Consider the following 230,686-nt stretch of genomic DNA (forward strand, 5'->3'; position numbering starts at 1 on the left):
CTTGGCAGTGCACAGCCGCTCACCCGGCCCTCTCCCCGTAAACAGGGCGGGAGGAAGAAGCGCGTGCCGCCCCCATATTTCTGCCCAAAGCACCGTGCTAAGCGATGGATATTGTCCCCCCCCCCGGAACCCCGCTTTCAATGTTTCGCCCCCTGCTGATCGCCGCTCTGCTCGTGTTTGCCGTGCCGGCGCTGGCGCAGACCAGTGTCGGGCCTGCGCCCGACAATGCACAGCGTCTCATTCCAGTGCCTGTGCCTGACACAGCCCCGCCCGGCTTCCGCATTGAGTGGGAGGTCAAGAACCGCTTCCGCCTGTTCAAAAACGAGGCCGATTTCCAGCGTCATGTCGCCGCCTCCCGCGGTGACGGCGTGCTCGCTGCCGAGCGGCGGCTGGCGCTGGCCAGCGACGGCCGCGGATGGGCGCGCGAGATGGTGGACAATCTGTGCGTCGACCAGTCCGGCCGCATCCCCGAATTCTGCCAGCGCGGCGGCGAACGTGAAAACTACATGGCCCCGGCGGACTATCCGGTCGGCGTTCTCGCGGCTGGCACTGTGCCGCCGGGCGCTTCCTGCGCGTGGAGCTTTGACGAGGGACAGAGCGCGCCGCGGCATGTGACCGTGCCCTGCGAAGAGGAAGTACGCCTGCGGGTGCGTGCCGGCAAGCCGACCGTTGCGGCGCTCGATGTTGGATTGCCGGACGGCACGGCGCAGCGCGTCACCGCCGACATTGTGGTGAAGGACGTGCTGATCGCCGGCATGGGCGACTCCATTGCGGCCGGCGAAGGCAATCCCGACCGCGCGGTGGCGCTTGACGACGGCGGCTTCTGCTATCGCCGTTTCCTGGCAGGCTCCACCAGCGAATATTTCCGCCCTGGACGCGCCAATTTCCGCGGCAGCAAGGCCTGCGATCAGGGCTTCTCCGCCGGTAACACGTCGGCCGACTGGGCGAAGCTGAATGCGCGCTGGTGGAGCGCAACGTGTCATCGTTCGCTCTACGGCTACCAGCTGCGCGCAGCCCTGGCGCTCGCCATCGAGCAGCCGCATGTGGCCGTGACCTTCCTGCCGCTTGCCTGCTCCGGCTCGACGATCGATCTCGGCTTCTTCAATTCGCTTCGCGCGCGCGAATGCCCGCCCACTGGACATTGCACCACCAACAATCCCTCGCAGATGTCACGTCTGAGAGAGGCGATGGATCTTGCGCGCAAGCACGACAAGGAGCGCAAGCTCGATCTCGTGCTCCTCACCATCGGCGCCAATGACATCTGGTTCGCGGGCCTTGTCGCCGACGTGATCATCGAGGCGCCGACCGAACGTACTTTGTTTGCCAAGGGCGGCATGATCATCGACGTGCCGGAGGCCGAGAAGATCCTCAACAACGACCTGCCCGGCGATTTCGCCAGGCTGCGCGCGGCACTGAAGCCCTTCGTTAGCGGCGATCTGTCGCGCGTCATCTTCGTCACCTATGGCAATCCGGCCCTGACGAATGGCGGACAAGTCTGTTCCGGCGGTCCAGGCGGCTTCGACGTGCATCCGGCCTTCAATGCCGACCCGGCGCGGCTGAAACGCGTCGCCGAATTCGTGGAGCGGAAATTCCTGCCGCGCATGCGATCGCTGGCCTTGTGCGAAGGCAAGAACTGCAAGGACACCGCGACCGAGCGCATGACTTTCGTGGATTCGCATCAGGATGCTTTTGCCTACCACGGTTTCTGCGCGCGCGCGGAAACCGACCCACCTTTCGATCGTTCCTGCTTCACCGAGAAAGGCGACGGTTTTGAAAACAATCCCGCGGTCGCCGCCACCGACCCGATGAGGTGCGAGTTCCGCGCACGCGATTTCCGGCCTTATGCGCCGCGCGCGCGCTGGGTCCGCACTGCAAATGACAGCTATTTCACCGCCATGACCTTCCCGGAAGGCATTTCGCCGGTACTGCAGCCGAGCGATCTGCATGACGCGACCTGGGGCGCGACCTCGGCGGTCTACGGCGGCGCCATTCATCCCACGGCTGAAGGTCATGCTGCGATGGCCGATGCGGCATTGCCAGCCGTGCGCGGTCTGCTCGAACTGCCGGCCCCGCCTGAAATTCGCATCGAGCCGCTGGCGCCGCTCAAGATTCCTGCGGCAGAGTAAGCCCGTTCACCGCGGCAACGACCGTCCAAATAACAAGCGCAACAATCCACGCCGCGGTCTGAGCAAGCCGATCCCCCTCCGCAGATGAAGACGCGCCCGGGCCGCCAGCCAGCGCGAGAACGCCCGCCGCATCAAGACCTCGACATCACCGTGCCGGGACAGCAGATCCCAATTCCCTCCCTCCGGCAAAATTCGCCTCCATCGCCAGGTCCATCGCCCGGCAATCTTGCGTCGAGCGTAAAATGAGGCAATTTTATTATTCTGATTGCTTTGATAAGAATTACTTTGATATGCGCAGTCTCAATCTCGACCAGCTCCGCACGCTGATGGAAGTCGTCGCGTTCGGCAGTTTCTCCGCAGCGGCGCGCAGCCTGCATCTCAGCCAGCCTGCCATCAGCCTGCAGATCCGCGAATTGGAAAGCCGCTTTGGGGTCGCGCTATTGCACCGGGTCGGCAAGCGCGCAACGGCCACGGCCGCCGGCCGCGATTTGATCGACCATGCGAGTCATCTGCTCGAAGCGGAATATCGTGCACAAGCTGCGATGCGGCGACACAAGGAAGGGCGGCTTGGCCGCGTGCATATCGGCACCGGTGCGACCACACTCATTTATCTGCTGCCGCCGATCCTGCGCCGCTTGCGCACGGCCTATCCGGACATCGACATTGCGGTGACCACCGGCACGACTCCTGACATCACCGACAGGATGTTGAACGGGAGAATCGATCTCGGTCTGGTGACATTGCCGGTCGACGAGCGCGCCTTCAGTGTTCAACCGCTACGCAAGGATGCGTTGGTTGCCATTTTTCCCGTGAAGACAAAGAACGTGCCGGACAAAATCACGCCCGCGACCATCGCCAATGCCCCGCTGATCCTGGAGGATGCGCACGCCAATCACAGCCGGCTGGTCCGTGAATGGCTGCATGCGAAAGGCCTGGACGCGCGTCCGGCGATGGAATTGGACAGCATCGAGGCGATCAAGACCGTCGTGAGGGCCGGACTGGGAATATCGATCGTGCCCAGCCAGGCGGTGATGCAGGCGAAACGGGAATTCATCGTCCGCCGGCTTAGTCCGCCGCTGCAGTCTGCGCTCGCGCTCATCAATCGTCGCGACCGGCCTTTGGACGACGCCGCAACGATCGTCATGAAGGAGTTGCGGGTCCTCGTATCGCGGAGATGACGTCGGGACAGATTGTCAGGTGACGCCCAGCTTCTTTTGCAGGCTGGTCGACGATGTCGTGTACTGGAAGGTCAGTTTCTTGTCTGGGAACACGTAGCGATGTGCCTTCTGCGCCATCAGCGCCCCTTCATGAAAACCGCACAGAATCAGCTTCAGTTTGCCCGGATAAGTGTTGATGTCGCCGATGGCAAAAATGCCCGGCACGCTGGTCTCAAAATTCTCGGTGTTGACCTCAATCAACTCGTTGTCACTCAGCTTCAGTCCCCAGTCGGCGACCGGCCCGAGCTTCATTGTCAGCCCGAAGAAGGGCAGGATGGCATCACAGGCGATGCTCGATGTCGTGCCGTCATTGTACTTGATGATCGCCGCGGTGACCTGGCCGTTCGCGCCTTCGAGCGCCGTCGCCTGCCCGATCGCGAGCTTGATTTTCCCCTCCGCGACCAGCGCTTTCATCTTGTTGACACTGTCCGGCGCGGCGCGGAACTCGTCGCGCCGATGCAGCAGCGTCAATTCGCCGGCGATCGGCGCGAGATTGAGCGTCCAGTCGAGCGCGCTGTCCCCGCCGCCGGCAATGAGAAGCCGCTTGCCGCGGAAGATATCCATCTTGCGCACGGCGTAGTGCACCGACTTCTCTTCATAGGCTTCGATGCCGGGGATCGGCGGACGCTTGGGCTGGAACGAGCCGCCGCCGGCCGCGACCACCACCACCTTGACCTCAAAAACCTTGCCTTGGTCGGTGGTGACACGAAACAGCGGATCGCCATTCTTCTCGATGGTCTGCACCATCTCGCCAAAATGGAATGTCGGACCGAACGGCTTGATCTGTTCAAGCAAGGCCTTGGTCAGACCGTCACCGGTGACCATCGGGATCGCCGGAATGTCGTAAATCGGCTTTTCCGGATAGAGCTCGGCGCATTGTCCGCCCGGCCTGTCGAGGATGTCGACCAGATGCGCCTTGATGTCGAGCAGGCCGAGCTCGAACACAGCGAACAAGCCGCAGGGACCCGCGCCAATGATTAGAACGTCGGTCTTAATCGGCTCGCTCATGGTTGATCCTATCCTGCTTCAGGCCTGACGCTCGGGCGTATGCACAACAAGGCCGTCGAGCTCGTCGCTGACCTTGATCTGGCAGGACAGCCGCGAATTCGGCCGCACGTCAAAGCCGAAATCCAGCATGTCCTCTTCCATCGGCGAGGGCCCGCCCACCTTCTCGCGCCAGGCTTCGTCGATGTAGACGTGGCAGGTTGCGCAGGCGCAGGCGCCGCCGCATTCGGCCTCGATGCCCGGAATGGAATTCTTGATCGCGTTTTCCATCACCGTCGAACCATTTTCGGCCTCGACGGAACGGCTCTGACCTTGAAAGTCGATATAAGTGATTTTTGCCATGAATTAGAGTGCGGCTGACGGGAAAAGCCGGCCGAACGGACGGCTTCGCACCCTATATAGGCTCCAAAGCAACGGCGCCAGACGTTCGATTTACCGAGACAATCGGTTCGCTTGCAGAAGATCGGCGATCACACGCCGCGCGTCTCCGATAGCAAGCGCGAGGCGGCTGATGGAGCCGGAGAGATGAGCAGGATCGACGGCCTGTGCCGCTGTTTCAACGTCGAAGGCCGTCCGGGCGACCGACCAAGCGCCAATGCCGCGCGCCGAGCCTTTCAGCGTGTGTGCATAACCCGCGATGGCCGCCGGGCACGCGTCCTGCATCTTCACCAGCAGCATCTCGGCCTGGCGATCGAAAAGGCGCAGCACTTCGCGCTCGAGTTCGCGCTCGCCCAAGGTCATGCGCGACAGATGCTCGAGATCAATCGGCCGATCAACCGGCGACAGCGGCGGCGCAACAACGGGATCGACCAGCCCCATTTCGATCATGGACAACCTCCCGGAGGCTCTCCGTCCTCCTTAGGAGCGCAGTTTGGCATCGGATCGACCAAAGCACGGTAAATACAAGGCCGCCTGTCCGGCTCCCCGTGCCGCTGGCTCCTGGCAAGGTTAAGAAAGTCTTGCCGGCCGGGCCGCTCCCCAAAAGCGGCACAGGGCTGCTAGGATAGATGAAGCAACCCACCCGCGGGGGACTGAAGCTTGCGCGACCTCTCCAATCTCATGATCTACACGGCGACCGACGGCCAAAGCTGGATCGCGGCGACCTCCTCTTCTCCGTTTTTCTGTCTGGAGGCCGGCTCCGAGCGCGAAGTGCTTGAGCTCGCCGCGCGCGCCCTGCGCTTCCACCAGGCGGCGGCGACGCGGGCGAGCCAGAACCAGGGGCGCGAACGGCAATTTCCGGGCTACACGATCCAGAACAGGGTCTCGGCGCGGGAACTGGCCATCGCGTATTGGTGATGGCGTCCTATTACGTCGAGATCCAGGGAATCTACGAGGAATTCCTGGAGTTTTCCGGTTATGTCCTGGTTGACGAGGACGCTGAATTCCAGCTTTTCGTCAAGAACGGTCAGGAATATATCCTGCCGAAAAGCGGGCTTCGCTTCCTGCCGGTGGAAGCCAACGACGGCGACATGCGGCGTTCCCGACGCCGGGCCGTCCCAATTCCGCGTCCTGAGCGGGTCTAAGCTACCAAGCACCGAACTACCTAAATACCGTTCCGCGACTGACTTTCTCCACGGCGGTTAACGATGATTAAAACGAGCTTAACGCGCGCAGTTTTCATCGATATTGCCAGCGGATAGGATGTACGGCCCGTTGATGGATTTTGGCGGGCGATCTGATTGACGAAATTCACGGGGGCACCTGACAGCGCGCTGAATGCGGCCGATCTTGTTTGCGCGTGCGGTCTGCGGTCCTGGACATTTTGTAAAGTGAGGCGGCGAAGGACATGGCGAACACACCCAGGAAGGCCAAGGACCCGACCGAAGCGGCAATGGCAGCGATCCAGGACGCCTTGAAAGTCCGCGACGCCGTCGAAGCCAAATCGAAACCGGCGGCTGTGGCACCGCGTGCGGGGACTCCCGCCACCGTCCCGCCAGCCCCGCCAGTGGCTGCCTCGCCTGCCATGCGTGCCACGGCCTCGTCGAAGCCCGCCGAGGACGAATTGTTCGATGCGCCCCGCGCCCCAACGAGCGAGCCGGGACGTCCGGCCAATGACGACTGGAAGCCGGTCGGTGAATTGCTGCAATCCATGCAGCCGCGCGCCGCGCGCAACACCTATATGATTGCCGGCATCGGCTCGGCCGTGTGGTGCGCCGCCGCGGCCCTGTTTCTGTCCCAGTACATGCCCGACCTGCGGGCCAATTTCGGACCCGCGATCTTCTCGCTGGCCGCCATCTTCATCCTGCCGGTGTCGCTGTTTTTCGTGCTCGCCAACATGGTCAACCGCTCGCGCGAAATGCGCCATATCGCGCAATCGATGGCGGAAGTCGCCATGCGCCTCGCCGAGCCGGAAACGGTCGCACGCGAATCCATCGTCACCGTCGGCCAGGCCATTCGCCGCGAAGTCGCGGCTATGGGCGACGGCGTCGAACGCGTGCTCGCGCGCGCGGCTGAACTGGAATCCATGGTGCAGAACGAAGTATCTGCGCTGGAACGCGCCTATAGCGACAACGAGGCGCGCATCCGCGGGCTGCTCGATGATCTTGCCCGCCAGCGCGACAATCTGGTCGGGCAGGCCGAGCAGGTGCGGGACGCCATTGCCGGCGTGCACCTGAACCTCAACCAGGACATTACCGGCATCGCGGAAAATGTCGCTCAGCAGGTGGCCCACGCCGCGCAGCAGATCACCGGCAATTTGTCCGACAAGGGTGAGCACATCACCCTTGCGCTCGGACGCGCCGGCGACACCATGATGGACGCACTGGGCGAGCGCGGCGGCGACCTGCTGCAGCGGCTCGAGCGCACCAGCCTCGAAACCACCGCCTCGATCGCCGAGGTCACCAACCGCCTCAACTCGTTGCTCGAAACCGCCTCGGTGCGGACAACCTCATCAATCGCCGAGATCGCGGAACGCCTCAATGCGACCATCGAGGCCGCTTCAGCGCAGTCGACCACGGCCATCGCCGACGCCGCCGGCCGCCTGAATGAATCGATGGACAATGCATCAGCGCAGCTCACGGCGAACCTGAACTTCAAGGCCGATCACATCGCCGAGGAGTTCGACGTGCTGTCGTCGAACCTCGCAGAGATGATGCAGTTGCGCCTGGCCAATGTAACCAACGACTTCTCGCAGCGTTCCAAGACGATCGTCGACATCATGTCGGAGCGCGCCGAAGAGATCACGCTGAATTTCATGGAGAAGTCGGAGCGCATCGGAAATGTGCTGATTGAAAAGTCCGAGCAGCTCACCACGGGGCTCTCCGAACACAGTGAGCGCCTGACCACCAACCTGACAGAGCATTCGGAACAGGTCACCAGCACGCTGTCCGAGCGCACGGAGCAGATCACTGTGAACATGATCGAGCGCTCGCAGCAGATCACGGAGGGGCTGATCGACCTCTCGAGCCGCGCGGCGGAAACCATTGCCACCCGCGGCGAGGAGGTCAATTCGACCATCAAGTCGACCGGCGACTCGCTGGTGCTTGATCTCAGCCTGCGCGGTGAGGATTTCGCCAATAAGATCGAGCAAACATCCAAGACCATCCACGAGACGATCGAAAGCCGACTGCAATCCTTCGAGGAAATCTTTGCGCATAACGGCGCCCAGCTCGCGGAAAAGGTTGGCAACGAATCCGCGACCCTTGGCAATCTGATCACCCGTCATCTCGGCGAATTCGATCGTACCGTCAAAACCTATGGTGGCGAACTGGTCGAGCGCATCGGTGAGCGAACCGACAAGATCACGACTGCGATGGAGGCACATATCGACAATTTCGATGGCCGCCTCTCCGCCAAGACCGAAGAATTTGCGGGCACGCTGCAGCAGCGCCTCGACCGTTTCGGCGAGGCGCTCGACGGGCGCACGCAGTCGCTGAATGAGGCCCTGGCCGGCCGCATCACCGACGTGGCGAAGACGGTCGCCGAAAGCGGCAAGGAAATCGTGTCCTCGATCAGCACACGTTCGGCGGAAATCACCACCGAACTGGAAGGCCGCCTCACTCGCTTCGAGGAGTTGTTGCTCGGCCGCACCACCGACGTGGCGCAGGAAATCGAGAATCGCGGCAAGGCGGCGGCAGACGCGATCAGCGCCTCGACCGACCACCTGCGCAATTCGACCCAGGATCTCGAGCGGATGCTGACCAGCGCCACGGCTAGCGCCACCGAGACGCTCAATGCCACCAGCACGACGATCGCTAACACATTGAACGAAACGGCGGTCAGTACCAATGCCAAGCTCATTGAAGCGGCCAGGGTGACCAATGCCACGCTCGAGGAAGCATCTGCGAATGCGGGCAGCAAGGTGACCGAGGCGGCAACCAATGCCGCGGCATCACTGAGCAGCACCGGCACCGACATCAGCAATGTGCTGTCCAGCGCTTCGGCGGGCATCAGCAATGCGTTGAAGCAGAATGCTACTGATGTCGAACGTACCCTGCTCTCGGCCGCGGCCGAACTGACGCGCGTGTTCAACATCAATTCCTCGCCGCTCCTCGAATCGCTGTCGGGCAAGGCGCAGGCCTTCTCCTCTGAGATTGACCGCGCCGCCGGCGAAGCCGTCAAGGCGATCGAAAGCAAGGGCTTCGATTTCACCCGCGCCATGCTGGACAATTCCGGCGAATTGGCCCGCCTTATCAACGAGGCCGGCGAGAACGCCACCGGCCGGGTCAACGACACCTTCAACAATCTGCAGAACGCGGCACAGGCTGCGATCAATCACTCGCAGCAAGCCGCGTCAGCCGCCGTGGCTGACATGATGGATGTCCACAACAAGCTGCGGAACGAATCGACCGGACTTTTCGAGCGTCTGCGCGAAGCCAACCTGCTCCTGCAGGAGGTGCTGACCGGGGCGCATGAGAACATGAGTTCGCTGGAGGGATCGCTCACCACGCGGCTCAACGAGTTCTCGACCGTGGTCAACGACATCACGGCGCGCACTGGTGCTGCGACCGACAGCGTGCATGTGCATCTTGACGCCTTCCGCAGCGAGACCGCACGCGTCCTGGAAAACCTGTCTGAGCTTGCCACGCAGTTCGATTCACATGGCCGGGTTCTGGTCGATGCCGTCGATCTCATCGACAAGAGCAACCGCCGCACCGAGGAAACCATGGGCGAGCGCAAGGCTGTGCTTGACACCCTGGTTACGACGCTGGACATGAAGACCGAGGATCTCGACCAGCGCCTTACCCGCTTCGCCTCGCTGCTCGACGAATCCATGGAAGGCGCGGCCTCCCGGGCGCGCGAAATCGGCCGCATGATCGCGGAAACAAGTTCGCAGGGCAGCCAGACCATCTCCGAACAATTCGAGATGGTGCGGCAGAACACCGACGAAGAGCGCGCCCGCACGATCGAGAGCATGCGTGCCATCTACGAGCAGGCGACAGGTGACGCGCATGCCATGCTGCGCGACAGCACGGAGCGTTTCGCCGAATTGCTGCAGAACATGCGCGACATGACGAATGAAATGCAGCGCGAAATGGATCAGACTCGCAACGAGCTGCGCCGCGGCATCCTCGAATTGCCGCAGGAAACCGCTGAGAACGCCGCGCAGATGCGCCGCGTGATCGTGGACCAGATTGAGGCGCTGGCGGAGCTCAACCGCATCGTGGCGCGCCATGGCCGCAACGTCGAAATCGCCGCAGAGGCCCGCCGCGGCAGTGAGCCTGTCCTTGCAGTGGTGGGCGGACGCAACGAGGCGCCGGTCCGTCCGACCCGCGCGGCCGATCTGCCGCCGGCCCCGCCTTCCATTCCGCTGGCGGATGCTCCTCTTGCTCCCGCACCGGCGGCGCGCCGCACCGACGTGCCGCCACACGCACCGGCCGCGCCCGCTCAGAACGCTCCGGGCGGCGGCTGGTTGTCTGACCTGCTGCACCGCGCGGGGGACGACGAACAACCGCAGGCTCGCGAGCGCGTGCCGGCTCCCCCGGCCCCGCGTGGCCGCGCGCCGGAACGCGCGCCCGAGCGTCCACACATGCATGCCCGAGCAGATGAGCGCATGCAGCGTGTCTCGATCGAGTCGCTCGATGCGCTCTCCGTCGATATCGCGCGGATGATCGACCACAACGCCGCGGTGCAGATGTGGGACCGCTACAATCGCGGCGATCGCACGGCTTTCGGGCGGCACCTCTATACACCGCACGGCCAGCGCGCCTTCGATGACATCCGCGCCCGCTATCGCGGCAACCGCGATTTCCGCGGAACAGTGGACCGCTACATCGCCGAGTTTGAGCGCCTGCTCGACGAAGTCTCGCGCGACGAACGCGGCGGCCAGCAGATGGTCCGGACCTACCTGACCTCGGAAACCGGCAAGGTCTACACCATGCTGGCGCACGCGTCGGGCCGCTTCGACTAACCGGAAGACATCTTGAAAAAAGGCGCGCTGAAAAGCGCGCCTTTTTTATTTTGTGCGCCAGAGGCTCGGACTGACGCCCATCACCCGGCGGAAGCGTCGGTTGAACGTGGACAGATCGTCGAAGCCGGCCTCAAGCGCTATGGACGATATCGGCTCTTTCGTCCGACGAAGCCGGATTGCGGCGCGATGCAGGCGGGTGCGCAGCACATATTGATGCGGCGTCATCCCGACAATCTGCCGGAACACGCGCAGGAAATGATAAGCGCTCATGCCGGCCTGCCGCGCCATCTCGCCGAGCAAGAGGCGTGTTTCGACCTTCTCCTCGATGCAACGCAGGGCCTCAGTGATACGCCGCGCATCGCGCGATGTCGGCGACACGCGCGACGGCTTTCTGTCGGCCAGCGTCAGGGCGACCGCGCCGCAAAGGCGCAACGCGATTTCTTCCCAAGCTGCCGCATCCTTCTGGTCGCGCGCAGCCTCGGCTTCCGACAGAAGCGGAGCGAGTTCCGGCACGGGCGGCAGATGCGGAGTGTGGAAATCGATCTTGCGAATGCCCGGCAAGGCAGAGGCAACCGCCTCCAGCAGGCGCGGCGTGAAGTGAAACGACAGACAGCGGTCGCCGGTGGCGTGTTCATGCCCGCACTCGAAACAGGCGCCGGCATTGCCCAGCAGCAGCGCGCCGGGCGCAAGCACCGCCCCGCCCTGCCGCGTGCGGTACGCGAAGCTGCCGGACGTCACGATGGCGATGCAGGCCGCTTCGTGCCGTTCTTCGAATGGCCGGTCGCGCGGTCCCGCCGCGCAGATAACGTCATCCACCCGACAGTCGGGGCCCGATGCGAGGCACTGCGAGGTCACGCTCATGCCTGAAGAATAGCAATTTTTCCCAAGCAAAACGCGCCGCCGCGGTCCAAAGTTCGCACGCTGTCAGATCGGCAAAGAGGCCACCGCATGACCATTTCAGCACCTTCCATTCACTGCCTGCATGCCCGCGGGCCGGCGTCGGATCGCGTTGAAAAGATGGGTCTTTACGGTTGGCTGATTGGAGACTGGGAAATGGATGGCAGCATCCATCTCGACAACGGCACCCTCCACAAGGGTTGCGGCGAGATCCATTTCGGCTGGGTGCTGGAGGGACGCGCAATCCAGGACGTGTGGATCTTTCCCGGCGCGTTCCATGGCACGACCCTGCGTGTCTACGATCCTGGCATCGACGCCTGGCACATCCTGTGGAGCGATCCGCTCAAGCAGTATTATACGCGGCAGATCGGCCGCGCGCGCGGCAAGGATATCGTGCAGGAGGGCAAGCTGGAGGACGGCACGCTAATCCGTTGGAGCTTCACCGACATCACGCCCGATTCATTCCACTGGTTCGGCGAACGCTCGCGGGACGGCGGCCCAAGCTGGGAATTGCAGGCGGAGTTCTTCGCGCGGCGGGTCAAACCTTAGGCAGGCGTTAGGCTTTCACTGCCGGCGGCGCCCGGACGCTGCCGTCCCATTGGCCGGCCGTCCGCCGCCAAAAATCAGGCGGGTCGGATTCGCATCGATATTCTTTACCGTGCGTTCGATCACGCCGAAGGTCCGACGACCGTCGGACACCAGCCCATCGATCTTCCTGTCGAGATTTTCGGCGACATTCCTGATCGCGCGCGCGGCCTGGGGAATCTCACCCTTGCCTTCCGCCCCGCCAATCATGGCGTCGATCCCGGCCATGATGCTGTCGACCTTCTCGGAGTTGCGTGAGAGCGCCGCGGTGAAATTCTCGATATTGCGCAGCGAGGAATCGATCTTGTCTGAATTGCGCGCCAGCACGTCGGTGAAGGACTCGATGTTCTTCATCGAATTGCGGAAAGACTTCTCATTGTCGGCAATGAAGGTATCGATGCGGCGGATGGCTTCGCGCGCCGCCTGCATCAGATCCTGGCTGGCGCTCGACGTCGCCGTCAGCAGCGGCACATTCCCGTCGCGCAGCGTGACGGGCGCCGCGGCAGCGGCGCCGCCCTTGAGCGCCAAAACCGCAATACCGGTCAGACCCTGATAGTCGAGCGTAACCTCGGTGTCAGAGCGCACGGGCGTATTCTTGTCGATCGAGATGGTGGCCAGCGCCTGACGCGGGCTGTTCGGATCGAGCGACAGGGCCGTCACTTCGCCGACGCGAATGCCGTTGAACGACACCGTCGCGCCGGTGCGCAGCCCGCCGATCGGACCCTGGAAAGCGACGCGATATTCGGCGCGCTCGCCGGTGCCGCCGACATGATGGAACCAGTAGACGAAACCGAAGGCGCCCACGATCACCGCAAGGGTGAAGGCGCCGACGATAATGTAGTTGGCCCTGGTTTCCATCCACCGCCCCTCACAAAGTGCCGCCGACCCGGGTGCGTTTGCCCCGGAAATAAGCCTTCAGCCACGGATGCTCCGACGCAAGCATGACCGACATCGGTCCCACAGCGATGATCTTGCCGTCAGCGAGAACGGCGATGCGATCGCAGACGGTGTGCAGGGAGTCGAGGTCATGCGTTACCATGAAAACGGTGAGTCCCAAAGTGCGTTGTAACGTCCTGATCAGGTTGTCGAATTCACCTGCGCTGATGGGATCAAGACCGGAGGTCGGCTCATCCAGGAAGACGATCTCCGGATCGAGCGCCAGTGCGCGCGCCAGCGCCACGCGCTTGATCATGCCGCCGGAGAGCTCGGACGGCATCTTGTTGCCGACATCAGGCGGCAGGCCGACCATCGCGAGCTTGGCATCGGCAACCTCGTCGCGCAGGCGCGGCGACAGATCGAGATATTCGCGCATCGGAAATTGCACGTTCTGGCGCACGTTGAGCGAGGAGAACAGCGCCCCCTGCTGAAACAGAATGCCCCAGTGGCGCTCGATCAACTGTTTCTGCAGATCCTGCGTGCTCGACAATTCGCGGCCGAACACTTCGATCGAGCCCGCGCGCGGCTGAATGAGGCCGATGATGGTCCGCAGCAGCACCGATTTTCCGGCGCCCGACGCACCGACGAAGCCGAGAATTTCCCCTTTCTTCACCTCGAAGCTGACGCCATCAAGAATGGTGCTGCGCCGGAAGCCGACCACAAGATCGCGCACGCGCAGCGCCACATCGTCCGGCGTGCCGCGTCTGACCAGGGATATTGCCTCTGCCAGCGACATGATGGCCCGCTATTTGTCGATGGCGGCGAAGAACACCGCGAAGAAGCCGTCGAGCACGATCACGAGGAAGATCGATTTCACCACCGCCGCGGTCGTGTGCAGGCCGAGCGATTCCGCGCTGCCCTTGGTCTCGAGACCCTCAACGCAGGCGATGATGCCGATGATCAGCGCCATGAACGGCGCCTTGATCATGCCGACCATGAAATGATCAAGGCTGATCGCCTCGCGCAGACGCTGAATGAAGACGTCGGGCGAAATTCCGCCATAGAGCGATGACACGAGGCCCGCGCCATAGAGCGCCGCAATTTCACCGAGAAATGTGAGCATCGGCACCGCCAGCACCAGCGCGACGATGCGCGGCAGGATGAGGATGTGCACCGGATCGAAGCCCATGGTGCGCAAGGCGTCGATCTCCTCGCGCATCTTCATCGAGCCGAGCTCGGCCGTGTAGGCGCTGCCGGAGCGGCCGGCCACCATCACGCAGACGATCAAGACGCCGATTTCGCGCAGCACCAGAATGCCGACCATGTCGACGACGAAAATGTCGGCGCCGAATCTGCGGAAATGGAAAATGCCCTGCTGCGCCAGGATCGCACCAATCAGGAACGTGATCAGCAGGATGATTGGCACCGCGCGCCAGCCGACGAGATCGATCTGATGCACCATCGAGGTCCAGCGGAATTTGTGCGGCCGGATGACGACGCGCAGGAAAGCGAGCGTGACCGCGCCAAACATTTGCGCGACCAGCAGCATCGAGCGGCCGATCTCGGCCATGTTGCGGCCGATGGTGGCGAGCCAGTTCAGCGGGTTGACGCTGAACATGCGCATTCGCGGCACAGGCGGGCGATCCGACGCGCGGTGGACGGTTTCGACCAGCGTGCGGAATTTGTCGGGAAGATTGCTGACCTGCGCCTTGCCGCCGCCCTCGCCCGCAGCGCGCACCAGCCGCTCGAGCAGCCAGGCACCATAGGTGTCGAGTTTTTCCACCTCTTTCATGTCGATATCGACATGGCCGATCGGCGCGGCGGGACGCGCAGTCGTGCGCACGAGCGCTTCGAGCTCGGCGGCATTGTCGGCGGTCCAGGCACCGCCGGCCACAAGCTCAAGCCGCTCGCCGCTGACCTTGCCGGTGAGCAACGACACGTTCACATTCCTCTCCGTCCCATTTGCCCCGGACGGGCTCAGGCATCATGCCTTGAGGAAAACCGCATTGAGTTCGCATACTTAACAGAGCCCCTTTGCGCCATCGAGCGTTCATTTACCAGCCGTTTACCAAGCCCCAATCATGGTTAACCCCACAAAAATTCCGATCCTTTCTGTGACCGTCGAACGCTGGCCGATTGCCGGCAGCTTCACCATCAGCCGCGGTGCCAAGACCGAAGCGCTGGTGGTGATTGCGGAACTTTCCGATGGAACCGTCAGGGGTCGCGGGGAATGCGTGCCCTACGCCCGCTATGGGGAGAGCCCGGACAGCGTGGTGGCAGCGCTGGAGGCGGCAAGGCCGCAGATTGCCGCCGGGCTGACGCGCAAGGCGCTGCAGACGGAAATGCTACCGGGGGCGGCCCGCAATGCCCTGGACTGCGCCTTCTGGGATCTTGAGGCCAAAAGAGCCAACCGGCCGGTCTGGCAACTGGCCGGCCTTCCGGCCCCCCGCCCTTTGACGACGGCTTTCACCATCTCGCTGGCAACGCCGGACAGCATGGCCCAGGCGGCGGCCGCGGCCGCCAGCCGCCCGCTCCTGAAAATCAAGCTGGGCGGCAACGGTGATCCGGCCCGAATCGCCGCCGTCCGCAATGCCGCACCGAAGGCGGAACTGATTGCCGACGCGAATGAGGGATGGAACCCGGACAATCTTTCGGAAAATCTCGCCGCTTGCGAACGGGCGGGCGTGACACTGGTCGAACAGCCCTTGCCGGCCAAGAACGATTCCGCGCTTTCAACCTTTGCGCGGCCCATTGCGGTCTGCGCCGATGAGAGCGTGCACGACCGAACCTCGCTTGCGGCGCTCGTTGGCAAATACGACGCCGTCAACATCAAGCTCGACAAGGCCGGCGGTCTCACCGAGGCGCTGATGATGGCAGAGGAAGCCGAGAAACTCGGCTTCCAGATCATGGCCGGCTGCATGGTGGGGACTTCGCTGGCAATGGCGCCCGCGCTATTGCTCGCGCAACGCGCAAGATACGTCGATCTCGACGGACCATTGCTGCTTGCACGCGATCGCGACAACGGATTGCGCTTCGACGGCAGCCTGGTACATCCGCCCTCGCCAGCGTTGTGGGGCTGAGTTCCATCGCGCGTTAAGCGCTGTTGCAAAAAAGCGCACCGGCGCAAAAACGTACGCCCCCGTAAAAAACAGACTTGGCATCCTTCCGGCTTTCGCTTTAGCCTTTGCATAGGGACGGCCCGCAATGGCAAGGGGGGTCGGAGGGATGAAGTTACTAGGGGGGATTATCGGCGCTGTGTTTTTGGCGCTGATGGCAGGCGGCGCATCGGCGGCGGTGCGTATCTCGAATGACCCGGGCGGCCAGATCGGCCCCTATCTCGACAATTTCGCCATGGTCCGCAATTCCGGACAAAAGGTCATTATCGACGGCCCCTGTCTTTCGGCCTGCACGATGGTGCTCGGCATCGTTCCTCGCGACCGCATCTGCGTGACATCACGCGCCAAGCTTGGCTTTCACGCCGCGTGGAATCCGGTTGCGAATGGCAGGGTGGTGATGAGCCACGCCGGTACCAAGGCGCTGTGGGATATCTATCCGAGCCATATCCGTTCGTGGCTCAGTAAGCGCGGCGGCCTCAAGACGAAGATGATCTATCTCAGCGGTTCTGAATTGTCGGCAATGTATCCGCCCTGCCGGTGAACAGCGCAATCAGAGGGCTGTCTTCCGTTTTGCAAATGTTGCGGCGACAATCACGCCGCCCAGCGCGGCGATCATCGCCATCCCTGCGTAACCCGTGCTGCCGAATCTTTCGTAGAGAAATCCGGCGAGGCCCATGCTGACGCCGAGCAGAACGCCGCTCAGGATCGAGAAATAACCCTGCGCAGTCGCCGCGAAACGTTCCGGCGCACGATAGGCGATGTAACCGATCAGGCCGAGATGCGTGGCGCCGAAGGTCGCGGCGTGCAGGCCTTGCAGCAACGGCAATGTCCAGCCGGGCGGATCGAGTGCCATCACTGTCCAGCGGATGAGGCCGCCGGAGGCGCCGATCAGCAGCAGCATCTGCGGTGCAAGCCACGGCGGCAGACGTCCCGACAGCGCGAACAGGACGATTTCAGCGATGACGCCGAGCGCCCACAGCAGGCCGATGGTGACGCCGTCGAAGCCCGCCGCTTTCCAGTCGATGGTGGAAAAGCCGTAATACAGGGCGTGGCTCGCCTGGATCAGGCCTGCGGCGGCAATCACGGCGATGAACGCCGGATCGCGCCAGAGCGGGGCCGATGGCGCCTCGATGGCCGGCGGCGCTGCCGGCAACGGGACAAGGCGCAACGACACCAGGGCCGCCAACACAGCGGAGGCCGCGATGGCCCAGATCAGATGCACGGGCTGAATGAGGTCGAGCAGGAAACCGGCGCCGAGATTGGCGGCAATGAAGGCGACCGAGCCCCAGAGCCGGATGCCGCCATACGACCCGCCGTGGATCTTCAGTCCCTTGAGAGCAAAGGCATCCGACAAGGCCACGATCGGCGTATGTGCGATCGAGGCGATGCTGACCGCGGCCAGGATGGCCAGCGCGCCATTGGTGAAGCCGACGGCGATATACCCGGCGGCCGCGGCGATGGCAGCCCCAACCAGCGTTTCTCGCAGCCCGCCGTGCCGGTCGGCGATCCGGGTCAGGAGCGGCACCGCCACCACCCGGACAAAGGCCGGCGCCGCCAACACGATTCCGATCTGGGCGGCGTCCAACCCCTTGGCTTCGAGCCAGAGCGGAAAAAAAGGCAACTGAATGCCGATCAGCACAAAATAAGCCGCATAGAAGGCCGACAGGCGGGCGGCGAAACCGCTGGTGGATAACTTGGTGGGAACGGGCATGCGGGCGGTCGGGCGCTTGGAAGCTTCTGTCTGCATGCGTAGCTTCGGACGCAGCCAATGTCAGACGAAAAACGGGCGCTGACCCGGCATTCCGCGCCGCCCAGCGAGGCGGACTACGAGGCAATCCTTGCCGCGGTCATGGAGACGGGCCGCGGGCGTTGGTTTTTGCACGAATTCGCCCAGCGCAACCGCCATGCCGAGACCCGCGGGGTGCTTACGGCCATCCAGAAAATCGAAGGAATCCTGCGGGCGCAGGGCGGCGATATCGCGGAGGCCCCGCCTCACCCGGCTGCCAGTCAGATCGCCACCGCCATCGCGCGGGCGCAGGAAATGGTGGCGACCTCATCGGGAAGCGACGACGCGCACGCCTTCGACAATGTTGTGCAATCGTTGGAAACCGCGCAGGTCCGCATGCGCGGGGTCTATAGCAGGCTGCGCGACGCCGCGGTCGCCTTGCGGGAAGAAGGCGGCCACAGCCGCATCTGCAACGACCTCGACCGCCAAGTGCGCGATCTCGACGCGGGCTGCGCGCAGATCGAGGATGCGTCGGGCGATATCCGCATTCTGACCGCGGTGCTGAAGGAGATCGAGAGTCTTGCCGGCGAAGCGCCGGTGCCGGCCAGCGTGGCGCCTGCGCCTGAAGCAAATCCTGTCCCGGAAGCGCTGGTGGTCACGCCGGTCGCGGTGCCGCCGCAGCCACAGAATGACCCGGTCGAGACCGGCATCATGGTCTCCGACACGATCACTCTCGACGAACTGGAAGCCTGCATCGCGGAATTTGAGGAGAGCGAGCCGGAGATTGCGACTGCGCGCGAACCCGTTGAAACAGCAGCCATTGAACCGCTTGCCATTGAACCGCTTGCCATTGAAACGCCGGCCAGTGTCATCGCGGCGACCAATCTTCCGGCCCACAAGACGATCGAGCCGGACGCGCTGATTCAATCCGATCCGGCCGAATTTCTATTGGAGCCGTTGCCGGAAACGCAGGCACCGCAATCGCTTGCGCCCGAACTTGGTGAATCCGCGCTCGCGGCCGTACCCGAATTGACAATTGCAGAAAGAAAACCGTTGCAACTGGATTCCTTCGATCCGCTGGCACCGCTGCGGGCGCTGAGCGACGAGGAAAGGATCGCGCTGTTCAGTTGATGACTTCCGTCATGCCCGCGCTTGTCGCGGGCATTCACGTCCTTAAGACTGAGCAAGCATCGCAGACGTGGATGGCGGGCAAGCCCGGCCATGACGGTGACATCAGGCCGCAATCAACCGGCAAAACAGGTCCGGATCGACATTGCCGCCGGAGAGCACTGCAACCACGACCTTGCCTTTGACGTCGAGTTTGCCGGCGAGCAGGGCCGCGAGTCCGATAGCGCCGCCCGGCTCCACCACGAGCTTCAGCTCGCGCCAGGCGAAGGCTACCGCGCGGCCGACCTCCTCGTCGGTCGCGGTTACCCCCTGCCCGATCAGTTTCGACGTGATCGGGAATGTCAGTTCGCCCGGCCGCTCGGTCATCAATGAATCGCAGATGGTGCCGCTCATGCGTGCATTCTTTTCGCGCTGTCCGCTCCTGAACGAGCGCAGCGTATCGTCGAAGCCGTCCGGCTCGGCGGTGTAAAAGATCGTTTCCGGAATCTGCGTTTTCATCGCCAGCGAGATGCCGGCCGCGAGCCCGCCGCCCGAGGCACCGATGACGGCGAGATCGGGCTTGAGGCCAAGTTTGGTGAGGTCCTCGATGATTTCGAGTCCCGCCGTGCCCTGCCCCGCGATCACAAACGGATCGTCGAAGGGCGGCACCAGAGTCGCGCCGCGCTCCTGCATGATTCTTTTCGCGATGCCGGCGCGGTCTTCACTGTCGCGGTCATACAGCACGACTTCGGCGCCGAGCGCCGCGGTGCGCTCGCGCTTGGGCCGCGGCGCATCGGCCGGCATCACAATCACCGCCGGCATGCCGAGCAGCTTTGCCGCGGCCGCCACGCCCTGTGCATGATTGCCCGACGAGTAGGCCACGACACCCGCCGCGCGCTGCTCCGCTGGGATGGACGAGCATTTGTTGTAGGCGCCGCGGAATTTGAAAGCACCCATGCGCTGCAGGGTTTCCGCTTTCAGAAACACATGCGCATCGAGAAGGTCATCAAGCGCCGGAGAATTGATCAGCGGCGTGCGGATAGCGACACCATGCAGCCGCTTGGCGGCGGCTTCGATGTCGGAGAACTGGGGCGGATTTCGCGTTTCGATGTTCATACCGAACGGTAGCGCCGCTTCGGACTGGACTGCAAGCGATCCCCGTCTGGGCCTCCCCTTCAGGGAGGTAACGGCGGATATGCCGCTCAACTCCCAAAGCTACCCCGCCTGCGCATCCCAGAGCGCCTCGATGCGGCGGCGGAAGGCTTTCGGCGATTCCGCAAACAGCCGCGCCGCCACCTTCGACGCCGGCTTCACATATTCAGCCTCCTGATACGCGATCAGCGGGGCGAGCTTGGAGCGCCAGGGCGCCAGCGGCTGATGCGGCATTGTCAGGTGCGTCAGCACCACCAGATCCTGATAGCGGCCGAGCCGGTTGCGCAGCCGTTGCGCCTCGTCGACCCAGATGCGGCCGAGCCGCGGCCAGGCCGGCTCGATCAATTCCATCTGATAGCGATGCTCCACCACGCGACGGCGCAATTCGTGCAATTCGTCGGGCGTCGCAGCCGACCAGTCCTTCGGCAAGGCCTGCCGCGCCCGGCGATAGGTCTCCGCCAGGCGCCCGGCCAGATCGGAAAAGGTCAACGGATGCAGCGCCCAGTGCGAGACATAATAGGAGGCCGCGGTGATGTAGTCGGAGAATTGCTGGCGCGTCTCCTCATCCCAGATTTTCGCTTCCTTGTCCGCGCGCAGCTCTTCCAGCCGCCGATAGATCGCGACGAGATTCTGCGGCGACAGGGTCGGCGGCAGATCGTAGGTGCCGGCGATGGTATCGTGAAACGCGTCGATCGCCGATTGCGCGTCGCGCGCCACCGTCAGGCGCCGCGCCAGCAGACGCGCATCGTCGCGCAGCGACTGGTGCTGATCGGCGAGAAACGGCGACAGCATTTTCAGGAATGCGCGCCATTGCTTCATCGCGCGGCGGATGTCGTGCACCACGACCTTGTCGTCGAGAGTCCTGTCTTCGAGAATCTCGTGCGCCTGTTTCAGAAGATGCGCGGCAATCGCCTGCAACGTCTCGCCGACCGGCTTGCCCGGCTTCAAGGCAGGCTGCTCGTTCATCGGGCTGGGGGTATCTTGTTCCATCGGCTGAGGCCAATGCTGCACATCAAACCGGAACCTGTCCAGCTGGACTCAGCCACGCCGAAACTTTAGGCAGCGCGCGCCGGCACGAGACGGGACATGTTGATGCGCTGCGGCGGCTCCGCCGCCCAGTGAATGATTTCAAAGCGGCCATCGTGATGCTCGGCGATGGCGGTGCAATTCTCGACCCAGTCGCCGCAATTCACATAGCGGATGCCGAAATCGTCGTGGATCGCGGCATGGTGGATGTGTCCGCAGACAATTCCGTCGACCTCATGCTTGCGCGCGCCGGCGACCAGAGCCTTTTCATATTCTCCGATAAATGACACCGCATTCTTGACCTTGAGCTTCGCCCATTGCGACAGCGACCAATAGCCAAGGCCGCAGGCACGGCGGATGTTGTTGAAGACGCGGTTGAGGACAATGGCGAAATCGTAGGCCTTGTCGCCGAGCAGAGCGAGCCAGCGCGCCTGTGTCACCACGAGATCAAAGTGGTCGCCATGCACCACGAGATAGCGTCGGGCGTCAGCAGCGACATGCACGGCCTGTTCGACCACCTCGATGCCGCCGAAGTGGCTGCCGTAATAATCACGGAGAAATTCATCGTGGTTCCCCGGAATATAGACGATGCGCGTGCCCTTGCGCGCCTTGCGCAGAATCTTCTGCACCACGTCATTGTGCGATTGCGGCCAGAACCAGCTCGATTTCAGCGCCCAGCCGTCGACGATGTCGCCGACGAGGTAAATTGTGTCGGCGTCGTGATGGCGCAGGAAATCGAGCATTTTGCCAGCCTGGCAGCCGCGCGCGCCGAGATGCAGATCGGACAAGAACAGGGTTCGGAAATGCCGAGGGCTGGTATGGGTCATCAGCAACCGCGAACACCATTGTCGTGCGTCATGCGCCGCTCATGCCAGATATCCATTGCGGTTTGATGACAAGGGCTTGGGCGGCTTTCCTGATCAATGTCATCACCTCGTCATCGCGTCCCGTTACGCGTTGACGGATGACAGCCGCACTCCTCGCCGCCGTTGCATTCGCAATCATTGCATCGGCTCTGCACCTCGCCAGCATCGCCACAGCCGTCTGGCGCTGTCGACAGGCCACACATCACATTCCGGCGCCGGCGCATGCGGAAGCCGTCAGCATGGTGATTCCGGTCTGCGGGCTGGACAATTACGCCGAGGACACGCTGCGCTCAGCCTTCCGGCTGGATTATCCGCGCTACGAATTGCTGTTCTGTGCGGCGCGGACGGATGACGCCGCCCTACCCGTCGTGCGACGGCTGATGGCGGAACATCCCTGGATCGACGCCCGCATTCTGATCGGCAACGAACGCATCAGCGAGAACCCGAAGCTCAACAACGTATTCAAGGGCTGGCGCGAAGCACGCTTTGACTGGATCATGATGCCGGACAGCAATGTGCTGATGCCACGCGACTATCTGCAGCGGTCGCTGTCGCATTTCACACCCGATACCGGACTTGTCTGCTCGCCGCCGCTCGGCTGCCTGCCGGACGGCTTCTGGGCTGAACTCGAATGCGCGTTCCTCAACACTTACCAGGCGCGCTGGCAATATTTTGCGGATGCGGCCGGTTTCGGGTTCGCGCAGGGCAAGACCATGCTCTGGCGGCGCGATCTGATCGAAAAAGCAGGCGGCGTTCGCGCGCTCGGCCTTGAGGCGGCGGAAGACGCGGCCTCGACCAAGATCGTGCGCCGGCTCGGCCTGCGCGTGCGCCTCGTCGAGCCGCCGGTGCGACAGCCGCTGGGCCTTCGTTCGATGAAGGATGTCTGGAAGCGGCAGCGGCGCTGGGCGCGGCTGCGGCGCGCGAGTTTCCCGCTTTATTTTGTGCCGGAGATTCTGTCCGGTTCGCTGGCGCCGCTTGCGGCGGTCCTTTTCGTCGCCCGACAGTTCGAGGTAGCGCTGCTCGGCGCCGCGCTGCTGTTTGCCATGGCGTGGTATGGCGCCGAGATGATGCTGCTGGTCAAGACCGGATGGCATGTCTCCCGCCACTCGCTGACCTGCGCCATCTTGCGCGACCTGATGCTGCCGGTCCTCTATGTGAATGCCTGGGGCGGCAGCCGCTTCGAATGGCGCGGCCACAACATGCGCGCGGTTGAAGGGACGAGGTGGTTATAGGCTTCAATCCTCTCCGCTGTCATGCCCCCGAAAAAGCGGGGCATCCAGTACACACCGAGAGCGCGGTGATTGCTGGATCGCCCAATCAAAAATCGGCTTGGCCGACTTTTGCTCGGGTAAACCAGAGACCGGGCGCGGGCATGACAAATGATCGGTCAGACAAACAACAACCCGACCGACAACGCCACCAGAGCCGCCATCGTGTAATTGAACACGCGCCGCGAGCGTTCCGATTTCAGCAGCCGGCCGATGGCGACGCCGAACAAGCAATAGACGACGACCGAGCCTGTCGTGGCGACGGCGAAGATCGCGACAATCAGCGCGAGCTCGATATTCAGCCGCGCGCCGCCGGTGGTGAATGCGGTGACCACAGTGGCGGCGACCACCAAGCCCTTCACATTCACCCACTGGAACAGCGCCGCTTCGAGAAAGGTGAGCGGCCGCGAATTGCCCTCCACAGCGGCGGGATCGCCCGCCGTCGCGATGCGCCAGGCGAGATAGAGCAGATAGATCACGCCGACAATGCGCAAGGCCGCATGCAAGGCCGGATAGAGCGCGAAGATCTGGCCGAGGCCCAGCCCGAAGGCGACCAGCAGCACCGCAAATCCCACGCTGACGCCCGCCATATGCGGGAGCGAACGAGCGAAACCGAAGGCCTGGCCGGAGGCCGTGACCATCACGTTGTTCGGGCCGGGAGTGAAGGATCCCGCAATGGCGAACAAAGCCAGCGGCAGTAGATTGTCCAGCATCTGAAAAGGAAGCCCATGTGGCGCGCGGCCGAGGTAAATAATCTTGGCCGTGGCTGTTGCCGGACATAATATGCGCGGCTCGGCGCAGTGCCTAGCGCCCTGCTCCGTCATGCCCGCCATGACGCATTCAAGAAGGATTTGGGATGGATCTCGGTATCAAGGGCCGCAAGGCGATCGTCTGCGCGTCAAGCCGCGGGCTCGGCTATGGCTGCGCCATGGCGCTGGCGCGCGAGGGCGTCGAGGTGGTGCTGAACGGGCGCGACGAAAAGCGGCTGGCGCAAGCCGCCGACGAAATCGCCAAGGCCACGGGCGCTAGGATCATTCCGGTCGCAGCGGATGTGGCTAGCCCTGAGGGCCAGAAAGCCCTGTTCGCCGCCTGCCCGGAGCCGGACATTCTGGTCAACAACAACGCCGGCCCGCCTTTCCGCGATTTCCGCAAATTGACGCGCGAGCAGATGCTGGAAGGGGTGACCGCCAACATGGTGGTGGCGATCGAACTCATTCAGAAAGCGATCGATCCGATGATGGCGAAGAAATTCGGCCGCATTGTCAACATCACCTCCGGCACGGTCAAGATGCCGCTGGCAGGCCTCGATCTCTCCTCCGGCGCACGCGCGGGGCTGACCGCGTTTCTCGCCGGCGTCGCGCGTTCGGTCGCGGCCTCGAACGTGACCATCAACTTCCTCTTGCCGGGCGCCTTCGATACCGACCGCCTGCGCTCCAATATCGAAAACAATGCGAAAAAACAGAATATCAGTTTCGATCAGGCCAAGGCGAACCGCATCGCATCAGTGCCGGCCAAGCGCTTCGGCACAGCGGATGAATTCGGCGCGGCCTGTGCATTCCTCTGCTCCGCGCAGGCCGGCTATCTCACCGGCCAGAACATCCTGATCGACGGCGGCGTCTTCCCGGCGGCATTCTGACGAACGCCGCTCAATTCGCCGGCACGATCATTTTGCCGATCGGCCAGAGTGCGAGGCCGGCGAGCTTCAGATGCGCCCAGGCGAACGGGATGCCGATGATGGTGATCGCAAGCCCAATCGCGGTAATCACATGCGCGAGCGCAAGCCACCAGCCGGCCAGGACGAACCAGATGATGTTACCGATCACGCCGAGCGGGCCGGTGCCAATATCCTCGCGACCGGTATAGACATCGCGCGAGACCACCGTCTGGCCGAAAGGCAGAAAGGTGTAGATGCCGATATTGAAGGCCGCGCGCGCCCAAGGCAGGCCAACAATGGTGATGGCCATGATCGCTCCGGCAATGAACCATCCGACCGCCATCCATAGGCCGCCGAATACGATCCACAGGATGTTGAGCAGCAGTGAGAAGAATGACATCGCCAGACACTCAATTGTAGCAAATTGCAAGGACGGCGGCCGCCTGCCCTGTTTTCACAAGCTAGCAGCAATCCCGCATCCCGTCGCACACAACCGCACGAAGGCGGTGTCAGCATGCTTTCGCGGCAGCTGCAACGGCTTTGACAATTTCCGCAGTGTCGGGGAAATGGCCCTGCACGCGCTTGGCCACGACCTGGCCGCCGACCCGCACCTCGAGGATGCCGCCCCCGCCAAGACAACGGAAGGATTTAAATCTTATGAGATGATCGACTTGCGCATTCACCCGTTGCACACAACAGGTGCCCTCGCGGCTCGCTCTTTCGGCAATCTGAAATGACGGTGCATGCGAGCCAATGCAAGGCCGCACGCCAGCCTTGTCCTCTCGCCTTCTGAACAGCATAGTCGCGCGCGCTAGTTCAGTTTTCTGATGGGGAGGCTATTTGATGAAACTCGTGCGCTACGGCCCGGCCGGCAAGGAAAAGCCCGGCATCATCGGGGAAGACGGCAAGATCCGCGATATTTCGCGCGTGGTTAAAGACATCGACGGTACGATGCTGGCGTCAGGCGGGCTCGCCAAGATCAAGAAGCTCAATCTCAATCGCATGAAGCCCGTGGCCGGCAAGCCGCGGCTCGGCCCTTGCCTCGGCAACGTGCGCAACTTCGTCGCCATCGGTCTGAACTATTCGGATCATGCCGCCGAAGCCGGCATGCCGATCCCGAAGGAGCCGGTGATCTTCAACAAGGCCACGACCTCAATCTGCGGGCCGAATGACGACACCCTCATTCCCCGCGATTCGACCAAGCTCGATTACGAGGTCGAGCTCGGCATCGTGATCGGCAAGCGCGCGCGCTATCTCGACAAGGACAAGGCGATGAGCGCGGTCGCCGGCTATTTCCTGTCGAACGACGTGTCGGAGCGTTCGTTCCAGATCGAGCGCTCGGGCGGGCAATGGTACAAGGGCAAGAGCGCCGAGACCTTCGGGCCGATTGGACCGTGGTTCGTCACCAAGGACGAGATCAGGGACCCGCAGAATCTCGACATGTGGCTCGACGTCAACGGCGAGCGGCGGCAGACCGGGAACACGCGCACCATGATCTTCGGCGTTGCGCATCTTGTCTGGTATTGCTCGCAGTTCTTCGTGATGGAGCCAGGTGACATCATCATCACCGGCACCCCTCCCGGCGTCGGCCTCGGCATCAAGCCGGAGCCGAAGTTCCTAAAGGCGGGCGACGTGGTGACGCTCGGCATTCAGGGTTTGGGCGAGCAAAAACAGAAGATTGTGGCGGGGAAGAAGTAAGCGGCGAACGCAATCCTCACCTTCGTCATGCCCGCGAACTCCGGTCTGGCCGAAGGCCGGCCGGAGTGTAAACTTGTCGCGGGCATCGCGTCTTAAGGCTGCGCAGCATTAAAGACGTGGATGGCCGGAACAAGCCCGGCCACGACCACTAATTTCTCCACCATGCATGGAAATGGTGCACAGGTCCGTGCCCGTGGCCGATCTTCAGCGTATCCGACGCCGTGATCGCCGCTGTGACATAGGCTTTGGCCTGCCGCACCGCTTCGGCGAGATTGAGTCCCTTGGCAAGGCCCGCAGCAATTGCGGATGACAACGTGCAGCCGGTGCCGTGCGTGTTCTGCGTTGCGATGCGCTCGGAGGCGAGCCGCACCACCGCCTGCGGTTCGATCAGGACATCAACGCTTTCCGCCCCCTCGCCATGCCCGCCCTTGATCAGCACCGCGCGCGCACCCAGCTCCAGCAATTTCTCGCCCTGTTCGCGCATTTCGGTTTCGGTCTTTGCCAACGGTCCGTCCAGCAGGGCTGCCGCTTCCGGCAGGTTCGGCGTGATGATCAGCGCCTGCGCGATCAGCTCCTTGCGCAGCGTTTCAATGGCTTCCGGCACCAGCAGCCGGTCGCCGGATGCAGCCACCATCACCGGATCAAGCACGATCCTGTCCTGCCGATATTTCCGCAAGCCGCTCGCGACGGCGGCGATCGTTTGCGGGTTCGACAGCATTCCGATCTTCACCGCGCCAACCGCGAGGTCGGAGAACACGGCATCGATCTGCGCTGTAACAAAATCCGGCGGCACATCGTGAATGCCGGTGACGCCCCTGGTGTTCTGCGCCGTCAACGCCGCAATGACCGAGGCGCCATAGACACCGAGCGCGGAAAAGGTCTTCAGATCAGCCTGGATACCGGCACCGCCGCCGGAATCGGAGCCGGCGATCGTGACTGCGATTGCCGTCATGCCGCGCCCCGGCGAGACAAGGCCGCGTCCACGATGCCGCGCAGTTTTTGCGCCGCCGCTCTGGGGTCCGGCGCCAGCGACAAGGCCGAAATGACAGCGACGCCGTCGGCACCGGCGGCGATCACCTGCGCGGCATTGCTTTCGTCAATGCCGGCAATCGCTCCGGCAGGCATGTTGGGCTTGCGGCTGCGAATGATCACGACGAGCTCGGCGAAGCCGGCCGCACCGACGGGCGGCGGGTTGTCCTTCGACTGCGTCTCGAATACGCCGCCGATGCAGACATAATCGAGCAGGTCCAGCGGAGCCGCTTTCGCCTGTTCCGGCGTCTTGATCGACAGGCCGATAATAGCCTCGCGCCCGAGCAGCGCGCGTGCGTCGGCAACCGGCATGTCGTCCCAGCCCACATGTACGCCGTCGGCGCCGGCGGCAAGCGCGACATCGACGCGGTCATTGACAAGAAAGGGAACGAAGGTGCCGACCAGCGCCGCCTTGATGGCTCTTGCCTCCTCGATCTGACGCAATGTCGATCCGCTCTTGTCGCGGAGTTGCACCAGTGTCGCTCCCCCCTGCACCACAGATCGGGCGATGTCCGCAAGCTGGCGGCCGCCGCTGCGGTCGGGATCGACAAGGGCATACAAACGCAGATCGACACTCATCACGTCACCTTCACGATAGCCTGGCGCCGCCGCAACTCGGCCGTGTCGAGATTGAACAATGCATCCAGAATTTCGACGGAGAAGCTGCCCGGCCCGCGCGAGCGCTCGGCAGCGATCTCGCCGGCGATGTTGTACACGAGCAGCGCGGACGCCGCTGCGACCAGCGGATTCGTCTCGACCGCGAGGCAGGCGGCGAGCACGGCGGATTCCGCGCAGCCCATCGCCGTCACCTGCGTCATCAGCGGATGGCCGTTGTCGATCGCGACGATGTCACGGCCATCGGACACAATGTCGGTCTCCGCCGTCATCGCGACGGTGAAGGAACTGTCCTTTGCGAATTGCCGGATCTGGTCTCGATCGCCCGGCGTGCCGGCCAGCGCCTCGAATTCCCCGGCATTGAGCCGCAGGGCGCGCGGGCGCCGAGTCAGCAGCGAACGGGCGAAATCCGCACGGAAGGCGGAGCGGTCGACCTTCACCGGATCGAGCACCCAGGGGACGGACGCGGCCACCGCGGCATCGGCGGCAAGGTTCATCGATTTCCGCCGCTCGTCGTCGAGCGTGCCGAGATTGATCAGCAGCGCCCTGGAGCCGCGCACGAAATGCTCCACCTCGGTGGGCGACATGGTCATTGACGGCGTGGCGCCGATGGCGAGAAGCACATTGGCGGTGAAATGCTGCGCCACCGCGTTGGTGACGCAATGCACCCGCGGATGCTGCCGGCGCAGGCGCGTCAGCAGGTCGGCGGCAATGTCAGGCAAGTTGTGTGGCGCGTGGTCAGGTGCACGCATTCTCTGCTCCCTCCGCCGGCATGACCCGGATCAGGTTCGATGGGTTGGCTTGCGCCTCTCAGTCCGGCGGTGAATCCGCCGCACACCCCATGAGATTGCGAGCACTCCTTAGAACAGATCGCCTTCGAATTGAAGGGCTTTCTCGGCCCAAGAACCAGTCATTCCGGGACGCCGTGCACGCGCGGACCCGAAATCCAACCACACACCGGAGGTCGTCGCTGGATTCCAGGGTTCGCCTTCACTCGCGGCGTTTACCATCGGGTCGGCTTCGCGCGGACCCGTTGGCGAGCTTCGGCCCGGCGATCGATAATTCAGATCAGTTCGACAGCCTCACATTGGCGGCCTTGATGATCTTCGCCCATTTCTCGGTCTCGCTTCTAACGAAAGCCGCCATCTGCTCCGGCGTCGAGGGGGTGGCCTCCGCGCCGAGCGCGTAGATGCGTTCTTTGATCGCGGGATCCTTCATGGCCCCGACAAAGGCCTCGTTGAGCTTGTTGATGACCGGCGCCGGCGTATCCGCGGGCGCGATCAGGCCGAACCAGCCGATGGATTCGTAACCCTTGATGCCGCCCTCGACGAATGTCGGCACGTCCGGCAGATGGCCGTCGCGCTTCAGGCCGGTCACGCCGAGCGCCTTGATCTTGCCCTGCTTGATCAGGCCCTGCGAGGACGGCACGTCAACGATCGCAAGCGGGATATGTCCGGCCAGCACGTCCTGCGTCGCCGGACCCGATCCTTTGTAGGGCACCAGCGGAATCTTCGTGCCGGCGAGGTGATTGAACAATTCCGAGGACAGATGCATTGCGGTGCCGTTGCCGCCGTGACCGATCGATACCTTTTGCGGGTCGGACTTGGCGAGCACGATGACGTCCGCCACCGTCTTGCCCGGGAACGACGCACCCGCCACCAGCACGAACGGAATGGCCGTGAGCATGGTGATCGGCGCGAGATCCCTCTGCGGATCGTAAGGCATCTTCGGCTTGAGACTGACATTCACCGACAAGGCGCCGGCCGCGCCGATGCCGATGGTGTAGCCGTCGGGCGCCGATTTCGCGACCGCGTCGACGCCGATGTCGCCGCCCGCGCCCGGGCGATTGTCGATGACGACCGGCTGGCCGAGCGTCTTCTCCAGATAAGGCTGCATCGCGCGCGCCAGAATGTCGGTCGAGCCGCCCGGCGGGAACGTGACCACGAGCTTGATGGGGCGGTTCGGATATTCCTGCGATTTTGCGAAACCGGTCGCAGTTAGAAATGCAGCGAGCGCAATCGCCGCCGTACGCATCAGCTTGAGCGTCATCTTTTTCTCCCACCAAATCTATTTTTCTTGTTTTGTTGTTGCAAATGACAATTGTTGTCGCTCACAACTGAATATGCAAGGATCAACCCGAGCCTGACATCGACAAAAAGAATCCACAATGTCGGAGCGAGGAAGCGCAGCTCACCATGAATGACACTACGTTACACGCCCGCGTCATTATTGTCGGGGCCGGCCCGGTCGGATTGACGCTCGCCATGGATCTCGCCTGGCGCGGCATCGAGGTGATCGTGGCGGAAACCCGCTATCCCGGCGAGCCGCCAAGCGTGAAATGCAATCACGTTTCCGCCCGCTCTATGGAGGTGTTTCGCCGGCTCGGGTTGGTGCAAAAGGTGCGCAATGCGGGACTACCGGCGGATTATCCGAATGATGCGTCCTATCGCACCACCTCGACCGGAATCGAATTGGCACGCATCCCAATTCCGGCGCGCGACAAGCGCTATACGGCCAAAGGTGGGCCAGATACCTGGTGGCCGACGCCGGAACCGCCGCACCGAATCAACCAGATTTACCTCGAACCCTTGTTGTTCGAACACGCGGCGGCAATGCCGGGCGTGCGGATCCTGAACCGGATCGAGGTTCAGGATTTCTCGCAGGATGATCGCGGCGTGGTCGCGTTGGCCCGCGACCTCGACAGCGGCGAGACGATCACAATCGCCGCTGATTATCTGGTCGGCTGCGATGGCGGCCGCTCCACCATCCGGCGCAAGATCGGTGCACAGCTCTCCGGCACGCCAGTGATCCAGCGCGTGCAGTCGACCTATATCCGCGCCCCAAAACTGCTATCGATGCTGCCGGGCGAGCGCGCCTGGATGTATCTGTCGCTCAATCCGCGCCGCACAGGCACGGTGATCGCCATCGACGGCAAGGAAACCTGGCTCATCCATAATCATCTTTATGACGGGGAGCCGGATTTTGATTTCATCGACCGCGACTGGGCGCTACGCACCATTCTCGGTGCCGGACCGGATTTCGAATATGAAATTCTGTCGAAGGAAGACTGGGTGGGGCGACGTCTCGTTGCCGACAAATTCCGCGACCGCCGCGCCTTCATCTGCGGCGACGCGGCGCATTTGTGGATTCCGTATGCCGGCTACGGCATGAATGCCGGCATCGCCGACGCGATGGACCTGTCGTGGATGCTGGCGGGGACGCTGAAAGGCTGGGCCGCGCCCGACATTCTGGAGGCGTATGAAGCCGAGCGTCAGCCAATCACCGAACAGGTCTCGCATTTTGCGATGGACATGGCGCTCAAGAACATGAAGCAGCGCAAGTCGACGCCGCCGGAAGTGGAAGCGCCGGGGCCGGAAGGCGACGCGGCGCGCGCGCGCATCGGTCAGGAAGCCTATGATCTCAACGTCAACCAGTATTGCTGCGGCGGATTGAATTTCGGCTATTTCTACAAGAACTCGCCGATCATTGCTTATGACGGCGCCGAGCCGCCCGCCTACAACATGTACGACTTCACGCCCTCCACCGTGCCCGGCTGCCGCGCGCCGCATCTGTGGCTGGATGACGGGCGCTCGCTCTATGACGCGCTGGGACCGGACTATACGTTGCTGCGTTTTGATGAAAGCGTCGATGTCTCGGATTTGATCGGCGCCGCCGAAAAACGCGGCGTGCCTCTGGCGCTCCTTGACGTGAAAGCGGCCGAAGCCGGCGCGCTCTATTCGCACAAGCTCGCGCTTGTGCGTCCCGACCAGCACATCGGCTGGCGCGGCGACGACGTTCCGATCGATCCACTTTCTCTGGTCGATCTGATCCGCGGGGCCGCAGTCGCGGCCATACGCAAGGCAGCGTAAATAGCCCGATATTGCCGCCTCTGCGCCATCCGGATTAAGTTGCCCTGCCGACACAAGGGGCGGAGATCGCAGTGCGTTACATTGTGGCAACGGCGCTGACAGGCACGGCTCTCATCACCCCGGCATTCGCGCATACCGAGGGTGGGCTGGCGGGAGGACTTGCCGGCGGCTTTCTGCATCCGCTGTTCGGCCTCGATCATGTCGCCGCGATGGTGGCGGTCGGATTATGGGGCGCCTTTCTCGGTGCTCCCGCGATTTTCATTCTGCCAATCGTGTTTCCGCTGGTGATGGCGTTTGGCGGCGTGCTCGGCATTCTCGGCATTCCCCTGCCCGGCGTCGAATTCGGCATCGCCATATCGGCGGTCGTGCTCGGCCTGATGGTGGCGCTCGCCGCCAAGGCGCATCTTGTGGTCGCCGCATTGCTGGTCGGCCTCTTTGCCATCTTTCACGGCTATGCACACGGCGCCGAATTGCCGGACGGCGCCGATGCGCTCGCCTATTCGCTCGGCTTTGTCATCGCCACCGGAACGCTGCATCTTGCCGGCATCGCCTTCGGCCTGCTGACGCAATGGCCGCAAGGGCGCCTTGCCGTACGCGCGGCCGGCAGCGTGATCGCCATTGCCGGTCTCGTCTTTCTTGGCCGGCTGATATGAGGCTGCGCCGCGCGGCGTTTGCGACGATCCTTGCCGCGTCGGGCACGCCTGCACATGCGCATACCGTGATCGAAGGCGTCAGCGGCTTTCCGGGCGGACTGCTCCACCCTTTGCTGGTGCCTGCACACGCTCTGTTGCTGTTGACGCTCGGCCTGTTGGCCGGACAACAAGCGTCCGCACGCCGCCGCATCATCCTTCCGCTATTTTCCGCCGCGCTGATCACAGCGATCGCTCTCATCGCGGCGGCGGTCGCGCTCGACACCCGCAACGCCCTGCTCTGGCTGTGCGCGGTCAATGGTGTCCTCGTCGCCTTGGCCTGGCCGCTGCCGCCGCTCCTGCCGGCGGCCTTGATCGTCGCCGGCGCCGTCGCGCTGATGCTGGATTCAGTGCCGGCTTTGCTCTCGGTGCGGGACACGCTGATGGCCCTGAGCGGCACCGCGTTCGGCGCGCTCGCCGTGTTCACCCTGGTTGTTGCGCTCTCGGCACGGGCAAACCAGCCCTGGCAGATGACCGGCCGGCGCATCCTTGGCTCCTGGGCCGCGGCCGGCGCCATCCTTGTGCTGGCCCTGCGGCTCGCGAAATAGGCCCGGCTTGCCAAACAGGGGGCTTTTTGCTGGATTGCGGTCCACAAGTCATTGGAGCGCCGAATGATTCCGTTTTTCGTGCAAATCAAATGCCAGCTTGGCAAATCCTACGAGGTCGCCAATCGTCTGGCGGATTCGGAAATCGCGTCGGAAATCTATTCGACCGCGGGTGAGTTCGATCTTCTGGCGAAATTCTATGTCGACCCCTCGACCGATATCGGCCATTTCGTGAACGAGAAGGTGCAGATCATTCCCGGCATCCAGGACACCCGCACTATCATCACATTCAAGGCGTTTTGAGTTTTATCTGCGGTTTATCCGACGCCGGGCGGGCCTTCCGGCTCTGGCGCGCGCTTGAGACCAAGCTGGCGCTCGCGATAGATCACGAACAGGCCGGCAGCCGCGACGATCGCAGCACCGGCGAAGACCAGCGGAACCGGCACTTCATCGAACATGAAATAGCCGAGGACCAGGGCCCAGACCATCGACGTATAGCCGAAAGGGGCGACCACCGATTGCGGCGCATGCCGGTAGCTTTCGGTGAGAAGGATGTGCGCAAAGCCGCCGAGGATGCCGGTCGCGATCAGCGCCGCAAGTTCGAGATGCGCAGGCCATATCCACCCAAGTTCCGGCCTGATCCATCCAAGCGGCAACGTCACCAATCCGCCCAAGGCGCAGATGAGCGAAAAGTAGAACACGATCGAAGGTGTGGCCTCAGTATCGGTGAGGCGGCGTGTCTGGATCACGGCGCCGGCATTGAACAAAGCCGCCGTGATGGCGAGCAGCGCACCAAAAGCCGCCACCTGGCTCGCCGTGCCGGAGAACCGCGACGCGTCGAATTGCGGCCACAGCATCACGATGACGCCGAGAAAGCCGACAATGACGGCGGACCAGCGATAGATGCGCACACGCTCCTTGAGAAAGATTGCGGCGAACACGACGGTGATGAGCGGCGCGGTGAAGGTGAAAGCGGTCGCATCCACCAGCGGAAGCCGCGCCAGCGAAGCGAAATTGAAAAACATGCCGCCGACGCCGAACAAACCGCGCCCGACATGGCCGAGCGGACGTTTCGTGTGTATCGCGGAATAAAGCTCGCGCCGGATCGCATAAATCAGCAGCACCGGTACGATCGCGAAGGCGGCGCGGAAAAACACGACCTGCCCGACCGGCGCTGTGGCGCCGGTGAAACGCACCAGCGCCGACATCGCCGCGAACAGAAAGGCAGAGATGAGGGTGAGGAAGACGGCTTTGTAGAGATTCATCGGTGGCGGATGCAGACGGCGACGGCCGGCGGCCTCGCAGCGAGCATTAACCTGTCGCCGATGATCGTGGCCGAAGCAAGGGCTCCGGACGCATGGGACGGCTGTGCGCCGGTCACTTCGTCTGCGGCCGCAGCGGTCCTTCTACCGGCGCCAACGATTTCAGATAGACCGCCATCGCCATGCGGTCGTCATCCGAAAGCTGTGAGGTGTTGCGGATTACCGGGGTCATCGACCCGCCGACCGAGTCGCCGTCCGGCAGGTTCCCGCTTTCCAGCAGATAGGCGATGTCCTTCTCGCTCCAGTCCTTCAACCCCGCCTGGGTGATGTTGGGCACCCAGCCTTTGCCTTCCGGATTGGGGCCGCCGGCGAAGCGCTTTCCGGATTCGATCCCGCCCATAGCATTGCGCGGCGAATGGCATTCGGCGCAATGGCCCGGCCCGTTCACCAGATAGGCGCCGCGGTTCCATTGCGCGGTCTTGGAAGAGTCGGGGCGGAAGGTGTCGCTGCCGAGAAACAAAAATTTCCAGCCGCCGAGTGTGCGGCGGATGTTGTAGGGAAACGGCAGGTCGTGATCGCGCACCTCGCCCTGCACCGCCGGCAGCGTCTTGATGAAAGCGAACAGGTCGCGCACATCCGACACTCCCATCAGACGGTACGACGTATAAGGGAACGCGGGATAATAATGCGTGCCGTCGGGCGACGTGCCCTTCAGCATCGCGGTGACAAACTGCGCCTCGCTCCAGTTACCAATGCCATCTTTCGGGTCCGGCGAAATATTCGGCACATGGAAAGTGCCGAAGGGCGAATTCAGAGCGAGCCCGCCGCCAAGCCGAGTGCGGTCCTCCTGACCCGGCGTGGCGTGGCAGGAGGCGCAGCCGCCGGCATAGAACATGGTCTTGCCGTTCTCGAGATTGGGCTGATGCGCGCCGAGCGCCGAGGCCTGCACGGTGGCGGGGATGGTTACGAACCAGAACACCCCCAGCGCAATCGCGCCGGCGACCACCGCCAGAATGACAAGCTTGCGCAGCATTGCTCACTCCCCGATTCCAAACGAGTCTAGCGCGCGACCGGCAAAAGTCATGCGCGCGCCGGGCGCCCAAAAAGCGAGGGCGGCGCGTCATCGACGGCCGCCCCGTGTGGTCGCCGGCGAAAGCCGGATTATTTCTTGATACGGAAGGTTTCGTGGCAGCCGCCGCAATTCTTGCCCATGTCCCCGAAGGCCACCTTGAAGCTATCCAGGTCCTTCACCGAGGCCTGGGCCGCCTTGGCTTCGGTTTCAAACTTGGCAAAGCGGGCCTTGAAGCCGTTCGTGTCTTCCCAGATTTTCGGCGCGGCCGTCGTCTCGCCGCCGGTCTTGGAATTTTCCGGAAACAGCGCCGGCATCTTGGCCGCGGCGTTGGCATAGGTCGCGAATATCGCCTTCGCCTTGGCCAGATCGAAAGGCATTTCGCCCTTGACCATCTGGGCGCCGATCTTCGCCTGGCCACCCACGCCCTTCATCGTCTCTTTGCGCTGTGCAATCGGATCAGACTGGGCGATCACAGCCGTGGCGCTGACAGCAATGGCGACGACAACGCAAGCCGTACGAATAAGCATGAAATTCCCCTCGTTTTTGGCGCAATCAGGTGACCGGCGGAGAGTTCCGCCGCTGGCTGGAACAACCCCGGTTCTACTTTGATATTCCTCAAAGGTAACAGAGCGGCGATGCACACAAATTGCTCACGAAGTCGTGAAGTCAAATTCATAGCCGGAGCAAGCGCTTACCCTCCTCGATCGCGGCCCAGACGCGTGCGGGAGTCGCCGGCATGTCCACATGCGGCACCCGGTAGCTGCGCCAGAGCGCGTCCACGACCGCATTCATGACCGCCGGGCAGGCGCCAATGGCCCCGGCCTCGCCCGCCCCCTTGAAGCCCAGCGGATTGTTCCTGCAGGGCACGTTGCGTGTCTCAAACTCGAAAGGCGGGGCGCCGAGCGCCCGCGGCAACGCATAGTCCATGAGACTGGCGGTGACGAGCTGGCCCGACTCGCGATCGTAGATCGTGTCTTCCATGAGGGCCTGCCCGATGCCCTGCACCGCGCCGCCATGGACCTGGCCCGCGAGCAGCAGCGGGTTCAGCGTCACGCCGAAATCATCCACCACGACATATTTCACGATTTTCGTCTCGCCGGTCGCTTCGTCGATCTCGACCTCGGCGATGTGAGTGCCGTTGGGGAAGGTCGAGCCTTCCGGCTGGTAGGCGTCGGCCGTTGAGAGCTTGTCCTCGGTCGCCTCTGCACGCGCGGCGAGATCCGGGAAGGAGATCACGCGATCGGTGCCCGTGACGCGCACAACGCCGTCGTCGAATTCAAGGTCGCGCGGAGATGCTTCCAGCGCGTCCGCGGCGATTTCCTTCAGATTGTCGGCGAGTTTCTTCGCGGCGAGCGACACCGAGGCGCCGCCCGCCGGGATCGAGCTTGATCCGCCGGTGCCCTCGCCGGTGGCGATGCGATCGGTATCGCCCTGGATCATCCGGAAGCGGTCAGGCGAGATGCCGAGATGATCGGCGACGATCTGCGCATAGGAGGTCGCGTGACCCTGCCCGGTCGATTGCGTGCCGATGGCGAGCGTAACCGTTCCGTCCTTTTCCAGCTTCAAGTTGGCGGTTTCCGGTCCATTGGCACCGCAAGCCTCGATATAGCTTGCAATGCCGATGCCGCGCAGCTTGCCCCTCTTCTTCGCGGCGGCCGCGCGTTTCCTGAAGCCATCCCAGTCCGCCATCTCCTGTGCGCGCGCCAGATGGTCGGCGAATTCGCCGGTGTCGTAGACTTTTCCGGTCGCCGTCTCATACGGCATCTGCTTCGGCTTGATAAAATTCTTGCGTCGCAGCGCATCCGGATTCACTCCTACCTCGCGCGCCGCGTTGTCGACCAGGCGTTCGATGACATAAGACGCTTCGGGACGCCCCGCCCCGCGATAAGCGTCGACCGGCACCGTGTTGGTGTAGGCAGCGCGCACGCGGATGAAGCAGACCGGAATGTCGTAGACGCCCGGCAGCATCGGCGCGCCGACATAGGGGATGTAAGGCGCGTAGGTGGAGAGATAGGCGCCCATGTCGGCAATCAGATCGACATCCAGCGCCAGAAATTTTCCCTTCTCGTCGAGTGCGAGACGCGCCGTCGTGATGTTGTCGCGTCCTTGCGTGTCGGCAAGGAAATGCTCGCTGCGGTCGGCGACCCATTTGACCGGGCGGCCAATCGCCTTTGCAGCGACAGCGGCAAGCGCATACTCGCGATAAGCAAAAAGCTTGGTGCCAAAACCGCCGCCGACATCCGGCGTGATCACCCGCATCTTCTCATCGGGAAGCTTCAGGACTTCGCGACCGATCACATCTCGGATGATGTGGCTGCCCTGGCTGCCGAGAGTGAGGGTAATCCGGCCGCGGCCGGAATCATATTCGGCGGTGACGCCGCGGGTTTCCATGTAGTTCGTCACCACCCGCGGATTGACGACCTTCAGCGAGACAATCTTTGCGGCTTTGGCGAATACATCATCCGTCTTCGCCTTGTTGCCGAATGTTTTCTCAAAGGAGAGATTGGTCGACAGATGCGGCCAGACCAGCGGCGCTCCTTCTTTCAACGCCACTTCCGCATTGGTGACATGGGGGAGCGCCTCCCAGTCGATCTCGATCTTCTCGGCCGCATCGCGCGCCTGATCGAGCGTGTCGGCAACCACAAACGCGACGGCGTCTCCGACATGATGCACTTCGTCGACCGCCAAGACCGGGCATGGCGGCACGGGGATCTCGACGCTAGGCACGCCCACCACGCAGGGCATGTGTCCCAGATGTTTCGTCTCCTCCGCCGTCAGCACCAGCCGGACACCGGGGCATTTGCGCGCCGCCTCGGCATCCACAATCCTGAAGCGCGCGTGTGCATGCGGCGAGCGCACGACCACCGCATGGGTCAAGCCTTCGGGCGCATAGTCGGCGACGTAGTGCCCTGCCCCGCGGATGAGCGGATCGTCTTCCTTGCGGACCAGAGCCTGACCGACGCCGAATTTCATGGCTTAAGTCATGTCCTCAGATCAGGGCTGCGTACCGGACTCGGCGACTTCCGCAGGCCGCTTGCGCACCAGCTTGTCCTCGAGCCAGCGCACCATGATGTAGAAAGCGGGCGTAAAGATAAGGCCGAAGACCGTCACGCCAAACATGCCCGAAACCACGGCCGTGCCAAGCGCACGGCGCAGTTCGGCGCCTGCCCCGAGTGCGATCGCGAGCGGCATCACGCCGAGAATGAAGGCGAGCGAGGTCATCACGATCGGCCGTAACCGCAATTCGGCCGCTTCGGCCGCCGCCTGATAGCGGTCCCGGCCCCGCTGCTCGAGTTGTCTGGCGAATTCGACAATCAGGATGGCGTTCTTCGAGGCCAAGCCTATCAGCACGATAAACCCGACCTGGGTGAGGATGTTGTTGTCCTGCCCGCGCAGCACCACTCCGGTAATGGAGGCGATCAGGCACATTGGCACGATCAGGATCACCGCGAGCGGCAAGGTCAGGCTTTCATATTGCGCGGCCAGCACCAGGAACACGAACACGACAGCCAATGCGAAGGCAAAGATTGCGGTGTTGCCGGCCTTGATCTGCTGGTAGGCGAGCGTCGTCCATTCATAGGCAAAGCCGTCCGGCAATGTTTCCGCCGCCAGCTTTTCCATGATCTGGATACCCTGACCCTGCGAATAGCCGGGGGCCGCCGCGCCGTCGAGCTCGGCCGCCGGATAGATATTGTAACGCGGCACACGATACGGACCACTGATGTCGCGCACCGTCGTGAATGCGCCGATTGGCACGGTTTCGCCGCTCGCATTGCGCACCCTCAGATTGAGGATATCCTTGGCCTCCATGCGGAACGGTGCCGCCGCCTGCGCCTGAACCCGGAAGGTGCGGCCGAACAGGTTGAAGTCGTTGATATAGGCCGACCCGATATTGATCTGCAGGGTGCTGAACACGTCCGGCAGACTGACGCTGAGCATCTGCGCCTTGGTGCGGTCGATGTCGAGATAGAGTTGCGGCGTGGACACCTCGAACAGCGAGAAGACCTGTTGCAGGCCGGGGGTCTGCGCCGCCTTGCCCATCATGGCCGCGACCGCCTGCTGCAGCGCCTGCGGTCCGCGGCCCGCACGGTCCTCGACCATCATGCGAAAGCCGCCGGCATTGCCGATGCCCTGCACCGGCGGCGGCTGCACCACGATCACGAAGGCTTCCTGGATGGCGGCATATTTGCCGAACAGGGCGCCCTGCAAGGCAGCAGCCGTCTGGCCGGGATTGTTGGCGCGCTTCGCAAAAGCGTCGAGAATGACGAAAATCGCACCGGCATTCGGCGCATTGGTGAATGTCGCGCCGGAAAATCCGACAATGTTGATGACGTCGCTGATGCCCGGGGTCTCCAGAGCCATCTCAGCTGCGCGCTTGATCACCTTGTCCGTGCGCTCCAGCGAAGCGCCTGGCGGCAATTGCACAGCCACGATCAGAAAGCCGCGATCCTGTTGCGGGATGAAGCCCTGCGGCGCCTTGCGAAACTCGTTGAGGCCAAATCCGATGATGACCGCGTAAAGGCCGAGCATCACCAGCGCAAGCCGAACCGTCCGGCGCGTCAGCGTGCCATAGCGCGACGACAGCCAGCCGAATCCGATATTGAAAATCCGGAAGAATCCGTGGATCGGTTTCTCCCACCATTTGTCTTCCTCGCGCCCTTTGTGCGGCTTCAGCAGCAAGGCGCACATCGCCGGCGACAAGGTCAGCGACACGATCAGCGAAATCACGGTGGCGCCGGCAATCGTCAACGCGAACTGCCGATAAAATTGTCCGGAAATGCCGGTGATGAAGGCCGCCGGCACGAAGACGGCGCAAAGCACCAGCGCAATCGCGACCAGCGCACCGCCAACCTCATCCATGGAACGGATCGCCGCCTCGCGGGGGCTCAAACCACGCTCGATATTGCGCTCGACATTTTCCACGACGACAATCGCGTCATCGACCACGATGCCGATCGCAAGCACCAGTCCGAACAGCGACAGGTTGTTCAGCGTGAAGCCGAACAGGTTCATGAAAAAGAACGTTCCGATCAGCGACACCGGGATTGCCACAATGGGAATCACGGCCGCGCGCCAAGTCTGCAGGAACAGGATGATGACCAGAACGACGAGGATCACCGCCTCGAAAATCGTCTCGATCACCACCTCCACCGACTGGCGGATGAATTGCGTCGGATCGTAGATGATCCGGTATTCGAGGCCGGGCGGAAAATTTCTGGAGAGGTCGGCGACGGTTTTGCGCACCGCGTCGCCGGTCGCCAGCGCGTTCGACCCCGGCCGCTGGAACACGGCGATCGCGACCGACGGGTCCTTGTTGAGATAGGAGGCGGATGAATAATCCTGGCCGGTCAGTTCGACGCGCGCGACATCCTTCAGCCGCACCACCGCGTCGGGCGTCTGCTTGATGATGATGTTGGCGAACTCGGCCGGGTCGGACAGACGGCCCAGCGTCTGCACCGCGACCTGAAACGCAAGCTGATTGGGGGCCGGAGGCTGGTTAAGGACGCCGGAGGCGACCTGGATGTTCTGCCCGTGCAGCGCGGCGGTGACGCTCTGCGCCGTCAGGTTGAGCGACTGCAGCCGGGTCGGGTCGAGCCAGATCTGCATCGCGAAGTCGCGCGCACCGAACACGGTGATCGAGCCGACCCCGTCAAGACGGGTCAAGACGTCCTTGATCTGCAGGTTGGCGTAATTTGTCAGAAAGATCGTGTCGCGCGACTTGTCCGGCGAAATGAGGTTGACCAGGGCCAGGATGTCCGGCGAGCTTTTGGCAACGGTGACGCCAATCTGCCGCACCGCTTCGGGCAGGCGCGGTGTCGCCGTCGACACACGATTCTGGACCTGCACCTGGGCGATATCGAGATTGATGCCAAGGTCGAAGGTGACTGAAATCGAAAAGCGGCCGTCGGCGGTCGAATTGGACGAGAGATAAAGCATCCCTTCGACGCCGTTGACCTGCTGCTCGATGGGAGCGACCACCGTTTCCGCCACGGTCTCGGCGCTTGCGCCCGGATATTGTCCCGTGATGTTGATGATGGGCGGAGCGATTTCCGGATATTGCGCAACCGGCAGCCGTTGGAACGCCACCCCGCCCACGATGATGAAGACGATCGAAATGACGGCGGCAAAAATCGGTCGGTCGATGAAGAAATGGGAAATGCGCATGCCTGCAAATCCTATTTCTTCGTGTCAGCGGCGGCGGAATGCGCCGGAGTCGTCGTGCCGCCATTCCTTTGTGGTGTCACCTTGATGCCCGGCCGCACCCGCATCAACCCGTTGACGACAACGCGATCGTCGGGTTCCAGACCCTCCGTGACGACGCGATCGCCGTCGGACAACGCCCCAAGCGTCACATATTTTTGCGCCACGGTATCGTCAGGGCGGACGACATAGACAAACTTTCGCGCCTGTTCGCTGCCAATTGCGGAATCGGGAATCGTCAGCGCCTCGTAACGCGCCGAAGCCTGCACCTGGATGCGGCCAAACATGCCGGGCGTAACGAGATTGGTCTTGTTGGCAAACACTGCGCGGCCGCGAATGGTGCCGGTTGCCTTGTCGATCACATTATCGATGAAGTTCATGCGGCCGACGTGGGAAAAATCCTTCTCGTCGATCAGTTTCAGCCGCACCTGCGACGAGCCGCCGCGCGAAGCGACGTCAGTGCTTTCCGCCGCCATGCGCTCGTAGCGCAGATAGGATGCTTCGTCGAATGTGAACTCGAACCAGATCGGGTCGGTGGTCACAATGGTGGACAAAAGCGTCGTCCCGGTTGTGCCGCCGGTCACCAGATTGCCCGGCGACACGCGGCGGTCGCCGATGCGCCCCGAAACCGGCGCCCGCAACTCGGTGAATTCAAGATCAAGTTCGGCCTGACGCACAGCGGCTTCCTGCGCCAGCACGCCGGCTTCGGCGACCCGCTTGACCTGGGTGCGCTGGTCGTAGGCCTGCTGGGTGATGGTCTTGTCGCGCACGAGCTGGGAGGCGCGCTCCAGATCGCTTTCGGCGAAGGCGAGATCGGCGCGTGCGCGCTGCATATTGGCCTTGGCCTGATCGAGCGCGGTCTGGAACGGGCGCTTGTCGATGGTGAAGAGAAGATCGCCCTCCTTCACCAGTTGCCCGTCGGTGAAATGCACCTTGTCGAGATAGCCGGAGACGCGCGCCCTGATCTCGACCGAATTGACCGCGACGAAGCGGCCGACATATTCATCGTAATCGACGATTGAGCGCTTGACCGGCTCCGCGACGGTGACGGCGGGTGGCGGAGGCGCGGCCCGTTGCTGCTGGCTTTCGCCGCAGGCGGACAGCGAGAACGAGGCGAGCACGGCGAAAAGACCGGCGTGCGCGGGTCGGAAGCGGCGAATATCTGCTTTCATGACGGGCCGGAAATGGTCCTGCTTCAGTGAGAATTGCATCTAAGGTGCGCGGATGCGTTTACCACCCGCGGGTATTCCCTGCCCGGACCCCAGATAGCGGCGAACGCCGTCATTGTCCATGTCTGCGTCCAGTCTGTCTGCATACGGCCCGCGTCGGTATCCGCGTCAATGTCCGCCAAAGGTCTGATGGGCCATCGGCGTTCAAGAGGCTTCCCGATGGCTAATGCCGGAACCCGGCCAGCCATTGCCGCCCCAGCAGGGGCAGGATTGCCAGGGCATAGATCGCCGCCGACCCCGCGGCCAGCACGGCGAGCGTCGTCTCATCCCGGAAGGCCGGCATGGCGGCAAACAGGCCGGCGACCGGCCTGACCGCCAGAATGAGGCACACGGCCAGGATGCCGCCAGCGAGCGCCAGCCGGACCAGCGACCGCCGCAACCGCGCATCCCAGCCGATCAGATTTTCGCGCGCCGCGAGCCACATGATGAGCAGGAGATTGACCCAGGCTCCGATCGCAGTGGCGAGCGCAAGGCCGACCTGGGCGAGCGGCCCCATCAGCGCGATCTTGAAGGCGATATTGACGGCGGCCGCGGTGAGCGAAGCCTTGACCGGGGTCGCGGTGTCGCCGCGCGCGAAGAAGGTCGCGGTCAGGCTACGGATCAGCACGAACGGGAAAAGCCCCAGCGCATAGGCGGAGAGCGTCGCGGCGGCTGCCGACGCGTCCGCCCCGGTAAAGGCGCCGCGCTGGAACAACGCCCGCATGATCAGATCGGGCACGATCAGGAATGCCACGAGGCAGGGGATGGACAAGAGCAGCGTGAATTCGATGGCGCGGTTTTGCGCATGCCGTGCCCCCGCCTCGTCGCCGGCCGCAATCCGGCGCGCCATTTCCGGCAACAGCACCGTGCCGACCGCAATGCCGATCACGCCGATCGGCAATTGATTGAGGCGGTCCGCGTAATAGAGCGCGGACACCGCACCGGCCGCGAGGAAACTGGCGATCACGGTATCGGCGAACAAGGCAAGCTGCACGCCGGCCGAGCCGACCGTGGCCGGGCCGAGCGCGCGAAAAAATTTCTTGATGTCTTCGTCGAGACGCGGCCGCCGGAACCAGGCCAGCACATTCGCGCGTCCGGCGTCGCCAATCAGCAACAATACTTCAAGGACACCGGCAATGAGAACGCCCCAGGCGGCGGCGTGCCCGGCCGTCGGAAAGAATGTCGCGCAGGCCAGCGCCACGATCATCGATAGATTGAGCAGGATGGGGGCAGCGGCGGCCGCAGCAAAACGATGAATGGCGTTGAGGATGCCGCCATAGAGCGTCACCATCGTGATCAGGAGCAGATAGGGAAAGGTGATGCGGGTGAGTTCGACCGCGAGCGCATAGCGCGTGGGATCGTCGTTGAAGCCAGGCGCGAGGAGCGAGACCACCTGCGGCATGAAGATCAGCGCAACCGCCAGCAGCACGACCTGCACCGCAAACAGCATGGTAAAGATCTGATCGGCGAACAAACGCGCCTTGTCGGTCCCGCTTTGCTCGCGGATCCGCGCATAGGCGGGCACGAAGGCGGCGTTGAACGCGCCTTCGGCGAAAATGGCGCGGAAGTGATTGGGCAGGCGCAGCGCGACAAAGAAGGCATCGGCCACCGGGCCGGCGCCGAGCACAGCCGCCAGCATCACATCGCGGGCAAAGCCGGTGATGCGCGACAGGAGCGTGAAGCCGCCGACGGTGAAAATGCGTCCGATCACTGTTGAACCCGCTGCAAAGCGATCCGCACGTTACTTTGTCTTGGCTGGTCTTGTCCCGGCCATGTCTTTTTCACACAGCCCCAGAAACGTGGATGCCCGCGACAAGCGCGGGCATGACGGCTCATGGGGCAAATTCGGCCAGCGATTTATTTCCCCAGCGCGCGGTGCACGGCCGCGATCACCCGATCCTGGGTCGTCTCGTCGAGATAGGCATGCATCGGCAGGCTGATGACCTCCTCCGCCAATTTGTCGGTCACCGGCAGGCCGCCCTCCGCCACCGGATAATGGCTATAGGCGGTCTGGCGATGCAGGGGTTTGGGATAATAGCAGGCCGTCGGGACACCTTCCGCCGCCAGTGCCTTGGTAAAGCCATCGCGCTGGCCGGGCTTCAGGCGCAGGGTGTATTGTGCCCAGACCGACAGATAATCCTTCGGCACCATCGGCACGATGGCGATCTCGGCGAGCGCCTTCGAATAGCGGGCCGCGATCCGGTTGCGGGCCTCGATCTCGTCCGGGAAAATCTTCAGCTTCTCAATCAGCACCGCGGCCTGAATGGTGTCGAGGCGCGCGGTCAGGCCGATGCGGACATTGTCGTACTTGTCCACGCCACCGCCATGCACGCGCACGCTCTTGAGAAGTGCCAGCAATTCGTCGTCGTCGGTCAGCACCGCGCCGCCATCGCCGTAGCATCCCAGCGGCTTGGCCGGGAAGAAGCTCGTCGCCGTCGCATGTCCGAGCGTTCCGATCTTGCGGCCTTTGTAAAGTCCGCCGAAGCCCTGCGCGGCGTCATCAAGGATGAAGAGATTTTCGGCTTTGGCGATCTCGGCGATGGCGTCGTGATCCGCCGGCAGCCCGAAGAGGTCGACCGGGATCACCGCCTTTGGCTTCAGCCCCTTCGCCTTCGCCGTTGCAATCGCCTTCTTCAGGCTCGCCGCATCCATGTTGAAGGTATCGGCATGCACGTCGACAAAGACCGGCGTCGCGCCAAGCAAGGCAGCGGATTCCGCCGTCGCGCAGAAGGTGAAGGCCGGGCAGAACACGGCGTCGCCCGGGCCAAAGCCCTTGGCGAGCAAAACCATCACCAGCGCGTCGGTGCCGCTGGCGCAGGAGACCGCATGCCTGGCGCCGCAGAATGCTGCAAGGCGCTTTTCGAATTCCAGAACTTCCGGCCCCATCAGGAACTGACAGTGCGAGAGGACGCGGCCGACGGCGGTATCGATGGAATTGCCAAGCCGGCGGCGCTGGGCGCCGACATCGATGAAGGGAATCGGTTGTGGGTCGATGCGGGCGTGCTGATTCATCGGTCTCACATTGATATTTGAAAGCTATCAGCCGGCGGCGCGGAGCGTCCGCTGCGGCACGACATTCGATTGCTGGCGGCCTTCGAGGCAGCGCATGGCGATGCCAAGACTGGTGACGCCCTGCTCGCCGGTCACCGGCGGGGTTTTGCCTTCACGCACGGCTTTCACGAATCCCATCAATTCCGCGCGCAACGGCTCGTCGTGGCCGACCGAGAGATGGCGCATCGAATAGCTGCCGTCGGGCTGAAAACCGAAGCATTCCGTCACCTGCCGGGTGAGCAGATCGCCGATCAGATATTTCTTGCGGGTCGCAACATGGACGGTGCGCGCCTTGAACGGCGTCAGCCAGTTGGTGTTGATATGCGCGAGCACGCCGGAGGCGGTGCGGAATTGCAGCAGCGCGATATCCTCGCGCTCGGCGACCGCGCTCGAGACCTGCGGCTGCACGTCGACGATGTCGGAATCGGTGAAATACTGAATGAGATCGATGTCGTGCACGGCGAGATCGATCACCACGCCGACATTCGACATGCGCGGCGGGAACGGACCGACGCGGGTGATGGCGACGGAGAGAATTTCCTCTTTGGTGAGCGCATCCTTGATCGCCTTGACGGCGGGATTGAAGCGCTCGACATGGCCGACCATCAGCGTGACGCCGGCCTTGCGTGCGGCGGTGATGATTTCCCGACCCTCGTCGACATTGGAGGCAATCGGCTTTTCCACCAGCACATGCAGGCCGCGGGCGATGCATTTCAGCGCCATCTGGTGGTGCAGATGCGTGGGTGCCGCGATGGTGACGGCGTCGATGTCGAGGCCAAGCAATTCGTCGGCGCTCTCGACCGCCGGCGTGCCGAGCACGCGCGTGACGAGATCGCGCTGCGCCTGGACGGGATCGGCCACCGCCACGAGCTGCACGTCCGGCAGACCCGCGAAGACCCGGGCGTGGTTTGCCCCCATGATGCCGACGCCGATGACGCCGACGCGCAGCGGCCGCCCCGGGCCGCCTTTAGGCTGTGAAGTCATAAGTAAAACTACCCCCGATACCCCGGCCAGGAACCCCGCCGTTCCCTAGCATGGCTAATGGATGGTGGCGACGTGTCCGGAATACGGTCCGGACACGTTTTCATTCAAAGCGTTACAGCGGTAGCCCGCAGGCTGGAACGGCTCCAGCCTATTCCGCGGCCCGCACGGCCCCCGGCAGATCGAGGGTCAGCCCGGCCGCCAGAGCGTCCTCCCGGAACGCCTTCACCGCATCGAGGGTAAGGTCGGCCCCGGTCTTGGTCCCGAGGGCCGGGAGCTTCTTGAGCACATCGGCGGGGGCGGTGATGATATGGCAGCCCATCCGATCGGCCTCGACCACGTTGTAGACCTCGCGCGTCGAGGCCCAGATCACCTCGACATTGGCGGTCTTGCGGGCGCGGGTGACGGTGTCGGTGACCAGCGGCTGATAGTCGATGCCAAGATCGGCGAGCCGGCCGGCGAAAACCGACACGCAAGCCTGCGCCCCGCCCGAGAGTGCCTCCACCCCGCGATGGGCATCGTCGGCGGTGAAGATCGCCGTGAGGTTGATCTTCACCCCGTCCTGCGACAGCGAACGGACCGCATCGAACAAGGGCTCCTTGCGGGTGGTCATGACCGGCAATTTCACGAAGACGTTGGGGCCCCAGGTGGTGATCACCCGCGCCTGCGCCACCATCTCCGGGATGTCGTCGGAGAACACTTCAAAGGAAATATGCCGGTCGGGCACCGCGGCCACCACCTCGCGCGCATAGGCCTCATAGTCCTTCACGCCCGCCTTTTTCAGCAGCGAGGGATTGGTGGTGAAGCCGGCGATCCATTTATTCTTCGCCATCTCGACGATCTGCGCCTTGTCGGCGCCGTCGGTGAAAAGTTTGACCTTCAGGGTGTCGAGCGTGATCGCCATGGTCCTTAGTTCCATCGTCTTATGTTGCCGCAGCCCGCGGATATTCCGGACGGTTCAAGCGGGAGTTTAGGTCTGAATGAAGGCGGAACCAAGCGGTTCTCACCGATGCTAGGACCGGCGATAGTCATCCTCGATGCGGATGATGTCATCCTCGCCAAGATAGCTGCCGGTCTGTACCTCGATCAGTTCGAGGTCAATCTTGCCGGGATTTTCCAGCCGGTGCGGCGTGCCGATCGGGATATAGATCGACTCGTTCTCGTGCAGCGTCTTGACCTGATCGCCGATGGTGACCCTGGCGGTGCCACGCACCACCACCCAATGCTCGGCGCGGTGGTTGTGATATTGCAGCGAGAGCCGCCCACCCTTCTTCACCACAATGCGCTTGACCTGGTAGCGGCCGCCAATGTCGAGCGACTGATAATTGCCCCAGGGCCGGTGCATGCGGATATGGTCGACGGTGACGCTCGGCGCGACTTCCTTCAGCTTTTGCACGAGCTTCTTCATCTCGGCGGTGTGTTCGCTATTGGCGATGAGCACCGCGTCCTCGCTGGCGACGACCACGAGATTCTCCGCCCCGAACAGCGCGACCAGCGGTTTTTCGGAGGAGACGTATGAGTTGCGGCTGTCGACGAAGACCGCCGGGCCCTGCGACGCATTGCCGAGCGCATCTTTCTGCGACAGTTCCCAGACCGCGTGCCAGGAGCCGACATCCGACCAGCCATAGGAGACCGGCACCACGGCGGCACGTTTCGTTTTTTCCATCACCGCATAGTCAATGGAGGTGGCCTTGGCGCCGCTGAAGGCGGCGGTGTTCAGCGTGACGAAGCCAAGATCGGAGCCGGCCTCGCGCACCGCGGTCTCAACGGCGGCGACGGATTCGGCATCGACATTGCGATATTCGTCGAGCAGCATTGAAGCGCGAAAGACGAAATTGCCGGAATTCCAAAGATAGCCTTGCCCGATGTAAGTCTCGGCGGTTGTCAGATCAGGCTTCTCAACGAAGGTCTCGACGGCAAAAACATCCTCGGCAATGGCAGAGCCAGGACGGATATAGCCATATTCGGTCGCCGGACGATCAGGGCGGGCGCCGAAGGTGACAATATATCCCGCCGCCGCGGACTGCGCAGCAGTCCGGCAGGCGGCAACGAAGGCGGAAGCGTCAGAGACGATATGATCGGCGGCAAGCGCCATCATGACCGGGTCGCCGTCCCGCTTGCGCGCGAAAGCGGCGCCCGCGGCGATGGCCGGGCCGGAATCGCGCCGTGTGGGCTCGAGCAGAATGTCAGCCTCGACGCCGATCTCGGCGAGCTGTTCGGCGACGATGAAGCGATATTGGTTGTTGGTGATCACGATCGGCCGGCCGAAGACGGCCGGATCGGAAAGACGCTTCATCGTCTCCTGAAAGGTCGATGTCAGCCCGAGCAGCGGCAGGAACTGCTTGGGACGCCCCTCGCGCGAGGACGGCCACAGCCGCGTGCCGGCGCCGCCGCACATGATGAGGGGGATGATGGGGTCACGCATACTCATCGCCGACATTCAGGAGGCATCGCCCCGACCGACGCCAATATACTTCAATCCCTGCCTCGAAACCTCATCGGCCGGATAAATATTGCGCAAATCGACCAGAAGAGGCTGCCTCAACACCGACTTCAGCCTGCCCAGGTCAAGCGCGCGAAACTGCTCCCACTCCGTCACAATCACCACGACATCCGCATTCTCGGCACAGGAATATTCATTGTCGCAGAAAGTCACATTCTCCAGCAGATCCTTGGCCTGATGCCCGCCGGCGGGATCGTAAGCCCTGATGTCGGCGCCCATGTCCTGAAGGGCTCTGATCAGGGAAATCGACGGCGCCTCGCGCATGTCATCGGTATTGGGCTTGAAGGTCAATCCCAGGATGGCGATCCTTCGCCCGCGGACCGAGCCCTCCAGCGCTGCGCTGACCTTGCGCGCCATGGCGCGCTTGCGGATGTCGTTCACGGCCGCGGCCGCCTCCACAATACGCAGCGGCACTCCGTGGTCATGCCCCGTCTTGATCAACGCCTGCAGGTCCTTGGGAAAGCAAGACCCGCCAAATCCAGGGCCGGCATGTAAAAATTTGGAGCCGATGCGATTGTCCATGCCGATGCCGCGCGCGATCTGCCGGACGTCGGCCCCCGCCTGCTCACAGAGGTCGGCGATCTCGTTGATGAAGGAGATTTTGACGGCAAGAAACGCGTTGGCAGCATATTTGATGAGCTCGGCGTTGCGGCGGCTGGTAAAGAAAATCGGCGAAGCGTTCAGATAAAGCGGCCTATAAAGCTCCGACATCACCTTGCGCGCGCGCTCGTCATCGGTTCCGATGACAATGCGGTCGGGATGCTTGAAATCACGGATGGCCGCGCCCTCCCGCAAGAATTCCGGATTGGAGACAACAGCGAAATCGGCATCAGGGCGCAATTCGCGAAGAATGCGCTCGATCTCGTCTCCCGTCCCGACAGGGACCGTCGACTTGGTGACGACAACCGTAAAGCCGTGCAGAACCGGCGCGATCTGGCGGGCAGCTTCATACACATAGCTCAGGTCCGCATGTCCATCGCCGCGACGAGACGGCGTTCCAACCGCGAGCAGTATCACGTCGGGGTTTTGCTGGAGCTCCGAAAGGTCAGCGGTGAATGAGAGGCGCCCGGCGGACAAGTTGCGCGCGACGAGATCATCCAGTTCTGGCTCGTAAATTGGGATGTCCCCGCGGCGGAGCGCTGCAATCTTTTTCGGATCGGCGTCGATGCACGTCACCTGATGGCCGAAATCGGCAAAGCAGGCGCCGGAGACCAAGCCGACATAACCCGCCCCTATCATTGCAACATGCATCAATCATCCACCCGTCGGGAAATCGAAAGCATTACGCCTGACGTCCGGCATACTCCCGGTACCAGGATGCGAACCGGCGGATCCCATCCTCGATTGAGGTCGCCGGACGGAACCCGACGTCGCGCATCAGGTCATCCACATCCGCGTAGGTTTCCGGCACGTCACCCGGCTGCATCGGCAGAAGTTCAAATATCGCCTTGCGGCCAAGATTTTCCTCGAGCAGCCGCACGACCTTCATCAGCTCAACGGGCGCATTGTTGCCGATATTGTAAATGCGCCAGGGTGCTGCACTGCGTGCAGGGTTGGGATTGTCTCCCGACCACGCGGGATCGGCCGCCGCCGGCTTGTCCACCAGACGCACAATAGCTTCGACCACGTCATCTACGTAAGTGAAGTCGCGCCGCATGTTGCCATGGTTGAACAGCTGGATTGGGCGACTTTCCAGAATCGCCGAAGCAAAAATCCACATCGCCATATCAGGCCGGCCCCACGGACCGTAGACAGTAAAGAAGCGCAGCCCGGTCGTCGGCAACGCAAATAAATGCGCGTAGGAATGCGCCATCAGCTCATTGGCTTTCTTGCTCGCCGCATAAAGGCTGATCGGATGATCGACATTGTCCGATGTGCGGAATGGCAGCCTGGTGTTGGCCCCGTACACCGAGGACGATGAGGCGAAAAGAAGATGCCTGCAACCGTTGTGCCGGCAACCTTCAAGAACATTGATGAAGCCCTGTAAGTTAGCATCAACGTAGGCATGCGGATTGATAAGTGAATAGCGGACGCCGGCCTGTGCAGCGAGATGCACGACCTTGGCAAAGCGATGCGCTTTGAAAAGCGCGGCCACGGCTTCACGATCCGCCAAATCAAGCTTCACGAATTCGAAGGCGCCAAGCTTTGAGAGCTCGGCCAGGCGCGCTTGCTTCAAAGCAGGATCGTAATAGGCATTCATGCTGTCGAGGCCAACGACCCCCCGGCCCTGCTCCAAAAGACGTCGGGCAACGTGGAAGCCGATAAATCCGGCTGCGCCTGTAACGAGAGTGGGTTCGGTCATGTAATCAAAATCTTACAAACGCCAGAGTTCGACGCCGGAAGGCTGCGATGAACGATCCAACATGCCTTTAACGTCCAGCACCACGCCTTGCCCATTATTGAGAAGACGCCCTATCAAGCTCCAGCCAGCCTTGACATACTCCTCATGCGAAACGGCAATGATAACGGCATCGGCGGGGCGCATTTCCTCGAACTTGAACAGCTTGACTCCGTATTCATGCTCGGCTTGCGCCGGCAACGCCATCGGATCATGCACCTGCACATCGAGCCCGAAGGATTGCAGTTCGCGAACGATGTCGATCACCTTGGAATTGCGTGTATCGGGGACATTTTCCTTGAATGTAAGACCCAGGACGGTCACCGTTGCCTTCGCCTTGTTTCGTTTCACCAGGCGCCGCACGCATTCATGTGCCACACGCTGGCCGACATTGTCATTGATCCGGCGGCCGGCGAGGATCACCTGCGGGTGATAACCCGCCTTCTCGGCACGATAGGTCAGGTAATAGGGGTCAACGCCGATGCAGTGACCGCCAACCAGCCCCGGGCGGAAATTCTGAAAATTCCATTTGGTCGCTGCGGCCGCCAACACGTCGCTGGTATCGATGTCAAGCTGCTGAAAAATGGCGGACAGCTCATTCATGAAAGCGATGTTGAGGTCGCGCTGGGTATTCTCGATGACCTTGGCGGCTTCCGCGACCTTGATCGAGGGCGCGCGATGAATCCCCGCCTTGACAACCGAGCCATAGACGTTCGCCACGATCTCGAGAGTCTCTGCATCTTGTCCTGACACGACTTTCGTAATCGTCTCGAACCGATGCACCGTATCACCGGGGTTGATCCGCTCGGGCGAATAGCCGACTTTGAAGTCTGCACCCGCTTTCAGGCCAGATGTTTTCTCAAGGACCGGAAGGCAGTCTTCTTCCACGGCGCCCGGATAGACCGTCGATTCATAGACAACGATATCGCCACGCTTAAGCACCGCAGCGACGGTGCGCGAAGCAGCGAGCATAGCGCCGAGATCAGGACGGTTTGCTTCGTCGATCGGGGTCGGCACCGTCACAATATAAAAGTCGGAGCCGGCAAGTTTCGCGGGGTCGCTTTCATAGGCCAACCCAGGTAGCGAAAGGTCCGCTGCCTCAACCTCCCGGGTTCGGTCATGGCGGCGGCGGAGCTCCCCGATGCGAACACCATCGACATCGAACCCGATCACAGGCACGCCTGCGCGAGCAAACGCAACTGCCACCGGCAAGCCTACATAGCCAAGTCCGATAACCGCTATTTTACGACCATGCGACACGCGAATTATCCCCGTCCGTGAGCCGGATGCCTGTTTAGCTACCGGGCTATCGAGCGGCAACAGCTATGTTTGGCATGCTTAAGAAGGCGAACGTCCGAGCAATTGGTCATAAAGCGCGACGGTCTCCCAGCCAATCTTCTCACTGGAGAATTCGGCCTCCACAAGCCGCCGGCCAGCCTCGCCGAAGCGCTTCCGCAAGGCGGGATCACCAGCGAGCCGACTAATCGCATCTGCCAAGCCCTCCACATCGTCAGGCGCCACCAAGATGGCGTTGACATCCTTGCGGGCGATTTCCCGTGAGCCGGGCACGTCCGTTGCAACAATTGGACGGCCGCACGACGCGGCTTCCAGGAGACTCTTCGGCAGACCTTCCCGGCGCGAGGGCAGGACGGCGATATGCGCCCTATTCCAGACATCTTGAATGTCTGAAACATGCCCTGGCAGCTCTACGCCCGGCAATCTTCTCCACTGCTCGACCTCATCTGCGGGGATGGACGCAGGATTGGCGGGGTCGCGATCACCGGCAATAATGAGCTGAATATTCTGGCCACGGCTCGCCAGCAATTGATGAGCCGCGATCAGGCTGTGAACACCCTTGTCTGCCAAAAGCCGCCCAACGAATGCAACCGTGATCTGACCCGGCGCTTCGGGACGGGGGGTGAATGCGTTTGTATCCACACCGGAGCCGGGAATGAGAAACAAACGGCTCCTGTCTCCACCCAAGGCTTCAATTGCACGACGGTCGTCCGGGTTCTGCACGAGCGTCGCAGCATATTTGTTTCGTATCGCCAGGCGCAGAAGCATTCTGAGAATGGGACGCAGCATGCGCGCCTTGAAATCGGCCGAGGTGAAACCGAAACCAAGCCCTGCAAGCGCATTCACCCTTCTGAAGGGCAGGCCAATGGCCGCCAGCGACCCGATCAAAGAAGGCTGCAAGGCAACATGGTGAACAAGGTCCGGATTGATCCGGCGATAGAGCGCGCGCACCTGACCGATGATGGACAGCAAGGCAACCGGGTTAGCACTGCCGCGCTCCCATCGTAGTGGATGCAATCGAAATCCGTATGATTCGATTTCAGTACCTCGGCCGACAACGCGCGTTGCGACATGCACCTCATATCCTGCCCGCTGGGCCGCGCAAGCCATCGGCAGGCGATGGGACAGGAAATACCAATCCTCCGTCACGAGATAGAGCAGCCTGGGCTTAGATGAAACAGGCACCGGAACGATCTGCTCGACAATTCTCAAATTCGCAACTTACGTCGCACATGACTACGCCCGGCGCCAGCCGCTCAAGCATTCGCACGGCGCCAAGCCTGGAACTGCAGGACCGTCCAGAGGGCGTGCTGCCAATTGCGACGGCCTTTCAAATGTTCGTCAAGCCGGTCGCGCACGGCAGCGGGATCGAACAAACCGGCCCTCGCAAGTTCTTCCTGCGATAGCAGATCCTCAGCCCATTCGCGCAAGGGCCCGCGCAGCCATTCGCCGATCGGAACGCCAAATCCCATCTTCGGACGATTTATCAAATGCTCGGGCAAGTACCGCGCGACCACGCCGCGCAAAGGCTGCTTGCCCTTCCCCGCTCTGATCAACCTGTCCGTCCGCAGACGCCACGCATATTCGACCACGCGATGGTCGAGCAGCGGCACGCGAACCTCAAGGCTCACGGCCATGGATGCGCGATCAACTTTTGTGAGGACATCGTCCGGCAGATAGCCCATCATGTCGAGCAACCGCAATTGGGCCGTCAATTCGAGCCCCGCTACCCGGCTCGCGGCGCCATCGAGCCATCCGGCGCTTTCCTTTCCTTCACGCAGAACGGCCGCTGGATCCGACCATTGCGAGATAAGGCGCCCGTACATTTCGAGCGGATCCTTTGCCGCGATCAGTCCAATCCCCTTGACGACCTTGTCGCCGAAATGGCTGGGCCGGATATTCCTCGGGACCAGAGGCGCGATCATATCCCACACCGCCGGCGAGATAAAATTCGCAGCTTGTCCGATAAATCGACGAGCAGAATGTGGGATCGGCCGCAGCATCTGCCACAGACGATCTACACCTTGATAGCGCACGTATCCGCCAAACGCCTCGTCGCCGCCGTCCCCGGACAGTGCGACCGTGACATGCTGGCGCGCCAAGCGTGAGACCAAATAGGTTGGCAGCTGCGATGAATCGGCAAACGGCTCATCGTAAATCGAAGGCAATTGCGGAACGAGCGCCAGCGCATCGCCCGGTGACAGGATGAGTTCGGTGTGTTCGGTTCCAAGATATTGCGCGACCGCACGAGCGTGGTCGGCCTCATTGAAATTCTGTTCGGAAAAGCCAATCGTGAAAGTCCGGACGGGTGCGTTCGATGACTTGCGCATGATCGCAACAACAGCAGTCGAATCCACCCCGCCCGACAGGAATGCCCCAAGCGGGACATCGGATACCATCTGACGCTTGACCGAATCCGACAGCAGATTGTCGAGCTCCTCGACGACCTCCGCGTCGGACCCCAACACCGGATTGGCCTGGCCGCGCCTCGCAATGTCCGGCAGGTTCCAGTAGATATGCTTCTTTAGATCATTCCTTGAGACCTCAAGTCGTTCAGCCGGGCGGAGCTTTTCCACGTCACAAAAGATCGATCGCGGCGCCGGAACGCAGGCATGGCGGAGATAAGCCCCGACGGATGCGGGGTCGATCGTGAAGGAGAGATCTTTCAGCGTCCGCAGAGCCTTGAGCTCCGATGCGAACGCGAAGCACCCGTTCTGGCGTGTCCAATAGAGCGGCTTGATGCCGAGCCGGTCGCGCGCAAGATGCAAAGTTCGGGTTGTCCGATCGAATATTGCAAAGGCGAAGAGGCCGTTCGCGCGCGAAAGTGCCCCGTCAATGCCGAACCGGCAGACGGCCTCGAGCAGCACCTCGGTGTCTGACGTGCCGCGGAGCGGCGTCGCCAGCTCGGCGGCGATCTCCGCAGCATTGTAGAGCTCCCCGTTGTAGGTGATGACCATACGCCCGTTGGCGCTGACCATCGGCTGGTGGCCCGTGGGGGTGAGATCGATGATAGCAAGGCGCCGGTGGCCAAGCGCCACGCCAAGCTCAGGATCGATCCAGTGCCCGTCGCCATCCGGCCCACGATAGGCAATGGAACCCGTCATGGCATCTATCTGCGTCTGCAGCGCGGTGTCGCTCTCGCCGCCGAAACGCCAAAGGCCGGCTATGCCACACACGTGCGACCTACCTTTGGGCAGAATGGGCTCCGATTCATATCAAGCATCTGCGGCATGGGCATTCAACGTGACTTGCCAAGGCGCCACGACTGCTCGCTGGCCTTGATGACGTCAGTCAAGACCCGGGCGTAAATCTGGTGACCGACTTCATTCAGGTGACCAATGCCAATTTTTGCACCGAAGCCGTACATTCGTTTCCAATCGTCCGAGCTCGGGAGTCTCCTGTCGACTTCCGCATCCAGGTCCACGAAGCCGATACCAGAGCGCTCTACCCGATTTCGGACCAATGCCGACAACCGCGCCCAGCGTTCCGGTTCGGGGGTGCATGCTTCGCTGCGCATTGCGATCCCCCGGATCATGAAGACGACTGGCATCTTGCCCAGCATGCCGCGCACGTCGGAAAGAAATCGTTCCAGTCGACGCGCCGCCCAGGCAGGCTCGCCTTCATTCCACAACCGCTCTTGCGCCGCCAGACCTGCGCGAACCGTTTCGCATGGGTCCTGCGAAGCCTCCTGAGTCGTTGCCGAAGCCGGAACAAGACCGAGTTTCGCCCGAATATACAGGGCGTTCAACACGAGCGAATGGTCGACCGCCCAAAAAAATGCGCGGCCAAGCCAGCCTTGCGCCAGCCGGTGACTGCGGCGATCTCGATAGCGCCGTCCGATCGATAGGTCTCCTGCTTCATTTTCCACGTAGGCCGGCAGGATCGAGTCGTCAGCCATCAGAGGATTGAGAAAGTCGTGGACCGAGAACGACAGGACCGCCACGTCAATATTGAGAAGCTCTCTTTTCTTGTTGACGAATAGCAGCTGCTGCAAGGGCAACGCTCCGCTCAATCCAAAATTCATGACCTCGACCGGAACGCCCTTGGAATTCACCTCACGCTCGGCGCGCAGGGTAAAAAGCGAATCCTCCTCGACCTGCAGCGCCTCGGTCACGGAATCACCCGCAACGGCGACGCGCAGCACGCGGGGCGCGGCCGCCTTGTCGCGAGGCCGGTCGCGCAGTCCCTGCGCGTTGATCCGCACATAGGCCCGGTTTTCGCGCAACCACAGACCTTCGACATTCGGCCTATGTCCATATCCCGTGTCCGGATCGGGACCGTCGAACTGCGCCTGAACCGCCGGCAGAATTCGCGCCCACGGGGAGGCGGACATTGCCCGCAATGCTAGCTCGAACAGGACAGCCGCAAGCAGCACACCCGCCACCAGTCCGCCGAGCCAGCGCAGCGATCTAGAAACGAAAATAGATGAACGGATTGATGTCATAGTTCGGGAACATCACGAGCAGCACACAAAGCCCAGCCAGAACTCCAATCGTAACCGGATGGCCGATATGGCGCATCGCGAACACCGCGCGACGCGTCTGAGCAAAACTCTCTGTCCAGTGGAAGCCCATCAGCAGCGCGATGCCGCCGGCTCCCCACACTAAGGTCAGCGCCGATGTCGTCGGAAAATCGAAACTGAACATGCGGCCAATATATCTGATCGCAAAAGAAATATCCGGCGAACGAAAGAAAACCCAAAGCACCATCACGATGCATATATGCACGCTCCATCGCAGGAGGCGCGGATACGACTTCACGCTCCCCGCGAGTAGCCTCCACAAAGCGATGTAGGCTCCCCACAGGATTCCCCAGACCACGAATGTCCAGTTGGCCCCGTGCCACAGCCCTGCCAGCGCCATCACCGCGACGAGAACGCACCCCTGCCGGATCAACCCTCCTTCGCGCCCACCGAGCGGAATGTAGAGGTAATCGCGAATCCAGGTTGAAAGCGTGATGTGCCATCGCTGCCAGAATTCACGCGGATCGACGGAAAGATATGGCGTCCGGAAGTTCTGCGGCAAACGCAGTCCGAGCAGCATAGCGACGCCGAGAGCGATGTCCGTATAGCCGGAGAAATCGAAATAAATCTGAAATCCGAACAGCCAGGCTCCGGCCCACGCGACCGCGGTGTCGGAGGGCACTTCGAAGAAAAGACCATCCACAACCGGCGCCAGCGAATTGGCAAAGATGACTTTCTTGATCAGTCCGGCAAGGCACAAGGCAAGCCCAAACACCGCGAGGCGCTGACGTGTCTTCGTCCCCTTCCACAGCGGGGCGAGCTGCGGCATCAACTGCCGGGCCCGCACGATGGGACCGGCAATCAGATGCGGAAAGAAACCCACAAAAAGTGTAAACTTGTGCAGCCCGACGATGTGGGCGCGCTTCATCCGCAAATCGGCGAGATAGGCCAGAATGTGAAAAAGATAAAATGATATGCCGAGCGGGATCGCGATCCGCTGGAAGTCGCTGACGACCGGTTGCGGCAACAGCATTTCCCGGTACTTGAAGAATGCCAGAACGGCGACATTGCCGGCCACCGCCATCCAGAAGATCAGGCGTGAGCGCTGCACCTGCGTTGCAGCAAGCCAGTTGGCCACAATGATGATGGCGAAGAGAGCAAAGTCGAAGCTGCCCGCGAATGAATAGAAGATGGCGCTGGCCCCGAGCAGCCCCCAACCCGCCAAGCCGGAAGGCAGCCGCACGAGGAGCATGCTGCCTGCGACCAGCAACAAGAAAAGCGGATTGTCAAAGTTCATGAGACTGCATGCTCGATACGGTCCTGAGCAATGGACTTTTCCGATCGCTGAAGAGGAGGAAGCTTCCGGCTTCGGCTATCAGCTGGCACGCTGTCCGAATACCGCTTTGGTCCACTCGGCGAGAGCTCGATCAGCGCGGCAGATGTCGACCGCTCGCTGCGCGGCGGCGCCCAGCCGATTCCTCAGACCGGGATCGGCCGCCAGCGCAGCCATGGCCTCGCAGAGGGCCCCCGCGGAGCCAGCCGGCACGACGAGGCCGTTCGCCCCATCTTCCACGTAGCCACGCAATCCGACCTGGGCGTCGGTGACCACAACCGGCCTACCCTCGCTCATCGCTTCAATGACCGCGTTGGGCAGCCCTTCAAAAAGCGCCGGATGGATCAGGGCCTCCGCCGCACGGTACCAAGGAAAAGGATTGGGCGCGTAGCCTTCAAACCGCACGCGGCCGGCGAGGTCGGGCTGCGTGGCACGCCGTTCCAGTGTCTGCCGCAGCGGACCATCCCCAAGGACGGCAAGACGCCAATCGGGGAAGCTGCGAGCAAATTGCGCAAAGGCCTCAAGCAGAACATCGTGCGCCTTTTGCGGCTCCAGACGGCCAACGGCAAGAAAGAAAGGTTCCTTCATCGGCGTGGCCGGTTGTGCTGGCTCGGCCCGCAACGGATTGGGCAGAAACACAAGCCGTTCCGCCGGGACGTAGGCCGACATGGTCTGCAGGGCCGCGCGCGAATTTGCGCTGACCAGGGTTGCCCGCCGATAGATGAGGCGGCGAAGGACATCCCAGATCCGGCCAAGCGACTGCCGCGCCGGGTCGTTGCGCTCAGAAATCACGATGCGCATGCCAAGTCCGCTTGCCGCGAGAACCGTGAGAACGTTTGTCGCGCCAACGAAAGCGAGAACGAGCGGTGCGCCGGCCGACTTCAGCGCGGCGCGCAAAGAGACAATCCTTCGCAAATTGGAGCCGATCGCGGCAAACAAAGTCCGCGATGGACGGGATCCCCCGATGACAATCCGGCGGATCCTTGCGTCGAGCTTGAATGCATCCGAAGCCTGGTCACGGAATGTGATGACAGTGACGGCCTTGCCCTTCGCAGCCCAGGCATTGGCAAGGCTGGACGCGACATGCTGCGCGCCGCCCCCGCCAAGGCTCTCGATTACAATCGCAATGTCTTTGGTCATCGCTTGAGGATGGCGTCGTAGATTCCGGCCACGGCGGCGGCATGCCGATCAGGGGTAAATCTTTCGCGCGCCCATCTTTCCGTCGCAACAGTCCTTTCTCGCGCAGCATCGGGCGACGAAAGCAGGTCGAGCGCCGCCTTGGCCATTGCCGCAGAATCGTCGGGCGGCACCAACACACCCTTTTCCCCGTTCTGGGTCGCCTCGACATGCCCGCCAGACGCGGACGCTACAACCGGGACGCCGGCCAGCATCGCCTCAATCAAGGCACGGCCGTGCCCCTCGTTGACAGCAGGCGCGAGCAATAGATCACACCCGCTCAACAACAATTCGGCATCGGGCCGGAAGCCCAATTTTTTCACCACCTTGCCCAAACCAAGCCTTACACAGGCCTCCTGCACGCGCCCGGATTCATCTCCGTCGCGGCCCATCATCACAAATGCCACATCGGGGCGCGCTCGGTGGATCGCGGCTGCCGCTTCAAGGAACACCAACGGGCGCTTCTGATCTTGCAGCGTCCCAACGAACGCAACGATTGGCCCGTCGTGACCGCTTGCCGCAATTGCAGCGACGCGGCCCGCGGCCTTGTCAAAATCCGCGACATCGAATGGATTTTCGATCACCGTTGCGCGACGTTTAAGATCCTCCGGAAGGCTCGCGCAAGTAAATTCCGAGATTGCAATAATCCTGTGTGCGAGGCGCAGCGAAAGATGCGCCATCCGCGATTTGCTCCATCGCGTTCTGCGGTGCGCCACCGCGCCTCGGCGGGCAAAACGCGCGGCCGGCATCCAGGTCGCAATCATTCGCCCATCATTCGCGTGAACGACATCGATGCGGTGCTGGCGAAGCGCCGACGCAAGTGCGGGCAATGCAGCCATTATGCCGGCGAGTCCCCTGACCCCACCTCCCCCCGCCTTCAGGAAAGGAAGATCAACTCTGGATGTCGCAATATTTCTTTCCGCAAGAAAGGTATGCAGCGGTCCCTCGCAGTGAACCAGCGCAACAGGATCATATCCATGTTTTGGAAGCGCCTTGATCAGCAGCGCGGCGGATATATGGCTGCCGCCGATCGTATCTCCGACGAATGGAAAAGCGATGCGAGCCTTCATTTGAAGGAGGTCAGAACCTTGACGGTTTGGTCCGCCATCCGGTCCAGCCCGAAATGGCGAACCATCCGCTCGCGGGCCAATCTGCTTAGCCGGGCCCGTTCGGTCGGTTCGGCAAGGCGTTCCCAGGCTGCCCTCAGAGCATCCGCGTCGCCGGCGGGAACCACAATTCCCGTCTCGCCGACAATATGCGCCGCATCGCCAACATCGGAGACGACACACGGTATGCCGCAGGCCATTGCCTCGCCGACGATGTTGGGAAAGCCCTCCGACGTGGAGCAAAGGTTTGCGATGTCGACCGCGTTCAGGACTTCCGGCACGTCGCTGCGATCGCCGGTCCAGATCAATCGTCCGCCGAGATTCAGGTTACGGGCAAGCGCATGCAATCTTGCCACGTGATCCGCAGGACCGGTGCCGCCAACGCAGATAAATCGCGCATCGGCGTGCTTGTCCGAGAAAAGCCTGGCGGCGTGCAGGAATGTTTCATGCCCCTTCACGGGATCGAGCCGGCCGATCAATCCAATCAGCAGATGATGATCCTGCAATCCGAATTCAGCTCGCAGGCGCGCGCGCGCCGCGCCGTCCGGGCGAAACAGGTCCGTGTCGAAGCCGTTTTCGATCACCAGCAGCTTGTCCTCGGGAAACCCCTTCCTCACGCTGGCCGCGCGTCCCGCCCGCGAATTCGTGACAATCTGATGCGGCAGGCCGCTCAGAATTCGTTCTAAGGCGTAGGCGAACCGGGTCTTGAGGCCATATCCCCTCAGCGGCATGTCCGCTGATCGAACGCTCCAGACAACTCGAGTATCTTTCAATCCAATCGTCGCGATCGATGCCACCACATTTGCAGCAGGCAAGTATGAATAAACCGCACGTGCCGATCGTGTCTGTACCAGTTTGCGCAAAGCTGAGGCTAGTACTAGCGGGTTGCTGCTGCCGGGTGCCAATGCGACCACGTCGACCCCCTTTGCTGCCAATTGTGAGCTAAATGCGCCACCCTCCCGGAATGTCGCGACGATTACAGGCTGCCCGCTGTTATGCAGTTGATGCGCGAGCAGAGTGACCTGCCGCTCGGTTCCTCCGAACTCGAGGCTTGGAACAAGCAGAACAAACATCCGGGATCGCCTTTTATGAAGAATGCCGAGATGATGTTCGCAGCGGCTCGAGGCTCCGGAGCCAAAGCTCCATTCCAATCAAGTGATCCATCGGCGGCACGCGATGGCGCGTTCCCCGGCGGGCAGCGTCAACAGCGGCGCATAAACGCTTGCGATCGCCCAGCGCGGCGAGGCGACTATTTGGTTCAGTCAGCAACGTCAGGTAGCGGCCGAGCGCGCGGTCATTCTTGAGCCAGTCGATCGTGGGAACAGTCAGGCCGACCTTTCGGCGGTCGATAAGTTCATGAGGCAGATAGCGCCGGGCAATGCGTTTGAGTATTGGCTTTGTCTCGTCGCCGGGGGCGCGCAATCGATGGGGAAAACGATTGACGATGCGCGCCAGTGGCAAGTGGGCAAACGGAACCCGAGCCTCGAGTGAGCTGGCCATGGATAGCTTGTCTTGTCGCATCAGCAGCGATTCAAGATAAGCACTCTGGTCAACTGCAAAAAGACGATTTCGAAAATCAGAGAATTCGGCGGCCGCACTTTCCCGGGCGCCACGTTTGACTACAAGGTCCGGGAAAATCTCCTGCGTCGCAAGGTAATCGCCCTGAACGGTCGCATAGGCCGCTGCATCGCGCCCGGCGAAACGGCGGTAGTCACGCCAGCGATCAAGATAACGCCAGAGCGACGACGGCACGAAAGCAGCGATACGGCCACGATTGCGAATTCGTCTCCACTGGCCATAGCGCTTGTAGCCGCCGAAAAACTCGTCTGCGCCCTCACCTGTGAGCACGACCTTGTGATCCTGAGCGATCTGTCGACATAACAGCATCAGGAGAACACAACCCGTATGCGCCATAGGGCCTTCCATCGCACGGACTGCAACCGGTAACGCTTCCGCGTAGTCCTCACCCGTAATCCTAACTTCGCGATGCTCAAGCTCGTATTGATCAATGACCAGCTTCCGCCAAGGCCACTCATCGTTGGGCGCCGGAGACAGATCAATACCGAAGCTGTTGATAGGGCGTCGCGCATATTGGGAACTCAGAGCTGCCACAAGGCTAGAATCGACGCCTCCGGATAACTGGATACAGAATCCAACATCGCTCTGGAGATGATCCTGAACGGACTGGCTGATCGCCTCAGCCGCACGGCTGTCGGCGTCGGCTTCCGTGAGGGTGGCGTCTTGATAATGAAGGTCGTCATGCGCTTTGCAGAAACTACGAGAGATTAACGAACCATGCCGCAATGGCAGTGAAATGAGATGCCCGCCTGGTACTTTCTCTATGCCGCGCAAATTGGATAGCTTCCCCGCCGCGAATCGAAAGGTGAGCAACTCGGCAAGCGCGTCGCGATCAGGTTCCGCTCCGGCAAAACGAGTGAGCGGCCGCATTTCGCTCGCAAATGCGGTCAGTCCGCCCCGCTGCATCATATACAGCGGCTTGATGCCGAACGGATCGCGTGCCGCCAGCACACGCTGCTCCACTCGATCGACAAAGACAAAGGCGTACATGCCTTCCAGCCGGTCCAGGGCGCTTTCGTTCCAGGCGATAAGGGCCTGCAGCAAAACCTCCGTGTCTCCAGTCGTCCGGAAGGTCACGCCGCGCGCTTCAAGTTCGCTGCGAAGCGCACGAAAATTGTAAATTTCCCCGTTGAAGACCACCACAAACCGTCCGCTTGCATCCTGCATCGGCTGGTCCGACGCGGCATGTGGATCGATGATCGCAAGACGGCGAAAGACCAGCGCCATGCCCGGCTCGACGAACCGACCAGCCGAATCAGGGCCGCGATGGCGCAGATCGGAATCGATGCCGTCAAGAAGCGGCGTGTCAAACGGCCGCGCCTGCTCGAACAAAGCTGCAAAGCCGCACATCAGGACACCTGCCGCATGAATTCGTTCATTGTGACGAGCACGAGCAGAAGCACGCTGTGATCGGCGCGACCCTCACGATGTTCAGTGACGTGCCGGCCGATGGCGGCCATATCGAGCAGGCCGGTGCTGGCAAGATAATCCGACTTCGGCAATGCGCCGACGGCGGCCATTAGCTCCGGGCTCGCGCGCAACGTCTCGGCCGGACGCGGCCAGGAGCGTTGCGCCGACGTCGGGCTGACGCGAAAGCCACTGCCGAAAAGGTTCGCGGCTTTCCGCGCCGCGCGTACAACGCTTTGCCGCCGAAAGGGTATGCCGGCGCGGATGTTGGTATTGGCGCTGCGGATATTCATGAGTTCGGGCGCGAGCTTCTTCAAGCCGCCAAGATAGGCGCGCGAATTGACCTTCTCCTGCGCCGGCAGACGGATGGCAATATCCAGAAGGTCGTTGCACAAAGCCGGTGCGCGGCACTCTGCCCAGTGCCGTACCGATTGAATCATTAAGAAGGAATAATGCCGGCCGAAATTGTGCAGATGCAGGTATTCCCAGAGATCGTGATCTTCGGCGCCAAGCGCGCGGCCGCGTTCGGCGATTTGATGAAGCGAATGTCGCACGCCATCCTGAAGGCGCTGCCGCATGGCTGGCGCAACGATCCGCCACGGATCGCTGGTCGACAGCCGATATTTGACGCCGGAGAAGAATGCACCGGCAACATCCTGCGGCAGGCTCTGCAGCTTGTAATGAAGCGCATCGCGGCCAAGCCAGCGCACGGGCTTTTTCGCCAAATAAAGGCCGCCCAGAAACACATCGAGACCGAGGCCGAGGAAGAAGCAATGCGCCGGATACTTAATTTGTGCCTGATAGCCGAGAAAGTGCGCTTCGCTGACGATGTGCTGCCCGCCACCGTAATAGACCGCTTCAGCAACGTGTCCGTCATAGGGCATCGCCGGTCGCGGCACGAATTCGAATCCGGTCCTGGCCGCCCTTGCGACCTCCTGCGCGACTTCGGCCTCGTTGTTGAAGCTCGCACAGGTCGTCACGCAAAAAGGGGGGTCCTCTGATCCTGCCAGCAAAGCACGGGAATCGAGCCCGCCGGAGAGGAACAGCGCGTAGCGGCGCGAGGCCCTCTCCTCCATATGCATGCGCATCGTTCGCTGGAGTGCTGCCGCGATCTCGTCCGAAGCCTGCGCAGTGCCCGGTTTTTGTGCCGTGTAATCGGCCTCCCAGTATTTGCGAATCTGCGTGCCGCCCGGACCATTGGATAGAATCCCCGCCGATGTCAGGAACTGGCAACGGTTATCCGCCGTCGTCTCGCCGAAAAGGCGGCGGAAGTGCATAAATTGGGCGAGCGCGACATCATTGAGCTTCACCCCTCCAAGATTTCGGATCAAATCGACCAGAGACAGGCTGCCTACAAATCGACCATTGCCGCGGTCCGACCAATAGAATGCGAATGCCCCGAATCGATCTGAAATGACGTGCACGGACTTATCGGTCGGGCTATGCACAATGATCAGAAAATTGCCATCAAGCGCGCGCGCAAAACTGTCCAGATCCGGCGAGGACCGAAGCAGGTTGATTACTGCTATGTCGTTGCGTTCTTCATGGGCAATCGGGTGGCCGAGCAATAGGCATTCGCGATCGGCTGTCTTGTATCGCCGTACGGCCGGATGCAGGCCTTTAGCCTTGACGTTCAAGATGCCTATTCTTGAATCGTGCTCAAGGAGGAATTGCGCGGTCACTGCGGCCGGCCGGTGGTCGGAGCTATCAAATTGCGCAAATGGCGCATGAACAATGCAGGCGCATCCGGGCCCGATGTATGAGCGCGGTATGCCTCTTGCCCCCTCAGCGCCTTCTCGGCATGACGCGCGTAATTCGTCACAGCATCCTCAAGCTGCGTCTCGAAATCCGACAAATCCCAGCGATGCGCGAGCATGGTCTCACCGCCGCGGAAAAAATCCGGCCAAGTCTCCATATGTGCCATGTCAGGCTTGAGAAGGAGCCCGCCCGTGAGAAAGACCTCGAAATCCTTGAGAGTGATCTCACCGTAGCCGAACGGCGACACGACAAGCTTGCTGCTTTCAAGTTCGTGGAAATACTCTCGGCGCGAAAGCTTGCGCGTATCAATGCGGCCGGCGAGCTTATCTCGGATCATCTTGCGCTGGATTGCGACTGTCGCGCGCGGGTAATCAGTGCCGAAGCGGCATGATACGCCCTGCTGCCGCGGTGCGGAGGGCAGCTTCGTGGGCTGCGGGAACTGCAACAATCCAGGTAGCGGCAGCCGATGATAAAGCGCCATTCGCGCCGGCCCGTGCAGCGAATAATTCGCAAGGCCCGAATTCCAGGATACACGGATTTTTTCGAGTTCGTACTTATCCCGCACAGGAACCGACCATTCCGGCGTGGCGTCCTCGATTCCAAGTGTTCGATGATAATAGTCCGCATAGAGCCGTTGGCCGTAAAGCGGACGAAGGTAGTGCGAACGATCGGCCAGCACCTGGGCCTTGCCGTAGACATGCACGGCCGGAAGGAGGTCTGCTTGCAGCGATCCTGATGAATCGGTCGTGTCGCAATAAACGACCCGACATTTTTCAGCCAGACGCGCAAATTCGCCGAGCACCGCGTTGCGCTCGCTGACCCAGCGGTCGCGATGAAACTTGCTGTCGACAAGCAGGACGTCGCAATCGGTCACATCTGCTGCAGAATGATTAAAGAACCGCACATCGAACCCCGCCTCGCGCAGTTCCCGCCGCCAGACAACCAGCGGAAACAGGAAGGCGCGCCCGTTGGGCGTCTCGAAACCCGCGGTGAGAACGTGAATGCGAGGCAAGATGGGACCGTACTATCCCGCCGCCGGCGCCAACAGGACCGTGCGCAGCCCGCCAGTCCGCGTGATCATGTCGAGCACGTGTTCCGGCGACAGGTTCTCGAAGATGGCCCGGTCGTCGCCATCCGAGCGGAGTCGCAGCAATGGCTCACATCCCCGGTCCATCACCATCTTCGTTCCGCGATAGGAGGACGAACCGGCCAGGGACACCTTGTAACCATGGGCAAACATCTCGCGAAGCGGACGGCCGATGTCGTGCTCCGCGGAATAGCGCGACAGATGCGTCTCGAAAATGACCATCGGCGCCATCGCGCCGTCCTTGATGGCGGGCAGCAATCCTTCAAGAACTTCCACTTCGTGCCCTTCCACATCCATGCGGATCAGGTCAGGCCGCCGTCCGCGCATGACGGCCGGGACAGTCGTTGTCGCAACGTCAATCGCTGCGCCATTCAGGTGGAGCGATCCCGTGCCGGTGTCGTGAAACGTATTCAGATTGGACATCTCGGAAATATAGAACTTGCGCTTGGCGGTCTCATTTGAGACCGCCATCTCATGAATTTCGATGTCGTTATACCCGTTCAGCGCCAGATTCCGTTTCAGAAGCGCAACATTGCTGGGCGACGGTTCGATCGCAATAAGCGTGCCGCCCGGTTGAACCAGCCGCAGCTCCATCAAAGGATAGTAACCGATATTGGCGCCGATATCCAAAACCGTCATGCCCGGCCGCAGAACACGCTCGAGCATAATCTTGTGTTCGAGTTCCCGCTCGCCGAACAGAAGTAGAGTCCGGGAGATTCCGCGATCATCCAAGTCGAGCAGCATCCTGTAGTCATAGATGCGCCGTTCGACGAAACGCTTTCCCAAAAGGCGCTGAATTCCGCCAAGGCCCGCGCCCAACATTGCGTTGGCAGTAGCTGCGACCCCTCGTGTTCGGGTGGAGACCATAAAACTTGACAACTTCGACACGTTCGCGCCCTCGGCTAGAGTTTTCGATTTTTGGTGGTTTGTATGGGCTGTAGGCGGTATTCCCGCAAGCCAAATTCCGTAACAACTGCACCGTCGATAGTCCTGCATTCGTAGCCAACGCGCGCGATTTCGATGCGAAGCTCGTCGATGCTGCGCCCGAGTGCCGCAATCTGTCGTGGGTGCACGCTCAGGAACACGATCGGGTTGTACTTCGCGAGCGTCATCCGCGCGCCTTCCAGTACCCCGATCTCGGCGCCCTCGACGTCCACCTTGATGACCTCGGGAACCAATCCGCTTCCCGCACAGAATGCATCGATTGTCGTTTGTGTAACCGGCCGGCTGTTGACCTTGCCGCGCAGCAGGCCGGTTGCCACGGTGTTCATCCCGGCGGCGTGATCGAACTCATGAAACACGACCTGCGTTTCCTCCCCCCCGACAAGCGATGGGGCGATCCGGATGCGGCTTGTCATGCCGTTCAACGCAATATGCCGCCGCAGGTAATCCTGGTTTGCCTTCGCCGGTTCGAATGCAACCACAAGGCCTTCCGGCGCGATCACGCTGGCCATCGGCAGCGATACCAAACCGATATGGGCTCCAATATCGAAAACGCAGCGACGCCCCCGGCAGGCCTCGATGCAAGCTTCAAAGCCTTCGTTGTGATGGTGTCCCCAACCGCCGAAATCACTGAACGCAAAATATCCGTCGAGCCGGAATGGCCCGTAGCGCCCGACGCGATGGCGTACCGAAATCCGTCCGCCAGCTGCCCGTGCAAGCTTGCGCCACTGGTTGCCCAGAACGGTCCAGAACGGTCCGAACCGTCGCAGCGGTCCGTGACGCATGTTGCGAAGAGCGTTGAACAAGAGCCCTAACCCAAACTCTTACCGCTTTCGAGTTCGCTCATCAGCATGCTCTCGCGACCCGTCGCGTCACTCATTAGATAGTGCCTCCCGACGTAACCCGGCACACGGCTAATGGGTTCTTGACGACAGCAAAAAAGACGCGAGCCGCAGATCGAACTCGGTGTCGATATCCAGCGAGCGCTCGAAAGGCATAACATAGGGAATGCTGCGGTTGCCGTAGAGGCTCGCATCTCGGATGAGCGTCCGGGTCCGCGTCAGATAAATGGCGCCGTTGTTGCAGTAGACAGGATCCAGGTCCTGCCTGCGAGAAATGGGAACACTTGGCAGATAAGGCCGCAGGACGCCGTCGACGATCCTGCGGGCGTAGAGGGGGTGAAACTTCTCGGAATTCACAACGGAGACAACGGAATCGGACTCCGAGTCGCCGGCCGCCAAGCTGATAGCTTGGCGAATGTCGTCTGACGTGCGCAAGGGCGATGTTGGCTGAAGCAGCAGCACCCAATCCGGCCGCCAGCTTTCGTTCTGGTCGAAAAAGGTCAGGGCGTGGGTGACAACATCGATCGAGCGTGCCGCGTCGGTGGCCAGCGCTTGCGGTCTCATGAACGGCACCTCGGCTCCATTCTGCCGACTGATCTCCGCGATGGCAGGATCATCCGTGCTCACCACGACCCGCTTCATCTGCGCTGTAAGTGCGGCCGCTATGGTATGCGCGATTAGCGGGCGTCCGGCGCACGGAAGAATGTTCTTCTGCGGCAATCCCTTCGATCCACCACGCGCGGGGATCAGCGCGAGGATGTCTTCAACCGCGTCACTCATCGGGAAACATGCTGCGGATGTCTCGCTGGGCGCGAGCCAGATCGTCCATCTGGCCGATATCCAGCCAATAGTCCTGTACCAGATACGGCAGTGCGGTCATCGACCTGCTGGCGAGATCGTTGAACAGCGTCGGCATGTCGTATCGCTGGTTGCGCGGAACGAGTTCGAGCACGCTCGGCGAAAACACATACAGGCCGCCGCTAATCAGATGCCGTTGCACCGGCTTCTCGGCAATCGATGCAATCCGATGGTTGGCGACATTGATGACGCCATAGGGCACCTGCTGCTCATATTCGCGCACGCCCATGGTTGCCGCGGCGCCATGGTCGAGATGGAAATCCAGCATGTCGGGAAGGTGCAGCTTGGTGAGGATATCGCCGTTCATCACGATGAAGGGCGCGTCGGGGATGGCGGGCAGCAGCGACAGCGGTCCGGCCGTGCCCAGCGGGCTGTCCTCGTGAACGTAGCGGATTTCGACACCGAATCTGGATCCATCGCCGAAATGGTCGGTGATCATCGAGGCCATGTAATTCACGGCGATCATGAATTTACGCAGGCCGGAGGCCTTGAGATTGCCCAGGATGACTTCCAGCAGCGGCCTTTCGCCGAGCTTCAGCATCGGCTTGGGGCACGCCTCGGTGAGCGGGCGCAGCCGCACGCCCTGCCCGCCCGCCATGATCACGACCCAGTTGTCGCGCACCGGCGGCTGGATGAACTCCTCCAGCGTGCGCAGCTCTGTCACCTTGCCCGCCGCATCGACGACCGGGATATGCCGCAGCACCTTCTCGCGCATCACACGTAGCGTGCTCTCGCGGTCGGCATCGGCATGGACCACGACGGGATTGGCGTTCATCAGCTCGGTGATCGGGGTTTGCAGGGTCACGCCGCGCAGGAATGCCCGACGCAGGTCGCCGTCGCTCACCGTCCCCACCAGCCGTCCGCTTTCGTCGGTGACCATGGCGATCTTGCCGCCCAGCGCGTCAATCATGCGCAAGGCAGCCTCGACATTGTCGGATTGACGGAGAAAACGGTCGACCTTCATGGTGCCCGCGCCTTGTAATCCCGGCCTGCGACTATGGCCCGGTATTCGTTCTCGGCGAGATCGCGCAAGCCGTGGATGTCGAGCAGCAACCTGTCGTCGCCGCCCAGAAAGGCCTTGAGCTGGCCGAGAAAGCCCGGCTTGAGGCCCTTTTCGGATTCGTCGGGCAGCGGTACATCCTCGATCTCGAAGGAGCCCGCCTGCTGCACCTTGAGCTGCTCCAGCGGGCGCAGGACAAGACGGCGTTTCGGCGTGTTGATCTCGACACCCCAGCGGCCGGCGGAAGTCCAGTCGGCGCCGTAGTGAAACACCGCCCCGCCCGCCGTCTGTCCCGACCCGGCAAACCGCGCGGCGGGATGCCAAGGCAATGCGCCATTCGCCAGACTCGTCATGACGGCAGGCCGGCCGCACAGGAAGAAGGCGAGATCGACGACGTGGCTGGAATTGGCGAGGAACCAGTTTGCCTTCACGCGGGATGAATGCGCGGTCTTCTCGACAACGCTGCTGAGCTCGGTGAATTCGAAGCTGAATGACGACACCCCGCCGTCTTCCTCGATCAGTTCCCGCGCACGCGCGGTCGAGGCCAGGAAGCGCCTGTTATAGGCGACAAAGACATCCGCCGATGACGCTCTTGCAGCATCCGACAGCGAGGCTATCGCGGCGGAATCGACGCCGCCCGGCTTCTCGATCAGGATCCGGCGAACTCCGAAGTTCAGCAACGCGACGGTGACGTCGGGCGTGGATTCGATATCGCAGGCGACGATCGCCGCGCCGCATGGTTCGGGATTTCGCGAAAGCCAGGAGGCCAGCCCACCCTCGGCGACAGTCAATCCTGTATCCTTCCGCATTTCCTCGGCATTGCGGGTGCTGCGGCCGATGACGGCCGGTTGGCAGCCGAGTGCGCGGGCGGCGTATGCATGCGCGCGCGCGATCGGCCCGGCGCCGATCAGCCAGACGTTGCTCAGGTGATCGGACATGACAGCGCGTGCGGGTCCGCATGCTTGCGATAATGCGCCAGCAGCGGCTCCAGAATGGCAAGGTGCAGCCTTGCGGATTCGTTGTAGGGCGTAAGACCGCAGGACCCGCGTGCCGTGAGGTCCTCCACGACGGCATGGGTGAGCTGGCTCTGGAACGGCGTCTCGAACGGCAGGCTTTCCCAGGTCCAGCCGGTGTCCCGCCGGCTCAGCCGAATGATCTTGCGGGATTCGTCGACATGCGCGCGCAGCGACGGCGCCTCGATGGTGATTCCGACCGGCAGCGTCCCGTCCCGAAAGGCCGTGTAGCGGAAGACGTCGCCGCACTTGCTCTTGCCGAGCAGACTGCCGGAAAAATCGACGCCGCCGCTTCTGTGCGGGAGCGGCTCCGGGTCGACGAGCGCGTATGACATGTCAAAATCCAGCGTGCCCGACAGATAGGCCAGCAGGTCGAGCAGATGGATCGCCGTGGTTCCGATTCCGAAACGCGCATGCGTCGTGCAGGACAGCGCCACCGGCCCGCCTTCCTCTACCAGCGTCCGGCGCAAGCCGACGTAACCGGGCCACAGGCGGCGCGGACAATTAACGTAGGCATGTACGCCCGCGCGCCGGATCGCGGCGCCCGCCCAGGCAAAATCCTCGTTCGACTGAAACAGGAATTTCTCCAGGATCAGAAAGCGGACATTTCTTCCGTTCAGCAATTCCTCGATCACCTGCCGACGAGCGGCAGCGACCGTCGCGACAATTGCAACGTCGAGTGCCGGCGGAAGCGATCCTGCGGTGGCGGCTTCGGCGATCTGGAGGTCGAAATCTGTGCCGCCCGACTGAAACATCAGGTTTTTGGCCGCCGCTCTTGCCGCGGAAGACGTGTCCGTCAGGTACAAGATCGCGGGACGCTTCAGCGCCGCGAGCGCCTGCGCGTGCCGCGAGCCGATGATGCCACAGCCGATGACGGCGATGCTGAGCTGGCCGGTCGTCACAGGGAAATGATCGCGTCGGCGAATGCGGGATCGCGCAATTTTGTGGACCGGTGGATCGCCTCGCGCAATGCATCGGAATTGACCTGCGCTCGGTTCTGCGCGTCGAAGGTTCCGGGAACGATCGCGCAGCGACGCTCCAGCATGGCGCGAAGCTCAGGACCATAACGCGTGATACCAAAATCGATCAGCACCATCGACCGATCACTTCTGAGCGCGGAGCCAAAGCAGGTCTGCGGGGCAAAATCGAACAGCACCACGTCATAGTCGCCCATGACATCTTCAAAGCGGCCGTAGCAAGTTTGAACGCCGAAATCGCGGGCAAAGACCGGCAATGGCGCGACGGCGCTTTCCGGATGAGGCTTTTGCGTGACTGTCAGTCCCATTCCCTTCAGCATCGTGTAGAGACGCGCCTGCCAGTCGACCGCCATGATCGGTGGGAAATGCGGCATCGCGCCAAACCGACCGTTTGAGAGAAATGACGGCACATAAAGAAGCGACCGAGGCTCTTTTATGATGCCCACACAGGGGCCGTCGCCGTCGCTAACGCGTTGCCGCATCGGCATGATCCGCGGCAGGGACGGCCCAATCTGTAACTTTCGTCCATTTCTTTCATAAAGCGCTGCGTGAGCGTGAGTGTATGTAACGAAATAATCATTGGCTTGCAGTTCGGTGAACGGCATTAGCGTGTCTTCGCTGTAATTTGCACCATAGGCATGATCGTGCCCCGTGACCTCGCCGCCACTGGCCCTTACCGCGTCGGCGAGGAGGCGCGACCACACCACGCCGCTCGAGCCCTTCCACAGTCGATTAGGAATCCGATCGGGTCTGCGCTCGATGCGCCGCAAATAGAAGCGTGCCCACGCCGTCGTTTCGTCAAGCAGATTTGGTAATGCATCCTGCGGGACCCTGGCGCGGCCAGCGCCGGCTTGCGCGAAAGCCCCCTCCAATGCGCCGACGAGACTGTCTCGCAGAGCCGGAGATATGGGCCGGAGCGGATCGCGTGCCAGTTCGCCCTGCGTGGCGGGATAGAACCATTCATAGAGCGGCGTAAAGACGGGGCGAAGGCCGGCCAGCTCGGCATGTTTGCGCGTCAGCGGGCACGGTGTGACGGTGACAATGTCGGCCGATCGGACCAACTCGATAGGTCGCCGACGGAAGAATTCAGGGCGCGTGAGATCCGCGAACGGTCGCGCCAACCGGCGCCACGTTGCCGGCCGCAAAACTCCCTGCCGCAAAAGACGAAGCGCTCTCGCTTCCGGATAGGGTTCACCATGAAAAGCCGAGCGCCACAGCGCGGCATCGGCCGGCAGGCGCGGTGCCACCCCGTCCGCATCGCAACGTGTGGCGAGCAACCGAGCGCTAAAGAGGCTGACCACCTCAATAAACAATGGCCCGCTTACCGCGTAAGCGTAGCGCGCGTCCTCGTCGCCCCGCCGCAGTGGGTCCGCGAGCGCCGACCTCAGCGCGGCGATGATTGCCGCGGACGCCGCCATCACCTCCTGCTGCCGGACAGGCCAGTAATAGTCATCCACACCAGTCGCCTTAACCCGCAAGCGGCTGGCGTCGAAGGTCAAATCGAAAGGTTTCACAAAGCTATCTTACGCGATTTCGCCAACAGATGACTATTGACCGGGCTGACCGTTCTTCCATTCAACATCAGCAAATTCGATCGCCTCATCAGGTTGCAACGACCTGCGCGCCCGACTTCCCAACACCCTATCGAAAAGATCTGGCGGCAAGCCTTGTGCGGGCCGCTTGATTGCAACGTTGTCTGACGTAAACACTTCCCCTTCTGACACGTGCCGTCTCGCGGTCAGCGCTCGGCGGATCACCTGTCTATTCTCGATCTCACAAGGCATTGGAACCTTGTTTCCGTCGCCTCTCGCCGATTCGGCGATGCGTATTTCCGCAACCATGTCCGCAAACTGGCGGGGTTCAAGCGAAGCCGCGTGATCGGGTCCAGGCAAATTCACATCAAGCGTCAGATGCTTTTCTATGATGCAGGCGCCAAGCGCGGCAGCATAGGGCGCCACTCCGATCCCTGCTGTATGATCTGAATATCCGACAGGGCACCTCAAGGCGTCACGCATCGTGCCTATTGCCAAGAGATTGGTCTGATCAACGGGCGCGGGATATTCCGAACAACAGTGCAAGAACGCCACCTTCCCGGCGGCGCCGCTACCTTCCAATACCGACTTCGCAACGAGAGTTTCGGCCAGCGTACTTGCGCCGGTAGAGACTATCATCGGCAACCCAGTCCCGGCCATCTGACGCAAAAACGGGAAATTGGTAATGTCAGTAGATGAGACCTTGAATGCCGGCACCTTGAGCCGAAGCAGCATTTCCACGCTGCCCGCATCGAAAGGTGTGCACAGAAACATGATCCCGAGGCGACGCGACTCCTCCGCGACAGCCTCGAATTCCCGCTCGGAGAGGCGCAAGCCGTTCAACATTTCGATCTGGTTACCAGCGCCGGTTGTTTGTTGCTGATAGCGCGCTTTGGAAGCTGTCCCTCGAACGACCTCGCCCGGATCAAACGACTGGAATTTGACGGCATCCGCCCTTGCATCGTGCGCGGCCCGCACCAGGGCTATCGCATTGTCGACGCTTCCGTTGTGATTGACGCCAGCCTCTGCAACCACAAAAACAGGAGCATCGTGTCCTATTTGCCTACCGCGAATCCTGATATTATACACAATTAACTTCTCATCTTCTGCAAGATATGAAGCTGAAGCGGCGAATAGTTTCCGACCGAGTCAGGCAAAGCCGCGCTGAAGAACTGAACGAAATGGGAGTTCCTTACGAGCTTTGCACCGGCATTCCCGACGGCTACCGCGTCGTGCAGGACTCTCGACACATAATAATGTGTCGAGAGAAAGTTCCTTCTGGTCTCGATCCCCACCAGTGGCGATTCCGAAAGAGCCTGATGCTCAAAAAACGAGTCCGACAGATACAGGTTATGCTCTGCAGGCGCGATGGGCGACAGGCCAAATTCGGCGCGCGCCATGTTCAGTTCATTCAGGCCCGACGCAAATGCTTCAATAAATAGGCAATGCGCTCCAGGCCGCAACAGATCGACGATATTCTGAAGCGCCTTGATCTGATCATCCGGGTTGAGCAAGTTGATTAGAACGCGCTGGCAAATCAGAACATCGATGGATTCTGGGTCGACCGAGATGGACCCTAGATCCCGCAGATCCCCAGCCGAGACTGAAATGGCGGCGTGAGCCGCGGTTTGCTGCACCGCAAGCTCGCGCAGCGCGTCATTATACTCGATGCCTAAAAATCTGGGGCCGCTGATCGCCTCGGCCAAGGAACGCAGCGTATAGCCATTTCCGCAGCCCACATCGGCAATCACCCGGGTCTGCTTGTTTCCATCCCCGATCTCGTCAAGCGCCGCCCGAACGAAGGCATGAATGGCTTTTGTCTCCTTATCTCGGACAATTCGGTCGGCCATTGTGCTGTCGGAAGATGTTCCGCAGCTTGCGGCCACCTTGTCGTAATGACTGCGGATATCAGCATCGTAGGTTGAGGACATGGATACTTCTTTCATTCGTGTGCACCCGGAGTCAGGTGCGATCATCGACAAATTTTTTACCCAAGAGCGTTTGTTTGCTCCGATCTATGAATATGGACGCGAGATATTCGATAGCAGTCTTCGAAACGGCCTCTTTTGGCTGCCGAGGAGATACTGAAGCCGACAGCGCCTTCTCGATTCCGTCGAGGATCGCATCGCAGCTCGTGCCGACGCCGATCACATTGTCTGGCCGGATGCGCCCCTTCTGCCGGTTGCCGATATCGACGGCGGGCAGGCCCGCGGCGGGCGCCTCGTAATAGGCGCTCGACGAATTTCCGATCATCAGCCGCGCGTGGTTCATGACGCTGAGGAAACGCACGGTGCCGAGGCTCGCGACATACACTGTCTGCGGTGAACCGGCTGCAAAGGCCTGAAGCGCCTTGTCGATCACGTCGGCGCCTGGGTCGGCCCCCGGCGCCGTAATGACATATTGCAATCCGAAGCGCTCGCGGGCGGCGGTCAGCGCCTGCACAAGCGCGTTCACGCCATCGGCGTCGCTGCCCCGCGTCGTCGCATGAAAGGCGACCAGCGCAGTCGGGCGGGCGAAGTCGAGGCCCAGATCGTTGCTGAGCGCCTGTCGGTCCAACAACTGCAGCCGATGGAAATTATCGAGGCCCGGCGCCCCGCAAATGCAAATCCGCCACTCCTCCTCGCCCAGCTGGCGGACGCGCCGGCCATAGACGTCATTCGCCACAAAATGCAGATGCGAGAGCTTGGTCAGCGCGTGGCGCACGCCGTCATCGAGCGCGCCTTCGGTGACCTCACCGCCATGAAAGTGGCCCATCGGGATTGCCGCGATGGTGCAGGCGGTCGCCACCGGCAGGAGTTCCCAGCGATCGCCGAGGACCAGCACCACATCGGGCCTGCGCCGGTCGAGATACTCGGCAAATCCCGTCACGATGGTCGCAGACACCTGCGCCAGGCTTTGCGCATCTGTGCGTTCCAGCATGACCGGAATCCTGGCGCTGATCTCGTGGCCGTCGGCCTCAATCTCCGCGACGGTCGCGCCATGCCGCCCGGATAAATGCGAGCCGGTGACAACAAGGTCGAGGTCGAATCTCGCATCGGCGCCGATATCGTGTGCGATCCAGCGCAGCAGGCCATACTCGGCCCGGGTAGCGGTCACGATGCAGACCCGGATGATCGGCATTGCGGTCAGGCTGCTAGTCCATCGGCGAGCCGCGGGCTGCTCGGCAGGTTGATCAGCCGCGCACAGATCGATTCCGTCACCGGCAGGTCGGCGCGCGGAAAGCCGGTCTGGTAGGACAGCTGATGCATCGGCGTCCATGCCGGGCGGCTTTGCAGGCCCGCGTCGTTGAGTCGCTCCAGGATGCGATCGCGCTGCTCCTCGAGGCCCGGCCGCAGGAGAATGGCGTTGAGCCAGTAATTGCTCTGTGTCCCCGCGCGCTCGACCAGGAATGTCACGTCGCTGTTCCCACGAAAGACCTCGGCATAGGCCTGCGCCAGCCTACGCTTGCGCCCGACGAAATCCGGCAGTCGCTCAAGCTGCGCACATCCAAGCGCGGCGTTGATGTTGGGCAGGCGGAAATTGTAGCCGGGTTGGTCGTGAATGAAGGCCCAGCGATGCGGCAGCTTGGCGGTAGTGGTGACGTGACGCGCCCGCCGTGCAATCTCCTGGTCGTTGGTCAGGATGGCGCCTCCGCCGCCCGTCGTTACGATTTTGTTCCCGTTGAAGCTCAGCACGCTCATCACGCCATCACTGCCGACCGGCCGGCCGCCTGCCCGCGAGCCAAGCGCCTCGGTCGCGTCCTCGACAACCGAAAGACCATATTCGGACGCGATCTTGCAAATCTCGGTCATCCGCGCCGGATGCCCGAAGATGTGCACGGGCACGATTGCCTTGATCCGCCGCCCCGTGTCCCTGTTCGTGGTTCGGCCATCCCTGCATACAGCGACGAGGCCGAGATGCTTCTTGAGGGCTTGCGGATCCAGGCCGAGGCTGTCCTCGTCGCAATCCACGAAATGCGGAATTGCGCCGCAATGCTGCACGGCGTTCGACGTCGCCACGAAGGTCAGCGCCGGAACAAACACCTCGTCGCCTGGCGAGACGCCGGCGACTTCCAGTGCGACCTGCAGCGCGGCGGTCCCATTCGCGCAGGCCACCGCAAAGCCCATGTCGAGCATTGCCGCAAGGTCTCGCTCGAACCGATCAACAAAGGCGCCGCCTGACGAAACCCACCCGTCATCGATGCAGGATTTCACATAATCCCACTCACGGCCACGAAATTCAGGCTCGTGCAAGGCGGCCCGTGGCGCCGGCACAACATGCCGCACCGCCATCAAAATATCCGCTGCGAGATCGGCGCGCACGGGTCAGACGGTGTACTGGTCGCGCCGGTAGAACGCGAGATTGGCGGGGTCAGAGAACCATTCGAACGTGCGCTCCAGCCCGCCGCGCAACCCGTCCAGGCCCTTCACCTCCGGGGTCCAGCCGAAGAACTTAAGCGCCTTGCGGTTGTCGGACAGAAGCTGCCGAACTTCGCTACGCTCAGGCCGCAACCGCTGCTCGTCCGTCCGGATTTCGACGCTTTTTCCCGAGATTCCGATCAAAAGATGCGCAAGTTCGCCGATGCTGACATCGAATCCCGCCCCTAGATTGACGACCTCCCCTATCCCTGCCTCAGCATTAAGCGCCGCGATGATTCCGCACGCCGTTTCGGATACATAAGTCAAGTCACGGCGGGGCTCGAGATCGCCGAGATTGAGGACGCCGGATCCGCGCAGCAGCTGCGTGATGATGGTCGGGATCACTGCCCGGGTGGACTGGCGCGGCCCGAACGTATTGAAGGGACGCACAACCACGACCGGCGTTCCGAAGCTGCGGTAATAGGATAGCGCCAATTGATCGGCGGCGATCTTTGTCGCCGCATAGGGCGACTGCGCCACCAGCGGGTGCTCCTCGCTGATCGGCACGAATTGCGCGGTTCCGTAGACCTCGCTTGTCGAAATGATGATGACCCGCTGCGTGCCAAGGTCGCGCGCCGCCTGCACCACGTTCAGGGTGCCGCGAATATTGGTGTCAACGTAGCTCTCGGGCGCGACATACGAATATGGAATCGCGATTAGCGCGGCGAGATGGGCAACCTTATCGCAGCCCTTCATCGCTTCCCGCACCGACAGCGCATCTCGCACGTCGCCGGCGATGACCTCGATGGCGGCCTGTGTGGCAGGCACTGTGAAATCAAGCCATCCTCTGTGACCGAATGAATTGTACTGGACGAAGGCTCGGACATCGTGGCCGCGTTGGACCAGTTCATCTATGAGGTGAGAACCGATAAATCCGTCCGCACCGGTTACAAGAATCTTGGACATGAAATCATCTTACTCGGATAAGGAAAACTGAATGGTTTTCATCGAGCACAGTGAATGATGCGCGCAGAGAGCGGCGCTCCCGCACCAATACCTCGACGAGATGAGAACCGATCAAGTCAACCGCGCTAGCTGCAAGAACAATCTCATCCATATTACTCATTTGTCGACACTGGCCCGCGTTGGAGGTCAGACGCGCGCTCGACCACGCCAAGGATGCTGTCAAGATCGAAGACAGATCCTTTCGAAGAAAGCATCTCGAACACCCGCGACACGAAAACAAAATCCTCAGGTGTGTCGACGACCCAACGATGATGCGAAAGGTCTCGCGTGTGGACGACCGAGCGCACTGAAAACCGGTCGTCGTGATCGCGAATATAGTTCGCAACAAACTCCCGATCGAGCGGATCGGTCAGATGTGCGTCACACCAAGTCAACGCGCGAGTGGCGATCACCTCCCCGCTCAGCCCTTCGGGGAAGGTCCAGACGATCTTATTTGACACATAGTCAACATCGGGATGGGACCGGAACGTGTCAACTAGAGTTTGTAGGACCACCGGATCGGCGAGCGGACAATCACCGTTTACCTTGAGGATCGCATCAGCTTCGGCGACGCGGGCGGCACCTAATAGTCTCGCAGCAAGGTCATCTTCTCCCGGTTCGCGGTGGATCAGAAGACCGCGATTTTTCGAATATTTAACAAGTTCGTTGTTTCTCGTATCCGCAGTGGTGGCGAGCACCAAATTATTTAAACCCGTTACTCGCTCTAGACGATCTATTAGATGTCCAACAAGCGGCTTTCCGCGAATCGGCAGCATCATCTTCCCCGGCAAACGGGTTGACCCCATCCGGGCTTGTATCAGGCCGGTTATACGCATTGTGCGCGGTTCATCGAAGAACGCTCTCAATCGCCTTTTCCAACCTCGCGCGGCTGTACTTCAGCGCACTACGAAGTTCAGACGCGCCAGTGGGTGCCGAACGGAGAGAAGCAATCAGACTGGCGCGGTCGGTCGCGCGAGGCACTATAGGTTTGGGGCGCCCCCACGCATTCATGTCCGGCCCTGTCGGTGCCGGCTGTACGCTGATGACATGCCGGTTAGCCAGAACGGCATCAACAAGCAGTGACGAGAACATGCCAACAACAGTACCCGCGCTGGCGATCGCTTTGTGGCCTGAATTCACTACAGTCACAAGGTCGTCCGTGACTGGCGGAGGCATTTCGTCGGCGGGGTGCGGCGCGAAAAAGATGCAGCGGACCCGATCCGGATGCTGGCGCGCGACATCCAGAAAAAGTGCCCAAGCGTCGTATTCCGTATAGCCGAGGCTGCTGCCAAAGGTACGTCGTACTGGCTGACTGACAAACATTACGTCCCGCGCGTCCGTTGAGGGCAAGGGTTGCACTGCTTCCCAAGCCGGGTGTCCGACCGCAAGAATCAGGTCCGCGGGGAGCCCTTCCACTTCGGCCTGCGTCATGGCGTATTCATCTATCACCAGAATCTTGTTCGGCAATTCGAGTGGCTGCCCGGCAAACAGCAGGCGGTCACGATAGCGATACCAGGTGTCGATGAAACGGATGACTGGCAATCTCCGCACCCGGGCGTAATCGCACGCCGCTCTTTCCACCGGCGCTCCACTGGCGGATGCGATAACGACATCCGGGTGCCAGCCGTCCAGCGCGTCCGCCAGCATAGTGCCGGTTTCAACGACGCCGCAGGAAAGACAGCGCAGTTGACTGACTTCGTCACGGGAGCGGCGGCCGCGCGTGGCCCCATCGAGCGACAAGCGCCAGTCGGGCGACTCCGTCGATGAAAGCCAATGCTTCCATAGGGGCAATAGATATGCGAATGAACCCTCCTGCCCGACGGCAAAAAGTGCGCGATAACTCATTCTTCGGAGCGTCTTTAAACGAACTTGGCAGCAAGCAGCGCGTCACGATGGGCGAAAACCTTACCGACCGCTTCGACGACACGGTCGATGTCTGCACCAGTCAGCGGCGGGTAGATTGCGTTCGTGAGCATGATTTCACGATCCTGCAGACGCTCCGTTGTCGGGCAAAGCCCTCGCTGATAACTGATGTCGGCATTGCGCGAACTTGCCGTGAAAGGGAACCCACTTTTTCCAAAGCAGATCTTGCGCTGATAAAGCGGCTCCAGATAGAGCGGCTTCACATAACCGGCGCGCCACGGAATTCCTTCCGCCTGCATAGCCTTGCAAAACAAATCGCGCGGGATGCCTGTTTGCGCTTCGTCGTAGCGCATCGCATAGAAGTAAAAGACGTGTGAACAATGCTCGCGCACCGCGGGAGTGGTGATGCCCGGAAACTGCGATAAGCCCTGCGTCAACCGGGCAGCCAATGCGACTCGGGCCTCGTTGAGCGCATCGAGTTTTCCGAATTGGACTCCCGCCACGGCAGCTTCCATCTCGGTCATCCTGTAATTGAGACCCGCGGTGTTCACGATGTCGTCGATGCGCATCTGTTCCACTACGACTTCGCCGTGATTACGAATGAGCGCGACTTTCTGCGCTATCCGGTCGCTATCGGTGAGAACGACGCCACCTTCACCGCACTGCATCGTTTTGTGGCGGTTGAAGCTGAATATGCCGGCGTCACCGATCGTGCCAGTCGGCCGGCCATCGCAATACGCACCTGGCGCTTGCGCATTATCTTCGAGCAGAAACAGGCTGTGACGTTTCGCGATCACTTGGAGCTCAGCAAGTCTCGCCGGATGCCCGAACAGATTGACTGCCATAATCCCGCGTGTGCGCGGCGTGATTTCCGCCTCGACTGCCGCCGGGTCCAGGCAGAAAGTGGAATCCTCAATGTCCGCGAAGATCGGCACCGCGCCAGTGAACAGAATTACGGTCGCGCTCGCAGACATGGTATAGGGCGGCACGATCACCTCGTCGCCGGGGCCAACGCCCATGGCTGCCACCGCGCAGTGTAGCCCGGAGGTCGCGGAATTCACCGCGATCGCATGCTTGGATCCGAACCGCTCGCGGAATGCTACTTCTAGTGCCTGAACACGCGCGCCGCCCCAGAACTGATCGTTTGGCGTTGCGACAAAACCAGACAATTCGCCGCCGTCGAGCACTGCCATCACAGCGGCTTTCTCCTCTACGCCGATGGTGTTGTAAGGCGGGAACTGTGTAGGATTCACAGGAGTGCCACCAAGCAAAGCGAGCGTTGAGGAGTTACTCATCAATTTTCATCCATGCAGGGGTTTCAGCTCATTCAGCTCAGCGCAATCCGTCTGCCGCCCTCACGCGCGGAACGCAGCGCCGCTTCGAGGACGGTAAGTCCGGCGATTGCTTCAAGACCATCACAGCCAGGCAACGGCGCGCCGCAGGCGAAGTGGTAACTGATCGCCTGATAGAATTGGTACAATCCACTAATGGCGGCATCGGCCCCCACACGCGTGCCCGGCCCGAGCTGGGTATAGCCGGGATAGAAGCGGTCCGGCACCGGATCATAACGGCGCATTTCCACGCCGGCATTGGCGATCTCGATCCGCCGATCTTCGAAGAACAGATCGATCTCAAACTGGTCGAAGCGCAATCCGGACATCCCAATTACATGTGCATCAAAGCCTTGCTGCATCCGCATACTGAACGTCACAACCGGGTCTTTTCCTGACACTTCCGGCGTCAAAGCCTGAACGGCTAGCGCAGGTCCGAACCATTGGAGCATAAGGTCGATGAGGTGCGACCCGTAGTTCAACAAGCCCTTTCCATACCGCAAGATAGCGCACCGCGGCGCACCCGGCAGCGATTGGCGCAACGCTTCATGGCGCAGGTCGAACCGCCGTTGAAAATTCACTCGCAGCGCTACGCCGCGACTGTCGGCTGCCGCTACAATTCTCTTGGCCTCGGCCACCGTGGACGCCAGCGGCTTCTCGACAACCAGCAGCTTTGGCCGCCGCTCCAACGCCTGCATCACAACCGGAAGCCGCACCGACGTGGGCGTGGCCAGCACGATGACCTCCGCCTCCCCGTTCTCCAACTCTTCCGCGCTGCTTAGCACGCGCGATGCAGCGTGCGGCCACCTCCTTTGGAACGCCGACCGTGCTGCCTCGTCCGGGTCGGCGACAGCCGCCAGAGTTAAATTGGAGGTTCCCAGCACGCAGCCAATATGGCTGCACGGTCGCCCACCCGAATCATGGCCGCTTGCGATGCGTCCCAGCCCGATAACAGCGACGCGGGTCACGCAGATCGTGCCTTCCTGGCGAAATACTCCTCGCGCAAGATGCTCATCATTAGCGCGTCGTAATAGCGACCGTTGCGATAGATCAACTTGCGGCGGATGCCCTCGCGGACGAATCCAGCTTTTTCATACGACCTAATGGCGCGTTCGTTCGCGGTGTTAACGCCGAGATAGATGGTTTCTAGATTGAGCTTGTCAAAGCCATAGGCGATGGTGAGCTGGGCCGCCTCACCTCCCAACCCCTTGTTCCAAGCCTCGGGTACGCCGATAATGATTCTAAAATCAGCCCGGCGGCAGATCCACTGAATTACGTAAAGCCCGCAACAGCCGACGGGATTGCCTGTTTTCTTGTCGATGACTGCAAACGCAACCGTGTCTTGGGCCTCTGTCGAAATACGGTAAAGTTCGTCGAGATCACCCTCGCTCGCTGGCTTCCATCCGGACTCCATAAAAGCGGTGACGTCAGGATTGTCGAGCCAGCGCTGGTAGAGCTGCATATCTTCGCGCCGAAGACCGCGCAACTTCACCCGATCACCCACCAAAAAAGCCATCTCTGCATCATTCATGGCCAGGAAACCCATCCAAGAATTTGGCAAAAATCAGAAGTTTGTAATCATCGAAGCGCCTAGCTACGATCTGTACTCCGAGCGGCAAGCCGCGATCGCCTTGTAGCAGCGGCAATGACATTGTCGGGGCGTAGCACATGGTCCAGATCAGAGAATGGTCTTCTGGGTCAGGGGCGTCCAAGCCTACGGGCGCTACGTCGGCCGCACTCGGACATAAAAGCACATCAAATCGTTGATCAAGCAGCTGATCGAACTGCCTAGCTAACCTGCTCTGTTCGGCAAGCGCGCCTTCATAGTCCTCAACGCAAATCTGTCGACCCTCTACAATAATGTCCGCAAGAAGCTGACTGAATGCCGCGCCAGCCCGCTCCCACTCCATCTTAAAGTAGTAAGAAAGCGCTTTGTGATAGATCGTGCGATGCACGTCATGGGCGTGGTCGAACTCGACTGGCAGCCGAAATTTCGCCACCTCTACGCCTTGCCCCTCTAGCCATCGCCCGACGCTCTCAATACCGCGTTTAACATCGGGGTGCTCGAGATGCGATTTAGGTCCCTCAATAATCGCAACACGCCAATGCCTATCGCCAATCCCATGCCGCCGCGGATCGGAAAATTCGCGATCGACAATAGGATAATTCGGTCCGGTGACCCGCAAGACGTCGAATAGCAATGCAGCGTCAGCGACCGACCGCGTCATCATCGCGACAGTGTCCAGCGTGTCGGTGGTTTTCAGCATTGCCGTCCGCGGAACGGTTCCGTACGAGGGCTTGAATCCGTAGACTCCACAATAGCTCGCGGGTCGGATCGTGGAGGCAGCAGTCTGGCTCGCCAAGGCCACCGGCACCATGCAGGCGGCTACCGCGGCGGCCGAACCGCTTGAGGACGTGCCAGTGCTGCGCGCGAGATCCCACGGGTTCCGCGTACCTGGTGCTGCATGAACCGCGAATTCGGAAGTCGCGAGCTTGCCGGCTATGATGCCACCGCGGCGGCGCAGAGATGTAACCGCGCGAGCGTCGTTGCCAGGCGTATAGTCGGCAAAAATTGCGCTTCCGTGCTTGGTCGGCATATCGGCAGTATTAAAGATGTCTTTCACGCCAATCGGCAGACCGAATACTGGGCCTGGCAAATTCACCCGTCCATTTAGCTGCCGCAATGTCGCGTCCGCTTGCCGTGCTCTTTGACGCAGCAGTTCGGGATTCCACCAAGTCCAAGCGCGTACGTCGTTTTCACAACGCGCTGAAATGTCGGCGCAGCTCATGCAATATTCTTCGACGGAAATTTGTCCAGTTCGAAGCAGGGTCAAGAATTCCGTCGCGGTCAACACGGCCACGCTATTGCTCTGTTCGATGATCGGCGGCAAACGCCGGCGCGTATGAGAACTCATGGCAATAATTTCGCTGCTCCCTGCCGTTGTGCACGGAGGATTTCGTGGAATTCTTCTTCGGAATAGCCAGTGATTTCGAGATAGTAATCAAGTGCGCCCGGTCGTTCCGCATCTACTGATTTCGCGATCTCGAACGCCTCCTCGCGCGTCATCAAACCTGCCCGAACGTCCTGACTCGCGAAATCCGTTCCACGACCATAACCGCGCTTCACCCATTTCGAATAATCATGAACGCCTGGCATTCGACATTCGACGCTCTTGTAACACTTGTACGAGCCCTCGACTTTGTCTTCCTTCCAGCCGTAGCGCTCCACCAGAAATTCAGTCTGACGCTCATGATCCCAGAACATATAATCTCCGAGATAGATCGCCTTGATGTCAGCCTTGATGAGCTCCTCCCGTGAAGGCGGATAGAACATTCGCATTTCAGCCTTGCCGAGATTTTTGCCTATGACCGCATCGGGCCCTTTGCGAACCGAACCAGCCATATGGATGTCTGCCACATTGACAGCAGAAGACATCTTAAATTCCTGATCGAAGAACGTATCGCGCCCGGAAAACTCCGCTGGGGACTCACCCCAAACAAGAAGCTTGATGCCAAACTTCACCGCCATCGTTAATGGGAACGCCATGATGCCCGAGTGGCAATGCCAACAGGCATCACCGATCAGCGGTAGCGACTTGCGCGCAAGACGATTCACCAATCCCCGTTTCGGAGTATACATGATATGATCCACATCAAGTCGCTCAACTACGTTCCAAAGGTTCTCCCAACCAACCTTACTGAACCAGTTGTGACTGAATGTGACAGCAAGTGGTTTCATTCCATAAATGCGCGTTAGAACATGAAGCTGGAATGCACTGTCTTTCCCGCCACTGATGGGCACCATGCAATCATAGTTGTCTCCCGCGACACGCTTTGCGTCTTCGAGCAAACTGGCCAGCGCTTTCTCCCGCTTGGCCCAATCAATGCGCATCTTCTCTTCGGATGCACGGCAAGCTTTGCAAATTCCCATTTCGTCGAAGCCAATGCCCTCCGTAGTGTCGGGCATACAGCACCGTGCGCAATAGCGAAGCTGTGGAAATGGAACCTTCACATCTACCATCGCTATTCCTCCTTTATACTGTAACCTGGTGCGATCACGTCAGTTCGGCGGTCGATAACCCAAGAACTAGGGCGCCCCGCGTTACCAGCCAAATACTCTTGTAAAGGGCGCAATGACGGCGATGTTCAGCCATGTAATTGCGCAATGGATCTGAATGTCGGCGCTTCCGCGCAACCGACAATGCCGGCAACAAGCGCGTTAGTTGCCCTTTCGATATCCTCGTCAGCAAATGCATCCTTCTCTAAATTCGAATACTTTCCTAGATCGAAGGAAGCGTGCAACGTGGCAGCTCGCAGGCGCGAACCGTCTCGACGTGCCCTCTCACGGTCGAACTTGTCCGATAACGCGAAATCAATCGCCGGCCTAAGATCTTCTTCACGTAACACCTTCTGAATATGAGGCACGCAATCGTAAAAATTGTGCCTGCCGAAGACGATCACTGGCTTACCGAGAATGGCGGCTTCAAGGCCCGCCGTGCCTGTAATCGTGACAACAGCGTCGGCAGCTTTGACTACATCGACGCCGAGTTCATAGATATCCAGCAAGACCGTATTCTTGAGACGAAGAATTTGCTCGTAGAAGTCACGCGGACGACGTCCAGCGCCGTAAATAGTCTCCTTGACCGCAAGCACTGCATCCGCTGGCAAGTCGCGTGCGATAGACATAATCGCCCACAGCTGGCTGAAGTACTCGGGCGACATCCAGTGCAACGACATTTCAGGCTCGGTATGGAGCGGGAAATAAACGATGCGGCGCCCCTTAAGGTCAGCCAGTCGTCTAGCGCGCGGATATCGAAGTTTCTTCAGATCGAGATATTCACGCACCAAGTACCGCATCATCGAAGTATAATAGTAAGTTGGCTTAAATTTCTTGCGGTGCTTGAAACGATACAAGTAGCCCAACGTCGTCGAGAACATACGCTTAAGGAGGCGACCGAAAGGATGTGCCTTTACAATACGATTCCGCTGCCCGACGTCCGCGTAATACTGCCGGACATCTTCGACGGGATCGAAATGCTCGGCCTCCATAGCATGATAAACGGCGGCGACATCCGGATAGTCGATGAGCTCGGAATGCGCCCAGAAATATCCATTTTCAACACGTGAAGAATAAAGGTAGCGGAATGGCACACCGCGCGCTCGTGCCAAGACCGCCTCCTCCTTCAAACCATTGAGATGCAGCGTGATGCCTTTGTCGTTATATTCGCGCTGCCAGAAATCAAAGACGGCGTTGAACGCTTGGACGATCTGCTCGTAGCTTGGCACTACAGCATAATACGAAGTCGGATGGTTAAACCCGCCAAGATAAAAGCCAATTCCGAAGTCGCGACGCGTCATGCGCACCATATTATATGTGCAACCTAGAAACTCCTCGTAAGCGCGCGCTTTTGCCAGAACATTAGCCGGATCCGTCACCGGCTTAAGCGCCGCTTCATGAAGATGATCAGCTTGGATAATGTCGTCTACAGCATCATTTAGGAATTCTTCGTAATATTTCCTGGCGTCGATTGAGCGAACGTAAACATAGATCTTAGAACCAAAGCGCTGCCGTAATTTGCGGCAGATCGCGAGCATGAGCACGCGAGTATCAGCTCCGTCTGTCACAGCGACAGCAGCAAAAGGCGATTCCGGTTTCTGGCTCGTCTGCGGCAATATCATCATTTACCCTTCATATCGCTCATATCGCCGCTGCGACGGTTTGTTCTGACCCACGCAATACGATGCTACCTTGTGAAAGATCATAGACTCTATCGGCTGCGCCGATGATGGCAGGCTGGTGAGAGATCGCGAGGACAGTAATGTCCTTTGCGAGATTGCGCAGTGTACCGCAGATAGCTTTTTCGGCATCAGGATCGAGCGCCGTGGTTGGCTCGTCCAGAACCAGGAAACGCGGGTTGCGTACAAGCGCGCGCGCGATCGAAATGCGTTGACGCTGACCGCCAGAAAGTCGTGCGCCGCGCTCGCCGACCATTGTTCGCATTCCGTCAGGAAGCTCTGTTACAAAAGCAAGCGCATCTGCGCCGCGAAGCGCGGCTTCGATCTCCTGCTCGGCAATTGCAGGGTCCCGCAGGCTGACATTGTTGGCGATCGTATCATGCCAAAGCACGACATCCTGCGGAACATAGCCGATGAGTCTCCGCCATTTGGAAATGTCGATCTGCGACAATGGCGTCCCATCGATCTCAACTTCTCCCGAGTTCGGAATGCTCATTCCGAGAAGAATATCGATCAGAGTGGATTTCCCTGCACCTGACGGGCCTATGAGAGCCGTCATCTGACCCGCTGGAATCACCATCGACACATCGCAAAGAACGGGCACCGCGTCGTAGCTGAAATTGACGTGGCGCAGTGCAATACTGCGCTCAAGTCGCGGTACAACCCTTCCATGAAGCACTTGATCCTGCTCGGATCGCGCTTCCACGAGAATGTCACGCGCGACGCGGTAGCTGCTCTCGAACGAAGCGGCCTTTTGATAAAGGATTTGGACTGTGCCAATCCGCGACACTAACCGCTGGAACACCACGACCATAAACAATAATTCAGCGATCGGATAATTCAGCCAACGAACCGCGCAGTATAGTCCGATCGCGAGGAAAATGGCGAAGATCGGCTCCTGCGCGATTGACATCAATGTCGTTGCGAGAAGGAGGTTGCGCTGCGCCGTCTTCAGCTCCTGCGTGTCGGACTCAAGTAGTGGCGCAAGACGGTCCTCACGCGCCATTGCCTTGAGCGGCTTGATGAGTTGGAGACCTTCGACCACGCGGCTCATCAAATCGGCCATGGCCATGACCTGACGCCGTCCAGCGAGCCGTGTCACATGCACAAGCGCGTGCAGCGACGCAACCATCAACAGCCCGACGAGAAGACCGGCCACCGTCACCTGCCACGAAGTGAACAGCGCGATGGTCACATAAATCAAAACTTGTAGGACCGTGGCCACTAGAGAGATCAAGGATGAATACAGGCTAGCTGCCTGGTTCGCCTCGTTAGTCACGGCGTTGGTCAACCGTCCAGTCGATTGGCGGATAAAATACGACCACCGCGCTTGCATGAAGGCGCGCACAAGGCTGAGGCGCATCTGCGCTGCGACTTCGACAGAAGCATTACCAGCTATCAGCGTGGAGACAAGCCTCAGAACGGCTGTCGCGACCACTGCGACGACGGTGATGGAGAGCAGCACACCGAAATGTGCCGGAATTCCAATAGCCGCCAACGCAGAACTAACTGTTTGCGCGATGCCACCGCTCGAGTGCTCACCACCAATGGCTATCACGATGATCGGCAGCAACGTCAGGATGCCGATGCCCTCGAAAATTCCCGCGATCAAGACCACCGCTAGCGCGAGCAGAAGCCTGAGCGGATCGTCGCGCAAAAACTCAATAAAAACCGCAGCTAGGTTGTCGCGGCGGACCGTCGGCCCTTGGTTGTTTGCAGAGTCAGCTGACATTTCTGTCTCTTGAAACCATAGTCCAATCTAGTGGCATTCCGCGCTTCAGTGCTCGCGTCGCTTTGCGGCCGAGCACATCTGGCAAATACTTCGGCGGAAGGCCATGGCCTGGACGAATGGAGCGTACGTTCTCTGCAGTGAGGGTCTCTCCTGCGTTGACGTCGCGGACGATGTAGAGCGAGCGGCGAAACACGATATTGCCTTTTGCGCCTTCGGTTCGCTCATAAGTCACGCAACCCATCGCGGCCCAAGCGTTGCGGCAGGCATGGCACAGTTCGACGAACTCGGCGGGTTCCAGCGAGAACTTTGCGTCTGGCCCACCATCAGCCCGACAGAGCGTCATGTGCTTTTCGATCACGCATGCGCCAGAGGCAACAGCGGCGACAGCGACCTCGGTTCCCATTGTATGGTCCGACAATCCAATAACAACGCCGAACCGCTTTGCCATGTCACCGATGGTGCGGAGATTCGCCTCTTCGGGCCGTGCCGGATAGGCGCTGACGCAATGCAAAAGAATAGGCGAGGCTCCATGAGGATGGGCGGCAGCGTCAAGTGCCTCGGCAATTTGGTCCGCGTCGATCATGCCAGTCGAAATAATAACCGGCTTTCTCGTGGCGGCAGCTCGCCTAATGAGCGGCAGGTCAACGGCCTCAAACGAAGCTATCTTGTAGGCTGGCGCACCTAGTGATTCTAGCAGTTCGATGGCGGTCTCGTCGAACGGGCTGCTGAACACCGTGAGTCCTACCTCACGGGCTTTGGCGAACAAGTCTTCATGCCATTCCCAAGGCGTATGTGCCTGACGATAGAGGTCATAAAGACGCCAGCCGTCCCATAGGCCGCCTTGGATAACAAATCCAGGGCCGTAATGATCAATCGTGATCGTATCCGCAGTGTAGGTTTGTAGCTTGATCGCGTCAGCTCCGGCTGCTTTCGCCGCCTCAATCAGCGCGAAGGCGCGTTTAATGTCGCCGTTATGATTGCCGGACATTTCAGCGATCATGTACGGGGGATATTCTGGACCGATCCGCCGCCCTGCTATAGCCAATTCGCTCATGCAGAAGCTTTCAAATGCAAATTTTCATGAGCGAACCAGCCGTTCCCGAAAGCGCGAAAGCCCGCTTTTTCGAATAGTCGCCGCGACGGTTCGTTGCCTGGCAAAATTTGCCCTACCAGTCGCGCGTCGGGAAGAAAACGGCGAGCGAGTTTGAGTGCTGCGAGTCCAATACCCTGCCGGTAAGTGGCGGGATCTGTGACGATCGATATCTCGTAGTCGTCATTGTCCGTCCGATCGAGCCGCAGCAGTCCAACAGATACATTGTCCCTGACCACGAGATGCAACAGCGACTGTCGCGATCCCAGAGTTTGCTCCATCCACGCCCGATGAACTTCCGCGGTGGGAACTGCCGGATTGCGGGCAAATCGGCGTGTTTCCGGGGCTTGCTGCCATCGGAAGATAAGATCGGTGTCGTCGAGCGTTGCAGGCCGCAGCGTGACGGCGCGGCCCGCCGAATCGCTTTCTGGATTCGCCAGCAGCACGGCACGTTGCGTGCCAAAGCCGTCGCACAACGCCGATGCCGCAGACGACAACGCATTACGCAGCCCTGCGTCCGCCACCAATGCGCGCACATAAGACGCTGCTTCTTGTGTGGTAGCTGCGACGATCCCGGCAGATCGAGCCGCCACGGTCTCTGCGACCGCACGTTGATTGTCAGCCGTTATCATCAGGACCATAGGCAAACCCAAACATGCTGCTTCCCAAGTGGTGCCGCCTGCGGCGATAACGGCGATATCTGAATCGCGCATTAGCTCCGCCATATTGGTGGCATCGACATGGAGTCGCGCATTGGCTACGCGCGCGGCTTCGCGAATGGACGGAAGATCGCGCGCCGCGGCCCCTACGGCAACGTCAACTGAAACGCCTTCTGTTGTATCTGCGACGGCCGCGACCAGAGTTGCAAGCTGGTTGGATGTATCGGCGGTTCCAAGTGACAGCAGGACACGCTGAACATGTCTATCGCGATTTGTCGCCCGCACGGAGGCGAAGGCAGGACGCAGCAGCGCGTAACTTGGACCGGAAGCGATGCAAGTCCCTTTACCGACACGAGGAGGGTAGGAAGAGATTGGGCGGTCCGGCATTGGATCGATGAGAATGTCGCAGTCATGATCCCGGTCGACGAGATCGTCAATCACGACAATTCTGCGCGCCCAAGAACGGCATGCAGACTCATACACGGCGTCAAGGCCGTAATGATCAATTACGAGCAAATCACAGCCCCCAGGAACGGCTGCCTGCATTTCGTCCGCGCTTGCGGGGTGCTCCAGCGAGATCCAGCGATACGGTGACCGAGTCAGCGCCGGCACAACAGAAGGCGTTTCGACCGTTCCCGCAAAACTGACCATCCACCCGTCACGCGTGAGACCCTGCGCCAGCGCGAGGCAGCGCACAACGTGGCCGCCGCCGATCGCCACCGAAGCATCCGCGCGAATTACGGCGTGCCGCGACCTCATCCGGCTCTCTCCCGCATATGCCGTATGGAAAGTGCCAGATCAAGATCGTCGACATCATCGATGTCCACTGCAGAGCGCCAGTCGATTGGATGAAAAATATGTCCGGCTCCATAGAAGGTGCCGCTCTCGCGCAGAGCCGCAACGTTCGCGATCCAGATCGCCCCACTCGGACAATAGAGGTCGTCGAGTTCCTGACTGCGTTTGGTTAACGCCTCCTTGAACAGTGCTTCCGGCCGACCGGAAGCATCAAGCCGGTGCGCCCACCACGGGTTCATCCAGCCGTACCGGAAGCAGCTCAACAGGAACGGTGCCCGGGTCGCGCGGAAACGATCAAACGCGACAGCGATATCGGTGCTGTCACGCAGCGGGCAGTTCGGCATCAACTGCACGACTGTATCATAATTCTGGCCCCAGTGAATTTCAGCCTGACGTAGCGCCGCAAGCGTGGCCGCGGCCACCGGCGCTGTGTCGTCGGCCGCAGAATCCCGCAAAAACGGAACTTGTCCACCATAAGCGCGAGCGCAAGTCGCGATATCAGCATCGTCCGTCGATACAAGTACGTAGTCGAACAGACCGCTACCGAGCGCCGCATCAATGGTCCAGGCCAGAAGCGGCTTCCCAGCGAAGTCGATAACATTCTTGCGCGGAATCCGCTTCGATCCGCCGCGCGCCGGAATGATCGCGATCGCTCGCATCACCATACAGTCCACCCGCCGTCAACCACGAGATTATGGCCTGTCATTCCCGAACTTGCATCCGAGAGAAGAAAATCGACGGGTCCCGCGATCTCGTCTTCCCGCAGCATGCGGCCTGTGGGCGCAAGGCTCGCATAGCGGCGCTGCAACTCGACATCGGCACGCCCTTCGACACCTCCGAACGAAACGCAATTGACCTGAACACGCGGTGCAAGGCGCACCGCCAACTCGCGAGTCAAATGGATCAGTGCGGCCTTCGCGACACCATATTGGATCGGCGGTTGGGACGCATGATCGACATAAAGCGCCCGATTGGGTGCAACGAGTCCATACTGCGATCCTATATTAACTACCCGCTCAAGCTTCGCGTTGGGCGAGTTAGCGAATGCCAGCGTCAACTCTCCAGGAACGACTACGTCGAGCGTCAGCTCAGCAATGAAATTCTCGCGAACAATTGCACCATCCGGGCCGCTTTGCAAAAATGCAAGGTTGCGCGCATTGTTGATGAGATAATTCGGCATTACACCCGCCGCGCGGCACCGTTCCACGACACGCGCTGCTGAATCGGCTAACGTTAGATCGCAGTCCACGGTAAAAAGCTTTTTCGCCTGCACGTCTGCGGCATGAACTTCACTCAGCACGGCAAGTGCTTCCTTGCGTCGTCCAACGGCAATCACCGTATTTCCGCGGAACAGCCGGTCGGCGACGAGCAGATGGCCAAACTTGCCCGTGGCGCCGGTAATAAGAACCGCCCTCATCCCCGCCCCTGCTCCAATATCCAGATAGCCTGGCGCACTACGCCTAGGTCGCAACGGGAATAGCCGTCACGGATGCCGCCGACGAAATCACTGAGCGCAGCGCGGAAACACGAAAAGGGATCGCGAAATATGAGATCAGTCCAGTTGTTTTCACCGATGACACGCAGGGCGATCGGCGATGTGATCGAACCCAGCGCCGAAAACTGTACCAGAGCTTCACCGATGGAGGCATCAAGTCCACGTGCTCCTTCGTGCGACCACGTTCGACAAATTTCTGGGATTGCGTCGGTTCCAAGAAGCCGCAGTACCGGCTCGATGATGTGAATTGAGTAGCGGTCCCAGCTCTTGGGTGTCATCGCAATCACATGTCGGATCGGCCCGATCGCGTCACGTACCGCGCTGTCGAGTTTCAATTCGGAGGCATAAGCCACAGCAGTTCCAGTAAAGAGGAGACCGGGTCTGCTCTGCCGCGCGCAGATGCCGTCAAAATCCGTCACACTCAGGGCCGGCGCCTTGTCGATGTAGACGGGAATTCCGGAAGCAAGAAACGGAGCTGACAGAGCGGCGTGGTTCTCGGCATCGTCACGCGCGAGAAGAAGCCCGTCGATAGCGCCAATCATCTGTTCGGGTTTACTTACAACCGTTCTGATACGGCTTGCCTTAGCGATGTGACGGGCGCGATCGCTGTCCTGCGCCCAGACATGCGTCACGGTTACCCCGTCCAGTCGATCTTGCGGCCATATTCGCTGGGCAAGATAGTCGGGGATTGACGGGAAACCACATTGCGCCATCGCTTCTTGATCGTAGCCATTGCAAATTGCCGCCCACGAATATGGGTGTCCGTTGCCTTCCGAAATCCCGATAATGCCGAGCCGGATCATTCCCACCGTCGGGGATCCACCAAGCTTGAATCTGGCATCGTAGCTAGATTAGCGATGAAGCGTCCGCCCCCGTTGAATGCCGCGACAATTTCCTTGAACTCCAAGACGCTCGACACGCCCACTACGACGCCTTCAACCCCCGGCCAATCCCTGGCAAACGAGAGAGCGGCTTCGATCGACGACAATCCATGCTCAGTGGCACGCGTTTGAAAATTGGAGACATAGGGACGCAGGCCAGCGAGGCGATCCGGTATCTCTTGCGGCGGCTGCAGGGCGAGACCTTGCAGGAAAATCGATCGCACATGTATTGCAATGCCACGTTCTGACATCGCCTCGATGGCAGCCGCCATGCGTACATCGAGGACAGAAAGAGGGCATTGAATAACGTCGAGATCGAAGCGTCCGACTAGCGCGATCGCTTCGCCCGCTTCGTAGACGGATGCGCCAATGCGCTCGGTCAAACCCTCATCTCTTGCTGCAACGAGCCCGGCATACACCTCCGCCGCGTCTGACCCCATCAAATCGGCGGCATTGTGAATGAGCAGCGCATGAACATAGGGTAGTCGCAACCGCTTAAGTGAACTCCGGCATTGCTCAATGACTGATGCGCACGTCGGCTCACGCAAGGACGGAATCTTAGTGACGACCCGGAAATCTTCGACGCCACACTCGCCTAGGAGATGTTCAGCATCACCGTAAGCTGCAGCTGTGTCCAACCAACTGACACCGCTATCTCGAGCCAATGCCAAGATTGTTGCAGCATCGGCACTGGACAGCTTTCGCCGGCTGTTTACCAAACCATAGTCCAGCCCAAATTGCGCAGTACCAATTACTAGACGTGCCATCATGCGCTCATACCAAGCGCGTCGCGCAGGGCGTTTACCACTCGCGCAGGATCATTATCATCCATGCCAAAAAATAGTGGGAGCGAGAGCTGGCGAGAAAAATAGCTGTTTGCGCCAGGAAGATTTATGCTTCCGTAGCGTCGCATGTAATAAGGCTGCCGATGCACCGGAATGTAATGAACCTGAGTGCCGATGCCCCGCTCACGCAATTCACTCATCACCCGGGCCCGCGACCGGCCCGCCTTCTCGAAGTCGCAGTGCACGGCGTAGAGATGCCAGCTGGGATGACACCAAGCGACACGCCGCACTGGCTGTACTATTGGCGATAGACAACCGATCAAGTTATCATAACGTTCCACGAGTGCCCTGCGCCGCTGGAGAAACACCGGCAACTTAGCAAGCTGGCTGACGCCGAGCGCGCAGTTTAGATCGCTCAACCGAAAATTATAACCAATCTCCGACATTTCATAATGCCACGGGTTGATTTCCCCGTTGGGGCCGAACGCCAACTCATCGATTGTGAAGCTATCCGGAATACGGCTCATGCCGTGATTGCGAAACCGCGCGAGCCTTTCGGCGAGCACAGGGTCGCGCGTGGTAACTGCACCGCCCTCTCCGGTCGTAACAGTCTTAACCGGATGGAACGAGAAACATGCAAGGTGCGACCGACGCGTGTCTCCCACCACGCCCTTCCCGATGCTATAATGATGCTCAGCTCCGAGAGCATGGCAAGCATCCTCGACCAAGAACGCACCAATGCTTTTGCACACTGCCGCGAGACCATCGAGATCTGCGGTCTGACCATTTAGGTGCACGGCAATGACCGCGCGTGGCGGCTTCGGCGATCGCGCCACCGCAGATTCAAGTGCGCTAGGCGTGAGCAGGCCTGTATCCGGATCAACGTCGGCGAATACCACCTCGGCGCCGACATAACGTACGGCATTGGCGCTGGCGAGAAAGGTCATACTGGGCACTATAACGAGATCGCCTTCAGCGATCCCAAGCGCTAGCATTGCGAGATGCAGCGCCGCCGTCCCGTTGATGCACGCAACTGCATGAGTAGAATCAGTTGCCTTCACAAGGGCGGATTCGAACGCCGTAACCGCAGGGCCCGTCGTGAGAAAACCGCTACGCAGCACTGCGACCACCGCGGCAATATCGGCCTCGTCAACGAATTGACGGCCGTACGGCAACACACCCGTCATCGGGGCAGCTTTTCTCCTAAGAGCTTCGTTAACGCCGCCGCGTCGAGCCATTCGGTATTGTTGTCGCTGCCGAAGCGAAAATTTTCTGGCACTTCACGAGCGCCCTGCTTGCGTAACTCCTCGATCGGCCAGGATTTCCACGGCGGACGCATTATATACCGGTCCGCAAGCTCGATCGTCTGACGTGAGTCTTCCTCCGTGATCATCACTTCGTGCAGCTTTTCACCAGGCCGCACTCCGATGATCTCGTGCTCGAGATTTGGTCCTAGAGTACGAGCAAGATCAACAATTCGCATGGAAGGAATGCGAGGCACGAAAATTTCACCGCCGCGCATCATACTGAAGCAGGACACAACAAAATCAACTCCCTGCTCAAGCGTGATCCAAAAGCGGGTCATGCGCGGATCGGTGATCGGAAGTTTCTTCGCGCCTTGGGCGATCAGACGGGTAAAAAGCGGAAGCACGCTCCCGCGGGACCCCAGCACGTTGCCATAGCGAACCACAGAAAAGCGCACGTCGTGGTTACCTACCAGCCGGTTTGCCGCCACAAAAATTTTGTCCGAAGCTAGCTTCGTCGCTCCGTACAAATTGACTGCACTAGCTGCCTTGTCGGTCGAAAGGGCAATCACGTGCTTTACGCCGCAGCGAAGCGCAGCACGCACAACATTCTCAGCACCCAAGACGTTTGTATGCACACATTCAAACGGATTGTATTCCGCGGTCGGAACCTGCTTAAGAGCGGCAGCGTGTACGACATAGTCCACATTGCCGAGCGCCATTTCCAATCGTGACGCGTCCCGAACATCACCGATGAAGAAGCGAAGGCAGTGACTATTATCGTATGACCGCAACGCGTCGGTCATCTCGTATTGCTTGAGTTCATCGCGAGAAAATATGATCAGTCGCTCAGGCGCGCTCTTGTCGAGCACCCGCCTAACAAATGCATTACCGAAGGAACCGGACCCGCCGGTAACCAGAATGCTTTTTCCGTTGAAGATGTCGTACCGGGCGTGGAATATTCTAGGCGCGGTACATACAATACCGGAATTCAAAGACATGAGTTCTTTCGATTAGGCTTGGGATTGACGGATAGCTACCGCACTGCGACTGACTTAAGCCATCGCAGCCTAGAGACACTGATCACATTGGATCGACGTAAACCCCGATCCCAGCATTACTCAACAGGCCGTCGGCTTCTCAGTCCAACTCTCAGCCTCGACCGAGCGTAGAACACCATGTTCATAGAATGAACATGGTGTCAATCGACAGGCACTTTGAACCTCGGCACGAACTCGAATTGCATTCTCGAGAGGTTCGATCAGGGGCCTTAGCCGCCACTTCGCTTCCTCAGAAAGCTTGTCACACTCCGGCGCCAGGAAACCGGAATCCGCTGAGAATACTCTCGACCCTGCCCTAACATCCGCTCCATATGAAATCAGACCTGTTGATTAGAGAAGCGACCTCGGGCCCCGCAGCCCGCTCATCGACAGCGACGTCGCGTGCCGCCATGTCTGAATTAGAATACTTTAACGTCAGGCCGCCACTACGGAGTCGTTCTCAATCATGACCTTTACCTTCCGGCCGAGGAGGTCGAGCAGAATGCGCACCCGGTCACGCTCGCCAAGGCCTTCGTATAATCCAAGCTGATCGGCAAACACACCGTCCACAATGCGAACAGCCTGCCCAATGTCAAACCGCGTCGGTGTCAACTGCACCAGCCCCTCCTTCTCGCGAGATGCGATGCTTTTAATCACGCACTCATCTACCGACGCCGGTCGATCGCCATGACAAACGAGATGCGAAACACCGACTGTACCATTCACTGACCGCCACCGTTGATAATGAATGTCGAGCCCAACGAAAACATACCGCGGAAACAGTGGCGCCGGGGCGCGCTCAATGCGACGGCCGAATTTCCGTTTCTTGAGAATGCGCGGAAAATAGGTGGCATATCCCTGATTGCGAAGATGCATGACGGCACGCGCCTCCGCATTCGGATGCGTGAACGCGACGTACCAGCTCTGACCGTCCGTCAATGCGGGCGCACTCATTTCATTTTCCTAACGCGGTTAAACTAGTTGTAACGGCACGTGATGGGCGCACGCGCAACATCGCCGGCGTAAGAACGCGACTTTCGCCCATGACTGCCACAGCCTTCAGCATTGCAGCCTGTGGGTCGACAAGGTCCGTGATGACCGCACCATCAACGCGAGGCCCACCTTCAAAATCTGGCAGCACCAAAACGCCGCCAACGCGGCCGCTCTTCTTGCAGTCAATCACGGCAGCGATGTCGACGGATTGATCGGCGGCACATAAAATCATGATTTCGGCGAGTTCGCTCGCTCCCACCAGAATGATAGTCCGCATGCGGCGTGCGGATGCTTCATCCAGCACCTGCTGGCAATCGCTACGCGCGGTTCGAAAAAACGAAAAGGAGTGAGCAAAATAGCTGGCAGTTAACTTGGATTTCTCGGCAAATCCTGCGGGTGTAAGATAATACGCATAGCGCCGGGCCGGTGCGCTTTTCATCTTGACCCAGCCCTTTTTCATGCAGCGTTTGACGTACGCATTGACCAGACCGACCGCAATTCCCAGTTCACTTGCGACAGCACGCTGAGTTACCTTCTCGCCGCTATCGATGGCCTGCAGAATTCTCAACACGTGCAGAGAATCCTCAATGTCACGCGGCTCGCGGGCCGCCACCGTGGCCGGGCCCGCGGTGGGGCTATTACTGTCAGCATCCATGTTCATTTTGTGAACAGATAGCACCCTCCAGCAATGCATGCAACGGGTGGCAACGTCGCGGAATCGGGCCCGTTTACGGCTCATCACCCCAAATTGGCGATTTCTTAGTTCTTAACGTTTGCGCTCAGACAGCCCGCTGGCGAGCTGAATTTATTCATGTTTTGCGCAAGCATCTGGATACAGGACATATCAACTTGACGCTGACCGCGCCAAATCAATCGCAGCAAGAATTCGATCCACTTGCCCCCATAAGCGCCGCTCGTACTGGCCGGCGCGTTCGAAGACATCACCGCTTACGTTCATGAGACGTAGATTACACTGCGAAGTGCCTCACTGGACCAGCGCATTGGACTGTTTCACAAACGCATCTTCAACGAGGATGGCCGGCTGTTTGTATGCCAATCGCTCCCGGCCAATATCATTCACGGGGCACATTATTTCGAATATTCCTGGTGCGCTCGGCGGCGACGATTTTGCCGACGGACCTTGTTGGATACCCGCCTGAATAGCATACAGGCCCGTCTCGATCGCTGTCGCGCGCCGGAGCCTCCAAAGCAGCGAGGCAAGCCGTATTACAAGCTCGTGCTCAAGCGTTGAGCGCGGCCGGTACTCCTTGAAGATCGCACGCTCGAACGCGCGATAATCTTCCGTCCGCTCCAACACTCCGATTACGGTCTCGGCCGTGAGCCCGTGACGGATAGCATTTCGACGGGATTTGATTTTGCCCACCTCGGTTCGCGGTCCCGTGCTGCGCTGCGCGTTCATTCTGTTTGCAGCGATCTGCCGTTGCGAGGTCATGCCTGCTCACCCCGATTGGAAGTCCGCTCGGTCTCTCGGGGAGATTGAGCAGCAGGTTCCGCCTTCTCGCGGCGAATAATGACGTTTGCCTCGCGCGGGATATCCCCTAAGTCGGAATAGCTCGTGACAAGTACATTTTTCCGCTTGCGGCCCTCCTGCCAAAGCTGTGCGGCTATGGGAAGCGGATCGATTTCGACGACTTGCCACCAGTCAATCTCGTTACCGGATTGATGAAGCTGCCGGTGATGTCCACGACAGAGCGGTACGGTGAACTCATCACTGACCTTGCGGCCGAGCGCCCGGTCTTGTGCAAAGCGCAAGTGATGAGCATCCGAAGGCGCCCGACCGCAGACGAGGCAGGGTTGATTTGCCACATACTGAAGGTGCTTCTTATCCCGGAACCGTTTCGGAGCTCCGAGCATAAGCACCGACTTGTCGATACGCCGCGTCGCGTTCTCATTGTCGGCCGGGTGAAAAGTCACAGTCTGGTCGGCATGAGACGTGGCTTTGCGAGCCGGCATGCCAAGGCTTTTGACGTCATCCGGCTGACCTTGCGCATCGGCCTGGAGGAATGGCGGAGGCATTACGCCCGGTATGTCTATTCCCGGCCGCGGCACAGAGCCTGGCGGATCATTGGCGGGCTGCTGTAGCTTACTAGATTGCGCGCCTCTCGGTTGCGTCGCTGCGACATTGTCCGTCTTCGGGTAGACTGTCCCCTGTTCGGCTTGGGCTTCCGGCCGCACCGCCGAACTGGGCCATTGCGCACGTGGCGCTGATGCTCGTTCCGCGCCGCTTCTGACGCTATCTGCGTCATGCCGATGTGCTGCTCCTGCTCTATTTCCATTCGGCCGCACGTTCGTAGCGCCGAGGTAAAGTCCCAATCCAAAAGGTCGCCCGAAGGTGGCCAATGCTCTTTTCGTGGCATCCGTCTCGGCAGATTTGAGAGCCTTGTCGTGTGCCTCACCGGGCGTTGCCCCTTGTGCCTCGCCCGTGCCCTGACCTTCCCGCAAGATGGTCTCGTTTTCTGCGCGCACGGTGATCCGGACCTTGGCTAGATAAACCGCCGTGAACTGACCACGGATTTCGCGGGCGAGAACGCACTTCGCCTCGACAGTCTCTCTGTCCCAGGCTGAAAACCCGAAGATGCGGTTCGCCTCCTCAATCGCGTGCCCGCCTTCAATATAGGTGATCTCGCGACCTTGAATCTCACGACTGCGAAGATGCTCGCGTTTGATGTTCTGGCGCAGCAGCCGCTGCTGTTTGCGAGTAAAGCCCATCACTTTGTCCTCACGCTCAGCACCGGTTGCGGATTGGAGAGTGCAGCGCCGGCGATTTGCGCTCCCTGCTTGAGGTCCGCCAGCAGAGCCTGGCGATTCAGCTTCGGCTCGCGCGGCTCAAAAAAACGACCCGGGATTTCCGCTTCGTTCGTCACAACGAGCGATGGCGTCCCAGGCCGGATGGAAATCGTGAAATCAGGCAACGTTATCTTGGTGATGCCCGTGTCGGTCATCACGTCGCGCGCGATGGCCCTTCGCTTGGAAGCCCGATCCTGCAGCCGTTCAAGTCGCGCCTCCATGTCGCCGATGCGGAGCTTCAAGCCATCGACAAGCGCCTCGTCGATCAACGCCGAGCGCATGATCGCGGCGACGATCTCATGCAGATCAGTCAGTCCTTCCACCGTGTCGGCTAGTGTTTCCTCGTCAAGGGTTGGGTCGCTTTCCTTCAGTCGGCGATGCATTTCTTTATAGGAGGCAGTTGCTAGAGCTAGATACATTGGAAGTCTCCTTTAAATATCTATATTGATATTTATAATATCAATCATGACACCTTGTCAAGCTCTCCGGAATCGGAGATTTTTTGTTATGTTGCGCATCGAACAAATACGTGCCGCCAGAGCGCTCTTGGGTTGGCGGCAAGAGGACTTAGCGCGCGCTGCCGATGTCGGCGTCGCCACGGTTCGGAGATTGGAGACGTCGGAAAACTTTGCGAGCGGAAACGTCAGTACGCTTAGTAAGATTGAACAGGCCTTCGAACGTGCGGGCGTTCAATTTTTGTATGCGGATGCCTTAAACGGGATTGGCGTCAGACTTTCCTTAACGAAACGAAGCAAAAAATCGTGACGTAAGTTGCGCGCGACCCGTCCCTGCGGGAGGTGAAATATATGCCGCCGAAGAACCGCAAGTTGAATGCGCTCAAACACGGCATCTTTTCAGCCAGCGTCGTTCTCCCAGGCGAGAGCCAAACCGAATTCGATGAGCTTCACCAAACGCTGGTCGATGAGTGGAATCCTAAAAACCTCATTGAGTCCGATGCCGTGTATTGCATGGCCAAAGCCATCTGGCGAAAAAAGCAATTAAATGCGATGCGGGCGGCTCTCCTGAGAAAGAAGCTGGACGAAACCACCAAAGCAGATGCGACAGAAGACAAATTTGCTCTGCTTTTGGCCGCACCTGGTCCTCTCCTCGATAATGACCCTATCGATCCGGTCGAACGTTTTAAGAGAGCGTGTGAATATGCGAGTACTCCAGGATATCCTTACATAAAGCACAGCGAGCTGGAGCAGTTACTTCAATTCATTGGGAGACTTTTTCGCAACTCAAATCCAAGCATCGTTGATTCTGCAATTAAATATCTACCGAAACAGGCATCTGAGCATCTCCAGACACATGTCCCGCGAACCAAATTCCGGAATCCACAGAAATGGATCGAAGCATTGTGGCATGAAATCAACGATATTCTTCTTCCTGCTGCGCGTGAAAAATTCAAAGCTGAAGAATCGTCATCAGAAAGCATCAATGCCCAACTCGCCGAGATCGTCACGACCGATTGGCTGGAAAGAGAAATCGCGCTGGAAGAACGCCTCGACGCGATCATCGACAAGGCAATCAGACGCTTGATGCAGTCGCGCTTCATCCAGCAGATCGAAGCGGGCTCGGCGACGCCCAAGGGTCAGCTGGCCATTGCGCATCAGCCACGCAACCTGGAGGCACGTCATAGGTGAGTACAATTTTAAGTTGTATTTTTTCCGAAACGATTTGATTGGCCTGTCTCAACTAATCAATTGAGAAAATTACGAAATCACCCCTTAGCCAATACTCGGCGATTTCCTCCTGTATTTGTGCCCGCTCGGGCAATATGACTGCGGGCCTGACCGGGGTGAGGCGTGAAACCAAACATCAAACCGCAGACACACATCCAAGGCTTCATTTCCTCCGCCCTGCGCACCCTGGACGCAGAAGCAAGCGGCATCGCTGCGCTGTCGCAGGCGCTGCAGAACGGTCTGGGGCCCGCCGTCATCGCGGCTGTGGACCTGATCCGCGAGGCGAAGGGCCGCCTGATCGTTACCGGCATGGGCAAGTCCGGCCATGTCGGGCGCAAGATCGCCGCCACCTTCGCCTCCACCGGCACGCCGGCCTTTTTCGTCCATCCGGGCGAGGCGAGCCACGGCGATCTTGGCATGATCACGCCGGATGACGTGATCATGGCATTGTCCTGGTCGGGCGAGACGGTGGAGCTGAAAAACCTCATCGACTATTCGCGCCGCTTCAAGATCGGGCTGATCGCCGTCACCGCGGAGGCCGACTCAACGCTTGGCCGCGCCTGCGATGTCGCGCTCGTCCTGCCGCAGGCGCGCGAGGCCTGCCCGCACAATCTCGCACCCACCACGTCATCCCTGATGCAGCTCGCGCTCGGTGACGCGATGGCGGTCGCCCTGCTGGAAAGCCGCGGCTTCACCGAACTCGACTTCAAGGTTCTGCATCCCGGCGGCCGGCTCGGCGCCATGCTGAAATTCACGCGCGATGTGATGCGCTCGGGCGAGGGCGTGCCGCTCGCCACCAGCGGATCGCGCATGTCGGACGCCATTGTCGAAATGTCGGCGAAGAGCGTCGGCTGCGTCGGCATCACCGATCAGGGCGGACACCTCATAGGCATCATCACCGACGGCGATCTGCGGCGCCACATGCGCCCGGGCCTCACCGAGGCGAGCGTTGATGAGGTGATGACCAAAGGCCCCAAGACCTGCCGCCCCGATCAACTGGTCAGCGAAGTAATCGAGATTCTGAACGCGTCGAAGATCACCGCAATTTTCGTCGTGGACAATGCGAAGCCGATCGGCGTCGTGCATCTGCACGATCTCCTGCGCGTCGGCGTCGCCTGACGCCCGCGATCCCGCATGCGCGCTCTGTCTGAGCCCCTTCCATCTTCGATGATGCTCGGATTCGCCATCGTGGCGGCGAGTGCGGCAGTCACCATCGCGCTGATTGTCTGGCTTAAGCCCCTGCTCCTGCGCTACGCGCTGGCGCGCCCGAATGCGCGCTCCTCACACAAGACGCCGACGCCGCAGGGCGGCGGCATCGCCGTGATGACGGCCGCGCTGGTCCTGTCCGCCATTGCGACATTCATGCTGAAGGATGCGGCCTCACCCTTTGGCGCGACATTCGGCCCTGTCCTTTTCGCGACAGTCTTCATCGCTCTCATCGGCGCGGTTGACGACATCCGCACACTCGCGATTGCACCGCGCCTGCTCGGCCAGGCGGTCGCTGTCGCACTGGTGCTGGCGAGCCTGCCCGCCGACTTCGCCCTCACGCCGTTTCTTCCCTGGTGGCTCGAGCGCGCGCTGTTGCTGATCGCCGGCCTCTGGTTTGTCAATCTCGTCAACTTCATGGACGGCCTCGACTGGATGACGGTCGCGGAAATCCTCCCTGTCACCGGCGGCCTCATCGTGCTGTCCGCTGTCGCCGGCCTGCCCTTGCACGCAACCGTGCTTGCGCTGGCGCTGTTCGGCGCCCTGCTCGGTTTCGCGCCGTTCAACAAACCCGTGGCCCACCTTTTCCTCGGCGATGTCGGAAGCCTGCCGATCGGATTGCTCGTCGGTTACCTGCTGCTGCTGCTCGCCGGCGCCGGGCATGTGGTCGCGGCGTTGCTGCTGCCGCTTTATTATCTCGCCGACGCCACCATCACCTTGCTGCGCCGCTTCGGCAACGGCGAGACGGTATGGCAGGCGCATCGCAGTCATTTCTATCAGCGCGCCACCGATCACGGCTTCAGCGTGATGCAGATTGTCGGGCGCGTGTTCGGCGTCAATATCGGGCTTGTGGCTTTGGCGGCCTGGTCGGTGTGGCAGACCAATCTAATCACGCAAATGATCGCGCTCGGTCTGGGTCTCGCCCTTGTCGGTTGGCTGCTCATCACCTTCAGCCGGAAACGCGCCTGATGCGGCTGCTGATTACCGGTGCTTCCGGGTTCGTCGGGCAAGCCCTGACGCGGGCGCTCGCCGGCTCGGATTTTCTGGTGCGCGCGGCGGCGCGATATCCCGCTGCCATTCCCTCCCTCGCGTATATCGAGCCGGCGTATCTGCCCGATCTCGCGAGCGGCCCGGACTGGACACCGCTTCTGCAGGATATTGACGCCGTCATTCACCTTGCCGGCATCGCCCATGCAGGCGCGGGCATCGCCGATGACGTCTATGATCGCGTGAACCGCGCCGTAACCGAGACGCTGGCGCAGGCCTGCGCCACCCGCAACATCCGGATGATCTTCATCTCATCGATACGCGCGCAAACCGGCCCCGCAGCAGACCACATTCTCACCGAGCATGACACGCCGCGGCCGACCGATGCCTATGGCCGCTCCAAGCTCGCCGCCGAGGATGCGGTGCGCCGCAGCGGCGCGTCCTTTGTCATCCTGCGGCCGGTCGTCATGTATGGGCTCGGCGTAAAGGGCAATATCGCCACCGTGCTGCGGCTGGCAAAGACGTCATTGCCGTTGCCTTTTGCCGACTTTCACGAAAAGCGTTCGTTGCTCGCCGTCAACAATCTCGTCGCCGCCATCCGGCATGCGCTCGCCGAGCCATCGATGCAGGGGGAGACTTTTATCGTCGCAGACAACGAGCCGGTTTCGCTTGCCGAGATCATCGCCATGATGCGCGCCGCGCAGAATCGAAAGCCCCACCTCTTCTCACTACCGCCGGACTTTTTCGCTGCCTGTCTGCGCCTCATTGGGCGCGGCGACATCTGGGAACGCATCGGCGGATCGCTGGTGGCCGACGCTGCAAAGTTGCGCGCCACCGGCTGGCGACCGGCCGTCAATACGCTGGATGGACTTGCCGCGATGGTTCAGGCGGCTTCGCCGCGGAAATCCGGCACCGCATCGCGCAGCACGCCATAGATCGCGGAGCGTTCCTCGCGCGTGAGCCCCTGCTCGAGCGTGGCAAGCCAGGCCTTCATCGTTTCCATCGACGGCGTGACCGGCCGCGCCGCGACAACACCGGCGATCCCGATGTCCGCCGTCGGCTCTTCCTGTGCGAACAGGATTTCGTGCAGCCGCTCGCCCGGCCGGATGCCGGTGAAGGTGATGTCGATGTCGCGTCCGGGTTCGAGACCCGACAGGCGGATGATGCGTTCGGCAAGATCAAGGATCTTCACCGGCTGGCCCATATTAAGGACGTAGACGCCGACATCCGAGCGTTGCGGCGACAGCGCATGGCTCGACGAGGTGACGACGAGGTCGCAGGCTTCGCGGATGGTCATGAAATAGCGCACCATGTCCGGATGCGTGACCGTCACCGGCCCGCCCGCCTCGATCTGCGCCTTGAATTTCGGCACCACGGAGCCGTTCGAGGCCAGCACATTGCCGAACCGCACCGAGATCAGGCGCATCGGGGGCTTGCCGCCATCGGCGCGGCGCGCGAATTGCTGGTCCAGCGACTGGCAATACATTTCCGCAAACCGCTTGGTTGCGCCGAGCACGGACACCGGCTCGATCGCCTTGTCGGTGGAGATCATCACCATGCCGGTGGCACCGGCCGCGATCGATGCATCCGCGACATTGACCGAACCGAACACGTTGGTCTTGACGCCCTCGCCCCAGTCGCGTTCCAGCAAAGGCACGTGCTTCAGCGCAGCGGCGTGAAACACCAGATCCGGCTTGAAATCGGCAAACAGCCGCATGATGCGCTCGCGATCGCGCACGTCGGCGAGACGACCGTCGACCTGCGCCGCGCTGTTCTTGGTCGCCAGTGTTTCCAGAACCGCATGCAGAGCCGGCTCCGAATTCTCCACCACCAGCAAACGCGCTGCGCCAAAGGTGACGATGCGATCACAGATCTCGGCGCCGATCGAACCGCCGCCGCCGGTGACCACCACCGAGCGCCCCTTGATGAAATCCTCCAGCCGCCGGTAATCGATCTTCACGCTCGGCCGCAGCAGAAGGTCTTCGACGGCCACCGGCGCCAGCCGCAATGCTTCGCCGCCATCCTCAAGCGACGGCAGCCGGCTCGTGGTAAGCCCCAGCCGGCGCGCCTTCATCAGGATGGTCTCGGGCTTGGAATCCGGCTCGAAGGCGGACGGCGTCAGCACCACGCGGCTGACATTGGTGCCGCGATCGGCCAGATCACCGACCGCTTTTTCGATCTGGTCGAAACCTCCCAGCACGCGGATGCCGCGAATGGATTGGCCCTGGTCGGCCGCAGAGGGCGACAGGATTCCGACCGGCCAGGTCTTCTTCACCGCGCCGCTTTCGATCGCGCGCAACAGCACTTCGGCGTCGGCGGCGCGGCCAAGGATCAGGGTCGGCGCCGATTCGGAAGCACGCGCCTGGATGCGCGTGCGCGAATAGCGGAAATAGCGATAGGCGACGCGCGGCCCGCCCAGAAAAAACATCTGGAGGAACCAGTAGAGCAGGATCGTGGTCTTGCCGAAAAAGAAGGTGCCGTAGAAGTTCGGCGCAAACAGGATGTAGTCCAGCACCAGCAGCGATAGCGCCAGCACCGTCGCCGAGCGGAAGATGTTGTTCAGGTCGGGGAGCGAGGCAAAGCGCCACTTGGCATCGTCGAGGTGGAAGAAATGGTAGACGATGCCGGCATAGACCACGAGGCCGGGGATGATGTAGACAAGCCAGTCTGCCCGCTCCGAGAGACCGCTCGTCTCGAACCGCAAATAAAGGGCCGCGAGAATCGCGGCCGCCGTGGCGATGAGATCATGCGCCACAATCAGAGCTTTGCGAGCAGTCAAATTCTTGAACCCCACCATTGGCGACCGGCATCCTGTCCCGGATGTCATAGCGGCGTTTATGGTCGCGCGCCACCCTTGCCAGCCGCCGCAAGTCGCTCGGCAAGTATCTGATTCAGAACTCGAATTGCCTGGCTGGCCGGAAGTTCGTCAAGGCATTGGCTATGGCTGTCCAGCCGTCGCAGACAGCCTTCCTGCTGGCAGGGCATGCAGGACAGTGGATTCTGCAGCAGCCACACATTACCGCGCTGCTGCACGGTCCCCGTCTTGTTCCAGGATTCACGCAACCCGTCGCGCGGCCATGGCCCCCAGATCTGCGGGTCAGTCGGTCCATAGAGCGCAACCGTCGGACATCCCGCGGCGGCCGCGAGATGCGTCACCGAAGTGTCCGGTCCGACATAGACCCGTGCGCCGGCCAGCAGCGTGGCAAGCTCCGGCCAGCTCAATTGCCCGTCCAGTCGGCGGATCGGGATGTCGCGCCAGATCGCGTCGAGATAGGCGCGCTCCTCAGCGCCCGGTCCGCCGGTCGCGACAAGATCAAGGCCCTGCCCCGCCAGATGGCGCGCGACATCGCGCCAGCCCTCGCGGTGCCATTGCTTGTAGCGGAAGTACGGCGCTGCATGGATGACGGCATAGTCGCGCGCAGGCGCGACCGATGCAGATGGTTGCGCCGCCGGCGCGACCATCTGCGCGACGGGCGCTATTCCCACCAACTCTGCGAGTTGCAGGTTTTCCTGGACGCGGTGACGTGAGCCGTCCAATTGCAGCCAGCGATCAAGGAACAGACGAAAGATGCGACCGCTCAATCGCGGCTGCACCGGACCGACGCGTTTGCGGCCTGCGATAATCGTAAAAAATGTCGGCCGGTCTCCCGCCTGCGTCGACACGGCGAGGTCGTAGCGGCGCCACAGCTTTGCGGCGAGTGCCAGACTTTGCAATGCGCTCGCCGGTTGCGGCATGGCGATCACGCGATTCAGATCGGGATTGCCGTCGAGGATGGCAGCCGTGTCGGCGAAAACCAGCACATCGATTTGCGCGTCCGGCCACGCGTGGCGAAGGCTGCGGATCAGCGGCGTCGTCAACAGAACGTCGCCCAGCCGGCGCAAAGCGACAATCAGAATGCGCGGAGATGGCGGAAGAGCAATCCGGTCCATTTACGCGCGCGCGACCGCTTCAGCCGGAGCTTTTGCGGGCTGCCCGGCCTTCTGTCCCGCCATCATCACACCACCGGCGACGCCGACGCCGAACACATAAAGCCATCCCTGACTGAAATCGGACAGATGCGAGTTGAACAGCGAGCCAAAGATATTCTGGCTCACGATGACGAGCCCGGTCCAGCTCGCCAGTCCGCCGCCGCGGAAGAGCATGGCATGCGAGGCCCACATGGCGATCAAGACAAGGCCGCCCAGCAGGCCGACCTGTACGGCGACCGCGAGAAACTGGTTATGCGGATTTGTTGAGATCAATGACGAGACGCCATCACCGCTCGAGGCCACGCGGGCAAAAAGCGAACGGGTCGACCCGGTCCCATGACCGAAGATCGGCGCCTCCCCAACAAAACCAATCGACTTCTTCCAGAACTCGATCCGCTCGCCGGCAGATGTGCGTTTGTCTGTTGTCTGATAGGTCGTGATCTCGCTCGACAGGTTTTCAAGCCGAAACCGCAGATAGTCCGATGACGTCCACACCAGACCCACAAATACGACAGCCGCCGCCGCAATCGCGCAAATTCCCTTCCACCGGAAAAATTTCACCATGAAGAGAACGAGTAGAACCGGCACGGTCAGAAGCGCCGTGCGGCTCGTGGCCACAAACGAGATATTGAGGATGAAGGCCACCACGGCGACGCCATACAAGGCCGCTGCGGCCGGCCGTCGCGACAGGCAGGTCTCGCGGACCCTGTACAGCAGAATGAATGCGCTGACGGTGAACAGAGCCGCCTGGCTCAGATAATCCTTGACCGGGATGCCCGGTGCTTTCGCCCACGACCACAAGATGAATCCGGGCCACACAAAGCTTGCCGTCGACACCAGCAGCAATGCGGCGCAGGACGCAAGAAAGCCGTTCAAGATCCAGTGCGCGTTTGCAGATCGCCGGAACTGAACGAAGAGCAGCGGCAAGATCAGCAATTTGAGGAATCCCGAAAGGCCGCGGCTGCGTTCCGCCCAGGCCACATCCGCCCACAGCATGCCGATCGCACCGATGACAACAAGAACGACCGGCAAATAAGCCGCGGGCCTGCTTATCACCTCGGAGAGATCGTCGCGCTGCAGAGTCGGGATCAGGGCCACGAGCCACGCGACAATCAGAATCGCGGTCGCCGACGTTGACCAAGGCAGCGAAACCACGACCGCCGTCGCCAAGCCATCGGACAAAGTCCGGAGCCGGACCTGGACCTCGCTTTGCGCCAGCGCGGCCATGCTCATGTCAGCGCCCGCTCGGCAATATGTGTCTCGACGGCCGACAGGCCACGGCGCGCTCTGACACGCTGATCGCTGCGCGCTTCATCCAGTTTGCGGTCATTGTCCGGCAGCCAGGAGCGGTCCGCCGCCGGATGCCACAAATGCAGCACGCCGCTGGCAAATACACCGTCCTTGCGGCGCACGCCGGCATGCAGCAGTCGCACCAAAAGATCGGAATCTTCGCGGCCCCAGCCCGCGTAATCGGAATCAAAACCGTCCACACGGTCGAGATCGGACCGCCAGATGCCGAGATTGCAGGAGCGCGCATCGCGCCAGGCGCGCCAGCGTAGTTTCCGCAGCGGACCGAGCGGCAGGCGCACCAGCGGCACGGTGCGGTTGATGCCACCCTTCGCGCGCTCGCGGGTCCAGGCGCGGTAGCTCCAGGTCTCCACGTCGAGCTTGTCGCGCAGGATCGTTCGGGTCAGATCTTCCGACAGCAGGATGCGATTGCCGGTGACAAACCAGCCCGGCTCCGCCAGCCGGCGGTGCACCTCGACGAAATCGCGACGGGCAATGCAATCACCGTCGAGGAAGATGCAATATGTGCCGCGGCTTGCGACAATCGCGCGATTGCGGATTTCAGCGGCGCGGAAGCCCTTGCGTTCCTGCCAGACATGCGACAAGGGCCGGCCGAGTTTTCCTTTCCAGCTCTCGATCAGTTCGGCCGTCGCCGGACCAGAGCCGTCGTCGGCGACGATCACCTCGAAATCACGATCGGTCTGGCGCGACAGCGAGCGCAAGACGGCGTCGAGCGCGTCCTCGCGATTGCAGGTCGTTACGATGATCGAGATCAGATCAGCCACCTTGCCGCCCCTTCAGCCAGGCCTTCATGTAACGATAATAGGTTCCTTCGGCATTCGCGACAGCCAACAGAAACCCCTCGCGGCCGTCCAGAAAGCCAAGGCGCAGAAAGTAGGTCCGCACGAAGGCCCACCACCCGCGCAGAATGCCGGTCAAGAAGGACACCCGCCGCCCCGATTTCAGAACCATGTCTGCACCGGCGGTGGAATAGCGGTCCATGCGCGAGAGCGCATCCTCCAGCCGCTCGACCGGATGATGGATGAGCGGCGCCGACAGGCGCGCGACCTTTCCCTCACAGATCACCCGTTCATGCACCAGGTCGTCGGAGAAGCGTGCGCGGCCCCGGCGGAACAGCCGCAGCACATAATCGGGATACCAGCCGGAATGGCGCATTGGCCGGCCGCAAAAGGTGGAGAGGCGCGGCATCTCGTAGCCGTCCGCCTGCCCCGCAGAGACGGCTTCGGCGATCTCGGCCGCCAGTTCCGGGCTCACCCGCTCATCCGCGTCAAGCGACAGCACCCAGTCACCGGTGGCTTGTTCCAGGGCGAAATTCTTCTGCGCGCCGAAGCCCCGCCACGCATGCGAGAGAACCACCGCGCCCTTGGCCGCAGCCAGCGCCACGGTCGCGTCGTCGCTACCGCCGTCCACCACGATCCGCTCATCACAAAAGGCAAGACTGTCCAGACACGCCTCGATCTTGGCGGCCTCGTTCTTTGTGATCACGATGGCGGACAGGCGCGGCATCTGTGGCTCACGGTTTGTCTTTCAGGCGGTCACGCAGCCTGCGCCTGGCATCACGGAAGATACGGAACGGCAGGCCGAGATAATATTTGCGGAAAATCTGCCAGCGTCCCAGCCAGTCGATCGACGGCGCGGCGTCCTGCGGGACATACCAACCGTTCAATCCGGTACGCCGCATCAAACGATAGCCGGCGTCGGTCAGGAAGCGATGCTTGTCGAGGCTGGTGACGTGATCCTCCAGCAAAATCAGCCGCGGATGCCAGCGCGCGAAATCAAATCCGCGCAGTACATCCAGCTCATGCCCCTCAACGTCGACCGACAACAGATCAAGGGGGCGCGGCGCCTTCGCTTCCTCGAGAATGTCGTCAAGCGTACGCACCGGCACCTCGATGGCCTGTTCCGGCCGCAGCCCGGTCACGGCGAGATTGGGATCGAATGACGAATAGGGACCCAGCACGTACAAAGTCATCCGGCTGCCGGCGCGATCCGGCGACGAGCACGCGGCCTCGAAGACCTGAGATCGGCGCATCTTGCGCAACTTCTCCGCAAGATCAGGCTGCGGCTCGATCAGTACACCGGTCCAGCCCTCGCGTTCGAGATGAAAGCTCTGCGATTCCTTTTCCGGCTCATTGGCGCCGACCTCGACAAAGTAGCCGGGCGCGGGACCGAAAAAGTCCCGCACCAGCGCGGCTTCCTGGTCTGGCGGAAAGATCGCGGCCACTTGAGAAATCCCGCCGGTCAAGCTTTTGCGGTCTTGCGCGAACGCGACACGATGCTGGTCGTCGAATGGCCCGGCACGATGTCGACCAGCACAATCTCGCCGCCAATGGCCTCGACAAAATCGCCACCGATCACCTGCTCGCGCGTGTAATCCGCGCCCTTGACCAGAACCTTCGGGCGTACCCGCTCAATCAGCTTCTGCGGCGTGTCTTCTTCGAACACCACGACGAGATCGACGGCTTCCAGCGCTGCCAGCACTTCCGAGCGCGCATGCACGTCCTGAACCGGACGCCCCTCGCCCTTCAGCCGTTTCACCGACGCATCACTGTTCAGCCCCAGCACCAGCCGATCACAGGCGGCGCGCGCCTGCGCCAACAGCCGCACATGCCCCGGATGCAGCAGATCGAAACAGCCGTTGGTGAAGCCGATGCGCATCCCTTGCCGCCGCCACTCTCCGAGGCGTTGATCGAGCTGCGACCAGTCGAACAGAATTTTTTCTTCCGGCGCGAGCGAGGACGCCGGCAGCAGCCGGCCGCGCAATTCACTAAGCGACACCGTCGCCGTGCCGCGTTTGCCGACGACGACCGCCGCCGCCGCATTGGCCGCGCGCATCGCAAGTTCGAGCTCGGCATGCGCGGCCAGCATCGTCGCCAGCACCGCAATCACGGTGTCGCCGGCGCCCGACACGTCGCCGATCTTCACCGGATAGGCGGGCACATGCACCGGCTCCCTGCCTTTCTCGACCAGCGTCATGCCTTCATCGCTGCGCGTCACCAGCATCGCCTTGCAACCGATGCTGCCGCACAATTCCGTTGCCGCCGCGGCGATGTCGTCATCGCCGGTCACGTCGCGGCGCACCGCGTCGCCAAGCTCCTTGCGGTTTGGCGTCACCAGCGTCGCGCCGCGATAAAGGGAATAGTCATTGCCCTTCGGGTCGACGATGACCGGTTTGCCGGCCTTGTTGGCGGCATCGATGACGGCCCGGATAACGGTCTTTGTCAGCGCGCCCTTGGCGTAATCGGACAGGATCAGGGCGTCGGCCTGCGGCAAGGCCTTCAATGCATTGTCAATGACGGACTTTTCGATTCCCGCGGAAACCGGCGCGGTCGTTTCCCAGTCGGCCCGCAGCATATGCGTCGCATAATGCTCGGAGACGAAGCGCACCTTGCGTGTTGTCGGCCGCGAGGGATCGACAACAAGCAATGCATTCACGCGCGGCTCCGAATCCAGCGACATTTTGAGCTGTCGCCCGGCATCGTCATCGCCAATAACGCCGACGAAAAGACAACTCGCCCCAAGGCTTGCAATATTGCGCGCGACATTGCCGGCGCCGCCGATGATGATGTCGCTGCGCCTGACCCGAATGACCGGCGCCGGCGCTTCCGGAGAGATGCGCGCGACATCCCCATACACGAAATCGTCCAGCATCAGATCGCCGATGCACAGCACTGTCGCGCCCGCGAGCTTCCCGAGTTCCTGATCGATATTGAACATCAGCGATACCGGTCCGTGCGGTCGAGATAGCGGGTGACGTAATCCTTCACCGCATCTTCCAGCGGCGGGAAGCCGGCATTGTATCCGGCCTTGCGCAGGCGGCCCATCTCGCTTTGCGTGAAATACTGATAGCTGCCGCGAATCTGTTCGGGCATGTCGATGTATTCGATATTGGGCGCGCGGCCGAGCGCGGCGAACATGGCCTCGATCATCTCGCGGAAGCTGCGCGCCTGGCCGGTGCCGACATTGAAGATGCCCGACACCTTCGGCGTATCCAGCAGCCAGCGCGTCACCGCCACGACATCATCGACATAGATGAAATCGCGGCGCTGATCGCCGTCGGCAATGCCCGCCTTGTGCGACTTGAACAGGCGAACCGGCCTTCCGGTTTTCGCTTCATCGAAAACGCGGCAGAGTACGCTCGCCATCGTGCCCTTGTGATATTCGTTCGGCCCGAACACGTTGAAGAATTTCAGGCCGGCCCATTGCGGCGGCAGCTTGGCGCGCTTCACCTGCCGGTCGACCAGAGCCTGGTCGAACAGGTGCTTGCTCCAGCCATAGAGATTCATTGGCCGCAGCTTCTTCAGCGCCTCCGGGGACCAGTCGTCGTCAAATCCTTCCTCGCCGTCGCCATAGGTCGCCGCCGACGAGGCATAGATGAAGGGCGTCCGATTTTCCGTACACCAGTCCAGCAGTTGCAGCGACAGCCGGAAATTGGTGTCGAGCACCAGATCGCCGTCGGTCGCAGTGGTTGAGGAAATGGCGCCCATATGGACGACGGCGTCGAGTTTTCGGCCCTCCAGCCATCGGAACAGGTCCGGGGGCGGCACGACATCGGCCAACTGGCGCTTGGCGAGATTGCGCCACTTGCCGTCGGTTCCAAACATGTCGTTCACCACGATATCGGAGCGGCCAGCCTCATTGAGGCTCGCCACGATATTCGAACCGATGAACCCGGCCCCGCCGGTGACCAAAATCATGTACGCAACACCCCGCCGCCACCGCCCGGCCTTGCCGGCCCTCCTTTGCCCGACAAGGCGCGGCGGCGCAACTTCGCTGAGCAAGGGCAGTAAATAGGCTGGCGAATGCTCGCAAAGCCGGGCATGACTCGACGGAACCGGCAGGGCTGCCCGGGGCGGAAACCATGAAGAAATGACCTTAGGTTCATTATTATACGAATGAACTCACATTCCAATTCTATCGCCGGTGTGCCGGCTGCCAATCCGGCGGCTGACAGCCCGATTTTGATCATTCCCTACATGTGGATCGGCGATTTCGTCCGTTCCCATTCGGTCGTGCGGCTGCTTAAGGCCCGCTGGCCAAACCGGCCGATCGATTTCCTCACCACCCGGCTTTGCGCCCCCCTGCTCGACTACATGCCCGGGGTCCGCAAGGGCATCGTCCAGGACCTGCCGCGTGGCCGGCTTCCGCTCGGACAATACTGGTTGCTGGCGCAGCGTTTCCGCGCCGAGGGCTATGGCACCGCTTTGGTCATGCCGCGCACGTGGAAGGCGGCGCTGGCGCCCTTTCTCGCGGGCATCCCCGAGCGGACGGGTTTTGCCGGTGAAGCCCGGTTCGGCCTGATCAACGACATGCGCTGGGGCGAGCGCAAGCTCGAGCGCATGATCGATTGTTTCGGCGTACTGGCGTTGCCGAAAGGCACCGCCCTGCACGGCGAATGGCCGTTGCCGCAGATCAGGGTCACGGATGATCAGGTCGCGGCCTGGCGGCAACTTTGGTCTCTGCCGGCCGATGGCGGGCCTGCGGTCGCCATGGCGCCCGGCGCGGTCGGTCCCGGCAAGGCCTGGCCGCCGGAATTCTATGCCGAGCTGGCCCGGCGCCTGACCGACCGCGGCGTCGCCGTGTGGGTTCTGGGCGGGCCGAATGAGACCTCTATTGCGGCCGAGATCGTAGCCAAGGGCGGCGCGCTGGTCCGCGATTTGACCGGCAACGATCTCGGGAACGCCATCGTCGCGCTCAAGGCCGCCTCCGCGGCGGTGACCAATGATTCCGGCCTGATGCATATCTCAGCAGCTATCGGCACGCCTACGCTCGCCATTTTCGGTCCGACCTCGCCGCGGCTCTGGGCTCCGCTCAATCCGCTCGCGGCCATCCTCGAACCCGAACGTCCCCATGCTGACATCCGCGAACGCAACACCCGCGAGGTTGCCGTCGATCGTGTTGAACAGGCGGTCAAGACGACGTTGGGCTTGTAGGGCACTCGCTTGCGCCCGCCCCGCATGCCCGCTACCAGATATCTTCGATCCTCAGGCCCTGCATGAACGACCCGCTCACCGACGTCATCGGCTATTTCCGCCGCTCGCGCGAAATCCTCGACCGCGCCGCCGTGGATCATAATTTCCTGTCGTCGATCGTTGCCATTGCGGTGGGCATTGCGCAGTCGCTCGGCAGCGGCGGCAAGATCCTGCTCGCGGGCAATGGCGGCAGCGCCGCCGATGCGCAGCACATCGCGGCCGAGATGCTGTCGCGCTTCAAGTTTGATCGCGACCCCTTGCCGGCCATCGCCCTGACAACCGACACATCGGTCCTGACGGCGATCGGAAATGATTACGGTTATGAACACGTCTTCGAGCGCCAGGTGCGCGGCCTCGGACGCAAGGGCGATATCTTCATCGGCATTTCCACATCCGGGCGATCTCCGAACGTCCTCGCCGCGCTGAAGGCCGCCCGCAAGATCGGGCTTATCACTGTCGGATTCACCGGCTCGATCGGCGCCATCGCGATGCAACCGCTCTGCGATGTCGTCCTGGCGGCGCCGTCCGAAGAAACCGCATTGATCCAGCAGGTTCACATCACCGCCGCGCACGCGATCTGCGACCTGGTCGAGCGCAACCTGTTCAAGCCGGATTGACATCTGGATGCAGAAGGCTCGCAAACCCGCCGCGTTCCTCGACCGCGACGGCGTGCTCAACCGCGACGACGGTTACATCGGCAGCATCGAGCGCTTCCACTGGACACAAGGCGCCGCGCCGGCGATCCGCAAGCTGAACGAGGCCGGCTATCACGTATTCATCATCTCCAACCAGTCCGGCGTCGCCCGCGGCCTGTTCACCGAACAGGACGTCGACAGGCTGCATGACTGGATGTTCGAACAGCTCTGCGCGCAGGGTGCCCGCGTTGACGACATCCGCTATTGCCCGTTCCATCCCGACGCGCCGCTGCCCGCCTATCGCATCGATTCCGACTGGCGCAAACCCAAGCCCGGCATGCTGCTCGATCTGATGCAGAACTGGCCCGTGGAGGCGCATGGAAGTTTTCTGATTGGCGACAAGGAGACTGATCTGCGCGCCGCCGCGGCGGTCGGCATTGGCGGATTTCTGTTCATGGGCGGCGATCTTTCCGACTTCGTCGATCAGTGTCTCGCGGCAAGCACCCGGCGATAGAACGCGACGATCTTCGCGGCTTCCGCATTGGCGCCGAACTCGGCGACAACGCGCTCGCGAGCGCGGCGTCCCATCGCGGCGGCTTGCGCAGGCTCGCGCATCAGCGGCTCAAGCGCCTTTGCCAAAGCATCGGCATCGCCGGTCGGCACCAAGATGCCGGTGTCGCCATCGCGCACGACTTTTTCCGCCGCGCCCGCGCGCGCGGCAACCAGCGCGTTTGCGGATGCCATGGCCTCAAGCAGCGTCAACCCAAAGCCTTCATTGCGGGACGTGAACGCGTAGATCAGGATGCGCCGATACCAGAGCGGCACCTCGTCGATCGGCAACTCGCCAAGAAAACGAATGCGCTGCGACAATCCGGCTGCGTTCACCTGCGCTTTCAGCTTCGCTTCAAAGCCGCGCTGGTCCGGCGTCACCTCTCCGACGATCACTGCGGTGAAATCCGGATAGTGCGGCAGCAGCCGGCACATCGCCTTAACGAACACATCGGTGCCTTTCTGCGCGCGCACCCGGCCGAAACAGCCGATGCCATAACGGCCGGGCAATCCGGTCTGCGCAAATTCGGCATCGCGATCCGGCGCGGGCGCGTAACGCTCGGTGTCGATGCCGTGCATGATGATCGTGTGCGGCACCTTCAGATAGGAGGCGGAAGCCTCGCTGGTCGCGATCACCGCATCCATGCGTGTCATCATCGCGCGCGTGGTCCAGGTGTGGTGCCGCTGCGCCGCGGACGTGAAGACGAGTGTCAGCGGCCAACCCAGCGCCCGCAGCAGCAGCCCCGCCATCATCTCGTTGTTGCGGCGGGCATGCCAGACCAGCGGTTTCTGCCGCCGCCACAGGCGCAACAGATCGCGAAAACTCAGCCGCGCAATCCCCTCCGGCGCATCGGACCCGAGCCACGCGGCCGGCAGCAGGCCGGCAATGCGCGGGGCAATCATGCGATTGGTCGCGGTGACGCCGGAATAGCGCCAATGCAGATTGGGAATGATGACGTCGAGTTCGGGCAAGACGGATCCCTGGATAGGCCGGTCGGCGGCGGGGTTGGGCAGAGGATTACTCATTTTTTCATCCTCCGTCGCCTAGAATGACATGATTGTTCTGGAGGTTTTCATGGCCGTTCTGGTCACTGGCGGCGCCGGCTATATCGGCAGCCACATGGTTTACGCGCTCGCCGACGCGGGCGAGGACGTGGTCGTGCTCGACAATTTGTCGACCGGCTTCCGCTGGGCCCTGCCGGACAAGGTACCGCTTTACGAAGGCGACACCGGCGACGCGACGCTGGCGCTGGAAATCATCGCCCGGCACGACATAGACGCGATCATCCATTTCGCGGCGTCCATCGTGGTGCCGGATTCGGTTGCCGATCCCCTCGGCTATTACCGCAACAACACCGCCAACACGCGCACGCTGATCGAAGCCGCGGTCAAGGGCGGCGTGAAGCATTTCATCTTCTCGTCCACCGCGGCCGTCTACGGCAATCCGGAAACGGTGCCGGTCGCGGAAGATGCGCCGACCATGCCGATGTCGCCCTATGGCTGGTCGAAGCTGATGACCGAAATCATCCTGCGCGACACCGCGCATGCGCATCCGCTGCGCTATGCGGTGCTGCGCTATTTCAATGTCGCCGGCGCCGATCCGCAATTGCGGACCGGGCAGTCAACGCCGGCCGCCACCCATCTGATCAAGGTCGCTGTCCAGACCGCGCTCGGCATGCGCAAGAAGATGGATGTCTTCGGCACCGACTATCCGACTCCGGACGGCACCTGCATCCGAGACTACATCCATGTCAGCGATCTGGTTGCCGCCCATTCCGATGCGCTCGGCTATCTGCGCGGCGGCGGGCAATCGGTCACCCTGAATTGCGGCTATGGCCGCGGCTTCTCGGTGCTCGAGGTGATCGAGACCGTGAAGAAGATCTCCGGCATCGATTTCCGCGTGGAGCTTGCGCCGCGGCGGCCCGGCGATCCGGCGCAGATCGTGGCAGCCAGCGGCCGCGCCCGCGACATTCTCGGCTGGACGCCCCGCTACGACGACTTGCCGACCATTGTCTCCCATGCGCTGGCCTGGGAGAAAAAACTGAAGCAAATCAACGTATAACGCCAGATTTTGGCGGATTGGACTTGAATTCTCCGTGCCGGACGGGCAAGGAACGGACCTCGACGCCCGGGCGTCCGGCACCGGGACGCCGGAACCCTAATCAAAAATCGGCCTCCTCGCAGAGCGCCCGCAAGCCGCGCCCCTCGTCGGCGCCAAGTCAGGACCGCGCATGCCGCAATCCAAGCTGGATCAGCAGACCGCCCATGAGCTGATCCGCCGGCTCGTGACCGAATACGGCGCCAAGCACTGGAAACGCTACGCCATCGCCTTCGCGCTGATGGCGATCGGCGCCGGCGCTACCGCACTGACCGCCTATCTGATGGGCACCATCGTCAACAAGGCCTATGTCGACCGCAGTTTCCCTGCCATCGTCACCATCGGCGTCATCACCATCCTGATCTTTTCCGCGCGGGGAGCGGCAACCTACGGCCAGGCGGTGATCCTTTCGCGCATCGGCAACAGCATCATCGCCGAGAACCAGCGCAAATTGTTCGACCGGTTGATGAACCAGAATCTCGGCTTCTTCGCCGAGCGCCATTCATCGGAGTTCCTGCATCGCCTCTCCACCGGAGCCAACGCCGCGACCGGCGTCCTCAACATGCTGATCACGGCCGTCGGTCGCGACCTCCTGTCGCTGATCGGACTTGTCGCCGTGATGGTGATCCAGGATCCGGTAATGTCGCTGTTCGCCTTCGTGATCGCACCCCCGGCTTTGTGGATGGTGCGCAAGCTGGTGAAGCGAATCCGCAATGTCGCCAAGGCGCAGTTTACCGGCGGTACGCGCCTGTTCGAAACCCTGCAGGAAACCATCCAGGGCATCCGCATTGTCAAGGCCTTCACGCTCGAGGACCGGCTGCGCAAACGCTATTACGACAACGTCGCCGTCGTCGAGCACGAAGCCAACAAGATGGCGCGCGTCTCCAACCGGTCGAGCCCACTGATGGAGACACTCGCCGGCGTGTCGATCGCGCTCGGCGTCATTTATGGCGGCTATCGCACGATCGAGATGAACGCGACCCCGGGGGAGTTCTTTTCCTTCATCACCGCCTTCCTGCTCGCTTATGAGCCGGCCAAGCGGCTGGCGCGGCTGAATCTCGAGTTGAATGCCGGCCTCATCGGTGTGCGCCAGCTCTTCGACATCATCGATGCCCCCTCGACCGAGCCGGCCGACAACGACAAGCCGTCGCTGCACATCGACAGGGCGCAGGTCGAGTTCAAGGATGTCGGCTTCGGCTATCGCGAAGGCCAGCCGGTGCTGCGCGGGCTGACCCTCACCGCCGAAGCCGGGCAGATGACCGCGCTGGTAGGTCCGTCCGGCGGCGGCAAATCCACGATCCTCAATCTGATCCTGCGGCTCTACGAGGTGCAGACGGGCGTCATCGCAATCGACGGTCAGAACATCGCCAATGTGTCGCGACACTCGCTGCGCCGGCAGATCGCCTATGTCGGACAGGATGTGTTTCTGTTCCATGGAACCATTCGTGACAACATCGCCTTCGGCCGCGACGGCGCGACGGAGGACGAAATCATTGCCGCCGCCAAGGCCGCGAATGCGCACGACTTCATCATGTCCTTTCCCCACGGCTATGACACGCAGGCCGGCGAACAGGGGCTGCAATTGTCCGGCGGCCAGCGCCAGCGCATCGCGGTGGCGCGTGCGCTGATCAAGGATGCCAGGCTGATCCTGCTGGACGAAGCAACCGCCGCACTCGATTCGGAATCCGAGCGCGCGGTGCAGGATGCGATTGCACATTTGACGCTGGGCCGCACGACGATGGTCATCGCCCACCGCCTGCACACGGTCGCGCATGCGGACCGCATTTACGTGATCGAGAACGGCGTTGTCGCCGAATCCGGGCGCCACGAGGAGTTGCTGCGCAAGGGCGGCCGCTATGCCTCGTTCTACCGGCTGCAATTGCAGAATGAGGAAGCCGACCAGGCGGTCGCCGCATCCGCGTGAGTTTTGTTGCAAGGGAAGAAAAGCCGATGGGAAAATATGTGATCACGCCGCCGCCGCAGGCCGCAATCGCGGTTCAGGGCAGCGACGAGTTGTTTCCGGTGCGCCGAGTCTGGTGTGTCGGGCGCAACTACATCGAGCATATCCGCGAGATGGGTCAGGACGAGCGCGCGCCCCCGTTCTTTTTCGCCAAGCCGGCCGACGCCGTCGTTCCGGATGGCAGCGTGGTGCCCTATCCGCTGCTGACCAACGACATGCATCACGAGGTCGAGCTGGTCGTGGCGCTGAAATCCGGCGGCATGAACGTCAAGCCGGAAAAGGCCAATGACTGCATCTGGGGCTATGGCGTCGGCATCGACCTGACCCGCCGCGACCTGCAGATCGCCTCGCGCGAGGTGAAGCGGCCGTGGGAAATCGGCAAGGCGTTCGACGCCTCCGCGCCCTGCGGCGCGCTGGTGCCGGCTTCGAAGATCGGCCATCCGACCAAGGGGCGCATCTCGCTCAAGGTCAACGGCACCGTGAAGCAGGACGGCGATCTCAACCAGATGATCTGGAACGTGCCGGAAACCATCTGGAAGCTGTCGGAGATGGTGGAGCTCGCCGCCGGCGACATCATCATGACCGGCACCCCGGCGGGCGTCGGCCCGCTGGTGTCGGGCGACAAGGTCGAGTGCGAGATCGAGGGCGTCGGTTCGCTCAAGATTTCCATCGGCCCGCGCGCGGGATCGTAAGACCGCGACCAATCGTAAAGACCGGCCGTGTCCGCACGGCCGGCCTTTTCTTTTTGGCGGCCCCGACAGTTTTACGAAAATCCTCCTCACTTCGGCGACACCGGCTTCACGCCTGGCCGCTACATCATGAGACAGCCCAGGCCGCAGACATCACTTTGCTGCGGCGAGTTGGAGTTGAAACATGAATGTAGGTTCCATAGGCGTGACCACGATTACGCCGAGTACCGCAACGCCGGCGCAGACTCAGCCCGCGCTGGAAAAGCCGGAAGAAGTGGCTGGCGTGAAGCTGCCGCTGGGCGAAGCGCAGAATGACAACAAGACCCCGCCGCCGCCGGGTCTTGGACAGATCGTCGACAAGACGGTGTGACTCGATCTTCACGAGTTCGGAATACAGAACGCTACCTCAGGGTGGCGTTTTCTTTTTCGGACGCGACCAGTTGCGCGAAATCTTCTCGTCGTCATTCCGGAGCGTCACCAGGCCGACCCGTTCGATGATCAACGAGACCGGCTTTAGGTAGACGAGCGCACCTATTTCACGCCTTGCCGACAAGCATACGTCATGCCGTCGGGCCCACTTGCACGTTCATTCGCTTGCGCAGTTCGCTTTCCGCCGCATTGCGGCGTAGGCGTGCCAAGTGGCATGGCCGAGCACAGGAAACACGACGATCAACCCGATCAGAGCCGTCGCCACGCTCAGCACGAACGAGCCGACGACGATGGCGCCCCAGGTCAACATGACCGGACGATTATGCCAGACCAGCGCCATGCTCTGTCCCATGGCGGTCAGGGCGTCAGTGCGTTCTGCAAGAAGCATCGGGACCCCGAAGACGCTGATCGCAAGGGCAAAGGCCGCAAACAGTCCGCCGACGAGGCTGCCGACAATGAGCAGCGCCCAGCCCCTCGACGTGGTTATGAGGATGCCGACGACTTCATTGAGGCCGGGAAAAGGCAATAGTCCGAAGAAAAGAGCGTAGAGGAGAACCGCGGCGCGCATCCACAGCAGCATCAACAGGCACAGAAGCACGCCGACGAACAGGATCTGTCCGCCGGATCGAGCCTTCACGAACATCATGCTGGGGAGCGTGAGCGGCAAGCCTTGCACCAGGCGCCGGCTCTTCTCGTAGAGCCCGGTGGCAATCAGCGGCCCCACGACCAAAAAGCCGGACAGCGCCGGAAAGAGAACGTAATCGTAACCGAACCGGAACAGCCCGCCGACGGTCAGAACGGAAATCACAAAGACCAGCGCGCCGTAGGCCAAGCTCAAGCCCGGTCGAGTGGTAAAGTCCTTCCACCCGGCCGCCAACCACGAGAACGCGGCGCCGGGGCGCACGTCGCGACGCCAATCCATCCTTGTGGCGCCGATGGGCGGCACGATCGGGGGAAGCCTGTCGATTTCATTGGTTGCTGCCATTGCCGGCCCCTTGTGCTTTTCAGCAGGAAGACTTTGCCGCCCGGAACAGTCCGTCTTGTCCCGGCGTCTTCAGATGCGGAACGCAGTCAGGCTGCGAGAGGAATGAGGCCCGCACGAGATGGACGTTGGCGATTGCAATGACACCGAGTCCTAAGACAATGGCGAGGCCAATGAACAGCCTTTGCATCCGCATCGTCACGGCGTCCCCCGTTTCTTGAGATCGAGGATATACAGGGTCAGAATTTTGCGCTCGGCGTCGGTGAGCCGCTTTTCCCAGCTCGGCATGCGCCCCTGCCGTCCGCCATAGATCGTGCGGTAGATCGAGTCCGCGTCACTGCCATAGAGCCAAAAACCGTCGGTAAGATCAGGTGCGCCGGTGTCCTTGTTGCCCTTGGCATCGTCGCCATGACAGGCGCTGCAATTGGCCGCGAAGGTTTCTTGTCCCGCAGCAACCTTCTGTGCGTCCGCGCTTACTGTGGTCGTTGGATGTGAGAGCGACCGCACAAAGGCGATCACGTTGATAATCGCCTGGCGATCCAGAATTCCGTCGCGGCCGAAGGCTGGCATTTGCGCGGCGCGGGTCTCGGGAGCATCGGAATTGATGCCGACCCGGATGGTCTCGAATACGGCGTCTGGCGTGCCGCCCCACAGCCAGGCTTCATCTACGAGGCTGGGGAAACCAGGCCCGCCGGTGGCGCGCGTCCCATGGCAGACGGCACAGCTGTCGCCGAACAGGGTATGGCCCGTCTCTCGCACGTATTTCATGAGCGCCGCATCCGCCTGGATCGCCGCAAAATCCTTCTTTTCGATCCGTGTCATCCATTGCGCGCGGCTCAGCGCCGCTTCGCGCAGACTTGTTGCCACCTCTTTGTGGACGTCAGTCCCGAGCAGGCCCTTGGTATAGGTTCTGCCCAAGGGCCAGGCCGGCATCAGCACCCAGTAGACCACCGCGAAGAGCGAGGTCGCGATCAGGAAGAACCACACAGGCTTGGGGATCGCCGTGTTGAGTTCCTTGATTCCGTTCCACTCGTGCCCCGTCGTTATCTGTCCGGTATAAAAGTCGCGCTCATTCACGCCCATGGCCCGCTCTCGTCATCCATGATGCTGTCGGCCGCGCGATCGAACCGCTTCCCGCTTCCCGGCCAGTACGTGTAGGCCAGAACCCCGAGCGACAGCGCCAGCAGATAGAAAAGCCCCCACGACTTTGCGAAGCCGACGAGGCTGTCATGGGTGAATCCATTCATTGTGTAGCCTCCGCTGTTTCGCGCGGTTTATAGGCAGCATCGGTCAGACGGCCGAGGATCTGAAGATAGGCGACAAGAGCGTCCATCTCGGTAAGCACGTTCGGATTGCCATCGAAGGCTCGAACGTTGGTCGCCGTGCCGTAGCGCGATGCGATGCCATCGGCCTGTGCGCTGTCCGGTGATGCCTGACCATGCGCGTCATTGACCGCATTCTTGATCATCGCATCGGTGTAAGGCACGCCGAGCTTGTTCAGAGCTGCAAGCTGCATGGACAGGTCATCCGTGCGCAGCTCCTTTTGCTTGAGAGCGCGATAAGCCGGCATGACGGATACAGGCACCATGTCCCGCGGATTGTTGAGGTGCGCCACGTGCCAGTCGTCCGAATATTTGCCGCCGATTCGCGCGAGATCCGGGCCCGTGCGCTTCGATCCCCACAGCATCGGATGGTCGTACTGCGACTCAACGGCCAGCGAATAAGGCCCATAGCGTTCGACCTCGTCGCGCAGCGTGCGGATCATCTGCGAGTGACAGGCGTAGCAGCCCTCGCGGATATAGATATTACGTCCGGCGAGCTCGAGCGGAGTGTAGACGCGCATGTCGGGCGCTTTTTCCACCGTCTCATCGATGGTGAACAGCGGCGCGATCTCCACCAGGCTGCCTATGCTGGCCACGGCAATGATGGTGAGTGCCAGGCCGATCGAGTAGCGTTCGAGCTTGTAATGCGTTCCAAACACAATGGCTTACTCCGCGGCCTGTAGCGCAGCTTTTGGCGCAAGCGCCGGCTCCTCTTCCATGGTCTCAGGCTTTAGTTCGCGCGCTACGCGGATCGTCATCCAGACATTGTAGAACCCGACCACCGCGCCGGCGAAGAACAGAAAACCACCCACCGCTCGTGCGATATAGTAGGGATGCATGGCGACAAGCGAGTCGATGAAGGAATAGGCAAGCGTGCCGCTCTCGTTGTAAGTGCGCCACATCAGACCCTGGACAATTCCTGAGTTCCACATCGCAAAGACGTAGACGAGCGCGCCGGCAACCGAGAGCCAGAAATGCCACTCGACCAGCGCTGGCGAATACATCTGCGCCCGCTTCCAGAGTTGCGGCACGAGGTAATAGATCGCGCCAAACGTGATCATCGAATTCCAGCCAAGCGTGCCGGCATGCACATGCGCCACCGTCCAGTCGGTATAGTGCGAGAGCGAATTCACGGGGCGCATTGCCATGAACGAACCTTCGAAAGTTGACAGCCCGTAGAACACCGCGGCCACCATCATGAAGCGCAGCGTTGCGTCATCGCGCACCTTGTGCCAGGCGCCATTGAGGGTCAGCAGCGCATTTGCCGCCGCCATCCAGGAAGGAACGAGCAGTATCGCCGAGAAGGTCATGCCGAGCGTCTGCACCCACTGTGGCAGTGCCGTGTAGTGAAGATGGTGCGACCCCACCCACATGTAGAAGAAAGTTATTCCCCAGAAACCGAGGATCGACATGCGGTAGGAGAAGATCGGACGGCCCGCGCGCTTGGGCAGGTAATAATACATCATCCCAAGAAAGCCGGCCGTGAGGAAAAACGCGACGGCATTGTGGCCATACCACCATTGCGTCATCGCATCCTGGACGCCGGAAAAAATGGGAAAGCTCTTGGCGCTCGCAAAAGAGATCGGAAGCGCAAGATTGTTGACGATGTGCAGCGCCGCAACAACCAGGATGAAGGCCATGTAGTACCAGTTGGCGACGTAGATATGCGGCTCCCTCCGGCGCGCGAGCGTGCGCAAGTAGAGGATCAGATAGGCGACCCAGACGACCACCAGCCAGATGTCGGCATACCATTCGGGCTCGGCATACTCCTTCGACTGGGTGATGCCCATGAAGTAGCCGCTGACCGCGAGGATGCAGAACAGATTGTAACCAACGAGGACGAACCAGGGACTGAGCTGGTCCGGCAGCCGTGTGCGTGCGGTCCGCTGCATGACATGGAAGGACGTGGCGATCAGTGCGTTGCCGCCAAAGCCGAAGATCACGCCGGTCGTGTGAACAGGACGCAGACGGCCGAAACTTGCCCAAGTGGCGTCAAAGGTCAGGTCGGGATAGGCGAGCAGCCAGGCGACCCAGTCCCCGATGAACATCGCGAAGACGGCCCAGGTTATTGAGAAGACGATGCCGGCCTTCACAGGGTCGTCGTAATAGGAGGCAAGCCGGTCCTTGCTTGGCTCCGGGGTGTAATAGCCACCGATGATTACGAAGACCACCGCGACACCGAAGACAAGCACGATGACCCCGTGGTCACCGAACGGATCGCCCCTCCCCGCCACGGCCATGACCAGCCCACAAATGGCAACCAGAACAGCGATGACAAGCGCGAGCTGCCGCTCATTCTTGGTGAGCTGAGAGATCATCCTGTCATTCTCATTCCTGCTCGAAGCACGTTGCGCGCACGTGTACCCAGCCGCGTCCGACGCCGCGGCTCGCATGCGAACGGCTCGGAATCCACTAATGATGGATTTTATGTATATCTTTAAAACGGTCGTTGGCAAGCAGAAATCAAACTTTTCCAGATCGCTCGACAACGCTCAGGCGCCCAAAAAGTCCGCTGGGGTATTGAGCTGGCCAAGCGGACTTCCAAGCTCCGCGATGGCTCTAAAAAAATCTTCGCACAGATCTTCTCGCCCTATTGACAATATTCCTAAGTTGGATTATAGTCCTAACAACCTCGTCCGCTGAGGGGCGCTTTCATGAGGCGTCGTGACAGCGGGACGAAGGAAGGGGCGCCGTCGGAGATGCGGCGGCGCGGCCTTCCTGGACGGCGCCCGGTAATTCCGGGCCTCGGCCGGTGCGGCGCCCGCGGGCCGGTCTCGCAAACCGGCACTCGGGCCACGTCGGGGCTCCGCCCGAGGCCACTGACGGGCCTCCGCCAGGAGCTGGCTGATCCGTCCGCACAGTGCGGCTCCGGACAAAGCGCGGCCCGGCGTTGCAGTGAAGACGCCGCGATGGTGCGTCGAGAGACGCGGCGGCCTTCGAGAGGAGGTCGTCTTTACACGGACTTGGTTGCGTCACTCGGCGCACCATCCCCCTCTTTCATTGGAGAGAGGGACAAAGGGAATAAGGCGAACCCGGCGCCTCAAACAATACGGGCGGCGGAGCGTTGGCTGTTTGACATTTGAATCTCTCTCGCTGTCGCCCCACGAAGGCGCCCATATCGGGTGATGGTAGCTATGGGTTCCCGCTTTCGCGGGAACGACATGCGCACAAAATGCCCGTTTCCATTCCGCGGCGATGTTGCCGTCTCTTACGCCGCGGTCTTGATCAGGCCTTCCGCGCGCATCGCCTCCTGCACCATCGGCCGCGCCTTCACCCGATCCATGAAGGCTTTCAGGTTTGGCCATTTCGCCAGATCGATGTTGTGGAATCGGCTCCAGTTCGCCACGACGAACAGATAGGCGTCCGCCACGGTGAAATTCTCGCCGGTGAGATAGGATTTGCCCGCGAGCTTCCCGTCGAGAAACGCGAATTTCTGGACCAGCCCTTCCCTGATGACATCCTTGTATTCAGCCGGCGTCTTCGGGCTGAACATATGCGAAAATTGTTTGTGCAGTTCGGCGGCCACGAAATTCAGCCATTCCAGCACGCGATAGCGCTGCTCGCCTTTCGGCATCAGGCCGCTCTCGGGCTTCATGTCGGCGAGATATTGCACGATGGCCGGGCCTTCGGTGAGGATCTCGCCGTTATCGAGGACGAGGGTCGGCACATAGCCATGCGGATTGATCTGGTAGAAATCCTCGCCGTCCTTGGTCTTGTGGGTCTTGGTATCGACGCGGATCAGTTCGAGCGGAATGCCGGCTTCGCGCGACACGATATGCGGTGACAGCGCGCACGTTCCCGGCGAATAGTACAATTTCATCGCAAAAAGTCCCTTCGGTGTCGCGAGGCGCATAAGCGCAGCCCGCAAATGGCATCAATATCTAGCGGCCTGCCGCCGGGCGAACAATGCGCCGCGCCGCAGACCAGCCTTTCTTACAGAAGGACGCTTTCAAAAGGACGCCTTGGCCCACGATTTTGCAGCGCCGGCTGGAACAGCGGGTCGTTGATCGCGTTGACCAGAGCAACTTGAGGGGTCATCCATGCCTGCATCATCCCGCCAAATGCTTCTGGTGTCCGAGCCCGATCCTTTGGGCGATGTCACCCTGGTGCCGCAACAATTGTCCGGGCATTCGGAAGCCGACCTTGCCCGCGCCATGGCCGACGCGCTCAACCGCGCCGAGCCGGAAACCCAGTCGGAGGCCTTGCGGCTGCTGCGGGCGATGTTCCCGGATTCGCCGCTGACGATGCGCGTGGCCGCGCTCGGCGCGCTGCTGCGCCACTGATTCCTACATGCCCAGATAGGCTTTACGCACGCGATCGTCGTGGAGCAATTCCTCGCCCGAGCCGGACAGCGTGATGCGGCCGTTCTCCAGAACATAGGCGCGGCTCGCCAGCTTCAGCGACACCGCGACATTCTGCTCCACCAATACGCAGGTCAGCCCGTCGCGATTGAGATCGCGGATCGTCTGCAGCACGTCCTGCACGAGCGCCGGGGCGAGGCCGAGCGAGGGCTCGTCGAACATGACGAGTTCGGGAGCCCCCATCAGGCAGCGGCCGATGGCCAGCATCTGCTGTTCGCCGCCCGACAATGTGCCGGCGGCCTGCCCCGCACGCTCGTGCAATCGCGGAAACATCGCGTAGATGCGCTCGCGATTCTTGTTGCGCGCCTCGCGCGCCCTCGGCAGCATCGCGCCCATGTCCAGGTTCTCCTGAACGCTCAGCGTCGGAAAGATCTGCCTTCCTTCCGCCACCTGGCCGATGCCGAGATTGCAGACCTTGTGGCTCGGCCAGTTCGCAATGTCGTTGCCGCGATAGAGAATTCTGCCGCGCGCCGACCGATACATGCCGCCGAGCGTGCGGATCAGCGAGGTCTTGCCCGCGCCGTTGGCTCCGACGATGGCGACGATCGAACCCTCAGCGACTTCAAGCGAGACGTCGTCCAGCGCCTGCGCATCGCCGTGGAAGACATCAAGGTTTTCGACGCGGAGCATCAGTGAACGGCCTCCGCGCCGAGATAGGATTTGATGACCGCAGGATGACGCACGACATCGGCCGGTACGCCCTGCGCAATCGTGGCGCCGTGATGCAGAACCATCACGTGCGAGGCGAGCGCCATCACCGCCCGCATCACATGCTCGATCAGCAGGATAGTGACGCCGTGATTGTCCACCAGCCGCCGAAAGACCTCGACCATGCGGTCGGTTTCGGTGGGCCGCAACCCGGCCATGACTTCATCCAGCAGAAGCAGCTTTGGATCGGTGGCGATCGCACGCGCCACTTCCAGCCGCTTGCGGTCCGGCAGCGTCAACGACGAGGCCATGTGATTGCGCTTCTCGTACAGGTCCAGCCGGTCGAGAATGAGATGGGCCCATTCGCGGGCGGCGCCGGGCGACGGGCGGCGCAACAGCGCGCCGACCATGACATTGTCCTCGACGGTCAGCCCCAGGAAAGGCCTCACAATCTGAAATGTGCGGCCGATACCGCGCTGGCAGATCCGGTCGGCGGACAAGCCGTCGATGCGGCTGCCGTCGAAAGTGATGGAGCCCTCATCGCTCGCAAAAGCGCCGGCAATCATGTTGAACAGCGTGGTCTTGCCGGCACCGTTCGGTCCGATGACGGCATAGATTTCGCCCGGCTGGACCGCCAGACTCACGCGATCGACCGCCAGGAGGCCGCGGAACCGCTTGGTGACCGCATCGACCTTCAGCAGCGCGGTCATGGCTTGTCTCCCGACAAACCGAGCCTGCGGTACAGCCATGGCCAGACCCCGTCCGGCAACAGCATCACGACCAGCAGCAGGCAAATTCCGTAAAAGACCTGCTTCGCGCCCGGAATATCGACGCCCAGCGAATACAAGATCGAATGCATGGTCTCGGACAGGCCGGTCAGCAGGAATGCGCCGAGGATCGGTCCGAACAGGGTGCCGACACCGCCGATGATCGGCGCCAGGATCAATTCAATCGAACGGGAGATGTGAAACACCTGCTCCGGAAAGAGATTGTTGTAATAGAACGCGAAGAACACGCCCGCCAGCGACGTCAGGCCGGCGGAAAGAACGACAGCATACATCTTGTAGCGGAATGCGTTGATGCCGAGCGACCGCGCGGCCTCCTCATCCTCGCGAATGGCAAGCCAGAAATAGCCGATGCGGCTGCGCAACAAGGAACGGCAGATCACGAAGGCCAGAACGGTCAGCGCCAGAATCAGGTAATAGAACATGATCGGCTTGCCGCGCAGATTCCACAGATCATTCTGCGTGTAGTTCGCGACGGGCAGGAAGAATCCGCTGGACCCGCCGACCCAACTGAAATGATCAAAGCCAACACGGGCAAATTCAGCAAACGCGATGGTCAGGATTGCGAAATAGACGCCGGCGACACTGAAGCGGAAGGCCAGAAATCCGATGATCGCACCGCAGATCATCGCCACCGGCACCGCCACCAGAATTCCGATCCAGGGCGAGACGCCGTAATGGACATAGAGCGCCGCCGTTGTATAGGCGCCGAGGCCGACATAGAGCGCGTGCCCGAGCGACAACTGCCCGGCGAATCCCATCATGATGTTCCAGGCCTGACCGACATAGGCGAAATAGAGGATGATGATCAGGATGGTGAGCAGATAGTCGTTGATGAGGAACGGCGCGGCCAGAAGCGCGGCGAACAGCAGGCCGAGCAGCACCAGTCCGCGCAGCGACAGCTCCTGGGTCAGCCGGCCCATCATGCCGCTTTCCTTCCCATGATGCCTTGCGGCCTGAACAGGAGCACCAGCACCAATATCCCGAAGGCAAACATGCTTTTGGCGGACGGCGTGAAGAACAATCCAGCCAGTGCTTCGGTCATGCCGATCAGGATCCCGCCCAGCAAGGCGCCGGGCATTGAGCCGAGCCCGCCGGTGATCACGATGACGAAGGCAAGGAGCGTGTAGGCCGGTCCGAGCGGCGGGGTCACGTCAATGATCAGCACGAGGATCGCCCCGGCGGCGCCCACGCAGGCCGCGCCAAGACCGAAGGTCAGCGCATAGAGGCGCTTGACATCAAGCCCGACGACCAGCGCGCCGATGTAATTGTCAGCGCAGGCGCGGATCGCCTGACCGAGAAAGCTGAAGCGGAAGAATGCGAATAAGGCCGCCGCCACCGTGATAGCGGCCAAGCCCGCATATACCTTGGTGGCGTCGACGATCAGCGGACCGACCTGAAAGCTGTCAAACGAATAGGACGTCTGCACGTTACGGGCGTCCGGACCAAAAATGATCAGCAGCCCGTTGACCATGATGAGCGCAACCGCGACCAGCAATATGAACTGGCTATGCTCGGGCCGATTGATGAACGGGTTGATGAGTCCCGCCTGCATGACATAGCCGAGCGCGAACAGCACGGCCGCGATCGGCACCAGCATTACCAGTGGATCAAGATTGAAGGCGGAAAAAAGCATGATCGCGATATACATCGCGATTGTCATCATCTCGCCATGCGCGAAATTGACAACCCTGATCACGCCGAAAATGACCGACAGGCCAAGCGCCATCAGTCCATAGACCAAGCCGGTCAGCAGGCCGCCGACGGCGACATTCAGGTAGATTTCTGCGGGCACGGCCTTGTCCTGAAAGCAAAGGCTCCGGCCGCGTGCACGGCCGGAGCGTCTTCAGCGGAACGTCAGCGCTTGTTGTAGGGGGTCATCGGCAATTCAGGCTTTGCGATCGCCGCTACCTTGGGTGCAATCGTCGGCAGTTTGCCGCCGCGATTCTGAATTCCGGTGATCTCTAGTTTGTCGTTCTGGCCCTTCTCGTTGAACATGATGCCGGGACCGGTCGACACGTTCTCGGTGATGTTGGTCTTTCGGATCGCGTCGGCCAGCGCCTTCGGATCGGTCGAGCCTGCACGCTTATAGGCGTCCGCCGCCACCATCAGGGCTTCGAACGTATAGACATGGTTGGTGTTCACGTTGACGCCGGGATGTGCCTTGGCGAGCGCCGCCTCGAGCATCTTGCTCACCTTCTTGTTTGGATCATACCACGGCACGAAGGTCATCGGGCCATCGGAGAGCTTGCCAAGCGTCTTCAGATACTGGTCCTCGTACCAGCCCGGGCCCATGCTCATGATTGCCATGGGCGACCAGCGCTGCTTGACCAGCTCGCGCGTAAGCAGGATCGCATCGTTGAGACGGCTGACGACGAGCAGCGCTTCAGCGCCGGTGGCTTTGGCCTTGGCAACTTCCACAGAGAGGTCGCGCGCGGCCGGATCGTAGGCGATGGTCTCGACGACCTTATAGGGCATATCGAATTTCGGCATGACAGCGCCGATGCCCTTCTGCATGGCCGTGCCGAAGGTATCGTTTACATGCATGAACACGACTGACTTCGGCGCAGAGCCTGCGATTGCGAAGACTTCCTTCTGATTCTTAAAGGCGCCGCCGAGGATCATGCCCGCGGTATGGAAGTTGCGGAAGACGAACTTGTAGCCCTGCTCCGTAATCTGCGGGGCAGCGGCAATATTGATGACATAGGGAATGCCCTTCTGCTCCGCGACCTGGGCGATGGCCGTGCTCTGGCCGGAATCGAAGGCGCCGACCAGAAGCTGCGCGCCTCCATTGATCAGCTTTTCTGCCTGTGCACGCGCATTGTCGACGTTGGACTCGGTGTCGGCGTTCATGATCTGCAGCGACGGATAGCCGAGATCCTTGAGGATGCCGCCTGCGATTTCGACGCCGCGCTGGCAATCCTGGCCGATACCGGCCTGGTAGCCCGACCGCGGCAAAAGCACGCCGACTTTCAGGGCCGCGCCCTGCCCGCGCACGATGTTGAACGGTGCAGTGCCGGCCACAAAGCCCGTCGCGCCGAGACCGGCAGCGAAAGTGCGGCGGGTGACCTTGAAACCCGCATGTCCGGATTTCGATGAATTAGAGCTCATTAAATTCCTCCCTGGTCGCATTTACGGCTCTCAGCCGTCGTGGCGCTATTGTTCTTATTGTTCCAGCCCGGATGCAATGGCTGTTTCTCTCCTGCGGCATCGACGCCGCCGGCATGGCAGCGCTTGAAAAATCCCGCACGCCGCTGCATCCCCTCTGGACGTCTCTTGCTGCTAATTGTTGTATATAACAATAGATGTCGTCAACAACTATCTCGTTGTGTTAGGCTTGCCGGCCGAGGCGTTGCCGGCGCTTCGCTGTCTCCGGGAGAAACCTGTGTCGGATCGAAAACCAGACCCTCGCCCGGCATCGGAGTCCCGAAAGGGGCCGCGCAAGGAAACGAAGGATATCAAAATGGGCCCGCTGGACGGGCACCTCGGCTATTATATCCGCCGTGTTCAGGTCTGGGTTTTTCAGGATTTCATCCGCAGCCTGGCGCCGCTGGAAATCCGTCCCGCCCAGTATTCCGTGCTTACGGTGATCGGCGCCAATCCGGGGCTGTCGCAATCCGATCTGGCTGACGCCTTGGCGATCGAACGCGCCAGGTTGGTGCATGTGCTGGACAAACTGGAAAAGCGCGGCTTCACCGAACGGCAGGCGTCGCCGCATGATCGCCGCTCACACGCCCTGCATCTTACGGCCGAGGGCCAGAAAGTGCTTAAACAGGCCAAGGCACTGGCGGTGCGGCACGAGGCGAACCTGATGAAGACGCTGGGCGAGGAGAATTACAAGGCGATGCTCGGCATTTTTCGTCAGTTCGGTCAACGCGACTGAGTCGAGACGGCGCCACTCCTATCCGGGAGCCACGCGATGGACGAAATCCTTGTCGAGAAGCGGCCCGGCTTTCGGGTTCTCACTCTGAATCGGCCGGAGCGGCTGAATGCTTTTACCGAGACCATGCAGCAGGCGCTCAAGGCCGCCATTTCGGAAGCGGAAGCCGACGAGGATTGCCGGGCGCTGCTGTTGACCGGCTCAGGCCGCGCATTTTGCGCCGGACAGGACCTGAACGAGCGCGTCACTGCCACTGGCGACATCGTCGTACCGGGCGAGGCGCTGGAAAAATACTACAATCCACTGGTCAAAAAGCTGCGCTCGCTTCCCTTTCCCGTCGTCGCGGCAGTGAACGGCATTGCAGCGGGCGCGGGCTGCAACGTGGCGCTCGCCTGCGACATCGTGCTGGCATCCCGCTCGGCAACTTTCACGCAGGTGTTCGCGCGGATTGGGTTGATCCCAGACGCCGGCGGGACGTGGATTTTGCCCCGTCTTGTCGGACAGGCGCGGGCACGCGGACTGGCGCTGCTGGCGGAGCCGCTGGCCGCGGAGAGAGCCGAGGCATGGGGACTGATCTGGAAGGCGGTCGAGGACGACGCGCTGATGGCCGAGGCGGAAGCGCTCTGCGCCCATTTCGCGACGGCCCCGACCTATGGACTTGGTCTGATCAAGCAGGCGCTTGATGCATCGGAGGACAACGACTTATCCACTCAACTCGATCTCGAGCGCAAATTGCAGCGACAGGCCGGCTCGCATGAGGATTACAAGGAGGGCGTTCGCGCCTTCCTTGCCAAGAGAAAGCCTATCTTTTCCGGCAAACGATAGCCTTAAACACCCAGCCCGCCCTTCTCCTCGATGAAGCGCGCGACCTCATCAACACCCTTGCCTTCGCGCATGTTGGCGAAGACGAATGGCCGCTGCCCGCGCATCTTTTTTGCGTCGCGGTCCATCACCTCAAGCGAGGCGCCGACATAAGGCGCAAGGTCGATCTTGTTGATGACGAGCAGATCCGAGCGCGTAATGCCCGGGCCGCCCTTGGACGGAATCTTGTCGCCGGCGGCGACGTCGATGACATAGATGGTGATGTCGGCGAGCTCCGGCGAAAAGGTCGCGGCGAGATTGTCGCCGCCGGATTCGATCAGCACGAGATCAAGGTCGGGAAATTTCTGCCGCATCTCGGCGACCGCGGCGAGATTGATCGAGGCATCTTCGCGAATGGCGGTGTGCGGGCAGCCGCCGGTCTCGACGCCAGCGATACGCTCGGCGGCGAGCGCACCTGAGCGCACCAGATATTCGGCGTCCCACTTCGTATAAATGTCGTTGGTGATGGCGGCGATCTCGTATCTGTCCCGCAGCTTTTTGCAGAGTGCATCCATCAGCGCGGTCTTGCCCGAGCCGACCGGACCGCCGACACCAACACGCAGGGGGCCGTGGGGATTTTTCATTCTCAGCTCCTGAACAATCGCGTGTATTGGGTCTCGTGCCGCATGCTGGCAAGATCGGCGCGGAAGGTGGCGCTGCCAAGATCGTCGAGCGTCGCTTCAAGTGCACGCTGAGCAGTCGCAGCGATCACCGGTTCAAGCGCCGCCAGCACACGCTGGCCGTCAGTCTGTCCGAGCGGGATCAGACGCACGCCGGCAGAAATCCAGTTCGCCGCGATGGCATGCAGGAATGCATGCAAAGCCGCATCCGCCGCGATGCCGTGCCCCGCGGACGCGACACCGACCGCGACGGGATAGGCCACCGGACCATCCCAGATGTCAGTCAATCGATCGAGAGCCTTACATGGCCAGGCCGCGCGCGTCGCCTCGAGAAAGGCGCGGCCCTGCGCGGTTGTTTCAAGATGCCGTTCCTTTGACGGCGCAAACGCGGCCGCGAGTTCGGCAATATCCCGCAACGTATCTTGATTGCCTGCTGCCGCCGCGCGATGCGCCTGCACAAGAAAGATCGCGTCGCAGAAGCCGCTGCCCGTCTCCATCATCACCGCCAGCCAGTCTTTCAACGTTGCGGCGTCGCGGATGTCGCTGGCCTCCACCGCCCATTCGATGCCGCTCGAATACGAAAAGGCGCCGACCGGATACGAAGGCGAGAGCCAGGCCATCAGCCGGTAGAGGGCGGCGGAGCCAAAAGCACAATCGTCATGCCCGCGCTTGTCGCGGGCATCCACGTCCTTGGGTCCAGATTGTTGCATAGACATGGATGGCCGGGACAAGCCCGGCCATGACGGGTCGGATCGCTTCCGCACCCGCCCCTTCGCCAGCGGCATGTTTTTCTTCTTACCGCTCATGCTTCTGGCCGTAGTGGTGGGAGTGGCCATGTCCTTGGTGATGGTCATTCGAATGACTATGGTCGTGATGGGCATGGCCGTGATGATCGTGACCGTGGCCGTGCGCATGCCCATGCGGCGCGCCGGTTGCCGGATCGAACGCAGCGTTGACCGGCGTCACCTGCGCACCGAGGCCGCGCAGCATCTCCTCCAGCACATGGTCGCGGCGGATACGGATGCGCTCGCCCACGATCTGCACGTCGGTGTGGCGGTTGCCGAGATGCCAGGCCAGCCGCACGAAGTCGCGCGGCGAGGATGCTTTGATTTCGACGAGTTCCTCCGGCTGACCGCAGACCCGCACGATGGCGCCGTCCTCCAGCACAAGCCCATCGCCGTCGCGCAATGTCATAGGCTTGTCGAAATCGAGCAGGATCTTCGTGCCCTGCTCGCCGGTCAGCACAATGCGCCGCCGCTGGCGGTCGTCGGCGTCGAGGATGACGCGATCGACGGCGATGGAGTCGTTCCACTGGCCGGCGGACACAATTGAGGAAACGCGGTGCATAGCCAAACCTACACCGTCGTCCCGGTCGAGCGAAGCGAGCGCCGGGACCCATAATCCCGGCCGTCACCGTAATGCGACACTGAGGTTATGGACCCCCGCTTTCGCGGGGACGACAGTTGAGAGGTCAAAACAAAAAATACCGCTGCGCCATCGGCAGCACCTCGGCCGGCGCACAGGTGAGAAGTTCGCCGTCCGCCCTCACCTCGTAGGTCTCTGCGTCGATCTCCAGCTTCGGCGTCGCGCCGTTGTGGATCATGCTTTTCTTCGAGATGCCACCACGCGTATTCTTCACCGCCACAAGTTCTTTCTGGATGCCGAGTTTGCGACCAAGTCCGGCGCGAACCGCCGCCTTCGAGGTGAACACCACCGACGACGCGGTGAGCGCACGCCCGAAGGCGCCGAACATGGGGCGGTAATGCACCGGCTGCGGCGTCGGGATCGAGGCGTTGGGATCGCCCATCTGCGCGGCGACGATGGTGCCGCCCTTGATGATGCAATCCGGCTTCACGCCGAAAAAGGCCGGCGACCACAGCACGAGATCGGCCAGCTTGCCCTTCTCGATGGAGCCGATCACGTGCGATACGCCGTGCGCGATGGCGGGATTGATCGTGTATTTGGTAATGTAGCGGCGGGCGCGCATGTTGTCGTTGTCGCCCTTCTCTTCCTTCAGGCGCCCGCGCTGTTTCTTCATCTTGTCGGCGGTCTGCCAGGTGCGAATGATGACCTCGCCGAGCCGCCCCATCGCCTGGCTGTCCGACGACATCATCGAGAGCGCGCCGATGTCATGCAGGATGTCTTCCGCCGCGATCGTCTCCTTGCGGATGCGGCTCTCGGCAAAGGCGAGGTCTTCCGCAATCGAGGGATCGAGATGGTGGCACACCATCAGCATGTCGAGATGCTCGTCGATGGTGTTCTTCGTAAACGGCCGCGTCGGATTGGTGGACGACGGCAGGACGTTCTTCAACCCCGCCACCTTCATGATGTCCGGTGCGTGGCCGCCGCCGGCGCCTTCGGTGTGGAAGGCATGGATGGTGCGGCCCTTGAACGCCTTGATGGTGTCCTCGACAAACCCGCTCTCGTTGAGCGTGTCGGTGTGGATCATCACCTGCACGTCATGATCGTCCGCGACCGACAGGCAATTGTCGATCGCGGCCGGCGTCGTGCCCCAGTCCTCGTGCAGCTTGAGCGCGCAGGCGCCGCCCTTGACCATTTCCTCCAGCGCGGCGGGACGCGACGCATTGCCCTTGCCAGCGAAACCGAGATTGACCGGAAACGCGTCCGCCGCCTGGATCATGCGCGCGATGTGCCATGGCCCCGGCGTGCAGGTCGTGGCGAAGGTGCCGTGCGCGGGGCCGGTGCCGCCGCCGAGCAGCGAGGTGACGCCCGACATCAGCGCCTCATCCACCTGCTGCGGGCAGATGAAATGAATGTGCGTGTCGAAGCCGCCGGCGGTGAGGATCTTGCCCTCGCCTGCGATCACTTCGGTCCCCGGCCCGATGACGATGGTGACGCCCGGCTGGATGTCTGGATTGCCGGCCTTGCCAATGGCATGGACTTTTCCGTCCTTCAGGCCGACATCGGCCTTCACGATTCCCCAGTGATCGAGAATGAGCGCATTGGTGATGACGGTGTCGACCGCGCCCTGCTTGTTGGTCATCTGGGACTGACCCATGCCATCGCGGATCACCTTGCCGCCGCCGAACTTCACCTCGTCGCCATAGATGGTGAAATCCTTCTCCACCTCGATGATGATGTCGGTGTCGGCGAGCCGCACCTTGTCGCCCGTGGTGGGGCCGAACATGTCAGCATAGACGGAGCGTTTGATTTTTGCCGACATGGCTTAGAGCTTCCCCATCACGTCGCCACGAAAACCGTAGATCGCGCGCTTGCCCGCGAGCGCGACCAGTTGCACCTCGCGCGTCTGGCCCGGCTCGAAGCGAACAGCCGTGCCCGCCGCGATATCGAGCCGCATGCCGCGCGCCTTCTTGCGGTCGAATTTCAGCGCGGGGTTGGTCTCGAAGAAATGATAATGCGAGCCGACCTGGATGGGGCGGTCGCCGGTGTTCGACACCGTCAGCGTCACGGTCCTGCGGCCGGCGTTCAGCTCGATCTCGCCGTCCTTGATCAGCATTTCGCCAGGAATCATCAACGCCCCTCCTTCCGCCAAATGCGGAACGCGATCACGCCGCCGGCGACCAAAGCCGCCGCCAGCAGCATCACAGCATAATCGGGAAACATGCTCGTTGCATGCGGATGACCATGCGGCACCGTCGAATCGTGAGCAAAGGCCGTGGACGCGACCAGCATCGAGAGCAAAGCAATCAATATCTTCATTTCAAATCCTTCAGCGTATCGGTTGGTGCACGGTGACAAGCTTGGTGCCGTCGGGGAACGTCGCCTCGACCTGGATATCGTGGATCATCTCGGGGATGCCCTCCATCACCTGGTCGCGCGTGATCACGTTGCCGCCGTCGCGCATCAGCTCAGCGACGCTCTTGCCGTCGCGCGCACCCTCCATGATGAAATCGGTGATCAAGGCGACGGCTTCGGGGTGATTGAGCTTGACGCCGCGCTCCAGGCGCCGGCGCGCCACCATCGCGGCCATCGCGATCAGCAGCTTGTCTTTTTCGCGCGGTGTGAGATTCATCGCCCCTTCCCGATTTCAGTTCAACCAAAGTCGCGGCAGCGTCTTGCGATCGAGCGCCGCCAGCATCGCGATAAGATCGCGCCGCAACGCCGCACCGTCCCGGGCACAGAGCCGCGCCACCGCAATGCCGTTCCAGACTGAGATTCCGACTTCGCCGGCGAATTGCTCGCCGAGGGCGCGCACTTTTGCAATGGCGTCGTCGCTGCCAGGCACAAGCAGGACGGTCGCAATCGCGGCAGATCCTTTCGCCACTGAGGGCTCTGCCAGTGTGTCGGCAATGTCGCCATCCAGCCGCAGGGTCTCGGCGAAGATCAGCCGGCCGCCTCGGCGCACCCGCCAGCGGTCGATGAGCCGGCCTTGGTTCACACTCTCGCCCATCGCGGAACGGCCAAAAACGACTGCCTCGGCGAGCAGAAGCGATGCGTCGTCGGCAAGCTCCACGTCGATGGACCGGTGCAACCGGGCACGGTCGAACAGGATGGTTTCCTGCGGCAGCCAGCGCAGCGCGGCGCCGGCTGCGACCGAAAGGCTCACGGCCATCTCGGCATCCGCATCGATGGCGCGATAGACCTTTTCCGCCGCCGCGCCGGTGACAACCAGTTCGGCACCCGTGCCGGCATTCACCTCCAGTGCGAACCGGTCTCCCCCGGCAATCCCGCCCGCGGTGTTCACGATCACCGCCTCACATTCGGCCGCCGTCGTGTTTGGAAACCGCACCCGCAGCGAGCCTTCTTCGCCCACCTGGCTGCGCCGCGTCCGCCCATCGACCGCGGCAACGCCAAGGGCAATGCGCCCGCGCGCGCGGTTGGCGGCGAAAGTCTCGTCGCTCTCCTGCATCTTGGCTGCGGCCCTCACGACATTCCCCGCTTTGCGGCCATTGTCACAGGGCCAACGCGCGCCGCAAGGCCGCCTCGTCAAGATTCTCGTTGTTGGACAAATAAACCACAGCGCCGCGGTCCATTGCCACGAATTGGTCACCCAGCTCGCGGGCAAAGTCGAAATACTGCTCGACCAGCACAATGGCCATCTGGCCCAGCCCACGCAGATAGGAAATGGCGCGGCCGATGTCCTTGATGATCGAGGGCTGGATGCCCTCCGTCGGCTCGTCGAGAAGCAACAACTTCGGTCGCATGACCAGGGCCCGGCCGATCGCCAATTGCTGCTGCTGGCCACCGGACAGGTCGCCACCGCGCCGGCGCAACATGTCATGCAGAACCGGAAACAACGAAAAGACATCATCCGGAATCTCGCGCTCCGCACGCCTGAGCGGCGCGAAACCGGTTTTCAGATTTTCTTCCACGGTCAGTAGCGGAAAAATCTCGCGGCCTTGCGGCACGATGGCGATGCCGGCGCGCGCGCGCTCATAAGGTTTGAGCAGGTTGATATTGTGGCCGCCCCAATCGATCTCGCCGCGGCTCACCGGCTGCTGGCCGACGATGGCACGCAAAAGGCTGGTCTTGCCGACGCCATTGCGGCCGAGCACACAGGTTACCTTGCCGGGCTCGGCGGTGAGCGAGATGTTGCGCAGAGCCTGCGCCGCGCCATAGTGCAGATCGATATGTTTCACGTCGAGCATGAGTCATCGCCCCAGATACACTTCAACCACCCGTTCGTTCTCAGATACCTGATCGATCGATCCTTCCGCCAGCACCGAGCCTTCATGCAGGCAGGTCACCTTGACGCCCAGTTCACGGACAAAGGTCATGTCGTGCTCGACCACAATGACGGTCTTGTCGCGATTGATATCCTTGAGAAGTTCGGCGGTCTGATACGTCTCCGCGTCGGTCATGCCGGCAACAGGTTCATCCACCAGCAACAGTTTCGGCTCCTGCGCCAGGAGCATGCCGATTTCCAGCCACTGCTTCTGCCCGTGCGACAGCGAACCCGCGAGCCGGTCGCGCGCAGGCTTGAGGCGAATCGTATCGAGAATTCTGTCAATGCGCTCGGCCTGCTCTTCGCTTTCGCGCCACAGAAGCGCCGCCCGCGCGGAACGGTCGTCTTTCAAAGCCAGCAGAAGATTGTCCTCGACACTATGCATCTCGAACACGGTCGGCTTCTGGAACTTGCGGCCGATGCCAAGCATCGCGATCTCCGCCTCATCCAGCCGCGTGAGATCGCGGTTGCCTTCGAACACCGCGTCGCCCTCGTCCGGCCGCGTCTTGCCGGTGATGACGTCCATCATCGTCGTTTTGCCGGCACCGTTGGGGCCGATAATGGCGCGCATCTCGCCCGGCTCGACCGCAAGCGACAGATTGTTCAGCGCGCGGAAGCCATCGAAGGAGACTGTCACGCCGTCAAGATATAGCAAAGCGGTTGTGGTGCGTTTTTCAATCATGATCACTCCGCCGGCCGCGGCGCCGGTTCTGCATCCGGCATGGCGACATCTTTCGGGGCGTACGCGCGCCGTTCTTTCCACCAATACGCGATGGTGCCGATGATGCCGCGCGGCAGGAACAGCGTGACCGCAACGAACAGTCCGCCGAGCAGGAACAGCCAGTACGGCGCCAGAAAGCCTGTGGTGAATGTCGTCTTGGCGTAATTGACCAAAATTGCGCCGAGCACGGCGCCAGTCAACGTGCCGCGGCCACCGACGGCAACCCAGATCACCGCCTCGATGGAATTCGCGGGCGCGAATTCGCTCGGATTGATGATGCCGACCTGCGGCACATAAAGCGCGCCGGCGACACCCGCCATGCAGGCCGAAAGCGTGAAGACGAACAACTTGTAGGATTCCACGCGGTAACCGAGGAAACGCGTGCGCGATTCGGCGTCGCGGATGGCGATCAGGACCTTGCCGAATTTGGACGTCACCACCGCGCGGCAGATGATGAAACCGAGTGCCAGCGCCATGCAGGACGCTACGAATAACGCCACGCGCGTGCCCTGCGCCTGCACATTGAAGCCAAGGATATCCTTGAAGTCGGTCAGACCGTTATTGCCGCCGAAGCCGAAATTGTTGCGGAAGAAGCCAAGCATCAGCGCGAAGGTCATCGCCTGGGTGATGATCGACAGATAGACGCCGGTCACACGGGAGCGGAAGGCGAACCAGCCGAACACGAAAGCGAGCAGGCCGGGCACCAGCAACACCATCAGCATGGCATACGGGAATGACTGGAAGCCGTACCAGAAGAACGGCAATTCCTTCCAGTTCAGGAACACCATGAAATCCGGCAGGATCGGATGCGCGTAGACTCCGCGCGTGCCGATCTGGCGCATGAGATACATGCCCATGGCGTAGCCGCCGAGCGCGAAAAACGCGCCGTGGCCAAGGGAAAGAATGCCGCAATAGCCCCAGATCAGGTCGATGGAGAGGGCGAGCAACGCGTAGCAGACATACTTGCCGAACAGTGCGACCACATAGGTCGGAATGTGGAAGTGCGAACTCTCCGGCACCAGCAGATTGAGTGCCGGCACGATGACGACTGCCGCCGCCACGATCACAAGAAAGATCGTGGCGCCGCGGTCGAGCGAGCGGATGAGGAGGCCGTTCATGCTTCCACCGCCCGGCCCTTGAGCGCGAACAGGCCGCGCGGACGCTTCTGGATAAACAGGATGATCAGAACGAGAATGAGGATCTTTCCGAGCACCGCACCGGCAAAGGGCTCAAGGAATTTGTTGGCGATCCCGAGCGCGAAGGCCCCAACCAGCGTACCCCAGAGATTGCCAACCCCGCCGAAGACGACGACCAAGAAGGAGTCGATGATGTAGCTCTGGCCGAGGTTGGGCGAAACGTTGTCGATCTGCGACAGCGCAACGCCGGCGATGCCGGCAATGCCCGAGCCCAGTCCGAAGGTCAGCGCGTCGACGCGGCTGGTGCGGATGCCCATTGCCGCCGCCATCGGACGATTCTGCGTCACCGCGCGCATTTCCAGTCCGATACGGGTAAAGCGCAGCAACGCCAGCAATCCGGCGAACACCGCCAGCGTGAAGACGATGATCCACAACCGGTTATAGGTGATGGTGATCTGGCCGATCTCGAAGGCGCCGCTCATCCACGAGGGGTTTCCCACCTCGCGGTTGGTCGGCCCGAACATGGTGCGCACCGCCTGCTGCAGGATCAGCGAAATGCCCCAGGTGGCGAGCAGCGTTTCCAGCGGCCGGCCATAGAGAAAGCGGATGACGCCACGCTCAATCAGAATGCCGATGAAGCCCGATACCAGAAACGCCAAAGGCACGGCGAGCAGCAGCGAATAGTCAAACAGGCCGGGATTGTGTGCGCGGATAATCTCCTGCACCACAAAGGTGACATACGCTCCGATCATCACCATCTCGCCATGCGCCATGTTGATGACGCCCATCACGCCGAAGGTGATGGCAAGACCGATGGCGGCCAGCAACAGCACCGAACCAAGCGACAAGCCGTACCAGGCATTCTGCACGGCGGCCCACATGGCAAGCTGACTCTCGATTGACGAGACGCCGTCTTTGGCTGCTTTCAGCACCGCCGGAGGATTATTCGTCGGCACTCCTGCGAGCAGCGCAAGCGCCTCCTGATCGCCCCGCGCCTTGATCACCGCGACGGCATCGAGCTTGTCGGCTTCGGGGGCATCAGGCTTGTACAGCACCGCAGCCGCCCTCGCCTCCATCAATGCCCGCTTGATACCGGCAATGGCTTCCTTGCCGATGGCGGTCTGCAGCGCCGGCAGCGCATTGGCGTCGCGCGACTTGAAAACGGCCTGCGCCGCCTCAAAACGTTTGCCGGGATCAGGCGACAGCAATGTCAGGCCGCCAAGCGCCGCATCGATGGCACGGCGCAGCCTGTTGTTAAGCCGAACTCGGCTCAGGCCGGCAGGCTCGCTGACCGCATTGCCGGTCGCAGCATCGAACGTGCGATCGGCGCTTTCCTTGAAGTAAACCTTCTTCGTGGCCGGATCGACATAAAGGCGCGAGTCCTGCAGCGCTTCGATCACACGCGCCGCCAGCGGATTTCCGCTCGCCGCAACGCCTTCAATGCCGGCTTCAGTATCGCCGAACGAGCCGGCGGCGAATTTTGCCAGCGCTTCGTCGTAGGTCTGGGCGTATCCCGGCGCGGCGGCGATCAGAAAGCCGACAGCAAGCGCCAGCGCGACCAGACGATCGCAAATCCTTCGCATCTCAATGTTTCCCGGCATCGAGCGTGAAAAGCGGGAGGCGGCGGAGGAAACCGCCTCCCGTAGTGTCAGGCAGCGTTTACGATCCCTGCCCGCCGCATTTCTTAAGCTTGGTGTTGAAGTTCCCGCATTTCAGCTTCACCCAGTCCGCCTCGAGATCTTTCGACCCTTCGAGTTCGTCGGACCAGGCATCGCCCGGGACCAAACCTTCGGTCTTCCACACCACGTCGAACTGACCATCACCGCGCACTTCGCCGATAAACACTGGCTTGGTGATGTGATGGTTGGGAAGCATCTTGGAGACACCACCGGTGAGGTTCGGCGCTTCGATACCCGGCAGCGCATCGATGACCTTATCCGGATCGGTGGACTTCACCTTCTCGACCGCCTTCACCCACATGGCGAAGCCGATCACATGCGCTTCCATCGGGTCGTTGGAGACGCGTTTCGGATTCTTGGTGAAGGCCTTCCACTTGGCGATGAATTCCTTGTTCGCCGGCGTGTCGATCGATTCGAAGTAGTTCCAGGCGGCGAGATGGCCGAGCAGCGGCTTGGTGTCGATGCCAGCAAGTTCTTCCTCACCTACCGAGAACGCCACGACCGGAATGTCCTTCGCCTTGACACCCTGGTTCCCGAGCTCCTTGTAGAAGGGAACGTTGGCGTCGCCGTTGATGGTGGACACCACCGCAGTCTTCTTGCCCGCCGAGCCGAACTTCTTGATGTCGGCAACGATGGTCTGCCAGTCGGAATGACCGAACGGCGTGTAATTGATCATGATGTCGTCCGACTTGACGCCTTTGGACTTCAGATAGGCCTCAAGAATCTTGTTGGTCGTGCGCGGATAGACATAGTCGGTGCCGGCCAGCACCCAGCGCTGCACCTTCTCTTCCTTCATGAGGTAGTCGACCGCCGGGATCGCCTGCTGGTTGGGCGCCGCGCCCGTGTAGAATACGTTGCGCTCGCTTTCCTCGCCCTCGTATTGCACCGGATAGAAAAGGATCGAATTCAGCTCCTTGAACACCGGCAGCACCGACTTGCGCGACACCGAGGTCCAGCAGCCGAACACGGCGGCCACCTTTTCCTTGGTGATCAGTTCGCGCGCCTTTTCAGCGAAGAGCGGCCAGTTCGACGCCGGATCGACGACCACGGCCTCGAGCTTCTTGCCGAGCAAGCCGCCCTTCTTGTTCTGCTCTTCGATGAGCATGAGCATCACGTCTTTCAGCGTGGTCTCGCTGATCGCCATGGTGCCCGAGAGCGAATGAAGAATGCCGACCTTGATCGTATCCTGCGCCTTGGCGGGGAGAACAGCTGCAACGGACAGTGCGAGGCCGGCCGTGGCGGCAAGCCAGCGGCGGGCCAACGGTCTTTCGGCGACCGCACGAATGGGATGAAACATGGGTGATCCCTCTGTTGGACGCGCGCACCAGCGGACCCGGCACTGCGCTGCAACGAGGGATCGCAAGGCCCGTGCCAAGTGCGTTTATCGCGGCTAAGTTCCTGAGATCGGGGAGGGATTCGCGCGTATGACCCGGGTTTGGCCAGAGTTCGAATAGATCGCTGCCTACTTTTTTATCAGATGCCCTGCTTATTCTCTGCGCATGCGATTCAAAGAGGCAGACGCATTTATCGCAAACAAGGGCGGTAAGGGTCCGTTAAGAGTTGAAATTCATCACACCCGACCAACCATGCTGCCTATTGCCGTCGCCATTGTCTGCAAAACGCCCCAGCCCGGCCGGTCCAAGACCAGGCTGTCGCCAGCGCTGACGCCGCAGCAATGCGCAGACTTGTCCGCCGCCTTTATCCGCGACGTCGCGCAATCCATGAGTGATGTGGCGGCGGCCTCCAATTACGCGATCTATACGCCGGCGGCTTCCGAGCGCGATTTGCTGCCGCTGCTGCCGCACGGCTTTCGCATCATGCCGCAAGCGGACGGCGGTCTGGGACAGCGGCTGATTCGCATGACCCGCGAGCTCTTCACCGCCGGACATCGCGGCGTGGTACTGGTCAATGCCGACAGCCCAACCTTGCCGCACTCCATCCTGCGCGATGCCATCGCCATGACCGGGCATACCGACAATGTCGTGATCGCGCCCGCGCATGACGGCGGCTATACGCTGATCGGGCTTACGCAGCCGCACGACGCCTTGTTCACCGACATCGACTGGAGCACACCCCGCGTCTACGAACAGACACGTGCACGAGCTTTGCAACTCAGGCTGCCAGTCGTCGAATTGCCGCTCTGGTACGATGTCGACGATGGGGAATATCTCGCGGTGCTGGAGCAGGAATTCGCGGGCCATCCACCGCAATTTGCGCCGAAAGGACTCGTCGGCGCGCCGGCGCTGCATACGCGGCACTATCTCGCCGAGTTAGCCGCAATGCGGGACAATCATGCGCCGGTGAATGTGGTGCGGTGACCTGCGATTTATGGCGTCATCGCCCGCGACCCGTCTCCGCCAGGGCTTGACGGGCATGGGGTATTGTCCTCCGAAGCGTCAGCGAAGGCGAGATGCGGGCGATCCACCACTTAAGAGATCAGCGATCCCCTGGGTGTCCCGCTTGCGCGGGGAACGACAATAACTGACGTCACCACAGTTCATCGACGCTCAGCCGGCGCGGGATGAGCCTCTGCTGCACGGCATAGGAGATCAGCATCTCCAGACAGGGCTTATTGGCCTCGCGGCCGAACGGCGCAGCATCAAGTGCTCCGGCTGCCGGCAAGCCGGCTTTTGCCTTGCTCTGCTCAAGCAGTCGATAAAATTCCGCGACCGCCTGCGGCTGCGCTTGCATGATTTCATCGGTCACCACCACCATGTGATTGACCGGGATGACGCCATGCTTCTCGTACCAAGCCTGCGCCGCCGCATGCGGATCGGCAATGACGCTCTTCAGGCGCGGATCGTCCGGCATCGCCGCGCCATAGATCGCAGCATCAAGTTCACCGTCGATCAGCATCTGCGTGATGTCCTGATCAGGCCGTGCGCGGATCACCTCGTCCGGATCCTTGGCCTCCGCCACATGGCCATCCTCGAAGGTGACCCATTGCACGCCGCCGAGATCCACGCCGTAATCGTTCTCGATGATGCCACGGATATAGGCGCCAGTGGTCTGGCTGTAGGAGCGGACGCCGATGCGCTTGCCGGCGAGATCAGCCGGGCGCATCTTGCCGCGTTCGCTATTGTACAGACATGTGTGATGCTGAAAGCGCGACAGCATGGCCGCGGGCAGCAGCCTCAGACCCTTGTTGTAAGCCTTCGCCTGCAACACCGTGACCAGCGCCAATTCGCTGACATCGAAGGCATGCTCGCGCACCATTGGCTTGAATGCGGTGTGCATCGGCTTCTTCTCGACAAATTCCAGTCGCAAGATCGGCGATGTGATCTCCCCGCGCTTGAGCGGCAGAGTATGCGGATAATCGCCAATGGCGACGCGCAAGGTAGGAAGCGACGCAGTCATCTCAAATTGCTTTCGTTTTCTGACCTTGCGTCCAAAGGACGACACGGCGCCTGAGCGGATCGCCACGGAACAACACCGGCCATCATGATTGCGGGAGTACGACGAGGCGACGGTCGGCTGTTATAATCTTCGGCGATTTCTGGTCAATGGATCACACTGCATCCCGCCCAGACTACGATCACCTCACGATTCCGGTATATCCACGTCACGCGCGAGTGGAGAGACAGTCGAAGAGACATCCCATGCGGAAGTGTGTAGCCACCTGCATTGGTCTTGCCGCAGCGCTCGCCATCATCGCGCCGGCGGATGCACAAGCGCCCGGCGATGCTGCCGCGCTCGCTGCAAAGGCGAGCGCGCTCTACAGGGCCGGCAAATATGCCGAGGCATTGCCGCTGGCGCAGCAAGTCCTCTCGATCCTGGAAAGGAGATTCGGACCAGACCACCCCGATATCGTGCCGCACTTAACGAATGCGGGCCTTCTTTACCAAAGGCTGGGCCGCTATCGAGAAGCCGAACCATTTTATCGACGGACGTTGGCGATCCGTGAAAAGTCACAAGGGTCGGATCCTGCGCTCGTCTCGCAGGCGATCAGCAATCTGGCTGGCCTTTACCGGGTTATGGGGCGTCTCTCTGAAGCCGAGCCATTGTTCAAACGCGCGCTGGTGCTCAACGAGAAGATCGGTGGGCCAGAACACCCGGACGTCGCAAATACCCTCCATCAGCTCGCGCGCATCTACTGGGTACAGAATCGCGTCGATGAGGTGACACCGCTATTCCAGCGCGTATTGGCGATCCGCGAAAAAGCCTATGGGCCGGATCATCCCGCGGTCGCCCAGACGCTCAACGACATGGCGGGCTTCTACCGAGATCAAGGCCAGCACGAAGAGGTTGAGCCGCTGTTCAAGCGCGTACTGGAAATGACCGAGAAGGCGGTCGGGCCGGAGCATGCTGCCGTCGCAGCAGCGCTCAACAATCTGTCAGTGCTGTATCAGGAAATGGGCCGTCATACCGAAGCGGAGCCGCTGGCAACACGCGCCTTGGCGATCCGCGAAAAGACCCTTGGCCCCGATCACCCACATGTCGCGGTCTCGATACACAATCTGGCGGAACTTTACCGGGCCCTCGGGCGCAAAGCCGAGGCAGCCGAGTTGACCAAACGCGAACAGGCTATCCGCGCAAAACAGCGTTGACGATGGCGGAGCCGGGGCCCGATGGGACCCTCCCGAGCTGGGCACGGCGTGCGGACGCTTGACGATAGAAACAAAATTGTTAACAATCCAAATAACGAGATTTGGCACCATGACCACTGCAGACCGCCCCGCCGGCGACCCTTCCGACATCACCACGCATTTGCGCGAGGCGATCACGCGCGGCCAGTTGATGCCCAACGAGCGGCTGATCGAAGCCGATCTCGCGAAATCCTTCCACGTCAACCGCGCCAATATCCGCATGGCGCTGGCGATGCTCGACCAGGAAGGACTGGTCGTGCGCGAGCCCAATCGCGGCGCACGCGTGCGCGCGGTGTCGGACGCAGAGGCGATCGAGATTGCCGAAACCCGTCTCGCCATCGAGGGTATGGTGGCGCGGCGCGCGGCCGAACGCGCAACGCCCGCCGACCGCAAGACGTTGCGCAGGATCGCTGCCGAGATGCGGCGGGCGGTGAAGAGCGCCGACTATGCGGGCTTTTCGCAAAGCAATGCGGAGTTGCACCGGGAGATCCAGCGTATCGCCGGCAACGAAACCGCAAACCGCATTTTGCAGACGCTGAAGTCGCATCTGGTGCGGCTGCAATATCGCGTCATCCTGTTGCCGGGCCGGCCGGAAACGTCGCTGTCCGAGCATCAGGTCGTCATCGACGCGATCTGTTCAGGCGACGCCGACGCCGCCGAAGCGGCAATGCGACGGCACCTTCACCATTTCAGAGAATTGCTGATGCAGGCGATCGAAGCCGCCCGACATGGCGGCTTCTGACCCGACACCGCGCTATATTACGTAAACCGGAGTTCACATGCCCGAGCAGAAAACAGGTCTCGTCGTCACCGCCCATCCCGGCGATTTCGTATGGCGCGCCGGCGGCGCCATCGCGCTGCACGCCAAGAAAGGCTATCGCGTCAAGATCGTGTGCATGAGCTTCGGCGAACGCGGCGAAAGCCAGTTCGCCTGGAAGGAACAAGGCGCAACGCTGGAGAAAGTGAAAGCGGGACGCAAGGACGAGGCCGAGCGCGCAGCGCAGATTCTCGGCGCGGAGATCGAATTCTTCGATGCCGGCGATTATCCGCTGCGTCTCACCGAGAAGCATTTCGACCGCATGGTCGACATCTACCGCGAACTCAATCCCTCCTTCGTACTTACGCACGCTTTGGAGGATCCGTACAATTTCGATCATCCGAACGCCGCGCACTTTGCGCAGGAGACACGCGTAGTCGCACAGGCCATGGGCCACAAGCCAGGCGCGAAATACACCTATTCCGCCCCGCCCGTCTTCCTGTTCGAGCCGCATCAGCCCGAGCAATGCAATTTCAAGCCTCAGGTCATCCTCAACATCGATGAGGTGTGGGAAACGAAATACAAGGCCTTCCAGGTACTCGCGGCACAGAAACATCTCTGGGCCTATTATGAGCGCGTCGCGCTCAATCGCGGCGTGCAGGGCGGCCGCAATACCGGCAAGCCGATGACTTATGGCGAGGCCTATCAGCGGCTTTTCCCGCAGGCGCTGGAGGAATTGGCGTAAATTTTTGGGAATCCCCGCGCTGTCGCCGTCACCTGAGGTGCGAGCGAAGCAAGCCTTGAAGGGCGACGGCCCGGACCTTTTCATCTTCGAGGCCCGGCTTCGCCGAGCACCTCAGGATGACAGATCGAGTTTGGAGCATTGAAAATGAAACCCGTTGTCGTTCGCAACATCCAGCGCGCCGATGCCAATGCCTGCGGCATCCTCGAAGGTCTTGGCGTCTCCACATCGCATGAAGCGCTCGGCCGCTCCGGCCTGATGAAGCCTTACATGCGCCCAATCTGGCCGGGGGCATCCATCTGCGGTCCGGCGGTCACGATCCTGGCGCAGCCGGGTGACAACTGGATGATCCATGTCGCCATCGAGCAGTGCAAGCCGGGCGACGTGCTGGTGGTCGGTGTCACCGCCGACAACACCGATGGCATGTTCGGCGATCTGCTCGCGACCTCGCTGAAGGCGCGCGGCGTCAAGGGCCTTGTCATCGATGCCGGCTGCCGGGACGTCGCAACGCTGAAGGAAATGGGCTTTCCGGTCTGGTCAAAAGCGATCTCGGCCAAGGGAACGGTGAAGGCGACGCTCGGCTCTGTGAACATTCCCGTTGTCTGTGCCGGGGTGAATGTCGTGCCCGGCGATGCCATCGTGGCCGACGACGACGGCGTCGTCGTCATCCCGCGCAAGCTCGCGGTCGAAGTCGCGCAAAAGGGTCAGAAGCGCGAAGCGGACGAGGCCGGCAAGCGCGAGAAGCTGGCCGCGGGCGTGCTCGGCCTCGACATGTACAACATGCGCGAGCCGCTGGCGAAAGCAGGCCTCGTTTACGTCGACAATCCGGAAGACGTATGACCGCGTTGCGCCGAGGTCACCAGTAACGGCCGGTCGAGCCGACCAGCACGGTGATCACACCGAGCACGAGATTGATCGCCACCAGCTTGCGGATCTGCGCAAGGTGTTGTCCGGCGGCAGGCCATTCTGCCGCGTGTACGGCCTTCTGCAAGCGCTGCCAAGGCACGAAATAGAGATGCAGGAAGATCAGCATCATCAGAATGCCAACGCCCTGCATGATATGAACGAATAACGGCGCCCTGCCGAAACCACCAAATTGCAGAAACAACATGGCATAGCCGCTGACCAGCAAGACTGCGATCGCCACGGCGACCCAGGGCAGGAAGCGGCCGAAGACGTCGCGCCAGAGTGTGAGCCGCACTGGAGCCTCCAGCGACCCCGCGGCCGGCCGCAGCATGGTATAAGCAAACGCCATTCCGCCGACCCAGAACAGGGCGGCGAGTACATGCGCAGCCAGAAGCAGAATCAGCATGGCGGCGTGTCTCTTTCCAGCAAAGGATTCGGCAGAATTTGGTGCAGCGGAGCGGAAAAGTCTACAAATACGCCGCATGACGACGAAGACCCCACCCAACCCGTTCGATCCATTGCCGCACGGCGAGGGGGGTCTCGACGCGCCTGCTTTTCATCGCAATCACGCGCCGATCTGGTCGGTGATCGGCCCATGGTTGTCGCAGCAGAAAGGCAACGTGTTCGAGGCCGGCAGCGGCACCGGCCAACACGTGGTCGAATTCGCGCGCCAATCGCCCCATATCATGTGGTGGCCGGGCGATTACAGCGAATCGAACGTGACCAGCATTGATGCGTGGCGGCGGCACAGCGGGCTCACGAATATCCAGCCGGCCCGCCGGATCGATCTTGCCGCGCCGGACTGGGGTCTCTCGTCGGACGATTCAAGAACGCTTCGCAACCTGACGGCAGTCTTCTGCGCCAATGTCGTTCACATCGCCCCCTGGTCCGTCGCGGAGGGCCTGCTGGGCCACGCGGCAGAGCGTCTGAAAAAAGACGGACGCCTTTATCTGTACGGACCGTTCATGCGTGACGGCAAGCACACCGCGCCGAGCAACGCGGCTTTTGACGCGAGCTTGCGTCGGCAAAATCTAGGATGGGGCGTGCGCGACATCGCTGCGCTCGAGGCCGCTGCGTCCGGCCTCCTGCTCGCCGATGTCGTGACGATGCCGGTCAATAATTTCATCCTTGTGTTTGAACGCGCCGATCGAGCTTAGGTCCGCAAGATCAAGCATCCGCTGCGGTCACCACAATCACATGCGCGTCATGCGTATGGCTGGGGAGCAGCGCGGTGACCTGCTTGCGCAGCCTGGTATCGTTCTGATCTTCCGGCGCCCAGATTCGCACATTGATTCTGTCATCGGCGACCGATACGTCGTAATCTGCAATCATACCGGAAGCCATCATGATGGCGAGCGCTCCCGCAACGGCTTTGAGATAGGTCATCTCCGCACTCTCCCTGTGAATTCGAAACAATGATTGCAGTTTGAAAGTGGATGATCGTAGTTGCGGAGACCTCTAGAGGCGCTTGGTGCCAGTTCAATGTCGGGACAATGTCAAAAGCGAGACGGTCCGCTTCATGGATAAATTTTAAGAAAGCGCCCTGTCAAAAAACCATCATGCACGCGTCATGCAGATTGCGCAGCGCGGGCAAAACCGCGGGTACTTGCCGCGAAGCAAGGCCCGTTTGGCCCCACCGATCCGCCCCCCGGCTGTCCGCTTGCGCGGCCAGCCCGGTCCACGGCCAGGGATCTGCCCTCGCCCGCCCGACCATCGACGCGGTGCCGGTTACGTGATAGTCCGCTGGCGTCAAACCTGACCGAGCGAATTTTCCATGACTGAAGAACCCATTCTCGACATCGCCCACCTCGCACATCTTGAATTGCTCACGCCGAAATTCGAAGAGAGCCGCAAATTCTTCATCGACGTAATGGGCATGACCCAGAGCGGCGAGAAAGGCGACAGCGTCTATCTGCGCGGCTGGGACGACTACGAGCGCTATTCACTGAAGCTGACCGCCTCGAAAACTTCGGGCATGGCGCATGTCGCCTTCCGCACCCGCTCGCCGCAGGCGCTGGAGCGCCGCGCCACCGCGCTGAAAGGCTCTGGTTTCGATGTCGGCTGGACCGACGGCGACCTCGGCCACGGCAAGACCTTCGTCTGCAAGGATCCCGACGGGCATGTGATCGAGCTGTACTACGATACGGAATGGTACGAGGCGCCGCCGGAACTGAAGCCGGCGCTGAAGAACCAGGCGCAACGCTATCCCGCCCGCGGCGTCGGCGTGCGCCGGCTCGACCACTTCAACGGGCTCGCTTCCGACATCAAGGCGAACCGGGAATTCTTCCAGAAATACCTCGGCTTCCGCTTGACCGAGCAGATCGTGCTCGATGACGGCACCGAAGCCGGCATGTGGCTGACCGCGACCAACAAGAGCTACGACTTCGCCTATACGCGCGACTTTACCGGCAGCAAGGGCCGCTTCCATCACATCACGTATGCGCTGGACTGCCGAGAGGATATCCTGCGCGCCGCCGACATCTTTCTGGAGAACGGCGTCTATATCGAAACCGGTCCTCACAAGCACGCCGTGCAGCAGACCTTCTTCCTCTATGTCTATGAGCCGGGGGGCAACCGCGTGGAAGTGGCGAATGCGGGCGCGCGCCTCATTCTGGCGCCGGACTGGAAGCCGATCCGCTGGACAGAGGCCGAGCGCAAGAAGGGCCAGGCCTGGGGCCTGAAGACAATCGAGTCGTTCCACACGCACGGTACGCCGCCGGTAGAACATAAATAATCATGCCGATACCGCGGGTCCCGCCATCGTTGGCTTGGGCCTGATCATCGCTGGCGTGATCGTAATCAAAACCTTCTGCGGGACGGTGGGCCATTGATCGCCGCCACCGCACCGCCGTGCTAGTTTGGCGCCATGCGGATGCTGAAACTTCCAAGCGGCGAAGCCGTCCCGGTGCTCGGGCAAGGCACCTGGGGCATGGGCGAGCAGCCGCGCCGCGCCGTCGATGAAGCGCTGGCGCTGCGGCTCGGACTCGATCTCGGGATGACACTGATCGACACCGCGGAAATGTACGGCGATGGCGGCGCCGAGGAAGTGGTCGCCGATGCCATTGCCGGCCGCCGCAACGAGGTGTTTCTGGTCGGCAAGGTGCTGCCGGAGAATGCCTCGCGGCGAAAGACGCTCGAGGCGTGCGAACGCAGCCTGCGGCGCTTGGGCACCGACCGCATCGATCTCTATCTGTTGCATTGGCGCGGCGGCGTGCCGATGTCCGAGACGCTTGCGGCTTTCACCGAACTTCTGGAGGCCGGAAAAATCTGCGCCTGGGGCGTGAGCAACCTCGACACCGACGATATGGACGAGCTCGCCGGGCTGCCGGGCGGCGGCGACTGCGCGACCAATCAGGTGCTCTATAACCTGACCCGGCGCGGCATTGAATTCGACCTCCTGCCCTGGTGCCGCAAGCGCGGCATCCCGATCATGGCCTATTCGCCAATCGAACAGGGCCGTATGCTTGGTCACAATATGCTCAAGACCGTCGCCGCGCGGCACAACGCCACTCCCGCGCAGGTCGCCCTCGCTTGGCTGTTGCAACAGCCGAACGTGCTGGTGATCCCCAAGGCGGCTAATCCCACCCATGTGCGCGAGAATCGCGCCGCACTCGATCTGAGATTGACCGAGGACGATCTGGCTGATCTAGACAAGGCCTTCCCGCCCCCGTCGCGGAAAAAGCCGCTGGAAATGCTTTAGGCCGCACTCCCCGAACAGGCAACGGAATGACAGATCTGTCCAAACTCAAAGTCGGCCTCAAAGGCGAAGCTGAAATTCTCGTCGGCGACGCGCAGACCGCGCCGCGGGTCGGCTCTGGCCGCGTGCGGGTGCTGGCGACGCCGGTGATGATCAATATGATGGAAGCGGCCGCGCTCGACGCCATCGAGTGCCTGTTGCCGGAAGGCCATCAGAGCCTCGGCACCCATCTCAATGTCGGCCATTATGCGGCGACACCCGTCGGCATGACATTGCGCGCCACCGCGGAAGTGACGAAAATCGACGGTCGTAATATTGAATTCCGCGTCGAAGCCTTCGACAACAAGGAACGCATCGGCGACGGCACGCATGCGCGCGTCGTGGTAAACGTGGAACGTTTCGACAAACGCAGTCAGAAGAAACTGCAGACCTGAGCAATGAACGGACGCACGCAACGCATTTGCTTCATCGGCTTCGGCGAGGCCGGACAGGCCATCGCCGCAGGCCTGCGCGAGGAGGGCGTGTCGCAGATCGTGGCCTGGGACATCCTTTTCCCGGAAGCAGACGGCGCAAAGCTGAAACAGGCCGCCGCGAACATTGGCGTGCGCATTGCGTCCTCCGCCCAGGACGCGGTTCAGGGCGCCGAAATCATCATCGCAGCGGTGACGGCGGCCTCCAGCTTTGAAGCGGCGCAGTCGGTGGCGCCGCATCTGTCGGGCAACCCCTATTTTCTTGATGTCAATTCGGTCTCGCCCGGCCGCAAGCGCGACACCGACACCTTGCTCGCCGGCAAGGCGCGCTATGTCGATGTCGCGATCCTGTCGCCGATCCTCCCTGCCCGGCACAAATCGCCGATGCTGCTGGCAGGACCGCATGCGGAAGCGATCAAGCCTCTGCTCGATGGCCTCGGCATGAAAGTCTCGGTGGCGGGACCAAAGACCGGCGCCGCCGCCGCCATCAAGATGGTGCGCAGCGTGATGATCAAGGGCATCGAGGCGGTGACGCTCGAATGTTTCCTGGCCGCCGCACGCGCCGGGGTGGTGGAGGAAGTCGCGGCCTCGCTGAAGAACAATTATCCGTCCCTCGATTGGGGCAAGGTCGCCGAATACAATATCGAGCGCATGGCAAGCCACGGCATCCGACGCGCGGCGGAGATGGAGGAAGTCGCAGATACTTTGCGCGAACTCGGCGTCGAGCCGCTGATGACCAATGCCACCGTGAAGCGCCAGCGTGACATGGGCAAGATCGGAAAGCAGGACCAGGTCCGCGCCACCCTCGACCAAGGCCGAGCGAAGATGCTCAGCGCTATCAGCGCCGCCGCCAGGGACCGCCACTGACGATGATTGCGCGCATGATCATGGCAGCCTTGATGCTTTGCAGCCTTGCGTGTGCGTGCATCGGCCCTGCGACACCGGCCGCCGCACAAGGCCAGCCGCTGATCATGGCAGGCCCCTGCGGGCACCATGGCTACCATCCCGTCTGCGCCCGCAGCCGCAAGAACACGCTGGTCACCTATGCCAATGCCTGCATCGCCCGCGGCGAAGGCTCGCGCGTGATCAGCCATGGCGCCTGCCCCACGGCTTGCCCGATGATCTTCAAGCCGGTCTGCGCTATTGATGCCGGTGGCAAGCGCAAGACATTCGCCAATGACTGCATTGCCAGAGCTGCGAATGTGACAGTCATTCGCCGCGGCCGCTGCATTCCGCTTGTGCGCTAACCGTCTATAAAAAATGCCCCGCTTGCGCGGGGCACTTTTGTTGATTCAATGCCGGCCGGTTCAGCGCGGCGGAATCTGCAGGAATTGCGCGGTCTGTTCCTTGGTAAGCGGCTTTTCAAGGAACTTCAGCTTCACCGCATCCTCAATCGCTCCGTCGAAATCCGCCATCTTGTCGGTTTGCATCGCCGCCTTCGGATGGAATTCCTTGATGGAATCCTTCAGCATCGCTTCGTCGGCCTTGATCTTGGCCGCATACATCGTGATCGCCTTGGGATCGGAATACATCCAGTCGACGCTCTCGCGATATGCCTTCACGAAGCGCATGATCGCGTCTTTCTTGGTCTTGAGCGCGTCGGCATTGACAATAATCGAACGAACCGTCTGGCCCCTCAGGGAGGGAATGTCGCTGCCGCGGGCAATGATGCGGATCTTGCCTTCCTTGATTTCCTTAATGCCAAACGGCGGCGCCGCCCAGCCGATGTCGATCTGGCCGCTCATCACCGAGGTCAGCGTCCCGGGAGGGCCGCCGGTGGCGGTCGCCTTTCCGCTCGTGCCCAACTCGCGAATGAAGCCGACGACGATGTTGTGCGAGCTCGAACCGTTGGTTGAATAGGCGATGGTGGTGTTGTCCTTCGCGTCCTTCAGCGACTTGATCGGCGAGTCCGCCTTCACATACCAGTAAAGGTCGCCGGTTCCGGTAAAGGCCGGCAACAGAATGCGAACCGGTGCGCCTCGCTGAAAGGCGCGCATAGCGCCCGCAACTCCAACTCCGGCGCCGAGGTCGGCACTTCCCGAAATCACCGCCTGGATGGTTTCGCCCGCGCCCTGCGTGCCGACCGCTTCAATGTTCAGGTTGTGCTTCTTGAAGATACCTGCGTCCTGGCCCAGCGTCGGCGCCTGATTTTCCCAATTGTTGATCTGGCCAATCGCGATCTTCAGGGTGTCCTGGGCGGAGGCATTCGCCCCGGCTATCAGCACGCCTGCGGCGGCCAAGACGGCCGCTTTCATGAACTTCATCGCTTTCTCCCACGTGTTGGCTTTACCGTCTTCTTCTTGGATGTCTTTGATGAGGACGTCTTGCGGGCGCTGGCGCGTCCGCTACGAACCGCCTGTAGTCCATTACCCGATTTCTCCAGCCGCATCGACCAATATTCCCAGGTCCGCGACGTCACATTCGGCTGCTTGTGAATGGCCGCACATTTCTCAATTTCGCCGGGCGACAGCATGGAGACATTCCCAAGCATTCGGGCCTGCCATTGGAATTCGGCATTCCGGCATGAATATATCGTGCGCAGAACAAGATCGGGAATGCTCGCGCCGACTACGGTTGCGCCATGACGCCGCATCAGCACCATGGAATTCTTGCCGAGCGCCCGCGCGAGTGAAGCCCCCTCTTCCGGTTTCACGACCAGCATATTGGTGTCGCCAAAATCGTCGCGCTGATCCCAGAACGGGACCTGCACACCCATCGGCGCGCCCAAATGGAATACAGGCACAAGCTCAATTCCGCTGACGCAATAAGGCAAGATGGCCGGCGAATGATGATGCGCAACCGCCATCACATCCGGACGCGCCTTGTAGATTTCGCCGTGGATCACCCGCTCGGAATAGAGGTTCGCCGCAGCGGGGCGGACCGGATTTGAATCCAGGTCGAACTCAAGCACATCGCTAGGTTCGACAAGCTCCGGCGAACGCGAGCGCGAAAGGAGATAACGGCCGGGATTTTCAGGATGTCGAATTGAGACATGACCGAAGGCATCGAGCACGCCTTCATTGGCCAAGATCCGGTTTCCCAGAGCAACTTCCTCGCGCGCGAGATTTACGGCTCGCCCCATTCCGGCCTCCCTTGTTAAGTCTTTATTAGTCATCTCTTACAGAGTCGGATGATCCCACGCAAACCGGCCGTCGATTCCCTCAGCCGCTTTAACGACGCTCCTTCGCGGCCCGATGATTAATGCGGGCCTGCAGGAGCGAACCGGTCACGTCATGCATAGCGTTACGGCGAAAGCTTCGCGGTTCTGCTGTTCGATCTCGATCGCTTCAAGGATTCAACGAGACCCGCGCGCACCTGGCTGAAGATGCCGTTCTCAGGGAGACAGCCGTCAAGCTGCGTAAGAGAAGAGGATATTGTCGCGCCACTTGCGGCGACAATCGCGCAACTTGCCGAAACGCATCATGGATGCCATGCGCGCGCTCCTTCACATAGAGGGCGACGAGACCGTCCTCGCAACCAGTATCGATATCGCTTTGGCGCCGCGCGAACGGACTATGACCAGATCATCAAGACGGCCGACGAGGCGCTTTACCTAAGCCAGGGACGCCGGCGGCAATGTCTTCTCTTTTTACGGATCGGGTTTCATGTCCGTTGGCAGGACCGGCGACGTCGCTGATCTGGCCCGAGCGGTCTCCAGACCGCTGCACGCCAGCGGTTTGACAGGCTGATCACTTCCGCGCATTTTCCGGGTCTGCCGGGCCCATCGGGCCCGGCATATCCAGACATTTGCAAGGACGATCCGGTGCCGGAACTGGTCAATGTCGCCCGCGAAGGCGCTGTCGCTGTCATCACTGTCGACAATCCCCCCGTCAACGCCCTCAAGCACGACATGCGGGTCGGGCTGATCGAGGCCTTCCGGCAGGCGCGAGAGGATTCCGCGATCGAAGCCGTCGTGCTGACGGCCGCCGGCCGCACCTTCATCGCCGGCGCCGATATCACCGAATTTGACAAGCCGCCGCGCACGCCCACAACCGGTGACGTTATCGGGACAATCGAAGCCATGCCGAAACCGGTGGTTGCCGCCCTGCACGGCACGCCCTTGGGCGGCGGCCTGGAGGTGGCGCTCGGCTGCCATTTCCGCGTTGCTGCGCCCGGCACCAAACTCGGTTTGCCCGAGATCAAACTGGGTCTCATTCCCGGCGCCGGCGGCACCCAGCGCCTGCCGCGCCTGGTGGGGATGCCGAAGGCAGTGGACATGATCCTGACCGGGAATCCGATCCCGGCGGAGCAGGCACTGGACGCCGGGCTGATCGACGAGATTGCGGCGGGCGATGTGAGGGACGCGGGGATTGCTTTTGCCCGGCGCATGCTGGCGGAAGGGCGGCCGCTGATAAAAGCCCGCGACCGTGACGACAAGCTGGCCGCCTTGCGCTCCGATCCAAAACAGTTTGATGAGCTTGCGGCGCCGCATCTGAAACGCGGGCGCGGACTGAATGCGCCGAAGGCCGCAATCGAGGCACTGCGCTGGAATTTGCAACTCCCGGTCGACGAGGCCCTGAAACGCGAGCGCGAGACCTTCGTCGAGCTGCGCAATGGCGAGCAGGCCAAGGCGCAGCGGCATATCTTTTTCGCGGAGCGCGAAGCTGCGAAAATCTCCGATCTGCCCAAGGACGTGAAGGGCCGCGACATCAGGCGCGCTGCGGTGATCGGCGCCGGCACCATGGGCGGCGGCATCGCCATGAACTTTGCCAATGCCGGCATTCCGGTGACGATCATCGAGACAAGCGAAGAAGCGCTCAAGCGGGGGCTTGGCATCATCGAGAAGAATTACCGTGCCTCGGCGGCGCGCGGCGGGATGAGTGCGGACAGCGTCGACAAGCGCATGTCGCTGATTACGGGAACAACCGATATCGGCGCGGTTGCCGACGCTGACCTGATCATCGAGGCCGTGTTCGAGGACATCGAGGTCAAGCGCGACGTGTTCGGCAAGCTCGACCGCCTCGCCAAGCCGGATGCGGTACTGGCGACTAACACCTCCTATCTTGACGTGAATGCCATTGCCGACATGACAGCGCGTCCATTATCCGTCGTCGGCATGCATTTTTTCAGCCCTGCGAATGTGATGAAATTGCTGGAGGTCGTGCGCGGCGCGAAGACTGCGCCGGACATTCTCGCAACCGCCATGTCGGTCGGCCGCAAGATCGGCAAGGTGCCGGTCGTGGTCGGGGTCTGTCATGGCTTTGTCGGCAATCGCATGCTGCGCGTGCGCTCGGTCGAAGCCGAACGTCTGCTGCTGGAAGGCGCGCTGCCGCAGGACGTGGATGGCGCGCTGACGGAGTTCGGCTTCCCGATGGGGCCATTCGCCATGGGCGATCTCGCAGGCCTCGATATTTCCTGGCGCATGCGCAAGGCGCAGGGTGCGCGCGCCGAGATTGCTGATCAGCTCTGCGAACAGGGCCGCTTCGGGCAGAAGACCGGCAAGGGCTTCTATCTTTATCAGGAAGGCTCGCGCACGCCGATGCCGGACCCTGAGGTCGAGCAACTCATCGTCGCGACATCGCAACGGCTCGGCGTCGCGCGCCGGACGCTCGACCGCAAGGAAATCACCGAGCGGCTGATTTTTCCGATGATCAACGAAGGCGCGCGCATTCTCGAGGAAGGCATTGCGCAGCGTGCCTCGGATATCGATGCGATTTGGGTTTACGGCTACGGCTTTCCCGTCTGGCGCGGCGGCCCGATGTTCAATGCCGACCAGATCGGTCTGCCTTATATCCGCGACCGGCTTATGGAATTCGCCCGGCAAACGGGCGATCCGAAGCATGAGCCGGCGCCGCTCCTGGCGCGGCTGGCCGCAGCCGGCCAGGGATTTGCCTCGTTGAGCCAGAAAGCCGCCTGAAGGAGCCAGACCGTGCTGCAAACGCCGACGCCCCGATCCGCAGCACTCGCAGACCGCGTCAGGGCCTTCACGGAGGAACATATTTATCCGGCCGAGGCCGTGTTCGAGCGTGAATTGCACGAGGCCAGGGACCGTTGGGCGGAACTGCCGGTCATGACAGCGCTCAAGGCCAAGGCCAAGGCGGCGGGGCTGTGGAATCTCTGGTTGCCGAAGGCGCATGATCCCGACGCTCTGAGCAATCTGGAATATGCCCCTCTCTGCGAGATCATGGGCCGCTCGCCGATCGGCGCCGAGCCGTTCAATTGCTCCGCGCCCGATACCGGCAACATGGAAACTCTGATCCGCTATGGCAACGAGGAGCAGAAGGCGCGCTGGCTGAAGCCGCTGCTGGAGGGCGAAATCCGTTCCTGCTTTGCCATGACCGAGCCGGATGTAGCCTCATCCGACGCCACCAATATCCGCACCCGGATCGAGCGCAACGGCGATACTCACGTCATCAACGGCCGCAAATGGTGGATCTCGGGCGCGCCGGACAAGCGCTGCAAGATCGCCATCGTCATGGGCCAGACGGACCCGTCGGCGGAGCCGTACAGACGGCAATCGATGATTCTCGTGCCGATGGATACTCCCGGCGTGAAGGTGGTTCGGCCGCTCGGCGTTTTCGGTTATGACGACGCCCCGCACGGCCACGCGGAAGTGATCTTTGACAATGTACGTGTGCCCGCTTCCAACATCCTGCTCGGCGAAGGCCGCGGCTTCGAGATCGCGCAGGGGCGGCTCGGACCGGGCCGCATTCATCACTGCATGCGCATGATCGGCATCGCCGAACGTGCGCTGGAGACGCTGTGCAAGCGCGCGCTTTCGCGTACAACTTTCGGCAAGGCCGTCGCGGATCATGGCGTTACCCGCCACTGGATCGCGGAATCGCGCATGGAGATTGATCAGGCGCGGCTCCTGACGCTGCAGGCCGCGCGGATGATGGACGACGTCGGCAACAAGGCCGCACGCGCCGAAATCGCCATGATCAAGGTGGTGGCGCCGAATGTGGCGCAGAAGGTGGTGGACCGCGCCATTCAGGTGTGCGGCGGCGCCGGTGTCAGCCCGGATTTTCATCTGGCCTATGACTTCGCCCGCGCCCGCACCATTCGGCTCGCCGACGGCCCCGACGAGGTGCACCGGGAAACGGTGGCGAAACTGGAATTGCGCAAATACGCCAGCGACCGCGGCAACCGGAAATAGCCTTTAGCGGCCGGCCGCCGTCGCCCCCAGCCGATCAAGACGCGTCAGCCCGATCGCCAGCGCCAGATTCAGACGGCTACGCCGCATGCGCCTGAACCAGGCCGGCCATTTATGGCGGAGCCAGGCAATACCGACCTCCTCGAACCAGGCAGCGGTGACCAGGAAGGTCAATAGCCAAGCGAGATAATGATAGCGGGGCGCAACCAGGAAGATCAGCGAAGCGGCGTGCTGCACCAAGACGGCAAAGGCGATCAGGCGCAACCATGAATCAAAACGGTTGGACGCAGCCGCAACATAGATGACAGCAACGATGGCCGCGGCATGAACAGGGATCATGGCCAGGATCTCCCCGGGACCACTGAGCCAAAGCCCGAGCTGCTTCAACGCCCGGAGAACATGCGGCCCGTCAAGATCCAGCCGCAGGATCTCCATCAGCGCGGCTCCCCAGGCTGAGGGCGGCATCACCAGCAATTCGGGAATGCTCGCGTTGGAGCTGAACAACACAAACACGCCGCCGAAATACCAATTGTGCAGCGGCATCACCGCCGCCGGCAGAAAGCCGACGCACAAACCCGCGGCGCGCAGGATGTTCCGCGTATAGAGTGCGGCCACCCCCGCGCCCGCCAGCATGACCCCGACGAATGGTGCAAGATTGGGGCGCACAAAGATCGCAAGCGCCATCAGCAACCCGGCGCCGGCTGCAATGCCAAACCGCATGTCGGTTTTTCCGGCCGTGCGGCGGACCAGCAGCACCAGGCCGCCGAGCGCCAAGACCGCCGCCGCCGGATCGGCAAAGCCGCGCGCCGCCCATCGCGAAAAATGAAAGAAGCTCGTGCCGAACAATTCGCCGGTGGGGATCAGTACAAAAACCAGGGTCAGCCCGAGCGCCCAGGTGCGCGACAGAAATCGTCGAAACAGAGCCAGATAAGTAAAGGGCAGCGCCAGGATGAGCGCGAGATAGCCGAGATTGGTATCGCCGAAGACAAAGCGCTCGAACGCTCTCAGATAACGAAATCCGGGGCCGCCATAGTAGAAAACGCTTTCGCCGCCGCGCAACGCTTCGACGAGGTGACCGGACAAAAGGTTCTGCACAATGTTCCGCGCCGTTCCTTCGTAAAACAAGCCATCGTCGCCGGCGTCGAGCGGACGGAAGCCCCCGATGAAGCTCGCGTCGTGAATGGCGATCACGAACAGACAGGACGCGATCAACAGAAACGGCAGAACGGTCGCACGCCGACGCCATCGCACCAGAGCGCCGACAATTGCCGCCAGGACGATCAGCTTCAATGCCCCGAATACGATTTGCCATCCGCGCAGAACGACCGGCGGATCAAGCGTCATTGCGAGTGAACCGGGGCGTATTCCCAATCCAAAAATCCGCAAGCCGATGTCGGAGCGTTCGATGGTCCGGCACGCCCAGGCTGCGTTTGACAGCAGCGTGAAACGTTCGGCGCGCTCTTCCCAGATCACGTCGCCCTGCCAGCACAATTGGCTTCCGGCAAAGGCAGAGGGAAAGCGATACATCACGAAATACGGCATCAGAAGATGCCAGCGATGCAGCCCCATCCAGAAACGGCCATCGCGCCGCAATCGCTTCAGATCGCTGACCGCACCATCCCAATTGTAAATGGATTCATTTGTGAAGCCCAGCCGCAGCCAGACGGGATCGGCGAAGTCGATATCGTCGACGCGCCGCGAAAATTCACCTTTGTCGAAAATGCCATCGGCCGAGAATGCGAAGGCGGAAGCCGGCCCCGATCCGGTGCGCCAGCAGCCCGACTCGGCCGGATTACAGCGCCGCTCCGGCGGATAGGCCTTGTCGAACTCGGCCGCCATGATGCGATAAACATCGGGCGGAAGGCGCTTCAGCAGCGCGCTGTCCTCCTTGACCAGAAAGATATTGTGACCCTCGTCGATGCGTGGCGGCGCCAGAAAGGCATTTGCCGCAAGGGCCACCAGTGCCAGAGCGCCGGCAAATCGCCAGGCGCGTCCCTGGACGCTCACGTCGCCGACGAAAGCCACCACAACAACAAAAGCAAGAAGGGCGTAGCCAACCAGGTGGTTCAGCGGCAGGCCGATCACCGCGACGGCCAGCGCAACCAGCAGAAGGCAACGGGCGAGATTGGAATGGTGCCAAAAGCGGTAAAAACAGTCGCGCATGCGGCGGCGTGCCGGCTTGTGAATCTTGGCCGGAATGGCCGATGGCCACTTGTATTCCGGAGCCGTGCGGGGGGCAACTCATCAGCCCGCCGGCCCCCAATTATTCGCCCTCCTTGCGCAGTCAGCAGATTTGCCTCATGTCCTGACCGCAAAAGCGGGCCAATCCCGCTCCACAAAGGGATGGCAACGTGATCCGCCTGGGTATCGTTGGGTGCAATTTCGGACGCACCGTGCTGTTGCCCGCTTTCCGCGCCGATGCGCGTTGCACGGTCGAGGCGATCGCGGGTGCTGATATGAAAAAAGCCCGCGAGATTGCCGCAGCGGAAGGGATCGGCCAGCCTTTCAGCGACTGGCGCGCCTTGGCAGATCATCCCGACCTCGACGCCCTGGCCATTGCAGTGCCGCCCCGACTGCAGCCGGAGATCGCAGTCCGCGCATTGAAGGCCGGCAAGGCCGTTTTTCTGGAGAAGCCGCTGGCGGCAAATCTTGAAGCGGCGCAGGCCGTGCGCGAGCAGGTTGCCGCCTCTGGCCGTCCGGTGATGATCGATTTTGAATTCTGCGAACTGCCGCATTGGCGCCGCGCGAAAGAAATCATCGACAGCGGCGCGCTCGGCGCATTGAGACACGTTGCAGTCAGTTGGCATGTCGAGAATTACGCGACGCGCATGCGGCTGAGAAGCTGGAAGACCGATGGCGCAAATGGCGGCGGTGCGCTCGGCAATTTTGTCAGTCACTGCTTTTACTATCTGGAACATTTCTGCGGACCGATGAAGGATATGTCGGCGACGCTTTTTGGTTTACCGGACGAGGAGCCACCATCCGACAGCACGGTGTCGCTGGCGGGCACATTCAAGTCGGGCGCCGCCTATGTGCTGTCGATGAGCGCGGCCTCCTTTCTCGGCTCCGGACATCGCATAGCATTCTATGGAGAGGACGGCACATTGGTGTTATCCAACAGCACGAGCGATTACATGCGCGGCTTCGAGTTGCTTCATGCGCGACGACCAGCGGCAGCGCTTGAGCGCATTGACATTTCCTATCCAGAGGACGAACGATATCCGGATGGGCGCATTGCGCCCGTCTCGCGGCTGGCCAAGCGTTTCCTCGACGCCATCGAAACGGAAGCTCCGGCAGTTCCCGGCATCGCAGACGGCATGCGGGTTCAAGAGCTCATCGAGCTTGCACGGATTTCGCACCAAAACGGCTCTGAAAGACGTGTGATCGAGCCATGACTGCGCGCAAAATTCTTGTCACCGGCGGTTCCGGCTTTATCGGCTCTGCGCTCGTCAAGCGGCTGGTGCATGACGGCCACACGGTGCGCGTGCTGGACGACAACTCACGCGGTGCGTCGCGGCGTCTGGCCGAGGTTGAGAAGGACATCGAATTTGTCGGCGGCGACATACGCGATGCCGGCGCAGTCGACGCGGCAACGCGAGGCGTCGATGAGGTGTATCACCTGGCCTATGTCAACGGCACGGAGTTTTTCTACAGCGCGCCCGAACTCGTGCTCGAGGTCGGCGTCAAGGGCATGATCAATGTGCTGGATGCCTGCCGCCAGCATGGGGTGCGCGAGCTGATCCTGGCTTCGAGTTCGGAGGTCTACCAGACGCCGCCGATGATCCCGACCGACGAGACTGCGCCGCTGATTGTCCCGGACCCGCTCAACCCGCGCTACTCCTACGGCGGGGGCAAGATCATCAGCGAACTGATGGCGATCAATTATGGCCGCAAGTTCTTCGACCGCGTGCTGATCTTCCGCCCTCACAATGTCTATGGCCCCGACATGGGATGGGAACATGTGGTGCCGCAATTCGCCTTGCGGCTGAAGGCGGCGACGACGGCCAGTCCCGCAGGGCCCCTGCCCTTTTCCATTCAGGGCAGCGGCGAGGAAACCCGCAGCTTCTGCTTTGTCGACGACCTGGTTGAGGGCGTCATGGTGATGCGCGCCAAGGGGGACCATCTCGGCATCTATCATATCGGCACGACCGAGGAGATCGGCGTGGGAGACCTCGCCCGCCGCATGGCGCAGCATATCGGACGGGACATCGAGTTGCGGACCGGACCGCGCCTCGCCGGCAGCACGCCGCGCCGGTGCCCGGATATTTCGAAACTCGCAGGCCTGGGCTATAAGCCCCGCGTTCCGTTGGCGCAGGGGCTGACCCAGACCATCGACTGGTACTGGAAAAACGATGACTTGATGCCGCAGCGATAGTTGCGGCGTCACGCAGTTCGCACTTGGGGGAGTGATGTTGCGTTCTTTCAAAGTGGCCCGCGGGGCTGGCACCGGCGCAAGCGCCCCGGTCGAATGCTGCCAGATCTGCGGCAATGAGCGGCTCGAGACCATGCTGTCGCTCGGCTACATGCCGCCGGTCAACCAGATGGTGAAGATCGGCACGGTTCCGCAGCAGCAGCCATGGTTCCCGACGACCGTCTTGTATTGCGGCGAGTGTGAACTGGTGCAGCTCGGGCTGGCGGTCGATCCCGTCATCATCTTCCCGCCTGAATATCCCTACACCAGCGGGATGACGAAGATCCTGCGCGACAATTTTGCGGAGTTGCATGCTGAGTCCAAAGCGATGCTGGGGCTTGGGTCCGAGGATCTTGTCATCGACATCGGCTCGAATGACGGCACTCTGCTTTCCAATTTCAAAGGCGGCGGGCATCGCGTGCTCGGCATCGAGCCGACCGATGTCGGACATATTGCCAATGAGCGCGGCATTCCGACCGTCCAGCACTATTTCGGTTTGGATGTCGCCCGCAAGGTCAGGCGGGAGCACGGCGCCGCGCGGGTCGTGACGGCGGCCAATTGCTTCGCCCATATCGAGGACGTGCATGCCATTGTCGAAGGCATCGTCGAACTGCTCGGGCCGAACGGCGTGTTCATTTCGGAATCACATTACCTGATCCCGCTGCTCGACAAGCTGCAATACGACACCGTCTATCATGAGCATCTACGCTATTATTCGCTGCACAGCCTGAAGGCGCTGCTTCAGATGCACGATCTGGAGGTGTTCCATGCGCGGCCAATCCCGACCCATGGCGGCTCGATCCGCGTCTATGCGGCGCGGCGCGGCACCCATGCTGTTCGGCCGAGCGTGCAGGAGATGCTGAGCAAGGAGCCGACCGGCGACGCCATGCGCCGGCGCCTCACGCAGTTCCGCACCGACGTGATGCTCTCGAAGCTGCGCCTGCACGCCATGCTCCGCGACCTGAAAGAAAAAGGCGCCCGCATCGCCGGCATCAGCGCTCCCTCGCGCGCTTCGACCATGGTCAACTATGTCGGGCTGGACGAGGCGATCATTGACTATGTCTGCGAAATCGCGGGCTCACTGAAAATCGGCAAATACATGCCCGGCACGCTGATCCCGGTCGTCGACGAGGCGCGCCTGTTCGAGGACCAGCCGGACGCGGCCTTGATTTTCTCCTGGCATATCGCTGAGGAGCTGGCACCAAAGCTGCGAGCCAAGGGCTTTCGCGGCCAACTCATTACACCGTTGCCCGTGCCGCGCGCGTTGTAGCCTCCTTTGAAGCCGGTATAATCCGGCATGAAATTAGGAAATCCGCTGTGAACATCTCTCGTCCCATAGCGAGCGGACAGCAGGCCCGGACCACCGGAAATGCCGACCTGACAGTGGTGGGCGGTGCCGGCCATGTCGGCATTCCGCTGGTGCTGGCCTTTGCCGAGGCCGGCCTGACCGTCAACATCAACGACCTCAACCGCGACACGCTGAATACCCTGGCCGGCGGCAAGCTTCCCTTCATTGAATACGGCGCCGAGCCGCTGCTGGAAAGGGCGCTGGCGAACAAGAGGTTGATCTTCAGCGACAGGCCGTCGGACATTTCAAAGACTGGCCCCGTCATCGTCACCATCGGCACGCCGGTCGATGAATTCCTCAATCCGGTCGGCAAGGTCGTGCAGGACTGCATCGACGATCTCTTGCCGCATCTCGTCGACGGCCAATTGCTGGTTCTGCGTTCAACGGTTTTTCCTGGAACCACCGACTGGCTCGATGCCCATCTCAAGCGCCAGGGCCGCAATCTTAAAGTTGCCTTCTGTCCCGAGCGTGTTGTGCAGGGCTACGGCATCAAGGAATTGCGGGAGATGCCGCAGATTGTCAGCGGCACGACGCCGGAGGCGGAACAGGAAGCGGCGGCCCTGTTCCGGACGATTGCACCAGAACTCGTGGTCGTGAAGCCGATCGAGGCCGAATTCGCCAAGCTCTTCAACAACGCCTATCGCTACATCGAATTCGCCGCCACCAACCAGTTCTACATGATCGCAAAATCGGCGGGCGTCGATTACCAGCGTGTGCTGGAGGCGATGAAGCACAATTATCCACGCTCCAAGAGCATGCCGCGGCCGGGCTTTGCGGCGGGGCCGTGCCTGTTCAAGGACACGATGCAGCTCGCCGCTTTCGCGCGCAACCAGTTCGGGCTCGGACACGCCGCGATGCTGGTGAATGAAGGTTTGGTGCTCGATGTCATTGACGACCTGAAACGGCGCTATGACCTGAGCCAGATGACGGTCGGTCTGCTCGGCATGGCGTTCAAGGCTGAGATTGATGATATCCGCGCCTCGCTCAGCTACAAATTCAAGAAGGCGCTGCTCAGCCATACGCGCGCCGTGCTGACCACCGATCCGTTGGTCACCACCGATCCGGACCTGCTTCCGCTGGATGAGGTCGTCGCGCGCAGCAACATCCTGATCCTCTGCACTCCGCACCATGCCTACAAAAACGAACCCCTTGGCGGCAAACCCGTCGTCGATGTCTGGGGGCATCTGACCCAAGCCAACGTCATCAAATGACAGACAGCGCGCCCCGCCTCGATATCGTTATTCCGGTCTACAACGAGGGCGACAATATCCTGCGGACGCTTGCAGCGATCGAGAAACATGTCGAAACACCGGTACGCGTGCTGATCTGTTACGACATGGAGAGCGACAACACGCTCCCGGCAATCGAGAGCAATCGTCCGCTCTTTCCGAAAATCCCGGTCCGCTTCGTCCGCAATCGCGGCTATCGGGCGCATGGCGCAATCATGACGGGCTTCGCGGAAAGCCAAGCGCCCTTTATTCTCGTGATGCCCGCCGACGATGACTATAATGCCGGCATCCTCGATGCCATGGTGCAAAAGGCCGAGACGGGCTGCGACATTGTTTGCGCCAGCCGCTTCATGCCGGGCGGCGGCATGGTCGGATGTCCGTGGCTCAAGGCGTTTCTGGTCCGCGCTGGCAACTTTACCCTGCATCACATTGCGCGCCTGCCGGTGCGCGACGCCAGCAACGGCTTCCGCCTGTTTTCGCGCCGGGCGCTCGACCGCATTCCAGTCGAGTCCGAATTCGGCTTCTGCTACAGCATCGAATTACTGGTGAAAGCACACCGGCTCGGCTGGCCGATCGGGGAAATCCCGGCGCGCTGGTTCGAGCGCCAGCATGGTACGAGCCGCTTCAAGGTTCTGTCCTGGCTGCCGGCCTATCTGCGCTGGTACGCCTACGCCTTCGCCACCACTTTCCTGCGCCGTCCGCCCGAAAGCGTGGAGTTGAAGGCCTCTCAGCAGCGGACCGCCGCCTATGGCTGACAGCTGGCCGAAAATAACCGGCCGCCGGATCAACGCGCTCTCGCCATGGATGAGTGTGGTCGAACGCGATGTTGAATTCGTACCGGGCCAAAGCACGGACACCTATTACGCGGTCGCCCAATCCGACTATGTGTCCATCCTTGCGATGACGCCCGCTCGCCAAATCCCGATCGTGCGGCAATTCCGACCTGCCCTGGAGCAATTCACCTGGGAATTGCCGGCCGGGATGGTCGATGAGGGTGAAGATCCGGCCGCGTCATGCCGGCGCGAATTGCTGGAAGAAACCGGCTATCCGGGGCTGAATGTCCACGCCCTGGGGATCAGCGCTCCGTGTTCCGGCCGCCTGAGCAACCGTTTGCACTCGTTCTTCGTCGAAACCGGCGAGCGTTCCGCCAGCTTCCATCCGGAAGCCGGGCTCGAGGTGAAGCTGGTTTCGCCCGCGGAGCTGGCGCAATTGGTGACGTCCGGTGAATTTGTATCGCAGTTGCATATCGGTACACTCATGCAGGCGACCTTGCGCGGGTTGATCGACTTGCCCCGCGCGGCCGGATGACACGAACCTGAAAGTCCATGATGGACGCACACGCCGCGAAGCAACTTCCCCGCCGCCGCCTTGCAGGCGAGCGCGATCCCGAGCGCACGCGCGCCGCAATTCTCGAGGCGGCGACCGAGGAATTCACCGCCAAGGGCCTGACAGGCGCGCGCGTCGATCACATCGCCCGCCGTTCCGGCGTCAACAAGCGGATGATCTATTACTATTTCGGCGACAAGGAGGGTCTCTATCTCGCCGTCCTTGAGGCGACCTATTCAGCAATCCGCCACGCCGAGATCGGTCTGCATCTCGATAACCGCGGTCCTGTCGACGGCATGCGCGAACTTGTGCGCTTCACCTGGAACTATTTCATCAAGCATCCCGAATTCCTCAGTCTGCTGGCAAACGAAAACATGCATCAGGCGCGCTTCCTGAAACAGTCCAGCAAGATCCAGGATCTGCATTCGCCATTGATCGGCATGATCTCCTCGCTCTTGGCGCGGGGTGCGAAGGAGGGGGTCTTCAAGGCCAAAGTCGATCCGGTGCAGCTCTATATCAGCATCGCTTCGCTCGGTTTTTTTTACATGTCGAACCGGCACACCTTGTCGACGATTTTCGGACGCGACCTCAGCGAGCCTGCCGCGTTGGAAAAGCGCGGCGACCATATTGTGGAAGTTGTGCTGGGTTACTTGAAGCCTTGAGCGGCCCGCCGGCAGGCGGGGGGTCGAAGGCACACGTCGCGGCGGATGCGGGCGTTTCCGATCATCGGGTTGCAATGCCGGGATCGAGCCCTTCATTTAGGTTCCGGGTGGCCTCGCCACCGCCGCGCGCAATATCGGCTATGTCCGCGGCGTGATCGATGGCGTATCCCGCTCACGCGCCAGGCCCCGCACGGCCTCGAACAGCGCCCTCACCTGGCGCTCGTCCACATTCCGGACGATAAAGACCATCCGACTTCCACGCTGCTGGTCCGGCCAAGCCGCCAGTTCCACCGGCGGATGCGCCAGATGCTGCACGAACTGCACCACGACCGGACCCTGGCAGCCCTTCACATCGAGAATTCCCTTTGCCCGCAGAAGGTCGAAACCGCGCAGGGCAACCAGCGTATCCATGGCGCGGGCGAAAACGGCCCAGTCGATGGGTGTATCCTCGGTCAGCACAAAACTCTTTATGTCGTCGCCGTGCACAACCTCGGCTGCATAGTCGCACATCCGGCCCTCGCCCAGTTCCTCAACAAAGCAGGCCGGATCCGCGCGGCCATGACGCACGAGGTCAATCCGTGCGTGCGGATTGAGGCGGCGGAGTTCTGACGTCAGGTTCTGCACCGCCGCAGCATCGGCCAGGTCAGTCTTGCTCAGCATGAGCCGGTCGGCCAGCATCACCTGCCGCCGTGCTTCTGGAAATTGCGAGAGTGTGGAGATTCCGGTAACGGCATCCACAACGGTCAGCAACGTCCCGATATGAAATTCGCCGCCCAGCGCGCGATCGGTCGCGAATGTGCGCAGGATCGGGCCCGGATCGGCGAGACCGCTGGTCTCAATCACCATACGGTGGAAATACGGCACCTGCCCGCGCTCGCGCTCACTGACTAGGCGGTGCAACGCGAGTTGCAGATCGGAACGGACGTTGCAGCACAGACAGCCATTGCCGAGCAGAACGGTCTCGTCTGAGCTCGAGCGCAGCAACGCATCGTCGATGCCGGCGGCGCCGAATTCATTGACCACAATCGCGGTGCCACGGCCTTCGGGCGTTTGCAGGAAATGCTTCACCAGTGTGGACTTGCCGGCGCCGAGAAAGCCGGTCACCACCGTCACGGGAATCCGGGTGCCGCGCGTGTGTTTCAAACGGCGACCGAAAGGACCGGAGTGAGCGGATGAAAAGAGCTGTTGCATGAGCGGGCAAACTTTGCTGCGTCATCCTGAGGTGACCGTGCGCAGCGCGGGCGCCGAGGACGATCGGCCCTCACCCTTCGAGGCTTGATTGCTGCGCAACCTCGCACCTCAGGGTGATGGAGAACCTCAGAAATCCATCTCCAGAATATACAGCCCGCCGACATGACGATCGACGGTGTAAACAATGCCGCGCTCGTCCACGAACACGTCGTTGAGCTGGATTGCGCCGGTGGGCGCCAGCGGCGGCGCCGGCGGGATGAACACACCGGCTTCCTTCGGCTGATAGGGATTGGAGATGTCGTAGGCGCGCAGGCCCCCGTTGAAGAAGGTGCCGATCACGATCTGGTCGGATTGCCAGGAGGTCGGCAGCGGGACATTCTCATGAATATTATGCGCGCCGAAGCGGCCTCCGCGAGAAGCATAGGCATCGCGCGGCGGCAGCGGACAGGTCGAGATCGGGATCGGCTTTGCTTCCTCGCGCGCATCCAGAATCCAGATCAGCTTGGGCCAGTCGTCGGCATGGTCCACAACCGACTCGTCGGTCATGACCAGCAGATCGCGCTCGAACAGCGGCAGGATGGTGTGCGTGAAACCGTGGTAGGGCGGCGAGTTGTCCCAATGCGCAACGGGCTTCGGCCGCGACTTGTCGGAAATGTCCATGATGAACATTCCGGCGTCGATATAGCCGAGATAGCAGCGGTCTGGACGCTGCGGATAGACATTGGTGTTATGGGCGCGATTGCCCATGTCGTAGAGCGGCTTCGGATGCCGCGCAGGCGGAGAAACACCATCGCCCTTGCGCGTGCCGGGCAGCCACCAGCGGCCGACTTCGACAGGCTTCGATGGATTACGCACATCGAATATCTGGTAGAATTGATCGTCCAGCGGATGCGTCGCCTCGAAATCGGCCGCGCCCGCAGCCATGTGCACATATTCGCCGTCGGCGAACCAGAGCTGATGCACCCCACGCGAATGCGGGCCGGAGCGGTCGACTAAGGCAATTGATTTTGGCTGCTCCGGCACCGAGATGTCGAACAACTCGAACCCTGCAGGCTGCTGGCCGGCCTGCTGGCACTGATAGGCCACCGCCATGATATTGCCGACGACTTCGAGCGAGTTGGACCGCATGTAGCTCTGCGGCAGATCGGTCTGCACGACGACTTTGGGATTGCGCGGGTCCGACACGTCGACCGCGGTGAAATTCTTCGGCGCGCTCTCATGCGCGAGCCAGAGAATGCGCCGGCCGTCCTTAGCGATCTGGATCGAGAGCCCCTCCCCCATGCCGCCAAAGCCCTGCAGCTCATGATGCGCCAGCAGCTTAAAATTCCAGGCCACCGATTCATGCGCCTTCGGCCGCAGCGGATTTATCTCGTTCATTGTCGCTCACCCCATCCAAGGCGAAGGCCGGCGAATGCACACCGGCCTCGCTGCATCTGATTGTGCGCCCGGCACGATCAGGCGCCAGTGCGGGCTTTTTCCATGAATTCCGGCCGTAGCGCCTTGCTCCAGTCGGGAACGCGCGTGATTCTCTTGGCAGCGATCAGAATACCCGCCTGCTCTTTCATGTAGGGCTCCAAATTCGGCGGGAATCCGGGACTGACCTCCACACGGGCAAGCGCCTTCTGGAACGTCTCCAGGGACATCTTGTAGCCTTTCTCCGTATAGAATTTGTGGATGACGTCAGCGACCTTTTTCGGCTGTGCTTTGAAATCCTGTGCGACGTCAAGCCACGCCTTAAGATAGGCGACGATGGTATCGGGATTCTTTTCGACGAATTCCGACGTGGCAACCATGAAGACCGGCATTTTATCAAAGGACGAAAAATCCGTAATAATGTTGGCGATGCCATCGGCCTCGGCGATTGCGTTGTAGGGCTCCACCGTCACCGCGGCATCGATCGTTTTGGCGGCAAGAGCGGCCACCATGTCGTTGACGTTCATGCGCACTTCCTGCCAGTCGCTTTTTTGAAGTCCGGCGGACGGCGCAATGGTGTTGGCGAAGATATTGGCCGTGGACGCGCCGACCTGGTTGCCAATCTTCTTGCCCTTCAAATCCGCGACCTTTGTGATGCCAAGGTCTTTGCGCGCCAGCACTGCGGCGGTCTTGCCGACATGTTCGATCACGGCAATGCCGACCATGCCGCCTTTGTCGTGACCGAGGATGAAGGATTGCGCCGCATAGGTGCCGAGATCCACCTGCTGTGCCACCATCTGCTGCATGGTCAGGTTGCCGGACGGCACGGCGAATTCCTCGAATTTGAGTCCGCGCTTCTCGAGCAGCCCCGAGCGCATCAGATAATAGGTCGGCATGCCCCACATATTGGTTTGATAGCCCTGCCGGATGGTCGCGAGCTGCGCCAGGGCGCCACCCATGCCCCCAAGCCCGGCCGCAACAATACCGGCACCGGCCGTTGCGAGACATTGCCGGCGCGTCATTCCGAAGGATTTCTCTGTCATTTTGGTCCTCCCGTTATGGTCCGGCTTGGATTCGCCGTTTTATGAATCGTGATGTGTCTCGCCGAGATGGCTGAGCAGCAGCTTCTGGCATTCCAGAAATTCCACGCTAAGCGGATCACGCGGCCGCGGCAGATCGATTTTCGCCTCGGTCTTGATCCGCCCCGGATGCGGGGTCATGACGATCACGCGATCGGCGAGATAGACCGCCTCAGCGACGTTGTGCGTGACATAAATGACGGTCTTGCGCGTCTCCCGCCAGACATCCGCAAGCAGCCGCTGCATGTCGTCGCGGGTCAGCGCGTCAAGCGCCGCGAACGGCTCATCCATCAGCAGCACCGACGGATTATAGGCAAGTGCACGCGCAATCGCGACGCGCTGCTGCATGCCGCCCGACAGATGATGCGGGTAGGATTTGACGAACTTGTCGAGCTTGACGAGCCTGAGTTGGTTGAGCGCGATCGCTTCCCGCTCCTCCTTCGGCACGCCTTTCATTTCCAGGCCGAAGGTGACGTTGCCCAACGCCGTACGCCAGGGAAACAATTGTGCGAAATCCTGGAATACGACACCGCGGTCGGTTCCGGACCCATTCACGGCCTTGCCGCCGATCCGGATTTCACCGCTGGTCGGGGGCAGAAATCCCGCCACGATGTTAAGCAACGTCGACTTCCCGCAGCCGCTCGGTCCGAGCAGGCAGAGGAATTGGGATTCCTCCATATCCAGATTGACGTCTTGCACGGCGAGCACCTGTCCGCCGGGCGTATCGTAGACAAGCGAGACGTCATGTATCTCGATGTGAGACATACCTTGCCCTAGTTCTTCGTCGCCTTGACCATCCCCCAGCGCATGACCGTCGCCTGTTCCAGCGAGCCAAAAACAAGTCGCTCGAACAGAAAACCGATGCATCCGATCACAATCAGCGAGGCGATCATCACATCGGCATTCAGAAATTCCTTGGCGTCAAAAATGGTCCAGCCCAAGCCCCAGTCGGACGCGGCAATCATTTCGGCCCCTACGACCGCAATCCACGCACGCAGGAAGGCTTGCCGCAGTCCGGTGATGATGAAGGGCGAGGCGCCCGGAATGATGACTTTCCAGAACAGCGAATTTTCGTCTGCGCCCATTGCGCCGGCTGCGCGCAGCCACAGCGGATTCACCGAACGTACCCCCGACCAGGTGTTGAGCAGGATGGGGAATGTCGCCGCATAGAACACCACCAGGATTGCAACCGTGTTGCCGAGTCCAAACCAGAGAATGAAAATGGGCACCCAGGCCAGCGACGGGATCGGCATGAGCGCGCTCGCCAGCGGCAGAACGAAATTCTGCACCGGCCGGTAACGCGCCATCATGATGCCAAGCGGCACACCGACCACAATCGCAAGGCCGAAACCAAACAGCACGCGATACAGCGTGAACCCCGCGTGGCTGAGCATGGTGCCGTCGAGCAGCGAGCGCCAGAGCGCGGCCGCGATCTTCGGCAGGGTCGGCACCAGCACGGCCGGGAAATATCCGCTGCGCGCAATCGCTTCATAACAGAGCGCCGCAACCGCAATGGTGACAATCGCACGTCTGAAGGACCGGATGCGATCGCCGTTGCGGGTCATGACAGCATTCCCCAGCGAACGACCGTGTAATTTTCGAGTTTCTCAAAGACCAGTTTTTCGAGCAGCACGCCGATGACAGCGATCACCACAACCCCTGCCAGCATGACGTCGGTATTAAGGAATTCGCGGGCGCCAAAAATCATCCAGCCCAGGCCCCAGGGAACAGCCGCCAGCATCTCCACGCCGACCAGAATGCGCCACGCTTGCGCCAGTCCGAGCCGCAGGCCGGTCAGAATGTAAGGCAGGGATCCCGGAAGGATGACATGACGGAACAGTCTCGGGTTGTCGGCGCCCATCGCCTGCGCGGAGCGCACCCAGATATCCTTGACCGCCTTCACGCCCGTCCAGGTGTTGAAGACAATCGGGAAAGCCGAGACGAAGGCGACCAGCAAGACCGCCGAGACATTGCCGAGGCCGAACCACAGCAGGAAAAGCGGCGCGTAAGCGAGGCCGGGAATTGGAGCGGCAATCGTGACCAGCGGCAGGAAAATGTCCTCGGCACGCCGGAACCGGCCCATCAGAATACCGACTGCAACACCTGCCACGGCGGCGAGCGCAAAACCGGCCGTCAGTCGAACCAACGTGTCGAAGGCGTGACGCGGCAGCACGCCCGACATTGTTAGCTGCACGAAGGCCGCAGCAATTTCCTCAAGCGGCGGAAACAGCCGCGACGGAAACACCTCCAGCCGGGCGACGATTTCCCAGATCGCGGCCAAAACCAGGAACGGAAAAGCGGTCCGACCGATCACGTGCCAACGCCCGTCCTCGGCGTGGCCGGTTCTTCGTACCGCGGTTGACGGTCCAACCGCGGATATGGCGGGGACACCATCACGCATGGCTGCTGGCGACTTCCACCCTGAGAGCCGGCGGTTTTGCTTGGAGGCTTTGGATCCGCCGCCGTTAAGACTAATGCAGTCCAGCCGGACTGCAACCATTCTCTGAAGGGCCGCTACGGCGGTTAATTCTTCTCCGAGTCGCAAATTGTTCGAATTCCGAACGGAATCGGTTCGCATTGCGAACGTAACCGCTGCGGCAAAACGCGCCGGTCCGGATTAACTGCCCCTGACAAGAACCATTAAGAACGTTTCTGCCCACTATCTCCGCCTAGAAGGCAGTGGTAACACTCAGCACAGCTGGAAGATGGGCGCAGCAAATTGCTTTCATTTGGCGCGCAAGACTTCAAGCACCAGCGGAATGCTGGCTAACGAAAATGGGAGGATGATTATGCGAGGCAAGATATTTGCTGCACTCGCGGTCGCGGCAGTCACTGCAACCATCGGCTGGTCTGTCACTGCAGCGCAGGCGCAGGACCCGAAATCGGTCAAGATCGGATACGCAATCTCGAAAACGGGTCCCTATGCCGGTGGCGCGAGCATTACGACCGTCGGCGCCTACGTGACCTGGATCAAGGACGTGAACGATGCTGGCGGCATCAAGCTCGGCGCAAAGAAAGTGCCGATCGAAGTCGTCGAGTATGACGACCGCAGCAATTCCGAAGAAATGATCAAGGGCGTCGAGCGCCTGATCAACCAGGACAAGGTTGATTTCATTCTTCCGCCCTGGAGCACCGGCTTCAACCTCGCCGCGGCACCACTGCTCAACCGGGCCGGCTATCCGCATCTCGCCGTTACGGTGACGAGCAACAAGGCGCCGGAACTCGCAAAGCGATTTTCGAACGCTGTCTTCCTGCTCGGCCAGCCCGACGAAGGCGTGGAAAATCTGATTGCCGTGCTGTCCAAGGCGAAGGCCGAGAAGAAAATCGGCGACACCATCGCCATGGCGAGCGTGTCCGACCAATTCGGCATCGAGCTCGCGACGACAGCACGCGAAAGCTTCAAGAAGGCCGGATTCAAGATCGTCTACGACAAATCCTATCCGATCGGCACGCAGGATCTGCAGCCGATTCTGAAAGAAGCAATGGACAGCAAGGCCGACTCTTTCATCGCCTTCAGCTATCCGCCGGACACGCTCGGCCTCACCGAGCAGGCGCGCATCCTCAATTATAATCCGAAGGTGTTCTACACCGCCGTCGGCACCGCCTTTCCGCTGTTCAAGCAGAAATTCGGCGCCAACGCCGAGGGCGTCATGGGTATCGGCGGCATCAATCCGCAAACTCCGGAATTCAAGGATTATGTGAAGCGCCATGCGGCGGCCAATGGCGGCCGCGAACCGGATCGCTGGGCCAACCCGGTGACCTATGCCAGCCTGCAAATGTTGCAGCAGGCGATCGAGCGTGTCGGCAAGATTGATCGCGCCGCGGTGATCAAGGAAATCCAGAACGGAACTTTCGACACCATTCTCGGCAAGATCAAACTGGTCAACGGTCTGCGGGTGAACAGCTGGCAGGTCGGCCAGTGGCAGAACGGCGAATATTACGGCATCGCGCCGGCCAATCTGCCGGGCGCCAAGCCCGTCCAGTTGCCGAAGCCGGCCTGGAAGTCCGGGTCGTAAGACATCGACGCCGCGGCCGCCATGGCTCTGCCGTTCGACATTCTTCTGTCCGGGATCATCCTGGGCGGCATGTATGCGCTGATCGCCATCGGGCTCACGCTCCAATACGGCGTCGCGCGCATCATGAATCTGTCCTACGGCGAATTCCTGATCGTCGCGGCTTTCTCGGCCTTCTACGTTTACTCGGGACTGGCGATGAGCCCGTTGCTTGGGCTCATCGCCATTCTTCCCCTCGCCTTCGCGGTGAACTGGCTGGTCTACAAGATCGTGCTGACGCCGCTGGTGCGGCGCGCCAAGAACCGCGACATGCTGGAGGTCGACTCCATTCTCGCAACCTTCGGCCTGCTCTTCGTCGTGCAGGGCATCCTGCTCGTCATGTTTGGCGGCCAGTATTACAGCTATTCCTATCTCTCGGTGCCGGTGAACATTGTTGGCAGCATCGTGGCCTGGAACCGCCTGCTGGCGTTGTTGTTTGCGCTCGGGATCGGTCTCGTCGTCTATCTGCTGCTGACCCGCACCCGGCAGGGCACGGCCATCCGCGCCGTTGCGGTCAACCCGGTTTCGGCCGAGCTTTGCGCCATTGACATTGGCAAGGCGGCGGCCTTCGCATTCGCGCTCGGCGGCGCGATCGTCGCCTCCGGGGGAGTGCTGATCTCGATGTTCCTGACCTTCAATGCGGCAATGGGCGTCGTCTTCACCATGAAGGCGCTGATCGTCGTCATCATGGGCGGCGTCGGTAATATCCTGGGCGCCCTGGTTGCAGGCCTGCTGCTCGGCATCGCCGAAACTGCGGTCGCCCGGCTGGTCGATCCCGGACTGACGCTGGCGGTCACCTTCGCTCTCTTCATCATTGTTCTTCTCGTGAGGCCAACGGGACTGTTCGGGAGGCCTGCGCGTTGAGTTTGCGTAACCTGCCGTGGCTGGTCCTCGGCATTGCGGTTCTGGGATTGCTGGCGGCATTTCCGCTGGCGGCGAGCGGATATCATCTCGCGCTCGGAATCAGCATTCTCTATTACACGGTGCTGGCGACAGCTTGGGCCCTGTTCTCGGGACCGACACGCTATATTTCGCTCGCCACCGTCGCCTTCTTCGGCATCGGCGCCTACACCGTCGCTGTGACCGGCGAGATGTTGCCGTGGCCGCTGGTGCTGCTGGTCGCCGCCGGCATCGGGCTTGTCATCGCGCTGATTGTCGGGCTCTCCACGCTGCGGCTGTCCGGCATTTACTTCGTCATCTTCACCTTCGGCCTGTCAGAGCTGATCCGTCAGCTCGTGACCTGGTACGAGGTGAACATCCACAAATCGGTCGGCCGCTACATCTTTCTGAGCATCACGCAGGAGGCGATCTACTGGCAATTGCTCGCGCTCGCCGTGCTGGTGCTGCTGACCGGCTGGCTGATCGGCCGCTCGCGCCTCGGTCTCGCCCTGCGCGTGATCGGCGAGGACGAAACGGTCGCCCGCCATGTCGGCATCGACACCACCTGGGCCAAGCTCGCGCTATTTGCGATCAGCGCCGTGTTCATGACGCTGACCGGCGCGGTGATGGCGCCGCGCTGGACCTATATCGACCCGACCATCGCCTTCAATCCCATGGTGTCGTTCCAGGTCGTCATCATGGCGCTGCTGGGCGGCGCAGGATCGCTGTTCGGGCCGCTGCTCGGCGTCGTGCCGCTGGTCTTCCTGTTCGAAATCCTCTCGGCCAACTTTCCGAATTACTTCAGCATCCTGCTTGGCCTCGTCTTCATTGTCGTGGTCTATGTCCTGCCGCAGGGCGTGATCGGCTTCCTGCAAAAGCACTGGCCGAAGACGAAGCCGGCAGCTGCCGTTCCCGCAGCCGCCCTCGCCGCCACCTCCAATCCGCACAATTCGCTGCTTGCCGTGAGCGATGTATTCCGCAATTTCGGCGGTCTGGTCGCGGTCGACAACATGACCTTCACAATCCAGCCAGGCGAGATTGTGGGCCTGATCGGACCCAACGGCTCCGGCAAGACCACCATGCTCAACATGATTTCCGGGGCGCTGGCGCCGAGCGCCGGTCATATCCGGTTCAAGGGCCACGACATTTCCGGCAAGAGCGCCCACACCATTGCCCGGCTTGGTGTTGCACGCACGTTTCAGCTTGTGCGCGTGCTGAGCTCCATGACGGTGGCCGAGAACGTGATTGCCGGCCTCGCCTATCGCAACAAGCCGCTCTGGGGACAGGATGCGGCGCAGATGGCCGCGCAGCTTCTTGCCAAAGTGGGCCTGCGCGACAAGGCCAGCCTGCCCACCGACCAACTCACCTATATCGACCAGAAACGGCTGGAGCTTGCGCGCGCGCTGGCGCTGGAGCCGGAATTGCTGCTGCTCGATGAGTGGCTGGCCGGACTCAATCCCACGGAATTGCAGGACGGCATCAAATTGATTCACGCCCTGCGCGACAGCGGCTTGACCATTATCCTGGTCGAGCATGTCATGGACGCGATCCGTTCGCTCTGCGGCCGCTGCGTGGTGATGAATGCCGGCAGGAAGATTGCCGACGGCCCGCCCGCCACAGTTCTGTCCGATCCGGAAGTAATCCGCGCTTATCTCGGAGAGGCCGATGCTTAAGATCAGCGGATTGTCGGTCGCTTATGGCAAGCATCGGGCGCTGGCCAACGTCGCGCTCGAGGTCGCGCGCGGCGAGATTGTCGTCATTCTCGGCGCAAATGGCGCTGGCAAGACCTCGCTGCTCAAGGCGATTGCCGGTGTGGTCCCTACCCTGCCGGGCGAGACACGAACTTTTGACAGCAAGAGCCTGGCCGGACTTTCGCCGCGCGAGATCGTGGAAACCGGGCTTGCGCTGGTGCCGGAAGGCCGCGGCATCTTTGGCGAGCTGACAGTGCGCGAAAATCTCGATCTTGGCGCCTATCCGCAGCGCGCCCGCGCCAAAGAGAAGCAAAATCTTGAATTCGTGCTCAACCTGTTCCCGAAGCTACGCGAGCGCTTCGCCCAGCAGGTGCGCACCATGTCCGGCGGCGAGCAGCAGATGGTAGCGATCGGGCGGGCGCTCATGTCCTCGCCCGATATCCTGCTGCTGGACGAGCCCTCGCTCGGGCTTGCGCCCATCATGGTTGGCGAGTTGTTCCAGGCGCTGAAACGCATCCGGGAAGCGGGCGTCGGCGTGCTGCTGGTCGAGCAGAACGCCAAGCAAAGCCTCAAGATTGCCGACCGCGGCTATCTGATCGACACTGGCAGGATTGTCGGCAGTGGCACCGCCGCCTCCCTGCAATCCGACCCCGCCGTGCAAAGCGCCTATCTGGGCGCCGGGGCAGAATCGACGACCATGCTGGCAAAGAGTTCTCAATCTGCAGCAATGCCGGCCGCTCACAATATTCCATTGCCACACGATGCAAATGCCAGAGCAGTTCGACAGGAGGGTCTTATGAAGCACGTCAATCTGTTGATCGGCGAGCGCGATCTTGGCGCCGCAGACGGACGCACCTTCGAGCGTATCGATCCGTTCACGGGGGCGGTGGCGAGCCGTGCCGCTGCCGCCAGTGTCGCCGATGCCATTGCCGCCGCCGATGCCGCCGCGGCGGCCTTCCCGCAATGGTCGGCGCTCGGCCCGAACGAGCGGCGCATGAAGCTGCTCAAGGCAGCCGACCTGATGGACCAGCGCGGCAAGGACTTCTCCGACCTGATGACCGCCGAATGCGGCGCCATCGGCCCCTGGGGGCATTTCAACGTACACCTCGCCGCCGGGATTTTGCGTGAAGCGGCCTCCATGACGACGCAGATCTCAGGCGAAGTCATACCGTCGGACAAGCCGAACAGCTTTGCCATGGCGGTTCGCCAGCCGGCCGGCGTCGTGCTTGGCATCGCGCCCTGGAATGCGCCGGTGATCCTCGGCACCCGCGCCATCGCCATGCCGCTGGCCTGCGGCAATACCGTGATCCTGAAGGCGTCCGAGATGTGCCCGGCGACGCATCAACTGATCGGGCAAACCTTGCGCGACGCCGGCATCCCGGCCGGCGTTGTCAACGTGGTGACGAATGCCCCGCAAGACGCTGCGAAGATCGTCGATACGCTGATTGCCCATCCCGCGGTGCGCCGCATCAACTTCACCGGCTCGACCCGCGTCGGCCGCATCATCGCCGAAACGGCGGCGCGATATCTCAAGCCGGTGCTGCTCGAGCTCGGCGGCAAGGCGCCGCTGGTCATCCTGGACGACGCCGACATCGACGAAGCGGTGAAGGCGGCCGCCTTCGGCGCCTTCGCCAATATGGGCCAGATCTGCATGTCGACGGAGCGGATCATCGTCGACGAGAGCATCGCCAACACCTTCGTGGAGAAATTCGCCGCCAAGGCGCGTTCCCTGCCCTATGGCAATCCGCGCGAGCATGTCGTGCTCGGATCGCTGGTGAGCAAGGAGGCGGCCGAACGCAACAAGGAACTGCTCGACGATGCGGTGGCGAAAGGCGCCCGCGTTGCCGCCGGCGGCGAGTTCAACGGCACGGTGATCAGCGCAACGGTGCTCGATCGCGTGACGCCGGCCATGCGCATTTATAACGAAGAATCCTTCGGGCCGGTGAAGTCGGTCATTCGCGTCAAGGGGGATGAGGAGGCGATCAAGATCGCCAACGATACCGAATACGGCCTCTCTGCTGCAGTCTTCAGCAAGGACATCGCCCGCGCGCTCGGCGTCGCCAAGCGCATCCAGTCCGGCATCTGCCACATCAACGCGCCGACGGTTCACGACGAAGGCCAGATGCCGTTCGGCGGTACCAAGGCCTCGGGCTATGGCCGCTTCGGCGGCAAGGCGGCGATCGACGAATTCACTGAACTGCGCTGGATCACCATCCAGACCGGGCCGCATCCCTATCCGTTCTGAGGACGGAGTACTTCACTGGGGCAGATCAGCACGCCCCCAATTGGCAAGTCATGGGGCGATGACTGGCAAGAGCAATGCGCTGTGCTCAAGTGCGCTTTCCTGCACAGCCTTATTCAGAGCCAGCTGCGCCGGCATGAGTTCGGGCGCCTTGGAGAAGTATTAGAGCCTCGGCTTCATTGCCTTCATTTTTCTCAATCTGCACGGCAAGGCGAGGTTCCGGATCAATGCTCAGGCCGCGTCTTTCCACTCGTGAAGCTGGACGAGCTCGGGATCATCAGCGTGCTCGATCAGCATTTGCTCCACGCGGTTCTGCCAAAGAGCCGCAAAGCAAGCATGCTCATCCTCATTCGCCTGTTCCGCCACTACGCGGGGAAACAACACCTGCATCTCGCGAGGCGATGGGACAACAGCCGTATCGAGGTCAAGGATCACACCGTGCCTATTGTCACACCGCCGCAGCGCCATAAGCCCATCGATCGGGGCATCAAAATGCAGAAGATCACGACGCGTGAAACGGCGATGCGCACCGATGCCGCCGAATCCGGTCTCAGGCGCGGCGCCGGTGAGGAGCGTTGCCACAGCGGCAATGACGCCCGTCGTACCGTGGTCGCGGGGATCACGCAGGTACACTTCGACGCCGCCGCGTTCGGGCATCTCGTCCCCATAGAGGTGCCTGAGACCGCGCCGCACCATCAGATAGGCACCGGCAACCGTGGGGCAGGAATGGCCGGCGAGCCTGACGGCGTCGGCGTAGGCGTAGGTCATCACCCCGCTTTTCGAGACGCCAAGGAAAGCAGCCAGAGGATCGCGCAGTGTGATCGCAGGGGCTTTGGCAAAGAAGTCGGGAAAATCCATCACATCCTCCGATAAATGATCAGGCAGCCCCACCGGCGGAGCCAGGATCGGAGTGCGGCAGGTTAACAGGCATTTTCAAATTATATTTATCGCAGGACAATGTTCGACGCCGCAATTTGCCGCCAAGGCATTCGATTTGATCTAGCTGTCTTGGCGGCCGTCACTTGCCCCAACCTACGCCTTGGCCGCAATTGTCTCCATCTCCACGACCCATTTCGGATTTGCAAGCTGACTGACAACGACCCAGGTTGAGGCCGGGATATGTCCAGCCCGCAAATATTTCTCACGATGCGGCTTCACGAATTGCAATCCGGTTGGATCCGTCGAATAGACATTGATCCGCACGATATTTTCCGGTCCCATTCCGGCATCCGCGAGAATAGCCAGCGTGTTTTGCCAGATCTGATCGTGCTGGGCCTCAAATCCTTCAGGAACGGTGCCATCGGGCCGCACGCCGACCTGCCCGGCTGTGACCAGCCAGCGCGCATTCGGAGGGACCTCGACAGAGTGGCTGTAAACCCCTGCTGGCGGCGCCACCTGTGACGGATTTCTGGTTTTCAGCATTTGGCTCTTCTCCATTCCGATATTGTTGAACCGCAGCGTATTGAACCATTGAAGTCAGGCAGCCGAAGGCCCGGGATCGTATGGTTCATCGTTGGCGGCTGTCCTCGTCCGAACTGCCCGGCTAAAGGAAACGACTTTCGGACCGGTATCCACACTCATCAATGTGATGAGATGCGGTTTCCCCTGGGCGTCTTCGAACGGCATGCGATCGCCGACGCCAATTCCCAGGACCGCCGCGCCCTCCGGCGAGAGCACGGACAGCTGCCGCTCCTGACACACATAGTCGTCCGGATGCACAAGGCACCGATTTTCAGTCGAACCCCAATCTACTCTGTAGGCAATCCATCGGTCCAATGACGCCACCTCACTCAGAACTGAACGATCGTGTGTCACGCGAGCACGATTGAGTTCGGATGCGAAAAACGGAGCAAGCGGGTGCCGTTCAACGCTCACTCTGATTGCGAGCTGTTCAAGGCGTGCGTAGTCGGCCTGCGGCAAGACGACCGCCGGAATGTTCAAGCTGCGCATCATATCCTCTCAGATAAGGCTGCAACTCGCTGAAGATATTGAAAGTGGCTCTTGGTGTCGTACCCGGACGACTAAACAGCCGTCCGGGTTACCCGCCCTTTTTCGGAGGCTTCACGCAATGAAAAAAGCAGTGCGGAACAGGCAAAATCATGCGCACAAGTTAGCTCTGCCTACACATAAGTCAACGGCTCGAAGCCACGATAACCGCTGCTTGGCCCGATACAGTCCCGTTGCTTATGCGAATCCTCGGCTCATGGAGCGCACACCTGTAGAGTTCGCTTCGCGGCCCGAAACACGACCGTTCACTCTGAACGGGGTCCGTTGGCAGATTTCAATCATCGAATTGCGCATGTCGCGTCAGATTCGCACTCACTTTTTCTTTACGGTGATGCGGCAGGTCTGCTTGAACGCGGTGGCGAATTTGGTGGTGCTGGTATATCCGGCGATGAATGCGGCTTCCACACCCAGACGCCGTCGCGCCCAAGCGCATCCAGTCCGGGATCTGCCACATCGATGCGCCGACCGTGCCCGACGAAGGACCGATGCCGTTCGGCAGCACCAAGGCCTCGGGCCACGGCCGTTTCGGCGGCAAGGCCGCGATCGATGAATTCACCGGGCTGCGCCGGATCACGATCCAAAGCAGGCCGCATCCTTATGCGTTCCAGGTCCGAACTCCGAGATGCCGGGCCAAGTGTGCCGACAGTTCACAGCTTGCGTGGAATTGCTGTTGAACTTCGCTCAATTAATGTGGGGCGAAGCCATACGTCTGCTGCCACATCTTGCCCCTGCATCCGCGCCAATAGCAGGCGGGCAGCTTCCGCTCCCATCTCACGCTGTTGGATGTGAACGGTTGTCAGCGCCGGTCGAACCATGTCCATGAACGGCGCGTCGTTATATCCCGTGATTGAGATATCCGTCGGACAGCTGATGCCCCGTTCCTTGAACGCGTCGTAACATCCGAGCGCAATCAGGTCATTGGCTGCAACAATGGCCGTTATATCGGGTTTCCTGGCCAGAAGACTGAGGCATGCCGCCTTCCCCGCCACTCGCGAGAACGCCTCCGCCTCGATAACCGTATTCGCGACTTTCGAAAGCGAGAGCTCGCTGACCGCCAGATTGAATCCCCGCAATCTCATCATGCCTGTCGACAATCGCGATGGGCCGGCAATATGCGCGATGCGGGTGTGGCCCAGCGCCGCCAGATGCTTGACGGCGAGCCCGATCCCCCGCAGATCATCATTCAAAACCGCAGGCGCCCGACCGCTCTCGTCTGTGCGGTTGATAAGAACGATGGGCGCCCGGCCTTGAAGCCACTCATCGAGAATGGGGTCAGGAAGCGTTGCTGCCGCGATAATCAGCCCGTCAACCTGACGTTCGGTCATTCCGGAAAGAACCCTGCGATACCGATCAGCATCATTGGCGGTGTTGGCCACGATCGTCATGTACCCCATCTTGAGGAGCGTATCTTCAATACCTTCCAAAATTGGCGGAAACAGCAAGCTTGAGATGTCGGGGACGACAAAGCCGACGACTTTTGATTGCCTTGTGCGAAGGCTGGAGGCCAGCGTGTTGGCCCGATAGCCGAGCCGCTGAGCTGTTTCCAGAATGCGCGTAGCGATCTGAGCTTTCACCAGATCGCGCGTCGCCGGGTTCAGCGCGCGGGAGACGGTGGAGATATGGACGCCGCTGGCTTTGGCGACCTCCTTCATCGTCACGGGCCCTGGGGTCCGAGCTTTCATTGTGATTCCCGCCTGTTTCTCCCTGCCTTCTAGTCCAGGCTGTTGCACCCATGCAAATTTATTACAACCGTTTGCATATATCTGCTGGCAATACTGCGACAGAAAGCTTGACTTGCTCCTGTATTTGACGAAATCTCAGCTTTGCAATCGTTTGCAAAGGAGAATGGCATGGCCCCCCGAATTAGCTACGTTGACCCATCGACTATCAAAGATCCTGCAATGCGAGCCGAACTTGACCGTTGCGCGCGCGAGGGAACGCCCCGGCCGGAAAGTCAAGCTGTGCGCGCGCATGTGCCCGCTGTTTTCTGGGCGTTTGCCAATTCCTGGAAGGACGTCTTCCACCAAGGCGTTGTCGATCACAACATCAAGGAGCTTTGCCGCATCTACGTGTCGAAATCGGTGTTGTGCGAATTTTGCGGCAACCAGCGTTCGATCAAATCCGCGAAGTCCGGGGTTGTCGAAGAAGACTATCATGAACTGATCAACTTTGAGGCCTCACCGCGATATAATGAGAGGCAGAAGGCTGCGCTGGCTTATGCCGAATGCATTACGTGGGATCTGGCAGCCGACGACGCCCTCTGGAATCGCCTTCACAAGAATTTCTCCGAACCTGAACTGGTCGAACTCGGAAACTTTGTGGCCCTTACCATGGGACAGCAGCGATGGCTGCGCACGCTCAATATCGAGCATCATCAGGTGCTCGCCGGCACCGACGCGTCGATGGCGCCCGGATTTGAGGATATGGAGACACTAAAGAAGTCAAAATCGGATCCCAACTATTGGGCAAAGAAGAAATCTTCGCCGAGAAGTTCCGCAGCCTGACGGCCGGGGGCGATCACCTGATGTGTGGTCGCCCTCCAACCTTCAACCCTCTTCGATATCCAATGACCGCAGCAACAGAGCCACTGATCCAGGCCGCTGGCCTATGTGATAGACGCGATTGACGGCATCAGGCCGCCTCCCTCATCTCAACGTTTCAAGAATGCTGATGGCAGATCGGCACACAAGCGTTCTCTTGTTGGCGCAGGCTCAGCTGGCTACACGGCCGCCATCTACCCCGCCTGCGCGAATCTCAAACCGCTTCTGATCAAGGCCTCCGACCAGGCGGCCAACTGACGATTTCAACTGATGTCGAGAAGTTTCCTGGCTTTGCGATGGGCATGGCCATGCGGCGATTAGCTTGCGACGTCGCGCCCATCCCCTGGGCGCAACGTCATCAAGGTGCGATCCAGCCCTACTTCTGGGCGCCGTCCATCAGACGGCCAAATCGGGCCGTGTCCGCCTTGATCAGGGCCGCGAACTCTTCAGGACTCGACGACGCCGCCGAGACTCCCTGCTTCGACAGAAGTCCCCGGACCTCCGGCATATTCATGACCGCTCCGACGTCCTGACTGATCTTCTGCAAGATCGCGCGGGGCGTTCCGGCCGGTGCGAATATTCCGAACCATGCGTCGTACACAAATTGTGGAAGTCCAGCTTCGGCAAAGGTCGGAACACTCGGCAGATTTGGCAAACGAGCTGCGCTCGATATGGCCAGAGCCCGCACCTTCCCGCTCTGAATAAGATCGACGCTGTTGCCGGCCGGCGTAAAAAACATGTCCGTGTCAGCACGCATGACGCTTGTCTGTGCGTCCGGCGTACCTCTGTAAGGCACATGCATCATGTCGAGCTTGGCTGTCTGTTTGAAAAGCTCCCCGGCGATGTTCGCAGCACTTCCGAGACCGGCGGATGCGTAGCTTGCCTTGCCCGGCTTCGACCGAGCGTTGGAAATAAAGTCGCTCAGAGATTTCGCAGGCGAATCCGGAGAGGTGATCAGGATCATCGGCATGGAGGCGACTTTGGCAATTCCGACAAAATCGTTCACCGGGTCGAATGGCAGGCTTTTGTTGATCTTGCCGATAATCGTGTGCCCATTTGACGTCAGCATGATCGTGTAGCCGTCAGGTGCGGACTTGGCAGCACTTGCAACGCCCGCGACACCAGGCCGATTCTCAACGATGACTTGCTGCTTCCATATCGGACCTAACTTGTCGCTGATGACTCGCGCCAGAATATCCGTCGCGCTTCCGGCCGAGAACGGCACTACGATGCGAACAAGCTGGCTGGGGTAGGAATCTGCCGGCGTATCGGCATGACCTTCACTTCCAAGGATGCCGCATAGACCGAGCGCAATGGAAAGCAAACCTGTGTGGAATAAGCGCCGGCAATTCATTTTAATTCCTCCCTGCATTTTCACACACGGCAGGCTATGCCTCTCGCAAGTTTTGAGCCCGACGGCGTGCGATTCTTGCAATCGATTGCACATTTCGAGGCGCAAAACTAGTCAAATCTGCAAGCGCTGATACGACCATCGTGCTTGTGGAAGCCGAGATCGGCCGTTTCATCGCATCTGCCATTCCGCCGGACTCGATCCGCGGCATGCGCATATGCTGCTGGTGGCCGGCTCGTGTCAGCGCCAGCGCGCGATGGCAGGTGCGCATGCGGCCAATTTTGAGGAAATTGAAGGCGACGTCCTTAGGTGATGCCCGCAAAACGGCGCGAAAAATTGGCGATCCGAGGCCCCACGTGGAGCCGCTGGCCAGATGGGCGGCCGCAGCGCCGGCTCGGCCGGCAGGCCGAGGATGGATGCCTTTCAAAGTTGGCAGGGTGGTGATCGGTGCGCACCACAATCGCCGCATGCTGATCCGGGATTGATCAGCAAACAGATTGGCTATCTCGGCGCTGCGATTTCAACCTCACGGATCCCGCCAAGCGTTCGCGACGCGGCGACGCTTCGGATTCCTGACAAGTTGAACGCGAATTTAATCCTAGATCATCCGCGTAAGTCGGCTAGAAGCGGCGCGGTCCGCAAGCGCGATGCATAGTTGCAGAGCCGGTCACGGTGAACGGCCCATTCACTGAGATTGAAATAGAGTTCGCCTCCAGCGCATGGAGCCGATCGTGATGAATGCGATTCGCAATGAAGTGACGACCGAAAAGCGGAACAAGGTGACACTAGCAGGCTGCCAGATTTTCGTCGCGCGATCCTGCAGAGCCGGTCGATACGGACAGCCAACATCGATTACTGGCTAATCCGGGTTCATTATGATGCCGTAGATCCGAGCCGATACTCACCTGAATCATTCCAGACATCCTGACGTCGAATGCCCGTTCCGTCGATTTCAAAGCGATCGATGAAGCGGATGCCTGAAAATGCCGTACCATCGCGCCACTCCCCATGGAGCGTACCGAGGCAATACACAACCCAGCAGTCGCCGCCTTCAAAGGCATCCCAATTTTCGATGGCCTTCCCGACGCGGGCGTAACGGCTGCCCGAGTTACTGACGATCTCGCCAAGGCTACGAAAAACTGCTCCACCGGGAAACGTCAAAACAACCTTGCCAGCAAGGTATTTTTCAGCGCCACTCAGATCACGGGCTTCCATCGCTGAAAGATATGAATTCGCAAATTGGATGGCCTCCTCGCGCGTCTTGACCGACATGATGACTCCATCTGCCTTTGGGGGTGAGATTAAAGCTCGTTAACTGTGCGTGCCGGCTGCAGCAAACCGCGCACGGTCGAAATCGCCGGCGACCAAGCCGCCGTTTCCGAATGGCGGGTTGCACCCGTATCGATCGTGAGGCCGGCGCTGCCTGCTGGCCCCAGTCGAACATCCGACCGCGGCCACGCAATCGCTCTGGGAAGCGCTGGCGGCAAGGCCTGACCGAATTGCTGGACTTCCGGGTGCCGCGGCCCGCCAGCCAGGAGAGGGCTTGACCGAAGGCTGAAATCGGCTTGACGCTTTCTTTTGACGCCATGTGCCCCGGCGGCCTCCTCCAGCCTATCTTGTCATAAAGCCATAGCAAGCGGTCTTTTCCGATGCTACCTTTCAACGTTCATGAAGTCTCGCGAGTCAGACGTGCCGATCACCTCGCCTGCCACTTCGGCGCTCCTTGCCGACAGGTCACCGATGCCGCTGTACCATCGGCTCTATGTGATTTTGCGCGATCGCATTGCGAGCGGCCAGCATCCCGAAGGATCTGTCCTGCCGAGCGAGATTGAGCTCACGGAGAGCTTCAAGGTCAGCCGCATCACCGCGAAGCGGGCGCTCGATGAACTTGCCGCCGAGGGGCTGGTGGTGCGCGTGCGCGGACGAGGCACTACGGTAACCGGACGCGCGGCCGCATTGGTCGGTGCCCGGCCAATTACTGCCAATATCGACGGGCTGCTTGAGAATCTCAGCGCTATCGGACGCGAGACATCAGTCGAGGTCATTGAATTCGACTATGTGGGGCCGCCCGATTTGGCACGAATCCAACTCGCGCTTGATCCTGGTGCGCTCGCGCAGCGGGCGGTGCGGGTTCGCAGCCTGGACGGCATACCGCTCTCGCAATCCACCACCTATGTGCCCGAACATATCGGCCGCGCCTATGGTGCCAGAGAGCTTGCGACAACCGCGTTGATCGACTTGCTGGAACGTGCCGGGGTCATCGTCGGCGCAGCCGAGCAATCGATCACGGCCACCCTCGCCGACAGTTTGACCGCCTCGCGGCTGAAGATCGGCGTCGGCGCGCCGCTTCTGCTCATGAAGCGGTGCGTGAAGGACAGAGACGGCAAACCGGTACAGTACATCGAGGTTCTCTATCGGCCTGACCGTTTTGAATATCGCATGTCGCTGACGCGCGATCAGGCCGCGGGCCACGGACGCTTTTCGTCCAAAGGGGCGGCCGCAGTTGCCGCCAAAATTGTGAAGCCGCCCAAGCGGCCATCGAAGAGCCTGAAAACGCAGAAGGGGAAAAGGCGATGCATAACAGGATGACACGTAACAGCCTTCGCATGACACGGCGCCAGCTTATGATGGGAACGGCCAGCTTTGCTGTCGCGAACATTGGCATGCCGGCAATCTTGCGTGCGCAAGGCCAGAGTATCAAAATTGGCATTCTGCATCCGGTCACCGGCGGCCTCGCCTATGAGGGCGAGCAGTGCCGCAAGGGTGCATTGCTGGCGCTCGAGGAAATCAATGCGGCTGGCGGTATCAAGTCGATGGGCGGGGCGAAGCTTGAGCCCGTTCTGGCCGATGCACAATCCAAGCCTGAGGTGGGCGCGGCGGAAGTCGATCGACTGGCTGAGGCGGGCGTTCTTGCCATCCAAGGTCCCTATGCATCCGGCATCGCACTTGCGACCACCCAGGCTGCTGCCAAACACAATCTTCCGCATCTCGTCGATGTCGGAGTGGTTGACCAAATCATCGCGCGTGGCCTGCCGAACACGTTCCGCTTTGCTCCTGGCTTCGGAAAGGTCACGTCGTTCGCGTTGGACGCTTTGCAGAAAATCAACGCGGCGGCTGGCAACCCCGCCAAGACAGCCGTAATTGTTCACGAAGACGGTGCTTTCGGCTCCGGTATGGCCAAGCTGCTGAACGAGAAACTGCCCGGTCTTGGCATACAGGTACTGCAATCGCTGAGCCACCCGACTCCACAGCGCGACTTCACCAACATCGCGCTGCAGGTCCGGCAGGCCAATCCGGATCTCATTATCCCATCGAACTATAAAAACGATTTTATCCTGATGGCGCGAACCTTCCGCCAGCAGCGTGTCCGCCCAAAAGTGGCGATCTATGCCTTGCTAGGCGGTGCCGCGTCGAATGTCGCCTTTGCCAAGCAATATCCGGATGCGGCTGAATACATCATGGACTGCAACCACTGGTACAATCCAACCAAAGCGCTCTCAAGGACCTTCGCCAAGAAGGTGGCCGACAAGGGCTGGGATCTGACTTATGAACTGATGCTCAACTATTCCTGCATGCGCGTGCTGGCCGATGCGCTCGAGCGCGCGGGTGCACCGGACCGCGCCAAGATCATCGATGCGCTCGCGTCGTCGACATACAACGACCACATCATGCCTTATGGTCCGACGAAGTTCGTCAAAGGCCAGAACGAAGGTGCGCAGCCCGCCAATACGCAGATCCTAAAGGGCAATGTCGAGGTAATTTTCCCGCAGGAATTTGCCTCAGCAAAGGCTGTATTTCCGGTGCCGCAGGGCGGTTGACGTGTTCGCCGCTGCGGCACCACGATGCTCAACTTCGGCCTGTTACTTCCCGCCGTGCTGAACGGAGTGACGACGGGGGCGGTCTACGCCCTCATCGCACTCGGGCTGACGCTCATCTACGGCGTTTTGCACATCATCAATTTTGCGCACGGAAGCCTGCTGATGCTGGCCCTCTATGCGGCGTTTTTCCTGTATACGCTCGCCGGCGTCGACCCCTATATCGCGTTGTTCCTGCTGATACCGGCGTTCTTCGCGCTTGGCTATGCACTGCAGCGTTTCGTCATCCAGCCGGCCAGCCATGGGCGCGACGAGAATATCCTGCTCGTCACGCTCGGTCTTGCCATCATCATCGACAATCTGGCGCTGTGGCTGTGGACGTCGACGACACGCACAATCGACACCTGGTATTCGTTCGAGGTGATCGACCTTGGCTTTGCGTTCATCCCTCTGCCAAAAATCATTGCTTTTCTCAGCGCGCTCGCCTTTGCCGCGCTGTTGTGGGTATTGATCGCATTCACCGATCTTGGCAAGGCCATCCGGGCAGTGGCGCGCGAGCGCGAAGGTGCGCGCCTTGTTGGGATCCGCGTCGAACACGTTTATGCCATGACATTCGGAATCGGCACGGCGGCGGTGGCGGCGGCCGCCTGTCTTCTGCTGCCCACCTTCTACGTCACCCCTCAGGTCGGGTATGCCTTCGTGCTAGTCGCCTTCACGACGGTGGTGCTCGGCGGCATGGGCAGCTTCGTTGGCGCGCTCATCGCTGGGATCCTGCTCGGCATCGTCGAAGCCCTGTGCGGACTTTATCTCGGTGAAAGCCTGGGCCAGATCGGCATCTTCGCCATCTTCATCCTCATCCTGCTGTTCCGCCCGGTGGGCCTGTTCGGAGCGCGAGCATGAACGCGAAGATCCCCGGCATAGCGCTGCTCGCGTTTCTCCTGTGCATGCCGTTCGTCGTGCAGTCCGAATTCTGGCTTTCCTTCTGGTTGCTCGTTCTGATGTTCACCTTTCTTGGCCAGGCATGGAACGTGCTCGGCGGTTACGGCGGACAATTCTCCTTCGGTCATGCGCTGTTTTTCGGGGTCGGTGCGTTCGGAACAGCTATCCTGCAGGTGCGGCACGGAGTGAACGCCTATGCGGCCGGAGCGATTGCGATCGCACTGGGTGCAATCATCGGCGGCACGGTAGGTCTTCTCGTCTTTCGCTACCGGCTACGTGGGGCCTATTTTGCACTCGTCACGCTCGCCTTCGCGGAGGTCGCGCGTGTGCTTGTGTCCTCTTTCGACTATACGGGCAGCGGCTTTGGCATGCTGGTACCGCTCGCGCGCAGCGCCGGGAACTTTCAGTTCCAGGACCGCAAGGTGTTTTATCTCATCGCCTGGGCACTGGTCGTATTAGGCTGCCTCGTGGCGATGTGGCTTGAGAACTCCCGTTTCGGTGCCAGGCTAATGGCGGTGCGCGAAAACGAGGATGCCGCCCAGGCGCTCGGCATCGACCTCGTCCGCACCAAGGTCTGTGCGATCATGCTTTCGGGCGCGATGGCGGCAACGGTCGGCGTCTTCTACGTGCAGAACTTCCTGTTCGTCGACAGCCACCTGGCTTTCGGTCCTGCGATGTCGATCGAAGCATTGCTTGTATCCATTATTGGCGGAATGGGGACAGTGTTCGGACCGCTGTTTGGCGCGATCGTGCTGCATGCGCTGGGGGAAGTGGCTAAACAGATCACAGGCAACGCGCCCGGACTCAATCTCGTATTCTACGGCGTTCTGCTCATTCTTGCGCTGCGCTTCCTGCCGAATGGCATTGCCGGCCTGTTCACCCGCCGCTTCGTGCGCCGCCATCACCGGGAGGCTGCGAATGCTTGAGGTGCGCGATCTCAACAAGCGCTACGGCGGCATCAGAGCGATTGACGGCGTTTCGCTCGATGTGTCCGAAGGTGAGATCGTCGCCTTGATCGGCCCAAACGGCGCAGGCAAGACGACATTGTTCGCTGCGATCGCAGGGTTTGTGCGGCCAGACGCTGGTAGCGTGCGGCTCGCAGGCAATGACATTACAGGACTGCCACCGCATGTCATCTGTGCGCGCGGCCTGGTGCGCACGTTCCAGATTGTACAGCCCTTTGGCGCGCTGAGCGTGCGCGAAAATATCGCGGTCGGAGCGCATCTCCATCGCGCGGCGCGCCGCGGCGCGCTCGCGAAGGCTGAAGAAGTGGCCGAACAGGTTGGACTCGGCAAACGGCTTGATCAACCGGCGGCAACGCTGACCGTTGCGGGCCGCAAGCGGCTCGAACTCGCCCGCGCGCTGGCGACCGACCCCAAGCTGCTCCTTCTCGACGAAGTGATGGCTGGCCTCAATCCGACCGAGGTCGCCGATATCGTTCCGGTCATGCGGGCAGTCCGCGACAGCGGTGTCACCATCCTGCTGATCGAGCATGTCATGCAGGCCGTGGTGAGCCTCGCCACACGCGCATATGTGCTCAATAATGGCCGGATCATCGCGTCCGGCACAACCGCCGAGGTCGCGAGCGATCCGCAAGTGATCGAAGCCTATCTCGGACACGGCGCGGCTGCGCGGGTAAAGAGTCGGCTGGAGGCCGCCCATGCTCCTTGAGGTGGGCCGGATGGAAGCAGGTTACGGCGCTGTTCCAGTATTGCGCGGCCTCGACATGCACGTTGCGCAGGGTGAGGTGATCGCTGTTCTGGGTGCGAACGGTGCCGGCAAATCCACGCTCAATCGCGTGTTAAGCGGACTGATGCCTCCCTGGAAAGGAATCGTGCGTTTCGAGGGCGCTGACACCACAGGCCGCGACGCATCCTACATGGTTGAGGCCGGCCTCGTACATGTGCCAGAGGGCCGGCGCATCTTCCCTAACCTCAATGTGCGCGAAAACCTCGAACTTGGCAGCTATCGGCGTGGCCGGAACAATCGCGCACGAAATCTTGAACGCGCATTCAGCATCTTCCCGAGGCTAAAGGAACGTATAGGCCAAGCCGCCGGCACTCTCTCCGGTGGTGAACAGCAGATGCTTGCAATCGCCCGCGGATTGATGGCGGAACCGAAACTCCTGATCCTCGACGAACCTTCGCTTGGTCTGTCACCATTGCTCGTCGAAGAGGTTTTCGGACTGATCCAGCGCGTTCAGGAGGATGGCCCGGGAATCCTGCTGGTCGAGCAGAATGTGGTGCAGTCGCTCGCAATCGCATCGCGCGGCTATATGCTGGAAAATGGAGCTTTCGTACTCGAAGGTCCGGCAGCGGCTCTGCTCGACGACCCGCAATTGAAGAAGACATATCTGGGTCTGTAACAAGATGATCTTATCCGAACGTCTGCGGCAACCTCCCCTTATCGTCGCCCCCGGATGCTACGACGCGCTGTCCGCGCTGCTGATCGAGCGCGCGGGCTTCGAGGTAGCTTATGTGTCAGGCGCGTCCATCGCCTATACACGCTTCGGCCGACCGGATATCGGGCTCGTCTCATTCAGTGAAGTTGCGGACACTGTCGCCGCGATCCGCGAGCGGGTCGGGATTCCCCTCATCGTCGACATGGATACCGGTTTCGGAAACGCACTCAATGTACGGCGCACCGTGACATTGCTTGCGCGCGCGGGCGCCTCCGCACTGCAACTTGAAGACCAAATGACGCCAAAACGGTGCGGGCATCTTGCCGATAAGCAGCTCATCGGCCCCTCCGAGATGGTCGGCAAGATCAAGGCCGCACTTGATGCCCGGCCGAGCAAAGACGTGCTGCTTGTCGCGCGCACCGACGCAATCGCAGTCGAGGGCTTCAACGCCGCGCTTGATCGCGCCGAGGCTTATGTGGAAGCCGGCGCCGATGTGCTCTTCATCGAGGCACCACGATCGGCCGCAGAACTCGCCGCGATCGGGACGCGCTTTCGCGGGCGCACCCCTCTGCTCGCCAATATGGTGGAAGGCGGCGAGACGCCACTCACCGATGCCAGCAAACTCGAGACCCTCGGCTTCTCCATCGCGATCTTTCCAGGCGGCACCGTGCGGGCGCTTGCGCGTGCGCTCGGCGACTATTTTGCGAGCCTGAAGACACACGGGACGACCGCGCCCTTCCGTGACCGAATGCTTGATTTCAAGGGCATTAACGACATCGTGGGGACGAACAACATGCTGGAGCTTGGGCGATGCTATGACTGATCTTGATCCTGTCACGCTTGCGGTTCTGAAAGGACGGCTCGAGCAGATCGCCGATGAGATGGATGCGACGCTGTTCCGTTCCGCGTTCAATCCGATCATCGCCGAAGCGCGCGACGCGAGCCACGGGCTCTATCATGCCGAGACCGGCGACACCCTGGTGCAGGGCAAGGCGGGGCTGCCGATCTTCGTTGGCGCCATGGCCTTCGCGGTGCGCGCCGTGATCGAAAAATCAAAAAGGCAGGGCGACCTCGCGGACGGCGACGTCTATCTCTTCAACGACCCTTACGAGGGCGGCACGCATCTCTCCGACTTCAAACTGGTGCGGCCGTTCTTCCGCAAGGGCCGTGTCTTCTGCTGGCTCGCTTCGGTCGGGCATTGGCACGATGTCGGCGGCAACGTGCCCGGCAATTACAACCCAATCGCAACCGAGTGCTTTCAGGAAGGCATGTTAATCCCGCCGGTGAAACTGTTCGCAAAAGGCGAGATGCGTTCCGATGTCGTCGACATCGTCACTGCCAATTCGCGCCTGCCGAACAGCGCCTATGGCGACCTGAACGGCCAGATCAATGCGCTTGACCTGGGCGTACGCCGCCTTACCGCGCTGCTCGATGAGTATGGCAACGACACGATTGGGGCCGCGCTCACACAATTACGGATGCGAGCCGGTCAATTGATGTGCGCCAATATCGCAGAATTGAAGGACGGCACCTATTCGGCCGACGATTTCCTCGACAACGACGGCATCAAGGACGAACCGCTGAAGATCGCGCTTGATCTCAGGATCGAGGGCGACAGGATGACGTTCGATTTTTCGCGCTGCTCGCCGGCCTGCGCGGGGCCGCTCAATATCGCGCGTTCGACAACGATTGCCGCCTGCTATGTCGCGTTGAAGCATATCTTCCGCGATGTGCCGGCGAATGCGGGCGTGCTTGATCCGATCAACTTCGTAATCCCGGACGGAACGCTGCTCGCGGCGACGGCGCCAAAACCCGTCGGCGGTTATACCGAAACAATCCTGCGCATGATTGACACGGTGTTCGTCGCGCTCGCGCAGGCCTGTCCCGGTCGGGTCAACGGTTGCGCCTACGGCACCATCAATGCGCTCTCGCTCGCCGGATACCGCAAGGAGGGGCGGCGCTGGGTGATGTTCTCCTTCTTCGGTGGCGGACATGGCGGCCATCCTGAGGGGGACGGCCTCAACCACGGCAACGCGCCAATCTCGACCGCAACGATTCCGCCGGTCGAAATCCTCGAAGCTGCGTATCCGGTGATGTTCACCCGTTGGGCGCTGCGGCCCGACAGCGGCGGCCCCGGCCGCAGCCGCGGCGGGCTCGGCGCAATCTACGAAATCGAACTCCTTGAACAGCAGGCCGATGTCTTCCTGTTCGGCGAGCGTGGCCGGTTCGCCCCGCCCGGCGTACTCGGCGGCGGCGCGGGTGCACTCAACCGCTTCGCCGTGTTGCGCAACGACGGACAGGAGGAACGGCCCCCAATGGCTTCGAAGTGGGTCGGCATCAAACTCGCCAAGGGTGACCGCGTGCGGCTGGAAACACCGGGTGGCGGCGGTTACGGACCCGTGACCGAGCGCGCGGCCACCGCCGTCTTGCGTGACATCGAAAACGGTTACGTCTCGGACGCTGCAGCGAAGAAAGTGTATGGTTTGAAAGGCGCGGCATGAGCGGACGTGTTGTTATCGGTGTCGATGTCGGCGGCACTTTCACTGATCTCTTCTTTCTCGACGAAGCAAGTGGACGCACCTGGATCGGCAAGGTGCCGTCCACGCGTGGACGCGAGGCGGTCGGCTTCCTGAACGGTATTCGCCAAGGCACGGAGAACCTTGCCAAGGTTGCGACCGTGGTTCATGGCACCACCGTCGGCACCAACGCATTGCTGGAGCGCAAGGGCGGCAAGGCCGGTGTGATCGCGACCGAAGGTTTTCGCGACGTGCTGGAGATGCGACGGCGCGATCGTCCGCAAACCTGGGGCCTGTGGGGACAATTCGAACCGGTCGTTCCACGCGAGCGGCGCGTCGAGGTGCGCGAGCGCGTGCTTGCCGATGGCACCGTTCACGCGGAAGTCGACCCCGAAGAGGTTAAGGCACGCGCTCGCGAACTGCTCAAGCTCGGCGCGCAGGCTGTGGCTGTGACCTTCATCAATTCCTATGCGAACGGACAGAACGAACGCATCGCCGCACAGACGCTCAAGAGCGTGTGGCCAAACGCCTATATAAATGTGTCGAGCGAGATTCTGCCCGAAATCCGCGAATTCGAGCGGACTTCGACCACAGTACTCAACGCCTATCTGCAGCCGGTCGTGGCTGATTATTTCGACCGCCTCGAGGCCGACCTTGGCGCCCAGGGCTTTGCCGGCCAATTGCTGATCGTGCAATCGAATGGCGGCGTGATGACGATCGAAACCGCCAAGGCGCGTCCCGTTCGTACCGCGCTCTCCGGCCCTGCGGCCGGCGTAATCGCCGCCGCACATATTGCGGAAACGGCGGGTTTCCCGAATGTCGTCACCGGCGATGTCGGCGGCACGAGCTTCGACGTGTCGCTGATTGCAGACGGGCACACGGCGCTCGCCGCACAGACGGCGATCGATTTCGGGCTCGTCGTACGGACGCCGATGATCGAGATCACGACCATCGGCGCGGGCGGCGGTTCGATTGCTTCCGTTGATCGCGGTGGACTACTGCAGGTCGGGCCAGAATCGGCCGGCGCCGTTCCCGGCCCGGTCTGCTACGGCCAGGGCAATGAGCGCCCGACACTGACAGATGCCAATGTCGTGCTCGGCCGCATCAATGCGGAGCGTCCGATTGGCGGCGCGCTAGCCCGCCTTGATGTCGAAGCCGCCAGGGTGGCCATCGCGAAACGCGTCGGCGACCCGCTCGGACTCGATCCGGTGGCGGCCGCCGAGGCCATCGTTCGTGTCGCCAACAGCCGCATGGCTGGCGCCATCCGCCTCGTTTCGATTGAGCGCGGTCACAACCCGCGCGATTTTGCCTTGATGCCTTTCGGCGGCGGCGGCGCTTTGCATGCCGGCGCGCTCGTTAAGGAAGTGGGGCTCAAGGCGGCGCTCGTGCCACCCTTTCCCGGCGTAACATCCGCACTCGGTTGCGTCATTGCAGATATGCGGCATGATTTCGTGCAGACGGTCAACCGCGCGCTGGAAGAGATCGATCTCACCGCGTTCAATGCGGAGATCGCGCGGATGGTCGATGACGGCGAACGGCTGCTCGACCGGTCAGCTGGCGCCTTCACCGGTCGCGACACGCATATCACCTGCGACATGCTCTATCTCGGTCAGACACATACGGTGGCCGTTCCAATCGAATGGACGAAGGGCCGCGCGCTTGATGTCATAGCGATACGCAAGGCATTCGAACTGAAGTATCGCGAGGTCTATGGCCGTTTGCTTGGCGGAATTCCCATCCGTATGCTGAACCTGCATGTCGCGCTGATCGGCCGCCGCCCCAAACTCGATCTTGCGGCGCTGGCTCCCTCCGGCGGCACCGTGGACCGCTCGAAAGAGGGTATTCGGCCGGTCTATGCCGACGGCGGCTGGCATGAGGCGACGGTCTATACGCGGCATGGATTGCCGGTCGGCGCCGTAATTTCCGGGCCTGCGATACTGGAACAGCAGGACACGACAATATTCGTGGAACCGGACCTGCAGGCCCGCGTCGACCCATTCGGCAATATCATCATCGAGCGGAAATCTACATGATCGATCTCTCCCGACCCGAAACGATCGGCTTGATCCTCGTCGACCTGCAGAATGATTTCCTGCACCCGAGAGGGGCCTATGCGCGGGGCGGAGCGACGTCGCCCGCGATTGCCGCATTGCCCGGGCGCGTAAAGCCGGTGGCCGACCTGCTGCGTGCCGCGGGTGGATGGATCGTCTCAACTCATTTCACGCTGGTGCCGGGCAAGGGTGGCGAGCCTTTCATCTCCCCTCACCTCAAAGCATTGCGGCCATTTCTCAGGAAGGGGGACTTCGCACCCGGAGGTTTTGGGCACGCTCTCGTAGACGAGCTTCAGCCGGCCGATCTTTCGGTCGACAAGGTTGCTTATTCGGCCTTCTACATGAGCCGGCTGGAATGGGTGTTGCGCAAGGCCGGGTTGGAAACGCTTGTGTTCTGCGGCATCGTGACAAATGGCGGCGTCGCTTCAACGCTGCGCGACGCGCATGTGCGCGATTTCTCGGCAATTCTTCTGGAAGATGGTTGTGCAGCCTTCTCCGAGGATGTTCACAGGACGAATATCGCCGCGTTGCGCTCCGTGGCGGAGGTCATGACCTGCGCCGAATTTGCTGCAGCACTGGCGGCTCAACGACGGTAAGCGGCCTCATCCGGTTTTTCGCTTCGAAGCCAGTTTCTTCTCGAGGTGGGGCACGAGCCCGCCGTCTGCGAGCATCTCCAGCAGAAATCCGGGCAAGGCTTCTCCCGACAGAACGACTCCACGGCTCTCGTTAGTGATTTCGCCCCTGGCGAGATCGACCGTGACGCGATCGTTGGGATGGATATCGTCTATTTCCGGACAAACCATGACCGGAAGGCCGAGATTGAGCGCATTGCGCAGGAAAATGCCCCCAAAGGACTTCGCAATGACGGCCGACACACCCAGAACCTTCAGCGCCTGCGCCGCCTGTTCACGGGAAGAGCCGAGTCCGAAATTCCGCCCGGCGACCACAACGTCGCCAGGTCGAACCGCACTTGCGAAACCAGGATCCACTGCCTCAAGGCAATGCTGCGCCAATTCCTCGATCGGCGCTTTCATGTAGCGGCCGGGAGCAAGCGCATCCGTATCGATATTGTCGCCGAAGACAAACACGCGACCGCTCACGCCCGGCCTCCATCCAGATAGGACCGCGGATCGGTGATGCGCCCTTCGATAGCTGAGGCAGCCGTCGTGTAGGGCGAACCCAGATAGACCTTCGAGGTGGCCGCCCCCATGCGACCCTTGAAGTTGCGCGCAGTGGACGAAATAGCGGTGACATTTTCACCAAAGCGCGCGTCGCCATAGCCCGCGCAGATGCCGCATGCATTGGGAAGCAGACGTGCACCTGCGTCAAGTATTGCGCCGAGCGTGCCTTCCTCCCGGGCAGCTTCTTGATCACGGAATGACGCCGGCGCCACTAGAAGCTCGACCCCCTTGGCGATCTTGCGCCCGCGCAAAATGTCCGCCGCCATACGCAGATCTTCAAGTTTAGCGCCAGTGCAGGCGCCGACGTAAGCGACGTCGATCTTAACGCCGACGTGGTCGCGTACCGGTGCTGCGTTTGCCGGGCTGTGCGGGGCGGCAACCTGCGGATCCAGCGTGCTCGCATCAAATATGTGGTGCTCCGCGGGACGCGCGTCGCTGTCGCTGCGCCACGCAACCGCGTCGTCAAAACGAGCCCCGACTTTGCGCAGATAGGCCGCAGTGACCTCGTCGGCCTCGATCAAGCCGGCCTGGCCGCCGAGTTCGGCGGCCATATTGGACAGCGTCATGCGCTCCTGGATCGGCAGGGCGCGAACAGCCTCACCGGCATATTCGATGGCCTGATAGCGGCCACCATCCATACCAAGCCGCGCACACAAGAAGAGCATCATGTCCTTTGCCGAAAGACCGCGGCCAAGCCGTCCGGTCCATTCGATGCGGATCGTTTCCGGCACCTTCAGCCAGATTTCGCCAGTCGCAAGCACACCTGCCATTTCGGTGGCGCCCACCCCGAACATATATGCACCGAACGCGCCGCCTGTCGGTGAGTGGCTGTCGCCACCGACAACCAGCATTCCGGGCCTGAGGTGGCCGCGCTCCGGCAGCACGACATGACAGATACCTTGCGCGTCGTAGAAGCGCGATATGCCTTGGGCTGCGACGAACTCGCGCGTGACATCCTGAATGTGCCGGCTCTCGTCATCCGTGGCCGGCACATAATGGTCGGTAATAAGGACAACCCTGTCCGGATCCCACACACCGACGCCGAGTCGATCGAGGATCGGCTTTACCCGGCGGGGACCGCCGGAATCGTGAATCATCGCGAGGTCCACCGCGCAGGTCACGATCTCGCCCGGCGAGACGCGATCCCGCCCGGCCGCCTTTGCGATGATCTTTTCAGCCAGCGTCATGCACATACGTCTATTCCTCGGAGGCGCAATTCGAGCCGCTCAAGTTGATCTATTATTATACCAATACAGCTAATCTGAAAATCTGCGTCATGCGATCCGATCTGAGCTTGGCCTACGCGTCGCTTTGGCGTTTTTTTTTACGTGATTGCGGCCCATTTCGCGGTGCAGCCGACAAACGCGCATCGCATTCACTGGCCAGCCCTGCCGCCGCTGCAAAGGCAAGAGAATGCGTAGCGCACCCACGTCTCCGCGATCTCTTTGATCGTGGTCCTGAGCGCCGTCTGCTCGGCCGCCGGGAGCGGTAATGATAGGTCGAGCGATCCACAGAAAAGGCACGGCAAGCCCGACGAATGCTCACCTGCCAAACTGCCCGTGCGTGATCAACCATCTGCCGCTTCCGAGCAGGCTTCATATTTTTCGGCGGATGACGTCCTGCAGCATCGCTTTGTCAAGCGACAGCTCGGCAACAAGCTTCTTCAGCTTGCCGCTCGAGCTGTCGCAGACGCTTCATTTCGGATGGCAGCCCGCCGTACTTCATCCGCCAAGGCTAGAAGGTCGCCTCGCTGATCCCGGCCTTGCGGCTGCCGAGGGTGATCGCAGGTGTCAGATTTGCTGAGGGCATCGAGGTCATCCACGTGCCGGAAAACCGCGCCGCCTGATCACCTCGTCACCTAAAATCCCGCATAGCTTCCCTTCACGGTGATCGCTTTTTTTGCCAGGTCAGGCCGCGTAGGTCTGAGTCTGGTTGGTCATGTTGTTGAGCACGATGTCGACAGAATCAGAGCCACCCGTGTTGTAGCCGGACAGGACTGCAACATTTTGCCAGTCCGTGCCCGCACCGGGGTCGATATCGACCTGCACCGTTATGTCGCTGACACCGGTCGGTGTCAGCTGCACCGCGGCGCCGGTCTGAGTCCCGCCGTACAGCGCATCGAGCAGTCCGGTGAGATCCAGCTTGTCGCCATCAGCGTCGCTAAAGGCGACGATGGCATCGACGTTGGCTGTCCCATACTCGCCGGCGCCAAAGCCGAAGGTATCCGCGCCGCCGCCGCCTGTCAGACTGTCATTCCCGAGGCCGCCGAAGAGGATATCGTTTCCGCCCCGGCCAGAATGTCATCGTCGCCTCCCGCATTGAAGAGGTCGTCGAACAAGCTTCCGACATAGTTGTCAGCCTGCGACCGGTCTCCGGTCGCGTCGATGCGCACCGTCAGCAGGGCTGTGGACGTGTCGCCATCACCGTCGACCACCGTGTACTGGAAAACCTCGTCGTAGACGGTGGCACCAGGAAAGTCTGTTTCAAGATTGGTGCTTGTCGACGGATCGCCATCGTAGAGATAGTCACCATCGGATTCGATGGTAAAGGTGCCGTAGCGCGCTGCAAAAACCTGCGAGCCACCAACCGGAATATCCAGGACCTCGTCGCTTGGCCCCGGTACATCCTCGATCACGCCGTCATGATCGCGATCGAAGGCAATCATCGACGCACGGCTTCCGTCCACGCTCACGGTGTCGACGCCGCCGCTCGATCCTTCATCCGTTGTTCCGAGAATGACATTGCCGGTGGAATCGAGATCGATCACCGAAGTGGTTCGTATACGATCGATGTTGAGTTGCGAGACGTCGCTGTCGCCGGCCCCCCAGTCGACAACGCCGAAGCTAAGCACATAGGTGCCGTCGGTCGGGACGGTAATCTGGAAGTATGTGTCCTCGGGATCGACGTCACCATGAACCGTGAACCCTTGCAATTGCGCGTCACCCGGATTTGCCGACTGCAATGTCTTGTCGTCGAGGACCGTGTTGACCCAGACGAGACCGGTCGGCGAATACGGCAAGCCGAACTCCCACGACGTCAGCGCACTTTGACCATTCGTGTCGGCATTATCCACATCCCCTTGGCCGTCGAGGTCGACGCGCAGGTATCCTCCCGATCCATCCAGATTGTTGCTGTAAAGAGCGTTGACGTCGAAAATGAGGCCCGCGTCGATGTAAGTGTAGGTTCCTCCACTCAGCGTGCCATTCGCATTGATGGTTCCGCCATCCACGCGATAGAGAGTCCAGAACGAAAAGTCGTTGTTGACGTCCGAATCGTTGCCTGTCCCTTCCTTGGTGCGGAACGACCAGTCAAAGGACAGCGTCCCGCCAGCCGAAACCTGCTTCGGAAGGGATTCGAATGCGGAACCCTGCATGATCTCGTTGAGCTCGGCGGCTGTGTCAATCTTTGTTCCGTCCGACAGCACGAAGTCGTCCAGGATATCGCTCAGCAGAACTCCACCTTCGGAGAAGAAGGCGGCGAAGGGGCTCGTATCTGAGTAAGCAAAGTCGTTGTGCGGAGGATCTGGGTTGATCTCAGCTCGCGCGCTCGCGGAACTGTTACCCGTCATCAACTCGCCAACACTGCTGCCGTCGGTCGCGCCGTGGCTATTGTTGATATTGAAGTTGCCAACCTGAAAATATTGATTTTGATTGAGTTGGCCGAAACTGTCGACAATCGTGACGATTCCGCTCAGCCCGATCGTGTCGAGATCGCCGACAGAAATATGACCGTCGTCCTCGAACCTGACCTGGCCGCCGATATCGAGCGACGCCGAAGTGGTGTCGCCATCGGTATAGGTGACCTCGACCTGCAATGCTGACGCGAGCAGCGAGATCGATTCATCATAGCTATCGGGCTCACGACAGGCTCGACCACATTTTCAAAACCAAGCGGCCGGCGACCTCCGATGATTACAGCAGGGTCGTGGACAAGCCTGGCGTGCCGGAGCTTGCGGCCTTCAACGGCTTGTCGCGCAGATCAGGCGGCAGGAAGTCGCGTCGGTCATCGCCAAGATCCACGCGCGTTCGGAATCGCAAGCCGCGCACGTCAAGCGCATTTTCGGCAGCTTCTGGACGTTCCTGGGCGACGACGCCCGCAGCGATGACACCGGTGTGCCTGCGCTCCTCCTCGCGCCTGAAGCTGCCGGACAATGTCCACCAGGAGGTCGGCGACCGAACTCGGACGCCGAAGACGAAGTCGACGTGCCAACCGAACTTGATCTGGGCCGCGTCATCGTGATCGCGCGCAGCGGCGTACTCGGTGAGACAAATTCACAGCTGCTTTTGCTGCTGGCCGCCTCAGTGCAGCGGCGCCGCACGATCGCGGGCGCGCATTTGCAGAATTTCGAGGCGGTCGGCGATGACGTGATCTGGTCGATACCGCCGTTTTTTCGCAAGACCGCAAACAAGCGGCGGTCAAAACGACCGCACGTCTTGCCGCTCAGTGGCTGGGGCGCGGACGCGTTCCGCGCTTGACCGGCTCAATGACGATTTCCAATGGCTCTTTCCGATCGGGCGGACACCGCGCGGCAGCCAGCCGAAGCAGGAGCACGCGAACCCTTCGCAGGTGAACCAGCTCCTGGACGCGGTGCCGGGCGTCGACGTCGGCCCGCACGGATTCCGGCGCGCATTTGCAAGCTACGGCCAACGAGACCTCGGTATCAGCGAGCTAGAGTCCAAACTGATCCTCGACCACCTTGAGGGCGCTGAGCCGAACGACGTGACGGCTGACTTTTACGCGCTGGATCCGCAGCTGCAGCGCAAGCGAGCGATGCTGGCGGCTTGGATGGCCTGGCTTGACCATCGCGCGGCCGACGCGATCGCCGCGGATCCGTGCCTGGCCGACATCGAGCAGATCAGAGAGATGGTCTACCGGCATCGCTACGGCGAAGAGCGCTGGGCTACCAAGCTTGCACGTGCACGCAAACTCGGCGTCGATCCGTTCGCGCAGATCTACAAGGGCAAGCGCGCCAAGCAGCGCGAGAAGCGCGAACAGGAATCCGCTCAACTGTCTGCTGTTATTGTGAATCAGTAGTTTTCTGCCAAAATCAGTAATTTTCTGCCAAGAGATGTTGTCGCCTCATGTTTTTAGCATTGTCACTCGCATTTCCCCTCACATGGCGAGTGAAAACATGAGGGGAAATGCTTGCCATCATTTCTGCGACAACCTGACTCAGTTTGAGCGCTTGCATCTTCGTAAATGATGTCATAATCTCTATTACATCAAACAGGAGGTTTAATGATGGCCAACATGAACAGCCAGCAACTTGTCGCGCGCATCAAGCGCAGCAGCAAATATGCTTATCAGGCGCCGCCTGGCGGCTGGTTTGATGTCCGCATAGTTCCGGATTTTGGCTACGGACTTCAGGGTAACAACAACAGATACCGCTTCGGTGACGTCACCTTCGGAGTACGCCTGGAATCCGGCGAAATTGTTGAACTGAAAGACCGGAGATAACCACATGACGATTGACAAAAAGGCGGCAATCTCCGCTGAGCTCGAAATCGGCCGGTCGATTGCGCTGCTTAATCGTGTTGCAGCTCTGGATGAAAATGAGCGAAGCGCGCGTGCCGAAATTACGCTCGGCCTGGAGAGGCTCGCAGACATTCTAAAAAGCAGCAGTCCGGCAGTTTACATGACATACGAACACTATGTACGAGAGCAGCTTGCCGACTATTCTGGAACTGGAAAGCGATACGTCGCGCGGTCTCTTGTTAAATCAATTTCCGAAAGACTCGACGCCGCCAGGGGCCACCTCTGCGTAGAGGCTGCGTGATGGCCCGCACAACCGTCTACACCTGCAACGCATCAACATGGACCTCGCACGAAATCCCGCGCGGCGCCATCCGACATGGCCGTGTCGTCAACTCGATCGACGACGCGCAGGCTGTCTTCATCGCGCGCGCAGTCAAGTATCTGGTCGGCCACCGCGGCATGGTCAAGGATCTGCGCGTGACCACCAATTTGCAGCGGACAAAGCGCCAGAACGCTCAACGGATTATCGAGATGACCGCGTGTGAGCGCACGCGATATGGCGACACGCCGCTCGAGGGTGGCCGTTCAGCATCGATCGAATTCTGGTTGATGGAACGCGAGAGATTCCCGTGGGAGCGACACAATGACCAATAGGCGCCGCGTTCAACATCTCGAGGCAGCCGGCCGCGCGCTGTACGGCGAGAGGTGGCAATCACCGATGTCGCGCGCGCTCGGCTGCTCGCAGACCTTACTGTCGCGTATCGCGGCCGGCGATAGAGAGATGACAGACGATTTAACGGCGGCGTTGATCGCAGCGCTGGAACAAGAGTTGGACCGGCTCGACAGGACACGCACGTATATCGACAACATCCGCGCCGCACTGGCGGCAGACCTCAGGAGATCCAGATGAGACTACAGTTGCGGAAGGTGGGTGACATAAAGCCATGGGTCGCGCAGATCGTTGGGCCGGACCGTCGCTATATATTCCAGCGTCAGTTTTTGCAGGCAAGCTGGGCAGGCGACGTCGCGACCTTCGAATTGGATGAAAACCCGGTATTTGTGTACGAGGTTTGCGAATCGACCGGTGTGACGAAGGAAAACCCCAAGGGTAACTGGCGGTACTACGCAGGCATCACATTCGGGACCGGAGAACTCGAAAAATTTGGCATAGAGGAAGCGCAACACAGAATGGCCGGCTATTACGCGTTCGTTCGGACCGGCGAGCTTCCGGCTCGCTACCAGCCGGCGGAATGTGTGCGTCCGTCGGCGCAGGAATTGGAGGAGTTGGCGCAATTGATGCCACGGGCGGCCGAGCCGGCGCCGTTCGCGCCGAGGCCGTTCCTCGAGGACGAGGAAGAAGACGAGGACGTTGATTTGTCGGGTGACGGATAAGTCTGGATCTTTGAGCCATAAGTCTGTGTCAAATGACACAATAGTCTGGAGTAGATTTTTGCAATCTTAGGTTGTATCTTAGATCTATTGAAAATACTTATAATCCAGATTATTATAATCGTGATTATAAGGAAAACTTCTGTGTTTGAATTTATTGGTCGTAGCCAAGATCTGGCCGTCCTGCGAGGGGAGTTTGATACGCCTCGAGCATCGTTGGTTGTTTTGTACGGACGACGTCGTGTCGGTAAGTCGACTCTTATCCAAGAAGCCTCGACTGGCCGACCGGCAATCTATTTCCAGGCAACTCTTGTTGAAGATTCGCTCAACCTTGCCGCCTTCAAGGCCGAAGTCTCTCGAGTGCTCGGCGGCGATCCAGTTCTCGACGGAATTTCCGACTGGCTCGGCGTGCTGCATTATCTTGCCAAGCAGGCCGAAGAAAAAAGGGGTCTAATTGTTACCTTTGATGAATTTCCCTACCTCGTTGATGGCAATCAAGCATTACCGTCAATCATGCAGAAATTCTGGGATTCGAAGTCTGCTGAAAAAGGTGCGTTAAAAATTGTTCTATGCGGATCTCTCATTTCGCAAATGGAAGAACTTCTCGCTGAGCGCAATCCGCTTTATGGCCGTAAGACGTTGTCGCGTGAAATTCTTCCGATGCTGCTGCGAGAAGCAGCGGAGTTTGTTCCGACCTGGGAACCTTCGGATCAGATTATCGTCTACTCAATTTTAGGCGGTATTCCATATTACCTCAGTCTCTGTGCTCCTACGCAGTCTCTTGCCGAGAATATAGAGCGCTTGTTTCTCGCTCCATCAGCGCCTCTCCAGGAGGAACCGGAATTCCTGCTTAGGTCTGAACTCAATGAACCGCGGCGTTATTCAAGTGTCATTGCCGCAATCGCTGATGGAGCAACGAAGCAGGCTGAGATTGTTACACGTGTGCCTGGACTCAGAGATGCCACTCAGGTGTCGCCTTATCTCGCCCGTTTGTTGCAGATGCGCATTATTGAGAGATCACGTTCAATAGATACCGACGAGCGAGCGCGGAATTTTCATTATTCGATTCAAGATCCCCTTTTCCGGTTCTGGCATCGGTTCGTGCGACCCAATCTTAGCGCACTAACTCGTGGCTTCGGTGCCGATGTTTGGAAACGAAACATATTGCCGCGAATAAATGACTATATGGGGGCGTCCTTCGAAACCATTGCGCGAGACCATATGCGTAATCATGCGCAGGAACGTTTCAGCGTGCCCGCGCATGAGATTGGTCGCATATGGGGAAGGGATTTTGAGATCGATATCGCAGGGCGTCTGCTCGATCAGTCGGCCGTTTTCGGAGAATGTAAATGGGAAAATGCCCTTATAGGTGAAGCCACACGAAGGCATTTGGACGAGTACATTGCACTGTCTGGATACGCGAAAGATGCGCAGGTAAGGCACTTAGTTTTCTTTGCCCGTAAAGGATTTTCAGAGGAACTCAAGCAGGCGGCTGAGATCGACAGGAGCATTCAATTAATTGAATTGGAAGAGTTGGTGCGCGCTCCGTTTCCTTATTTGGAAGAAGAGCCCGTACCAACTCCTTGAGGCTTCGCGGCGGCTGATTGTCAGGCGATTACAATCACAGGACTTGAGGAATAGCGTCCACGCGGTAGCAATTCTGGTATTGACCTTGCCCCGTGGGCTTAATCCAGTTTGAAGTTCGCTCTGGGCCAAGCTGAGGACCGGAGCATGAAGCGCAGCCGTTTTTCGGAAGAACAGATCATCGGGATATTGAAGGAGAACGAGGCCGGCGTCTCGGTTGCGGATCTGTGCCGCAAGCACGGGGTCAGCGATGCCAGCATTTACAAATGGAAAGCCAGGTTCGGCGGCATGGACGTGTCGGAGGCCAAGCGGCTGAAGAGCCTGGAGGACGAGAACAGCCGCCTGAAGCGGTTGCTGGCGGATGCCATGCTGGACAACGTGGCCCTGAAGGATCTTCTGGGAAAGAAGTGGTGACGCCCGCGGCCAAGCGGACAGCTGTCGCGCATCTCAGGGAGGCCTACGGGATGAGCGAACGGCGGGCGTGTAAAACCATCGGCTCCTGCCGCATGACCATTCGATACGCTTCAACGCGGCCCGATGACGGCCGTCTGCGCGCGCGCATGAGGGCGATCGCGCAGGAACGCCGGCGCTTCGGCTATCGGCGCCTGCATGTTCTGCTCAAGCGGGAGGGCTTCGTGGTGAACCACAAAAAGCTGTTCCGGCTCTACCGGGAGGAAAGGCTTGCTGTCCGCCGTCGTGGCGGGCGCAAGCGGGCGATCGGGACCAGGGCGCCGATGATGATCCCGGTGGCGCCCAATGCGCGTTGGTCGCTGGACTTCGTGTCTGATCAGCTGACTGACGGCCGCCGCTTCCGCATCCTCACCGTCGTTGATGACTGCACGCGCGAATGCCTGGCGCTGGTGGCGGATAGCTCGCTCTCGGGCGCCCGCGTGGCGCGCGAACTCGATCGGCTGATAACCGAGCGCAGCAGGCCCGGGATGATCGTCAGTGACAATGGCAGCGAACTCACCAGCAACGCCATCCTCGCATGGGCGGAGCAAACCCAGGTCGAATGGCACTATATCGCGCCGGGCAAGCCCATGCAGAACGCCTTCATCGAGAGCTTTAATGGCCGCCTGAGGGATGAGCTTTTGAACGAGACGCTGTTCACGTCGCTCGCGCAGACCCGAATTGCCCTCGCTTGCTGGCGGGCGGATTACAATGGCACGCGCCCGCATTCCCAGCTCGGGTGGAAAACGCCGTCCGAGTTCGCCGCCATTTTCCACCCGCGCCGGGATCTGGCGCTGCGCTCCGCCAATGGCTCCGCGCCAGCTCCCGTCGCTCACACCGCCCCACAGGGCAATCAAAGTTCCAGAAGCGAACTCAGTCTTGGATAAAACCTGGGGGCAACGTCACCGTATTTCCGTATAATGTCGCAAATGTCGCATAAGACAACTTAGGGTGACGCACTGTCGTCTTGGATGACTTAATGACGAGAACTGCACGCACTCTGTACACTGAAGCGCTGGACGCGCTGATCAAGGGCCGCATGGCAGAGGTCCTCGTGGCGAGAGACTGGGAGATGTTGCGTGAAATCGCTCGCCTCGCGAAAGAGGATGCGCCACTTTCACTGTCGTCCACCGATCCGGCCCTGTTCATGACCTGGCGCGAGGCTGTGACCAAGTATCACGTGAAAGGGTGGACTCACATGACCCCAGAGCGCATCGATGCAGTGTGCGCGCGACATGAGATACCGTTGCCGCCCTTTTCACCGGCCAACTATGCGCTGCAGCGGGATCCTGGCGAGACCGACGAGGAGTACGCAGCGCGCAAGCGGCTATTCGATCCTAATTAAACTCACGACACGTCCTCAAATCCCAGTCCGATAAACGGGGTTATCGGACAAACCCCATGCTGTCGAATTTGCTGACTGTCATGTGAAGCAATCAGGGCGATCGCTGCCCTTAACAACAGCTTCTGTGCTAACGGGCATAGTTTGTCCGTTCGGTGAAAATTATGGCCGCAAATGACAGCAAAGGTTGGCTGCAGGACGCGCAAAGTACGTCCCCTACAAGTACGTCCCCTAATCGGAGCAAAGTAGGTCCCCTACCTCAGGCCGTCGAACGCCCACAAATGGCTCAATAAGCGAAAGGCCGGTACCTCGACGGTCTTTTCATTTTGCATGTTGCATGTTGCGAGGACGTACGGAGGCCAAAGGCCCGAGCGCCCGCCGACGCGCGGTCGGAAAGCGCTGTCCGATCTTGGTCGAAGCCAAGGCGAATGCCCGATGGTCATTGGCCTTCGTGCACGACCAGTTCGCCCATGGACGGCGCTTCCGCACCCTCAACGTGGTGGACGACGTCACCCGTGAGTGCCTGGCCGCCATCCCGGATACCTCGATCTCGGGTCGGCGGGTCGCGCGGGAGCTGACGTCGATTATCGAAAGGCGAGGCAAGCCCGGGGTCATCGTCTCCGATAATGGCGCCGAATTCACGTCCAATGCCGTGCTGGCTTGGGCTGAAGATCGGATAGAATAGTACTACATAGCGCCTGGGAGGCCGATGCAGAACGGCTAGATCGAATCCTTCAACGGCGCATGCGCGACGAACTGCTCAACGAGACCCTCTTCTTCGATCTCGTTGAGGCTCGGGGTGGCGATCGAGAATTGGGTCGCCGACTACAACACAGCGCGGCCTCACTTCACGCTGGACTATCAAACGCCGCGCGCTTACGCGGTCCAGATCACCGCAACCGGCCTCCGCGCTGCGCTCGCTAATGGCTCCGCGCTCCGGTCGGTTGCTCACACCGCGCCGACAGGCGAAACTTCGGCTGAGACTCTAACCGCTGCTGGATGAAAGTTCAGTGGCAGGTCATTAGACGCAAAAAGTAGGATATTCAATCAAGGCGTTCGCGAAATGGCGGTTCTAATTTTGGATGAGTTGCGTAAGCAGATCGAAGCGTTTCTGGCCACCCATCATGTGATGTCCCTCGCTACCATTGGACATAATGGCCCGCATGCCGCGAGCTTATTTTACGCTTACGATAGATTGGAATTAATCTGGATTTCCGACCCCGCGTCGCGACATTCCCGCGACGTCCATACAGAGCCTCGCGTTGCTGCGACCATCGCGCCAGATTATGCGGATTTTGCGCAAATTCGCGGACTGCAAATTTGGGGAACTGCGCGCAGAGTGGAACAGAATGAACGCGCACGGTATCTGATGCTACTCGAGGCGCGTTATGCTTTTCTCAAACTTTCGGGACCGAAGAAGATGCACGATGCTTATGCCAAAAGCGCCATTTATCGTTTGGACCCGAACCGTATTGTTCTGATCGATAACACAAAGGGGTTCGGCCACAAGGAAATCCTGGAGCTATAGAGCATAGCTATCGTGGCGCGATTTATCTTGTTCCTCAAGCAAGTTCAGTTTGATGGTCGCTCCGGGTCACCGATTAAGGCTCTTGCCGGTTCCCGACTGGGGCGACATGGGTTGGAAATCGTCGCAATGATCGTCAATAGCTCTATCTTTTTCAGGCGATTTGTCGTGAATGGCAAAGACAGATTGACGTGATGAAATATCTGCATAACACCGATACAACGACATGGTGGTCGCGGGACTGTCCATGGGAGGAATGCTTACTTGGTTGTGGGGCGAGAGATATCCCGGGCGAAGGAGCAATTGGCACTCAATGCTCTAATTATAGGACGGGCTTGATGAACAAGCCCCTTCCCACCAGCCTCTTGGAAACGATCAAGACGAGCTTCCTGCCGCAACAGCACGGTCTGCGAGCGCCAGCGCGGCCACGCGGACCTCGATGATCGGCAGGAAGCTCTTCAACGGATCATACGGAATGGACTTAAGCAGGCTGATATTGGCGGTGAACGGGTTCGACGTCATCAACAGCGCGTGACCGTCCGGCCCGGCGCGCGCCACCATGCTCGTGCCGATATTGCCGGTGGCGCCCGCACGAAAGGCCGATTCCAGCGCTTCTGCAACTCCTCGCCACGATAATGCGGACGAGGATGTCGGGGCCCGTACCCGGCGCGAACGGCATCACGACGGTGACCGGGCGATCCGACAGGCCTTTCTCGGCGCCGGCCGGCACGGCGGGAAGCAATGTTGCGAGCGCCCCAGGATGAATGTGAATGCTCTCATGTCCTCTCCATCGGGCCGGTAGCGCTCCAGCGGAAACGTACTTATCAGTTCATCGACGCTGGGAGCGGCGCGGCCGATTCAAAACCTCACGATCTCCTTTTTTTCTTAATCGGCCGAACTATAGCGACATGGCGCTCGCCGGTGCCGATCGATGTTGCATCTCGCCCTTCCAGCGCTTTGCGAAAGGTGCCACAATGCCAAATTGATCGAGCGCGCGCGCCACAATATGATCGACGAGATCATCGATCGACTTCGGATGATTGTAGAAGGCTAACATCGGTGGCAGCATCGTCACGCCCATACGTGACAGCTTCAGCATATTCTCCAGATGAATGTTGGAGAGCGGTGTCTCGCGTGCCACCAACACAAGTTTGCGTCCTTCTTTGAGCACGACGTCTGCCGCGCGATGCACGAGATGCTCGCCGTAGCCATGCGCTATTCCTGCGAGCGTCCGCATCGAACAGGGAACTACGACCATGCCTTCGGTGAGGAACGAACCGGAGGAAATCGAAGCACCCATATTTGCCGAGTGGTGGCAGACCGTAGCAAGCGCGCGCACGTCTTCCATCGAATAGGATGTTTCATGCTCGATCGTGCGCTGCGCCCACTTCGTGACGACGAGATGGGATTCGATTTCGCATTGCTTCAATGTCTCAAGCAAGCGGATGCCGAGAATAGCGCCGGTCGCACCTGTCATGCCCACAATAACGCGTCGCATTCTGTCTGTTCCATAGAAATGGTTGCTATGTTCAGGTCGCAGGCCGCGAGCGACGGTTTAGCAGACCGCTTATACTATCAAGAGTTAGAATACTTCGATCGACTTCTCTATTGCGAAGGCAAACACTACCGGGGACGTCGAATGTGTTCTCGTGACCGCACTCGGGTAAATCCCGAGTGCGGTTAGGAGAGGTAAGTCGGGTTTGACGCACCCGCTGATAGGGTCTCGAACGAAACGCTCGAACGTCGCGCTATTTTTTCTTGCCCTCTTCGCCCGGCTGGTGGCCAGGTTCGAAGCCGCCAACCTCATGATAGGTCACCTTGTTGTCCGTTTCGAACGCCCGCACCAGCGGGATTTGTCCGGGCAGCCCAAGCGCCTGCCAGCGGCCCGCCACCGTATCATAGACCTCCTTGCGCAAGGTGGTGCGCTTGGAAAAGGTCGGCAGGTAACGATGTTCCTTACAGGCATTGATCAGCGCCTTGGATCCATAGGGTCGCTTCTCCGGCGGGTTCTGCGTCGGATCGAGCCAGGTGCTCCAAGTGTTGCGCAGGATGTCGATGTCGTCGATCGGATTGCAGCGGCTGGCCATCGCCCAGATCACCTGATCCATGTCGGTCGGATCGATGTCCTCGTCCACGGCGATGATCCACTTCGTGTAGTAAGCGCCCCCCGGGCATTGTGCGGCCAGCGCCAGCGTCTGCGCCGCATGACCGGCATAGCGCTGTTCGAGGCTGATGACCGTCATGCCGAAGCCGCCCGCCGCCGCCGGATGCGAATAAACGCCGTGGATGCCGGGAATGCCGAGCTTGTCCAAATCATCCCAGATCTTGGCCGAGCGAATGACGGAAAAGAAGCCGCTCTGCTCGCAGGACGGATAGTCCGCCATCAGCGCATTGGTCAGGATCGGCTTTGAACGGAAATGAATGGCGGTGACGTCGACCAGCGGGCAACCGGCCTCGGGGCGTCCGTAATAGCCGGGGAACTCGCCGAACGGGCCTTCCGCCTTCACCGAATCGGGGCGAATGACGCCTTCGATGACGATCTCGGCATTCGCCGGCAGCAAAAGGTCGGTGGTTGTGCCGCGCACAACCGGAATCGGCTCGCCCTTGATGCCGCCGGCAAACTCATATTCCGAGACATTTTTCGGGAACGTTTGCGACCCCACCAGCATGAACAGGGGATCGATGCCCCAGGCGGCCGCCACGTGGATCGGCTTACCCTGCTGCCACGCACGGGTGATATGGAGACGCGCATCCTTGCCGGGCGAAAGATAGAGGCCGACCTGCCTCTTGCCCTGCTGCATCATCCGGTAGGTGCCGATATTCAGATAACCGCTGTCGGGATCGCGGGTGATGACCGCGTCGCCGGTGCCCGCATAACGACCGCCGTCGAGGGGCCAGTGGCGCGGGATTGGCAGGAGATCGAGATTGATCTGGTCGCCGGTCAGCGTGTTCTCACAGACCGGCGCCTCGGCCTTCACCACCTCGCGCGGCGGTATGCGCCTCTTCAGCTTGTCCTTGGAGCGGCGGATCAGTTCGACCGTGTCGGTGTCGGCCGGCTCCTCCAGCGTCAGCGCGACGCGCTTCAGGCTCGGACCGAGAATGTTCCACAGGAGCCGCGCGCCGATCGGGCTTTTGTCAAAACCCTGCGCGTTTTCGAACAGCACGGCGGGCGAGGGTTGCTGCTTCGCGACCAGATAAGAGATGGCGCTCATCTCCTCGTCGCGGTCGGTCGGCTGGGTGATGCGCTGCAATTCGCCGATCGCCTCGACGCGCCCAAGCCATTCGCGCAGGTCCTGGATCGGTTTTCCTTGCGCCGTCCCCGCCACCTGTGCAGCGAGCTTCGCGTCTGCCATCTTGTTCATTTGCAAAAACCTTCTGCCGCGAGAATTCAAACGGACCTGCTGTGTATCCGACGGTTGAGGCTAGGCGGACAGGTGTCAGCCGGCAAGTAATTTCGGAATATCGTTCCACGATACGGAATAGCTCTTTCTGCGCGTTGGATAAGGCGGTGTAGCGCCGGGCTCGTGTCGTTATGATCGATGACAGCCCAAGTCAGCATCAGCGAGATTTAGCGCAGACGAATGTCACAGGCTCCGATTCTTCCTTTTGCTCATTGCAGGAGGAAGATCGCAGATGCGTAACAATGTTCCGCTTAGAGCGAGACGCGCTAGCGGCGCGGCCCCTGTGACAGCGCGGTGCTGATCGCCTTCGCTGCGCTGCGCACCGAGGGCAGCAATGTGCGCACCAACTGTTCAAGGCTCATCGCGCTCGGTACTACCATGATGTTGAGGCTCGCCACCGGCGCGCCGTTAACCATGATCGGCACCGCGGCGGTGCGGGTAGTGCGCTGGTATTCGCGGTCGCCGGTGGCGTAGCCCTGGCGGCGCACCTGCGCGAGCAGGCGCCGCACCGATTCTGGATTCTTAGCCGGCGCGTCGAAGGGGTTCGACGACTGCGCCAAGCGCATCAACGTCTCCTCGACGACTTTGGGCGAGGCGAAAGCGAGGAAGGCGCGGCCGAGGGCGGTTGCCAGCACCGGCAGGCGCGAGCCGACCGTGCGGTTGAGCGATAGCGTGCCCGGATCGCGCCCGGTATCCATGATGACCATGGCGTCTTGGTCAAGCACGGCGAGGTCTGTCGGCCAAATTTGGTGCTGGCGCAATCCTTCCAACACCGGCCGCGCCACTTCCAGCAGCATGTTGCCGGCTTGGTAGCCGCGCGACAACGTTAGTACGCGCGCGGTCGGGTGATAGCCCTTGCGCTCGTTCTGCAGGAGATAGCCGTCGGCCATTAGCGTCTCGACCATGCGTGCCACTGTCGATTTCGGCAGACGCGTCACGGCCGCGATCTCGCGGATCTGCGCATGGCCATCGTTGATCGCGCGCAGCACGATCAGGCCGCGATGCAGGGCGTTTATCGAGCTCATGCCAATATCACGATGGGAGGAACCCTTGTTCGGATGCCACGCTCACAGGGAATGCCAGCAAAAACGGCGTTCGACAATCCTCTGCTCGCGAGCGGCGCGCGCATGAACTCGAAATCGCCATCCGGCAGGCTGGGCCGGCCGATGCAGTCGCTTTTGAGAACATGCACGATCCCGCTGAGGACCCGGCGATCGTCGACGCGCGCGACGCCACGGAGATCGGTCGGCAAATGCGGTTTGATCCGCCCCCACTGCTCGTCGCCTAGCCAAAACAAGTTCCTGCACATGGCCCGATCCTATTCAGAATCGAATCAAGGTTTAATGAAATAAGGATTGCGCTGCTGCGGCACCAGAATTGCTGCTGCAGCACCAGAATTAATGAGTCCCGACCCTAGTACTCAATTTTCATCGGGAGTGAGTCGTGATTCAGGATCGGGATAATTCCCGAAGCAAGAGGAGTTCGGCTGAAGCCGAAGATACGCAAGGTGCTTGAGGCTCACTGCCGGGCCTCGACCACGCGGCAGCGTGACGTCAGGCGCGCGCGGATAATACTGCTTGCGGCTGAGGGCCGTAGCACGCGTTCGATTGCCAAGGAGGTCGGGGTTCAGACACGCATTGTCAGCAACTGGTACCGGCCCTTTGCCGATCCATGGCCTTGATGGCCTTAACGATCTGCCGCATTGGAGTAGACTGCCGATCTACGGCAAAGCCACGAACAAGCGCATTTTGGCGCTTCTGGAATCAGCCTGCGCCTCACGGCTATGCCCGGTGGACCGGTCCGTTTTTGGCCAAGGACCTGGGCGACGTTGATGTTCAGTATGTTTGGCGCTTCCTGCGCGAGCACAAGATCGACCTTGCTGCCCGCAAGTCCTGGAGCGAGAGCGATGACCCGGGGGTTGCGGCGAAAACCGCCGATGACGGCACCGATCCGCCGAAAAACATTCACAACGGATGCCAGCAAAAATGCCCCTCGGCGACTTTCTGCGCTACTATCGGTGCGAGGGTTGCGCGCATGAATTCGAGGTCGTCACTTGGCAAACCCGGCCGCCCGATCAGGCTGAGCGTGCGGTTGATCGACGGCTCAATGATATGCCGGCCCCGCAACAACCCGGCCGTGATTTCATGCAGGAACAACCCATATGACGCCACAGTACAGCACCGTTTGGCGACCAGTAGCTCACGCTTGAAATCGGTTGATTCGATCTCGATCATCACATTGAGGTGGACGCCGCGCTCCTCCGCAATACGCTCGATAAGAGCCCGTGTCAGTTGGAACCTTGTATCCAGCATCAGCGGAAAGGCCGAAAGCTCCGCGAAAGCAACGCCATCTGCCTTACTCCCGATCAATTCGGGCGGCCCAACCAGAAACATATCCTCGCGAAACAGCGGAATGACGGGCATGTGCGGATGCGGCGGCGGATTATAGCAGACCCCCATATCCAGATGTCCATCCATGACCTGGTTCACGAGTTCGACCGACAACCCCTCCCGAATCGCGATATTCAGTCGGCGATCCCGGTTGCATACGTCGAGCAGGTCCGGAACCAATGCTTTTCCAGATGTCGGAGTAACGCCGAATGCGTAATTGCGCGTTGACTTGACACGATAAGCGGCCATAGCGGAGCTGGCCTCCTCCAAGCGCTCAAACACCGCCTCGGCATGTGTGAGCAATTCCTTACCCGCCGGTGTCGGCAGCACGCCTCGTGGTAGCCGCTTCAGCAATTTGACGCCGAGCAACCCTTCGAGGTTTCTCACCTGATATCCGAGCGCCGGCTGCGACACGTTCAACTGCCGGCTGGCCGCAATGAAACTGCCAGCGCGGACGACGGTGGCAAAATAGGTTAATTGCTTCAAACTCAATTGCAATGCGCACGGCCTCCGAGTTCGTCCGCCCATTTGCTATAAGCTTTTTGTATAGTTTGCCCTCAAATTCTGTATTTGTCTCTAACGAAAAGCTTAGCTAATCGAAATACCTACGCAGCCGCTTGGTGTCTCATGCGTTTTTCCAACGCCCTCGCGCATATGGTATCAAGGCCAAGGCTTCTGACACTTGGTCCGCGGAAAGCGTGCTCGCGCCCGACGGGCCAAGGCCTAGTACACGTCCAGGATAATGACGATCAGACTTCGCTAGGCCACCGCGAGCTGCGACGGCGGGGTTCGCTCGCCGTAACAAATCAAGAAACAACGAGGAACTCCAGGAGTCGCTAATGATCTCGGTCATCCCGCGTATAAAGGCAGCTTGCAAATTCGCCGCTGCGTTCGTTGTGACAATCGCCTCGGCGCTTGGCGCGGAGGCCGCCGATCGCGTATCGGTCGGCGTGGTCAATGCGAGCAGCGACATTGCGCTGTTCATCGCCGATGCCAAGGGCTATTTCAAAGATGCCGATCTCGAGGTGCAGTTCCATACCTTCGATTCCGCCGCTAAGATGATTGCTCCGCTCGGTGCAGGCCAACTCGATGTCGGCGCGGGTGCCGCGTCGTCCGGGCTCTACAACGCCGTCGAACGCGGGATCAACCTGCGGGTCGTTGCCGACAAGGCCCGTAATGCTCCTGGCTATGGCTTCCAATCGTTCATGGTGCGCAAAGCGCTGGTCGACAGCGGCGACATCAAGTCGCTGGCTGACCTGAAAGGGCGCAAGGTCGCGATCGTGGCCGCAGCAAGCAGCGACGCCTCCGTGCTCAATCAGGCCATGATCAGCGCCGGACTGAGATTTTCCGACGTCGAAAAAGTCTATCTCGGCTTCTCGAAACACATGACCGCGTTCCAGAATGGCGCCATCGACGCGAGCATCACCACCGAGCCCACCGTCTCCGCACTGATCAAGGCGGGTGTCGCCACGCGGCTCACCGGCAACGATGCCTTCTATCCGAATGCGCAAACCGCCGTGATTCTCTATGGTGGCGAATTTGCGACCAAGCGTTCGGACGTCGCCAAACGCTTCATGAAAGGTTATATCCGTGCCGTTCGCGACTATAACAATGCGCTGAAAGACGGCCATCTAGCCGGAAACGGTGCCGACGAACTGATTGAGATCTTCATTCGCTACGGCAATATCAAGGATAAAGCATTGCTGAAGACGATGACCACCCACGGCGCAAATCCGGACGGATGGGTTAACGTTATCAGCATGAAGAATGACTGGTTGTTCTTTAAAGACAACGGCCAGATCAAAGGCACCGTCGCCGTCGACGACGTGCTGGACCGCAGTTTTGTCGACGCTGCGCTCAAAGAGCTCGGCCCCTATAAGAAATCCGGGCTGTGAGCGCACGCTATCTGCGACCGCTGCCGACGAACAGCAGCGGAGCGGCGCCGGCCGAGCGGCCGGCGATCCGCATTTGCGAGCTGACGAAGGCCTACGGCAGCTTCACCGCGATCGAGAGCGTCTCGCTGGATATTGCTCCGGGTGAGTTCTTCATGATTGTAGGCCCGTCGGGGTGCGGCAAGACCACCTTGTTGCGCATCCTCGCCGGCCTCGACACTCCGAGTTCGGGCCAGTTCGAAATATCGACCAATACAGCCTCCGGGCGGCCCGTTAATTCGATGGTGTTCCAGGGGGATTCGATTTTTCCCTGGATGACGGTGTGGGAAAACGCCGCCTTCGGGTTGCACATGCGCAATGTTCCGAAGGCACAGATCAGAGAGGCGGTCGGTCACTATCTCGATCGCACCGGCCTCACCAAGTTTGCCCAAACCTATCCGCACCAACTTTCTGGCGGTATGCGCCAGCGTGTATCTATTGCTCGCGCTTTCGCCAACGACCCCGAAATCCTACTTATGGACGAGCCGTTTTCGGCGCTGGACGCCCAGAACAAGCTGATCCTGCAAGAAGAATTGCTGCACATCTGGGAGGAGCACAAGAAGACCGTCCTGTTCATTACCCACAGTGTGGACGAGGCAGTAATCCTCGGCGACCGCATCATGGTGATGACGGCACATCCTGGTCGGCTGAAGACCCTGATCCAAGTACCGCTCGCACGGCCTCGCAACGTTCTCGACCTGCAGAGGGAGCCGGAATTCGGCGCTCTAGTATATGAAATCTGGGCGAGCCTGCGCGACGAAGTGCAGCGCGCACGCGAACAGAGCGAACAGACAGGAGGCAGTACGTGAGCGTGGTCACGGCTCCGCCGGCTGGACGAAAACTACGGCTGTCATTCGCATTGACCGACCGCCTAATCAGCTTTGCCTCGCCCATCGCCCTTCTTCTTGTTTGGGAGGTCGCCGCCCGCGCCGGTTTTATCGACGTGCGGTTCTTTCCCGCTCCAAGCAGCATTTTTGTCACGCTTCTAGCCATGATGGAATCCGGCGAGTTGTGGATTCATCTGTGGATGAGCCTCAAGCGGCTCACGTGGGGCTACCTTCTCGGTGGCGTCCCAGCGCTCGTGCTGGGCATCGTCATGGGCTTGAGCCGCCCGGTCCGGGCCACATTCGAACCGCTGATCTCGGCGCTTTACCCGATCCCAAAAAGCTCGATCGTGCCGTTGGCGCTGTTGATTTTCGGATTGGGCGAGGGTTCGAAAGTCTTCATGGTGGCGCTCGGAGTGTTCTTTCCGATCGCGATCAACTCAACCGCCGGCGTACTTGAGATCAACAAGATCTATCTCGACGTTGGCAAAAACTTTAAAGCCGGCCGCTGGTCGACATTCCGCTATATCGCGTTGCCCGGCGCCTTGCCCGTCATTCTCACCGGGATTAGACTTGGTGTGGGTATGGGCCTCGTGTTGATCGCGATCGCCGAGATGGTTGGCGCCAAGAGCGGGCTTGGCTACATGATCTGGAACGCATGGGAGACCTTCGCGGTCGAACAGATGTATGTTGGATTGTTCGTTATCGCCATGATCGGACTCGCCCTCAATCTCCTCCTGAACGAGATTGAGAAAATACTCGTCCCCTGGCGGCGATGATGGCAGCGGGCCCGGGTGAAATTCGTCGCGTACCGCACGGACCTGCAGCCGCGCTACAACAGCCACGGCCGATCCTGAGCCAACAGATACCCGGCAGCACGCCCGAATAAATCAAGGATTATGATTATCGATGGCGGCCCGGCCGCGGCATTTACGACAATATGAAGACGGCGGTGGAGACGATCTTCGCCCGCAAGCAACGGCTCTGCGGCGCACCCGCCGGAATGAGCGTTAACCCGGAAAATCCAGCACCGGCTGGCCTAAAAACCGGGAGCGCTTCAAAAAGCTCCTGAAGCGAGCTCAGCCTTAGATAAATTCTGGGGGCAAGGTCACAGCTCCGCGTTCGCCGGTTCACAGATTGGGAACGTCCTGCTCGGTTTCGCAGAGCACCACCTCCCGCCGATTAACAGACCGTGCTGTTGCGGCAGGAAGCTCGTCTTGATTGTTCCAAGAGGCTGGTGGCAAAGAGCTTGGTCATCGTCAAGCCCGTCCTATAATTAGAGCGTCGAGTGCAATTGCTCCTTCGCCCTCTGGATAGACCACAAGCGGATTGACGTCGATCTCCTCGACCTCCGGATGTGCAGTAATAAAAGCGCCGAGCCGAGCGACCAGATCAGCGGCGGCGGCTATGTCCGCCGGTCTCATGCCACGGAACCCGGCTAGGAGCTTGGCGCCGCGCAGTTTCCGCAGTTCCGCAGCGATTCCCGCAGGCTCGAGATCCGCCGGGAAAAGGCGGGTGTCGCGCAGGGCTTCCGCCCAGATGCCGCCAAGACCGACGATCAGGGCCGGGCCCCAGTCCTTGTCGTTGCGGGCGCCGAGAATGAGCTCAATCCCCTTCGGCGCCATGGCCTCAACGAGAACCCCGTCAAGCTCAAAGCCTGGCTTGGCTTTGGCAATGTCAGTGCACAACTTCGCCCACCCAGCCGTGAGCGAAGCATTGTCGGCGATGCCGAGGACGACGCCACCGACGTCACTCTTGTGTGACAGGGCGGCCGATTGCGCTTTCAGCACGACCGGGAAACCAATTGCCGCGGCGGCCTTGTGGGCGGCATCCAGGTCCTGAACAAAAATACCCTTAGGCACCGTGAATCCCGCCTCGGCCAGCAGACCCTTGGCGACATGTTCTGGAATTATGCCCGCAGGCAGAAGAGCGCAACCGGTGGGGGCAACCGCGCGCAGTTCGGGGGTAACCACGCGCGGCCTCGCATCGCTGTTGGCATATTGTACCACCCGCGACAAAGCCCGCAGCGCCCGCTCGGGCGAGCGGAAGAACGGCACCCCCAGGTCACGGAAGCCGCTGACGATCGCCGACGGCATCTCGGCATCGTCGCCAAGCATTGTGAAGATCACTGGCTTCGAGGGCGGATTGGTCGCGAACTGGTCAAGGATGGGCTGCATGCGCCGCTGTGTCTGTGCCGCATCCGTGCACATCGCGTTGATGACGAACCAGCCATAGCGGTCGTCGTGGAGCAGCGTTGTCACTGCTTTAGTGAAAAGCGTGGGCTGTCCCAACGCCTGTGCCGTGAGATCGAGGGGATTGCTTGGCTGGATCAGGCCTGGGGCGAATTCGCCGAGGGTAACCGAATCTGCCTGGGATAGTGCCGGCAAATCGATATCGAGTTGCTCGCAATAATCGAGGGCAAGTCCTTTGAAGATGCCCGACTCGGTAACGACTGCTATTCCACCGCGTGGCGGCCGCGGAAAGCGCAACAGCACCTCGCTGACATCGATAATCTCTTCGATGGTGTCGACGACGATCGCACCCGCATGGGTGACGAACGACCTCATCACTTGGTAGTCACCGCTCATCGCCGCCGTGTGCGTCTGCGCCGAGACACGCGCCGCCGCACTGCGGCCAGGATGGAGGACGACGATCGGTTTGCCTGCCTCGCGTGCGCGCCGAGCAAGGTCGAGAAAGCGTCGTGGTTGTCGGAACTGCTCGACAATAAGAGTTAGAACCTGGGTCGAACGGCAGGCAATAAGGAATTCGACATAATCCTCAATACCGGTGACCGCTTCATTGCCGGTAGAGATGGCGTAGGAGAAAGGAACATCGTGAGCGTTCAGGGCAGCACGCAATACACTCGCCATGGCGCCGCTCTGCGAAACGATTCCGATCCCGGAACGATCACCAAGTCGAAATGGTTTGGCGACACTGAAGGTCAGCGCCACGCTGTCGACATTGTTAACAAGGCCGAGACAGTTCGGCCCCTCAATCAACATGCCGTGCGTGCGCGCGATCGCAGCGATCTCGTCTTGAAGAGCGCGGCCTTTCGCGCCCGCTTCGGCGAAGCCCCCAGTGAAAATGATTGCTCCGCCGACGCCGCGCGCAGCGCAGCCAGCGACGGCTTCGCGCATACCAGACTGTGGAATGGCAAAGATGGCGCAATCCACACCGTAGGGCAACTCGCTCGTGTTGCGCAGGCACGGACGGCCATCGATCTCGGCGTGATTCGGATTGATGAGGTGAACATCGCCCTTGAAGCCGCAACGCTTGAGATTGGCGAGCACTCCTGCGCCGAGCGAACCCGGCGAGGAGGACGCCCCAACGACTGCGACCGACTTTGGTCGCAACAATCGCTCCATGGCTGAACGCGCCGTTGACATGGCCCAAACTCGCTATTCGGCTTCTCGTCGATAGCCGCCCAATCCAGGTCGAAAGCTCTTGTCGTCGAGAAATTGCTTTAGACCCTTGGCGCGTCCTTGCTCGCGGTCGTAAAGACGTGTCTGTCCCTGCTTGGCAGCCAGGTACTCGTCCGACATATCCCAAGGCATATTCTGGACATGGCGCACCGCGGTTTTACACGCGCGGAGTACGTCCGGATTCTTGCCGAGCAACTCCTTGGCAAGCGCGCGGGTATGCTCGCGCAGCTTTGCCAGCGGCACCGCCTCATTGACAAGTCCCATCTCTGCCGCCTTGCGGCCGTCGAAGGTCCGGCCGGTCGTCACATACATCATGACGTCGCGCAGGTTCATCGTCGCGACGAGGGCGCGCGTAACGTTGCCGGCGGGAATGATGCCCCAATTGATCTCCGATACGCCGAACTGCGCCTCCTCAGCGGCGATGGCGAGGTCGCAGCTGACAAGCGGCGTGAAGGCGCCACCAAAGCACCAGCCGTTGACCATTGCGATGGTCGGCTTGGGGAAATTCATCAGCATGCGATTCTGCCATTGCACCGCCTGGCGACGGATCTTTGTCTGGTGGACGTACGGCAGATGGTCGGACTCGCGGAAAAACTCTTTGAGGTCCATGCCGGCAGAAAAGGATTCGCCGGCGCCAGTGAGAACGAGGACGCCGACTGCATCCTCGCTTTCCAGCGCGTCAAGGATCTCGATCATCTCCTGGTTCAGAGCCGGACTCATGCAGTTGCGCTTATCCGGACGATTAAGGGTAACCCACGCGATGCCCTCATCGATCTGCACAAGAACATTTTTCCAATCGCCGTATTTCTGCATCTTTTCGATCATCGTCGTCTCCCTGATTTTGCTGAAGTTAATGCGCATGACCTGCGTCATGCGACGCATTGGTTAGATCTCCGCACGCTCGTGCGCCTCGGCCCACACTCTTCGTGCGGCAGCAACACCGCCGTCGGCGGCGACGAGTGCCATGGCGCGGCGATGGTAGAGACCGATGTCATGTTCGTCGGTGAATCCGATGGCACCGTGAAGCTGGATTGCCTCGTGCGTGACCCGCATGGCCGCGTTGGATACGTACGCCTTGGCGGCGGCGGCGGCCCTGGTCTGACGTGCGGTGCCCACCGCGCGGACCGCTTCGCGCACGAGGGAACGGCTCGAGGCGACATCGACATGGGCCGAAGCGGCGCGGTGCTGGACCGCCTGGAACGAGCCGATAGGCACGCCGAACTGCACGCGCGTCTTCAGATAGTCAACGGTGATCGCCAGGACACGGTCCATCAGGCCGACCAGAATGGCGGCGCGGCACAAGCGCGCGATGTCGGCGGCGTCGCGCAGGACCGTTTCCGCGGCCGAGCCCCGTGCGAGCACGCGCAGGGCAGTGATATTGACGTCATCGAAGAGAAGATGGCCAGCGCTGCCGCCGTCGACCGTGCGGACCGTCGCGATTGTGAAGCCGGCAACTCCCGGCGCGGCCGCAAGCAGCATCGATTCGTTGTCCAGTTGGGCGCCGATTAGGAAGGTATTGGCGAGATGCAGATCTGCATGGGTGCCCGTGCGACCGCTGAGGCGATCGCACTGAACGGAAAGCTCTACCAAGGGCGCAATGAATGGAATGTCGTGGCCGGCCATGATGCGGTTGCGTAACGCGCGTGCTTCATCGCTGTTGAGAGCCGCAATGGCGGACACGGCGGCAAGAGTAAGCGGCACGGGCTCGGGCGCAAGGGCGGCGCCCATGGCCTCGAGCAGCTCGATAGTATCGGTCATCGTGAAACCGCAGCCGCCGTCCGCCTCCGGAACGAGCATGCCGAACCAGCCGAGCGCCGCCATCTCGTCCCACACGGCGCGGTCGAGGACCGGATGTTCACGCCGCTGACGCGCGCGACCTATGCCGCCAGCGTTTTCGAACAGCGCGCGCGCGCCATCGCCAACCAGACGCGCACTTTCATTGTGCTCAAGCACGGGTTCCTCCCCGCGGCAACTGCAGGACGCGTGAGGCGATGAGCGAGCGCTGGATCTCATTGGTCCCGCCCAAGATCGACAGCCGGCGCGCCTGCAGCGGCAGT

Annotated in this window: 221 protein-coding genes, 7 pseudogenes and 1 riboswitch (1 of these 229 only partly in view); of the genes and pseudogenes, 86 read left to right on the forward strand and 142 right to left on the reverse strand. The window is 61.0% G+C overall.

Going from position 1 to position 230,686, the window contains the following annotated elements; translation table 11 throughout:
- Positions 1–140: 140 nt before the first annotated feature.
- Positions 141–2,126: a hypothetical protein gene (locus RO009_21980; GenBank protein MDT3687705.1), complete on the forward strand. Its 1,986-nt coding sequence runs from the start codon at positions 141–143 to the stop codon at positions 2,124–2,126.
- Positions 2,127–2,416: 290 nt separating this feature from the next.
- Positions 2,417–3,304, forward strand: coding sequence for a LysR family transcriptional regulator (locus RO009_21985; protein MDT3687706.1), 888 nt, complete (start codon positions 2,417–2,419; stop codon positions 3,302–3,304).
- Positions 3,305–3,319: 15 nt separating this feature from the next.
- On the opposite strand, the gene RO009_21990 is transcribed toward RO009_21985, so the two are convergent.
- The 3 genes from RO009_21990 to RO009_22000 all read right to left on the reverse strand — a co-directional run bounded on the left by RO009_21990 (position 3,320) and on the right by RO009_22000 (position 5,176).
- Positions 3,320–4,351, reverse strand: a complete 1,032-nt coding sequence (locus RO009_21990; GenBank protein MDT3687707.1) for an NAD(P)/FAD-dependent oxidoreductase — start codon at positions 4,349–4,351, stop codon at positions 3,320–3,322.
- An 18-nt stretch (positions 4,352–4,369) separates the two neighbouring features.
- The gene (locus RO009_21995; protein MDT3687708.1) at positions 4,370–4,690 is read right to left on the reverse strand and encodes a 2Fe-2S iron-sulfur cluster-binding protein; all 321 of its coding nucleotides are present in this window, start codon (positions 4,688–4,690) and stop codon (positions 4,370–4,372) included.
- 90 nt (positions 4,691–4,780) lie between these two features.
- Positions 4,781–5,176 carry an Hpt domain-containing protein gene (locus tag RO009_22000; protein ID MDT3687709.1) on the reverse strand — a complete coding sequence of 132 codons (396 nt, stop codon included), beginning with the start codon at positions 5,174–5,176 and terminating at the stop codon, positions 4,781–4,783.
- A 210-nt stretch (positions 5,177–5,386) separates the two neighbouring features.
- On the opposite strand from RO009_22000, the gene RO009_22005 reads away from it, so the two are divergent.
- From RO009_22005 to RO009_22015, 3 genes are all read left to right on the forward strand, one after another.
- Positions 5,387–5,644, forward strand: a complete 258-nt coding sequence (locus RO009_22005) for a hypothetical protein (protein ID MDT3687710.1) — start codon at positions 5,387–5,389, stop codon at positions 5,642–5,644.
- Entirely contained in the window at positions 5,644–5,871 is a 228-nt protein-coding gene (locus RO009_22010; GenBank protein ID MDT3687711.1) for a hypothetical protein, read from the forward strand. Before RO009_22005 ends, RO009_22010 begins: the two co-directional genes overlap by 1 nt.
- Positions 5,872–6,134: 263 nt before the next feature.
- A complete protein-coding gene (locus tag RO009_22015; GenBank protein ID MDT3687712.1) occupies positions 6,135–10,697 on the forward strand; it encodes a hypothetical protein in 4,563 nt (1,520 codons plus the stop codon).
- Between the two features lie 45 nt (positions 10,698–10,742).
- Here RO009_22015 and RO009_22020 read toward each other — a convergent pair whose 3' ends face one another.
- Positions 10,743–11,513: an AraC family transcriptional regulator gene (locus tag RO009_22020; GenBank protein ID MDT3687713.1), complete on the reverse strand. Its 771-nt coding sequence runs from the start codon at positions 11,511–11,513 to the stop codon at positions 10,743–10,745.
- Positions 11,514–11,714: 201 nt separating this feature from the next.
- Between RO009_22020 and RO009_22025 the strand changes: the two genes are divergently transcribed.
- Positions 11,715–12,143: a hypothetical protein gene (locus RO009_22025; GenBank protein ID MDT3687714.1), complete on the forward strand. Its 429-nt coding sequence runs from the start codon at positions 11,715–11,717 to the stop codon at positions 12,141–12,143.
- Between the two features lie 15 nt (positions 12,144–12,158).
- On the opposite strand, the gene RO009_22030 is transcribed toward RO009_22025, so the two are convergent.
- Genes RO009_22030 through RO009_22040 form a run of 3 tightly spaced genes read right to left on the reverse strand, consistent with a single transcriptional unit; the run spans position 12,159 to position 14,994 of the window.
- Positions 12,159–13,037, reverse strand: a complete 879-nt coding sequence (locus RO009_22030) for an MlaD family protein (protein ID MDT3687715.1) — start codon at positions 13,035–13,037, stop codon at positions 12,159–12,161.
- 10 nt (positions 13,038–13,047) lie between these two features.
- Positions 13,048–13,851, reverse strand: a complete 804-nt coding sequence (locus RO009_22035) for an ABC transporter ATP-binding protein (GenBank protein ID MDT3687716.1) — start codon at positions 13,849–13,851, stop codon at positions 13,048–13,050.
- Between the two features lie 9 nt (positions 13,852–13,860).
- A complete protein-coding gene (locus tag RO009_22040) occupies positions 13,861–14,994 on the reverse strand; it encodes an MlaE family lipid ABC transporter permease subunit (GenBank protein ID MDT3687717.1) in 1,134 nt (377 codons plus the stop codon).
- Between the two features lie 142 nt (positions 14,995–15,136).
- Here RO009_22040 and dgcA point away from each other — a divergent pair, with 142 nt between their 5' ends.
- Both dgcA and RO009_22050 read left to right on the forward strand, forming a co-directional pair.
- On the forward strand, positions 15,137–16,135 hold the full coding sequence (gene dgcA, locus RO009_22045; GenBank protein ID MDT3687718.1) for an N-acetyl-D-Glu racemase DgcA: 999 nt from the start codon (positions 15,137–15,139) through the stop codon (positions 16,133–16,135).
- Positions 16,136–16,280: 145 nt separating this feature from the next.
- Positions 16,281–16,712, forward strand: a complete 432-nt coding sequence (locus RO009_22050) for a hypothetical protein (GenBank protein ID MDT3687719.1) — start codon at positions 16,281–16,283, stop codon at positions 16,710–16,712.
- Between the two features lie 9 nt (positions 16,713–16,721).
- Here RO009_22050 and RO009_22055 read toward each other — a convergent pair whose 3' ends face one another.
- Entirely contained in the window at positions 16,722–17,918 is a 1,197-nt protein-coding gene (locus tag RO009_22055; GenBank protein MDT3687720.1) for an MFS transporter, read from the reverse strand.
- 21 nt (positions 17,919–17,939) lie between these two features.
- Between RO009_22055 and RO009_22060 the strand changes: the two genes are divergently transcribed.
- Positions 17,940–19,028 carry a hypothetical protein gene (locus RO009_22060; protein MDT3687721.1) on the forward strand — a complete coding sequence of 363 codons (1,089 nt, stop codon included), beginning with the start codon at positions 17,940–17,942 and terminating at the stop codon, positions 19,026–19,028.
- Positions 19,029–19,130: 102 nt separating this feature from the next.
- On the opposite strand, the gene RO009_22065 is transcribed toward RO009_22060, so the two are convergent.
- The 3 genes from RO009_22065 to RO009_22075 all read right to left on the reverse strand — a co-directional run bounded on the left by RO009_22065 (position 19,131) and on the right by RO009_22075 (position 22,009).
- Positions 19,131–20,120, reverse strand: coding sequence for a threonine/serine dehydratase (locus RO009_22065; protein MDT3687722.1), 990 nt, complete (start codon positions 20,118–20,120; stop codon positions 19,131–19,133).
- A 99-nt stretch (positions 20,121–20,219) separates the two neighbouring features.
- Positions 20,220–21,122 (reverse strand): CHAD domain-containing protein, encoded by a 903-nt coding sequence (locus RO009_22070; protein MDT3687723.1) that lies wholly within the window; start codon positions 21,120–21,122, stop codon positions 20,220–20,222.
- 89 nt (positions 21,123–21,211) lie between these two features.
- On the reverse strand, positions 21,212–22,009 hold the full coding sequence (locus RO009_22075; protein ID MDT3687724.1) for a UDP-2,3-diacylglucosamine diphosphatase: 798 nt from the start codon (positions 22,007–22,009) through the stop codon (positions 21,212–21,214).
- Between the two features lie 137 nt (positions 22,010–22,146).
- On the opposite strand from RO009_22075, the gene RO009_22080 reads away from it, so the two are divergent.
- Positions 22,147–23,280: a ceramide glucosyltransferase gene (locus RO009_22080; GenBank protein MDT3687725.1), complete on the forward strand. Its 1,134-nt coding sequence runs from the start codon at positions 22,147–22,149 to the stop codon at positions 23,278–23,280.
- 155 nt (positions 23,281–23,435) lie between these two features.
- Here the strand turns inward: RO009_22080 and RO009_22085 are convergent, their stop codons facing one another.
- Positions 23,436–24,029: a LysE family translocator gene (locus RO009_22085; protein MDT3687726.1), complete on the reverse strand. Its 594-nt coding sequence runs from the start codon at positions 24,027–24,029 to the stop codon at positions 23,436–23,438.
- Between the two features lie 143 nt (positions 24,030–24,172).
- On the opposite strand from RO009_22085, the gene RO009_22090 reads away from it, so the two are divergent.
- Positions 24,173–24,952, forward strand: a complete 780-nt coding sequence (locus tag RO009_22090) for an SDR family oxidoreductase (GenBank protein MDT3687727.1) — start codon at positions 24,173–24,175, stop codon at positions 24,950–24,952.
- A gap of 10 nt (positions 24,953–24,962) precedes the next feature.
- Here the strand turns inward: RO009_22090 and RO009_22095 are convergent, their stop codons facing one another.
- Positions 24,963–25,370: a YccF domain-containing protein gene (locus RO009_22095; GenBank protein ID MDT3687728.1), complete on the reverse strand. Its 408-nt coding sequence runs from the start codon at positions 25,368–25,370 to the stop codon at positions 24,963–24,965.
- On the opposite strand from RO009_22095, the gene RO009_22100 reads away from it, so the two are divergent.
- The gene (locus RO009_22100; GenBank protein ID MDT3687729.1) at positions 25,279–25,707 is read left to right on the forward strand and encodes a hypothetical protein; all 429 of its coding nucleotides are present in this window, start codon (positions 25,279–25,281) and stop codon (positions 25,705–25,707) included. The genes RO009_22095 and RO009_22100 overlap by 92 nt on opposite strands.
- Before the next feature lie 106 nt (positions 25,708–25,813).
- The gene (locus RO009_22105; GenBank protein MDT3687730.1) at positions 25,814–26,668 is read left to right on the forward strand and encodes a fumarylacetoacetate hydrolase family protein; all 855 of its coding nucleotides are present in this window, start codon (positions 25,814–25,816) and stop codon (positions 26,666–26,668) included.
- Positions 26,669–26,816: 148 nt separating this feature from the next.
- On the opposite strand, the gene thiD is transcribed toward RO009_22105, so the two are convergent.
- The 4 genes from thiD to RO009_22125 form a co-directional block, all read right to left on the reverse strand.
- Positions 26,817–27,620 carry a bifunctional hydroxymethylpyrimidine kinase/phosphomethylpyrimidine kinase gene (thiD, locus tag RO009_22110; protein ID MDT3687731.1) on the reverse strand — a complete coding sequence of 268 codons (804 nt, stop codon included), beginning with the start codon at positions 27,618–27,620 and terminating at the stop codon, positions 26,817–26,819.
- Complete coding sequence (gene thiE, locus RO009_22115; GenBank protein MDT3687732.1) at positions 27,617–28,276, reverse strand: thiamine phosphate synthase; 660 nt, start codon at positions 28,274–28,276, stop codon at positions 27,617–27,619. The genes thiD and thiE overlap by 4 nt, the downstream gene beginning before the upstream one ends.
- Positions 28,276–29,064, reverse strand: a complete 789-nt coding sequence (gene thiM, locus RO009_22120) for a hydroxyethylthiazole kinase (GenBank protein MDT3687733.1) — start codon at positions 29,062–29,064, stop codon at positions 28,276–28,278. Before thiM ends, thiE begins: the two co-directional genes overlap by 1 nt.
- Positions 29,053–29,164: riboswitch (TPP riboswitch) on the reverse strand. (Overlaps the previous gene by 12 nt.)
- 216 nt (positions 29,165–29,380) lie before the next feature.
- Positions 29,381–30,361 carry a tripartite tricarboxylate transporter substrate binding protein gene (locus RO009_22125; protein MDT3687734.1) on the reverse strand — a complete coding sequence of 327 codons (981 nt, stop codon included), beginning with the start codon at positions 30,359–30,361 and terminating at the stop codon, positions 29,381–29,383.
- Positions 30,362–30,507: 146 nt separating this feature from the next.
- On the opposite strand from RO009_22125, the gene RO009_22130 reads away from it, so the two are divergent.
- The 4 genes from RO009_22130 to RO009_22145 all read left to right on the forward strand — a co-directional run bounded on the left by RO009_22130 (position 30,508) and on the right by RO009_22145 (position 33,718).
- Positions 30,508–32,181 carry an FAD-dependent oxidoreductase gene (locus RO009_22130; protein ID MDT3687735.1) on the forward strand — a complete coding sequence of 558 codons (1,674 nt, stop codon included), beginning with the start codon at positions 30,508–30,510 and terminating at the stop codon, positions 32,179–32,181.
- Positions 32,182–32,261: 80 nt separating this feature from the next.
- Entirely contained in the window at positions 32,262–32,834 is a 573-nt protein-coding gene (locus tag RO009_22135; GenBank protein MDT3687736.1) for a HupE/UreJ family protein, read from the forward strand.
- Positions 32,831–33,418: a HupE/UreJ family protein gene (locus RO009_22140; protein MDT3687737.1), complete on the forward strand. Its 588-nt coding sequence runs from the start codon at positions 32,831–32,833 to the stop codon at positions 33,416–33,418. Before RO009_22135 ends, RO009_22140 begins: the two co-directional genes overlap by 4 nt.
- A 63-nt stretch (positions 33,419–33,481) precedes the next feature.
- Positions 33,482–33,718: an Lrp/AsnC ligand binding domain-containing protein gene (locus RO009_22145; GenBank protein MDT3687738.1), complete on the forward strand. Its 237-nt coding sequence runs from the start codon at positions 33,482–33,484 to the stop codon at positions 33,716–33,718.
- 14 nt (positions 33,719–33,732) lie between these two features.
- Here the strand turns inward: RO009_22145 and RO009_22150 are convergent, their stop codons facing one another.
- The 58 genes from RO009_22150 to RO009_22435 form a co-directional block, all read right to left on the reverse strand.
- On the reverse strand, positions 33,733–34,680 hold the full coding sequence (locus tag RO009_22150; GenBank protein MDT3687739.1) for a DMT family transporter: 948 nt from the start codon (positions 34,678–34,680) through the stop codon (positions 33,733–33,735).
- 112 nt (positions 34,681–34,792) lie between these two features.
- Entirely contained in the window at positions 34,793–35,710 is a 918-nt protein-coding gene (locus RO009_22155) for a cytochrome c (GenBank protein MDT3687740.1), read from the reverse strand.
- Positions 35,711–35,838: 128 nt separating this feature from the next.
- Entirely contained in the window at positions 35,839–36,276 is a 438-nt protein-coding gene (locus RO009_22160; GenBank protein ID MDT3687741.1) for a cytochrome c, read from the reverse strand.
- A 145-nt stretch (positions 36,277–36,421) separates the two neighbouring features.
- A complete protein-coding gene (locus tag RO009_22165) occupies positions 36,422–38,722 on the reverse strand; it encodes a xanthine dehydrogenase family protein molybdopterin-binding subunit (GenBank protein ID MDT3687742.1) in 2,301 nt (766 codons plus the stop codon).
- A gap of 21 nt (positions 38,723–38,743) precedes the next feature.
- Positions 38,744–41,914 carry a multidrug efflux RND transporter permease subunit gene (locus RO009_22170; GenBank protein MDT3687743.1) on the reverse strand — a complete coding sequence of 1,057 codons (3,171 nt, stop codon included), beginning with the start codon at positions 41,912–41,914 and terminating at the stop codon, positions 38,744–38,746.
- A gap of 11 nt (positions 41,915–41,925) precedes the next feature.
- Complete coding sequence (locus RO009_22175; protein ID MDT3687744.1) at positions 41,926–43,122, reverse strand: efflux RND transporter periplasmic adaptor subunit; 1,197 nt, start codon at positions 43,120–43,122, stop codon at positions 41,926–41,928.
- Positions 43,123–43,342: 220 nt separating this feature from the next.
- Entirely contained in the window at positions 43,343–44,869 is a 1,527-nt protein-coding gene (gene murJ, locus RO009_22180; GenBank protein MDT3687745.1) for a murein biosynthesis integral membrane protein MurJ, read from the reverse strand.
- Positions 44,870–45,015: 146 nt separating this feature from the next.
- Positions 45,016–46,170, reverse strand: coding sequence for a DegT/DnrJ/EryC1/StrS aminotransferase family protein (locus tag RO009_22185; protein MDT3687746.1), 1,155 nt, complete (start codon positions 46,168–46,170; stop codon positions 45,016–45,018).
- Between the two features lie 27 nt (positions 46,171–46,197).
- Positions 46,198–47,193: a Gfo/Idh/MocA family oxidoreductase gene (locus RO009_22190; protein MDT3687747.1), complete on the reverse strand. Its 996-nt coding sequence runs from the start codon at positions 47,191–47,193 to the stop codon at positions 46,198–46,200.
- Between the two features lie 148 nt (positions 47,194–47,341).
- Positions 47,342–48,094, reverse strand: a complete 753-nt coding sequence (locus RO009_22195; GenBank protein ID MDT3687748.1) for a transaldolase family protein — start codon at positions 48,092–48,094, stop codon at positions 47,342–47,344.
- A 108-nt stretch (positions 48,095–48,202) separates the two neighbouring features.
- Positions 48,203–49,621: a mannose-1-phosphate guanylyltransferase/mannose-6-phosphate isomerase gene (locus RO009_22200; GenBank protein MDT3687749.1), complete on the reverse strand. Its 1,419-nt coding sequence runs from the start codon at positions 49,619–49,621 to the stop codon at positions 48,203–48,205.
- Between the two features lie 9 nt (positions 49,622–49,630).
- Positions 49,631–50,944, reverse strand: a complete 1,314-nt coding sequence (locus tag RO009_22205; protein ID MDT3687750.1) for a UDP-glucose/GDP-mannose dehydrogenase family protein — start codon at positions 50,942–50,944, stop codon at positions 49,631–49,633.
- A 31-nt stretch (positions 50,945–50,975) separates the two neighbouring features.
- Positions 50,976–51,995, reverse strand: coding sequence for an NAD-dependent epimerase (locus RO009_22210; GenBank protein MDT3687751.1), 1,020 nt, complete (start codon positions 51,993–51,995; stop codon positions 50,976–50,978).
- A 12-nt stretch (positions 51,996–52,007) separates the two neighbouring features.
- A complete protein-coding gene (locus RO009_22215; GenBank protein ID MDT3687752.1) occupies positions 52,008–53,291 on the reverse strand; it encodes a nucleotide sugar dehydrogenase in 1,284 nt (427 codons plus the stop codon).
- A 78-nt stretch (positions 53,292–53,369) separates the two neighbouring features.
- On the reverse strand, positions 53,370–54,539 hold the full coding sequence (locus RO009_22220) for a glycosyltransferase family 4 protein (protein ID MDT3687753.1): 1,170 nt from the start codon (positions 54,537–54,539) through the stop codon (positions 53,370–53,372).
- Between the two features lie 44 nt (positions 54,540–54,583).
- Positions 54,584–56,503: an asparagine synthase (glutamine-hydrolyzing) gene (asnB, locus tag RO009_22225; GenBank protein ID MDT3687754.1), complete on the reverse strand. Its 1,920-nt coding sequence runs from the start codon at positions 56,501–56,503 to the stop codon at positions 54,584–54,586.
- 62 nt (positions 56,504–56,565) lie between these two features.
- Positions 56,566–57,771 carry an SGNH/GDSL hydrolase family protein gene (locus RO009_22230; GenBank protein ID MDT3687755.1) on the reverse strand — a complete coding sequence of 402 codons (1,206 nt, stop codon included), beginning with the start codon at positions 57,769–57,771 and terminating at the stop codon, positions 56,566–56,568.
- Positions 57,737–59,086 carry an MBOAT family O-acyltransferase gene (locus tag RO009_22235; protein ID MDT3687756.1) on the reverse strand — a complete coding sequence of 450 codons (1,350 nt, stop codon included), beginning with the start codon at positions 59,084–59,086 and terminating at the stop codon, positions 57,737–57,739. The genes RO009_22230 and RO009_22235 overlap by 35 nt, the downstream gene beginning before the upstream one ends.
- Before the next feature lie 78 nt (positions 59,087–59,164).
- Entirely contained in the window at positions 59,165–60,262 is a 1,098-nt protein-coding gene (locus RO009_22240) for a glycosyltransferase (protein MDT3687757.1), read from the reverse strand.
- Entirely contained in the window at positions 60,259–61,368 is a 1,110-nt protein-coding gene (locus RO009_22245) for a glycosyltransferase family 4 protein (GenBank protein ID MDT3687758.1), read from the reverse strand. Before RO009_22245 ends, RO009_22240 begins: the two co-directional genes overlap by 4 nt.
- Positions 61,365–62,477: a glycosyltransferase gene (locus RO009_22250; GenBank protein MDT3687759.1), complete on the reverse strand. Its 1,113-nt coding sequence runs from the start codon at positions 62,475–62,477 to the stop codon at positions 61,365–61,367. Before RO009_22250 ends, RO009_22245 begins: the two co-directional genes overlap by 4 nt.
- A 13-nt stretch (positions 62,478–62,490) precedes the next feature.
- Positions 62,491–64,332: an asparagine synthase (glutamine-hydrolyzing) gene (asnB, locus tag RO009_22255; GenBank protein MDT3687760.1), complete on the reverse strand. Its 1,842-nt coding sequence runs from the start codon at positions 64,330–64,332 to the stop codon at positions 62,491–62,493.
- A complete protein-coding gene (locus RO009_22260) occupies positions 64,332–65,699 on the reverse strand; it encodes an asparagine synthase-related protein (GenBank protein ID MDT3687761.1) in 1,368 nt (455 codons plus the stop codon). The genes asnB (RO009_22255) and RO009_22260 overlap by 1 nt, the downstream gene beginning before the upstream one ends.
- Before the next feature lie 368 nt (positions 65,700–66,067).
- Positions 66,068–67,159 carry a hypothetical protein gene (locus RO009_22265; GenBank protein MDT3687762.1) on the reverse strand — a complete coding sequence of 364 codons (1,092 nt, stop codon included), beginning with the start codon at positions 67,157–67,159 and terminating at the stop codon, positions 66,068–66,070.
- A gap of 12 nt (positions 67,160–67,171) precedes the next feature.
- Entirely contained in the window at positions 67,172–68,230 is a 1,059-nt protein-coding gene (locus RO009_22270) for an FkbM family methyltransferase (protein ID MDT3687763.1), read from the reverse strand.
- Positions 68,137–68,982, reverse strand: coding sequence for an FkbM family methyltransferase (locus RO009_22275; protein MDT3687764.1), 846 nt, complete (start codon positions 68,980–68,982; stop codon positions 68,137–68,139). Before RO009_22275 ends, RO009_22270 begins: the two co-directional genes overlap by 94 nt.
- A 108-nt stretch (positions 68,983–69,090) precedes the next feature.
- Positions 69,091–69,798, reverse strand: coding sequence for an acylneuraminate cytidylyltransferase family protein (locus RO009_22280; GenBank protein MDT3687765.1), 708 nt, complete (start codon positions 69,796–69,798; stop codon positions 69,091–69,093).
- A complete protein-coding gene (locus RO009_22285) occupies positions 69,791–70,840 on the reverse strand; it encodes a nucleotidyltransferase family protein (protein ID MDT3687766.1) in 1,050 nt (349 codons plus the stop codon). The genes RO009_22280 and RO009_22285 overlap by 8 nt, the downstream gene beginning before the upstream one ends.
- A complete protein-coding gene (locus tag RO009_22290; protein MDT3687767.1) occupies positions 70,837–71,814 on the reverse strand; it encodes a Gfo/Idh/MocA family oxidoreductase in 978 nt (325 codons plus the stop codon). Before RO009_22290 ends, RO009_22285 begins: the two co-directional genes overlap by 4 nt.
- Positions 71,799–72,791 carry a hypothetical protein gene (locus RO009_22295; protein ID MDT3687768.1) on the reverse strand — a complete coding sequence of 331 codons (993 nt, stop codon included), beginning with the start codon at positions 72,789–72,791 and terminating at the stop codon, positions 71,799–71,801. Before RO009_22295 ends, RO009_22290 begins: the two co-directional genes overlap by 16 nt.
- The gene (locus tag RO009_22300; GenBank protein ID MDT3687769.1) at positions 72,788–73,636 is read right to left on the reverse strand and encodes a hypothetical protein; all 849 of its coding nucleotides are present in this window, start codon (positions 73,634–73,636) and stop codon (positions 72,788–72,790) included. The genes RO009_22295 and RO009_22300 overlap by 4 nt, the downstream gene beginning before the upstream one ends.
- 777 nt (positions 73,637–74,413) lie before the next feature.
- A complete protein-coding gene (locus tag RO009_22305; GenBank protein MDT3687770.1) occupies positions 74,414–75,487 on the reverse strand; it encodes an N-acetylneuraminate synthase family protein in 1,074 nt (357 codons plus the stop codon).
- Between the two features lie 2 nt (positions 75,488–75,489).
- Positions 75,490–76,329: a class I SAM-dependent methyltransferase gene (locus RO009_22310; GenBank protein ID MDT3687771.1), complete on the reverse strand. Its 840-nt coding sequence runs from the start codon at positions 76,327–76,329 to the stop codon at positions 75,490–75,492.
- 31 nt (positions 76,330–76,360) lie between these two features.
- On the reverse strand, positions 76,361–77,494 hold the full coding sequence (gene neuC, locus RO009_22315) for a UDP-N-acetylglucosamine 2-epimerase (GenBank protein MDT3687772.1): 1,134 nt from the start codon (positions 77,492–77,494) through the stop codon (positions 76,361–76,363).
- 29 nt (positions 77,495–77,523) lie between these two features.
- The gene (locus RO009_22320) at positions 77,524–78,669 is read right to left on the reverse strand and encodes a LegC family aminotransferase (GenBank protein ID MDT3687773.1); all 1,146 of its coding nucleotides are present in this window, start codon (positions 78,667–78,669) and stop codon (positions 77,524–77,526) included.
- Positions 78,670–78,702: 33 nt separating this feature from the next.
- On the reverse strand, positions 78,703–79,701 hold the full coding sequence (locus tag RO009_22325; protein ID MDT3687774.1) for an SDR family NAD(P)-dependent oxidoreductase: 999 nt from the start codon (positions 79,699–79,701) through the stop codon (positions 78,703–78,705).
- A 152-nt stretch (positions 79,702–79,853) separates the two neighbouring features.
- Positions 79,854–80,576: an NTP transferase domain-containing protein gene (locus RO009_22330; protein MDT3687775.1), complete on the reverse strand. Its 723-nt coding sequence runs from the start codon at positions 80,574–80,576 to the stop codon at positions 79,854–79,856.
- Positions 80,577–80,586: 10 nt separating this feature from the next.
- A complete protein-coding gene (locus tag RO009_22335; GenBank protein ID MDT3687776.1) occupies positions 80,587–81,585 on the reverse strand; it encodes a hypothetical protein in 999 nt (332 codons plus the stop codon).
- Between the two features lie 14 nt (positions 81,586–81,599).
- On the reverse strand, positions 81,600–82,898 hold the full coding sequence (locus RO009_22340; GenBank protein MDT3687777.1) for a DegT/DnrJ/EryC1/StrS family aminotransferase: 1,299 nt from the start codon (positions 82,896–82,898) through the stop codon (positions 81,600–81,602).
- A gap of 32 nt (positions 82,899–82,930) precedes the next feature.
- Positions 82,931–83,902, reverse strand: a complete 972-nt coding sequence (locus RO009_22345; protein ID MDT3687778.1) for a Gfo/Idh/MocA family oxidoreductase — start codon at positions 83,900–83,902, stop codon at positions 82,931–82,933.
- Entirely contained in the window at positions 83,899–84,465 is a 567-nt protein-coding gene (locus tag RO009_22350; GenBank protein MDT3687779.1) for a GNAT family protein, read from the reverse strand. The genes RO009_22345 and RO009_22350 overlap by 4 nt, the downstream gene beginning before the upstream one ends.
- Positions 84,458–85,849 (reverse strand): amidase, encoded by a 1,392-nt coding sequence (locus RO009_22355; protein ID MDT3687780.1) that lies wholly within the window; start codon positions 85,847–85,849, stop codon positions 84,458–84,460. Before RO009_22355 ends, RO009_22350 begins: the two co-directional genes overlap by 8 nt.
- Positions 85,846–86,955 carry an N-acetyl sugar amidotransferase gene (locus RO009_22360; protein MDT3687781.1) on the reverse strand — a complete coding sequence of 370 codons (1,110 nt, stop codon included), beginning with the start codon at positions 86,953–86,955 and terminating at the stop codon, positions 85,846–85,848. Before RO009_22360 ends, RO009_22355 begins: the two co-directional genes overlap by 4 nt.
- 125 nt (positions 86,956–87,080) lie before the next feature.
- Positions 87,081–88,616, reverse strand: coding sequence for a hypothetical protein (locus tag RO009_22365; GenBank protein MDT3687782.1), 1,536 nt, complete (start codon positions 88,614–88,616; stop codon positions 87,081–87,083).
- Positions 88,617–88,632: 16 nt separating this feature from the next.
- Positions 88,633–90,402 carry an ABC transporter ATP-binding protein gene (locus RO009_22370; protein MDT3687783.1) on the reverse strand — a complete coding sequence of 590 codons (1,770 nt, stop codon included), beginning with the start codon at positions 90,400–90,402 and terminating at the stop codon, positions 88,633–88,635.
- Positions 90,392–91,402, reverse strand: a complete 1,011-nt coding sequence (pseI, locus tag RO009_22375) for a pseudaminic acid synthase (GenBank protein MDT3687784.1) — start codon at positions 91,400–91,402, stop codon at positions 90,392–90,394. The genes RO009_22370 and pseI overlap by 11 nt, the downstream gene beginning before the upstream one ends.
- 50 nt (positions 91,403–91,452) lie before the next feature.
- On the reverse strand, positions 91,453–92,910 hold the full coding sequence (gene pseG, locus RO009_22380) for a UDP-2,4-diacetamido-2,4,6-trideoxy-beta-L-altropyranose hydrolase (protein MDT3687785.1): 1,458 nt from the start codon (positions 92,908–92,910) through the stop codon (positions 91,453–91,455).
- On the reverse strand, positions 92,907–93,605 hold the full coding sequence (locus RO009_22385) for an acylneuraminate cytidylyltransferase family protein (GenBank protein ID MDT3687786.1): 699 nt from the start codon (positions 93,603–93,605) through the stop codon (positions 92,907–92,909). Before RO009_22385 ends, pseG begins: the two co-directional genes overlap by 4 nt.
- Entirely contained in the window at positions 93,605–94,363 is a 759-nt protein-coding gene (locus tag RO009_22390; protein MDT3687787.1) for an SDR family oxidoreductase, read from the reverse strand. The genes RO009_22385 and RO009_22390 overlap by 1 nt, the downstream gene beginning before the upstream one ends.
- Complete coding sequence (locus RO009_22395) at positions 94,360–95,244, reverse strand: hypothetical protein (GenBank protein MDT3687788.1); 885 nt, start codon at positions 95,242–95,244, stop codon at positions 94,360–94,362. The genes RO009_22390 and RO009_22395 overlap by 4 nt, the downstream gene beginning before the upstream one ends.
- On the reverse strand, positions 95,241–96,089 hold the full coding sequence (locus tag RO009_22400) for an aldo/keto reductase (GenBank protein ID MDT3687789.1): 849 nt from the start codon (positions 96,087–96,089) through the stop codon (positions 95,241–95,243). The genes RO009_22395 and RO009_22400 overlap by 4 nt, the downstream gene beginning before the upstream one ends.
- A complete protein-coding gene (pseC, locus tag RO009_22405) occupies positions 96,089–97,294 on the reverse strand; it encodes a UDP-4-amino-4,6-dideoxy-N-acetyl-beta-L-altrosamine transaminase (GenBank protein ID MDT3687790.1) in 1,206 nt (401 codons plus the stop codon). The genes RO009_22400 and pseC overlap by 1 nt, the downstream gene beginning before the upstream one ends.
- A complete protein-coding gene (gene pseB / locus RO009_22410) occupies positions 97,291–98,292 on the reverse strand; it encodes a UDP-N-acetylglucosamine 4,6-dehydratase (inverting) (protein ID MDT3687791.1) in 1,002 nt (333 codons plus the stop codon). Before pseB ends, pseC begins: the two co-directional genes overlap by 4 nt.
- A gap of 534 nt (positions 98,293–98,826) precedes the next feature.
- Entirely contained in the window at positions 98,827–99,345 is a 519-nt protein-coding gene (locus RO009_22415) for a transcription termination/antitermination NusG family protein (protein MDT3687792.1), read from the reverse strand.
- A 1-nt stretch (position 99,346) separates the two neighbouring features.
- Positions 99,347–100,045 (reverse strand): winged helix-turn-helix transcriptional regulator, encoded by a 699-nt coding sequence (locus RO009_22420; GenBank protein ID MDT3687793.1) that lies wholly within the window; start codon positions 100,043–100,045, stop codon positions 99,347–99,349.
- Positions 100,046–100,369: 324 nt separating this feature from the next.
- On the reverse strand, positions 100,370–100,837 hold the full coding sequence (locus RO009_22425; GenBank protein ID MDT3687794.1) for a hypothetical protein: 468 nt from the start codon (positions 100,835–100,837) through the stop codon (positions 100,370–100,372).
- Positions 100,834–102,114 carry a Rad52/Rad22 family DNA repair protein gene (locus RO009_22430; protein MDT3687795.1) on the reverse strand — a complete coding sequence of 427 codons (1,281 nt, stop codon included), beginning with the start codon at positions 102,112–102,114 and terminating at the stop codon, positions 100,834–100,836. Before RO009_22430 ends, RO009_22425 begins: the two co-directional genes overlap by 4 nt.
- Positions 102,114–102,611 carry a siphovirus Gp157 family protein gene (locus tag RO009_22435; protein ID MDT3687796.1) on the reverse strand — a complete coding sequence of 166 codons (498 nt, stop codon included), beginning with the start codon at positions 102,609–102,611 and terminating at the stop codon, positions 102,114–102,116. Before RO009_22435 ends, RO009_22430 begins: the two co-directional genes overlap by 1 nt.
- Positions 102,612–102,699: 88 nt before the next feature.
- On the opposite strand from RO009_22435, the gene RO009_22440 reads away from it, so the two are divergent.
- The 5 genes from RO009_22440 (at position 102,700) to RO009_22460 (ending at position 107,005) form a co-directional block, all read left to right on the forward strand.
- Positions 102,700–102,957, forward strand: a complete 258-nt coding sequence (locus RO009_22440; protein MDT3687797.1) for a helix-turn-helix transcriptional regulator — start codon at positions 102,700–102,702, stop codon at positions 102,955–102,957.
- Positions 102,958–102,998: 41 nt separating this feature from the next.
- Complete coding sequence (locus RO009_22445) at positions 102,999–103,838, forward strand: hypothetical protein (GenBank protein MDT3687798.1); 840 nt, start codon at positions 102,999–103,001, stop codon at positions 103,836–103,838.
- Between the two features lie 162 nt (positions 103,839–104,000).
- A complete protein-coding gene (locus RO009_22450) occupies positions 104,001–104,996 on the forward strand; it encodes a KpsF/GutQ family sugar-phosphate isomerase (protein MDT3687799.1) in 996 nt (331 codons plus the stop codon).
- Between the two features lie 15 nt (positions 104,997–105,011).
- Positions 105,012–106,052 (forward strand): glycosyl transferase, encoded by a 1,041-nt coding sequence (locus RO009_22455; protein ID MDT3687800.1) that lies wholly within the window; start codon positions 105,012–105,014, stop codon positions 106,050–106,052.
- Positions 106,052–107,005, forward strand: a complete 954-nt coding sequence (locus RO009_22460; GenBank protein MDT3687801.1) for an NAD-dependent epimerase/dehydratase family protein — start codon at positions 106,052–106,054, stop codon at positions 107,003–107,005. The genes RO009_22455 and RO009_22460 overlap by 1 nt, the downstream gene beginning before the upstream one ends.
- On the opposite strand, the gene RO009_22465 is transcribed toward RO009_22460, so the two are convergent.
- From RO009_22465 to rfaD, 8 genes are read right to left on the reverse strand one after another with little or no spacing between them, the layout of a single operon-like run.
- A complete protein-coding gene (locus tag RO009_22465; protein MDT3687802.1) occupies positions 106,954–108,867 on the reverse strand; it encodes a nucleoside-diphosphate sugar epimerase/dehydratase in 1,914 nt (637 codons plus the stop codon). The genes RO009_22460 and RO009_22465 overlap by 52 nt on opposite strands.
- 38 nt (positions 108,868–108,905) lie before the next feature.
- On the reverse strand, positions 108,906–110,000 hold the full coding sequence (locus tag RO009_22470) for a glycosyltransferase family 9 protein (protein ID MDT3687803.1): 1,095 nt from the start codon (positions 109,998–110,000) through the stop codon (positions 108,906–108,908).
- Complete coding sequence (locus tag RO009_22475) at positions 110,001–111,272, reverse strand: O-antigen ligase family protein (GenBank protein ID MDT3687804.1); 1,272 nt, start codon at positions 111,270–111,272, stop codon at positions 110,001–110,003.
- On the reverse strand, positions 111,269–112,111 hold the full coding sequence (locus RO009_22480; GenBank protein ID MDT3687805.1) for a glycosyltransferase family 2 protein: 843 nt from the start codon (positions 112,109–112,111) through the stop codon (positions 111,269–111,271). Before RO009_22480 ends, RO009_22475 begins: the two co-directional genes overlap by 4 nt.
- A complete protein-coding gene (locus RO009_22485) occupies positions 112,104–112,853 on the reverse strand; it encodes a glycosyltransferase family 2 protein (GenBank protein MDT3687806.1) in 750 nt (249 codons plus the stop codon). The genes RO009_22480 and RO009_22485 overlap by 8 nt, the downstream gene beginning before the upstream one ends.
- A 7-nt stretch (positions 112,854–112,860) precedes the next feature.
- The gene (locus tag RO009_22490) at positions 112,861–113,571 is read right to left on the reverse strand and encodes an FkbM family methyltransferase (GenBank protein MDT3687807.1); all 711 of its coding nucleotides are present in this window, start codon (positions 113,569–113,571) and stop codon (positions 112,861–112,863) included.
- A gap of 17 nt (positions 113,572–113,588) precedes the next feature.
- A complete protein-coding gene (rfaE1, locus tag RO009_22495; protein ID MDT3687808.1) occupies positions 113,589–115,064 on the reverse strand; it encodes a D-glycero-beta-D-manno-heptose-7-phosphate kinase in 1,476 nt (491 codons plus the stop codon).
- Positions 115,064–116,044: an ADP-glyceromanno-heptose 6-epimerase gene (gene rfaD, locus RO009_22500; GenBank protein MDT3687809.1), complete on the reverse strand. Its 981-nt coding sequence runs from the start codon at positions 116,042–116,044 to the stop codon at positions 115,064–115,066. Before rfaD ends, rfaE1 begins: the two co-directional genes overlap by 1 nt.
- Before the next feature lie 198 nt (positions 116,045–116,242).
- Between rfaD and waaF the strand changes: the two genes are divergently transcribed.
- The 3 genes from waaF to RO009_22515 all read left to right on the forward strand — a co-directional run bounded on the left by waaF (position 116,243) and on the right by RO009_22515 (position 118,468).
- Entirely contained in the window at positions 116,243–117,280 is a 1,038-nt protein-coding gene (waaF, locus tag RO009_22505; protein MDT3687810.1) for a lipopolysaccharide heptosyltransferase II, read from the forward strand.
- Positions 117,281–117,342: 62 nt separating this feature from the next.
- Positions 117,343–117,936: a D-sedoheptulose 7-phosphate isomerase gene (locus tag RO009_22510; protein ID MDT3687811.1), complete on the forward strand. Its 594-nt coding sequence runs from the start codon at positions 117,343–117,345 to the stop codon at positions 117,934–117,936.
- 7 nt (positions 117,937–117,943) lie between these two features.
- On the forward strand, positions 117,944–118,468 hold the full coding sequence (locus RO009_22515) for an HAD family hydrolase (protein ID MDT3687812.1): 525 nt from the start codon (positions 117,944–117,946) through the stop codon (positions 118,466–118,468).
- On the opposite strand, the gene RO009_22520 is transcribed toward RO009_22515, so the two are convergent.
- Positions 118,438–119,529, reverse strand: coding sequence for a glycosyltransferase family 4 protein (locus RO009_22520; protein MDT3687813.1), 1,092 nt, complete (start codon positions 119,527–119,529; stop codon positions 118,438–118,440). The genes RO009_22515 and RO009_22520 overlap by 31 nt on opposite strands.
- A gap of 49 nt (positions 119,530–119,578) precedes the next feature.
- Between RO009_22520 and galE the strand changes: the two genes are divergently transcribed.
- The 4 genes from galE to RO009_22540 all read left to right on the forward strand — a co-directional run bounded on the left by galE (position 119,579) and on the right by RO009_22540 (position 123,620).
- Positions 119,579–120,565: a UDP-glucose 4-epimerase GalE gene (gene galE / locus RO009_22525; GenBank protein MDT3687814.1), complete on the forward strand. Its 987-nt coding sequence runs from the start codon at positions 119,579–119,581 to the stop codon at positions 120,563–120,565.
- Between the two features lie 169 nt (positions 120,566–120,734).
- A complete protein-coding gene (locus RO009_22530) occupies positions 120,735–122,525 on the forward strand; it encodes an ABC transporter ATP-binding protein (GenBank protein ID MDT3687815.1) in 1,791 nt (596 codons plus the stop codon).
- A 26-nt stretch (positions 122,526–122,551) separates the two neighbouring features.
- Complete coding sequence (locus tag RO009_22535; GenBank protein ID MDT3687816.1) at positions 122,552–123,253, forward strand: fumarylacetoacetate hydrolase family protein; 702 nt, start codon at positions 122,552–122,554, stop codon at positions 123,251–123,253.
- Between the two features lie 181 nt (positions 123,254–123,434).
- A complete protein-coding gene (locus RO009_22540; protein ID MDT3687817.1) occupies positions 123,435–123,620 on the forward strand; it encodes a hypothetical protein in 186 nt (61 codons plus the stop codon).
- Between the two features lie 216 nt (positions 123,621–123,836).
- Here the strand turns inward: RO009_22540 and RO009_22545 are convergent, their stop codons facing one another.
- The 6 genes from RO009_22545 to gstA form a co-directional block, all read right to left on the reverse strand.
- The gene (locus tag RO009_22545) at positions 123,837–124,646 is read right to left on the reverse strand and encodes a DUF2189 domain-containing protein (protein ID MDT3687818.1); all 810 of its coding nucleotides are present in this window, start codon (positions 124,644–124,646) and stop codon (positions 123,837–123,839) included.
- A 213-nt stretch (positions 124,647–124,859) separates the two neighbouring features.
- Positions 124,860–125,744 carry a cytochrome-c oxidase, cbb3-type subunit III gene (ccoP, locus tag RO009_22550; protein MDT3687819.1) on the reverse strand — a complete coding sequence of 295 codons (885 nt, stop codon included), beginning with the start codon at positions 125,742–125,744 and terminating at the stop codon, positions 124,860–124,862.
- Positions 125,735–125,908 (reverse strand): cbb3-type cytochrome c oxidase subunit 3, encoded by a 174-nt coding sequence (locus RO009_22555; GenBank protein MDT3687820.1) that lies wholly within the window; start codon positions 125,906–125,908, stop codon positions 125,735–125,737. The genes ccoP and RO009_22555 overlap by 10 nt, the downstream gene beginning before the upstream one ends.
- A complete protein-coding gene (ccoO, locus tag RO009_22560; GenBank protein ID MDT3687821.1) occupies positions 125,905–126,642 on the reverse strand; it encodes a cytochrome-c oxidase, cbb3-type subunit II in 738 nt (245 codons plus the stop codon). The genes RO009_22555 and ccoO overlap by 4 nt, the downstream gene beginning before the upstream one ends.
- A gap of 6 nt (positions 126,643–126,648) precedes the next feature.
- Entirely contained in the window at positions 126,649–128,301 is a 1,653-nt protein-coding gene (gene ccoN / locus RO009_22565) for a cytochrome-c oxidase, cbb3-type subunit I (protein MDT3687822.1), read from the reverse strand.
- Positions 128,302–129,191: 890 nt separating this feature from the next.
- On the reverse strand, positions 129,192–129,803 hold the full coding sequence (gene gstA, locus RO009_22570) for a glutathione transferase GstA (GenBank protein ID MDT3687823.1): 612 nt from the start codon (positions 129,801–129,803) through the stop codon (positions 129,192–129,194).
- A gap of 220 nt (positions 129,804–130,023) precedes the next feature.
- Between gstA and RO009_22575 the strand changes: the two genes are divergently transcribed.
- Positions 130,024–130,266 (forward strand): hypothetical protein, encoded by a 243-nt coding sequence (locus tag RO009_22575; protein MDT3687824.1) that lies wholly within the window; start codon positions 130,024–130,026, stop codon positions 130,264–130,266.
- Between the two features lie 3 nt (positions 130,267–130,269).
- On the opposite strand, the gene RO009_22580 is transcribed toward RO009_22575, so the two are convergent.
- From RO009_22580 to RO009_22600, 5 genes are all read right to left on the reverse strand, one after another.
- Entirely contained in the window at positions 130,270–130,974 is a 705-nt protein-coding gene (locus tag RO009_22580) for an ABC transporter ATP-binding protein (GenBank protein ID MDT3687825.1), read from the reverse strand.
- Complete coding sequence (locus RO009_22585) at positions 130,974–131,702, reverse strand: ABC transporter ATP-binding protein (GenBank protein MDT3687826.1); 729 nt, start codon at positions 131,700–131,702, stop codon at positions 130,974–130,976. The genes RO009_22580 and RO009_22585 overlap by 1 nt, the downstream gene beginning before the upstream one ends.
- Entirely contained in the window at positions 131,699–132,703 is a 1,005-nt protein-coding gene (locus RO009_22590) for a branched-chain amino acid ABC transporter permease (GenBank protein MDT3687827.1), read from the reverse strand. Before RO009_22590 ends, RO009_22585 begins: the two co-directional genes overlap by 4 nt.
- On the reverse strand, positions 132,700–133,572 hold the full coding sequence (locus tag RO009_22595) for a branched-chain amino acid ABC transporter permease (protein MDT3687828.1): 873 nt from the start codon (positions 133,570–133,572) through the stop codon (positions 132,700–132,702). Before RO009_22595 ends, RO009_22590 begins: the two co-directional genes overlap by 4 nt.
- Before the next feature lie 62 nt (positions 133,573–133,634).
- Positions 133,635–134,888 carry an ABC transporter substrate-binding protein gene (locus tag RO009_22600; protein ID MDT3687829.1) on the reverse strand — a complete coding sequence of 418 codons (1,254 nt, stop codon included), beginning with the start codon at positions 134,886–134,888 and terminating at the stop codon, positions 133,635–133,637.
- A 352-nt stretch (positions 134,889–135,240) separates the two neighbouring features.
- Here RO009_22600 and RO009_22605 point away from each other — a divergent pair, with 352 nt between their 5' ends.
- Positions 135,241–135,660 (forward strand): MarR family transcriptional regulator, encoded by a 420-nt coding sequence (locus tag RO009_22605; GenBank protein MDT3687830.1) that lies wholly within the window; start codon positions 135,241–135,243, stop codon positions 135,658–135,660.
- A 36-nt stretch (positions 135,661–135,696) separates the two neighbouring features.
- The gene (gene paaG, locus RO009_22610) at positions 135,697–136,482 is read left to right on the forward strand and encodes a 2-(1,2-epoxy-1,2-dihydrophenyl)acetyl-CoA isomerase PaaG (GenBank protein MDT3687831.1); all 786 of its coding nucleotides are present in this window, start codon (positions 135,697–135,699) and stop codon (positions 136,480–136,482) included.
- Between the two features lie 2 nt (positions 136,483–136,484).
- Here paaG and ureG read toward each other — a convergent pair whose 3' ends face one another.
- From ureG to urtA, 13 genes are all read right to left on the reverse strand, one after another.
- The gene (ureG, locus tag RO009_22615) at positions 136,485–137,102 is read right to left on the reverse strand and encodes an urease accessory protein UreG (GenBank protein ID MDT3687832.1); all 618 of its coding nucleotides are present in this window, start codon (positions 137,100–137,102) and stop codon (positions 136,485–136,487) included.
- Positions 137,103–137,104: 2 nt separating this feature from the next.
- Positions 137,105–137,758 carry an urease accessory protein UreF gene (locus tag RO009_22620; GenBank protein ID MDT3687833.1) on the reverse strand — a complete coding sequence of 218 codons (654 nt, stop codon included), beginning with the start codon at positions 137,756–137,758 and terminating at the stop codon, positions 137,105–137,107.
- Between the two features lie 175 nt (positions 137,759–137,933).
- Positions 137,934–138,485 carry an urease accessory protein UreE gene (locus RO009_22625; GenBank protein ID MDT3687834.1) on the reverse strand — a complete coding sequence of 184 codons (552 nt, stop codon included), beginning with the start codon at positions 138,483–138,485 and terminating at the stop codon, positions 137,934–137,936.
- A gap of 124 nt (positions 138,486–138,609) precedes the next feature.
- Positions 138,610–140,322: an urease subunit alpha gene (gene ureC, locus RO009_22630; protein ID MDT3687835.1), complete on the reverse strand. Its 1,713-nt coding sequence runs from the start codon at positions 140,320–140,322 to the stop codon at positions 138,610–138,612.
- 3 nt (positions 140,323–140,325) lie between these two features.
- On the reverse strand, positions 140,326–140,631 hold the full coding sequence (locus RO009_22635) for an urease subunit beta (GenBank protein MDT3687836.1): 306 nt from the start codon (positions 140,629–140,631) through the stop codon (positions 140,326–140,328).
- Positions 140,631–140,819 carry a hypothetical protein gene (locus RO009_22640; GenBank protein MDT3687837.1) on the reverse strand — a complete coding sequence of 63 codons (189 nt, stop codon included), beginning with the start codon at positions 140,817–140,819 and terminating at the stop codon, positions 140,631–140,633. The genes RO009_22635 and RO009_22640 overlap by 1 nt, the downstream gene beginning before the upstream one ends.
- Positions 140,820–140,829: 10 nt before the next feature.
- Complete coding sequence (locus RO009_22645; protein MDT3687838.1) at positions 140,830–141,132, reverse strand: urease subunit gamma; 303 nt, start codon at positions 141,130–141,132, stop codon at positions 140,830–140,832.
- 15 nt (positions 141,133–141,147) lie between these two features.
- On the reverse strand, positions 141,148–141,969 hold the full coding sequence (locus tag RO009_22650; protein ID MDT3687839.1) for an urease accessory protein UreD: 822 nt from the start codon (positions 141,967–141,969) through the stop codon (positions 141,148–141,150).
- A gap of 43 nt (positions 141,970–142,012) precedes the next feature.
- Positions 142,013–142,708: an urea ABC transporter ATP-binding subunit UrtE gene (gene urtE, locus RO009_22655; GenBank protein MDT3687840.1), complete on the reverse strand. Its 696-nt coding sequence runs from the start codon at positions 142,706–142,708 to the stop codon at positions 142,013–142,015.
- Positions 142,709–142,711: 3 nt separating this feature from the next.
- A complete protein-coding gene (urtD, locus tag RO009_22660; protein ID MDT3687841.1) occupies positions 142,712–143,473 on the reverse strand; it encodes an urea ABC transporter ATP-binding protein UrtD in 762 nt (253 codons plus the stop codon).
- Positions 143,470–144,624 (reverse strand): urea ABC transporter permease subunit UrtC, encoded by a 1,155-nt coding sequence (gene urtC / locus RO009_22665; protein ID MDT3687842.1) that lies wholly within the window; start codon positions 144,622–144,624, stop codon positions 143,470–143,472. Before urtC ends, urtD begins: the two co-directional genes overlap by 4 nt.
- The gene (urtB, locus tag RO009_22670) at positions 144,621–146,243 is read right to left on the reverse strand and encodes an urea ABC transporter permease subunit UrtB (protein MDT3687843.1); all 1,623 of its coding nucleotides are present in this window, start codon (positions 146,241–146,243) and stop codon (positions 144,621–144,623) included. The genes urtC and urtB overlap by 4 nt, the downstream gene beginning before the upstream one ends.
- Before the next feature lie 58 nt (positions 146,244–146,301).
- Entirely contained in the window at positions 146,302–147,618 is a 1,317-nt protein-coding gene (urtA, locus tag RO009_22675; GenBank protein ID MDT3687844.1) for an urea ABC transporter substrate-binding protein, read from the reverse strand.
- A 289-nt stretch (positions 147,619–147,907) separates the two neighbouring features.
- Between urtA and RO009_22680 the strand changes: the two genes are divergently transcribed.
- A complete protein-coding gene (locus tag RO009_22680; protein ID MDT3687845.1) occupies positions 147,908–148,639 on the forward strand; it encodes a TIGR04282 family arsenosugar biosynthesis glycosyltransferase in 732 nt (243 codons plus the stop codon).
- Positions 148,640–148,808: 169 nt separating this feature from the next.
- Here the strand turns inward: RO009_22680 and RO009_22685 are convergent, their stop codons facing one another.
- Entirely contained in the window at positions 148,809–149,678 is an 870-nt protein-coding gene (locus RO009_22685) for a hypothetical protein (protein ID MDT3687846.1), read from the reverse strand.
- Positions 149,679–149,920: 242 nt separating this feature from the next.
- On the opposite strand from RO009_22685, the gene RO009_22690 reads away from it, so the two are divergent.
- The 4 genes from RO009_22690 to RO009_22705 all read left to right on the forward strand — a co-directional run bounded on the left by RO009_22690 (position 149,921) and on the right by RO009_22705 (position 153,246).
- A complete protein-coding gene (locus RO009_22690; GenBank protein ID MDT3687847.1) occupies positions 149,921–150,868 on the forward strand; it encodes a tetratricopeptide repeat protein in 948 nt (315 codons plus the stop codon).
- 109 nt (positions 150,869–150,977) lie between these two features.
- On the forward strand, positions 150,978–151,649 hold the full coding sequence (locus tag RO009_22695; protein ID MDT3687848.1) for a GntR family transcriptional regulator: 672 nt from the start codon (positions 150,978–150,980) through the stop codon (positions 151,647–151,649).
- Positions 151,650–151,686: 37 nt separating this feature from the next.
- A complete protein-coding gene (locus RO009_22700) occupies positions 151,687–152,409 on the forward strand; it encodes a PIG-L deacetylase family protein (GenBank protein ID MDT3687849.1) in 723 nt (240 codons plus the stop codon).
- A gap of 144 nt (positions 152,410–152,553) precedes the next feature.
- Positions 152,554–153,246, forward strand: coding sequence for a 4-carboxy-4-hydroxy-2-oxoadipate aldolase/oxaloacetate decarboxylase (locus RO009_22705; GenBank protein MDT3687850.1), 693 nt, complete (start codon positions 152,554–152,556; stop codon positions 153,244–153,246).
- A gap of 16 nt (positions 153,247–153,262) precedes the next feature.
- Here the strand turns inward: RO009_22705 and RO009_22710 are convergent, their stop codons facing one another.
- The gene (locus RO009_22710; GenBank protein ID MDT3687851.1) at positions 153,263–153,718 is read right to left on the reverse strand and encodes a CopD family protein; all 456 of its coding nucleotides are present in this window, start codon (positions 153,716–153,718) and stop codon (positions 153,263–153,265) included.
- 76 nt (positions 153,719–153,794) lie between these two features.
- On the opposite strand from RO009_22710, the gene RO009_22715 reads away from it, so the two are divergent.
- Complete coding sequence (locus RO009_22715) at positions 153,795–154,469, forward strand: DUF938 domain-containing protein (protein MDT3687852.1); 675 nt, start codon at positions 153,795–153,797, stop codon at positions 154,467–154,469.
- Positions 154,470–154,479: 10 nt separating this feature from the next.
- Here RO009_22715 and RO009_22720 read toward each other — a convergent pair whose 3' ends face one another.
- Positions 154,480–154,698 carry a hypothetical protein gene (locus RO009_22720; protein ID MDT3687853.1) on the reverse strand — a complete coding sequence of 73 codons (219 nt, stop codon included), beginning with the start codon at positions 154,696–154,698 and terminating at the stop codon, positions 154,480–154,482.
- Positions 154,699–155,086: 388 nt separating this feature from the next.
- On the opposite strand from RO009_22720, the gene RO009_22725 reads away from it, so the two are divergent.
- The 5 genes from RO009_22725 to RO009_22745 all read left to right on the forward strand — a co-directional run bounded on the left by RO009_22725 (position 155,087) and on the right by RO009_22745 (position 158,726).
- Complete coding sequence (locus RO009_22725) at positions 155,087–156,046, forward strand: catechol 2,3-dioxygenase (protein MDT3687854.1); 960 nt, start codon at positions 155,087–155,089, stop codon at positions 156,044–156,046.
- A gap of 132 nt (positions 156,047–156,178) precedes the next feature.
- Entirely contained in the window at positions 156,179–157,012 is an 834-nt protein-coding gene (locus RO009_22730; protein MDT3687855.1) for an aldo/keto reductase, read from the forward strand.
- 26 nt (positions 157,013–157,038) lie between these two features.
- A complete protein-coding gene (locus RO009_22735) occupies positions 157,039–157,443 on the forward strand; it encodes a thioesterase family protein (GenBank protein MDT3687856.1) in 405 nt (134 codons plus the stop codon).
- 3 nt (positions 157,444–157,446) lie between these two features.
- The gene (locus tag RO009_22740) at positions 157,447–158,346 is read left to right on the forward strand and encodes a DUF1932 domain-containing protein (protein MDT3687857.1); all 900 of its coding nucleotides are present in this window, start codon (positions 157,447–157,449) and stop codon (positions 158,344–158,346) included.
- 14 nt (positions 158,347–158,360) lie between these two features.
- Positions 158,361–158,726, forward strand: a complete 366-nt coding sequence (locus tag RO009_22745; GenBank protein MDT3687858.1) for a Kazal-type serine protease inhibitor domain-containing protein — start codon at positions 158,361–158,363, stop codon at positions 158,724–158,726.
- A gap of 60 nt (positions 158,727–158,786) precedes the next feature.
- On the opposite strand, the gene RO009_22750 is transcribed toward RO009_22745, so the two are convergent.
- Together RO009_22750 and RO009_22755 are read right to left on the reverse strand one after the other, a co-directional pair.
- Positions 158,787–159,743: an ABC transporter substrate-binding protein gene (locus RO009_22750; GenBank protein MDT3687859.1), complete on the reverse strand. Its 957-nt coding sequence runs from the start codon at positions 159,741–159,743 to the stop codon at positions 158,787–158,789.
- Positions 159,740–160,561: a class II aldolase/adducin family protein gene (locus RO009_22755; GenBank protein ID MDT3687860.1), complete on the reverse strand. Its 822-nt coding sequence runs from the start codon at positions 160,559–160,561 to the stop codon at positions 159,740–159,742. Before RO009_22755 ends, RO009_22750 begins: the two co-directional genes overlap by 4 nt.
- A 681-nt stretch (positions 160,562–161,242) precedes the next feature.
- Here RO009_22755 and RO009_22760 point away from each other — a divergent pair.
- Positions 161,243–163,336 (forward strand): 3-hydroxyacyl-CoA dehydrogenase NAD-binding domain-containing protein, encoded by a 2,094-nt coding sequence (locus tag RO009_22760; GenBank protein MDT3687861.1) that lies wholly within the window; start codon positions 161,243–161,245, stop codon positions 163,334–163,336.
- Between the two features lie 12 nt (positions 163,337–163,348).
- Positions 163,349–164,575: an acyl-CoA dehydrogenase family protein gene (locus RO009_22765; protein MDT3687862.1), complete on the forward strand. Its 1,227-nt coding sequence runs from the start codon at positions 163,349–163,351 to the stop codon at positions 164,573–164,575.
- A 3-nt stretch (positions 164,576–164,578) separates the two neighbouring features.
- Here RO009_22765 and RO009_22770 read toward each other — a convergent pair whose 3' ends face one another.
- Positions 164,579–166,735: a hypothetical protein gene (locus RO009_22770; GenBank protein ID MDT3687863.1), complete on the reverse strand. Its 2,157-nt coding sequence runs from the start codon at positions 166,733–166,735 to the stop codon at positions 164,579–164,581.
- Between the two features lie 188 nt (positions 166,736–166,923).
- Between RO009_22770 and RO009_22775 the strand changes: the two genes are divergently transcribed.
- The 7 genes from RO009_22775 to RO009_22805 are packed head-to-tail and all read left to right on the forward strand — an operon-like array spanning position 166,924 to position 173,548.
- Positions 166,924–167,967, forward strand: a complete 1,044-nt coding sequence (locus tag RO009_22775) for a Gfo/Idh/MocA family oxidoreductase (protein MDT3687864.1) — start codon at positions 166,924–166,926, stop codon at positions 167,965–167,967.
- Positions 167,964–168,947 carry an SDR family NAD(P)-dependent oxidoreductase gene (locus tag RO009_22780; protein MDT3687865.1) on the forward strand — a complete coding sequence of 328 codons (984 nt, stop codon included), beginning with the start codon at positions 167,964–167,966 and terminating at the stop codon, positions 168,945–168,947. Before RO009_22775 ends, RO009_22780 begins: the two co-directional genes overlap by 4 nt.
- A 34-nt stretch (positions 168,948–168,981) precedes the next feature.
- The gene (locus RO009_22785) at positions 168,982–170,253 is read left to right on the forward strand and encodes a class I SAM-dependent methyltransferase (protein MDT3687866.1); all 1,272 of its coding nucleotides are present in this window, start codon (positions 168,982–168,984) and stop codon (positions 170,251–170,253) included.
- Positions 170,254–170,300: 47 nt separating this feature from the next.
- Positions 170,301–171,542: a nucleotide sugar dehydrogenase gene (locus tag RO009_22790; GenBank protein ID MDT3687867.1), complete on the forward strand. Its 1,242-nt coding sequence runs from the start codon at positions 170,301–170,303 to the stop codon at positions 171,540–171,542.
- Positions 171,539–172,315 (forward strand): glycosyltransferase family 2 protein, encoded by a 777-nt coding sequence (locus RO009_22795; GenBank protein MDT3687868.1) that lies wholly within the window; start codon positions 171,539–171,541, stop codon positions 172,313–172,315. Before RO009_22790 ends, RO009_22795 begins: the two co-directional genes overlap by 4 nt.
- Positions 172,308–172,868, forward strand: coding sequence for an NUDIX hydrolase (locus RO009_22800; protein MDT3687869.1), 561 nt, complete (start codon positions 172,308–172,310; stop codon positions 172,866–172,868). Before RO009_22795 ends, RO009_22800 begins: the two co-directional genes overlap by 8 nt.
- 17 nt (positions 172,869–172,885) lie before the next feature.
- A complete protein-coding gene (locus RO009_22805; protein MDT3687870.1) occupies positions 172,886–173,548 on the forward strand; it encodes a TetR/AcrR family transcriptional regulator in 663 nt (220 codons plus the stop codon).
- Between the two features lie 138 nt (positions 173,549–173,686).
- Here RO009_22805 and RO009_22810 read toward each other — a convergent pair whose 3' ends face one another.
- The 6 genes from RO009_22810 to RO009_22835 all read right to left on the reverse strand — a co-directional run bounded on the left by RO009_22810 (position 173,687) and on the right by RO009_22835 (position 179,545).
- Positions 173,687–174,691, reverse strand: a complete 1,005-nt coding sequence (locus RO009_22810; GenBank protein ID MDT3687871.1) for a GTP-binding protein — start codon at positions 174,689–174,691, stop codon at positions 173,687–173,689.
- Between the two features lie 174 nt (positions 174,692–174,865).
- Positions 174,866–176,116: a hypothetical protein gene (locus RO009_22815; protein MDT3687872.1), complete on the reverse strand. Its 1,251-nt coding sequence runs from the start codon at positions 176,114–176,116 to the stop codon at positions 174,866–174,868.
- A 77-nt stretch (positions 176,117–176,193) separates the two neighbouring features.
- The gene (locus tag RO009_22820) at positions 176,194–177,195 is read right to left on the reverse strand and encodes an ABC transporter substrate-binding protein (protein MDT3687873.1); all 1,002 of its coding nucleotides are present in this window, start codon (positions 177,193–177,195) and stop codon (positions 176,194–176,196) included.
- 39 nt (positions 177,196–177,234) lie between these two features.
- Complete coding sequence (locus RO009_22825; protein MDT3687874.1) at positions 177,235–177,996, reverse strand: ABC transporter ATP-binding protein; 762 nt, start codon at positions 177,994–177,996, stop codon at positions 177,235–177,237.
- An 8-nt stretch (positions 177,997–178,004) separates the two neighbouring features.
- Positions 178,005–178,796 carry an ABC transporter permease gene (locus tag RO009_22830; protein ID MDT3687875.1) on the reverse strand — a complete coding sequence of 264 codons (792 nt, stop codon included), beginning with the start codon at positions 178,794–178,796 and terminating at the stop codon, positions 178,005–178,007.
- Complete coding sequence (locus RO009_22835; protein MDT3687876.1) at positions 178,793–179,545, reverse strand: ABC transporter permease; 753 nt, start codon at positions 179,543–179,545, stop codon at positions 178,793–178,795. Before RO009_22835 ends, RO009_22830 begins: the two co-directional genes overlap by 4 nt.
- A 475-nt stretch (positions 179,546–180,020) precedes the next feature.
- Here RO009_22835 and RO009_22840 point away from each other — a divergent pair, with 475 nt between their 5' ends.
- The 5 genes and pseudogenes from RO009_22840 (at position 180,021) to RO009_22860 (ending at position 186,098) form a co-directional block, all read left to right on the forward strand.
- Positions 180,021–181,247: an amino acid ABC transporter substrate-binding protein gene (locus tag RO009_22840; protein ID MDT3687877.1), complete on the forward strand. Its 1,227-nt coding sequence runs from the start codon at positions 180,021–180,023 to the stop codon at positions 181,245–181,247.
- A gap of 21 nt (positions 181,248–181,268) precedes the next feature.
- Positions 181,269–182,147: a branched-chain amino acid ABC transporter permease gene (locus RO009_22845; GenBank protein MDT3687878.1), complete on the forward strand. Its 879-nt coding sequence runs from the start codon at positions 181,269–181,271 to the stop codon at positions 182,145–182,147.
- Positions 182,144–183,835: an ATP-binding cassette domain-containing protein gene (locus RO009_22850; GenBank protein ID MDT3687879.1), complete on the forward strand. Its 1,692-nt coding sequence runs from the start codon at positions 182,144–182,146 to the stop codon at positions 183,833–183,835. Before RO009_22845 ends, RO009_22850 begins: the two co-directional genes overlap by 4 nt.
- Positions 183,828–184,304: pseudogene (locus tag RO009_22855) on the forward strand (ATP-binding cassette domain-containing protein). Before RO009_22850 ends, RO009_22855 begins: the two are co-directional and overlap by 8 nt.
- Before the next feature lie 345 nt (positions 184,305–184,649).
- Positions 184,650–186,098, forward strand: coding sequence for an aldehyde dehydrogenase (locus RO009_22860; protein ID MDT3687880.1), 1,449 nt, complete (start codon positions 184,650–184,652; stop codon positions 186,096–186,098).
- 228 nt (positions 186,099–186,326) lie between these two features.
- Here the strand turns inward: RO009_22860 and RO009_22865 are convergent, their stop codons facing one another.
- The 3 genes from RO009_22865 to RO009_22875 all read right to left on the reverse strand — a co-directional run bounded on the left by RO009_22865 (position 186,327) and on the right by RO009_22875 (position 188,048).
- Positions 186,327–186,953: a hypothetical protein gene (locus RO009_22865; GenBank protein ID MDT3687881.1), complete on the reverse strand. Its 627-nt coding sequence runs from the start codon at positions 186,951–186,953 to the stop codon at positions 186,327–186,329.
- Positions 186,954–187,127: 174 nt separating this feature from the next.
- Positions 187,128–187,517 (reverse strand): RidA family protein, encoded by a 390-nt coding sequence (locus RO009_22870; GenBank protein MDT3687882.1) that lies wholly within the window; start codon positions 187,515–187,517, stop codon positions 187,128–187,130.
- A 54-nt stretch (positions 187,518–187,571) separates the two neighbouring features.
- Positions 187,572–188,048, reverse strand: a complete 477-nt coding sequence (locus RO009_22875) for a hypothetical protein (protein ID MDT3687883.1) — start codon at positions 188,046–188,048, stop codon at positions 187,572–187,574.
- 467 nt (positions 188,049–188,515) lie between these two features.
- Between RO009_22875 and RO009_22880 the strand changes: the two are divergent.
- Positions 188,516–188,683, forward strand: a pseudogene (locus RO009_22880) (aldehyde dehydrogenase family protein).
- A gap of 66 nt (positions 188,684–188,749) precedes the next feature.
- Here RO009_22880 and RO009_22885 read toward each other — a convergent pair.
- A complete protein-coding gene (locus tag RO009_22885; protein ID MDT3687884.1) occupies positions 188,750–189,754 on the reverse strand; it encodes a LacI family DNA-binding transcriptional regulator in 1,005 nt (334 codons plus the stop codon).
- 249 nt (positions 189,755–190,003) lie between these two features.
- On the opposite strand from RO009_22885, the gene RO009_22890 reads away from it, so the two are divergent.
- Positions 190,004–190,606 (forward strand): hypothetical protein, encoded by a 603-nt coding sequence (locus RO009_22890; protein MDT3687885.1) that lies wholly within the window; start codon positions 190,004–190,006, stop codon positions 190,604–190,606.
- A gap of 126 nt (positions 190,607–190,732) precedes the next feature.
- A pseudogene (locus RO009_22895) lies at positions 190,733–190,938 on the forward strand (thioredoxin-disulfide reductase).
- Between the two features lie 80 nt (positions 190,939–191,018).
- On the opposite strand, the gene RO009_22900 reads toward RO009_22895, so the two are convergent.
- Together RO009_22900 and RO009_22905 are read right to left on the reverse strand one after the other, a co-directional pair.
- On the reverse strand, positions 191,019–191,996 hold the full coding sequence (locus RO009_22900; protein MDT3687886.1) for a tripartite tricarboxylate transporter substrate binding protein: 978 nt from the start codon (positions 191,994–191,996) through the stop codon (positions 191,019–191,021).
- A gap of 870 nt (positions 191,997–192,866) precedes the next feature.
- Positions 192,867–193,265, reverse strand: a complete 399-nt coding sequence (locus RO009_22905; GenBank protein MDT3687887.1) for a nuclear transport factor 2 family protein — start codon at positions 193,263–193,265, stop codon at positions 192,867–192,869.
- A 417-nt stretch (positions 193,266–193,682) separates the two neighbouring features.
- Between RO009_22905 and RO009_22910 the strand changes: the two genes are divergently transcribed.
- From RO009_22910 to RO009_22955, 10 genes are all read left to right on the forward strand, one after another.
- Positions 193,683–194,582, forward strand: coding sequence for a GntR family transcriptional regulator (locus RO009_22910; GenBank protein MDT3687888.1), 900 nt, complete (start codon positions 193,683–193,685; stop codon positions 194,580–194,582).
- Positions 194,583–194,656: 74 nt separating this feature from the next.
- Positions 194,657–195,811: an ABC transporter substrate-binding protein gene (locus tag RO009_22915; GenBank protein ID MDT3687889.1), complete on the forward strand. Its 1,155-nt coding sequence runs from the start codon at positions 194,657–194,659 to the stop codon at positions 195,809–195,811.
- Positions 195,812–195,835: 24 nt separating this feature from the next.
- On the forward strand, positions 195,836–196,708 hold the full coding sequence (locus RO009_22920) for a branched-chain amino acid ABC transporter permease (GenBank protein ID MDT3687890.1): 873 nt from the start codon (positions 195,836–195,838) through the stop codon (positions 196,706–196,708).
- On the forward strand, positions 196,705–197,673 hold the full coding sequence (locus RO009_22925; GenBank protein MDT3687891.1) for a branched-chain amino acid ABC transporter permease: 969 nt from the start codon (positions 196,705–196,707) through the stop codon (positions 197,671–197,673). The genes RO009_22920 and RO009_22925 overlap by 4 nt, the downstream gene beginning before the upstream one ends.
- A complete protein-coding gene (locus RO009_22930; protein ID MDT3687892.1) occupies positions 197,666–198,418 on the forward strand; it encodes an ABC transporter ATP-binding protein in 753 nt (250 codons plus the stop codon). The genes RO009_22925 and RO009_22930 overlap by 8 nt, the downstream gene beginning before the upstream one ends.
- The gene (locus tag RO009_22935; GenBank protein ID MDT3687893.1) at positions 198,408–199,112 is read left to right on the forward strand and encodes an ABC transporter ATP-binding protein; all 705 of its coding nucleotides are present in this window, start codon (positions 198,408–198,410) and stop codon (positions 199,110–199,112) included. The genes RO009_22930 and RO009_22935 overlap by 11 nt, the downstream gene beginning before the upstream one ends.
- A gap of 4 nt (positions 199,113–199,116) precedes the next feature.
- Complete coding sequence (locus tag RO009_22940; protein ID MDT3687894.1) at positions 199,117–199,971, forward strand: oxaloacetate decarboxylase; 855 nt, start codon at positions 199,117–199,119, stop codon at positions 199,969–199,971.
- Positions 199,964–201,649, forward strand: coding sequence for a hydantoinase B/oxoprolinase family protein (locus tag RO009_22945; protein ID MDT3687895.1), 1,686 nt, complete (start codon positions 199,964–199,966; stop codon positions 201,647–201,649). The genes RO009_22940 and RO009_22945 overlap by 8 nt, the downstream gene beginning before the upstream one ends.
- Positions 201,646–203,697, forward strand: a complete 2,052-nt coding sequence (locus RO009_22950) for a hydantoinase/oxoprolinase family protein (protein ID MDT3687896.1) — start codon at positions 201,646–201,648, stop codon at positions 203,695–203,697. Before RO009_22945 ends, RO009_22950 begins: the two co-directional genes overlap by 4 nt.
- A complete protein-coding gene (locus tag RO009_22955; protein MDT3687897.1) occupies positions 203,694–204,311 on the forward strand; it encodes a cysteine hydrolase in 618 nt (205 codons plus the stop codon). Before RO009_22950 ends, RO009_22955 begins: the two co-directional genes overlap by 4 nt.
- Positions 204,312–204,317: 6 nt before the next feature.
- Here RO009_22955 and RO009_22960 read toward each other — a convergent pair whose 3' ends face one another.
- The 6 genes and pseudogenes from RO009_22960 to RO009_22985 form a co-directional block, all read right to left on the reverse strand.
- The gene (locus RO009_22960; protein MDT3687898.1) at positions 204,318–204,815 is read right to left on the reverse strand and encodes a 3-isopropylmalate dehydratase small subunit; all 498 of its coding nucleotides are present in this window, start codon (positions 204,813–204,815) and stop codon (positions 204,318–204,320) included.
- Positions 204,812–206,083 (reverse strand): 3-isopropylmalate dehydratase large subunit, encoded by a 1,272-nt coding sequence (locus tag RO009_22965; protein MDT3687899.1) that lies wholly within the window; start codon positions 206,081–206,083, stop codon positions 204,812–204,814. Before RO009_22965 ends, RO009_22960 begins: the two co-directional genes overlap by 4 nt.
- Before the next feature lie 113 nt (positions 206,084–206,196).
- A pseudogene (locus tag RO009_22970) lies at positions 206,197–206,663 on the reverse strand (IS3 family transposase).
- 140 nt (positions 206,664–206,803) lie between these two features.
- Positions 206,804–207,172 carry a type I secretion C-terminal target domain-containing protein gene (locus tag RO009_22975; GenBank protein ID MDT3687900.1) on the reverse strand — a complete coding sequence of 123 codons (369 nt, stop codon included), beginning with the start codon at positions 207,170–207,172 and terminating at the stop codon, positions 206,804–206,806.
- Positions 207,139–208,710, reverse strand: a complete 1,572-nt coding sequence (locus RO009_22980; GenBank protein MDT3687901.1) for a VCBS domain-containing protein — start codon at positions 208,708–208,710, stop codon at positions 207,139–207,141. Before RO009_22980 ends, RO009_22975 begins: the two co-directional genes overlap by 34 nt.
- A gap of 97 nt (positions 208,711–208,807) precedes the next feature.
- Complete coding sequence (locus RO009_22985) at positions 208,808–209,047, reverse strand: hypothetical protein (protein MDT3687902.1); 240 nt, start codon at positions 209,045–209,047, stop codon at positions 208,808–208,810.
- Positions 209,048–209,098: 51 nt separating this feature from the next.
- On the opposite strand from RO009_22985, the gene RO009_22990 reads away from it, so the two are divergent.
- The 12 genes and pseudogenes from RO009_22990 (at position 209,099) to RO009_23045 (ending at position 216,664) form a co-directional block, all read left to right on the forward strand.
- Positions 209,099–209,371, forward strand: a complete 273-nt coding sequence (locus tag RO009_22990) for a hypothetical protein (protein ID MDT3687903.1) — start codon at positions 209,099–209,101, stop codon at positions 209,369–209,371.
- Positions 209,372–209,462: 91 nt separating this feature from the next.
- Positions 209,463–209,930, forward strand: a complete 468-nt coding sequence (locus RO009_22995; GenBank protein ID MDT3687904.1) for a hypothetical protein — start codon at positions 209,463–209,465, stop codon at positions 209,928–209,930.
- Positions 209,931–210,137: 207 nt separating this feature from the next.
- Entirely contained in the window at positions 210,138–210,353 is a 216-nt protein-coding gene (locus RO009_23000; GenBank protein ID MDT3687905.1) for a hypothetical protein, read from the forward strand.
- A gap of 4 nt (positions 210,354–210,357) precedes the next feature.
- Positions 210,358–210,672, forward strand: coding sequence for a hypothetical protein (locus RO009_23005; protein ID MDT3687906.1), 315 nt, complete (start codon positions 210,358–210,360; stop codon positions 210,670–210,672).
- Positions 210,672–211,025 carry a hypothetical protein gene (locus RO009_23010; GenBank protein MDT3687907.1) on the forward strand — a complete coding sequence of 118 codons (354 nt, stop codon included), beginning with the start codon at positions 210,672–210,674 and terminating at the stop codon, positions 211,023–211,025. Before RO009_23005 ends, RO009_23010 begins: the two co-directional genes overlap by 1 nt.
- A gap of 64 nt (positions 211,026–211,089) precedes the next feature.
- Positions 211,090–211,281, forward strand: coding sequence for a hypothetical protein (locus tag RO009_23015; protein MDT3687908.1), 192 nt, complete (start codon positions 211,090–211,092; stop codon positions 211,279–211,281).
- Positions 211,278–211,763, forward strand: coding sequence for a hypothetical protein (locus RO009_23020; GenBank protein ID MDT3687909.1), 486 nt, complete (start codon positions 211,278–211,280; stop codon positions 211,761–211,763). Before RO009_23015 ends, RO009_23020 begins: the two co-directional genes overlap by 4 nt.
- Before the next feature lie 141 nt (positions 211,764–211,904).
- Positions 211,905–213,347: an ATP-binding protein gene (locus RO009_23025; protein MDT3687910.1), complete on the forward strand. Its 1,443-nt coding sequence runs from the start codon at positions 211,905–211,907 to the stop codon at positions 213,345–213,347.
- A gap of 144 nt (positions 213,348–213,491) precedes the next feature.
- A protein-coding gene (locus RO009_23030) for an IS3 family transposase (protein ID MDT3687911.1) occupies positions 213,492–214,681 on the forward strand; the annotation gives its coding sequence in 2 pieces (ribosomal slippage) (positions 213,492–213,741 and positions 213,741–214,681; 1,191 coding nt in all).
- A gap of 92 nt (positions 214,682–214,773) precedes the next feature.
- Complete coding sequence (locus RO009_23035) at positions 214,774–215,139, forward strand: hypothetical protein (GenBank protein MDT3687912.1); 366 nt, start codon at positions 214,774–214,776, stop codon at positions 215,137–215,139.
- 370 nt (positions 215,140–215,509) lie between these two features.
- Positions 215,510–216,139, forward strand: a pseudogene (locus RO009_23040) (integrase core domain-containing protein).
- A 60-nt stretch (positions 216,140–216,199) separates the two neighbouring features.
- Positions 216,200–216,664, forward strand: a complete 465-nt coding sequence (locus RO009_23045) for a pyridoxamine 5'-phosphate oxidase family protein (protein ID MDT3687913.1) — start codon at positions 216,200–216,202, stop codon at positions 216,662–216,664.
- A gap of 372 nt (positions 216,665–217,036) precedes the next feature.
- Here the strand turns inward: RO009_23045 and RO009_23050 are convergent, their stop codons facing one another.
- The 5 genes and pseudogenes from RO009_23050 to RO009_23070 all read right to left on the reverse strand — a co-directional run bounded on the left by RO009_23050 (position 217,037) and on the right by RO009_23070 (position 221,371).
- A complete protein-coding gene (locus RO009_23050; protein ID MDT3687914.1) occupies positions 217,037–217,270 on the reverse strand; it encodes a tripartite tricarboxylate transporter substrate-binding protein in 234 nt (77 codons plus the stop codon).
- 289 nt (positions 217,271–217,559) lie between these two features.
- Complete coding sequence (locus tag RO009_23055) at positions 217,560–218,159, reverse strand: UbiX family flavin prenyltransferase (protein ID MDT3687915.1); 600 nt, start codon at positions 218,157–218,159, stop codon at positions 217,560–217,562.
- A 250-nt stretch (positions 218,160–218,409) separates the two neighbouring features.
- Entirely contained in the window at positions 218,410–220,023 is a 1,614-nt protein-coding gene (locus RO009_23060; protein MDT3687916.1) for a UbiD family decarboxylase, read from the reverse strand.
- Positions 220,024–220,328: 305 nt separating this feature from the next.
- Positions 220,329–221,087 carry an IclR family transcriptional regulator C-terminal domain-containing protein gene (locus RO009_23065; GenBank protein ID MDT3687917.1) on the reverse strand — a complete coding sequence of 253 codons (759 nt, stop codon included), beginning with the start codon at positions 221,085–221,087 and terminating at the stop codon, positions 220,329–220,331.
- Between the two features lie 149 nt (positions 221,088–221,236).
- A pseudogene (locus tag RO009_23070) lies at positions 221,237–221,371 on the reverse strand (IS5/IS1182 family transposase).
- Between the two features lie 150 nt (positions 221,372–221,521).
- On the opposite strand from RO009_23070, the pseudogene RO009_23075 reads away from it, so the two are divergent.
- Positions 221,522–222,000 (forward strand): annotated as a pseudogene (locus RO009_23075) (helix-turn-helix domain-containing protein).
- Between the two features lie 26 nt (positions 222,001–222,026).
- On the opposite strand, the gene RO009_23080 reads toward RO009_23075, so the two are convergent.
- Entirely contained in the window at positions 222,027–222,950 is a 924-nt protein-coding gene (locus RO009_23080; GenBank protein ID MDT3687918.1) for a LysR family transcriptional regulator, read from the reverse strand.
- Between the two features lie 341 nt (positions 222,951–223,291).
- On the opposite strand from RO009_23080, the gene RO009_23085 reads away from it, so the two are divergent.
- Genes RO009_23085 through RO009_23095 form a run of 3 tightly spaced genes read left to right on the forward strand, consistent with a single transcriptional unit; the run spans position 223,292 to position 225,986 of the window.
- Entirely contained in the window at positions 223,292–224,347 is a 1,056-nt protein-coding gene (locus RO009_23085) for an ABC transporter substrate-binding protein (GenBank protein MDT3687919.1), read from the forward strand.
- Positions 224,344–225,192 (forward strand): ABC transporter ATP-binding protein, encoded by an 849-nt coding sequence (locus RO009_23090; GenBank protein MDT3687920.1) that lies wholly within the window; start codon positions 224,344–224,346, stop codon positions 225,190–225,192. The genes RO009_23085 and RO009_23090 overlap by 4 nt, the downstream gene beginning before the upstream one ends.
- Complete coding sequence (locus RO009_23095) at positions 225,189–225,986, forward strand: ABC transporter permease (GenBank protein MDT3687921.1); 798 nt, start codon at positions 225,189–225,191, stop codon at positions 225,984–225,986. The genes RO009_23090 and RO009_23095 overlap by 4 nt, the downstream gene beginning before the upstream one ends.
- A gap of 480 nt (positions 225,987–226,466) precedes the next feature.
- On the opposite strand, the gene RO009_23100 is transcribed toward RO009_23095, so the two are convergent.
- From RO009_23100 to RO009_23115, 4 genes are all read right to left on the reverse strand, one after another.
- On the reverse strand, positions 226,467–228,593 hold the full coding sequence (locus tag RO009_23100; protein ID MDT3687922.1) for an acetate--CoA ligase family protein: 2,127 nt from the start codon (positions 228,591–228,593) through the stop codon (positions 226,467–226,469).
- 12 nt (positions 228,594–228,605) lie between these two features.
- Entirely contained in the window at positions 228,606–229,442 is an 837-nt protein-coding gene (locus RO009_23105) for a p-hydroxycinnamoyl CoA hydratase/lyase (protein ID MDT3687923.1), read from the reverse strand.
- A gap of 72 nt (positions 229,443–229,514) precedes the next feature.
- Complete coding sequence (locus tag RO009_23110; GenBank protein ID MDT3687924.1) at positions 229,515–230,582, reverse strand: acyl-CoA dehydrogenase family protein; 1,068 nt, start codon at positions 230,580–230,582, stop codon at positions 229,515–229,517.
- Positions 230,575–230,686: the 3' end of an acyl-CoA dehydrogenase family protein gene (locus tag RO009_23115; GenBank protein MDT3687925.1), read on the reverse strand. The gene runs 1,052 nt beyond the window's last position; only the last 112 of its 1,164 coding nucleotides appear in the window; the start codon falls outside the window, past its right edge — the gene reads right to left on this strand; the stop codon is at positions 230,575–230,577. Before RO009_23115 ends, RO009_23110 begins: the two co-directional genes overlap by 8 nt.

Source organism: Pseudorhodoplanes sp. (assembly GCA_032027085.1).
Taxonomy (GTDB): domain Bacteria; phylum Pseudomonadota; class Alphaproteobacteria; order Rhizobiales; family Xanthobacteraceae; genus Pseudorhodoplanes.

Bases quoted from the DNA above. Each gene is read 5' to 3' on its own strand.
- RO009_22370 (MDT3687783.1), bottom strand. From the start codon at position 90,402: ATGTCAGCTGACTCTGCAAACAACCAAGGGCCGACGGTCCGCCGCGAC.
- RO009_22320 (MDT3687773.1), bottom strand. From the start codon at position 78,669: ATGGCGGTGCGGCATGTTGTGCCGGCGCCACGGGCCGCCTTGCACGAG.
- RO009_22270 (MDT3687763.1), bottom strand. From the start codon at position 68,230: ATGCAGGACTATCGACGGTGCAGTTGTTACGGAATTTGGCTTGCGGGA.
- urtE (MDT3687840.1), bottom strand. From the start codon at position 142,708: ATGCTCGACGTGAAACATATCGATCTGCACTATGGCGCGGCGCAGGCT.
- RO009_22885 (MDT3687884.1), bottom strand. From the start codon at position 189,754: ATGAAGGAGGTCGCCAAAGCCAGCGGCGTCCATATCTCCACCGTCTCC.
- RO009_22710 (MDT3687851.1), bottom strand. From the start codon at position 153,718: ATGCTGATTCTGCTTCTGGCTGCGCATGTACTCGCCGCCCTGTTCTGG.
- RO009_22355 (MDT3687780.1), bottom strand. From the start codon at position 85,849: ATGAGTTCTCATACGCGCCGGCGTTTGCCGCCGATCATCGAACAGAGC.
- RO009_22890 (MDT3687885.1), top strand. From the start codon at position 190,004: ATGCGAGCCGAACTTGACCGTTGCGCGCGCGAGGGAACGCCCCGGCCG.
- RO009_22755 (MDT3687860.1), bottom strand. From the start codon at position 160,561: ATGGGGCGAGCCGTAAATCTCGCGCGCGAGGAAGTTGCTCTGGGAAAC.
- RO009_23105 (MDT3687923.1), bottom strand. From the start codon at position 229,442: ATGCAGAAATACGGCGATTGGAAAAATGTTCTTGTGCAGATCGATGAG.
- RO009_22015 (MDT3687712.1), top strand. From the start codon at position 6,135: ATGGCGAACACACCCAGGAAGGCCAAGGACCCGACCGAAGCGGCAATG.
- RO009_22770 (MDT3687863.1), bottom strand. From the start codon at position 166,735: ATGCGCGACTGTTTTTACCGCTTTTGGCACCATTCCAATCTCGCCCGT.
- RO009_22415 (MDT3687792.1), bottom strand. From the start codon at position 99,345: ATGAGTGCGCCCGCATTGACGGACGGTCAGAGCTGGTACGTCGCGTTC.
- RO009_22535 (MDT3687816.1), top strand. From the start codon at position 122,552: ATGGGAAAATATGTGATCACGCCGCCGCCGCAGGCCGCAATCGCGGTT.
- RO009_22700 (MDT3687849.1), top strand. From the start codon at position 151,687: ATGCCCGAGCAGAAAACAGGTCTCGTCGTCACCGCCCATCCCGGCGAT.
- RO009_22100 (MDT3687729.1), top strand. From the start codon at position 25,279: ATGATCGCTCCGGCAATGAACCATCCGACCGCCATCCATAGGCCGCCG.
- pseG (MDT3687785.1), bottom strand. From the start codon at position 92,910: ATGAGGTCGCGGCACGCCGTAATTCGCGCGGATGCTTCGGTGGCGATC.
- RO009_22635 (MDT3687836.1), bottom strand. From the start codon at position 140,631: ATGATTCCTGGCGAAATGCTGATCAAGGACGGCGAGATCGAGCTGAAC.
- RO009_22935 (MDT3687893.1), top strand. From the start codon at position 198,408: ATGCTCCTTGAGGTGGGCCGGATGGAAGCAGGTTACGGCGCTGTTCCA.
- RO009_22465 (MDT3687802.1), bottom strand. From the start codon at position 108,867: ATGGTGGGGTTCAAGAATTTGACTGCTCGCAAAGCTCTGATTGTGGCG.
- RO009_22035 (MDT3687716.1), bottom strand. From the start codon at position 13,851: ATGTCGCTGGCAGAGGCAATATCCCTGGTCAGACGCGGCACGCCGGAC.
- RO009_23060 (MDT3687916.1), bottom strand. From the start codon at position 220,023: ATGAACAAGATGGCAGACGCGAAGCTCGCTGCACAGGTGGCGGGGACG.
- RO009_22825 (MDT3687874.1), bottom strand. From the start codon at position 177,996: ATGTCTCACATCGAGATACATGACGTCTCGCTTGTCTACGATACGCCC.
- RO009_22360 (MDT3687781.1), bottom strand. From the start codon at position 86,955: ATGGTAGATGTGAAGGTTCCATTTCCACAGCTTCGCTATTGCGCACGG.
- urtB (MDT3687843.1), bottom strand. From the start codon at position 146,243: ATGCCGGGAAACATTGAGATGCGAAGGATTTGCGATCGTCTGGTCGCG.
- galE (MDT3687814.1), top strand. From the start codon at position 119,579: ATGGCCGTTCTGGTCACTGGCGGCGCCGGCTATATCGGCAGCCACATG.
- RO009_22205 (MDT3687750.1), bottom strand. From the start codon at position 50,944: ATGCATGTTGCAATGATAGGGGCGGGTTATGTCGGCTTGGTCTCCGGC.
- RO009_21990 (MDT3687707.1), bottom strand. From the start codon at position 4,351: ATGAGCGAGCCGATTAAGACCGACGTTCTAATCATTGGCGCGGGTCCC.
- RO009_22605 (MDT3687830.1), top strand. From the start codon at position 135,241: ATGGGCCCGCTGGACGGGCACCTCGGCTATTATATCCGCCGTGTTCAG.
- ccoN (MDT3687822.1), bottom strand. From the start codon at position 128,301: ATGATCTCTCAGCTCACCAAGAATGAGCGGCAGCTCGCGCTTGTCATC.
- RO009_22620 (MDT3687833.1), bottom strand. From the start codon at position 137,758: ATGGCCTGGCTCTCGCCTTCGTATCCGGTCGGCGCCTTTTCGTATTCG.
- RO009_23055 (MDT3687915.1), bottom strand. From the start codon at position 218,159: ATGCGACGCGTTATTGTGGGCATGACAGGTGCGACCGGCGCTATTCTC.
- rfaE1 (MDT3687808.1), bottom strand. From the start codon at position 115,064: ATGTTCAATATCGATCAGGAACTCGGGAAGCTCGCGGGCGCGACAGTG.
- RO009_22585 (MDT3687826.1), bottom strand. From the start codon at position 131,702: ATGACCGCGCTGCTGAAGGTCGATGCGGTCACCAAGCGGTTCCGCGGC.
- RO009_22430 (MDT3687795.1), bottom strand. From the start codon at position 102,114: ATGGGCTTTACTCGCAAACAGCAGCGGCTGCTGCGCCAGAACATCAAA.
- urtA (MDT3687844.1), bottom strand. From the start codon at position 147,618: ATGTTTCATCCCATTCGTGCGGTCGCCGAAAGACCGTTGGCCCGCCGC.
- RO009_22845 (MDT3687878.1), top strand. From the start codon at position 181,269: ATGGCTCTGCCGTTCGACATTCTTCTGTCCGGGATCATCCTGGGCGGC.
- RO009_22425 (MDT3687794.1), bottom strand. From the start codon at position 100,837: ATGACCTCGCAACGGCAGATCGCTGCAAACAGAATGAACGCGCAGCGC.
- RO009_22050 (MDT3687719.1), top strand. From the start codon at position 16,281: ATGAAGTTACTAGGGGGGATTATCGGCGCTGTGTTTTTGGCGCTGATG.
- RO009_22645 (MDT3687838.1), bottom strand. From the start codon at position 141,132: ATGAATCTCACACCGCGCGAAAAAGACAAGCTGCTGATCGCGATGGCC.
- asnB (MDT3687760.1), bottom strand. From the start codon at position 64,332: ATGTGCGGCTTTGCAGCTTTGTTCGAGCAGGCGCGGCCGTTTGACACG.
- RO009_22090 (MDT3687727.1), top strand. From the start codon at position 24,173: ATGGATCTCGGTATCAAGGGCCGCAAGGCGATCGTCTGCGCGTCAAGC.
- RO009_22800 (MDT3687869.1), top strand. From the start codon at position 172,308: ATGGCTGACAGCTGGCCGAAAATAACCGGCCGCCGGATCAACGCGCTC.
- RO009_22735 (MDT3687856.1), top strand. From the start codon at position 157,039: ATGACAGATCTGTCCAAACTCAAAGTCGGCCTCAAAGGCGAAGCTGAA.
- RO009_22400 (MDT3687789.1), bottom strand. From the start codon at position 96,089: ATGGCACGTCTAGTAATTGGTACTGCGCAATTTGGGCTGGACTATGGT.
- RO009_22725 (MDT3687854.1), top strand. From the start codon at position 155,087: ATGACTGAAGAACCCATTCTCGACATCGCCCACCTCGCACATCTTGAA.
- ccoP (MDT3687819.1), bottom strand. From the start codon at position 125,744: ATGGGCGTGAATGAGCGCGACTTTTATACCGGACAGATAACGACGGGG.
- RO009_23010 (MDT3687907.1), top strand. From the start codon at position 210,672: ATGGCCCGCACAACCGTCTACACCTGCAACGCATCAACATGGACCTCG.
- RO009_22625 (MDT3687834.1), bottom strand. From the start codon at position 138,485: ATGCACCGCGTTTCCTCAATTGTGTCCGCCGGCCAGTGGAACGACTCC.
- RO009_22190 (MDT3687747.1), bottom strand. From the start codon at position 47,193: ATGACTTCACAGCCTAAAGGCGGCCCGGGGCGGCCGCTGCGCGTCGGC.
- RO009_22590 (MDT3687827.1), bottom strand. From the start codon at position 132,703: ATGATGGGCCGGCTGACCCAGGAGCTGTCGCTGCGCGGACTGGTGCTG.
- RO009_22485 (MDT3687806.1), bottom strand. From the start codon at position 112,853: ATGCCGCGCCTGTCCGCCATCGTGATCACAAAGAACGAGGCCGCCAAG.
- thiE (MDT3687732.1), bottom strand. From the start codon at position 28,276: ATGAGTGTCGATCTGCGTTTGTATGCCCTTGTCGATCCCGACCGCAGC.
- RO009_22515 (MDT3687812.1), top strand. From the start codon at position 117,944: ATGCAGAAGGCTCGCAAACCCGCCGCGTTCCTCGACCGCGACGGCGTG.
- RO009_22640 (MDT3687837.1), bottom strand. From the start codon at position 140,819: ATGAAGATATTGATTGCTTTGCTCTCGATGCTGGTCGCGTCCACGGCC.
- RO009_22085 (MDT3687726.1), bottom strand. From the start codon at position 24,029: ATGCTGGACAATCTACTGCCGCTGGCTTTGTTCGCCATTGCGGGATCC.
- ureC (MDT3687835.1), bottom strand. From the start codon at position 140,322: ATGTCGGCAAAAATCAAACGCTCCGTCTATGCTGACATGTTCGGCCCC.
- RO009_22830 (MDT3687875.1), bottom strand. From the start codon at position 178,796: ATGACCCGCAACGGCGATCGCATCCGGTCCTTCAGACGTGCGATTGTC.
- RO009_23005 (MDT3687906.1), top strand. From the start codon at position 210,358: ATGACGATTGACAAAAAGGCGGCAATCTCCGCTGAGCTCGAAATCGGC.
- RO009_22340 (MDT3687777.1), bottom strand. From the start codon at position 82,898: ATGAGTAACTCCTCAACGCTCGCTTTGCTTGGTGGCACTCCTGTGAAT.
- RO009_22805 (MDT3687870.1), top strand. From the start codon at position 172,886: ATGATGGACGCACACGCCGCGAAGCAACTTCCCCGCCGCCGCCTTGCA.
- RO009_22385 (MDT3687786.1), bottom strand. From the start codon at position 93,605: ATGCGAGCGATCGCGATCATTCCGGCGCGCGGCGGATCGAAGCGGATT.
- RO009_22750 (MDT3687859.1), bottom strand. From the start codon at position 159,743: ATGAAGTTCATGAAAGCGGCCGTCTTGGCCGCCGCAGGCGTGCTGATA.
- RO009_22540 (MDT3687817.1), top strand. From the start codon at position 123,435: ATGAATGTAGGTTCCATAGGCGTGACCACGATTACGCCGAGTACCGCA.
- RO009_22140 (MDT3687737.1), top strand. From the start codon at position 32,831: ATGAGGCTGCGCCGCGCGGCGTTTGCGACGATCCTTGCCGCGTCGGGC.
- thiM (MDT3687733.1), bottom strand. From the start codon at position 29,064: ATGCGTGCACCTGACCACGCGCCACACAACTTGCCTGACATTGCCGCC.
- RO009_22055 (MDT3687720.1), bottom strand. From the start codon at position 17,918: ATGCAGACAGAAGCTTCCAAGCGCCCGACCGCCCGCATGCCCGTTCCC.
- RO009_22285 (MDT3687766.1), bottom strand. From the start codon at position 70,840: ATGAAGGTCGACCGTTTTCTCCGTCAATCCGACAATGTCGAGGCTGCC.
- RO009_22395 (MDT3687788.1), bottom strand. From the start codon at position 95,244: ATGATCCGGCTCGGCATTATCGGGATTTCGGAAGGCAACGGACACCCA.
- RO009_22650 (MDT3687839.1), bottom strand. From the start codon at position 141,969: ATGCAGGAGAGCGACGAGACTTTCGCCGCCAACCGCGCGCGCGGGCGC.
- RO009_22290 (MDT3687767.1), bottom strand. From the start codon at position 71,814: ATGTCCGATCACCTGAGCAACGTCTGGCTGATCGGCGCCGGGCCGATC.
- urtC (MDT3687842.1), bottom strand. From the start codon at position 144,624: ATGAACGGCCTCCTCATCCGCTCGCTCGACCGCGGCGCCACGATCTTT.
- RO009_22925 (MDT3687891.1), top strand. From the start codon at position 196,705: ATGAACGCGAAGATCCCCGGCATAGCGCTGCTCGCGTTTCTCCTGTGC.
- RO009_23065 (MDT3687917.1), bottom strand. From the start codon at position 221,087: ATGAGCTCGATAAACGCCCTGCATCGCGGCCTGATCGTGCTGCGCGCG.
- RO009_22125 (MDT3687734.1), bottom strand. From the start codon at position 30,361: ATGACGCTCAAGCTGATGCGTACGGCGGCGATTGCGCTCGCTGCATTT.
- pseI (MDT3687784.1), bottom strand. From the start codon at position 91,402: ATGATCGCTGAAATGTCCGGCAATCATAACGGCGACATTAAACGCGCC.
- RO009_22965 (MDT3687899.1), bottom strand. From the start codon at position 206,083: ATGACGCTGGCTGAAAAGATCATCGCAAAGGCGGCCGGGCGGGATCGC.
- RO009_22310 (MDT3687771.1), bottom strand. From the start codon at position 76,329: ATGTCCTCAACCTACGATGCTGATATCCGCAGTCATTACGACAAGGTG.
- RO009_22075 (MDT3687724.1), bottom strand. From the start codon at position 22,009: ATGACCCATACCAGCCCTCGGCATTTCCGAACCCTGTTCTTGTCCGAT.
- RO009_22915 (MDT3687889.1), top strand. From the start codon at position 194,657: ATGCCGGCAATCTTGCGTGCGCAAGGCCAGAGTATCAAAATTGGCATT.
- RO009_22095 (MDT3687728.1), bottom strand. From the start codon at position 25,370: ATGTCATTCTTCTCACTGCTGCTCAACATCCTGTGGATCGTATTCGGC.
- RO009_22130 (MDT3687735.1), top strand. From the start codon at position 30,508: ATGAATGACACTACGTTACACGCCCGCGTCATTATTGTCGGGGCCGGC.
- RO009_22950 (MDT3687896.1), top strand. From the start codon at position 201,646: ATGAGCGGACGTGTTGTTATCGGTGTCGATGTCGGCGGCACTTTCACT.
- RO009_22105 (MDT3687730.1), top strand. From the start codon at position 25,814: ATGAAACTCGTGCGCTACGGCCCGGCCGGCAAGGAAAAGCCCGGCATC.
- RO009_22010 (MDT3687711.1), top strand. From the start codon at position 5,644: ATGGCGTCCTATTACGTCGAGATCCAGGGAATCTACGAGGAATTCCTG.
- RO009_22200 (MDT3687749.1), bottom strand. From the start codon at position 49,621: ATGAGTATGCGTGACCCCATCATCCCCCTCATCATGTGCGGCGGCGCC.
- RO009_22745 (MDT3687858.1), top strand. From the start codon at position 158,361: ATGATCATGGCAGCCTTGATGCTTTGCAGCCTTGCGTGTGCGTGCATC.
- RO009_22155 (MDT3687740.1), bottom strand. From the start codon at position 35,710: ATGCTGCGCAAGCTTGTCATTCTGGCGGTGGTCGCCGGCGCGATTGCG.
- RO009_22730 (MDT3687855.1), top strand. From the start codon at position 156,179: ATGCGGATGCTGAAACTTCCAAGCGGCGAAGCCGTCCCGGTGCTCGGG.
- RO009_22940 (MDT3687894.1), top strand. From the start codon at position 199,117: ATGATCTTATCCGAACGTCTGCGGCAACCTCCCCTTATCGTCGCCCCC.
- RO009_22905 (MDT3687887.1), bottom strand. From the start codon at position 193,265: ATGTCGGTCAAGACGCGCGAGGAGGCCATCCAATTTGCGAATTCATAT.
- RO009_22860 (MDT3687880.1), top strand. From the start codon at position 184,650: ATGAAGCACGTCAATCTGTTGATCGGCGAGCGCGATCTTGGCGCCGCA.
- RO009_22510 (MDT3687811.1), top strand. From the start codon at position 117,343: ATGAACGACCCGCTCACCGACGTCATCGGCTATTTCCGCCGCTCGCGC.
- RO009_22230 (MDT3687755.1), bottom strand. From the start codon at position 57,771: ATGACATCAATCCGTTCATCTATTTTCGTTTCTAGATCGCTGCGCTGG.
- RO009_22080 (MDT3687725.1), top strand. From the start codon at position 22,147: ATGACAGCCGCACTCCTCGCCGCCGTTGCATTCGCAATCATTGCATCG.
- RO009_22955 (MDT3687897.1), top strand. From the start codon at position 203,694: ATGATCGATCTCTCCCGACCCGAAACGATCGGCTTGATCCTCGTCGAC.
- RO009_22720 (MDT3687853.1), bottom strand. From the start codon at position 154,698: ATGACCTATCTCAAAGCCGTTGCGGGAGCGCTCGCCATCATGATGGCT.
- RO009_22000 (MDT3687709.1), bottom strand. From the start codon at position 5,176: ATGATCGAAATGGGGCTGGTCGATCCCGTTGTTGCGCCGCCGCTGTCG.
- RO009_22600 (MDT3687829.1), bottom strand. From the start codon at position 134,888: ATGAGCTCTAATTCATCGAAATCCGGACATGCGGGTTTCAAGGTCACC.
- waaF (MDT3687810.1), top strand. From the start codon at position 116,243: ATGAACTCACATTCCAATTCTATCGCCGGTGTGCCGGCTGCCAATCCG.
- RO009_21995 (MDT3687708.1), bottom strand. From the start codon at position 4,690: ATGGCAAAAATCACTTATATCGACTTTCAAGGTCAGAGCCGTTCCGTC.
- RO009_22780 (MDT3687865.1), top strand. From the start codon at position 167,964: ATGACTGCGCGCAAAATTCTTGTCACCGGCGGTTCCGGCTTTATCGGC.
- RO009_22245 (MDT3687758.1), bottom strand. From the start codon at position 61,368: ATGAAGGCTCGCATCGCTTTTCCATTCGTCGGAGATACGATCGGCGGC.
- RO009_22365 (MDT3687782.1), bottom strand. From the start codon at position 88,616: ATGATGATATTGCCGCAGACGAGCCAGAAACCGGAATCGCCTTTTGCT.
- RO009_23045 (MDT3687913.1), top strand. From the start codon at position 216,200: ATGGCGGTTCTAATTTTGGATGAGTTGCGTAAGCAGATCGAAGCGTTT.
- RO009_22900 (MDT3687886.1), bottom strand. From the start codon at position 191,996: ATGAATTGCCGGCGCTTATTCCACACAGGTTTGCTTTCCATTGCGCTC.
- RO009_22865 (MDT3687881.1), bottom strand. From the start codon at position 186,953: ATGGATTTTCCCGACTTCTTTGCCAAAGCCCCTGCGATCACACTGCGC.
- RO009_22930 (MDT3687892.1), top strand. From the start codon at position 197,666: ATGCTTGAGGTGCGCGATCTCAACAAGCGCTACGGCGGCATCAGAGCG.
- RO009_22440 (MDT3687797.1), top strand. From the start codon at position 102,700: ATGTTGCGCATCGAACAAATACGTGCCGCCAGAGCGCTCTTGGGTTGG.
- RO009_22065 (MDT3687722.1), bottom strand. From the start codon at position 20,120: ATGAACATCGAAACGCGAAATCCGCCCCAGTTCTCCGACATCGAAGCC.
- RO009_22240 (MDT3687757.1), bottom strand. From the start codon at position 60,262: ATGACCAAAGACATTGCGATTGTAATCGAGAGCCTTGGCGGGGGCGGC.
- RO009_23100 (MDT3687922.1), bottom strand. From the start codon at position 228,593: ATGTCAACGGCGCGTTCAGCCATGGAGCGATTGTTGCGACCAAAGTCG.
- RO009_22795 (MDT3687868.1), top strand. From the start codon at position 171,539: ATGACAGACAGCGCGCCCCGCCTCGATATCGTTATTCCGGTCTACAAC.
- RO009_22030 (MDT3687715.1), bottom strand. From the start codon at position 13,037: ATGGAAACCAGGGCCAACTACATTATCGTCGGCGCCTTCACCCTTGCG.
- RO009_22325 (MDT3687774.1), bottom strand. From the start codon at position 79,701: ATGTCCAAGATTCTTGTAACCGGTGCGGACGGATTTATCGGTTCTCAC.
- RO009_22195 (MDT3687748.1), bottom strand. From the start codon at position 48,094: ATGGCGATCACGCTCGACACCCTGAAGGTCAAACTTTTCACCGACGGC.
- RO009_22875 (MDT3687883.1), bottom strand. From the start codon at position 188,048: ATGATGCGCAGCTTGAACATTCCGGCGGTCGTCTTGCCGCAGGCCGAC.
- RO009_23035 (MDT3687912.1), top strand. From the start codon at position 214,774: ATGACGAGAACTGCACGCACTCTGTACACTGAAGCGCTGGACGCGCTG.
- RO009_22330 (MDT3687775.1), bottom strand. From the start codon at position 80,576: ATGCGTATAACCGGCCTGATACAAGCCCGGATGGGGTCAACCCGTTTG.
- RO009_22530 (MDT3687815.1), top strand. From the start codon at position 120,735: ATGCCGCAATCCAAGCTGGATCAGCAGACCGCCCATGAGCTGATCCGC.
- RO009_22840 (MDT3687877.1), top strand. From the start codon at position 180,021: ATGCGAGGCAAGATATTTGCTGCACTCGCGGTCGCGGCAGTCACTGCA.
- RO009_22070 (MDT3687723.1), bottom strand. From the start codon at position 21,122: ATGAACGAGCAGCCTGCCTTGAAGCCGGGCAAGCCGGTCGGCGAGACG.
- RO009_22445 (MDT3687798.1), top strand. From the start codon at position 102,999: ATGCCGCCGAAGAACCGCAAGTTGAATGCGCTCAAACACGGCATCTTT.
- RO009_22685 (MDT3687846.1), bottom strand. From the start codon at position 149,678: ATGACTGCGTCGCTTCCTACCTTGCGCGTCGCCATTGGCGATTATCCG.
- RO009_22335 (MDT3687776.1), bottom strand. From the start codon at position 81,585: ATGAGTTATCGCGCACTTTTTGCCGTCGGGCAGGAGGGTTCATTCGCA.
- RO009_23020 (MDT3687909.1), top strand. From the start codon at position 211,278: ATGAGACTACAGTTGCGGAAGGTGGGTGACATAAAGCCATGGGTCGCG.
- RO009_22785 (MDT3687866.1), top strand. From the start codon at position 168,982: ATGTTGCGTTCTTTCAAAGTGGCCCGCGGGGCTGGCACCGGCGCAAGC.
- RO009_22680 (MDT3687845.1), top strand. From the start codon at position 147,908: ATGCTGCCTATTGCCGTCGCCATTGTCTGCAAAACGCCCCAGCCCGGC.
- RO009_22210 (MDT3687751.1), bottom strand. From the start codon at position 51,995: ATGACCGAACCCACTCTCGTTACAGGCGCAGCCGGATTTATCGGCTTC.
- RO009_22815 (MDT3687872.1), bottom strand. From the start codon at position 176,116: ATGAACGAGATAAATCCGCTGCGGCCGAAGGCGCATGAATCGGTGGCC.
- RO009_22165 (MDT3687742.1), bottom strand. From the start codon at position 38,722: ATGAAATTCGGCGTCGGTCAGGCTCTGGTCCGCAAGGAAGACGATCCG.
- RO009_22715 (MDT3687852.1), top strand. From the start codon at position 153,795: ATGACGACGAAGACCCCACCCAACCCGTTCGATCCATTGCCGCACGGC.
- RO009_22945 (MDT3687895.1), top strand. From the start codon at position 199,964: ATGACTGATCTTGATCCTGTCACGCTTGCGGTTCTGAAAGGACGGCTC.
- RO009_22820 (MDT3687873.1), bottom strand. From the start codon at position 177,195: ATGACAGAGAAATCCTTCGGAATGACGCGCCGGCAATGTCTCGCAACG.
- RO009_22390 (MDT3687787.1), bottom strand. From the start codon at position 94,363: ATGAGGGCGGTTCTTATTACCGGCGCCACGGGCAAGTTTGGCCATCTG.
- RO009_22690 (MDT3687847.1), top strand. From the start codon at position 149,921: ATGCGGAAGTGTGTAGCCACCTGCATTGGTCTTGCCGCAGCGCTCGCC.
- paaG (MDT3687831.1), top strand. From the start codon at position 135,697: ATGGACGAAATCCTTGTCGAGAAGCGGCCCGGCTTTCGGGTTCTCACT.
- RO009_22160 (MDT3687741.1), bottom strand. From the start codon at position 36,276: ATGCTTATTCGTACGGCTTGCGTTGTCGTCGCCATTGCTGTCAGCGCC.
- RO009_22145 (MDT3687738.1), top strand. From the start codon at position 33,482: ATGATTCCGTTTTTCGTGCAAATCAAATGCCAGCTTGGCAAATCCTAC.
- RO009_22870 (MDT3687882.1), bottom strand. From the start codon at position 187,517: ATGCTGAAAACCAGAAATCCGTCACAGGTGGCGCCGCCAGCAGGGGTT.
- RO009_22250 (MDT3687759.1), bottom strand. From the start codon at position 62,477: ATGTTTGTTCTGCTTGTTCCAAGCCTCGAGTTCGGAGGAACCGAGCGG.
- RO009_22455 (MDT3687800.1), top strand. From the start codon at position 105,012: ATGCGCGCTCTGTCTGAGCCCCTTCCATCTTCGATGATGCTCGGATTC.
- RO009_22705 (MDT3687850.1), top strand. From the start codon at position 152,554: ATGAAACCCGTTGTCGTTCGCAACATCCAGCGCGCCGATGCCAATGCC.
- RO009_22460 (MDT3687801.1), top strand. From the start codon at position 106,052: ATGCGGCTGCTGATTACCGGTGCTTCCGGGTTCGTCGGGCAAGCCCTG.
- ureG (MDT3687832.1), bottom strand. From the start codon at position 137,102: ATGAAAAATCCCCACGGCCCCCTGCGTGTTGGTGTCGGCGGTCCGGTC.
- RO009_22280 (MDT3687765.1), bottom strand. From the start codon at position 69,798: ATGAGTGACGCGGTTGAAGACATCCTCGCGCTGATCCCCGCGCGTGGT.
- pseC (MDT3687790.1), bottom strand. From the start codon at position 97,294: ATGACGGGTGTGTTGCCGTACGGCCGTCAATTCGTTGACGAGGCCGAT.
- RO009_22350 (MDT3687779.1), bottom strand. From the start codon at position 84,465: ATGAATGATGCAGAGATGGCTTTTTTGGTGGGTGATCGGGTGAAGTTG.
- RO009_22575 (MDT3687824.1), top strand. From the start codon at position 130,024: ATGCCTGCATCATCCCGCCAAATGCTTCTGGTGTCCGAGCCCGATCCT.
- RO009_22060 (MDT3687721.1), top strand. From the start codon at position 17,940: ATGTCAGACGAAAAACGGGCGCTGACCCGGCATTCCGCGCCGCCCAGC.
- thiD (MDT3687731.1), bottom strand. From the start codon at position 27,620: ATGACGGCAATCGCAGTCACGATCGCCGGCTCCGATTCCGGCGGCGGT.
- RO009_21985 (MDT3687706.1), top strand. From the start codon at position 2,417: ATGCGCAGTCTCAATCTCGACCAGCTCCGCACGCTGATGGAAGTCGTC.
- gstA (MDT3687823.1), bottom strand. From the start codon at position 129,803: ATGAAATTGTACTATTCGCCGGGAACGTGCGCGCTGTCACCGCATATC.
- RO009_21980 (MDT3687705.1), top strand. From the start codon at position 141: ATGTTTCGCCCCCTGCTGATCGCCGCTCTGCTCGTGTTTGCCGTGCCG.
- RO009_22475 (MDT3687804.1), bottom strand. From the start codon at position 111,272: ATGAGCATGGCCGCGCTGGCGCAAAGCGAGGTCCAGGTCCGGCTCCGG.
- RO009_22150 (MDT3687739.1), bottom strand. From the start codon at position 34,680: ATGAATCTCTACAAAGCCGTCTTCCTCACCCTCATCTCTGCCTTTCTG.
- RO009_22580 (MDT3687825.1), bottom strand. From the start codon at position 130,974: ATGCTCCGCGTCGAAAACCTTGATGTCTTCCACGGCGATGCGCAGGCG.
- RO009_22555 (MDT3687820.1), bottom strand. From the start codon at position 125,908: ATGAATGGATTCACCCATGACAGCCTCGTCGGCTTCGCAAAGTCGTGG.
- RO009_22520 (MDT3687813.1), bottom strand. From the start codon at position 119,529: ATGAGTAATCCTCTGCCCAACCCCGCCGCCGACCGGCCTATCCAGGGA.
- RO009_23000 (MDT3687905.1), top strand. From the start codon at position 210,138: ATGGCCAACATGAACAGCCAGCAACTTGTCGCGCGCATCAAGCGCAGC.
- RO009_22695 (MDT3687848.1), top strand. From the start codon at position 150,978: ATGACCACTGCAGACCGCCCCGCCGGCGACCCTTCCGACATCACCACG.
- RO009_22435 (MDT3687796.1), bottom strand. From the start codon at position 102,611: ATGTATCTAGCTCTAGCAACTGCCTCCTATAAAGAAATGCATCGCCGA.
- rfaD (MDT3687809.1), bottom strand. From the start codon at position 116,044: ATGATTTTGGTCACCGGCGGGGCCGGGTTCATCGGTTCGAATATCGTG.
- RO009_22740 (MDT3687857.1), top strand. From the start codon at position 157,447: ATGAACGGACGCACGCAACGCATTTGCTTCATCGGCTTCGGCGAGGCC.
- RO009_22170 (MDT3687743.1), bottom strand. From the start codon at position 41,914: ATGCGCATTTCCCATTTCTTCATCGACCGACCGATTTTTGCCGCCGTC.
- RO009_22185 (MDT3687746.1), bottom strand. From the start codon at position 46,170: ATGAATCAGCACGCCCGCATCGACCCACAACCGATTCCCTTCATCGAT.
- dgcA (MDT3687718.1), top strand. From the start codon at position 15,137: ATGGTTAACCCCACAAAAATTCCGATCCTTTCTGTGACCGTCGAACGC.
- RO009_22420 (MDT3687793.1), bottom strand. From the start codon at position 100,045: ATGAACATGGATGCTGACAGTAATAGCCCCACCGCGGGCCCGGCCACG.
- RO009_22235 (MDT3687756.1), bottom strand. From the start codon at position 59,086: ATGAACTTTGACAATCCGCTTTTCTTGTTGCTGGTCGCAGGCAGCATG.
- RO009_22470 (MDT3687803.1), bottom strand. From the start codon at position 110,000: ATGGACCGGATTGCTCTTCCGCCATCTCCGCGCATTCTGATTGTCGCT.
- RO009_22920 (MDT3687890.1), top strand. From the start codon at position 195,836: ATGCTCAACTTCGGCCTGTTACTTCCCGCCGTGCTGAACGGAGTGACG.
- RO009_23085 (MDT3687919.1), top strand. From the start codon at position 223,292: ATGATCTCGGTCATCCCGCGTATAAAGGCAGCTTGCAAATTCGCCGCT.
- RO009_23015 (MDT3687908.1), top strand. From the start codon at position 211,090: ATGTCGCGCGCGCTCGGCTGCTCGCAGACCTTACTGTCGCGTATCGCG.
- RO009_22025 (MDT3687714.1), top strand. From the start codon at position 11,715: ATGGGTCTTTACGGTTGGCTGATTGGAGACTGGGAAATGGATGGCAGC.
- RO009_22175 (MDT3687744.1), bottom strand. From the start codon at position 43,122: ATGAAAGCAGATATTCGCCGCTTCCGACCCGCGCACGCCGGTCTTTTC.